Here is a 230,179-nt window from a genome sequence, read left to right as displayed (position 1 = left end):
CGGGACGCACCAGCTCCTCGGCATGCGCGTCCCGGCGCACGCCGCGGTGTCCGAGACCGTCGGTCTCGCGCGCGAGGTCACGGGCGCCGGACCCGCGCAGTTCGTCAACGCGGTGCTGCGTGCCGTGTCGCGCGAGCCGTGGCCGCGCTGGGAGGAGCGCATCGGCGACGCCGCCGACCCGGACGGCGACGACCCCGTCGCGCGCCTCGCCGTGGTCGGCAGCCACCCCGCGTGGGTCGTGCGTGCGCTGCGCGAGTCGCTCGTCGGCAACGGCCGCGCCGCGGACGAGATCACGGGCCTGCTGGAGGCCGACAACACCGCACCCCTCGTGACCCTCGTCGCACGGCCCGGGCTCGCGACGACGGCCGAGCTCTCGCCCGCGGCGAGCTCGGCCGGGGGCGGCGTCCCCGACGGTCCTGCGCCGACCGGGGCGGCGGGCACGACGGCCGGCACGACGGGCACGACGGCGGGCGCCACGCCCGGCGCCCCCGAGGGCCGCCCGGCGGCCACGCCCGGCGCGACGGCGAGAGGGACCCTGTCGCCGACCGCTCTCGTGCTCCCGGGCGGCGACCCCGCGGCGCTCCCCGCGGTCCGTGAGGCGCGCGCCGGCGTGCAGGACGACGGCAGCCAGCTCGTGGCGCTCGCGCTCGCGGCGGCGCCGCTGGACGGTCCGGACGACCGGTGGCTCGACCTGTGCGCCGGCCCCGGCGGGAAGGCGGCGCTGCTCGGTGCGCTGGCCGCGCAGCGGGGGGCCCGGCTCGTCGCGAACGAGGTGCAGCCGCACCGGGCCCGGCTCGTGCAGCAGTCGCTCCGCGCGGTCCCGCGCGAGGCGGTCGAGGACGTGCGGACGGGCGACGGTCGCGACGTGGACCAGCAGGAGCCCGGCGCGTTCGACCGCGTCATGGTCGACGCGCCCTGCACGGGGCTGGGGGCGCTGCGGCGGCGGCCCGAGTCGCGCTGGCGGCGCACGCCCGCCGACCTCGCGCCGCTCACGGCCCTGCAGCGCGAGCTGCTCGCGTCGGCGTTGCACGCGGTGCGCGTGGGCGGCGTCGTCGCGTACGTGACGTGCTCGCCGCACCTGGCCGAGACGCGCCTGGTCGTGCAGGACGTGCTCCGCGCCGTCGGGCGCGCCGGGCTCACGGTCGAGAGGCTGGACACGCCCGCCGTCGTGCGCGCGGTCGCCACGCGTGACGTCGAGCTGCCCGACCGGGACGACGTGCAGCTGTGGCCGCACGTGCACGGCACCGACGCGATGCACCTGACGCTCCTGCGCCGCACCGCCTGACCCGTCCTGCGTCGGACGCGCACGGCCGACCCCGGGACGACGACGGCGAGGCCCGCGCGGCGTGGCTACGCTGACGGGGTGTCCGCGCTGATCAACCCGAGCATCCTGTCCGCCGACTTCGCGAACCTCGAGCGTGACCTCGCCCGGATCGCGACCGCCGACTGGGCCCACGTCGACGTCATGGACAACCATTTCGTGCCCAACCTCACGATCGGCCTGCCGGTCGTGCGGCGCCTCGCGCAGGTGTCCCCGGTGCCGCTCGACGTGCACCTGATGATCGACGACGCCGACCGGTGGGCCCCCGCGTTCGCCGAGGCCGGCGCCGGGTCCGTGACGTTCCACGCGGAGGCGGCGCAGGCGCCCGTGCGGCTGGCGCGCGAGCTGCGGTCGGCCGGCGTGCGGGTCGGTGTCGCGCTGCGGCCCGCCACGCCCGTCGAGCCGTTCGTCGACCTGCTGGCCGAGATCGACATGGTGCTCGTCATGACGGTCGAGCCCGGCTTCGGCGGTCAGTCGTTCATCGAGGGCACGCTGCCCAAGGTCCGGCGCACGCGCGCGGCGATCGACGCGGCGGGCCTCGACACGTGGGTGCAGGTCGACGGGGGCGTCGCACGCGACACGATCGGGCGGATCGCCGCAGCCGGCGCGAACGTGTTCGTCGCCGGGTCCGCGGTGTACGGCGCGGACGACGTCGCGGGGGAGATCGAGGCGCTGCGCGCGCTCGCCGACGCGGCGTCCTGACCGGCCGCCCCCTCCTGCCCCCCGGGGCGAGCTCACTCCGGACCCACGAGAGCCGTCGCGGGTCCGCGCCGTCCGAGGCACCCGGTCGCGGCGACGGTCCCAGCCGATGAGACGGCCGGGGGCGCACGAGGGCGGGAATGCCGCGTGTGGCATGATCGTTGGCGCAGTACAGAACACGAACACGTGCTCCGGGGTCGGTGAAAGTCCGAGCCGGCGGTGACAGTCCGCGACCCGCACGGTCCTCACGGACCGGGCGGTTGACCTGGTGGAACTCCAGGACCGACGGTGAAAGTCCGGATGGGAGGAACACGTGGCGGGGCGTCGCCGTCGGCGCGTCCCGTGGCAGGGCGACGACTCCTGCGCACCCCCGGGGCACCGTAGCGCCCGGAGGTGGACTGATGACGAGCACCGTGCACGGCGTCCCGACGCCGACCGCGGCCGCGTCCGCCCGCGTCACGCCGCTCGAGGTCGCCGCGATGCGGCAGGCGATGCTGCTCGCGCGGCGCGGTCCCCGGCACGGCGCGAACCCGCGCGTCGGCTGCGTGCTGCTCACGCCCGACGGCAGCGTCGTGGGCGAGGGGTGGCACGCCGGTGCGGGCACCCCGCACGCCGAGGTCGCCGCGCTGCGGGACGCCGCCTCGCGCGGCCTGCCGACCGACGGCGCGACCGCCGTCGTGACGCTCGAGCCGTGCGACCACACCGGCCGCACCGGACCGTGCACGCAGGCGCTGCTCGCCGCGGGGGTCCGCCGTGTCGTCGTCAGCGTCCCCGACCCCAACCCCGTGGCCGCGGGGGGCGCCGAGCGGCTGCGCGCCGCGGGCGTCGACGTCGTCACCGACGTGCTCGCCCCGGACGGCCGGACCCTGCTCGGCACGTGGCTCGCGTCCGTCGAGCGCGGCCGCCCGTTCGTCACCCTCAAGCTCGCGACGTCCCTCGACGGGCGCGTCGCCGCAGCCGACGGCAGCAGCCGGTGGATCACCTCCGACGTCAGCCGGCACCACGCGCACGACCTGCGCGCCGAGGTCGACGCGATCGCCGTCGGGACCGGGACCGTGCTCGCCGACGACCCGAGCCTCACCGCCCGCAACGCGGCCGGGGAGCTGCACCGCGACCAGCCGCTGCGCGTCGTCGTGGGCCACCGCGACGTCCCCGCGGGCGCCCGGCTGCACGGACCCGGGGGAGAGGTCGTCCACGTCCGCTCGCACGACCCCGCCGACGTCCTGCGCGTGCTCGCCGAGCGTGAGGTCCGCCACCTGCTCGTCGAGGGCGGCCCCACGCTCGCCGCCGCGTTCCTGCGGGCCCGGCTCGTCGACGAGGTCCACGCCTACGTCGCGCCCGTCCTGCTCGGGGCCGGCCCGTCCGCCGTCGCCGACCTCGGCGTGACCGGCATCGACGGTGCGCTGCGCCTGACCATGCGCAGCGTCCTGCCGCTCGGCCCCGACGTCCTCGTCGTCGCCACCCCCGAGCCCCCCACCCCCGAGGCCACCACCCCCGAGCCCACCATCCCCGGGGACCCCGAAGCCCCGCACGACACCCGTCCGGACGACACCGTCCCCACCACGCACCCGGCCGACCAGGAGGCCTGAATGTTCACCGGCATCGTCGAGGAGATCGGCACCGTGCGCGCCGTCGAGGCAGGCACCGACGACGGCGGGACCCCCGCCGACGCCCGCCTCACCGTCCACGGACCGCTCGTCACGTCCGACGCACGCCTCGGCGACTCCATCGCCGTCAGCGGCGTCTGCCTGACCGTCACGGACCTGCCCGGCGACGGCACCTTCACCGCCGACGTCATGCCCGAGACCCTGCGCCGCACCGCGCTCGGCGACCTCACGACCGGCAGCACCGTCAACCTCGAGCGCGCCCTCGCCGTCGGCGGCCGGTACGGCGGCCACGTCGTCCAGGGCCACGTCGACGGCGTCGGCACCGTCCTGCGTCGCGACCCCGGACCCCGCTGGGACGACGTCGAGATCGCCCTGCCGCCCGAGCTCGCCCGGTACGTCGCCGAGAAGGGGTCGATCACCGTCTCCGGCGTCTCCCTCACCGTCACCCACGTGTCCGACGACGCGTTCGGCGTCTCCCTCATCCCCACCACGCTTGCCGCCACGACGCTCGGCACCCTCGCCGCCGGGGCGCACGTCAACCTCGAGGTCGACGTCCTCGCCAAGTACACCGAACGGCTGCTCACCGCCTCGGCGGTGGCCCGATGAGCGACGTGCGCCTCGGCACCGTCGAGGACGCCCTCGACGCCCTGCGCGCCGGCCGGCCCGTCCTCGTCGCCGACTCGCCCGACCGCGAGAACGAGGCCGACGTCATCCTCGCCGCCCAGTCCGCCACCCCCGAGTGGATCGCGTGGACCATCCGGCACTCCTCCGGGTACCTGTGCGCCCCCATGCCCGCCGCCCGCGCCGACGCCCTCGACCTGCCGCTCATGGTCCCGCACAGCCAGGACCCCCGCCGCACCGCGTACACCGTCACCGTCGACGCCGCCACCGGCGTCACCACCGGCATCTCCGCCGCCGACCGCGCCCGCACCCTGCGCGTCCTCGCGGACCCGGCCTCCGGCCACCAGGACCTCATCCGCCCCGGCCACGTCCTGCCCCTGCGCGCCGTCCCCGGCGGCGTCCTGCACCGCGCCGGGCACACCGAGGCCGCCGTCGACCTGTGCCGCCTCGCCGGCCTCGAACCCGTCGGCGCGATCGCCGAGCTCGTCGACGACGACGGCACGATGACCCGCCTGCCCGGCGCGTCCGCGCTCGCGGCCGCCGACGGCCTCGTGCTGCTCACCATCGAGGACATCGTCGCGTGGCGCACCGCGCACGACGACGTCGAGCCCGTCCCCACCGACGCCGGCACGCTCCGCGACCGCGTCCACGCCACCCACACCGCCTACCTGCCGACCCGGCACGGCGAGTTCCGCATCCACGGCTACCGCGACCTGCGCACCGGGGCCGAGCACGTCGCCCTCGTCCCCACCGCCGGCCTGTCCGCCACGCCCGTCGTCCGCGTGCACTCCGAGTGCCTCACCGGCGACGCGTTCGGCTCGGCCCGGTGCGACTGCGGCCCCCAGCTCGACGCGGCCCTCGAGCTCGCCGCCGAGCAGGGCGGCGTCGTCGTCTACCTGCGCGGCCACGAGGGCCGCGGGATCGGCCTGCTCGCCAAGGTCGCCGCCTACGCCCTGCAGGACGAGGGCCGCGACACCGTCGAGGCCAACCTCGACCTCGGCTGGCCCGCCGACCGCCGCGAGTACGGCGCCGCCGCCGCGATCCTCGCCGACCTCGGCGCGCACCGGGTGCGCCTGCTCACCAACAACCCCGCCAAGGTCGCCGGCCTGCGCGCGCACGGCATCGACGTCGCCGAGGTCCGCGGCCTCGAGGTCGGCCGCACGCCCCACAACGAGGCCTACCTGCGCACCAAGGCCACCTCGATGGGCCACCTGCTCCACCTCCCGCCCGGCACGCAGCGCGACGCGATCCCGGTCCGCCCGGTCCTCGCCGCACCCGCGTCCCCGGGCGCCGACACCACCGACCACGCGTTCGAGAGCCTGGAGGACCTGGCATGAGCGGTGCGGGAGCACCCACCCTGACCGTCGACGGCAGCGGCCTGCGCGTCACCGTCGTCGCCGCGAGCTGGCACACCGTCGTCATGGACGGCCTGCTCGCCGGAGCGCGCCGCGCGCTCGCGGACGCGCACGTGACCGACGTCCGCGTCGTGCGTGTCCCGGGCACGTTCGAGCTGCCGGTCGCGGCCGCCGCGGCCGCGCAGGCGGGCGCCGACGCGGTCGTGGCGCTGGGCGTCGTGATCCGCGGCGGGACGCCGCACTTCGAGTACGTCTGCCAGGGGGCGACCCTCGGCCTCACCGACGTCGCCGTCCGCACCGGGGTGCCCGTCGGGTTCGGTGTCCTCACCTGCGACGACGAGCAGCAGGCGCTCGACCGTGCCGGCCTGCCCGGCTCGCACGAGGACAAGGGCGCCGAGGCCGCCCAGGCGGCCGTCGCGACCGTCCTCGCGCTGCGGGAGCTGTGACGTGGGGCCCCTCGGCTGGCTGTTCGACGCGACCCTGACGGTCGCCGGGTACGACATCCTGTGGCGGGAGATCGTCGGCAACCTGTTCGGCCTGGCGTCCGCCGTGGGCGGGCTGCGCCGTCAGGTGTGGGCGTGGCCCGTCGGCATCGTCGGCAACGTCCTGCTGTTCACGGTGTTCCTCGGCGGCGTGTTCCACACCCCGCAGCAGACGGACCTGTACGGCCAGGCAGGTCGGCAGGTGTTCTTCGTCGCCGTGTCGGTCTACGGGTGGGTGCGCTGGCGGCAGTCCCAGCGGGCCGCGCTCGAGCACGGTGCGCCGGCCGACACCCCGGCTGTCGTACCCCGCTGGGCGGGTCCGCGCGGGTGGGCGCTCATCGGCACGGTCGCCGTGGTCGGGACGGTGGGCTTCGCCGCCCTGTTCTCGGCGCTCGGGTCGTGGGGGCCGTGGGCCGACGCGTGGATCTTCGTCGGCTCGCTGCTCGCGACCTACGGCATGGCGCGCGGGTGGATCGAGTTCTGGCTCATCTGGATCGCGGTGGACGTCGTCGGGGTGCCGCTCCTGCTGTCGGCCGGGTACTACCCGTCGGCCGTCCTGTACGTGGTGTACGCGGGTGTCGTGGTCTACGGCTTCACCGTCTGGTTCCGGGCGCGGGACGAGCAGCCGGCGGCCGCGGTGGGGGAGCGTCGCGAGGTCCCTGCCTGACCGTCGTCCTGTCGCGCGCGCCGGGCGAGGCCCGGCCCGCGGCGTCTGGTCACGCCGGGCGGCGCGCCCCCGTGGCGCTCAGAGCCCGAGACCGCTGACGACCGCGGGCGCCGACGAGCCCGGCGGGTGCGGGCGGGGGAGCGGGGCAGGTGAGCTGCCCCGCTCCGTTCGCCGTGCGGGGCGGCGTCGCCGGCCGGCCGGGCCCTCGAGCCCGGCGCTGGCCGCCGGAGCCGCCATCACCGTCGTCTCCGGCGAATGGGTAATAACAGGCCATCGCAGGATGGACCCCCTGAACGACCCGCACGCACATCACCCCGACACCCTCACCATCGCGACGGGGAGGCCCTGACCACAGGGGGTGGCCTGACAGGCGGACGCGCGACAGCCCATCCCGTGCGCCCGTCTAGGCTTGTCCGACGTGAAGACCTTCGACGTCCTGTTCGCCGAGCTCGCCGACAAGGCAGCCACGCGCCCCGCCGGTTCCCGCACGGTCACGGAGCTCGACGCCGGCGTCCACGCGATCGGCAAGAAGATCGTGGAGGAGGCCGCCGAGGTCTGGATGGCCGCCGAGCACGAGAGCGACGAGCGCACCGCCGAGGAGATCTCCCAGCTGCTGTACCACCTGCAGGTGCTCATGCTGGCCCGCGGGCTCACGCTCGACGACGTGTACGCCCACCTCTGAGCCCCGCCGCCTCCCGCTCCCACCCCCGATAGGACCCCCGTGCTGAGGATCGCCGTCCCCAACAAGGGCTCGTTGTCCGAGCCCGCCGCCGAGATGCTCCGTGAGGCCGGCTACCGCCAGCGTCGCGACAGCCGCGAGCTCGTGCTGCCCGACCCGGACAACGACGTCGAGTTCTTCTTCCTGCGCCCGCGCGACATCGCCGTGTACGTCGGGGCCGGCACGGTCGACGTCGGGATCACCGGCCGCGACCTGCTGCTCGACTCCGAGTCGCAGGCCGTGGAGCACCTGGCCCTCGGCTTCGGACGCTCGACGTTCCGCTGGGCCGCGCCGGTCGGCGAGATGAGCGACGTGTCCCACGTCGAGGGCCGCCGCGTCGCCACGTCCTACCCGGGCCTGGTCGCGGCGTACCTCGCGGAGCGCGGGGTGAGCGCGGCCGGCATCGTGCGGCTCGACGGCGCCGTGGAGACCGCGACGCGGCTCGGCGTCGCCGACGTCATCGCCGACGTGGTCGAGACCGGCACGACGCTCAAGGCCGCCGGCCTCGAGATCTTCGGGGACCCGATCCTGCGGTCGGAGGCCGTCCTCGTGCGCCGCACCGGCACCGACGAGCCCACGGGGCTCGACGTGCTGACGCGCCGCCTGCAGGGCGTGCTGACCGCCCGCGAGTACGTGCTCATCGACTACGACGTCCCGCTCGCGCTCGTCGAGCAGGCCGTCGCGGTGACGCCGGGCCTCGAGTCGCCGACCGTCTCGCCGCTGCACAACCGCGAGTGGGCCGCGGTGCGGGCCATGGTCCGGCGCAGCGAGACGAACCGCGTCATGGACGCCCTCTACGACCTCGGTGCGCGCGCGATCCTCGTGACGTCGATCCACGCGTGCCGCCTGTGACGGCTGCGGTGCCCGGCACCGTCGTCTTCCGGCCGCGGCTCGCGCGCGTCGTCACGCTCGTCCTCGCCGTGGCCGTGCTCGTGCTCACGGGGGTGATCGCGGCGGTCCTGCCCAACGCCGGCCCGCTCGACCGCGTCGGGTTCGCGACCGTCGGCCTGCTCATCGCGTGGTTCTGCTGGCGGCAGGCGACCGTGAGCGCGAAGGCCGACGACACCGGCGTGACGGTGCGCAACCTCATGCTCACGCGGCGCCTGGAGTGGTCGGAGATCGTGTCCGTGCGGTTCGGGCACGGGCGTCCCTGGGTGCAGCTCGACCTCGCGGACGGCGACACGCTGGCCGTCATGGGGATCCAGCGGGCCGACGGCGAACGGGCCGATGCCGAGGCGCGCCGGCTGGCGACGCTCGTCGCGCAGCACACCCGCACCGACCGGGACGACTGACTGGGACCACTGGCCGCGACGACTGACCGGGCGCGGCCCGGCGTCGCTCGGGGTCAGTCGGCCAGCAGGTCCACCGCGTGCACGCCCGCCGCGGCGGCCGCGAGGAACGCGGCCGGGTCGTCGTCGAGGCCGCGACCCATCGTCGACAGCCGCACGGGGCTGCCCGCGAGCGCGCTGAGGAGGTCGCCGCCGGCGTCGACGTCGACGAGGCGGTGCCGGCCGTGCGGGGCCGCGAGCGCGGCGACCTGGTGGCGGACGCGGCGGCCGAGGGCGTCGAGACCGCCGTCGGGATCGGGGTCGAAGACGGGCACGGGGACGTCGGCGGCCGCGAGCGCGACGCGCCCGTACGCGGTGAGGGAGTGGTGGGAGACGCCGAGGTGGCGTTCGCGGGCGTCGGCCCCGCTGACGCGCAGCGACGCGACGGGGCGCCCGGCGAGGACGGCGGCGGCGTTGACGGCCTCGCCCGCGGCGACGCCGGAGAAGCCCCAGCGGGTGCCGGTGCCGAGGTTGCCGGGTCCTTGGGCGACGACGACGAGGTCGGCGCCGACGACGTGGCGTGCGGCGAGCAGGCCGGTGTGCACGGTGACGGCTTCGTGGTCGCCGCCGAAGGCCTGCCCTGTGGTGATGCAGGCGTCGATCCAGCCGGCGTCGCGCAGGCCGGCGACGGCGCGGGAGAACCAGGCGGGCAGGGCGCCGCCGTCGGTCATGACGTAGGTGACGCGGGGGGCGGGTCGGCCGGCGCGGGCGGCGGCGTACCGGGCGCCGGCGACGACGGCGGGCAGGGCGGAGTGCAGGTCGGCGACGACGACGGGCAGGCCGTCGAGGTCGTCGGCGTCGCGCAGCGTCTCGTGGTGCGGGGACTCCTGGTCGTCGACGCCGAGGAGCATGGCCTGCAGGGGCGTGTAGCGGGCCTTGACGAGGTGCCCGGGGCCGGGCGCCGGGTCGGGCGGGAGGGTCCCGCCGGGGGCGGCGACGAGGGCGTACCCGCCGGTGCCGAGGCCGCGGGCGAGGGCGGAGACGTTGAGGAGCACGCGGTCGCCGACGGCGGGGGCGCCGACCAGGGCGGGGTAGGCGAGGGCGCGGACGGTGGCGGGAAGGGTGCCGTCGCCGGGGTCGTCGAGGTCGACGGTGAGCTCCTGGGCGCCGGGCCACCCGGTGCCGGTCCCGACGACGACACCCGAACGCCACGTGATCACGTGCTCACGCTACCGGGACGGCTACCGTGGTCCCCGATGCCCCCCGCGATCCCACCCGCCGAGCGCCTGCTCAACCTCGTCATCGCCCTCGTCAACACGTCCGGCCGCATGACCAAGGAGCAGGTGCGCACGAGCGTGGCCGGCTACCAGGACGCGCCGTCGGACGACGCGTTCGAGCGCATGTTCGAGCGCGACAAGGACACGCTGCGTGAGCTCGGCATCCCGGTGCTGACGGTGACGGACGCGGGGCACGGGGACGACATCGGGTACCGGATCGACGCGGACGCGTACGCGCTCGCGCCGCTCGACCTGACGGCGGCGGAGCTCGGCGTCCTGGCGATGGCGGCGCAGCTGTGGCAGGACCAGTCGCTGCGGACGGACACGTCGCGGGCGCTGACGAAGCTGCGCGCGGTGGGGGCGGCCCCGGAGGCGACGGACCTGGTGGCGGGGCTCGCGCCGCGGGTGCGGTCGGGCGGCGGTGCGATCGGTCCGTTGCTCGACGCGATCCAGGCCCGCCAGGCGGTGCGGTTCGTGTACCGCGCGGCGAACACGGGCGAGGTCCGCGAGCGCACGGTCGAGCCGTGGAAGCTGCTGGCGCGTCGCGGCGGGTGGCTGCTGGTCGGGCGGGACCGTGGCCGTGACGCGCAGCGCTCGTACCGGCTGAGCCGGATCGAGGGTGCGGTGCGGACGGTGGGGGAGCCGGGGGCGTTCTCGCCGCCGTCGGCTCAGGAGCTCGCGTCGCCGCTGCTGCCGTGGGACGAGCGGCCGGAGCAGGTGGCGACGCTGGCGGTGCTGCCGGGGCGGGCGAGCGCGACGCGTGCGCGGGCGGTGGAGGCTCCTGCGGGGGCTCCGGACGTCGCCGGTGACCCGTCGCTGGCGCCGCTGCTGGCGCACCGGGACGTGGTGCACGTGCCGTTCCGGCTGGACTGGGAGCTCGCGGAGGAGCTCGTGGCGTACGGGGACGCGGTGCTGGTGCTGGACCCGCCGGAGGTGCGGCGGGCGGTGCTGCACCTGCTGCGGACCGCGGCGACGCTCGACGAGCGCACGGGAGGTGGCCGTGGCTGAGCGGGCGAGCGACCGTCTGGTGCGGATGCTCGGCATGATCGCCTACCTGGACCGCCACGCCGGGGTCCCGGTGGAGGAGATCGCGGAGCAGTTCGGGGTGTCCGCGGCGCAGGTGCTGCAGGACATCGACACGTTGTGGGTGACGGGGACGCCGGGGTACTTCCCGCACGACCTGATCGACTTCGACGCGGCGTCGTACGAGCAGGGCGTGGTGCGGCTGACGGAGTCGCGGGGCATGACGCGTCCGCTGCGGCTGGGCACGCGGGAGGCGGTGGCGCTGCTCGCGGCGCTGCGGGCGCTGGACGCGGCGCTGCGGCCGGCGCTCGACGAGGAGCGTGCGCTGGTGCTGTCGTCGGCCCTCGCGAAGCTCACGGCGGCGACGGGGGACGCGGCGGCGGCGCTGGACGTGCGGCTGGGGCTGGACGCGTCGCCGGACGTCGCGAGCGCGCTGGCGACGGCGCTGCGCACGGGTCGACGGCTGCACCTGCGGTACGTGGACGCGGCGGACGTGGCGACCGAGCGGGACGTGGACCCGTTGCGGCTGGTCACGGACGACGAGCGCTCGTACCTGCTCGCGTGGTGCCACCTGGTCGACGGCGAGCGCCTGTTCCGGGTGGACCGGGTGCTGGGGGCGCGGGTGCTGGACGTCCCGGTGGCGGACCACACGGTCGCGCCGGACGCGGGCGAGTTCCAGCCGGGGCCGGAGGGCGAGCTGGTGACGCTGCACCTGCGAAGCCAGGCGCGCTGGGTCGCGGAGAGCACCCCGGTCGAGGAGGTGCGCAACCTCGAGGACGGGTCGTTCGAGGTGGACCTGCGGGTCGTGCGACCGGCGTGGGTGCGGCACCTGCTGCTGCAGGTCGCGGACGACGTGCTCGACGTGCGTCCTGCACGGGTCGCGGCGGAGGTCGCGACGGCGGCGCGGGTCGCGCTCGAGGCGTACGGGCCGTTGGCGGGGGAGGACTGATGCTCTGGTTCGCCGTGTGGACGGTCATCGTGCTGGGCACGCTCGCCGGCGCGTTCGTCGTGGCGCGGCGGCTGTGGCGCAGCGGCCTGGCGTTCGTGCGTCAGCTCGCGACGGCGGCCGAGATGACGGGGCTCCTGGCGCAGCGGGTCGAGGAGCTGCGGGCCCTGGCGGCGCAGAGCGCCGTGCCGACGGGCCCGACGTTGTTCGCGGACCGGGGACCGCTGCGGGAGCGTCGCGACGCCCTGCGGGAGGAGCGGGACGCACGCCGCGCGGAGCGTGCCCTGCGGCACCGCGCGACGCGGCTGTCGTGGCGGGCGTACTGGCGCTGACGAGCGCCCGGCGAGGGTGCCGGGAACGTGCGGCGAATCGGACGCGCGGGGTTAGGATGCGCGGGACTTCGGCAACTGAGCGAGAGGCAGCCCTGTGTTCCGGAACGTGAGCGCCTGGCACATCATCGTCCTGGTGGTGGTCGTCCTGCTGCTGTTCGGGGCGAACCGCCTCCCCGGCCTCGCGAAGAGCGTCGGCCAGTCGCTGAAGATCTTCAAGTCCGAGGTGAAGGACCTGCGCGACGACAGTGACGCGCCGCCTGCGAAGAACGGTGCCACGACAGCGGAGCGTCGTCCCGACGACCCCACCGAGGGCACCACGCCCCCGAAGGTCTGACCCCGCGTGAGCACCACCCGCCGCGGGCGCGACACCGGCGGCAGGATGCCGCTGCGGGCGCACCTGCTCGAGCTGCGCAAGCGCCTGTTCCTCGCGTCGATCGGCGTGGTCGTGGGCGCGGTCGTCGCCTGGGTGTTCTACGACCAGGTGTTCGCCGCGATCCAGCGCCCGCTCGAGATGGCGTCCCGCACCCGGGACGACCTGGTGACGCTGAACTTCGCGGGCGTCGCCGCACCGTTCGACATGCAGGTCAAGGTCGCCCTGTTCCTCGGCGTGATCGTGTCCAGCCCGTGGTGGCTGTACCAGCTGTGGGCGTTCATCACCCCGGGCCTGACCCGCCGCGAGCGCGGGTACGCCTTCGGGTTCCTCGGGGCGGCGGTGCCGCTGTTCCTGGGCGGCGCGGTGCTCGCGTGGTGGGTGCTCCCGCACGCGGTCCAGCTGCTCATCGAGTTCACGCCGGCGGGGGCGACGAACCTCGTGGACGCGCAGACCTACCTCGGGTTCGTCATGCGGGTCATGCTCGTGTTCGGCATCGCGTTCCTGCTGCCCGTCGTCATGGTCGCGCTGAACTTCGCGGGCCTGGGCACGGCGGCGACGTGGCGCAAGGGCTGGCGGTGGGCGGTGATGATCGCGTTCACGTTCGCCGCGGTCGCCACGCCGACGCCCGATGCGATCACGATGATCGCCGTGGCGATCCCGATCTGCCTGCTGTACGCGGGCGCGCTCGGCGTGTGCGTGCTGCACGACCGGCGCGTCGACCGCCGGCGCGTCGCGGAGGGACTGCCGCGGCTGGACGGCACGTTCCCCGACGAGGCGCCGACCGACGCGGGGACGACGACCGCGTGAGGCACGTCGGGGTCGTCGTGAACCCCACCGCCGGGCGGGGTCGCGGCGCGCGTGTCGGGCGCCGGGTGCACGAGCTGCTGACCGCGCGCGGCACGAAGGTCGAGGACCTGTCCGCCCCGACGCTCGCGCAGGCGACGGACCGGGCGCGTGCCGCCGCGGTACGGGGTCTCGACGCCCTGGTCGTCGTCGGCGGTGACGGGATCGTCCACCTCGGGGTGAACGTCGTCGCCGGCACGGGGCTGCCGCTGGGCGTCGTCGCCGCCGGCACGGGCAACGACATGGCGCGGGCGCTGGGCCTGCCGCGCGGGGACGTCGACGCCGCGGTGGCGGTCGTCGAGCGTGCTCTGCACGACGGGCCGCGACGGGTGGACGCGGTCCGCGTCGGCACCCCCGAGCACTCCGCGCACGAGTGGTACCTGGGCGTGCTGTCCTGCGGGATCGACGCGGCGGTCAACGCCCGGGCGAACCGGCTCACGTGGCCGGGCGGCTCGGCCCGGTACGTGCGGGCGCTGGCCGCCGAGCTCGCCGGCTTCCGGCCCTACGGGTACCGGGTGACGCTCGACGACCGCACGTGGGAGTCGCCCGGCACGCTCGTCGCCATCGCGAACGCTCCCTGGTTCGGCGGGGGGCTGCAGATCGCGCCCGACGCGCGCATGGACGACGGCCTGCTCGACGTGGTGGTCGCGGGCCCGCTGTCCCGCCGGGCCGTGACCGGGATCTTCCCCGGGATCTACCGCGGTCGGCACGTGCACCATCCGGCGGTGCAGGTGCTGCGCGCCCGGTCGGTGCTCGTCGAGCCCGTCGCCGCGCACGGGGCCGTCCCGCCCGCGGCGTTCGCGGACGGTGAGCGGGTCGGCCCGCTCCCGCTGCGCGTGCAGGTCGACCCGGGCGCGCTGGCCGTCCTCGCGTGACGCGCCGTGCGGGCGGTCCGGCGTCCGCGAGCGCGCGTGCCTAGGGTGAGCGTGTGCCCTCCCGCAGACGTCGTCCGTCCCCCGAACGTCCCGCCGTGGCGGTGACGGAGCCGTCGCCCGCCGAGCGGTACGCGGCCGCGAGGCGGCGCGCCGAGGTCGAGCGCGGGGAGCTCGCGCAGTTCCGGGAGCTGCTCGCGTTCCCGCTCGACGACTTCCAGGCGGACGCGTGCGCGGCCCTGGAGCGGGGCAGCGGCGTGCTGGTCGCGGCCCCCACGGGCGCGGGCAAGACCGTGGTGGGGGAGTTCGCGGTGCACCTCGCGCTGTCCGCGGGCCGCAAGGCGTTCTACACGACGCCCATCAAGGCGCTGTCGAACCAGAAGTACGCGGACCTGGTGCGCCGCTACGGCCCGGACCGTGTGGGGCTGCTGACGGGCGACACGACGATCAACGGCGACGCGCCCGTCGTGGTGATGACGACCGAGGTCCTGCGCAACATGCTCTACGCGGGGTCGCCGACGCTGCTCGGGCTCGGGTTCGTCGTGATGGACGAGGTGCACTACCTCGCCGACCGGTTCCGCGGTCCGGTGTGGGAGGAGGTCATCATCCACCTCCCTGACGACGTGCAGCTCGTGTCGTTGTCCGCGACGGTGTCGAACGCGGAGGAGTTCGGCGACTGGCTCGCGACGGTCCGCGGCGACACGGCGGTCGTCGTCAGCGAGCACCGGCCGGTCCCCCTGGGGCAGCACGTGCTGGTGCGTGGCGACCTGCTCGACCTGTACGCGGGTCACGTCGACCCGACGGATCCGGGTGTCGACCCGCCGATCAACCCGGACCTCGTGCAGCTGCTGCGCCGCACGGACGGCCCGCCGGTGCGCCGCGGACCGGGCGACCGCGGCTACCGGGGGCGTGGTGGTCACCGGCCCGGCAGCGGCGTGGGGCGCCCGACGCCCCGGTTCGCGGTGGTCGACGCGCTCGACCGCGACGGGCTGCTGCCCGCGATCGTGTTCATCTTCTCCCGCGCGGGGTGCGAGGGTGCCGTCCAGCAGTGCCTCGCGGCGGGTGTGCGGCTCACGGACCCCGCCGAGCAGGCGACGATCCGCCGCGTCGTGGAGGAGCGGTGCGCTGCCGTCCCGCCGGAGGACCTCGACGTCCTCGGCTACTGGGACCTGCTCGAGGCGCTCACCCGCGGCGTCGCGGCCCACCACGCCGGCATGCTGCCGCTGTTCAAGGAGACCGTGGAGGACCTGTTCTCCCGCGGCCTCGTGAAGGTCGTGTTCGCGACCGAGACCCTGGCCCTGGGCATCAACATGCCCGCGCGGTCCGTCGTGCTGGAGAAGCTCGTCAAGTGGGACGGGTCGAACCACGTCGACGTGACACCGGGGGAGTACACCCAGCTCACCGGCCGGGCCGGCCGGCGCGGCATCGACACCGAGGGGCACGCCGTCGTCGTCGCGCACCCCGGCCTGGACCCCGTGCAGCTCGCCGGGCTCGCGTCCAAGCGCCTGTACCCGCTGCGGTCCAGCTTCCGCCCGACGTACAACATGTCCGTCAACCTCGTGGCCCAGGTGGGCCGCGCCCGCGCCCGTGAGGTGCTCGAGACGTCGTTCGCGCAGTTCCAGGCGGACCGCGGGGTCGTCGGGCTGGCACGCCAGGCCCAGTCGCACGCCGAGGCGCTCGAGGGGTACGCCGAGGCGATGCGCTGCCATCTCGGGGACTTCGGCGAGTACGCCCGGATCCGCCGCGACATCACCCGGCTCGAGCGCGAGCAGTCCCGGGCCGCGGCCGGCGCCCGGCGCGCCGAGGCGGCCCGCTCCCTGGAGGGGCTGCGCGTCGGGGACGTGCTCGAGCTGCCCGTGGGGCGCCGCTCCGGGCACGCGGTCGTGGTCGACCCGGGGGGAGCGGGCGGGTTCGACGGCCCCCGCCCGACGGTCCTGACGACCGACCGTCAGGTGCGCCGGCTCACGGTCGCCGACGTCGGCCCCGGTGCGCGCACCGTCGGGTACCTGCGCGTCCCGAAGGGGTTCAACGTCCGCGTCCCCGCGGCACGGCGTGAGCTCGCCGCCGCTCTGCGCTCGTCCGTCGACGGGGCAGGCGCCGACGACGGCGGGCCCCGCCGCGACGGGCGACGCGGACGCGCGGGCGGACGTCCGACGGCCGCGCAGGACGACGCGCAGATCGCCGCTCTGCGCCGGCGTCTGCGCGCGCACCCGTGCCACGCGTGCCCCGACCGCGACGAGCACGCCCGCTGGGCGGAGCGGTGGGAGCGGCTGCGCGGCGAGCACGACGCGCTGGTCCGCCGCATCGAGGGACGCACCGGGTCGATCGCGGTGGTGTTCGACCGCATCTGCGACGTGCTCGCACGGCTCGGGTACGTCGCCCGCACCGACGACGGCCTGGCCGTGACCGACGACGGCCAGTGGCTGCGCCGCCTGTACGCGGAGAACGACCTGCTGCTCGCTGAGTGCCTGCGCCGCGGCCTGTGGGACGAGCTGGACCCGCCGCAGCTCGCCGCCGCCGTGTCCACGCTCGTGTACCGCTCGCGCCGCGAGGACCAGGGCGAGCCGCGCGTCCCCGGGGGACCCGCGAGCCGGCTCGGTGTCGCGCTCGACGCGACGGTCCGCGCCTGGTCCGAGCTGGAGGACCTCGAGGCGGCGAACCGCCTGGAGACGACCGTCCCGCTCGACCTCGGCCTGGTCGAGGCGGTGCACCGGTGGTCCGCGGGCCGCAGCCTCGACGCCGTGCTGCGCGGCGCGGAGCTGTCCGCAGGCGACTTCGTCCGGTGGTGCAAGCAGGTGATCGACGTGCTCGACCAGGTCGCCAAGGCCGCCCCGCACGAACGCACGCGCACCACCGCGGCCCGCGCCGTGGACTCCCTGCGGCGGGGCGTGGTCGCCTACTCGTCGGTGTGACGCCCGCCGCCTCGTGCGCAGCGCGACCGTTTCGCCCGCTTTCGGCGGGGTGGAGCGCCCTGACCTGCCCTATCGTGAGCCGATGTGAGCGCGACCCTCTATCGCAACGGCGTGATCCACTCCTCGGCCGACCCGTTCGCGCAGGCGCTGCTCGTCGACGACGGCGTCGTGGCGTGGCTCGGTGACGACGACACCGCGGACGGGCTCGCCGCCCGCGCCGACGAGGTCGTCGACCTGGACGGTGCGCTCGTCGCCCCCGGCTTCGTCGACGCGCACGTCCACCTGCTCGAGACAGGGCTCGCGCTGCACTCCGTCGCGCTGTCCGCGGCCGACGGGGTGCGCAGCCTCGCCGACGCCCTCGACGCGGTCGCCCGCGCCGCCCGCTCCCGTCCGGCGGCGGAGCACGACGAGCCGCTGCTCGGCTTCGGGTGGGACGAGCTCGCGTGGCCCGAGGGGCGGCCCCCGACACGGCACGAGCTCGACGCCGCCGCCGACGGCGCCCCGGTGTACCTCGCGCGCGTCGACGTGCACTCCGCCGTCGTCTCGACGGCACTCGCCCGCCGCGCCGGCCTGGAGCACCTGGAGGGGTGGAGCGACGACGGCCGCGTCGAGCGCGACGCGCACCACGCCGCACGTGAGGCCGCCCGCGTCCTGCCCGCACCGCGGCGCACCGCCCTGTACCGCGCCGCGCTCGAGCACGCCGCGACCCGTGGCGTCGTCTCGGTGCACGAGCTGAGCGCCCCCTCGATCGACACCCGCGAGGGGCTCGTCGAGATCCTCACCACCACCGCGGACGCCCTCAGCGGCCTGGTGCACGTCGTCGGCTACCGCGGCGAGAGGTGCGTCACCGTCGACGACGCCCGCGAGGTCCTCGCCGCGATCCCCGGCCTGACGGGCATCGGGGGAGACCTCAACGTCGACGGCTCGCTCGGCTCGCGCACCGCCGCGCTGCGCGCCCCCTACACGGACGCCGACGGCTCCGGCGTGCTCTACCTGACCGCGGAGGAGGTCTGCAACCACGTCACCGCCGTGACGCGCGCCGGCGTGCAGGGCGGGTTCCACGTCATCGGCGACCGCGCCATGGACGAGGTCGCGCTCGGGCTGCGCGCCGCCGCGGACGTCGAGGGCGTCGAGGCCATCGGACGCGCCGGCCACCGGCTCGAGCACGCCGAGATGATCGACGCACCCGCCCTCGCCTCGCTGCTGCTGCTCGGCGTGCGCCTCAGCGTGCAGCCCGCGTTCGACGCGGCCTGGGGCGGCGACGACGGCATGTACGCCCAGCGCCTCGGAGCCGGCCGGGCCGCGGCGCTCAACCCCCTCGCCGACCTCGCGGCCGCGGGCGTCCCGCTCGGTTTCGGCTCCGACTCCCCGGTGACCGGCGTCGACCCGTGGGCGGGCGTACGCGCCGCGGTGCTGCACCACGCCCCAGAGCAGCGGATCTCGGCACGCGCCGCGTTCCGCGCGTCCACCCGCGGCGGCTGGCGGCTCGCCGGCCTCGACCACACCGGCGCGGGCGAGCTGCGCGTCGGCGCACCCGCGCACCTCGCCGTCTGGCGCGCCGAGCACCTCATGGTCCAGGCGCCCGACGGCCGCCTCGCCTCGTGGAGCACCGACGCGCGCTCCGGCACCCCGCTGCTGCCGTACGTCGGCCCGGACGCGCCCGAGCCCCAGTGCCTGCGGACCGTCCGCGACGGCGTCGTGCTCTTCGACGCCCTCGCCTGACGGCTCCGCCACCGCACCCGGCGGCGCCGGCCACGCCGGCGTCCGCGCGCGGCCTCGCGTGCCCGCTGCGGCCCACCCGCGCGCCGAGCGGGTGAATCTGCCGGGCGGCCGCCGCACCCACCGTGCTGGACGGATGTCCGATTCCTGCGACACGCCCCACGACACGCCGAGCCCGGCAAGGCCCGGCCCGCGCAGGTGCCCGAAGTGACCTGCACGGAGGGCCCTCACCTGCGACGACGGCGCCTTGACACGTCGCCTGAACTCGGTAGGTTCACGAGGGTATTCGTGACCGAGCGAGACGGACCGTGGCTCCGACGCCGTCGTCGGCCCGGGCAGCCGCACCAGCGACACCGTCCTCGTCCGGGGGGCCGCACGGATTCCCAGGGCTCCGACCGGGCCCGCGTGTTCAACAGACAACGGTCCGCGCTTCGCGCGGTCCGGTACGAAGGACACGCGGGCCGGTCGGTCGGGGCGCCCCCACCGGCCACCGCAGCGCCGGCGGGCCCGTCGTCACGGCCGGACCGTCCGCCCAGGTCCCTGGCGTACCCTTGCGCCGTGCCCGCCCGTGAACCGTCCCGCTGGTGGGCGCTCGCCCTCGCGGTCGCGAGCGGAGTGCTCACCCGCGTCGCGTTCCCCGGGCCCGCCCTGTGGGGGTTCGCGTTCGTCGGCATCGCCCTGCTGTACCTCGCGATGCGCCGCGACAGCGCGCGCTGGAACGCGCTCGTCGGACTCGTCTGGGGCCTCAGCTTCTTCGGTCCGCTGATCCGCTGGGCGGACGAGTCCGTGGGCCTCGTCCCGTGGCTCGCGCTCACCGTGCTCGAGACGTCCTACATCGCCCTGTTCGGCGCCGCCTGGACGTGGGCGCGCCGCGGCGAGGCGGTCTGGCGCAACGGCGGGCTGCAGGTCGTCGTCTTCACCGTCCTGTGGGTCGCGGTCGAGGACCTCCGCTCGACGTGGCCGTTCGGCGGCTTCCCCTGGGGACGGCTCGCCTTCTCCCAGGCGGACTCGCCGCTCGTCGCGTTCGCGTCGTGGGCCGGCACCCCGCTCGTCTCCGGAGTCGTCGCCGCCATGGGCGTGCTGCTCGCCCGCGCCGTCCTGCACGCGTCGCGCCTCACCGTGGGCCGCACGCTCGGAGCGGTCGCGGTCGCCGCGGCGTTCGTCGTGACGAGCCTCGTCATCCCGCTCGACACCGTCGAGCAGAGCGGCACCCTGCGCGTCGGCGCGGTCCAGGGGAACGTGCCCGGAACCGGCATGGACGCGTTCGGCGAGCGCGAGGCGGTGCTGCGCAACCACGTGGACGGCACGCTCGCCCTCCTCGACCAGGTGGAGCCCGGCGAGCTGGACCTCGTGCTGTGGCCCGAGAACGGCACCGACATCGACCCCCAGGTCGACCCCGGCGCGGCCGCGCTCATCGACCAGGCCGCGAGCGCCGTGGCAGCCCCCATGCTCGTCGGGACCGTCGAGTACCCGGAGACCGGGGGCCGCTACAACACCGCGGTGCTGTGGGAACCCGGGGACGGTGTCGTCGCGACGTACACCAAGCAGCACCCCGCGCCGTTCGGCGAGTACATCCCGCTGCGCGCGTTCGTCCGCAACTTCTCGTCGGCCGTCGACCGGGTCACGCGCGACATGCTGCCCGGCGACCGGCCCGGGTACGTGCCGCTGCAGTCCGAGCGGCTGGGGCGCGTCGTGGGCATCGGCGACGTGATCTGCTTCGAGGTCGCCTACGATTCGCTCGTCCGGGACGCGGTGCGCACCGGGGGAGAGGTGCTCGTCGTCCAGACGAACAACGCGTCCTTCGGCATGACCGACGAGTCGACCCAGCAGCTCGCGATGGCGCGGCTGCGGGCCGTCGAGCACGGTCGTGCGACGGTCCAGATCTCGACCGTCGGCGTCAGCGCGGTGATCCAGCCCAACGGGGTCGTGAGTCGGCAGACGGGGCTGTTCACCGCCGAGCAGGTCGTCGCCGACCTGCCGCTGCGCACATCCTGGACGCCCGCGACGCGGCTCGGCCCCTGGCCGGGGCTCGTCGTCGACGCCCTCGCGGTGTGCATGGTGGTCGCCGGAGCCTTCGGCGCGCACCGTGTGCGTCGCCACGACCGAACGGAGAGCGCGGCATGAACCCGAGCGCGGCACGTGTGCTCGTCGTCATCCCCACCTACGACGAGCGGGAGAACATCCCGGTGGTCCTGGAGCGGCTGCGGGAGCACGTCCCGACCGCGGACGTGCTCGTCGTGGACGACGGCTCGCCGGACGGCACGGGAGAGGTCGCCGAGAAGATCGCGGCCGACGAGGCCGCCGCGACCGACGCCCGGCGCGCGATCGCGGTGCTGCACCGCAGCGGCAAGCTCGGGCTCGGCACCGCGTACGTCGCGGGGTTCGGGTGGGCTCTGGAGCGCGGCTACGACGTCGTGGTCGAGATGGACGCCGACGGGTCGCACCGGGCGCAGGACCTGCCGCGCCTGCTCGCGCGCGTGTCCGACGCCGATCTCGTCCTCGGCAGCCGGTGGGTGCCGGGGGGCAGCGTCGTGAACTGGCCCGCGCACCGCAAGGTGCTCTCGGTGGGAGGCAACACCTACACGCGCCTGGTCCTGGGCATCCCGCTGCGCGACGCGACGGGCGGCTTCCGGGCCTACCGGGCCGACCTGCTGCGGTCGCTGCCGCTCGGGGAGGTCGCGTCGCAGGGCTACTGCTTCCAGGTCGACATGGCGTGGCGTGCCGTGCGTGCGGGGGCCCGCGTCGTCGAGGTGCCCATCACGTTCGTCGAACGTGAGGTGGGGCGTTCGAAGATGAGCCGGGCGATCGTCGCCGAGGCCCTGCTCAACGTGACCCGCTGGGGGATGCGCGAACGCTCCCGCCGGGTGGCGGGAGCGTTCGGCAGGTCACGCGGCTGACAGGGGCGTCGTCAGCCGTCGCAGGGGGTCAGGCGCTGCGCCGCAGCTTGCCAGCGCGCAGCAGGCCCAGCCGCTCGTCGAGCAGCTCCTCGAGCTCGCCGATGGTGCGACGCTCGAGCAGCATGTCCCAGTGCGTGCGCGCGGGCTTGCCCGCCTTCGCCTCGGGCTTCGAGGCGTCCCGCAGGAGAGCCTCAGCGCCGCAGCGGCACTCCCACACCACCGGGACGTCGGCCTCGACCGAGAACGGCAGGATGATGGTGTGGCCGTTGGGGCAGTCGTAGTGCGCCTGGAGCCGGGGGGCGAAGTCGACGCCCTCGTCCGTCTCCATGCTGTGGGACCCGATGCGCATGCCGCGCAGGGACCGGTTTGCCATCAGGGGACCTCCGTGCCGGGTTCCGGCCGTCGAGTGAGAGAACTTCCACCGATGTCAACGGCGGTCGTGCCCCCAGTGTTCCAGACACGCGTGAAGGTCTCGTGAACGGCAGCCGGGTCCGGGCGGGAGGATCGGCGCGCGCTGGCCTAGGGTCGTGCGGGTGAGCACCAGCGACGCCCGCACCGCGGCCCCCGACATGACCTTCCGCCGGCTCGGCTCCAGCGGCCTGACGGTGTCCGTGGCCGGCCTCGGCTGCAACACCTTCGGGGCGACGCTCGCGCCCGAGGGCGTGGGGGAGCTCGTGGCGGCCGCGCTGGACAGCGGCATCACGTTCTTCGACACCGCGGACGTGTACGGCGGTGCGCCCGGGCAGAGCGAGGAGCTCCTCGGCGCCGCGCTCGAGGGGCGTCGTGACGACGTCGTCGTGGCGACCAAGTTCGGCATGGACGTCGGCGGGCTCAACGGGCCGGACTGGGGTGCGCGCGGCTCGCGCCGGTACGTGCGCCGCGCCGTCGAGGGGTCGCTGCGGCGCCTGCGCACGGACCGCATCGACCTCTACCAGATGCACGCACCCGACCCGCTGACGCCTGTCGGGGAGACGCTCGCCGCGCTCGACGAGCTCGTCGCCGAGGGCAAGGTGCTGTACGTCGGGTCGTCGAACTTCGCCCCGTGGCAGGTCGTCGACGCCGACTGGGTCGCGCGTACCGCACACGTCCAGCCGTTCGTGTCCGCCCAGAACCGCTATAACCTGCTCGACCGCTCCGCTGAGGCCGAGCTCGTACCCGCGCTCGAGCGGGTCGGGGCCGGGCTCATCCCGTACGTGCCGCTCGCGTCGGGCCTGCTGACGGGCAAGTACCGCCGCGGTGCCGGCGCGCCCGAGGGGACGCGTCTCGCGCGCATGCCGCAGCGCCTGGCAGCAGCCGACTTCGACCGCATCGAGGCGCTGGAGACGCTCGCCCAGGAGTGGGGCGTGGACCTGCCGACACTGGCCCTGGGCGGGCTCGCCGCGCAGCCGGCCGTCGCCAGCGTCATCGCCGGCGCCCGCACGCCCGACCAGCTGCGCGCGAACGTCGCGGGCATCCTGTGGGAGCCCACCCTCGAGCAGCTCGCCGCGCTGGACGACACCGCCCCCGGCCCGTCCTGACTCCGCGGCGCGCGGCGCCGACGACGCCACGCCCGCGCCACGCCCGCGCGTGCTGGAGACGCCGTCACCACTCGATGACGCGGGCTCGGCTCCCGCCGATCGCGGCGACGGCGTGCAGCCGCACGCCGTGGTCGTCGGCCGCCGCCCGCAGCGCCGGTGCCCACGACGTCTCGAACGTGCCCCGGTCACCGCCCGCGGCACGGACCAGACCGACCAGCACCGAGCCGCCGGGGGCGTCGCGCTCCAGGACGGACGCGAGGACGTGCATGACGTGCGCGGCGACGCCGGGCGACGCGGTGAGCGGGACGTCGGCGAGCGGCAGGACCACGGGCACCGTGCGGTCGTGCGCGTCGAGCACGACGAACCACAGCGCGGGCGGGCCGGCGCGGTCCGGACCGACGAGCCGCAGGAGCAGCATCAGGGCGTCCCCGTGCCCACGAACCGGACGACCGGGCGCGGGCACGGCGTCGAGCGCGGACGGCACCTCCCAGGCGTCGTCGTGCTCGGCGGGCGACCCGTCGTCGGGCGCGGGCAGGGCACCCGTCGCGCCGTCCGCGCGCGCGTCGTCGTCGAGCGTGTCGTCCCAGTGCAGGTCGTCGTCGTGCAGGTCGTCGTCGTGCGGGTCGTTCGTCATGCGGGGAGCGTGGCGGTCCGCGGCGGCGCTGCACGGTCGGCGGGGGAGCAGCGGTGGACCGTGACGGTGACGGCGGTGCTGTGGACGGCTCGCGCCGGCCGGCTCACCACGACGGGGCCGCGAGCGCGCGGTGCCCAGAAGCGCGCCCTGCCGCGAGCGCGGTCAGCCGAGGTGTGCGCGCAGCGCCTCGACGACGAGTGCGTGGTCGTCGGCCTGGGGGAGGCCCGACACGGTCACGACGCCCACCACGCCGACGCCCGCGACCCGCACGGGGAAGGCCCCGCCGTGCGCGGCGTACTGCTGCAGCGGCAGGTCGTGCTGCTCCGCGAACGTCGTGCCCTTCGCGCGGGCGCGAAGGCCGACCAGGTACGACGACGCGCCGAACCGCTCGACCACCCGCACCTTGCGCTCGACCCACGAGTCGTTGTCCGGGGTCGTGCCCTCGCGTGCGGCGTGGAAGAGCTGCTGGGGTCCACGACGGACGTCGACGGTGACGGCGAGGTCACGCTCCGCCGCCATCTCGACGAGCAGGCAGCCCAGGGACCACGCGTCGTCGTTCGTGAAGGAGGGGAGCACGAGCTCACGCTCCTGCTGCTCGACCGCGCGGACCAGCGTCTCGACGTCCTCGTGCACCATGGCCACATCGTCGCGCACACCGGCGGGAGCCGCGCGTGACGACACACCCGCCCGGGGCCGACACCCGACCGGGCCCGGTCGGCCCGCAGGGCGTGCTCAGCCGTTCGTCGTCACGGACGAGGGGAGTGGCGTGTCGACCTCGCGCAGCACGCGCCGCGACGGCGAGACGAGCACGGCGTCGCGGACGTCGGCGGCCGTGGCCTTCACGTAGATCCCGGTGGTCTTGAGGTCCTCGTGCCCGAGGAGCGACTGCACCGCGGGTGCCGGCACGCCGGAGCGGATGAGGCCCTTGGCGAACGTGTGCCGGAAGCCGTGCGCGGCCTCGCCCTCCTGCTTGGCGACCCCGGAGCGACGGATCCAGCCGTCGACGAGGTGGTTGAGCGCACCGCGCTGCAGCGGGCGGCCCGAGGAGAGCCGCAGCAGGGGAGCGCCGTGCTCGGGCGGCCCGAACCGCTCGTCGCGCTCGGCCATGTACTCCTCGACGACGCGCAGCGCCTCCGGGGGCACGGGCACGTTGCGCTGCCGGTTGCCCTTGCCGATGACGGTGAGGACCGCCTCGCCGTCGTCCTCGACGCGCAGCGAGCGGTCGGTCAGCGAGCACAGCTCGGACGCGCGCACCCCGGTCGTCGACAGGAGCGCGAACGCCGCACGGTCGCGCGCGGGCCAGCGTCGTCGATCGCCCGGGGCAACCTCCCACGCGACCTTGGCGAGCCGCAGGAGCTCGGCGTCGTCCCAGCCCGCGGGAAGCCGCACCGGTCGCTCCGGGGCCTCGATCCGGAGCATCGGGTCGCCCGTGAGGTGGCCCTCCATCTGCAGCCAGCGGACGAACAGGCGCAGCGTCCCGACGCGTCGCTGCACGGTGGACGCCGCCTCGCGGCCGCGGATCGAGCGGTACGCGTTCTTCACGTTGAGCTCGGTGAGGTCGTCGGACGAGACGAGCGCCAGCGGGTCCTCGTCGTCGACGCCCGTCAGGCGACCCAGGTCCTGCGCGATCTGGTGCGCCCAGGCAACGACGTCCTGGCGGTAGCCGGCACGGGATCCGTCGGTGAGGCCGCGGCGTGTGAGCGTGGCACGGTCGGTGAGGAACGGCTCGACGACGGTCGACAGGAAGACGGCCATGCGCGCACGGTACGAAACGACCGCACGCGCACGCGGGACGGCACGCCGGGGAGACCGTGCGCGCGTGCAGCAGAGGGCAGCACCCGTCAGACCCCGCCGTCGCGGCTCTCGCAGGGCGAAGAGGGCTTCCCTACAGTTCTGCCAAAGTTCCGGCTATGGTCGAAACTTCAAGGTGGCACCGCGAGAAGGGGCTCGTGGGCCGGTCGGTCGGCGGTTCGCCTCGGTGTGCCTCGGATGCGTGCGTGCATCGACCGTGGCCGCGCGGTGCACCGGGCTGCGCGCTCGCCGACGTGCAGCATCGGCGTCGTGGCGCCCGTCGTCCCGCAGGCGCCAGTTGCTCCGACGCGTGATCCGGCGCCAGAGCGTCCACCTCGCGCGTCGTGCACGTCACATCGTCACGACCGCTCGTCCAGAACGTCGTCCCTGACGCCGACGTCGGCTGTCGTCCTTCACGCCACGTCCGTGACGGCGACTGCCGTGCGCCGCTGGTTGCGCGACGCCCAGGCCGGCGTCGCGCGGGACGTCGATCACCTCTCGCGCGGCGGGCCGTCGTGGCCCCGGGCGTAGGCACGTCGCCGTGTCCGAGCCCTCGCGCCGTGCCCTGCCCCTCGACTCGCCCCGGCGGGCGCGACTATGGCAGAAACGTGCCATTGCGCCCGTCCACACTCTCCGACGGCACGACGATGCCGCTCCGACACGCTGCCGGGCGCCCACGCCAGCACGCCGGACGGACCCCCGCCAGCACGCCGGACGGACCCCCGTCGGCGCGCCGGACGGACCCCCGTCAGAGGACCTGGGAGCCGTCCAGCGTCCGCACCCACCGCTCCTCCACGCGCGACGGGTCGCGCGGCAACGGCTGCCGCTCCCCCGTCCGCGCGAAGCCGGCCCGCACGTACAGGTCACCCGCGGCGTTGTTGCCGTCGACGATCCACAGCGACACCGTGCGCGCGCCCTCCGCGGCGGCGGCCTCCCGGACGGCGTCGAGCAGCGCCCAGCCGATCCCCCGCCGCCGGACCTCCGGCGCGACCCACAGCGAGACGACGTGCCGGTCGTCGACCGGCGATCCCGGCTCCTGGATCATCGACACCAGACCGCGCGGGACGCGCTCGTCGTCCAGGGCGACCCAGGTGGGGCCCGTGCGGATCCGCATCCGCCAGTGCGACTCCTTGAAGGACTCCTCGCGCGGGAGCGACGAGGCGAACACGTCCGGGTTCTCCCGGAGCGCACGGAGCCGGACGTCACGGACCAGCGGCCAGTCGTCTTCGAGGGCACGGTGGATCAGCACGTGCTCAGGATGCCCGACGTGGCGCCGGCGCGCCGTCAGGAGCGGGCGACCGCGGCCGTGTCGTCCGGGCTGCCGCCGTGCCCTTCCCGGTCCGGGACCGAGCGCGCGACGTCGGCGATCTCCTCCTCGGGCCGCGGGGGCACGGTCTCGTCGAACTCGAGCTCAGGCACCTCGTGCCCGACCGGCTGCGTCATGCTGCCTCCCTGGGAGCCACGTGTCGCTGGGCCTCCACCGTACGGCGGCGCGGCACGGTCCGGCACGTCAGACGTCGATGCCCTCCCCGACGCCGAGCTCGACGGGCTCCCCGGCGCCGGCGAGGCGCGTCAGCAGGCCGCGGGCGTTGGCCCGGCCCACGTCGCTCAGCGGCGCGTCGTGGATCACGACGAGGCGCGCGGGACGCACCGACCGCACCCAGTCGACGACCTCGCCCAGGCGCAGCCACGGCGCCCCGACAGGCGTGAGCAGGACGTCGACCTCGGCGCCCTCGGCATCGACGTACGCGTCCCCGGGGTGCAGCACGGTCCCGATGCGGTAGCCGACGTTGTGCACGGCGGGGACGTCGGCGTGGATCGGGGCGTGCCACTCCCCCAGCACCCGCACGTCGAACCCGCCGGCGCGCACGTCGTCCCCTCCGCGGACCGCGGCGAGCCGGTCGGCGGGCGCCCCCGCCTCCAGCAGGGCGTCGAGCACCGGCTGCGGCCCCCACACCTCGAGGTCGCCGGCTGCGACACGGGCCGCGAGGCGCGGCACGTCGACGTGGTCCGGGTGCTCGTGCGTGACGAGCACCGCGCCCACCCCCTGCAGCGCGCCGTCGACGTCGGAGAAGGCGCCCGGGTCGATCACGAGGCGGTCGTCGCCCCGCTCGAACCGCACGCACGAGTGGCCCCATCGGGTGAGTCGCGTCGTCATGGCGCCAGTGTGCCCGAGCAGCGGCGTCGGTGGCGGTCCCGGTTTCCTCCACGGCTCGAACTGCCCGTACCGTGTTCGCCGTGCTGGTGCTCGGGGTGTGCAGTCTCAAGGGTGGCGTGGGCAAGACGTCGGTGACGCTCGGGCTGGCCTCCGCCGCGCTCGAGCACGGGCTGCGCACGCTCGTCATCGACCTGGACCCGCAGGGCGACGCGACGATGGCGCTCGGCGCCCGTGCCGCGGGTGACGGTGACGTCGCCGCGGTCCTCGACGCGCCGAGCGCGGAGACGGTCGCCGCCGCCACGGTGCTCAGCTCGTGGGCGGACGACGGTCTCGACGTGCTCGCCGGGTCCGAGCGCTCCGCCCTGCACGACCGGCTGGACGACGAGGACGTCGACCGGCTGCGCTTCGCGCTGTCGTGGGTCTCGGGCTACGACCTCGTCCTGGTCGACTGCCCCCCGTCGCTCGGCGGCCTGACCCGCACCGGCCTGACGGCCTGCGACCGGGCGGTCGTCGTCACCGAGCCGGGTCTGTTCGCAGTCATGGCCGTGGGCCGCGCGATGCGCACCATCGACGAGCTGCGCCGTGGTCCCGCGCCCCAGCTGCAGCCGCTCGGGATCGCCGTCAACCGGGTCCGCGCGCGCTCGGTGGAGCAGGCGTTCCGCCTCGAGGAGCTGCGCACGCTGTACGGGCCGCTCGTGCTGTCGCCGTTCGTGCCCGAGCGTGCGGCGCTGCAGCAGGCGCAGGGCGCCGCGCAGCCCGTGCACGCGTGGCCCGGTGCCGCAGCGGCGGAGCTCGCGACGACGTTCGAGGGTCTGCTCGAGCGCGCGCTGCGGGCACCCAAGCGCTGACGGGCAGCGCGTCGCCGCCGGGTGGTTTACCGCGCGGGCGTCAGCCCGCGGAACGCGCCTGGCGCCGCAGTGCGAGCTCGTCCTGCGCCTCGTGCACCATGACGCCCGCCGTCTCGTCCTCGGCGCGCTCGGTCGGCAGCTCGGCCAGCGAGCCCTCGACCTCGCGCCACACCCTGCCCACGGCGATCCCGAACACGCCCTGACCGCCCTGCACGAGGTCGATGACCTCGTCGGCCGACGTGCACTCGTACACGCTCGCGCCGTCGGACATGAGCGTGATCTGCGCGAGGTCGTCGACGCCCCGCTCACGCAGGTGGCTCACGGCCGTCCGGATCTGCTGCAGCGAGACGCCGGTGTCGAGCAGACGCTTGACGACCTTGAGGACAAGGATGTCGCGGAAGCTGTACAGCCGCTGCGTGCCCGAGCCGGTGGCCGGCCGGACCGAGGGCTCGACGAGCCCCGTGCGGGCCCAGTAGTCGAGCTGGCGGTAGGTGATGCCCGCCGCGCGGCAGGCCGTGGGGCCCCGGTAGCCGGAGAACGTGTCGAGGTCGGGCAGGTCGTCGTCGAACAGCAGACCCTGCGCGCGCTGCGGCACCGCAGGGGCGTGCTCGGCGCTCTCGTTGCTGCTCACGGGGTCCTCCACTCGCGGCGCCGGGGTGGGCGCTCCTCGCTGATGTGCTGCAACGCTAGGCCTCCGGACCCCCCGGTGCAACGACGCTCGCTCCTGGCGTGTCGCGCCCGGCGAGTCTCACCTTCACGTTGAGGTTGAAGGTGCCGCACGCCCGAAGTCTCACGTTCAACCTGAGGTCGAAGGTCGGCCCGGCGGGCCGTCGTCGGGCTCCTGACCCGTCCCGAAGTCCTCGGGCGTGACGACGTCGAGGAAGCGCCGGAAGCGCTCGAGGTCCTGCTCCGTCGGGGTCGCGCGGACCTCGACGCCCGCGACGGCGACGACCTCGGCCGCGCACATCACCGGGCAGCCGAACCGCAGGGCCAGTGCGATCGCGTCCGACGCGCGCGAGTCGACCCGCGGGCCCGTGCTCAGCACCAGCTCCGCGTGGAACACGCCGTCCTGCAGACGGGTGATCTCGACCCGCGTCAGCCCCGAGCCGGTCGCGACGAGCACGTCGCGCAGCAGGTCGTGCGTCATGGGCCGTGGCGGCACGATGCCCGCCTGGGCGGACGCGATCGCGCTCGCCTCGGTCGCCCCGATCAGGATCGGGACCAGGAGCTCGGACTCCGGGTCGAGCAGCAGCACGACGATCTCGTCGTCGGCCAGGTGCTGACGCACGCCGACGACCTCCACCTGCACGAGCCCGCCGTCATCCCCCACGCGTCCAACGTACGACGGCACGGCCGATCTGGCGTGCCGTCCCCGCGGGTGGTTCTCAGGGGGTGAGGTCGGCGACCGCCGCACGCACGAGCGCCGTGTGCATCTGCGTGCACAGCTCACCGACCTCGGCAGCGATCGTGCCGGCCCGCGCCGCCGCCGACGCGCCCCGCCGCCCGCGCCACGGCGCCGCGACCTGCTCCACGAGGTCCGCCTGGCGGTCGGCCGCGGTGCGGAACTGGCGCAGGTGACGCGCGTCGATCCCGTGCTCCGCAAGGGCGGCGGCCGCCACGACGACGTCCCGCGCCCACGGGTCGAACGACGACCGGTCGTGCGCGCGCAGGACGCCCGCCGTGACGAGCTCCTCGACGAACGCCGGCGCGACGCGCGCCTCCGTCGCGAGCGACTCGACCGTCCAGCGGACCTCACGGGACTGCACGACGCCGTCGCGCGTCGCGAGGCGCGCCCGGGGTGCGGGCTCCTCCTCCTCGCCCGCGTCGAGCGCGGCCAGGCGCTCACCGATGACCTTGAGCGGCATGTACCGGTCGCGCTGCAGCCGCAGGACGAACCGCAGCCGCTCGATGTCCGCGGGCGAGTACTGCCGGTACCCCGCAGGCGTGCGCACGGGCTCGACCAGGCCCTGCTCCTCGAGGAAGCGCAGCTTCGACGTCGTCACCGCGGGGAACTCCAGGCGGAGCGCCGCGAGCACGTCGGAGATGCGCATCGACGCGCGCCGCGAGATGCCACGCGGCCACGGCTCCTTCTCCGGCCGGTCCTGCTCCGCGGGCCGGTCGCCCGCCCCCTGCCCGACACGCTGCGCGTGCGCCGCCGTCATGCGCCTCGCCCCCGGTGCTCCTGCGTGGACCCGCTGCTCACGTGCGCGGTGCCTCGCGGTGCGGGCTCGGGTGGAACGTCATGCGGTACTTGCCGATCTGCACCTCGTCGCCCGGGCGCAGCACCGCCTGGTCGATGCGCGTGCGGTTGACGTACGTGCCGTTCAGCGAGCCGATGTCGCGGACCACGAAGCCGTGGCCTTCGCGAACGAACTCCGCGTGCTTGCGCGACACCGTCACGTCGTCGAGGAAGATGTCGGCCTCCGTCGAGCGTCCGGCGACCGTGCGCTCCGCGTCGAGGAGGAACCGCGCGCCGGCCGACGGGCCGCGCTGCATGACGAGCAGCGCCGACGTCGGCGGCAGCGCGTTGACGGCGGCGACCTCGTCGGACGTCAGCCCGACCGGTGCACCGACCTCGATCTCGACCGGCTCCAACGCGCCGAAGGACATCGTCGTGTCGGGGCCGTACGCCGCCCGACCCGGCTGCTGCTCAGGGACCCCCGGGGCCTGCTCGTCGCCGTTCATTCCGCCTCCCGGAGCCGTGCTCGTCCACGCGACCGCCACCACCTCGCGGCGATCAGGCACACCCTATGCGGACGCGCGCCGTCGGTGCAGCACGACGCCCCGCGCGCCTACTCCGACGCGGGCGGCACGGGCGTCGCGTGCACCGGGTCGGGCACCACGCGGATCGCCGAGACCTCGACGAGGTCGGCCCGCTCGACCGACCCGCGGCCGCCGTTGCCGCGCACCTGCGCGAGCGCACCGCCCGGGATCTGCAGCGCGGTCGCCATCGTGTCGGGGTCACCGATCGCGACCCAGACGTACGGGGCGGTCAGCGTGACGCCGTCCAACTCAATCGCGCCCGCGACGCCCGTGAAGGCGCTGCTCGCGGTGATGCGCTGGTCGTTGAGCTGGATCGCCTCCGCGCCGGCGTTGCGCAGCTCCTCGAGCATGTTGAGCATCGTGACGGGCTTGATGAGTCCGTCCGGCTCGACGAGCGTCGCCACGATCCCGGGACCCTCGGCCGGCAGGCGGCCCGTGAGGATGCCCTGGGTCTCGGCGCTGCGGCGCAGCGCGTCCAGCGCGGCCTGCTGCCGGTCGGAGCCCGAGAGCAGCTCGTCGCGCTCGGCCGCGAGGTCCGCGCGCTCGCGCTCGAGCGCGTCGCCCCGCGTCGTGACCTCGTCGACGAGGCGTACCAGGTCGGCCTGCCGCAGGCCGCTGAGCGTGGTGTCGCTCGCCTGGCGGATCTGGACGGCCAGCGCGAACCCGAGCAGTGCGCACAGCACGCCCGCGAGCACCTGCGCGCGGGTGGCGCGGGGGCGCAGGGCGCGGCCCAGGACGGCCCATCCGCTCGCGGCCGGCGTGGGTCCGGGGGCGGCGTCGGGGCGCGGCTCCGATGCGGGTGCCTGGCCGGGCGCAGCCGTTCGTCGCTCGTCGGTCGGCACGCCGCCGTCCGGCTCGGCGGGCAGGGGCGAAGCCGCCGGCTCTGCGTCGCTTGGTCCGTCGGGCGACGCGTCGTCCGGCAGGGTCTGGTCGATCGCCTCCGTGCCCTCGGGGACGTCCCCGTCGTCCGGGACACCCCCGACGCCCGAGACGGTCCCGACGCCCGAGACGGTCCCGTCGTCCGAGACGGTCCCGTCGTCCGGGACACCCCCGACGTCCGAGACGGTCCCGTCGTCCGGGGCGGACCCGTCGTCCGGCTGGGCGTCGGGCGGCCCGACCGCGTCGTCCTGCGGCAGGGCAGGCACGAACCAGCGGGTCGCGGTCGGCGCCGGCGCCCCTGCGAGCGGGGGTGCCTCCCACGCGTGCTCGTCCGCGGGCTCGGCGGGGGGCGCGTCGGTGAGGCCCGCGTCGGGTCCTGCGTCCACGAGAACGTCGGACCCGTCGGGGAGCGCGGTGGCATCACCGGCCGGAGGCGCCTGTGCCCCGTCGTGCGGGGGCGACGGTTCCTCCTCGGCTCGCGACGTCCCGGCCGCCGCGGCACCGTCGACCGTCTTCTCGTCGAGCGCGTCCGGGACGGGCGCGTCGGTGCGGGGCACGTCCGAGCCGGTGCCGGGCGTCTCGTCGGCGCGACCGTCGGGCGCCCCGGCGTCGGGCGAGGACCCCGTCGGCACGTCGTCGTCCGGCCCTGCGGCGTGCTCGGGCGAGGGAGTGGGACGGTCGGCGCCGGGAGGGGTCGTCATGCCTTGAACAGGTGCCGGCGGATCGACGCGGCGTTGGAGAAGATGCGGATCCCGAGCACGACGACGACCGCGGTCGAGAGCTGCGTGCCGACCCCGAGCTGGTCGCCCAGGAAGACGATGAGCGCGGCGACCACCACGTTCGACAGGAACGACGTGAGGAACACCCGGTCGTCGAAGATGCCGTCGAGCATCGCGCGCAGGCCGCCGAACAGCGCGTCGAGCGCGGCGACGACGGCGATCGGCAGGTACGGCTGCAGCTCGACGGGGACCGTCGGCTGCAGCACGAGGCCGACGACGACCCCGACGACCAGCCCGATGACAGCGATCACGTGCCTTCCCTCCCCGAACGACGTGCCGACCCTGCCACACCGGCGGCGTCGGACGCACCCTCCTCGACCTCGTCGGACGTGCTCGCCGGAGTCGTCGGGGCGGGGGTCTGCGGCCGGCCGGGCCGCGCCTCCTCCGGGACGCGTGCGCTGCGCAGCGTCACCTGCCCGGAGCCCTCGAGGGTCATCTCCGACTGCGACGACATCTCCACGCCGATCCCGTAGGTGCCCCGCAGCGTCGACAGGTACTGCCCGGCCGACCCGCGCGCGAGCTCGGGCTGCATGACGACCGTGTCGCCGATCGCCTCGACGACGTACGGGCTCGCGAGGGCGGTGAGGTCGACGAGCACGGCGGGGCCGGCGCTGCGGATCGCGGAGGTCGACGTGAGGCGCTCGCCGTTGATCTGGATCGCCTCCGCCCCGGCGGCCCAGAGGCCGTTGACGACGACCTGGAGGTCCTTGTCCTGCACGCGCGAGTCCGGGTCCTCCTCGGCGGTCGGGTCGGTCGGCGCGTCGGTCAGCACGAGCCGCAGACCCGGCCCCGTGACCGGGACGACACCGGCCGCGACCTGACCGGCCGCGATCTCCTCGGCGACCTCCGGATCCACCTGCCCGAGCGCGCGCTCCTGCAGCACGCGGATCTCCTCCCCGAGCGCGGTCACCTCGTCCTCGAGCGCGGCGACCTCGGCGTTGCCGCTCTCGATCTGCCGCTCGAGCAGCGCACGAGCGGCGCTGACCGACGTCGACGGCGCGCGCAGCGAGAGGGCGGCCGTGGTGGTGCCGGCGCCCAGCGCGAGCGCCAGCAGCACGAGGCTCACGGTCCCCCTGCGGGTGCGGGGCGGTGCCGTGCCGTCGCGCCGGCGCTCGGCGGCAGCCGCGTACCCCGGGTCGAGCGGGCGGCGGTAGACCTCGTTGAGGAGCGTCATCGACGCGTCCGGGGCGGGCCGGACGTGGACGTCGCCGTGCCGCGCTGTCATGCGGGCACCGTGGGTCGGCGCAACAGCTCGTGCGCCTGCAGGACGTAGAGGGCCCCGGCGAACCAGTACAGGCCGACGCCCCACAGCGCGCACGCCCAGCCCACCACGTGCGCGACGGGGCCGAGCGGGGGCGCCCACTGCCCGAGCAGCAGCAGGGGGAACGCGTAGAGGAGCGCGAACGTGCCGGCCTTGCCCGCGAGGTGCACGGGCAGCGGACCCCACCCGGCACGCGCGAGGAGCAGCAGCACGACGCCCAGCATGACGTCCCGCGCGACGAGGACGGCGAGGAGCCACCACGGGACGGCGCCCCGCCACACGAGGCCGACGAGCGTGACGAGGATGAACAGCCGGTCGGCGGCCGGGTCGAGCAGCTGGCCCAGCCGCGACACCTGGTGCAGTCGCCGGGCGAGCACGCCGTCGAGCCAGTCGCTCGCGCCGGACACGGCGAGCACCACGACGGCCCAGCCGTCGTGGCCGGTGGCGATCAGCCACCCGAAGACGGGGACCAGGAGCAGCCGGATGAGGCTCACGAGGTTGGGGACCGTCAGCACACGGGGCGTGACGACGTCGTTCTGGCTCACTGCCTCCCCCGTCGTCCTCGGTGCCTGCGGCGACGATCCTACGGGGCACCCGCGCCGATCCCCGTGGGCCCTGCCGCTCCCGCGCGTCGCGGACCGGTCCGGGCGCGTCCTGGGCGCGCGGGGCGCAGCGCCCCGGCACGGTCCTGCGTCGCGTGCGCGGGCGTGCGACGCTTCCTGGGTGACGCACCGCAACGACCCCGACGTCGTCCGCCGCCTCCTCACCACTCCGGCCCGCTGGGCGGTGGTCGGCCTGTCCACGAACACGGCGCGCGCGGCGTACGGCGTCGCGCGCTACCTGCAGGACTCCGGGCACGAGATCGTGCCGGTGCACCCGAGCGCACCCACGGTGCACGGCGCGCAGGGCTACGCCTCGCTCGGCGAGGTGCCCGGCGCGCTCGACGTCGTCGACGTCTTCGTCAACAGCGCCCTCGCGGGTGCCGTCGTCGACGAGGCGATCGCGGTCGGTGCGCGCGCCGTGTGGCTGCAGCTCGACGTGGTCGACGAGGCCGCGGCCGCCCGCGCGACCGCGGCCGGGCTCGACGTCGTCATGGACACGTGCCCCGTGATCGAGGCCGGACGGCTCGGTCTGTCCTGAGAGGTCTGTGCCCGACGTCACCCGGGCGTCCTGCCCGCCCGGCGACGCGGCCCCGTAGACTGGACGGCGACTACGGAGTTCGTCGCGCGTCCCCTGTCGAGGCCCGCACCACCGGTGCGGGCCCGTGTCGAGAAGGTCTGGGCACCGTCACGGTGCCATCGGGTGTTCGGGGCAGCAGCGACCAGCCGTCGCCGTTCCGGCGCACGGTTCAGGGCTCCCCCCGCTGACCGAACGGTACCCATGAGCGCCCTCGTGCCCCCTGCCCTCCTGCCCGACGACTCCGCCGCCGACGTGGTCACGCCCGTCGACGGCCCCACGTTCGCGACGCTCGGTCTGCCCGCGCCGCTCGAGCGCGCCGTCGCCGACCTCGGCTTCGTGACGCCGTCCGCGATCCAGTCGCAGGCCGTGCCCGCCCTGCTCGCCGGGCGTGACATCGTCGGCGTCGCCCAGACCGGCACCGGCAAGACCGCCGCCTTCGGCCTCCCGCTGCTCGCCGCGGTCGACGCCGGCACCGCGGGCGTGCAGGCGATCGTCCTGACCCCGACGCGCGAGCTCGCCATGCAGGTGGCCGACGCGATCACGTCCTTCGCGACGCACCTGCCCGGGCTGGCCGTCGTTGCCGTCTACGGCGGGTCGCCCTTCCTCCCGCAGCAGCGGGCCATCGCGCGCGGCGCGCAGGTCGTCGTCGGGACGCCGGGGCGTGTGCTCGACCACCTCGACCGCGGCACCCTCGTGCTCGACCAGGTGCGGTACCTCGTGCTCGACGAGGCCGACGAGATGCTCCGCATGGGCTTCGCGGAGGACGTCGACCGCGTGCTCGCCTCGACGCCCGACCGGCGTCAGGTCGCGCTGTTCTCGGCGACCATGCCCGCGCCCATCCGGCGCGTCGCGGAGCAGCACCTGCACCAGCCCGTCGAGATCACGGTCGCGCGGCAGTCCTCGACGGTCACGACGGTCCGCCAGACGTACGCGGTCGTGCCGTACCGGCACAAGATCGGCGCGCTGGGCCGTGTCCTGGCGGTGACCGACGCCGACGCCACGATCGTCTTCGTGCGGACCCGAGGTGCGGCCGAGGAGGTCGGCAGCGCCCTCGTCGAGCGCGGCATCTCCGCGGCGCACATCTCCGGCGACGTCGCGCAGTCGGACCGGGAGAAGATCGTCGACCGGCTGCGCTCCGGGGCGCTCGACGTGCTCGTCGCGACCGACGTCGCCGCGCGCGGCCTCGACGTCGAGCGCATCGGTCTCGTCGTCAACTTCGACGTGCCGCGCGAGGCGGAGACGTACGTGCACCGCATCGGTCGCACGGGCCGCGCAGGGCGCGAGGGGGTCGCGCTGTCGTTCGTCACCCCCGCCGAGCAGTCGCGGCTGCGCACGATCGAGCGCACGACCCGGGTGACGCTCGAGCAGGTCCCGATCCCGACGCCGGCCGAGGTGAGCGCGCACCGCGTCGCGCTGCTGCTCGGGCGGACGCCGGCCCGGGCCGAGCTCGGTCGCCTCGACGTCTACCGCGAGGCCGTCGCCGCACACCTGGCCGCGCACCCCGGCACCGACCCGATCGAGCTGCTCGCGGCCGTGACGGCGCTCGCCGTCGGCGACGAGGGCCCCACCCCGCGTGACGGCGACGACCTGGACGACGCGCTCGAGCGCGCCCGGCTCACCCCGGGCCGTCACGAGCGGGTCGGCGGCGACGACCGGCCCCCGCGTGAGCGGCGCCGCGCCGAGACGCACATCGCGGGCGGCCCGCCGCGCTGGCGGGTCGCGGTCGGTCACCGCGACGGCCTGCAGCCCGGGGCGCTCGTCGGGGCGCTCACGGGCGAGGGCGGCCTGACCGGCAAGGACGTCGGCAAGATCGACATCTTCGGCAGCTTCGCGCTCGTCGACATCCCGGGCGGGCTGTCGGCCGACGTCGTCGACCGCCTGTCGCGCACGCGTGTCGCCGGACGGCCGCTGCGCATCCGTGTCGACACCGGCCCGCGCCCCGGGCACGGGGCGTCCCGCCCCTCGCACGGCCCGCAGCGCGGCCGGCACTGACCCACCCCGGCTCCGCCGCGCGGCGCGCGACGGGACCGGTCCGGCCGACGGGCCCGCACCCCACCCGGGTGCGGGCCCGTCGCCGTCAGCGGAGCACCGAGCCCGGACGGGCCTCGTGCCACGTCGTCGACCCGCCGCGCAGCAGCGCGATGTCGACCTCCCGCAGCACGTCCGAGACGTCGCGGAAGCCGCGGATGCTGCCCAGGGCGCCGACCCTGATCCGCGACCCCAGCTCGTGGCGGAGCTGGTCGAGCAGCTGGCCGACCCGCCCCGGGACACCGCCGGGGCCGACGTCGTCCAGCAGCACCGCGAAGTCGTCCTCGGCGATCCGTGCGGGCGTGTCGCCCTCGCGCAGGGGCCGTCGCAGCCGCCGGACGAGCTCGCGGTGCAGGTCGAGGTGCACGTCCGGCTCGCCGTCGTGGCGCCCCTGCGTGGGGATCACCTGCTCCTCGAGCACGCGCACGAGCACGACCGCGCAGTCGTACGTGGGTGAGCGGCGGGTGCGCAGCAGCGCGGACGCGAGCCGGTCGAGGAACAGCAGCCGGTTGACCAGCCCCGTCTCCGGGTCGTGCAGCGCGTCCCGCTGCAGCGCGAGCTCGGCCTCCTTGCGCTCCGTGACGTCGACGAGGGCACCGACGAGCCGCGCCGGGCACCCCGCGTCGTCCAGCACCGTGACCGCGCGGCACAGCATCCACCGGTAGTCGCCCGACGACGTGCGCACGCGGTGCTCGAGCTCGAGCGGCGTGCCCGCTCCGGCGAGCTGCGACGCGATCGCCGCCGACAGGTCGTCGCGGTCCGCGGGGTGGACGCGTTCCAGCCACTCCGCGGGCGAGTCGCCGATCACCTCGTCGTCGTACCCGAGGGTCTGCTTCCAGCGCGGCGAGTAGTAGACCGTGCCGGCCGACACGTCCCAGTCCCACGTGCCGTCGTGCGCGGCCATGGACGCGAGCGCGTACCGCTCCTCGCTCGCGCGCACGGTGTCGGCCAGCGACCTCTCGCGCGCGGCCGCCTGCTCGAGCGCGCGCCGCTGCTCGCGCAGCGAGGTCAGCAGCCGCTCCTGGTCGAGGGCGACGGCCAGCAGCGCGGCCCAGTGGTTGAACCGGTCCCGGGCGCTCGTCGCGCGCGTCTCGGCGGCGCCGTCGATCGCGAGCAGCCCCCAGTCGCTGCCCCCGAACGTGACCGGCACGACGAACGTGAGCTCGTTGCTCCCGATCGTGCCCGCACGGGTCAGCGCCGCCGGCGGGAACTGGCTCGCGGTCGTCCGCATGCCGACGAGCCGCGACAGCGTGCCCGACGTGTCGTGCACGCCGACGATCTCCAGCTCGCGGTCGCCCGGGCCGCGGTCCCCGCCGAGCCACAGCGCGAGGCACGCGTGCCCCCGGACTCCCCGGGGCAGCCAGCCGAGCGCGCGCGGGCTCGCGCCGTCGCCGCGGAGCAGGTCCATGTCGACCTCGTACTGGTCGACGATCGTGCGCTCGAGCTGCCCGCTGCGCGCGAGCATCGCCCGCGTGCAGCCCTTGGTCAGCGCGAGCAGCACCTCCGTGACGGTCCGGCGCACGGCCGTGTGGTGCGTCTCGTCGGGGAGCGCTTCCAAGGTGGCCGACTCGACGGCCCGCAGGCACGTGACCAGCTGCTCGAGGGCCTCGGGGTGCGGCTGCATGGCGGCCGTGAGGTCCGCGAGCCGCGCGAGCGCCGCGGGCACCGGCAACGCGCCGCGCTCCGCCGCGGCGTCGAGCGGCTCGACGACCGCGTGCCACCACGTCTCCCGCGGTGCGCTGCCCGCGCGCCGCCCGGTGCCTGCCCCCGCCGGGCCGACGAACGCGGTCTCCGCGAGGGCGCGCAACGCCTGGTGCCCGCCGCCGACGCCGGCACGCGGGAGCTCGAGCGGTGTCAGCTGCCCGACCTCGGTGCACCCGCACGACTCGCGCAGGACCAGGGTCGACGGGGCCCGGTACTCGCCGCCCGCGACGTCCTCGCCGCGCATCCGCGCGAGCAGCAGCGAGACGGCCGTCTCACCCACGCGGTCGTAGTGCGCGTCCACCGTGGACAGCCGGGGGGTCACACGGGCACCCGAGTCCGCGTGGTCGAAGCCGACGACCGCCTGGTCGCGCGGCAGCGCGAGCCCCGCGGCACGCAGCGCCCGCTGGAACCCGATCGCGTTGCGGTCCGTCGCGGCGACGACCGCGGTGGTCGGCCTCCCGACGGCCAGCATGCGCGCGGCCGCGTCGGCCCCGCCCTGCTCGTGGTTGTCGGTCGCGTCGAACCACCACGTCTCCTGCGCGTCGATCCCGTGGTCCGCGAGGGCCGCCCGGTACGCGGCGAAGCGCTCGCGCATGTCCCGCTGGGTCAGGCAGCCGACGAAGCCGACCTGGGTGTGCCCGTGCTCGAGCAGGTGCTCGACGGCCGCGCGCACCCCGCCCGTGTTGTCCGGCACGACGACCGGGTCGTCGGGGCCCGTCGGCTCTTCGCTCACGAGCACGAGGGGCACGCCCCACTGCTGCACGGCGGCCAGCCGGTCGGCCCGCAGCGCCTTGCCGACGACGACGAGGCCGTCGACCGCACCGAGCGCGACGGGGGCGTCGAGGATGGACTCGTCGGGGTAGCGCTCGCGGTCGAGGCCCGCGGGGTAGGTCTGCACGGCGACCACGCGGTGCCCCGCGGCACGGGCGGCGCGGGCGACGCCGGCGATCAGTGCACCGAAGTAGAAACCGCCGACGACCGGGGACAGGACCCCGATCGTGCGCCGCGCCGTCGGCGACACCGGACCCCGTCGGACGGTCCCCATGAGTGCTCCTCGCCTACGTCGTCGGAGTCGAGATGGTGCAATTGTGCCGCATCCGGCGACAGACTAGGTGATCGTGGTCACACCTGCATATGACTCGTCCACGGCGGGCAGCACTCCCCCGCCTCCCACGACGGGACCGGTCCCCGTGCCGGCCCCCGCGCAGCGACGCCCGACGATCACCGACGTGGCGCGTGCCGCGGGCGTGTCGATCGCCGTCGTGTCGTACGCGCTGAACGGCCGGCCCGGGGTCTCGGCGGCGACGCGTGAGCGCGTGCTGCGCGTCGCGGACGAGTTCGGGTGGCGGCCGAGCGCGGCGGCCCGGTCGATGCGGACGGGTCCACGGGCGGTGGGTCTGGTGGTGGACCGGACGGTCGCGGGCCCGGCCGCGCACGCGACCGGGGTGCTCGAGTTCGTGACGGCGTTGCAGGAGGTCCTCGCGACGCGGAACCTGGCGCTGGTGCTGCAGATCGTGGACGGGCCGGACGCCGCGGTCACGGTCTACGGCGAGTGGTGGGCGGAGCGCCGCTTCGACGTGATGGTCGTGACGGAGGTCCTCGTCGAGGACCCGCGGATCGACGCGCTGCGGCGGCTGCGGGCGCCCGCGGTCGTGGTCGGCGGCGTCCCGGAGGAGCACGACCTCGCGAGCGTGCGGCTGGACGAGGCGGACGCGTTCTCGCGGGTCGCGCGGTACCTGCTGGAGCTGGGGCACCGCAACGTCGCGGTCGTGACGGCGCCGGCGGAGCTCGCGCGGACCCGGGCGCGCGTCGGGGCGCTCGGGCGGGTGCTGGAGCCCGCGGGCGGCCGCCTGCAGCACGAGGCGACCTCGGGCACGGCCGAGGAGGCGGCGGTCGCGACCCGGCGGCTGCTGACGAGCGGCCGACCGCCGACGGCGGTGGTGTTCGACTCGGACCAGATGGCGATCGCCGCGCTCGACGTGGCACGCCGGACGGGCCTGGCGGTGCCGTGGGACCTGTCGGTCGTGGCGGGCTCGGACTCGGCGCTCTGCCGGCTGGCGACGCCGTCGGTCACGACGCTGCCGTCGGCGCAGCGCGACCTCGGCCTGGCCGCGGGCGAGGCCGTGCTCGCGGTGCTGGACGGGGACGCACGGGTGCGTCGGGAGCTCCAGGTCGGCGGCCTCGCGGTGCGGGGCAGCACGGGGCCGCGCAGCCGGTGACGCACGGGCCGGGGTCGGCCGCAGGGGGCGCTCCCGGTGTCGCGGGCCGCCGCCGCCCGCCACGGGTTCCACGGATGGTCACGAAAAGGTAACGCGCAGGGCTTAAACGATTTGCCCCATGCCCCGCCGAGGTGGCCGCGTGCTGAGGTAGCCGCCAGTCGCTGCGGACTCCCCCCGGGCGACTCGCGCCTGGCCGGGACGGTCCGTACGGGCGTGCCGACCGACACCCGGAGGACCACGTGTCCACACTCGGCAAGCGAGCAGGGGTGAGGCGTCGCGTACGCGCCGTCGCCACCGCTGCGACGGCGACGGCTCTCGTCGCCGTCCCCCTCACCACCCTGGCGACGAGCGCGAGCGCCGCGCCCGTCCACGTCGACAACCCCTACGCCGGCGCGGTGCAGTACGTGAACCCCACGTGGGCCGCCTCGGTGAACGCCGCTGCCGGCCGGCAGAGCGCGGACCCGGCCCTCGCCGCGAAGATGCGGACGGTCGCGGGTCAGCCCACCGCCGTGTGGATGGACCGGATCAGCGCGATCACGGGCAACGCCGACGGCAACGGCCTGAAGTTCCACCTCGACAACGCCGTCGCGCAGCAGAAGGCCGCGGGCGTGCCGCTCGTGTTCAACCTCGTCATCTACGACCTGCCCGGCCGCGACTGCTTCGCGCTCGCGTCCAACGGCGAGCTGCCCGCGACCGACGCCGGCCTCGCGCGGTACAAGAGCGAGTACATCGACCCGATCGCGGACCTGCTCGACAACCCGGAGTACGAGAGCATCCGGATCGCCGCGACGATCGAGCCCGACTCGCTGCCGAACCTCACGACGAACATCTCGGAGCCCGCCTGCCAGCAGGCGGCGCCGTACTACCGGCAGGGCGTCAAGTACGCGCTCGACAAGCTGCACGCGATCCCGAACGTCTACAACTACATCGACATCGGCCACTCCGGCTGGCTCGGCTGGGACAGCAACGCGGGCCCGTCCGCGACGCTGTTCGCCGAGGTCGCCAAGTCGACGACGGCCGGGTTCGCGTCGATCGACGGGTTCGTGTCCGACGTCGCGAACACGACGCCGCTCGAGGAGCCGCTGCTCTCCGACTCGTCCCTGACGATCAACAACACCCCGATCCGGTCGTCGAAGTTCTACGAGTGGAACTTCGACTTCGACGAGATCGACTACACCGCGCACATGCACCGGCTGCTGGTCGCGGCGGGCTTCCCGTCGTCGATCGGCATGCTCGTCGACACGTCGCGCAACGGCTGGGGCGGCCCCAACCGTCCGACGTCGATCACCGCGAGCACCGACGTGAACGCCTACGTCGACGCGAACCGCGTGGACCGTCGCGTGCACCGCGGCGCGTGGTGCAACCCGCTGGGTGCGGGCATCGGCCGGTTCCCGGAGGCCACGCCGTCCGGCTACGCCGCGTCGCACCTCGACGCGTTCGTCTGGATCAAGCCCCCGGGTGAGTCCGACGGCGCCTCGACCGACATCCCGAACGACCAGGGCAAGCGGTTCGACCGCATGTGCGACCCGACGTTCGTCTCGCCCAAGCTCAACAACCAGCTGACGGGTGCGACGCCCAACGCGCCGCTCGCCGGCCAGTGGTTCGAGGAGCAGTTCGTCACCCTCGTGAAGAACGCGTACCCGGTGATCGGCGGCACGACGCCCGTCGAGGACCTGGTGGCGCCGACGGTGCCGACCGGCCTGACCGCCGGCACGACCACCGCGACGTCGGTCCCGCTGTCGTGGACGGCGTCGACGGACAACGTCGCCGTCACCGGCTACGACGTCTACCGCGGCACGACCCTCGTGGGCACGACCGCCGCGACGAGCTACACCGTCACGGGCCTGACCCCGGCCACGGCGTACTCGTTCACGGTCCGGGCGAAGGACGCCGCGGGCAACGTCTCGGCGGCCTCCGCCGCGGCGGCCGCGACGACGCAGTCCGGCACCGTGACGGACACGACGGCGCCGTCCGTCCCGGCCGGTCTGACGGCCGGCACGACGACGACCACGACGGTCCCGCTCTCGTGGACCGCCTCGACCGACAACGCCGGAGGGTCCGGCGTCGCGGGCTACGAGGTCCTGCGCGGCACGACGGTCGTCGGCACCACGACGGCGACGAGCTACACGGTCACGGGCCTGACGGCCGGCACCACGTACTCGTTCTCCGTGCGGGCCAAGGACGTCGCGGGCAACACGTCCGCCGCCTCCGCCGCGGTCTCCGCGACGACGCAGACCGGCACCGTGGTCGACACCACGGCCCCGTCCGTCCCGACCGGCCTGACCGCCGGCACGACGACGACCTCGTCGGTCCCGCTGACGTGGACCGCCTCGACGGACAACGCGGGCGGCTCGGGCGTCGCCGGCTACGAGGTCTTCAACGGCACCACGCGCGTGGCGACCGTGACCTCGACGAGCTACACGGTCACCGGCCTCGCGGCGGACACCGCGTACTCGTTCACGGTCAAGGCCAAGGACGTCGCGGGCAACGTGTCGGCAGCCTCGGCAGCCGTCTCCGCCCGGACGCAGGCGGCCACGTCCGGCGGCTGCACGGTGAAGTACTCCGCCAGCTCGTGGAACACCGGCTTCACCGGCACGGTCGAGGTGAAGAACAACGGCACCGCGGCCCTCAACGGCTGGACGCTCGGCTTCTCCTTCGCCGACGGCCAGAAGGTGTCGCAGGGCTGGAGCGCCGAGTGGTCGCAGTCCGGCACCGCGGTGACGGCCAAGAACGCGCCGTGGAACGGCACGCTCGCCGCCGGCTCCAGCGTGTCGATCGGCTTCAACGGCACGCACAACGGCACGAACACCGCGCCGACGGCGTTCACGCTCAACGGCGTCGCCTGCACGCTCGGCTGACCTGACGGTGCCCACGGCACCGACCGCATGACCGGCGGGGGTCCTCCGGATGTCCCGGAGGGCCCCCGCACGGCGTGCACCGCCCGGCCGCACCACCGGGTCCCCACCACCACGAACCGAGGAGAACCCGTGCACTCCGCATCGCGCACCCGCGCACGCACCCGCGTGCGGACGGCGGTCTCGGGCCTGCTGGCCGCGACCGTCCTCGCCGCACCCCTCACCCTCGTCGCCGCGCCCGCGCAGGCGGCGACCGGCGACGACTGGCTGCACGTCGAGGGCAACACGATCGTCGACTCGACCGGGAAGGAGGCGATCCTCTCCGGCGTCAACTGGTTCGGCTTCAACGCGAGCGAGCGTGTGTTCCACGGGCTGTGGTCCGGGAACATCACGCAGATCACGCAGCAGATGGCCCAGCGCGGCATCAACGTCGTGCGTGTGCCCGTCTCCACCCAGCTCCTGCTCGAGTGGAAGGCCGGCACGTTCCTCAAGCCGAACGTGAACACGTACGCGAACCCGGAGCTCGAGGGCAAGAACAGCCTGCAGATCTTCGAGTACTGGCTGACGCTGTGCCAGAAGTACGGGATCAAGGTGTTCCTCGACGTCCACTCCGCCGAGGCCGACAACTCGGGCCACGTCTACAACATGTGGTGGAAGGGCGACATCACCACCGAGGACGTGTACGAGGGCTGGGAGTGGGCCGCGACCCGCTGGAAGGACGACGACACCATCGTCGGCGCGGACATCAAGAACGAGCCGCACGGCACGCAGGGCTCCACCGAGCGTGCCAAGTGGGACGGCACGACCGACAAGGACAACTTCAAGCACTTCGCCGAGACCGCGTCGAAGAAGATCCTCGCGATCAACCCGAACTGGCTCGTGTTCGTCGAGGGCGTCGAGATCTACCCCAAGCCGGGCGTCCCGTGGACGTCGACGGGCCTGACCGACTACTACGGCACGTGGTGGGGCGGGAACCTGCGCGGCGTGCGCGACCACCCGATCGACCTCGGCGCGCACCAGGACCAGCTCGTGTACTCGCCGCACGACTACGGACCGCTCGTGTTCGACCAGAAGTGGTTCCAGAAGGACTTCGACAAGGCGTCCCTGACGGCCGACGTGTGGGGACCCAACTGGCTGTTCATCCACGACGAGGACATCGCACCGCTGCTCATCGGCGAGTGGGGCGGACGGCTCGGCCAGGACCCGCGGCAGGACAAGTGGATGGCCGCGCTGCGCGACCTCGTCGCGGAGCGGCGCCTGAGCCAGACCTTCTGGGTGCTCAACCCGAACTCGGGCGACACCGGCGGCCTGCTGCTCGACGACTGGAAGACGTGGGACGAGGTCAAGTACTCGACGATGCTCGAGCCGACGCTGTGGAAGCACGGCGGCAAGTACGTCGGGCTCGACCACCAGGTCCCGCTCGGCGGTGTCGGCAGCACGACCGGCACGTCGATCTCGCAGGTCGGCGGCGGCACGCCCGACACCACGGCGCCGACCGCTCCCACCGGGCTCCGGGCGGGAACGCCGACCGCGTCGACCGTCCCGCTGACGTGGTCCGCGTCGACCGACACCGGCGGCTCGGGCGTCGCGGGGTACGAGGTGTACCGCGGGACGACGCTCGTCGGCACGACCACCGCCACCTCGTACACCGTCACGGGCCTGGCCGCGGACTCCGCGTACACGTTCTCGGTCCGGGCGAAGGACGGCGCCGGGAACACGTCGGCGGCGTCGGCGGCGGTCACGGCCCGCACCGCGGCCGGCGGCGGTGACGTGACCGCGCCGTCCGTGCCCACGGGCCTCACGGCCGGCACCCCGACGGCGACCTCCGTGCCGCTGACGTGGACGGCGTCGACCGACACCGGGGGCTCGGGGGTCACGGGGTACGAGGTGTACCGCGGGAGCACGCTCGTCGCGCGTCCGACCGGCACGAGCCACACCGTCACCGGCCTGTCGGCGGCGACCGCCTACACGTTCACCGTCCGCGCGGTCGACGCGGCGGGCAACGTGTCGGCCGCGTCGGCGCCGGTCGGCGTGACGACGGCCCCCGACCCGACGACGGGCTCGTGCGCCGTGACGTACACCGCGAACGGCTGGAGCGGTGGCTTCACGGCGGCCGTCACGCTCACCAACACGGGCACGACGGCGCTGAGCGGCTGGACGCTCGGGTTCGCCTTCCCGTCCGGGCAGACCCTGACCCAGGGCTGGAGCGCGCGGTGGGCGCAGTCCGGGTCGAGCGTCACGGCGACCAACGAGGCCTGGAACGCCGTCCTCGCCCCGGGGGCGAGCGTCGAGATCGGCTTCAGCGGCACGCACACCGGCACCAACACGGCGCCGGCGACGTTCACGGTCGGCGGCGCGACCTGCACGACGCGCTGACGCTGACGGAGCCGGCGGGTCGGGGGACGCACCCCGCACCCGCCGGCTCCGGCCGTCAGGCGCAGGCGCTCCGCACCCGACGGTTCCGGCCGTCAGGCGCAGGCGCTCCGCACCCGACGGTTCCGGCCGTCAGGCCGTGGTGTCCAGGAGCCGCAGCGTCTCGGCGACGAACGCGTCGACGTCCGCCTCGGTCGTGTCGAACGCGCACATGAGCCGCACCTCGCCGTTGGCGGGCCGCCAGTCGTAGAACCGCCACGTGCGGCGCAGCGCGTCGGCGACACCGGGCGGCAGGGCGGCGAACACGCCGTTCGCCTGGGTCGGCTGGCTGAACCGGACCCGGTCGCCCGCCGTCTCCAGGCCGGCGCGCAGCCGCGCCGCCATCGCGTTCGCGTGGCGCGCCGAGCGCAGCCACAGGTCCTGCTCGAGGAGCGCGACGAGCTGCGCGGAGACGAAGCGCATCTTCGACGCGAGCTGCATGTCGGCCTTGCGCAGGTACGGCAGGCCGACCACGGCGTCGTCGTCGAGCACCACGACGGCCTCGCCGAACAGCAGGCCGTTCTTGGTCCCGCCCAGGGACACCACGTCGACGCCGACGTCGGTCGTGAACGCCCGCAGCGGGAGGTCGAGCGCCGCCGCGGCGTTCGCGATCCGCGCGCCGTCGACGTGCAGCCGCAGGCCCAGCGCGTGCGCCTGGTCGGCCAGCGCGCGGATCTCCTGCGGCGTGTACAGCGTGCCCAGCTCGGTGCTCTGCGTGATCGACACGACACCCGGCTGCGCGCGGTGCTCGTCGCCGAACCCCCACGCCTGGCGCTCGACGAGCTCGGGCGTCAGCTTGCCGTCCGGGGTGGGCACCGTGAGCAGCTTGAGCCCGCCGACCCGCTCGGGCGCGCCGTTCTCGTCGGTCTGGATGTGCGCCTGCTCCGCGCACACGACGGCACCCCAGCGCGGCAGGAGCGCCTGCAGCGCGAGCACGTTGGCTCCCGTGCCGTTGAACACGGGGTACGCGGTCGCGCCCGCGCCGAAGTGGTCGGCCACGACCTCCTGCAGGCGCGCGGTGTAGGCGTCGGCGCCGTACGCGCCCTGGTGCCCGCCGTTGGCCTCCGCCAGCGCGGCGAGGACCTCCGGGTGGACGCCGGCGTAGTTGTCGGACGCGAAGTCACGGTGCTCGGGGTCGTGGAGTCGGCTCACTCCCCCAGTCTCCCCTGGCACGACGGGTGCCCCGGACACCCGCCCTGCGGACGGCCCGGACCTGCGGCATGATCCGTGCGACACGACCGAAGGAGGGCCCGTGCCGTCGCACGACGAGCCGCACGACGACGACCGGAACGAGACGTTCACGGAGCGGATGGACCGGAACTGGAACGAGCTCCTGCAGGAGCTGCGCGTCACGCAGACGGGCACGCAGATCCTCACGGGCTTCCTGTTCACGATCCCGTTCCAGCAGAGGTTCGCGGACCTCGACGCGTACCAGAAGGACCTCTACCTGGTGCTCGTGGTCCTCGCGGTCCTGGCGACGGCGCTCATCGTCGCGCCCGTGAGCCTGCACCGGGTGCTGTTCCGCCGTCGGCTCAAGCCGCAGCTCGTCGCCGCCGCCGACGTGTTCGCGCGTGCGGGGCTCGTGGTGCTCGCGCTCGTGCTCTCCGGCGGCGCGATGCTGCTGTTCGACGTCGTCAGCACCCGGGAGATCGGCTGGCTCGTCGGCGGCGTCTCGCTCGCGGTGCTGGCGGCGGCGTGGTGGCTCGTCCCGCGGCTGATCGCGCGGTCGAGCAGGAGCTGACCGCGGGCCGTGCCGGTCAGGAGGGCGTCGACGTCCCCGCGCGGCACGGCGCGCACGTGCCGACGAGCTCGATCGTGTGGTCGACGTCGGCGAAGCCGTGCGCCGTCGCGACCTGCGCGGCCCACGCCTCGGCCTGCGCGGCGTCGAGCTCGACGGTACGGCCGCACGACCGGCAGACGAGGTGGTGGTGGTGGCTGCGCTGCGCGCAGCGCCGGTAGACGGACTCCCCGTCCGGGGTCCGCAGCACGTCGACCTCACCGGTCTCCGACAGGCTCTGCACCGCGCGGTAGACGGTCGCCAGCCCGACCCCCGAGCCGCGGGCGCGCAGGAGCTCGTGCAGCTGCTGCGCGCTGCGGAACTCGTCGAGGCCGTCGAGGAGCTCGAGGATCTCGGCGCGCTGCCGCGTCTGCCGTACCACCACCATGGGTTCGCGCTCCTTCATGAGACTCGTTCGCATCATAGTCGACCCGGGGCCGACGGTCGGGCCGGCACCCTCGCCGCACGCGACAGGGCCGGGCCCGACACGGTGGTCGGGGCCCGGCCCTGTCGCTCGGGGGTCAGCCCTGGACGGCGCGCTTCAGGACGCTGCCCGCGGTCAGCTTGACGCGGTAGCCGGCCGGGATCTCGAGCTTCTCGCCCGTCTGCGGGTTGATGCCCGTGCGCGCCGAGCGCTCGGCACGCGAGACGGCGAGGAAGCCGGGGATCGTCACGGACTCGCCGGCGGCGAGCTGCTCCACGAGGACCTCCTGGAAGGCCTTGAGGACCTTGTCCGCCTCGGCGTTGGCCGTGCCCGCCTTGGCGGCGACTGCCTGGACGAGCTCGGTGCGGTTGACGCTCACGAGATGTGTGCTCCTTGTTGACTCGGGGAATGCGGACCCGGGTGAGGGCCGAGGCCCGTCGGGCGCGCGGCAGGTCCGCGTGACCGAGGGCTCCGCAGACCCTAACGCCTCCGTACGCCTCGTCCGCGCACGGCACGCCTGTGATCAGGGCCTCGTCCGCTCTCGCAGCCTCTCGACGGGCCACGTGGTCAGGACGCGGTCGGGGTCGATCCCGTGCTGCGCGGCCCGCTCGCAGCCCGCCGCGAGCCAGTCGAGCTGGCCCGGTGCGTGCGCGTCCGTGTCGATGGTGAAGTCGCACCCCGCGTCCACGGCGACCTCCAGCAGGTCGTGCGGCGGGTCGAGGCGGTCCGGGCGGCAGTTGATCTCCACGGCGACCCCGTTCTGCGCGCACTCCGCGAAGACGCGGTGCGCGTCGAACTCGCTCTGCGGGCGCGGGCGGCCCGTGAGCCGGCGCCCCGTGCAGTGGCCGAGCACGTCGGTCCGGGGGTTGCGCACCGCTGCGACCATGCGCTCGGTCATCGCGCGGCGGTCCATGCGCAGCTTCGAGTGCACCGACGCCACCACGACGTCGAGCTCGTCCAGCAGGTCCGGGTCCTGGTCGAGGCCGCCGTCGTCGAGGATGTCGACCTCGATCCCGCTCAGCACGACGAACGGCCCGACCGCCCGGTTGAGCGCAGCGACCTGCCCGAGCTGCGCGCGCAGCCGGGCCGCCGACAGGCCGTTGGCGACCGTGAGCCGCGGCGAGTGGTCCGTGATCGCGAGGTACTCGTGGCCCAGCTCGAGCGCCGCGAGGACCATCTCCTGGATCGGCGTCGCGCCGTCGCTGGCCTCGCTGTGCGCGTGCAGGTCGCCCCGCAGCCTCCGCCGGAGCGCAGCGGCCGCGTCAGCGACGGGCGCGGCCTGCGTCGCCGCGTGCTCGGCCTCCAGCCGGTCGAGGTACTCGACGGGCCTGCCGCGGACCACGAGGGCGATCACCTCGGCGGTCCGCGCCCCCACGGCGGGCAGGTCCGTCAGACCGCCGGACGTCGCGAGCGCGACGACCCGGTCCGCGTCCTCCCGCTCGACCGACCGGGCCGCCGCACGGAACGCCTCGCTGCGGTACGCGCTCGCCTGCGCGCGCTCGAGCAGGAACGCGATCCGGCGCAGCGCCGCGACGGCCGCGTCGCGCCGCTCGGCCGCGGTGCCCGCGCCCGCCCCGTCCCGGTTCGCCGCGCCACGCCGCGCGGTGCTCACGACGCCTTGCGGCGGGTCCGGCGCGTCGTCGAGCCGGAGCCCTCGTCCTTGGGCTTGTCCTTCGAGGCCGCCGCCGGCTGCTTCGTGGCCTTCGCCGGCGCCGACGTCGTCGCGCGCTTGGCCGGGGCCTTCTCCGTCGACGCCGTCGACCGCTTCGCCGGGGCGCGTCGCCGGCTGCCGCCGCCGTCGTCGTCCGCGTCCGCGTCGTCGGTGCCCGTGCGGCGGGCCTTCGCGGGCTTCTCCTCGGCGGCGGGCTCGGTGCGCCCGCCGCGCGCCTTCTCGACGCTGCGCTGCAGCGCCGCGAGCAGGTCGACGACCTCGCCGCCGCCGGACTCGCCCTCCTCCCCCGCCGGGGCGGGGACGGCGCGGGTGTCGCCGGTCTGGATCTTCGTCTCGATGAGCGTCTCGAGCGCCGCCGAGTAGCGGTCCTCGTACTGCGACGGGTCGAAGTCGGCGGCGAGGGAGTCGACGAGCGAGGACGCCATCGCGAGCTCCTGCGGCCGGACCGAGACGTCCGCGTCCAGGATCGGGAAGTCGGCGGCACGCACCTCGTCGGGCCACAGCAGGATCTGCATGCAGATGACCTTGTCCCGCACCCGCAGGACCGCCATCGACTCGCGCTGCCGCAGCGCGACCTTGACGACCGCCATCCGGTCCGCCTGCTCGAGCGCGCCGCGCAGGAGCGCGTACGGCTTCGCGGCCGTCTTCTCGGGCTCGAGGTAGTACGTCTTGCCGAGCAGGATCGGGTCCACCTGCTCGGCGGGCACGAACTCCATGACCTCGATCTCGCGCTCCGTGCTCAGCGGCAGGCGGGAGAAGTCCTCGTCGGTGAGCACCACGAGCTCGCCGTCGTCGGTCTCGTACCCCTTGGCGATCTCGCTGTACTCGACCTGCTCGCCGTCGATGCTGCACACCTTGCGGTAGCGGATGCGGCCGCCGTCGGCCTTGTGCACCTGGTGCAGCGTGACCTCGTGCTCGCCGGTCGCCGCGTACAGCCGCACCGGCACGTTGACGAGCCCGAAGGCGACCGCGCCCTTCCAGATCGCTCGCACCGTCCGTCACCTCCGTCGTGGGGGCACCGCTGGTCGGGGCACGCCCCGGCGAGCCCGCGACGACCGCGGCCCACCTGGGCAGGATGGACCCGTGCAGGCCCGGCCCGCCACCCGGGCGCCCTGGTCGGGCGCACCGGGCGGCGGGCGGCACCCGAACCCGAGCCGTGGGAGCGTCGCCCGTGACACCCGAGCGCCAGACCGTCGACGTCGCCGGACGCCACGTGCGCGTCACGCACCTCGAGAAGGTCATGTACCCGTCCACGGGGACGACCAAGGCCGAGGTGATGGACTACCTCGTGCGCGTGGCCCCCGCCCTGCTCCCCCAGCTCCACGAACGTCCCGTGACGCGGATCCGCTGGCCCGACGGCGTCGCCGGGGAGAAGTTCTTCGAGAAGAACGTCCCGCGCGGCGCCCCCGAGTGGCTGCGCCGGCAGACGCTGCCCGCAGCCCCGAACAACGACGACGACGAGGGGACCGAGCTCGTCCTGCCGTTCGTCGACGACCTCGCGGGGCTCGTGTGGTGCGCCAACCAGGGGGCGCTCGAGCTGCACACCCCGCAGTGGACCGTCGGCCCGCGCGGCGGCGTGCGCCCGCCCGACCGGCTCGTGATCGACCTGGACCCGGGGGCGCCCGCGGGGCTCGACGAGTGCGCGCGGGTCGCGCACCTCGTCGCCGACCGCCTGCGCGACGACGGTCTCGGTGAGACCGTGCCGGTGACCTCCGGCAGCAAGGGCATGCAGCTCTACGCCCGCCTGCCGGGGAAGCGGTCCGCGCCCGAGGTGCGCCAGTACGCGCGCGACCTCGCGTTCGCGCTCGCGAAGCAGCACCCGTCGCTCGTCGTCGCGGTCATGCGCAAGGAGCTGCGCGGCGGGAAGGTGCTGCTCGACTGGTCGCAGAACCACCCCGCCAAGACGACCATCACCCCGTACTCGCTGCGCGGACGCGAGCTGCCGCGCGTCGCCGCTCCGCGCTGGTGGGACGAGATCGGGCCGGGGCTCGACCAGCTCGGTCCCGACGAGGTGGTCGACCGCCTGGCACGTGACGGCGACCCGTTCGCGTGACCGGCCGCTCCGCTGGCGAGGTCGCGACCGGTTTGGCAGCGTGGACGCGCCGGACGACCCACGTCCCGGCCACGAGCCCCGAAGGAGGACCGTCCTCATGGCACGTCCGCTGCCGAAGTACACCGTCCCGTCGCTCACCCCGCAGGACGGCGCGAAGGTCGCCGAGGTCCTCCAGCAGCGCCTCAACGCCCTCAACGACCTCGCGCTGACCCTCAAGCACATCCACTGGAACGTCGTCGGCCCCCACTTCATCGCGGTGCACGAGATGCTCGACCCGCAGGTCGACGCCGTGCGGCTCATGGTCGACGCGATCGCGGAGCGCATCGCCACGCTCGGAGTGGCCCCCGTCGGGACCCCTGGCGCGCTCGTCAAGGCGCGCACGTGGGACGACTACTCGATCGGCCGGGACACCGCGATCGCGCACCTCGGCGCGCTCGACGAGGTCTACGTCGGCGTCATCACCGACCACCGGCAGGCCGCGAAGGACGTCGAGGAGCTCGACGACGTCACCAACGACCTGCTCATCGGTCACCTGCACGACCTCGAGCTGTTCCACTGGTTCGTGCGCGCGCACCTGGAGTCCGCGGGCGGCTCCCTGAGCACCGCGTCCGCGGACGGCGAGAAGGCCGCGGCCGACGCCGCCCGCTCGAAGGACAAGGCGTCCGCGTGAGCGCAGGCACGGAGCACCGGGCCCGGCGCGCGGTGCTCCGTGCCGCACGCTGGGGCACCCGCCGCGCGGGCTCCGGGTCGGCCCAGCCGCCCAGCCCGACGCGGCGTCTGCACGTCGCCGCCCGGCTCGAGGACGGGTTCGACCGGGCGCTCGCGGCCGTCCTGGAGCGCCGGGGCTGGACGGTGCGGGTCGAGACGTTCGCGGGGTACGGCGCGCCCGGCTGGGTGCGGGTGCTCGCGCGCACGCTCCTCGCGCCGCCGTCGACCCGTTCGTCGGACCTGCCGGGTGCCGGCGGCGAGGCGCAGGTCGACGCGCGGCCCGCGCCCTCCGTCCGCGGCTGGCGCTCGTTCGCGACCGCGCAGGTCGCCGGTGCGCGGGTGACGGTGCGGGTCGGCAGCCTCGAGCACGAGGTCGCGACCGACCGCGGCGGCTACCTCGACGTCGTCCTGGACTCCGACCTGCCGCCCGGCTGGCACCACGTGGAGATCACGACGCAGGACGGCGCGACGTCGCGCGCGCCCGTGCTCGTCGTGGACCCCGAGGCCCGGGTCGGGCTCGTGAGCGACATCGACGACACCGTCATGGTGACGCGGCTGCCGCGTCCCCTGGTCGCCGCGTGGAACGTCCTCGTGCGGCACGAGAGCGCGCGTGAGCCGGTCCCGGGCATGGCGGACCTGTACGCGGAGCTGCGCCGCCGCAACCCCGGGATGCCCGTCGTCTACCTGTCGACCGGTGCGTGGAACGCAGCGCCCGCGATCGCGCGCTTCCTGCACCGCTACGGGTACCCCGCCGGTCCCCTGCTGCTCACCGACTGGGGCCCGACGAACACCGGCTGGTTCCGGTCGGGGCGTGCGCACAAGGTCGGCCAGCTGCGCCGGCTGTTCCACGAGCTGCCGGACGTCCGGTGGGTGCTCGTGGGAGACGACGGCCAGCGCGACCCCGAGATCTACGCGGGTGCGGCGACGCACCACCCGGACCACGTGCGCGCGATCCTGCTGCGGCAGCTGACCTTCAGCGAGCACGTGCTCGCGCACGGGCTGCCGGCGCCGACGCCCGAGGCGCGCACGGCGGAGCGCGCGGCGGTGCGCGAAGGGATGCCGGTCGTGCAGGGTGCGGACGGCTACGTGCTGCGACGGGCCGTCGGGCCCGACGGCCTGCGAAGCACCTGACGCCGGCCGGCGTCCGGCACCGCGCAGGCGGCGGCGTGCGCACGCGCGGTGACCGCAACCGCGCGTGCCGCGGGTCAGAGGCGCTGGGGGTCGTCCCAGTCCTCGCTGCTCGCGATGGCCTCGTCGTCGGGCTCGAGCTCGACCGCGAGCAGCGACCGCGGCGCGCGGCTGGGGTCGCCGCCCGAGCGGGCGTCCGCCGCGGCGAGCTCCGCCTCCGGGGGCACCGCCTCCGCGAGGTGCTCGGCGGCGGGGTCGGAGGTCAGGTCACGGTCGGCGCTCATGACGTCGGTTCTACCGGCCCGTCGAGGTGGACGCACGTCCGGCCCGCTGCGTGGGCGCGGCGGGCCGGTCCGCGGGACGCGACCGCGCTCGCCTGCGCGGACGTCGACGGCTAAACGATTCGCCCCCTCTCGATCCTTCGAAGCGCTTCGATACCGTGCCGCCACCCAACGACGGGCCTCCCGTGCGGGACCGGCGCCGTGGGTTCAGGACCGTCCGGACGACCCCGCCCGGGCGCCGGACGTCGTCACGAAGGAGCGCAGCGCATGCGTGCCCCTGCCCTCACCCCCACGGCCCGCCCCCGGCTGCGGTCCCGACGCCTCGCGGGAGCCGTGCTCGTCGCCGCGCTCGCGGCCGGCGCCGGTACCGCGGTCGCGGTCGGCGCACCCGCCACGGCCGCGGCCGGCCCCTACACCTGGGGCAACGTCGAGATCGTCGGAGGCGGCTTCGTCCCCGGCATCGTCTACAACCAGTCCGAGAAGGGTCTCGTCTACGCCCGGACCGACATCGGCGGCGCCTACCGCCTCGACCAGGCCACCCGCCGCTGGGTCCCGCTCCTCGACCACGTCGGGTGGGACGAGTGGAGCCACAGCGGCGTGCTGAGCATCGCGACCGACCCCGTCGACCCCGACAACGTCTACGCCGCCGTCGGCACCTACACGAACTCGTGGGACCCGCAGAACGGCGCGATCCTGCGCTCGAGCGACCGCGGCGAGACGTGGAGCAGGACGATGCTGCCGTTCAAGGTCGGCGGCAACATGCCGGGGCGCGGCATGGGCGAGCGGCTGCAGGTCGACCCCAACGACAACCGCGTGCTGTACCTCGGCACCGAGAGCGGCAACGGCCTGTGGCGCAGCACCGACTCGGGCGTCACGTGGGCCAGGGTGAGCTCGTTCACCAACCCCGGCAACTACGCGCAGGACCCGACCTCGACCAACGAGTACCTCACGAGCAACCAGGGCGTCGTCTGGGTCACGTTCGACCCGTCGAGCGGCACGAAGGGCTCGCCCACGAGGACGATCTACGTCGGCGTGGCCGACAAGGAGAACACCGTCTACCGCTCCACGGACGCGGGGGCGACGTGGCAGCGGGTACCCGGCCAGCCGACCGGCTACATCGCGCACAAGGGCGTCTACGACGCCACGGGCAGGCAGCTCTACATCGCGACCAGCGACACCGGCGGCCCCTACGACGGCGGGCACGGCGACGTGTGGCGGCTCGACGTGGCCACGGGCTCGTGGACGAACGTCTCGCCCGTGCCGTCGTCGAGCAGCGACCAGTACTTCGGCTACTCGGGCCTGACGATCGACCGGCAGGACCCGGACACGCTCATGGTGGTCACGCAGATCTCCTGGTGGCCGGACATCGTCGTGTTCCGCAGCACCGACCGCGGCGCGACGTGGACCCGCATCTGGGACTGGGCGGGTTACCCGAACCGCGACCTGCGCTACGACCTCGACCACTCGGGCGCCCCGTGGCTCACGTTCGGCAAGACCTCCGCACCGGCCGGTGAGCCGCTCGTCAAGCTCGGCTGGATGACGGAGTCGTTCGAGATCGACCCGTTCGACTCCGACTCGTTCCTCTACGGCACCGGCGCGACCGTCTACGGCGGCTCGAACCTGACCGCGTGGGACTCCGGCGGCACGGTGAAGATCGGCGTCCGGGCGCAGGGCATCGAGGAGACCGCGGTGCTCGACCTCGCCGCTCCCCCGGGACCCGTGCAGCTCGTCTCCGGGCTCGGCGACGTCGGCGGGTTCGTGCACACCGACATCACGAAGGTCCCCGCGCAGATGTACACGCAGCCATACCACGGCTCCGTCACCGGCGTGGACTTCGCGGAGGCCAAGCCGGCGACCATGGTCCGCGTCGGGCAGGCGGTCGACGGGACCGTCGAGTCGCACATCGGCGTGACGACCTCCTCGGGCTCGTCGTGGTGGGCAGGGCAGCAGCCCGCCGGCGTCACGGGCGGCGGGACGGTCGCGTTGTCGGCCGACGGCGGCACGATCGTCTGGAGCCCGGCAGGCACGGGCGTGCACCGCTCGACGACGCTCGGCTCGTCCTGGACGGCGTCGAGCGGCGTGCCGGCCGGAGCGCGGGTCGAGGCGGACCGCGTGGACGCGGCGACGTTCTACGCGTTCGGCGACGGCAGGTTCTACCGCTCGACCGACGGCGGTGCGACCTTCACCGCCTCGGCGGCGACGGGCTTCCCGACGACCGGCAACACCCGGTTCGCTGCGGTGCCCGGGCACGCGGGACACGTCTGGCTCGCGGGCGAGACGGGCCTGTGGCGCTCGACCGACGCCGGCGCGACGTTCACGAAGCTCGCCGGGTTCGAGGACGGCGGCGCGGTGGGCTTCGGCAAGGCGGCACCCGGCGCGTCCTACCCCGCGATCTACACGACGTCGAAGCTCGACGGCGTACGCGGGTTCTTCCGGTCGACGGACGCCGGCGCGACGTGGGTGCGGATCAACGACGACGAGCACCAGTACGCCTGGACGGGCGCCGCGATCACGGGCGACCCGGACGTGTTCGGTCGCGTCTACGTCGGCACGAACGGTCGGGGGATCGTCGTCGGTTCGAGCGCGGGCGACGAGCCGACCCCGACCTCGACGGCGACGCCGACGGTGACGCCGACCGTCACCCCGACGCCGACCGTCACGCCGACCGTCACCCCGACGCCGACGGTGACCCCGACCGTCCAGCCGACGGGGTGCGCCGTGCGGTACGCGACGAACGACTGGAACACGGGCTTCACCGCGTCGGTCACGGTGAGGAACACGGGCGGCGCGGCCATGAACGGCTGGACGCTGGCGTTCACGTTCCCGTCGTCGCAGCAGGTGACCAACGGCTGGTCGGGCACGTTCGCGCAGTCGGGCCAGTCGGTCGTCGTGACCAACGCGCCGTGGAACGGCACCGTCGCGGCCGGTGGGAGCGTCGAGCTCGGGTTCAACGGCACGCACGCCGGGAGCAACCCGCGCCCGGCCACGTTCACGCTGAACGGCACCGCATGCACGGTGTCATGACGCGCTGAGCCGTCCCCCCGCGGGACGCTCGGGGGTGGTCGGGGTGCCGCTGAGGCGCTCGGCCACCCCCGTCGCGCGTGCCCTGCCGACGGGAGCGAGGCCGCCACCCGAGGGATTCATGGGACGTGTCGAAGGTCACATGTTGCTCGTGATGAAGATTCTCGACGTCGACATACGATCGGTGATCGTGGCGCAGCGCGAAGAGACAGTCGACGTCGTCCTCGTCGGGGGCGGGATCATGAGCGCCACCCTGGCGGCACTCATCACGAGCCTCGAGCCGTCCTGGACGGTCGAGATCCACGAGCGGCGCGACGCCGTCGCGCAGGAGAGCTCGAACGCGTGGAACAACGCGGGCACGGGCCACGCCGCCCTCTGCGAGCTCAACTACACGCCGCAGCGGCCCGACGGCACCGTCGACATCACCAAGGCCGTCACGATCAACGAGCAGTTCGAGCTCTCGCGCGAGCTGTGGAACCACCTCGCGACGAACGGCCGGCTGCCCGGCGGGACCGGCTTCCTGTCGACCACCCCGCACATGACGTTCGTGCGCGGCGAGGCCAACGTCGAGTACCTGCGCCGCCGGTGGGAGACGCTGCGCGCGCACCCCCTCTTCTCCGACCTCGAGTTCAGCACCGACCCCGCGACGATCGCCGGGTGGGCGCCGCTCCTCGTCGAGGACCGCGACCCCGCCGAGCCGGTCGCCGCGACGCGTGCCGCCTCCGGCACCGACGTGGACTTCGGCGCCCTCACGCGCTCGATGCTCGACGACGCCCAGCGCAACGGCGCGCGACTGCACGTCGAGAGCGAGGTCACGCGCCTGCGCCAGGGCCGCGACGGCGCCTGGACGCTGCGCATCAAGGACCGCCGCTGGAACGGCGTCCGCAAGGCCCGGCGCGTGCGCGCCCGGTTCGTGTTCATCGGCGCCGGCGGCGGCGCGCTGCCCCTGCTGCAGAAGTCGGGCATCCCCGAGGCCAAGGGCTTCGCGGGCTTCCCGATCAGCGGGCAGTTCCTGCGCACGACCAACCCGGAGATCGTCGCCCGGCACCAGGCCAAGGTGTACGGCAAGGCCGACATCGGTGCCCCGCCCATGTCCGTCCCGCACCTCGACACGCGCGTCGTCGACGGCGGCACCGCCCTGCTGTTCGGCCCCTACGCGGGCTGGAGCATGAAGTTCCTCAAGCACGGCTCGTGGCTCGACCTCGTGAAGTCGATCCGGCCGGGCAACCTCGTCCCGATGCTCGCCGTCGGCCTGCGCAACCTCGACCTGCTCAAGTACCTCATCGGCGAGGTCACCGCGACCGAGGTCGACCGCCTGCGCACGCTGCGCGCGTTCATGCCCACGGCCCACCCCAAGGACTGGGAGCTCATCACCGCGGGCCAGCGCGTGCAGGTCATCAAGCGGGACAAGGCCAAGGGCGGCGTGCTCGAGTTCGGCACCGAGCTCGTCACGTCCGCCGACGGCAGCATCGCCGGCCTGCTCGGCGCCTCCCCCGGTGCGTCGACCGCGGTCGCGACGATGCTCGACCTGCTCGAGCGCTGCTTCCCGGAGCGCGTCGACGGCTGGCGTCCGCAGCTGCGTGAGATGATGCCGTCGCTCGGCGGCGCCCAGTGGGACGAGTCGTTCGAGCTCGACCAGCTCGTCGACGAGCGGGTCGCCACCGACCACTGAGGAACGCCATGACCGTCCACGACGCTCCCCCGGTCGTGCCGGTGAGCGCGGAGATGCGGTACGCCAAGGTGCGTGCCGCGACCGACCACACCACCGTCGGCCTCGTCACCACGACGGGCGACGGGCGCGTGACCATCGCGTGCGCGTGCGGCATGGAGCTCACGAACGGCCCGACCTGGACGCTCGACGAGCACATCCGGCTGCACCGGGCCGAGGCACGGTTCCTCGCCCTCGCCGCGGTCGCGCCGCCCGGGATCCCGCGCCTCGTGACGTGGGACGTCGCGCCGCAGGACGCCGCGCGCTGAGGTCGCCGCGCCGCCGGAGCACCCGGACGGCCGACGCCGTGACGCGGGCCGGCACCTGCGCGGGTCAGCGGGCCGCGGCGTGGACCTCGTCCTCGGCGTCGTCCTCGTCGTGCGTGTGCGGCAGCCCCAGCTCGTGCGCGCGCTCGTGCTCCTCCCGGGCCCGCACGCGTTCCGCGATCCGCGCCTGCACCTCGGGGCGACGCAGCGGCGGCACGGTCGTCGGCGCCTGACGCCGGGCGGGCAGCTCGTCGAGCAGGCGCGTCGTCACGGCGGCGATCTCCGCGACCGCCGCCTCGAACGCCTCGCGCGTCGCGTCGCTCAGCTGCTGCACGCCCGTCACCTTGCGCACGTACTGGCGCGCGGCCGCCTCGATCTCCTCGCTCGTCGCGGGCGGCTCGAGCCCGCGCAGGGTCGTGATGTTCCGGCACATGCCGCCGACGCTACGCGCCGATCGCCCCCGCTTCGAGGGCGAGCAGCGTGCGCTTCGCCGACGCGCCGCCCGCGTACTGGCCCGGGGAGCCGTCGGACCGCACGACGCGGTGGCACGGCAGGACGAGCGGCACCGGGTTGAGCGCGCACGCCGTGCCGACCGCCCGGACCGCCCGCGGGCTGCCGGCGGCCGCCGCCATCTGCGCGTAGCTGGCCGTGCGCCCGTACGCGACGTCGCGCAGGTGCTCGACGACCGAGCGGCGGAACCCGTCGAGCAGCCGCAGGTCCACCGGCACGTCGAACGTGCGGCGCGTCCCCGCGAAGTACTCGTCGAGCTCACGGGCCACGTCGTCGAGCGCCGACGGCGCCTCCAGCACGCGCGGGCTGACACGGTCGGACAGCTCCTGCAGCGCGGCGTCGTGCCCCTGCACGGCGAACGCGACGCGCACCACCCCCGCGGGCGTCCGGGCCAGCAGCAGCGGACCCACCGGGCTGTCGACCGTGCGGTACGCGACGTCCAGCAGCCCGTCCGCCGCCGCACGCTCCACGAGCCGTCCGTGCAGCCGGCGCAGCTCGTCGTCGTCGCGCAGCGCGACCGTCCCGACCTCGTCCATCACGAGCTCCCCTCCTCCGCGAAGCGCGGGTACGTCCGGCGCAGCGTCGCCACGCCGTCGGCGGCCGCCCGTCGTGCGGCCGCGGCCGTGCCGCCCAGCAGCGCGGCGACGTCGTCGTACGGCAGCCCGCCGAGGTGGTGGTACGCCACCGCACGGCGCTGCTTGTCCGGCAGCGCACCGAGCGCCGCCCACAGGTCCAGGTCCAGGCCCCCCGGCGGGACCGCGGCGTCCGGGACGTCCGCGACCGGGACCGCGTGCCGGCCCGCGCGGCGCACGACGTCGAGCGCCTTGCGCCGCGCGATGGTCACGAGCCACGCCTCGACGTTCGCGTCCGCCGGCAGGTCCGGGTACGCGCGCAGCGCCGCGAGGAACGTCTCCGACCACGCGTCGTCCGCGTCGACCGGCCCGAGCACGGCGCGGCACACCCGCAGCACGGTCCTGCCGTGCGTCGTCACGACCCGCTCGAACGGTTGCTTCACGCCCACAGTGTGCAGACGCGCGAGCCGCCGTGTCCGTGAGGTCGCCCCTGCGTGCGCCTTCCGGCGCGGTCGTCCGGCACAGTGGGCGCATGACGAACCTCGACGCCCGCCCCGAGGAGGAGGTCTGCGCCCTGCTGGCGGCCCGCGGACCCGTCGCGACCCTGCACGCCGCGCGCGACGTCCCCCTCGGCGGCGTGCGGGCCATGCAGGTGCGCCGCACGCTGCCGCAGCGCGACCTGCCGCTCGTGGGCGCGTGGTGCTTCCTCGACGAGATGGGGCCGCAGGACGTCGACATGCGGGTCCTGCCGCATCCGCACACCGCGCTGCAGACCGTGACGTGGCCGCTCGTCGGCGACATCCTGCACCGCGACTCCGTCGGCTCGGAGGTCGTCGTGCGGCCCGGGCAGCTCAACCTCATGACCGCCGGGCACGGCGTCTCGCACTCCGAGTTCACGCTCGGCGACGCCGCGCCGCTGCACGGGGTCCAGCTCTGGGTCGCCCTGCCCGACGCCGTCGCCGACGCCGCGCCGGCGTTCCAGCAGGTCTCCGAGCCGCCCCGGTGGGAGGCGCCCGGCGGGCGCGCGACCGTCTTCGTCGGCGCGATGGACGGGGCGACCTCGCCCGCCGTCGTCCACACGCCGCTGCTCGGCGCCGACGTGACGGTGGACCGCGGCCGCGACGTCGTGCTGCCGCTGGAGCGCGGGTTCGAGCACGCCGTCCTGGTGCTGCGCGGCGCGGCGACCGTCGCCGGCGTCCGGGTCGAGCCGGGTCCGCTGCTCTACCTCGGCGACGGCCGCGACGAGCTGCACGTGCACGCCGACGACGACGCGCGCCTGCTGCTGCTCGGCGGTGTGCCCTTCGAGCACGACCTCGTCATGTGGTGGAACTTCGTCGGCCGCACGCACGCCGAGATCGCGCACGCGCGCGCCGCGTGGGAGTCGCCGGACGCCGCCGAACGGTTCGGGGTCGTCGCCGGCCACGGCACCGCCCGGATCCCCGCACCCGCCCTGCCGAACGTGCGGCTGCAGCCGCGCCGCCGCACCCGTCCCCGCCCGGAGGCGCCATGACCGACGCACCGACCACCCCGGACCCCGCACCGCCCGCGACGCCCGCCGCTCCCGCGCCCGTCGCGCGACCGGCGGGACCGACGGGACCGCTGCCGCCGTCGGCACACCGGGTCGCGGACGCCCTGCGCGCCGCCGGCGTCGACGGGCAGGTCGTCGTCCTCCCGGACTCCGCGCGCACGGCCGCCGAGGCCGCGTCCGCGCTGGGCTGCCCCGTCGGGGCGATCGCCAACAGCCTCGTGTTCGTCGCCGACGGCGAGCCGCTGCTCGTGCTCACCAGCGGGCGGCACCGGGTCGACACCGTGGGGCTCGCGCGCCGGCTCGGACGCGAGCGGATCGGCCGGGCCACCCCCGAGCAGGTCCGCGCCGCGACCGGGCAGGCCATCGGCGGGGTCGCGCCCGTCGGGCACCCGGCGCCGCTGACGACCGTCGTCGACGTCGCGCTCGCGGAGCACGTGCGGGTGTGGGCCGCGGCGGGCACGCCCCACGCCGTCTTCCCGACGACGTTCGAGGAGCTCGTGCAGGTCACCGGCGGCACGCCGCTCGTCGTCGCGGACGACGAGGTGCCCGCGGGCTGAGACAGGTCGGGCCCGAGCCGGGCCGAGCCGGCCGCGCCCGCGGACGGTCGGGCACCGACACGGCGCCCGCGCGTCAGGTCAGGGCGGACGCGAGCGCGTCCCGCGCTCCCTCGAGGCGGATCTCGACGCGCGCGATGTCGTCGGCCGGCACGCTGGACGACGCCCCGAGGTCCCGTGCGTGGCCGGCCGTGGCCGACCACGTGGCGGCGACGGTCGACGTCCCGTCCTCCTGCACGAGCACGAGCTCGTACACCGGCGCGGGGCCGTCGTAGGGGCCGCCCGACGGGTACTCGCACGACCAGTCGAGGCGTGTGCCCCAGCCCTTCGGCTCCAGGGTGAGCTGCGCGACGACGTCGACCTCGCCGACGGGGCGCAGCTCGAGGCGCGCGACGTCGGACGCGACGGGCTGCGGGGCCGACGAGCGGCCCACCCATGCCCCGCCGGCACCCGCGGCCAGGGCGACCGCGGCGGCGGACGCGACGAGCGCGACCCGGCGGCGCCCGCGCGCTGCCCGGGCCCGGCGGGCGACGACGCCGAGCTCGACCACGGGAGCGACGTCCGCGTCGGCCGCGGGCGCAGCACCCGACGCGCCGCCGGGACCGGGCCCGGGACCGGCGACGAGCGCGACGGCCTGGTCGGCGGGCAGCGCCCGCAGCACCCCCGGCAGGCCGGCCAGCTCGCCGACCCGCCCGCGGCACGCGTCGCAGCCCGCGAGGTGCTCCTCGAAGAGGCGGCGGTCGGTCGGGCCGAGCGCGCCCAGCACGTACGCGGCGTCCCACTCGCGGAACGGGTCCTCGCCGGGTCCGTCCGGCCGCTCGACGGGCTCCTGGCCGGTCATGACGTCACACCCCTCTCCTGCAGCGCGAGCCGCAGCGCGCGCAACCCGTAGTGCAGCCGTGACTTCACGGTGCCCTGCGGGATCTGGTGCTCCTGGGCGAGCTCCGCGACGGATCGACCCCCGTAGTAGGCGCCGACGACGACCGCGCGGTGCTCCGCGGACAGCTGCGCGAGCGCGTCGCCGACGAGCCACGCGTCGAGGACGGCCTGGGTCCCGTCCGGTCCCGCGCGCTCGGGCGTGCGGTCCGTCACGTGCTCGCGCGCGCGCCGCGCGCTGCGCCGGTCGTCGATGACCAGGTTGCGGGCGACGGTGTACAGCCACGCGCGGGCCGCGTCCTCGTCGCGCTCCAGCACCTCCGGGTGCCGCCAGGCGCGGACCATCGTCTCCTGGACGACGTCCTGCGCGAGCTCGTGGTCGCCGGTCAGGCGCACGACGTAGTGGTGCAGCGGGCGCGCGTACGACGTGTGCAGCGCCTGCAGCAGCGCGTCGGCGTCCCCGTCCACGCCCGACCACCTCCCTCTCGTCTGCCCACCCAACGAGGCAGGTGCCCCGGCGGTTCACCGTGAACCCCCGCGGCCCGCCGACCGTGGTTCCGGGTGGGGGCGGCGACGGTGCCACCCGGCGCCGGGCCGGCCCCACCGACGGAAGGGGACCACCGTGCGACGCTCCATCCTGCTCACCACCCTCGGCCTCGTCGCGACCGCCACGCTGGTCGGCTGCTCGGGTGCGGACGACGGCGGCTCGGACGACGACGCCGGCATGGCCGAGCCGTCCGCGCCCGCCGAGGAGACCTCCGCGGGCGCGGCCGAGCTCATGACCGCCGAGACCTCGCTCGGCGAGGTCGTCGTCGACGGCGAGGGCATGACCGTCTACTACTTCCTCCAGGACGAGCCGGGTTCGGGGACGAGCGCGTGCACCGGCGACTGCCTCATGGCCTGGCCGCCGGTCCTCGCGGAGTCCGAGGAGCCGGTCGTCGAGGGCGTCACCGGTGACGTGGGCACCATCGAGACGCCCGACGGCGAGCACCAGGTCACAGTCGACGGGCGGCCCGTCTACCTGTTCGCGCAGGACGCCGCGGCGGGCGACGTCAACGGTCAGGGCGTCAACGACGTCTGGTACGCCGTGGCTCCCGACGGCTCGCAGGTCGGCCCGTGACGCTCACATCCCGGTCTCGACGTTGAGGATGTTGCCGTCCGGGTCTGCGAACCACGCGGCCTTCATGTCCCCGGAGACGAGCACCCCGTCCTGCCAGGTGCCTTCCGGGACGTCGAAGGTCTGCAGCTCGACGCCGCGGTCGCGCAGGTCGGCGACCTCGGCGTCGAAGCGGTCCGCCGGGACCTGGAACGAGATCGCGGTCGCCTGGTTCGTGCCCGCGAACCCCGACGGGTAGACGAGGAACCCGCCCGTCCTCGTGCTGTACATCACGCCTTCGACGGCGTCCCCCTGGCTCGTGAAACCCAGCGTCCCCTCGTACCAGTCACGCGCCCGCTGCAGGTCCGTGACCGCGAGGACGGGGATGGCGTCGAAGTCGGAGAGCATCATGGCCTCCAGCGCGGGCCAGACGACCGTCGGCTGGCCGGCCGCTCGACGCTAGGACGACGCCGTGACAGGGTCAATCGCCCTGCACGGACGTGCAGGTGTCGATCCGGGCCGGCGCCGCACGTCATGCGGTCGACCCGGGCACCCGCCCCGGCACCCGAGACGGAGACGAGTCCATGCGCTACATGCTGTTCATCTGCACCGACCCCGAGGCCGAGCCGTACTCCCGCGAGGAGGACCACATCGAGCAGTGGGTGCGCGAGACGGAGGGCGTGCGGCTGCACGGCGACCGGCTGCGCCCCGTGTCCGACGCCGTGACCGTGCGGGTGCGCGCCGGCCGGACCCTCACCACCGAGGGGCCGTTCGCCGAGACCCAGGAGCACGTCGCCGGGTACGACGTCATCGAGTGCGACACCCTCGAGCAGGCCGTCGAGGTCGCCTCGCGGCACCCGATGGCGCGGTTCGGACGGGTCGAGGTCCGGCCGTTCTGGCCGTTCGACGAGGAGGACTGAGCGCCCGCCCCTCGGCCCCCGCTCCCCGCGGGCCCGCCCGACGCCCCCGGCTGCACGAGCAGGCCGGTCGGGTGCGGTAGAGTTTCCGAGGCCCCTGCGGGGGCCATCGGGCTGTGGCGCAGCTTGGTAGCGCACTTGACTGGGGGTCAAGGGGTCGCAGGTTCAAATCCTGTCAGCCCGACAGATCAGGCCTGGTGAGACACCGTCTCACCAGGCCTGACGAGTCTCTCGACGTCCTCCGTCCCGTCGTCATCCGCGTCTTCGGCTCTCCGTCGGCGCCAGGCCACGCCGACGGTCACCGTGGCTCGCCCCCGGACGTCCCGCCGGAACCTCCGTGACCGCCGGCACGCGCAGCCGCGGCCGCGGTCGCCGCGAGGCGCTTCTCGAGCCGGTGCAGCGCCTCCACGGCCTCCTCGTAGCGACGGAACGCCCTCGCCCGCGCGTCCGCTCGGGTGCCCCGTCCCACTCGGGAGACGTTGAGGGTCGCGCGGTCGGCGTCCTGGAAGGCGCGGTAGGCGGTGCGCGCCGCCTCGCGCAGGTGCGGCAGCATGCGGGCATCGAGGAGCACGGCGGCGGCGACGCCCTGACCGTGCGTGCGGGCGTCGATCTCCTCGATGAGCAGCTCGTAGTCGTCGTGCGCCTTGCTCTGCGCCGCCACGGCCTTCCGGTAGCGTTCCCGTGCCTTGACCAGCAGGGGGTCGTTCTCCGGCGGACGAAGTCCCTCGATGGACTGCAGGGTCCGCAGCGCGACGTCGAGCTCCTTCACGCTCGTGTCGAGCATCGTGTAGGCGTCCTCGCGATGCGCCCGGTTCGTGCCGAACACGCTGTCGTAGAAGGCTGCCGCCTCCTGATGGTGCAGCTCCCCCGCCGTGAACGACTCCGCTGCCCGGCTGCCGGTCTGGGCCTCCCACGCGGCCTTCACGGTCTGCGGGTCGAACCGGCTGAGCACGGGGTCCCACTGGGCGGCGCCCCGCACCTGGGCGTACGTCGCTCCCGGCATCGTGCGCGCGATGCGCAGGCGGGCCATGCGGAACCACTGGAGCGCGTGCCGCGTCTCGTGCGCGATCGTGTCGCACGCGGCCGCGAACTCCCGGGGCGTCGGGCGCTTCTGCGAGACCAGGTGGAGGTTGATCTGCAGCTCCCACTCCCTGGCGGGCTGCCGGCCGTACTGCTCGGGCCTCGGGTTGTGGATGTGGCTCGGGACGAGGGGCGGCGCACCCGCCGCCACGAGCTGCCGGTTCGCGACCTCGAGCAGGACGTCGAACCGCGCATAGGGATCCATCGTGAGGTAGCGGTCGTAGACGGCGACGAACTCCGCGGCGAGCGCCCGCGCCTCCGGACTGAGGTGCTCGACGATCTGGGCGGCGCCCTGGGCGCCCGGGCCGCCCGTCGTGGCCATGGGCGACGTGGTCGACGCCGGGTCGGCCAGGAGCCGCACGTCGGTCTGCCTCGCCCACCCGGGCGACTTCGCGTCGAGATACCCGGTCGCGTCCTGCACGTGCTGCGCGGCGTCGTCCCCCGCGAAGTGCACCTCGACCTGGCGACCGGCACCGGTCTCGGTGATGAGGACCGTGCCGTCGAACAGCGTGCCCGCGTTGCGCGCGAGGCCCTCGCGGTGCGCCTCGAACCGCGCGACGAGCGCCTGCCGTTCCGCGAGCGGCAGCGTCGCACCGAGGCCCGTCCCGCCCCGCAGCTCGGCGTGGAGCCGCTGCCACCCGCCGGCCTCGCTCAGGAGCGAGCGGACGGCGACGTCGGAGAGCCTGCCGGCCGGGACCTTCCCTCTCCCGGTGCCGGCCGTGCCCGGGACGTCGACCTCGGGCGTGGCGTGCGCGACGCCCCGGCCGGTCGCCTCGGGCACAGTGACCGCGGGCCCGCGCGCACCGCCCCGCCAGGCCTCGTACTCCTTCGCGACCCGGCTGTTCACGCGGGCCAGGCCGAGGTCCAGGGCGACGTTCTCGACGACGCCGTCGACGACGAGGTCGGCGAGTTCGCTCGCGTTCTTCGGCAGGGCCTTGCCCTCGACGACGGCCTTCAGCGCGGTCTCGGTCGCCGTCATGTAGACCGACGAGGTGCCGGCCGCCATCGCGCTCGCGGTGAGCTGGGCGAGCTTCGTGCCCGCGAGGTCGGGGATCCGGTCGATGCGCGCCTTGATCGCGACCTGGAACCGGGCCTGCAGCGCTCCGCCGAGGTAGGTCATGACGGCGCTCACGCCTGCGGCCTGCACGAGGCTCGCGAGCCCGAGGTTCGTGCGCTGGCCGTAGTGCATCTCCGCGGCCCGGCCCAGGCCCTCCTGCGTGAGCGTGTAGCCGCCGGCGACGAGGGCCGACCCCGTCAGGCCGAGCCCGCCGGAGGCGATCCCCGCGGCGATCGTCCCGGTCGTCTTGAGCCGGTTGAGCCACTTCACCGCGGTGCCCGCGCCTGTCATGACGCGGTTCTCGTACGCCGAGAACCGCGTAGCCGCGGCGGCGGTCGACTGCTCGGCCATGGCGATGAGCGGCACGACGAGCTCGTACCTGCGCTCGCGCAGCAGCGGCCACGCCTGCTCGATGAGCTGACGCGGCTGGTCCCAGATGCGCAGCGACGGGTACGCCTGGCTGCCCTCCCCGAGCGCCTCGGAGACGTGCCGGATCGCCCCGAACCCGATCCTGCGCGCGTTGACGGCGCTGCGCTCGGCGTGCATCGGCTGCAGCTCGTGCCACACCTCGGTCGTCTCCTTGAGCGCCTCCCGCAGCTTCGCGAGCTCCTCCCGGTCCGAGACGCGCCTCGCGTACTCCTCCGGGTAGTCGTTGCGCAGGTCGGCCGCCGTCACGAAGCCCTTCGTCTTGTGGACGATCCCCGGCATCGGGTGCTGCCCCAGCGCCTCACCGGGCGTCGGGCGCAGGTGCAGGGCGAGCGGCTGCTTCGTGATCTGCTCGACGGCCCACTGCCGGAACGCAGTCTCCGCCTGGACGTCCCACTCGGGCGGCTGCCGCACGTCGTCGGCGAGCAGCAGCCGCACGTCGACCGAGAGGCGCTCGTCGGGCTTCGACGGCACGGCGCGCAGCAGCCGGCGCCGCTCCTTCAGGTAGTCCGGGTGCTGCTCCCGCACCGTCCCGTAGTAGGCGAAGTCGTCCCAAAGCCGCCGCAGCCGCGCGTCGACGTGCCACGCGACCGTGTAGTGGTCGACGACCTTCTGCCACCGGTCGAGCTGCTCGCCCGTCAGGGCGCCGAGCAGGGCCGGGTACCTGGCCTGCAGCGCGGGCCGGATGTCGGGTCCGCCCTTCGGGATCGGCTCGCGCGCGTGCACGCCGGCGAGCGACTCGGGGTCGAGGTCCCGCTGGACGTGCGTCGCGACGGCGCGGTTGCCTGCCTCCCGCTGCAGGCCGAGGACGTCCTCGGGCCGCAGCAGCGACAGCGCCGTCGACGGCGCTCGCGAGCGGCGCGCCGCCCGCTTCGCGGGTGCCGCGCCGCCTGCGCGCTTCGCGCCCTGGTCGCCGCGCTCGTGGACCGGCACTCCCCCTCCTGGGTCCTCGAGCACCATCTCGGCGCGCGACGGCCGCGACGTCCAGGCCGCGCGCGCACCGGACCGCGCACGCGTGGTGCCCGAGCGGGCAGACCCGCCGGACCGGTGTCGTGAGGCTCGCCCTCGACGCGATGCCTGACGTCCCGGACGAACGGCCCGGACCGCGCGTCCGGGCCCGACCTACCGTCGGACGGAGAGCCTGGGGCTTCTCGCCCCCACCCGGTCCGAGGAAAGGGACCCCCTTGCGCACGCTGCACCGCGTCCCGGTGAGCTTCTTCGGCATCGTCCTCGGCGTCTTCGGCCTCGGGAGCGCCTGGCGCTACGGCGCGGGCGTCGGCCTGGTCCCGCACTGGGTCGGCGAGGTCGGCGTGCTCGCCGGCTGCGCCGTGTGGGTCCTCCTGGCCCTCATCTACGCCTACCGCGTCCTCGACGCACGGGCGGCCGTCGTCGCCGAGTGGCGCGACCCCGCGACGTTCGCGTTCATCAGCCTCGTGCCGGCGGGGGCGGTGCTGGTCTCGGTCGGCGTCCACCCGTACGTCCCCGGTGTCGCGGCGGTGCTGCTGTGGACCGGCGTGGTCGGTCAGCTCGCCTTCGCAGCGGTGCGGTACGCGCCCCTGTGGACCGGCACGCAGCCGATCGAGGCCACGACGCCGGCCCTCTACCTGCCGACCGTCGGAGCGAACTTCATCAGCGCGATCGGGCTGGGCTCCGCCGGGCACGCGGAGCTCGGCCACCTGTTCCTCGGCGCCGGCGTGATCTCGTGGCTCACGCTCGAGCCGCCCATCACCCACCGCCTGCGGACGGGGCCCGAGACGGCGCCTCCGCGCCGCGGCGTCGTCGGGGTGCAGCTCGCGCCCGCGTTCGTCGCCTGCTACGCGTACCTGTCCGTCAACGGTGGGACGTTCGACCACGTGGCCCTCGCGCTGCTCGGGTACGGCGTCCTGCAGCTGGTGCTCATGCTGCGGCTGTGGCGCTGGGTCCTCGCGGGCGGGTTCACGCCCGGGCTGTGGGCGTTCTCCTTCGGCCTCGCCGCGATGTGCAACACCGGGCTCCGGCTCGCGCACGCCCGCCCCGGCACCGCGCTCGGGGTGGTCGGTGTCACGACCGTCGCGATCGGCACGGCACTGCTGCTCGCACTGGTGGTCGCCACGCTCGGCTCCCTCGCCCGTGGGCGGCTCCTCCCGCCGCCGGCGCCGCTCCTCGGCCCGAACGACCAGGCGGTCGCCGTCGGGGGGCCGTCGCGCTGACACGGCGCGCGACCCCCGGCGCGGGCGCCGCGGCGCCTAGTCTGCGCGGTGGACGTCACCGCGACCGAAGGAGCCACCGGTGTCCGAGAGCACGCTCGAGGCGTTGGGCGGCAACGCCGCACGCCCGGCGCAGTACGGGCACGACGCGCTCGTCGTGTGCGACAACCTCGTGCGGATCTACCAGTCCGGCAGCGTCGAGGTGCAGGCGCTGCAGGGGCTCGACCTGCTCGTGCACGAGGGCGAGATGGTCGCCGTCGTCGGGGCCAGCGGGTCGGGCAAGTCCACGCTGCTCGGGGTGCTGTCCGGGATGGACGCGCCGACGGCGGGCCGCGTCCGCGTCGGGCGGTGGGACCTCATGGCGATGCCCGCGCGCGAGCGGGTCACCTACCGGCGCCAGACCGTCGGGTTCGTCTGGCAGCAGACCTCGCGCAACCTCCTGCCGTACCTCACGGCGCGGCAGAACGTCGCGCTGCCGATCGCGTCGGTCCCCCGCCGGCAGCGACGCGCCCGCGCCGAGGAGCTCCTCGACCTCGTGGGCGTCGGGCACGTCGCGGACCGGCAGCCGCACGAGATGTCGGGCGGCGAGCAGCAGCGCGTCGCGATCGCGACCGCACTGGCCAACTCCCCGCAGCTCCTGCTCGCGGACGAGCCGACGGGCGAGCTCGACACGACGACGACCCAGGAGGTCTTCGACACGCTGCGCACCGTGAACCGGGAGGCCGGCACGACCGTCGTCGTGGTCACGCACGACCACGCGGTGAGCTCGCTCGTCGAGCGCACCGTCGCGATCCGGGACGGGCGCACGAGCAGCGAGGTGCTGCGCCGTGAGTCGGACGGCGACGTCGTGCACGAGGAGTACGCGGTCATGGACCGTGCCGGGCGGCTGCAGGTGCCGCGCGAGTACCGCGAAGCGCTCGCCCTGACCAGCCGCGTGCGGCTCGTCCTGGAAGCGGACCACCTCGCGGTCTGGCGCGACGGGGGTGCTCGGTGAGCCCCGAGCCCGGCGCCGCGGTCCAGGTCCGCGGCGTGCACCGCACGTTCGGCAGCGGCCGGTCCGCGGTGCACGCGCTGCGCGGCGTCGACCTGGACGTGGCGCCGGGCGAGCTGGTGGCGCTCGTCGGCCGCTCCGGCTCGGGCAAGACGACGCTGCTCAACCTCGTCGGCGGGCTCGACCGGCCCGACGAGGGCAGCGTCCACGTCGACGGCGTCGACGTCGCCGCGCTCGACGACGACGCCCAGGCCCTGCTGCGACGGGACCGGGTCGCCTACGTCTTCCAGACGTTCGGGCTCATGCCGGCGCTCACCGCCGCCGAGAACGTCGGCGTCCCGCTGCGGCTGCACGAGGCGCCGGTCGCCGTGCGGGAACGCCGTGTCGAGATGCTCCTCGAGCTCGTCGGCCTCGCCGCGCACGCGCAGCAACGCCCCGACGAGCTGTCCGGCGGGCAGCAGCAGCGCGTCGCGATCGCCCGCGCCCTCGCGTCCTCTCCGCGGCTGCTCGTCGCCGACGAACCCACCGGCCAGCTCGACAGCGAGACAGGGCTGGCCGTCATGGCGCTGATCCGCGGCGTCGTCGAGGCCGAGGGCATGACGGCGGTCGTCTCCACGCACGACCCCGTGATGATCGCGCTCGCGGACCGCGCGCTGCACCTCGTCGACGGTCGCGTGGTCGAGGCAGCGGCCCGTGCGTGAGCTCGTCTGGCGGCGCGCCCGCGCGCAGACGGGCGTGCTGGCGGCGGTGCTCGCCGTCCTGGTCGTCGGGTCCTCGCTCGTCGGGGTGTGCGTGCTGCTGACGACGGCCGCCCCGCAGCGCGCGCTGCAGCTCGCGGTGGCCCGCGTTCCCGCGTCCGACGTCGAGGTCGGTGTCGCGCTGGGCTTCCCCGAGGACCCGGACGACCCCGACGTCGACCCGCGGGTGGCCGCGACCTCGCACGACCCTGCCGCGGCCGTCGCCACCGCCACGGCGCTGCTCACCGAGCCGTTCGGCGACCTGCCCACGACCACGACCACGTGGACGTCGTCCGTGGTGCGCTACCTGCCGCCCGACGGGGGCCCCGTGCGCCTCGGCTACCTGGCCGAGCTCGACGACCCGGACGCGCGCGGCACGGTCGTGACCGGCCGCTGGCCCGACGCGAGCGGCGAGGTCGCCCTGCCCGACGCGGCGGCCCGCGCACTGGGCCTCGGTGTCGGCAGCACGACGTCGCTGGCCGCGGACGCGGGCGGGCCCGGGACCGCCCTGACGGTGGTCGGGACGTTCACGCCCGTGCCCGCGCCCGCGTGGCGGGAGGACCCGCTCGGCGGCGCCGGCGTGGGGCCGGACTTCCGCGGCCACGTCGCCGCCTACGGGCCGTTCGTCGTGCCGGCGGGCGAGATCGCGGCGGGCGCCGTCCCCGTGGGTCGCGTGCGGGTCGTGGTGCAGCCGGACCTGGCGCGGGCGGACCCGACCGACCTGGTGCGCGCGGGCACGCTCGTCGACGCGCTGCGCGCCGACCTCGACGAGGCGCTGCAGGACCGGGCGCAGAACGTCGTCGTCGACCGTCCCTTCGCCGACACCCTCGCGGCCGCCCGCGAGCAGGGACGCGTCACGACGTCCGGGGTGCTCGCGGTCGCGCTCCTGGGGTGCGCGCTCGCGGCCACCGCGGTGACCCTCGCGGCGCGGCTCGTCGCGGGACGACGCGGACCCGAGTCGGCGCTGCTCGCCGCCCGCGGGGTGGGCCGCGGCCGGCTGGTCGCGCAGGCCGCGGTCGAGGCGTCCGCCCTGGCGGTGCTGAGCGCCGTCCCGGCGACGGCGCTCGCGCTCGCGCTGTACCGGGTCCTCGCGGACGCGGTCGGGCTCGGGACCGCGCTGCCCCGCGGCGCGCTCGTCCCCCTCGTCGGCAGCGTCCTCGCGGTCACGGTCGTCCTCGGGTCGCTGCTCGTGCTGCCGTGGCTGCGCCCCGCGACGACACGGGCCGCACGCGAGGACCGCACGGGGGTCGTCGCCCGCTCCGGGGCGGACCTGCTGCTCCTCGCGCTGGCCGTGCTCGCGTTCCTGCAGCTGCGCGCCCACCGCGTCGCGACCGGCGGCGTCGTCGACCCGGTGCTCGTCGCCGCGCCCGTGGTGTGCCTGCTCGCGGGCGCGGTCCTCGCGCTGCGGCCGCTCGCGCTCGTCGCGCGCCGCCTCGACGCGCGCGCCGGGGCCGCCCGGTCCTTGACCCTGCCCCTGGCGGCCTGGGCCGTGGCCCGCCGCCGCCAGGGTGGCGCCGCCGCGTTCCTGCTCGTGCTCGCCACCGCCTGCGCGGCCTTCGGCAGCGGCTTCGCCGCGACGTGGACGCAGTCGCAGGCGGACCAGGCGGCGGCCGCGGTCGGCGCCGACGTGACGCTCGCCGCACCACCGGACGCGCTCGGCGCCGGCGCCGTCCTGCGCGACGTCACGGGCGGGCAGGTCAGTCCGGTGACCTCCCGGCCGACCGTGCTCGGGTCGCGGGCGATCAGCGGCGAGCCCGTGCAGCTCGTCGCGGTCGACACGCGCGACGCGTCGCGGCTGCTGCGCGGACGCGCCCCCGCGGGCGGCTGGGACCAGGCGACCGCGGGCCTCGCGCCCGCCACGCCCGCGGGGGGCGTGCAGCTCAGCGGGACGCGCGTCCGCGTCGTCGTCACCGGCCACGTCGACGACGGTGTGCCGGTGTGGGCCGCGCTCGGCGTCGTCGTGCAGGACGGCGACGGCGCGCGGGAGGCGCTGCCCGTCGGGACGATCGCGCTCGACGGCACACCGCTCACGCAGGACGTCGTCGTCCCGCCCGACGCGCGCGTGGTGGGGGTGGACGCACAGCTCTCGGCCGATGGTGACGTCACGCAGCCCGAGCGGCAGCGCTCGCTGCGGTTCGGCATCGAGCTCGTCCTGCACGGCGCGTCCACGGTGCCCGGCGCGTGGTCCGTCGGGCGCCCGTCCGGTGACGACGTCGTGGCCGCGACGCTCGACCGCGTGACCACCTCCGACGCGCCCGACGGTGCCCACCTCACGCTCGACGGCACGGCGGCGCTGCCCGACCTGCAGTGGAGCGACGGTCCCGTCGCGGCGTTCGGCTTCGACCCGGTCGAGGAGGTGCCCGTGCTCGTGTCGGCGGACCTCTCCGACGACCTCGGGATCTCCGTCGGCGACGGCGTGCAGCTGACCCTGGGGCTGACCCGCGTCCCGGCGACGGTCACCGGCGTCGTCCCGTACGTCCCGTCGCAGCCGCGCTCGCCCGCGGTGCTCGCCGACGTCGACACGCTGTCGCGCGCCACCCTCGGCCAGGGCGACGTCGCACCCGTGACCGACGCGTGGTGGGCGACCGGGGGGCTGCGGGCCGGCGCCGACGCGACCCTGGCGGCGCGCGGCTTCGGTCCGGCGACCGAACGGACCGTGGTCGCGCACGAGGCGGTCGAGGGACCGTCGCGAGCGGCCCAGCGGGCCGCGACCGCGCTGCTCGTGCTCGCGGCCGTCGTGCTCGCGCTCGCCGGGACGGCCCTGCACGCGGCGTCGGCGCTCGACGCCCGGGAGCTGGACGTCGCGCGTCTGCACGGGATGGGCGCGCCGCGCCGGTCCGTGCGCGCGTCGCTGCTCGCCGAGCAGGGCGTCCTCACAGGGGCGCCGGTGCTGCTCGGTGCGCTGCTCGGCGCCCTCGCCTGCTGGGCGGTCGGCCCCTTGCTCGCGGTGTCCGCCGACGGGCTTCCGCCCGTGCCGGCCGCCGTGCCGCTCTGGCCGTGGCCGGTCGAGACCGCCGTGGTGGCCGTCCTGCTGCTCGGCTGCGCGGCGGTGGTCGTCCCGCTCGCCGACCGTGCCGTGCGGCGCTCGACGGTGTCGCGTCTGCGGACGGACCCGCTCTCGTGAGCGCCGCCTGGCGCCGCGCGCGCGCCGACCTGTGGCCCCTGCTCGTCACCGCGGCGGTCGTCGCCCTCATGGTCGGCCTGACCGACGCGGTGCCGCGCCTGCTCGTGCGGCAGGCCGACGCCGCGGTGCGGGCCGCCGTCGCGGACGCCGACCCGGCCGCGGACGTCGTCGTCACGAGCCGCTACGGCGCGGGCACGTCCGACCGGACGGCGGGTGCCCGCGACACGACGACGGGCGTCGACGACGTCGCCCGCCGGCTCGACGACACGCTCCCGCCGTCGCTGCGCGCCGTCCTCGGACCGCCCGTCGCGTCCGCCTCCGGACCGGACCTGCGCGTCAGCACGCCCGCACTGCCGACCGGCGGGCTCCTGCGTCTCGCGTACCTGTGGGCGGGCGAGGAGCCCTCGGTCCGCTGGGTGCAGGGCGGTCCGCCCGGTGGTGCCGGTCCGGACCTCACCGTCCCGGTCGGTCTGTCGCGGGCGGTGGCCGAGACCCTCGGCGCACAGGCCGGTGACATCCTCGAGGCGCGCACCGCCGACGGCGGCGTCGTCTCCGTGCTGGTCACGGGCGTCTTCGAGGCGGCCGACCCCGGCGACCGGACGTGGACCGCACTGCCGGAGATCCTGCAGCCGCGCGCCTACGGCACCAGCACCCGCACCACCGTGGTGGGCGGCCTGCTGTCCGCGCAGTCGCTGCCCGTCGCGCGCGCCGCGCTCGAGCCCGACGGGGTCACCCGCACGTTCCGGCTGCCGGTCGACGCCGGGCACCTCGACCACGCACGCTCGGGCGACGTCCTGCGCCAGGTCGCGGCGCTCGAGGCGTCGCCCGACCAGCTCCTCGTGCCCGGGCCCGACGTGCGCGTGGCGTCCCGGCTGGACCTGCTCCTCACCGACGCCCGCGGCCGGGTGGACGCCACCCGGACGCAGGCCGCCGTGGTGCTGACCGGGCTGGCGGTCGGGGCCGGCCTCGTGCTGCTCGTCGCGGCCGACCTCCTCGCCCGCCGCCGGTCTGCGGCCCTGCGCACGGTGCGGGCACGCGGCACGTCCCTCGCGGGCGTCGCCCTCGGCACGGCAGCGGAGACCGCGGTCGTGGTGGGCGCGGCGACGGCCGCCGGCCTGGCCCTCGGCGGCCTCGCCGTGCCCGGTGCCGTGACGTGGCCCTGGGTCCTCGCCGTGGTCGCCGTGGCGCTCGTGGCACCGCCCGCGTGCGCGACCGCGACGGCCCGTCGCGCCGACCCCCGGCGCGCCCCGACGGAGCGGCAGCACCGCCGCCTCGCCCGACGCGTCCGCACGGTGCGCCGCGTCTCCGTCGAGGCTGCGGTCGCGGTCGTCGCCGCCGCGGCGACGGTCGCCCTGCGGCGGCGTGGGGTCGTGACGCTGTCCGGCCCCGCCGACCTGCTGCTCGCGGCGGCGCCCGCGCTCGTCGCCGCCGCCTCCGCGCTGCTGCTGTGGCGCGCCGTCCCGCCGCTGCTCGGCACCGCGCTGCACGCCGCGCGCCGGTCCCGCACGGCGGGGCCGCTGCTCGCCCTGGCCCGCGCCCGCACGACGAGCGCCGTGCTGCCGTTCGTCACGCTCGTGGTGCTCAGCACGCTCGTCACGCTGTGCGCCGCGCTCGCCGGCACCGCGCGCGCCGGACAGACGGACGGGTCGTGGGACGCCGTCGGGGCGGACGTGGTGGTGCGCACCGACTCCCCCTCGGCCTCGCTGCAGGACGTCGCCGACGCCCTGTCGGACGCCGCGGGTGTGGATGCCGTCGCCGTCGGGCGGGTCCAGGGCCGCAGCCAGCTGTTCGGGGTGCGCGGCGTCGACACCGTGCGCGTCCTCGCGGTCGACCCCGGGCCGTACGGTGCGCTGCTCGCCCGCACGCCGTCCGGGTCGCCCGCGCAGCTCGCGGAGCTCGCCGACGCATCGGACCCCGCGCGGGCCGGTGCCGGGCCGCTGCCCGCGCTCGTCCCCGCCGAGCTCCTCGGCAGCACCCCGTCGCTGCGCTGGGCCGACGTCACGATCGAGCTCCAGCCGGTCGGTGAGGCTCCGGACCTGCCCGCACCGGCGACCGACGACCGGGCCGCCGCACCGGTCGTCGTGGTCGACCGCGCGACCCTCACGGCCGTCGCCGCCGCCGCCGGCAGCGCCCCGGACGCCGCCACCGCGGTCACCGCGCCCGACACCGTCTGGGCCGTCGGTCCGCGCGCCCCGGCCGTCGCGCGCGACGCCGCCGCGACCGCGGGTGCCGACGTCCTGTCCCGCGAACGGTGGCTCGCCGACCGGCGCGCCGACCCGCTCGCGAGCGGCCTGCTCGCGCTCGTCGTCCTCGCCGCCGTCGCGGGCACCGCGCTCGCGGCCACCGTGGTCGTCCTCGACGCGGCGGCGTCGGCGCCCGACCGCGCCCGGGCGCTCGCGACCGCGCGCGTGCTGGGGCTGCGCGGGCGGGACGCTGCGCGGGTCGGTCTCGGCGAGCTGCTGCCGCCGCCGCTGGTGTCCGCGGCCGGCGGCGTGGTGGTAGGCAGCGTGCTCGTCGGCGGGCTCGCGGGCCCGTTGGCGCTGCGGCTCGTCACGGGGCAGGTCGCCGACCCGGCGGTCGTGCTGCCGCCGTGGGTGCTCCTGCCGCTCGGGGTGCTCGCGGCGACGGTGCTCGTCGTCGTCGTGGTCGAGTCCTCGGCCCGCCGGCGGGAGCGGCTGGGGCAGGTGCTGCGGGTCCGCTGACCTACGCGGCGGGCGCCGGCGCCTGCTCCCGTGCGCGGCGCAGCACCTCGAGCTCGGCGCCCACGACCCCGAGGACGAGCAGGTCGACGAGCAGCCCCCAGCTCGCGTCCCACTCGGAGAGCCGGAACAGGAAGAACTGGGTGACGAGCAGGCTCACCAGGACCGCCCGGCGGAACCACAGGTACCCCCCGACGGCGTCCCGGCGCACCCGCACGAGACCCACGACCGCGCACGCGGCACCGACGAGGCCGCTCACGACAGCGCCCGCGGCGACCCACCACAGGCCTCCGAGCCCGTCCCACACGAGGATCCCGCGCGTGACGCTCACGGCCGACGTCAGCACGAGGAGCACGACGGCGACCCACGGCACGAACCGCGCGCGGACGAGCACGTGCAGCACCCGCACGGTGCCGCGGGCCACGGCGTCGACCAGGTCGGGGATCTCGTCGTGGTCGTCGACGACGGCGCGCAGCAGGGCGCGGGTCTGCGCCGCGCCGGCCACGTCGCCGGCCTCCTCGAGCCGGGCGGTCGCGCGGGCGCGGGCGGGGCCGGAGAAGCCGCCGACGACACCGGCGACGGCCTCGTCGACCGCGCCCGCGAGGGCCTCCCGCGGGTCGCGCGGGCGCCGCCCGTGCAGCGCCTCGGCGACGAGCCCGAGCGCGACCACGGTGGCGTAGATGATCGCGGCGGTCGGCTCGTAGAAGTAGTCGTTGTCGCTCGTGACGAACTTGCCGACCTCGTCGACGAACAGGCCGAACCCGATGCCGCCGACGAGCGCCCCGACGGGACGCAGCACCGGGCCGAGGAACGACAGCAGCAGCACGAAGGCGAGCGCCATGAGCAGACCGCCCCACAGCACGTGCGCGACGTGCAGCCCGCCGCCGCCGAGCTGCGGGTACCCGGCGGCCGCGAGCAGCGCGCGCGTGACCAGCACCGTCAGCGCCGTGACGACGAGGAACGTGGCGAGGTGGCGCGTGGCGAGCGGGTCGCGGGGCAGGCCGAGCCGCAGCAGGAGGTGCACCGCCGGCCTCGCTGCGTCGTCCCGGGCCGTGCCGTCCGTCCGCACCGTCCTCATGGCCCTCATCCTGCCGCCTCGTGGCGGGGCACCCGTGCCGTGCGGCGGCGCCCGGCACGGGGTGCGCGCTCACCCGCTCCGAGGGAGGTGACGCGCGCCGGCCGCGCCTAGCGTCGGCACGGCACGACCGGTCCACCCACGAGCTGGAGGAGCCCACCATGACCGAGCACGAGACCGACGTCGAGCTGGCTGCCGTATCCGACGGCGCCTACGCCCTCGTGGTGGCGGACTTCGCCGACACCGGCAGCGCCTGGGAGGCGTACGAGTCGCTCAAGAGCGCCGAGGGGCGCACGTTCCGGCTGGACGGCGTCATCGTCGTCAAGCGGGAGGAGGCGGGAGACCTCGAGATCCTCAAGGCCACGGACCACAGCACGCGGCGCGGCCTGCGGTGGGGCGTCGTCGGCGGCGTCGCGCTCGGCCTGATCTTCCCGCCGTCCGTGCTCGGCGGGGCCGCAGCCCTCGGCGCGATCGGCGCGGCGACGGGCAAGGGCGTCGAGCTGCACCGGCGCAAGGTGCTGGCCGACGAGCTCGGCGACGCCGTCCAGCCCGGCCACTCGGGCATCGTCGCGCTCGTGTCCGACCCTGCGGCGGTCGAGCTGCGCAAGGCGCTCGACAAGGCGGCCGCGATCGCCGAGAAGGCCATCGCGAAGGCCGACGCGGAGGAGATCAAGGCGGCCGCCGACGAGGCGTCGACCGACGAGGCCTAGCCGCCGCGGTCACGGACCGTGGGTGCCGGCCCGTGGGGCGGACTCGCGCGGCGGGGACGTCCCCGGGCCGACGTCGGGCGCGCCGTACTGCAGCGGTGAGACGGCGAAGGCTGCGCACGAGGCGACCGCGGCGAGCGTCGCCGTCGCGCATACGCGTGCCACGACGCGCAGCGCCCGGGGTCCGTGGCGACGGGCGGCGAGGACGACCGCGGCGCCCGCCAGGCCCCCCGCGGTGTTGGCGACGACGTCGGTGACGTCGCTGCTGCCCACGGCCAGCGCGTACTGGACCGCCTCGAGGGCGAGGCTCGTCCCTGCCGCGACGCCGGCCACCCACGGCAGGCGGCGCCACGGCTGCAGCAGGCCCAGGTACACGCCGAGCGGCACGAGGAGCGCGACGTTCGCCGCGACCTCCGAGGCCGTCGACGCACCTGCGCGGGCGGTCGCGACGAACGGCACGAGCTTGAGCGTGCGCCGCTCGGGGTGCCCGAGCCACGGCATCTCGACCTTCCAGACCACGACCCAGACGAGCAGCGCGAGGTAGACGACGAGCAGGGCCGTCAGGGCGGTGCGCCCGGGCCGCCCGGCAGGCGTGCGCGTCGCCGCGTCGTCACCCGCCGGGATCGTCGAGGTCGCGCTCATCGCCGCATCCGCGGGTCGGCGGTCGGGTCCGGGTACAGGGCGGGGCAGCCGTCCGTGACGGCCTGCGGCCGCAGCTCGTGGTGCCAGGGCTCGTTCGCGTAGACCGGGCAGAGCCCGTACGCGGCGCCGTGCGTGGCGAGCCAGGCGATCGCGGCGTCGTCGCCGACGTCGACGGCGAGCCCCTGCACGTGCGGGGAGGTCTCGGCCGTGGCAACCCACCGGGCGGCCTCGGCCGCGGAGCCGTACCGCTCGACGGCCTCCCGCAGGAGCAGGTCCTGGTAGTCGGCGGACCGCCAGCCGCTCGTGACGAGGACCGTGACCCCGTCGAGCCGGGCGTCCGTGGCGGCGCTGCGCAGCACGGCCCGCAGGTCCGCGTCGAGCCGTGCGACGGCGGGCAGGTCGTCGTCGAAGGGGGTCGCCCCGTCCGGCACCCCGCCGTCGGCGGCGGCCACGCGACCGGTGTCGCTCCCGGGGCCCTCGAGCGGCGGTGCGCCGTGCCGCGCGACGGGGTGACCGGTCGCGGTCCGGCCCTCCGGCACGAGCGTGACGTGCCGTCCGCTCGGCACGGGCGGGACGGGCCGGTCGCCGAGGAGGCCGACGACCGTGCCGAGCACGACGGTCGCGACGACGGCCAGGACGGGGACGCGCGTCCGTGACGACGGTGCGGGTGTCGGTGCGGGTGTCGGTGTGGGTTGCATGGGCCCAGCGAACGCGAGCGGGTGTTGCGGGAACGTCTGCAGATCTCGATATCCCCGCGATACATGTGCGCTCCTAGCATCGAGCCGTGCGTGTGCTGATCGTCGAGGACGAGCCCTACCTGGCCGACGCGGTGCGGGACGGGCTGCGGCTCGCGGCGATCGCCGCGGACGTCGCACCCGACGGGGAGGCGGCGCTCGAGCTGCTGGGCGTGCACTCCTACGACGTCGCGGTGCTCGACCGCGACGTGCCGGGCGTGTCGGGCGACGAGGTGGCGCGTCGCATCGTGGCGGGCGGCACCGGCCTGCCGATCCTCCTGCTCACCGCCGCGGACCGGCTCGACGACAAGGCGTCCGGCTTCGAGCTGGGGGCGGACGACTACCTGACGAAGCCCTTCGAGATGCGTGAGCTCGTGCTGCGGCTGCGCGCGCTCGACCGTCGCCGCGCCCACCACCGCCCGCCGGTGCGGGAGGTCGCGGGCCTGCGCGTCGACCCGTTCCGGCGGGAGGTGCACCGCGACGGCCGGTACGTGCCGCTCACGCGCAAGCAGTTCGCGGTGCTCGAGGTGCTCGTCGCCGCGGAGGGTGGAGTCGTCAGCGCGGAGGAGCTGCTGGAGCGCGCGTGGGACGAGAACGCGGACCCGTTCACCAACGCGGTACGCATCACGGTCTCGTCGCTCCGGCGCCGTCTCGGTGAGCCGGGGGTCATCGTCACGGTGCCCGGGGTCGGGTACCGGGTCGACACGGGCCCGGCCCCGGGACCCGACGGCGCGGGCCATGGATAGGCGGCCCGGCCTGAGCGTGCGGCTCCAGCTCACGCTGAGCTACGCCGGGTTCCTCGTCCTGACGGGCGCGTTCATGCTCGCGCTCGTCTGGCTGTTCATCCGGGTCCCCGGGTTGCGGGCGATCGGCCGGTTCGCGCCCTCGCACCCGCTGCTGATGCAGGAGTTCCTGCCCGCGTCGGCGGTCGTCCTGACGTTCCTGCTGCTCGTCGGGCTCGTCGGCGGCTGGCTGCTCGCGGGCCGGATGCTCGCGCCGCTGGCCCGGATCACCGCGGCGACCACGGCGGTCGCGGCGGGGTCGTGGGGTCATCGGATCGCCCTGCCGGGTCGCCGCGACGAGCTGCGGGACCTCGCGGACGCGTTCGACGCGATGGTGGGTCGGATCGAGGAGCACGTCGCGGAGCAGCAGCGGTTCGCGGCGAACGCGTCGCACGAGCTGCGCACCCCGCTGGCGGTCACGCAGGCCCTCCTCGACGTGGCGCGCAGCGACCCGGACGCCGACACCCGCGAGGTGCTGGACCGCCTGCACGCCGTCAACGCCCGCGCGATCGACCTGACCGAGGCGCTGCTCGTGCTGAGCCGTGCGGACGCGCGCGCGTTCACGCGGGAGCCGGTGGACCTGTCGCTGCTCGCGGAGGACGCCGTGGAGACGCTGCTGCCGCTCGCCGAGGCCCGCGGCGTGACGCTGGGCGCCGCCGGTGACGCCGCACCGACGTCCGGCTCCCCCGCGCTGCTGCGCCAGCTGACGGCGAACCTGGTGCACAACGCGATCGTGCACAACCTGCCCCACGGGGGCAGCGTGCTCGTCACGACCGGCACGCGCCCCGGCTCGGCGTTCCTCACGGTCGAGAGCACGGGTGCCCCGCTGTCCCCCGCCGTGGTGGCGACGCTGGCCGAGCCGTTCCAGCGCGGTGGGGCACGGGTCCGCGGGGACCACCACGCGGGCGTCGGGCTGGGGCTCGCGATCGTGCAGAGCATCGCCCGTGCGCACGACGGCACGCTTGCGCTCGCCCCTCGCGCCGGCGGCGGCCTCCGGGTCGAGGTGACGCTGGAGACCCCCGGGTCCGGGTCGGGATGACGCCGCGGCCCGCCGGGTCCGGGTCGGGGTGGCGCTGCGGCCCCGGACGCCCCGCGGGGCGCACCCCGACGCACCGCCTCGTCGACGCCCTGGTCGAGCGTGCGCCGGCTGTGCGTCGAGCCGTCCAGCGCGATGACGACGGGGCCGTCGGCGCGCATGCCGAGCACCTCCCCCGCCGCGTCAGGCCGGCACGTGCACCGGGTGGTGCTCGATCGCCGCGATGTCGCCGGACGTGGCCTCGAGCAGCTGGTCGGCGAGCGACCGCAGCGCCCGCGCGACGGCGAGCTCGCCGCCGATCTCGGGGACGTCGGTGTCGCTCGGCCGTCGGCGCGCGCGCCCGGTGCCGAGCAGCGTCGTCCCGGCCGCGGTCGTGAGGATGGCGTGGGCCGTCGTCGTGCGGTGCACGTCGTCCGCGTCGAACACGTGGACGGTGGCGTGCCAGGTGCTGATCATGTCGCTCCCCCCTCTCGTGCCGGGGCGACGGGACACGTCCCGACACCTCGACGCTCCGCCCGTACGAGGCGCGGCGACAGGGACGAACGTCCCCGACGGGGAGGTCAGGACCCCGTCGGGTCGACGCCGGGCACGTCCGGGCCGGCGTCCACGACGACGTCCGGCGCGTCCGGGTCGGCGGCCTGCGGCGGCGGGGACTTCAGCGCGACCGACAGGTGCCCGCCCAGGTAGCCCGACGCGGTCACGACCACGCCCGCGACGAGGCTGGTCGCGATGCCGCGCACGCGCGCGCCACGTCGGCGCTGCAGCCACGACACCCCGTACAGCGCCGCCGCCGCGACGTTGAGCAGCGCGTGCGCGGACCCGACACGCTGCACGCGCCGGTCCCCCAGCGCCCAGTCGGCCAGGCCCGTCACCGCGGTCGGCGCCGACGCGAGGACGCCGAGCCCGAGCAGCCGGTCGGCGGCGCGGGTGGCGCGCGGCCCACCGAGGAGGTCGAGCGTGGTGCTCGACATCCACAGGCCGAGGGGCAGGTCCGTCATGAGGGGGTGCAGCGCGTGGCCGATCGGCGCACCGTGCAGCAGCGCACGCCGTGACGGGTCCTCGAGGAGCCGGTCGGCCAGGGGCCGCAACCTCGCCACGACGGGGTCGAGACGGTCGGTCGCCTCGAGCGCGTGGGTCCAGCGCAACGGGGCAGGACGGTCGGTGTGGGACACGGGGACGCTCCCGGGATCGACGACGACGACGGCGGCGGCTGCTGCACCGCATCGAGCATCGCAAGAACCTGCCGGTGCCGCACGGCCGGGCACGACCGAGGCGCCCGTTGACGTGGCTCACGTGCGGGGACGACGATCAGGGCGTCGAGGTCGCGTGCACGTCCGCCGACGAGGGCGGGAGGCCTCCACGCGGAGGTCACGATGCCGTCGCCCGTCGCCCTGAACGACTTCGACGCGGTCCTGTTCGACCTGGACGGCGTCCTGACCACGACCCGCACCGTCCACGCCGCCGCGTGGAAGCGCACGTTCGACGCGTTCCTCGCCGACTGGGACGCGACGCACGGTACGACCACCCCCCTGTTCGACGACCGCGTCGACTACGCCGCGCACGTCGACGGCCGCACCCGTGAGGAGGGCGTGCACGCGTTCCTCGCCTCACGCGGCATCACCCTGCCGCCGGGCTCGCCCGGATCGCCGCCGCAGGAGGACTCCGACTGGGGGCTGGGCAACCGCAAGCAGCTGCTCGTCGAGGAGGAGCTCGAGCGCAGCGGCGTCGAGGCCTTCCCCGGCTCGGTCGCGTGGCTGCGCGAGGTCCGCGAGGCTGGCTTGCGCACCGCGGTCGTGTCCAGCAGCCGCAACTGCGCGGCCGTGCTGGAGCGTGCGGGCATCGCGAACCTCTTCGACGCGCGGGTCGACGGCGAGACGATCCTCGAGCTCGGGCTGCCCGGCAAGCCCGCGCCCGACGCGTTCCTCGAGGGCGCGCGCCGCGTCGGCGTCGACCCGCGGCGGGCGGTCGTCGTCGAGGACGCCCTCGCGGGCGTCGAGGCGGGCCGCGCGGGCGGCTTCGGGCTCGTCGTCGGGGTCGACCGGGACCGGCACGCGCAGGCGCTCGCGGAGCACGGCGCGGACGTGGTGGTCGCGGACCTCGCGGACCTGCTGGCCGACCCCGACGAGGTCGTGCACCGTGCGGGGCCCCGCGGGCACCGCCTGCGCGACGCCGCGCGCCGCATCATGGCCGCGTCGACCGACGTGCCGCCGGATCCGTGGCGGATGGTCGAGCACGGGGTGCACCCCGCCACGGTCGAGCAGACGGAGACGCTGTTCGCGCTCGCGAACGGGTACCTCGGCATCCGCGGTGCGTTCGACGAGGGCGCACCGGCGGGGCGCCCCGCGACGCTGCTCAACGGCTTCCACGAGACGTGGCCGATCAGCTACCCCGAGCACGCCCACGGCTTCGCGACGACGGGGCAGACGATCCTGCCGGTGCCCGACGGGACCGCGATCCGGCTGCACGTCGGCGAGGAGCCCGTGACGTGCGAGAACACCGAGGTGCTGGAGTTCGAGCGGGTGCTCGACATGCGGCGCGGCGTGCTGGGCCGCACGGTCGTGCTGCAGCTCGTCGACGGGCGCCGGTTCCGGCTGCGCAGCGAACGGATGGTGTCCCTCGCGCAGCGGCACCTCGCGGTGATCCGGTACGAGATCACGGCGCTGGACGCGCCCGCGCGGGTCGTCCTGTCGTCCGAGCTCGTGGCGCCCGTCGACGACGACACGTCGGACACGCCCGGGATCGACCCCCGGCAGAGCCGCCGACTGGTGGGTGCGATGCGCGCGGGCCCGGACCGCACGGACGGCTCGCGCGTCGTGCGCGCGTACTCGACGACCCGCTCGGGCCTGACCGTGGGTGTCGCGATGGACCACGACGTCGACCCCGGGATGACGCACGTCGGCACGCGCGTCGACGCGCAGCGGGCACGCGTCGTCTACGACGTCGAGACGCGCGTCGGCGAGCCTGTCGGTCTGACGAAGTGGCTCGCGTACCACCACGGCCGCGACGAGACGGCCGACCTGATGAACCGGGCGGGCATGACGATCCACCGTGCCCGCGACGCGGGCCTGGCCGCGGTCCGTGCCGCGCACGAGCGCGAGGTCGAGCGGTTCTGGGAGCGCAGCGAGGTGGCGCTCGAGGGTGCGTCGGCGGCGCAGCAGGCGGTGCACTTCAACCAGTTCGCGCTGCTGCAGGCCACGCTGCGCAGCGAGGGCCACGGGGTGCCGTCGAAGGGCCTGACGGGCACGGGGTACGAGGGCCACTACTTCTGGGACACCGAGGCGTACCTGCTGCCGTTCCTCGTCCACACCTCGCCGCGCGTCGCGCGCAGCCTGCTCATGCACCGGGTGCGGATGCTCCCGGCGGCGCGGCGCCGGGCGGCGGAGGTCGGGTGCAAGGGCGCGCTGTTCCCGTGGCGCACGATCAACGGCGAGGAGGCGTCGGCGTACTACGCGGCGGGCACCGCGCAGTTCCACATCGACGCGGACGTCGCGTACGCGCTGGTGCAGTACGTGACGGTCACGGGCGACGAGGACCTCATGGTGCGGCACGGTGCCGAGCTGCTCGTCGAGACGGCGCGCATGTGGGCGGCGCTCGGGTTCTTCTCCGACCGGCACGAGGGGAAGTTCATCATCCTCAAGGTCACGGGCCCGGACGAGTACTCGACGGTCGTGGACAACAACCTGTACACGAACCTCATGGCCGCGGAGAACCTGCGCGCCGCGGCGGACACGCTCGCGTGGATGGCTGAGCAGCACCCCCGCGAGCACGGCGAGCTCGTGGCGCGGCTCGGGGTGTCCGACGACGAGCCGGCGACGTGGCGCCGTGCCGCCGAGCTCATGTACGTGCCGTTTGACGAGAAGGCGGGCGTGCACCTGCAGGACGACGGGTTCATGGACCTGGCGCCGTGGGACTTCGCAGGCACGCCCGCCGAGTCCTACCCGCTGCTGCTGCACTTCCACCCGCTGGTGATCTACCGCCACCAGGTCATCAAGCAGGCCGACGTGGTGCTCGCGACCGTGATGCTGCCCGACCGGTTCACGCCGGCCGAGCGTCGCCGCATCTTCTCGCACTACGACCCGCTCACGACGGGCGACTCGTCGCTGTCGGAGTGCGTGCAGGCGATCGCCGCGGCGGACGTGGGCAAGTTCCGCACCGCCGAGGAGTACCTCGTCGACGCCGCCGCGATCGACCTGGCGGACCGCGCGGGCAACCTGCGTGACGGCGTGCACGCCGCGTCGGCCGCGGGCCTGTGGATGGCGCTCGTGCAGGGCTTCGCCGGGTACCGGTGGCGGGGTACCGAGTTCTCGCCGATGCTCCCCACGCGCGTGCGTCGCCTGTGCTTCCCCCTCACGCTGCGCGGCTCGGTGCTGGAGGTCGACGTGCGCGAGCACGAGGTGACGTACCGGCTGCGCAGCGGCGAGCCGGTCACGGCACGGCACCGGGGTGAGCGGTTCACGGTGTCCGTCGACGCGCCCGTGAGCTTCCCGGGCGAGTACCGCACGCGCGACTGACCTGCCCCGGAGCGGTCCGCAGCCTCACAACAGGACCAAAGGTCCTCCCACGATTGCGTCCGTCGTTCGTAGTCTCCCCGTCAAGACCGGGCAATGCAGCCGGTGCCGACGCGCGCGACGGGAGCCACCATGACAGTCGACCTGACCACGCCCAGCGCCTTGCGGACGCTCGGGCTCCCGGCCGCGGTCCGCGAGGTCCTCGAGTCCGCGGACGTGATCGTGCCCGCGACCCGCGACGAGCTGTACGCCCTCGCGCTCGGCCCCGACGGCGGACCCGTGTTCGACGTCGTGTACGACGTGCACGGCGAGCCCGTGAAGGAGGCCGACGTCGTGCGCTGCGCGAACGGCCTCGCCGTGAACTACCCCGAGGACTACATGCGCCGGCGCGACCCGGACTGCATGCGCATCGCCGACGACCTGCCCACCGACAAGCCGCGCTACCGCGACGTCTTCGGGGCCGAGTTCGCCCCCGTCAAGGCCGAGACCCTCGACTGGCTCGCCGGGCAGCGCATCGTCGTCGTGCCGTTCCGCGCGGGCGGCCCCACGCACGGCTACCCGTCGCTCGCGATCGTCCCCGCCAACGCCGCGTTCTTCGCGCTCACGCTCGTGGACCTGCAGGGCTGGACGACGTTCGACGAGCTCGGCCCGTTCACGCCCCGCTCGATCGTCTACGTCGCACCGCCGTTCCGGCACACCCACTTCGACGGCCGCCAGGTCGTCGTGCACGACCGGTCCGCCTCGCTGCACGAGGTCTTCGCGTACAACCTGTACCCCGGGCCGTCGGCGAAGAAGGGCATCTTCTCGGTGCTGCTCGACATCGGCGAGCAGGAGGGCTGGCTCACCGCGCACGCGTCGTCGGTGCGCGTCACCACCCCGTACGAGAACGAGACCGTCGTCATGCACGAGGGCGCCAGCGGCGGCGGCAAGTCCGAGATGTGCCAGGAGTTCCGGCGCCTCGACGACGGCCGCATCCTGCTCGGCACCAACGTCGTCACAGGCACCACGGACACGATCACCCTCGCGGAGTCGTCCGCGCTCGCCCCCGTGACCGACGACATGACGCTGTGCCACCCCGCGATCCAGGGCACCGACGGCCGCCTCGTGGTCACCGACGCCGAGGCCGGCTGGTTCGTCCGTGTCGACAACCTCACCGAGTACGGGCAGGACGCCACGCTGGAGCGCGCCGTCATCCACCCCGACCAGCCGCTCGTGTTCTACAACATGCGCGGGCTGCCCGACGCGACCCTGCTCCCGTGGGAGCACACGCTCGACTCCAACGGCAAGCGGTGCCCGAACCCGCGCGTCGTCGTCGCGCGCTCGCAGTTCCGGCACGTCGTCGACGTGCCCGAGCCCGTCGACGTCCGCACGTTCGGCGTGCGCATGCCCGCCTGCACGCGGCAGACGCCCACGTACGGCGTCATGGGGCTCATGCACCTCGTCCCCCCGTCGCTCGCGTGGGTGTGGCGGCTCGTCGCCCCGCGCGGCGACAAGAACCCGTCGATCGGGGAGTCCGTCGCCGACACCGAGAAGCTCGCCCACGGCGGCCTCGTCGCCGAGGGCGTCGGGTCGTACTGGCCGTTCTCCACCGGCACGAAGATCGCCGCCGCGAACCTGCTCCTGCGCCAGATCGTCGCCGCCCCGCGGACCCGCTACGTGCTGACGCCCAACCAGCACATCGGGTCCTACCACGTGGGCTTCGCCGCGGAGTGGCTCACCCGCGAGTACCTCGCCCGCCGCGGCACGTCCCGCATCCGCCCCGAGGCGCTCGTCCCCGCGCGGTGCGCCCTGTTCGGCTGGACGCCGCGCGAGATGCGCATCGACGGCCAGACGATCCGCCCGTCCTACCTGCAGCCCGAGCTGCAGTCGCAGGTCGGCGAGGACGCCTACGACCATGGCGCCGCGATCCTCACCGCGTTCTTCCGCTCCGAGCTGCAGCAGTTCCTCGGCGACGACCTCGACCCGCTCGGCCGGCGCATCATCGAGACCGTCCTCGCGGGCGGCACCGTCCAGGACTTCGAGTCGCTCACCCCGACGAACGCCTGACCCCGCACCGCCCGACGCACGCGGGGGCGGGCCGGCACACCCGCCGGCCCGCCCCCGCGTCGTCGTTCAGCGCTTGCGCTTCTCGCGCACCCGCACCGAGATCGAGATCGGCGACCCCTCGAACCCGAACGTCTCGCGCAGACGACGCTCGATGTACCGGCGGTACCCCGGGTCCAGGAAGCCCGTCGTGAACACCACGAACCGCGGCGGACGCGTCGAGGCCTGCGTCGCGAACAGGATCCGCGGCTGCTTGCCGCCGCGCAGCGGGTGCGGGTGCGCCGCGACCAGCTCCCCCAGGAACGCGTTCAGGCGACCCGTCGAGATGCGCGTGTCCCACGACTCCAGCGACCGCTGCAGCGCCGGCACCAGCCGGTCCGTGTGCCAGCCCGTGCGCGCCGAGATGTTCACGCGCGGGGCCCACTGCACCTGCACGAGGTCCTTCTCGATCTCCCGCTCCAGGTACGGGCGGCGGTCCTCGTCCATGAGGTCCCACTTGTTGTACGCGACCACCAGCGCCCGCCCCGCGTCCACGACCTGCGAGATGACGCGCGTGTCCTGCTCCGTCAGCGGCGCCGAGGCGTCGACCAGCACGACCGCGACCTCCGCCTTCTCGATCGCCGCCTGCGTGCGCAGCGACGCGTAGAAGTCCGGACCGGACGTCTGGTGCACGCGCCGCCGGATGCCCGCCGTGTCGACGAACACCCACGGCTCACCCTTGAGCAGCACGAGCTCGTCCACGGGGTCACGCGTCGTGCCCGCGACCGCGTCGACGACGACCCGCTCCGCGCCCAGCACCTTGTTCAGCAGCGACGACTTGCCGACGTTGGGGCGCCCCACGAGCGCCACCCGCCGCGGACCGTCCGGCACCGGCTTCGCGTGCGCCGACACCTCCGGCAACGCGTCGACCGCGGCCTCCAGCAGGTCACCCGTGCCACGCCCGTGCAGCGCGGAGACCGGGTGCGGCTCCCCGAGCCCGAGCGCCCACAGCGCCGCCGCGTCCGCCTCGACCGCGGGCCCGTCGACCTTGTTCGCGCACAGCACGACCGGCTTGCCCGACCGGCGCAGCAGCCGCACGACCTGCTCGTCCGTGTCCGTCGCCCCGACCGTCGCGTCGACGACGAACAGCACCGCGTCCGCCAGCGCGATCGCGACCTCCGCCTGCTCGGCGACGCGCGCGTCGATCCCCGCGACGTCGACCTCCCAGCCGCCCGTGTCCACGAGCGTGAACCGCCGGCCTGCCCACTCCGCCGGGTAGCTCACCCGGTCGCGCGTCACCCCCGGCATGTCCTCCACGACCGCCTCACGGCGGCCCAGGATCCGGTTCACCAGCGTCGACTTGCCCACGTTCGGCCGGCCGACGACCGCGAGCACCGGCAGCGCGCCCGCCTCGCCGTCGCCGTCCTCGCCGTCGTCCAGGCCGTCGAGCAGCGCGAGGTCGTCGTCCTCCAGCGCGTACTCCGCGAGCCCGGCGCGCAGCGCCCGCTCACGTTCGGCGTCGCCGGCCTCGTCGGGCAGCACCAGGGCGGGGTCGGTCTCCGTCATGCCACCCATTGTCCCCCGTCGCCGGGCCCGGCGGTGACGTCAGGCGCGTTCGCGGTTCGGGTCGTCCGTCGGCAGCACGAGACCGGTGCGTGCCACGGCGCGTGCGACGACGTCGGACAGCGCGGCCCGGACGGCCTCGTTGGCGTCGACGAGCGCGGCACGCCCGGACGTCCCGGGGGCACGCTCGACGACGACCGGCGGGCCGAACTCGGCGACGAGCGGGCGCCGCAGCCCCGGCACGTGCCCGACGGACTCCCCCGTGCGCCGCGTCCCGAGCAGCGCGACCGGGACCACGGGCGCGTGCCCGTTGAGCGCGAGCCACGCGATCCCCGCGCGGGCGCTCGCCGCGTCGCCGCGTCCCCGGTTGCCCTCCGGGAAGATCCCGACGACCCCGCCGCGGCGCAGGACGCCGAGCGCGACCGTCAGGGCGGTGCGGCCGCCGTCGCGGTCCACCGGGATCTGCCCGGCCGCGCGCAGCACCAGTCCGACCGGGCCGGTGAACATCTCCTCCTTGACGAGGATGTGCGTCGGCCGCGGCGCGACCCCCGCGAGCAGGGGCCCGTCGACGAGGCCGGTGTGGTTCGCCGCCAGCAGCACGGGCCCCGTCCGCGGGACGTGGTGCGCGCCCGTCACCTGGGTCGCCCACACGCCGTGCGCGAGGAGCCGGCCGAGCCAGCGTGACCATGCGGGGCCCGCCGGCGAGGGGACGCGGGGGCCGTCCGCCCGGGTCACGGGGTCACGCCCGGGTGGCGGCCGAGACGACCGCGAGCACCGCCTCGACCGTCTCGTCGAACCCCAGGTGCGAGGAGTCGATCGTGACGACGCCGTCGGCGGCGGTGTGGAACTGCACGACCGTCGAGTCGTCCGCGTCGCGGCGCAGCACCTGGTCACGGGTCGCCTCGACGGCGGACGCGTCGGCGGTGCCGTGCACGTCGAGCGCCCGGCGCGACAGGCGCGCCTCCTCGCTGGCCGTGAGCAGCACCCGCACGTCCGCGTCGGGCGCGACGACCGTCGTGATGTCGCGACCCTCCGCGACGATCCCCCGGCCCTGCGAGAAGCCGCCCGGCTCCCGCTCCGCCTTGATCGCGGCACGCTGCAGGCGCCCCAGCTCGGCCCGCGCGTCGAGGTTCGTCGCGACCGCGCTCACGGCCGCCGAGATCGCCGTCTCGCGGATCGCGGCCGTCACGTCCGTGCCGCCCACCACGACGGTCGGGTCGTCCGGGTCGACACCCATGACGAGCGGCAGGGCCCGCACCGCGTCCGCGACGGCGGCCGTGTCCGTCAGCGGCAGCCCCTGGTCCAGGCACCACCACGTCGCCGCCCGGTACATCGCTCCCGTGTCCAGGTAGGCCAGCCCCAGGTCGCGCGCGACCGCGCGCGACACGCTCGACTTGCCGGACCCGGACGGCCCGTCGACCGCCACCACGAGAGGCGTCGGGATCTCGCTCAACTCACCAGTCTCCATCCGCGGAGCGTCAGCTCCGCCTCGAGGTGCGCGACCGCACCGGGCAGCACCGCGATCGCCGCCATGCCGACCGGGCGGCCCGCGGCGTGCTCCAGGTGCAGGTCCTCCAGGTTCACGCCCGCGTCGCCCACGTCCGTGAGCAGGCGCGCGAGCTCACCGGGCGCGTCCGGGACGAGCACCGTGACGACCACGTACTCACGCCGGGCGCCACCGTGCTTGCCGGGGACGCGCGCGACACCGGCGTTCCCGTCCGCGATGGTCTGCGCGATCGTCGACAGCGCCCCCACCTCGACGTCCTCCGGCCCGGTCGCCGCGGCGGCGCCGTCGAGCGCCCGGATCACCGCGTCGAGATCGCCCCGCAGCCCGACCAGCACGTCGCGCACCGCGGCCGCGTTCGCGGCGAGGATCGACGTCCACAGCGCCGGGTCGGACGCCGCGAGCCGGGTCACGTCGCGCAGCCCCTGCCCCGCGAGCCCGAGCGCGGCGTCGTCCACGTCCCGCAGGCGCGACGCGACGAGGCTCGCGGCGACCTGGGGCACGTGCGACACCGCGGCCACCGCCGCGTCGTGCGCGTCCGCGTCCATCGGCACCGGGACGGCGCCCAGGTCCACCGCGAGCGAGCGCACCGCGAGCAGCGCGTCCGGGCGGGAGACCCCCGAGTCGGCGATGACCCACGGACGCCCCAGGAACAGGTCCGGCACGGCGGCCGCGGGGCCCGACCGCTCGCGCCCCGCCATGGGGTGCGAGCCGACGTACCGGGTCAGGTCCGCCCCCGACGCCCGCAGCTCCGCCAGCACGTACCCCTTGACGCTCGCCACGTCGGTCACCACCGCCCGCGGGTGGGCCGCGAGCTCCGCGCGGACCACGTCCGCCGTCACGTCCGGAGGGGCGGCGACCACGACGAGAGCAGGCTCGGGGTCGTCCGCCGACGCGGGCCGCCCCGCACCCACGTCCCGGGCGAGGGCCACCGCGGTCCGCGACGGGTCGTGCAGCAGGACGTCCACGCCGCGCGTCGCCAGGCCCAGCCCGACGGACGTGCCGAGCAGCCCCGTGCCGACGACCCGGACCGGACCCACGGTGGCGACGTTCACATGCCCACCTGCGTCATGAGCGAGCCGACCTCCGTCTTCGACAGCACGCGCGTGCGCCCGGGCTTCAGGTCGCCCAGGCGGATCGGCCCGATCTGCGTGCGGACCAGGCGCGTGACCGGGTGCCCGACCTCCTCCAGGAGGCGGCGCACCACCCGGTTGCGACCCTCGTGCAGCACGACCTCGACGAGGCTCGCCTGCGGCGTCGTCTGCACGACCTGGAACCGGTCCACGGTCACCACGCCGTCCTCGAGCTCGACCCCGCGCGCCAGCCTGCCCGCGAGCGAGCCCGCGACGCGGCCCTCGACGTGCGCGAGGTACGTCTTCGCGACGCCGTGCGACGGGTGCGACAGCCGGTTGGCCAGCTCGCCGTCGTTCGTGAGGAGCAGCAGACCCTCCGTCTCGGAGTCCAGGCGCCCGACGTGGAACAGGCGCTCCGAGCGGTCCGCGACGAACTGCGCGACCGACGGTCGCCCCTCCGGGTCGTGCATCGTCGACACGACCCCCTTCGGCTTGTTCAGCGCGAGGGTCACGACGGACGAGTCGAGCTGCACCCGCATCCCGTCGACGTGGATCACCGCCGTCAGCGGGTCGACCCGCACACCCAGCTCCCGGACCGTCGACCCGTCGACCGTCACCCGGCCGGTCGCGATGAGCTCCTCGCACGCACGGCGCGACCCGAGCCCCGCCGACGCGAGCACCTTCTGCAGCCGCACGCCGTCCGGGTCGTGCACGTCGATCGTCACCTCGGGCTCCGGCACCCGGCGCGGACGTGCCGGGCGCTGCGGCGCACGCGACGGGCGTCCGACGCCCGCACCGCCGCGGCCCGGCCGACCGGTCGACCCGCCCGTCGGACGCCCACCGCCGGCCGTCGGCCGCCCGGCACCCCCGCGAGCCGCCCGCCCACGGGACGCCTCGTCGCGCCACGCACCCTCGCGGGGCGCACCCTCGCGGGACGCTCCCTCGCGAGGTGCACGGTCACGCCCCGCACCGTCGCGCCCTGCACCGTCGCGCCCCGCGCCCTCACGTGCGGGACCGCCCCACTGCCCGGCACCACGCCCCGCACCACCGCGTCCCGACGCACCACGCGCCGGACCACCGCGCCCGGACGCGTCACGGTCCGGTCCGCCGCGACCACCGTCACGCGCGCCACCGCCGCGCGCGCCACCGTCACGCGACGCCCCGCCGCGGCCGGCGTCACGCGCGGCACCACCGCGACCTGCCTCGCGCCCGGCGCCCGGCCGGCCACCGCCACCGGGACGCCCGGCCCCGCCGGCGCCTCCACGGCCGGCACCGCGCGGGCCGCCTCCTCGCTGCTGCGGGCTCATCTGGTCTCTCCGATCGCCTGGTCGACACCGTCGAGCGCGTCGATGTCCGGCAGGTAGGGGGCGAGCGGGGGCAGCTCGTCCAGGCTGGACACCCCCATGCGTTCCAAGAAGTATCCCGTGGTCGCGTACAGGACCGCGCCGCTCGTCGGATCGGTGCCGACCTCCGCGACCAGGCCACGCGCCGTCAGCGTGCGGACGACGCCGTCGACGTTCACGCCGCGCACCGCGGACACCTGCCCGCGGGTCACCGGCTGCCGGTACGCGACGACCGCCAGCGTCTCCAGCGCCGCCTGCGTCAGCCGCGCCGTCTGCCCGTCGAGCACGAACCGGCCCACCACGTCCGCGTACGCAGGCCCGGAGTAGATCCGCCAGCCCTCCCCCGCCCGACGCAGCTCGAACCCGCGCTGCCGCCCGCCACGCTCACCGCGGTACTCGGCCGCCAGCTCCGCGAGCAGCTCCTCCACGCGGGAGACCGGCAGCGCGAGCACCGCAGCGAGCCGCACGGCCGGGACGGGCTCGTCCGCGACCATGAGGACCGCCTCGAGCGCCGCCGCCGCACCGCCGGGCAGGTCCTCCACGTCGAACGCGAGCTCGTCCGCCGCGACACCGTCCGGCGGCGACCCGCCGTCCCCCGTCACCGGGTCCTGCACAGGTGGCGTCATGGTGTGCCTCCGTCCTCGCCCGCGGCGGGCGTCGCCGCGCTCGCGGTCGTGTCGAGCTGGTCGAAGTCGTCCGACACCGCGACCTCCCCCTCGTCGGTCCCCGTCCAGCGGACGGTGAGCTCCCCGAGCGCCTCGACCTGGTCGAACGCCACGGCGCCCTCACGGAACAGCTCGAGCAGCGCGAGGAACCGTGCGACGACCACGACGGTCGCGTCGGCGTCGGCGGTCAGGGCCCGGAACGACGCGGCGCCGCTGTGCCGCAGGCGCTCCACGAGCACCGCCGCCTGCTCCCGCACCGACACGGCGGGCGCGTGCAGGTGGCTGATGTCGACCCCGGGCGGTGCGGGGCGGGGCGACAGGGCCTTGGCGGCGAGCCGCGCGAGCTCCTCGGGCCCGACCTGCCACACGAGCTCGGGCAGCAGCGCGGCGAGGTGCGGCTCGAGCGCCACGGTCCGCGGGAACCTGCGCCCCTCGGTCGCGAACCGGTCGGCGAGGTAGGCGGCGACCTGCTTGTACGCGCGGTACTGCAGGAGCCGGGCGAACAGCAGGTCCCGCGCCTCCAGCAGCTCGAGGTCCTCGGCGTCCTCGACGTCCGCCGACGGCAGGAGCCGGGCGGCCTTCAGGTCGAGCAGCGTCGCGGCGACGACGAGGAACTCGCTCGCGCGGTCGAGGTCCCAGTCGCGCTCGTGCCCGCGGATGTACGCCACGAACTCGTCCGTCACGCGACCGAGCGCGACCTCGGTGATGTCGAGCTTGTGCTTCGCGATGAGCCCGAGCAGCACGTCGAACGGGCCGGAGAAGTTGTCGAGGTGCACCTCGAAGCCGTGCGTGCCCGCGGGCGCGCCGTCGGTGCCGCCCGCGGGCGGTGTCTGCTCGGGCGGGGCCGCGCGCTCGTCAGGCCGCGTCGCCACGGGCGACGAGCTCACGCGCGAGCTGCCGGTAGGCCGCCGCACCGGCGTGCGTCGGCGCGTAGGTGGTGATCGGCTCCGCCGCGACGGTCGCGTCGGGGAACTTCACGGTGCGCCCGATGACCGTGTGCAGAAGGGTGTCGCCGAACGCCTCGTGGACCCGGGCGACGACCTCGCGGGCGTGCAGGGTGCGCGAGTCGTACATCGTGGCGAGGATGCCGTCGACCTCGAGCCGCGGGTTGAGCCGGTCACGCACCTTCTCGATGGTCTCGATGAGCAGCGCGACACCACGCAGCGCGAAGAACTCGCACTCGAGCGGGATGATCACGCCGTGCGACGCCGTGAGGGCGTTCACCGTGAGCAGGCCGAGCGACGGCTGGCAGTCGACCAGGACGACGTCGTAGTCGTCGAGCACGGGCCGCAGGACGCGCGCGAGGACGGACTCACGGGCGACCTCGCCGACGAGCTGCACCTCGGCGGCGGACAGGTCGATGTTCGCGGGGAGCAGGTCGAGGCCGGGGGTGGCCGTGGACCGCAGCACCTCCCCGATCGTCGCGTCGCGCTCCATGAGCAGGTTGTAGACGGTGCGGTCCAGCTCGTGCGGGCTCACGCCCAGGCCGACCGACGCGGCACCCTGCGGGTCGAAGTCGACGACGAGGACCTTGCGGCCGTACTCCGCGAGGGCCGCCGCCAGGTTGATCGTCGTCGTCGTCTTGCCGACGCCGCCCTTCTGGTTGCACATCGCGATGACGCGGGCGGGACCGTGCGACGGCAGCGGCTGCGGAACGGGGAACACGGGCAGCGGCCGTCCGACGGCGTCGAGCTGCGGTTCGGTCGTCTGCTGGCTCACCACGCGGGACAACCTACCCGAGGGCGCGTCGCGAGGTCCGCGCGACAGACCGGGACGGCGCGGATCCGTCGCGTCACCGCGCGTGCGGGTGCGCGGCCGTGTACGCCTCACGGAGCGCCTCGTCGCGCGCGGTCGCGTAGATCTGCGTGGTCGAGACCGACGCATGGCCCAGCAGCTCCTGCACGACGCGCACGTCCGCACCCCGCGCGAGCATGTGCGTCGCGAACGAGTGCCGCAGCGTGTGCGGGGAGATCACGTCGGCGTCGGGCAGGCTCGCGCGGTGCGCCGCGGACCGCAGCACCGCCCACGCGCTCTGCCGGCTCAGCCGCGTCCCGCGCGTGTTGAGGAACACCGCGAGCCGGTCGGACCGGTCGGCGCCCGAGGCGAGCGCCGGGCGCGCCTGCGTCAGGTACTCGGTGAGCGCCGACAGCGCCCGACGGCCCAGCGGCGACACCCGCTGCTTCGCCCCGCCGACCGCGAGCCGCACCGCGGGGCGCCGCTCGCTGCGGTCCAGGTCCGCGAGGTCGAGCCCCACGACCTCCGAGATCCGCGCGCCCGTGGAGTACAGCAGCTCGAGCAGCGCCCGGTCCCGTGCCGGCACGGGCCCCTCCCCGCGTCCCGCCGCGTCCAGGAGCCGCTCGACGTCCTCCACCGAGATCGCCCGCGGCAGGCGGCGGGGCTGGGCGGGCGGCCGCACCGCACGGGCCGCGTCGTCGACCGTGATGCCGTCGCGCGCCAGGAACCGGTGCCAGCCGCGGACCGCCGCGACCAGACGCGCGGCGGACGACTCCGACAGCGGCCGCCGCCCGTCCGAGCCCGTGCGGACCGCGTCGACGAACCCCTCGACGTCCTGCCCGGCGATCTCGTCGGGCGCGCGCCGGCCGATCGACTCGAGGTACGCCACGTAGCGGTCCAGGTCCCGCTGGTACGCCAGCAGCGTGTTCTCCGACAGGCCACGGTCCGCGAGGTGCTCGACGTACCGCGCCAACGCGTCGCGCAACCGGTTGCCGAGCACCGCGGCGTCCTCGCCGTCGTCCGTCACCGGCGGGTCAGAGCGGCAGGAAGACGTCGACCGCGATCGCCACGGACAGCAACGTCAGGTACGTGATCGAGCCGTGGAACACGGTCATCGCCCGCAGGCGCCCGCGCGCCGGGTCGTTCGCGCGGCGCAGCAGCGTCACGCACGACCACAGGAACCACGCACCCAGCGCGGTCGCCACGACCGCGTACACCCACGTCATGCCGGCCACCGGGACCAGCAGCAGCGTGCACGCGATCATCGCGAGGGTGTACGCGATCATCTCGCGCGCGACCTTCGCGTCCTTCGCCACCACCGGCAGCATCGGCACACCCGCCGCGGCGTAGTCCTTGCGGAACTTCATCGACAGCGGCCAGTAGTGCGGCGGCGTCCAGAAGAAGATCACGCCGAACAGGACCAGCGGAGTCCACGAGACGCCGCCCGTCACCGCCGACCAGCCGATGAGCACCGGCATGCAGCCCGCCGCGCCGCCCCACACGATGTTCTGCGGCGTGCGGCGCTTGAGGATCATCGTGTAGCCCACGACGTAGATGAGGATCGCGCCCGCCGTGAGCCACGCCGACGCCGGGTTCACCACGAGCCACAGCCACGTCAGCGACACCACGCCCAGCGTCAGGCCGAACAGCAGGGCCGCCCGCGGAGAGATCTCCCCCGTCGCCGTCGGCCGCCGCTTCGTGCGGTTCATCACCCGGTCGATGTCCCGGTCGATGTAGCAGTTCAGCACGTTCGCCGACCCCGCCGCCGCCGCGCCGCCCACGAGCGTCGCGAGCACCAGACCCAGGCTCGGGAAGCCCCCCTGCGCCAGGATCATCGTCGGCAGCGTCGTCACCAGCAGCAGCTCGATCACGCGCGGCTTCGTCAGCGCGACGTACGCCCCGACCGTCCGCCGCACCCGGGCCCACCGCGTCACCGGCACCGCCGCAGCACCCTCGCCGGGCGCCGCCGCCAGCCGCGGACGCGGGGTCGGCGCTGCCGACGCTCCGGCGTCGTCGACTGACAGAGGACTGCTGAGGCGCACGCGCTGCGGTTCCGTTCCTGGTCCGGCGGGGGGCTTGTCGCGTGGCCATGCTACGGCCTGGACACCCGTCCCGGGTGGTCGAGACCCCGCCGGGCGCGGCCCCACCGGTGTGAGATCGATCGCTGCGGCAACCGTCCGCCCGCGCCCGCCCGCCCGCTGCGCCGCCCGTGGTCACCGTGAACGTCCCACCCCCGCTGAGATATAGGCTCGACGCCGCAGGGACCGACGGTCGCCTCCCCCGTGACGCACCGCATCCCGCCGGCGCCCCGTCGCGGGTGGCCGACACAGAACGTCGAAGACGACACCCGGCCGCCGGTGCGGGTGGGAATGAGGTGCGGTGAACGCGAAGGCCCCCCTGGCGCAGACTGTCGGTTGGACCGACCTGGACCTGCGAGCCGTCGACACGGTCCGTGTCCTGGCCGCGGACGCGGTCGAGAAGGTCGGCAACGGCCACCCCGGCACCGCGATCAGCCTCGCGCCCGCCGCCTACCTGCTCTACCAGAACGTCCTGCGCCACGACCCGACCGACCCGCACTGGCTGGGCCGCGACCGCTTCGTGCTCTCCGCCGGGCACTCCGCCCTCACGCAGTACATCCAGCTCTACCTCGGCGGGTTCGGCCTCGAGATCGAGGACCTGCAGGCCCTGCGCACCTGGGGCTCCAAGACCCCCGGCCACCCCGAGTACCGGCACACCGCCGGCGTCGAGATCACCACCGGCCCCCTCGGCCAGGGCCTCGCCTCCGCCGTCGGCTTCGCCATGGCGCAGCGACGCGAGCGCAACCTGCTCGACCCCGACGCCGCCCCCGGCACCAGCCCGTTCGACCACTACACCTACGTGATCGCCTCCGACGGCGACCTGCAGGAGGGCGTCACCAGCGAGGCCTCCTCCATCGCCGGCACCCAGGAGCTCGGCAACCTCGTCGTCCTGTGGGACGACAACCACATCTCCATCGAGGGCGACACCCAGATCGCCTTCACCGAGGACGTGCTCAAGCGCTACGAGGCCTACGGCTGGCACGTGCAGTTCGTCGACTGGACGGCCGGCGGCGAGTACCGCGAGGACGTCGACGCGCTGCACGCCGCGATCGAGGCCGCCAAGGCCGTCACCGACAAGCCGTCCTTCATCGGCCTGCGCACCCTCATCGCCTGGCCCACCCCGAACAAGACCAACGACCACTCCTCGCACGGCTCCAAGCTGGGCACCGAGTCCGTCCGCGGGCTCAAGGAGCTCCTCGGGTTCGACCCCGAGGTCGCCTTCCCCGTCGAGCCCGAGGTCCTCGCGCACACCCGCGCGCTCGCGGACCGCGCCGCCGAGGCCCGCGCGCAGTGGCAGACGACGTTCGACGCGTGGCGCGAGGCGAACCCGGAGAACGCCGCGCTGCTGGACCGGCTCGTCGAGCGCCGCCTGCCCGAGGGCTGGGAGTCCGCCCTGCCGGTGTTCCCCGCGGGCAAGGCCGTCGCGACGCGCGCCGCGTCCGGCGAGGTCCTGTCGGCCATCGGCCCGGAGCTGCCCGAGCTGTGGGGCGGCTCGGCCGACCTCGCGGGCTCGAACAACACGACGATGAAGGGTGCGACGTCCTTCATCCCGGCCAAGCGCTCGACGCACGAGTTCGGCGGCGACGAGTTCGGCCGCACGCTGCACTTCGGCATCCGTGAGCACGGCATGGGCGCGATCCTGTCGGGCATCACGCTGCACGGTCTGACGCGCCCCTACGGCGGCACGTTCCTGCAGTTCGCCGACTACATGCGCGGCTCGGTCCGCCTCGCCGCGCTCATGGGTGCCCCCGCGGTCTACGTGTGGACGCACGACTCCATCGGCCTCGGCGAGGACGGCCCGACGCACCAGCCCGTCGAGCACCTCACGGCGCTGCGCGCCATCCCGGGCCTCGCGGTGGTCCGTCCCGCCGACGCCAACGAGACGGCGCAGGCGTGGAAGGCGATCCTCGAGCGCACCGACGGTCCCGTCGGCCTGATCCTCACGCGCCAGAACGTCCCGACGTTCCCGCGCGGCGAGGAGGGCTTCGCCGGGGCCGAGGGCGTCGCCCGCGGCGCGTACGTGCTGGTCGACGCGAGCAACGGCGCCCCCGAGGTGATCCTCGTCGGCACCGGTTCCGAGGTGCAGCTCGCCGTCGCGGCGCGCGAGACCCTCGAGGCCGCGGGTGTCCCGACGCGAGTCGTGTCCGCGCCGTCGCTCGAGTGGTTCGCCGAGCAGGACGAGGCGTACCGCGAGTCGGTGCTCCCCGCGGCCGTGCGTGCGCGCGTCTCGGTCGAGGCCGGCATCGCGCTGTCGTGGCACAAGATCGTCGGCGACGCGGGCCGCACCATCTCGCTCGAGCACTTCGGGGCGTCCGCCGCCTACGAGAAGCTCTACGAGGAGTTCGGCATCACGGCCGAGGCCGTCGTCGCCGCTGCGCACGAGTCGCTCGCCGCCGCCCGTGGGGACGCGGCACCGTCCGCGGCCGCCGCGGCACCGACGCAGAGCGGGACGGGCGACCTGCCGGCCTGAGCACGCGGGTCCGATCGGACGACCGGTCCCGCGCACCCGGGGCCGTGGAGTGGGGAGAAGGGGAAGCACGATGGCACCGAGCAGCACCCCGGTCGAGCGACTCACGGGGGCGGGGGTGGCGATCTGGCTCGACGACCTGTCGCGTGAGCGCCTGCGCACCGGCGACCTCGCCGGGCTCGTCGAGGACCTCGGCGTGGTCGGCGTGACGACCAACCCGACGATCTTCGCCTCCGCCCTCGCGAAGGGCGACGCCTACGACGAGCAGCTCCGTGCGCTCGCCGCGGCGGGCGCAGACGTCGACGAGGCGGTCTTCCGCATCACGACCGACGACGTGCGCGCGGCCGCCGACGTCCTGCGGCCGGTCTACGACCGGACCGACGGCGTCGACGGCCGCGTGTCGATCGAGGTCGACCCGCGGCTCGCCCGGGACACCGATGCGACGACCGCCTCCGCGAAGGCGCTCTGGTCGACGGTGGACCGGCCCAACGTGCTCATCAAGATCCCGGCGACGGTCGAGGGGCTGCCGGCGATCACGGCGGTCCTCGCGGAGGGGATCAGCGTCAACGTGACGCTGATCTTCTCCCTCGACCGCTACCGCGCCGTCCTGGACGCGTTCCTGGCCGGCCTGGAGCAGGCACGCGCGAACGGCCACGACCTCGCGCGCATCGCGTCGGTCGCGTCGTTCTTCGTGTCCCGCGTGGACGCGGCGGTCGACGCCCGGCTCGACGCGCTCGGCACTCCCGAGGCCGCCGCGCTGCGCGGCAGGGCGGCGATCGCGAACGCGCGGCTCGCGTACGGCGTCTACCAGGACGTCGTGGCGGGTGAGCGCTGGCAGGCCCTCGCCGCGGCCGGTGCGCACCCGCAGCGGCCGCTGTGGGCGTCGACCGGGGTCAAGGACCCCGCCTACCCCGACACGCTCTACGTCGACGAGCTCGTCGTCGCGGGCGTCGTCAACACCATGCCGGAGGCCACGCTGCGCGCGGTCGCGGACCACGGTGGCGACGGCACCGACACGGTGACGGGCACGCAGGACGAGGCGGGGGACGTCATCACGCGGCTCCGGGCGCTCGGCGTCGACCTCGACGAGGTGACGACGACGCTCGAGCAGGAGGGCGTGCAGAAGTTCGAGGCGAGCTGGGCGCAGCTGCTGGAGACGGTGCGCACGGGCCTGTCCGGGGCGTCCGCGCAGGTCGCGGCCGGTGAGGCCAGGTGAGCGCGAAGGTGGCCGAGGGGCAGAACCCGCTGCGCGACCCGCGCGACCGACGCCTGCCCCGCATCGCCGGCCCGTGCGGCCTGGTGATCTTCGGCGTGACGGGCGACCTCGCCCGCAAGAAGCTCATGCCGGCGGTGTACGACCTGACGAACCGCGGGCTGCTGCCGCCCGGGTTCGCGCTCACGGGCTTCGCCCGGCGCGACTGGGAGACGCAGGACTTCGCGCAGATCGTGCACGACTCGGTCAAGGAGCACGCCCGCACGCCGTTCCGCGAGGCGACATGGCGGCAGCTGTCCGAGGGCATCCGGTTCGTGCAGGGCACGTTCGACGACGACGACGCGTTCGACCGGCTGAGCGAGACCGTCGAGGAGCTCGACGTCTCCCGTGGCACGGGCGGCAACCACGCCTTCTACCTGTCGATCCCGCCGAGCTCGTTCCCGGTGGTGTGCAAGCAGCTCGCGCGCTCGGGGCTGTCGCAGCCCAAGGACGGCACGTGGCGCCGCGTCGTCATCGAGAAGCCGTTCGGCCACGACCTGGCGAGCGCCCGCGAGCTGCAGGACATCGTCTCGAGCGTGTTCCGTCCGGACGACATCTTCCGGATCGACCACTACCTGGGCAAGGAGACGGTGCAGAACCTGCTGGCGCTGCGCTTCGCGAACCAGCTGTTCGAGCCGATCTGGAACGCCAACTACGTCGACCACGTGCAGATCACGATGGCCGAGGACATCGGCATCGGCGGCCGTGCCGGGTACTACGACGGCATCGGTGCCGCACGCGACGTGATCCAGAACCACCTGCTCCAGCTCCTGGCGCTCACCGCGATGGAGGAGCCGGTCTCGTTCGACGCCGAGGGCCTGCGCGCGGAGAAGATCAAGGTCCTGTCCGCGGTGCGCAACCCGCGCGACATCGGCAAGCACACGGCCCGCGGCCAGTACACGGCGGGCTACCAGGGCGGCGAGAAGGTCGTCGGCTACGCCGAGGAGGAGGGGTTCAACCCGGACTCCACGACCGAGACGTTCGCGGCGATCCGCGTCGACATCGACACCCGCCGCTGGGCGGGAGTGCCCTTCTACCTGCGCACCGGCAAGCGCCTGGGCCGCCGCGTCACCGAGATCGCGGTCGTGTTCAAGCGGGCGCCGCACCTGCCGTTCGAGTCGACGGCCACGTCCGAGCTCGGCAACAACGCGCTCGTGATCCGTGTGCAGCCCGACGAGGGCGTGACGCTGCGCTTCGGCGCGAAGGTTCCGGGCACCGCTATGGAGGTCCGCGACGTCACGATGGACTTCGGCTACGGCCACGCCTTCACGGAGTCCTCCCCCGAGGCGTACGAGCGGCTCATCCTCGACGTCCTGCTCGGCGACCCGCCGCTGTTCCCGCAGCACCAGGAGGTTGAGCTGTCCTGGAAGATCCTCGACCCGATCATCGAGCACTGGGCGTCGAAGGGCGGCAAGCCCGACGAGTACCGCGCGGGCACGTGGGGGCCGGCCTCGGCCGACGAGATGATGGCGCGTGACGGACGCGTGTGGAGGCGACCGTGATCATCAACCTGCCGGACACGACGACGCGCGACATCAACAAGCGCCTGCTCAAGGAGCGCGACGAGGGCGGTGCGGTCGCCCTCGGCCGCGTCCTCACGCTGCTCATCGACGCGGGCACGCACGACCCCGAGGACGCGATCGCGGCTGCGAACGACGCGAGCCGGGAGCACCCGTGCCGCGTGATCGTGCTCGCGAAGGACACGCACGAGCGCACGTCGACGCTCGACGCGCAGATCCGCCTGGGCGGTGACGCGGGCGCGAGCGAGGTCATCGTCCTGCGCCCGTCGGGCGCGATCGACCGGCACCTCGACACGCTCGTCATGCCGCTGCTGCTGCCCGACGCGCCCATCGTGACGTGGTGGCCGCACGAGATCCCGGACGTGCCCTCGGAGCACCCGCTGGGCCGCATGGCGCAGCGCCGCATCACCGACACGTCCCAGTGCGCGAAGCCGGCGGCCGAGCTGCGCAAGCTGTCGCAGGCCTATGCCGAGGGCGACACCGACCTCGCGTGGACCCGCGCGACGCTGTGGCGCGGCCTGATCGCGGCGACGCTCGACCAGCCGCCGTTCGAGCCGGTCCGCAAGGCGGTCGTCACCGGGGAGAGCACCCACCCGTCGGTCGACCTCATGGCGGCCTGGCTCGCGGAGTCCCTGCGCTGCCCGGTCGAGATCGAGCGGCTCGCGGACGCCCCCGCGATCACGCAGGTACGGCTCGAGCGTGCGTCGGGCGACATCGTCCTCGATCGTCCGGACGGCAAGACCGCCGCCCTGCGTCAGCCGGACCAGCCGGAGCACCGCATCGCGCTGCCCATCCGTCAGCTGCGCGAGTGCCTGGCCGAGGAGCTGCGCCGGCTCGACCCCGACGAGGTCTACGGCGAGGTCCTGCAGAAGGGCCTCGCGAGGATCAGCGCGTGAGCCGGCGCGACGTCGTGGTCCACCCGGACGCGACCGTCCTCGCCGACGCGGTCGCGGCGCGGCTGCTCACGCGGCTGCTCGACCTGCAGTCGCACCGCTCTCCCGTCCACGTCGTCCTCACCGGCGGCACCGTCGGCATCGCGTCCCTGGCCGCCGTGGCCCGAAGCCCGCTGCGCGACGCCGTCGACTGGACCGGCGTGCACCTGTGGTGGGGCGACGAGCGCTTCCTGCCGGACGGGCACGCGGCCCGCAACGAGACGCAGGCCCGCGAGGCGCTGCTCGACGGGCTCGACGCCCTGCCGGCGGCGAACGTGCACCCGATCCCCGCGCTGTCGCAGGACGTCCCCACCCCGGAGGCCGCCGCCGCCGCGTACGCGCGCACGCTGGCGTCGTTCGCCCCGCCCGGGCTGCTGGCGCCCCGGTTCGACGTGGCGCTGTTCGGGATGGGCCCCGACGGCCACGTGGCGTCGCTGTTCCCCGGCCACGACACCGTGCACGTCACCGGCGTCGCGACGGTCGCGGTGCACGACTCCCCCAAGCCGCCGCCGCTGCGGGTCTCGCTGACGTTCGACGTGGTGCGCGCCTCTCGTGAGGTGTGGGTCGTCGCCGCGGGCGCGGAGAAGGCCGCGGCGGTCGCGTCGGCGCTCTCCGGTGCGCCGGTGGCCGAGACCCCCGCTGCGGGCGCCCTGGGCACGGAGCGGACGCTCTGGCTGGTGGACGCCGCGGCGACCACCGAGGCCGCCCCCGGGGCGGCGGGGGACGCCCCGACGAGCGTCGAGGGTGCTGGCGCGGTGGAGGGCTGGTCGGCCGTCGACGCGTGGTTCGAGCAGCTGGCCCCGCAGGACGTGGCCCTGGTCGACGCGGCGCGCAGCGCCCGTGAGGCGGACCTGCCCGACATCGCCGTCTCACCGCTCCAGGGCAAGTTCCTGCACCTCCTCGCGCAGGCGGTCGGGGCGCGGCGCGTGCTCGAGCTGGGCACGCTCGGTGGGTACAGCACCCTGTGGCTCGCGCGAGCGTTGCCTCCCGACGGCACGGTCGCCACGCTCGAGGTGTCGCCCGAGCACGCGCGGGTCGCGCGCGAGACGTTCGTCCGCGCGGGCGTCGACGATCAGGTCGAGGTGCTCGTGGGCCCGGCCGCGCAGACGCTCGACCGCCTGGCCGCGGACGGCATCGAGCCGTTCGACCTCGTGTTCGTGGACGCGGACAAGCAGACGCTCGCGCAGTACCTCGACCAGGTCGCAGGACTGGTCCGGCCCGGCGCGCTGGTGGTCGTCGACAACGTCGTGCGCGGCGGTGCGGTCGTGGACGCGCAGCACCCGGACGACCGCGTGCAGGGCGTGCGCCGGTTCGTCGAGCGGGTGGTCGAGGACCCCCGCTGGGACGCGACCGCGCTGCAGACGGTCGGTTCCAAGGGGTACGACGGGTTCGCGCTCGTCCGGCGCACGACCGCCTGACGCCCGGGACGAACGACGAAGGGCCCCTGCCGAGGTCGGCAGGGGCCCTTCGTGCGTGTCGTGTCAGCGGCTGCCGCGGCGTGCGCGCAGCGCGGCGAGCGCCTCGTCGAGGATCGCGGCGCCGTCCTCGTCGGACCGCCGCTCCTTCACGTACGCGAGGTGCGTCTTGTAGGGCTCGTTCTTGGAGGGGGACGGAGGGTTCTCCTGGTCCTGACCGGCCGGGAAGCCGCAGCGCGGGCAGTCCCACGTCACGGGCGCCTCCTCGGCGGCCTCCTCCGCGAAGCTGGGGCGCGTCTCGTGCCCGTTCGCGCACCAGTAGGAGATCCAGATGCGGGGGGCGGCGTCGCCGCGCTCCGCCTCGCCCATGGGGCCGGCTCCGACTCGCGACCCCCTGATCGCGCTCCCGCTCGCCATCGTTTCCTCCTCAGCTCGCGGCTTCGATGAGCCCGAGCAGCACGATCACCACGGTCCAGAACAGCGCGACGCCGATGGTGATGCGGTTGAGGTTGCGCTCCGCCACGCCCGAGCTCCCTGCGCTGCTGGAGATGCCGCCGCCGAACATGTCCGACAGCCCTCCGCCCTTGCCCTTGTGCAGGAGCACCAGCGGGACGAGAAGGAGGCTGGACAGGACCAGCAGCACCTGGAGGGTGATGCGCAGGGCGTTCACGGCGGGAGTCGTTCCTCACTGGACGGGTGCGTCAGCCGGCCGGGTGGCGGCGACGCTGCGGTGGACCGCGGTACAGGTTAGGCGACGACCGGCGGGAAAAGCCACCACCGCCCACAGCCGTGGGTCCCGCGCGGCGGACGTGCCCGCACGGGACCCACGGCCCGGTGCACCGAGGTCAGAGACCGACCTCGTGCGCCTGGAAGCGCGCGATCTTGGCGAACTCCTCGGGGTCGAGGCTCGCGCCGCCGACGAGCGCGCCGTCGACGTCGGGCTTCGCCATGATCGAGGCCACGTTCGACGACTTCACGGAGCCGCCGTACAGCACGCGCACGGCGTCGGCCGTCTCGGCGTCGTACAGCTCCGCGAGGCGCCCGCGGATCGCCGCGGACATCTCCTGGGCGTCCTCCGGCGTGGCCGTCTCGCCCGTGCCGATCGCCCAGACGGGCTCGTAGGCGACGACGAGGGTACGCACCTGCTCGGCGGTGAGGCCCTGCAGGGCGGCGTCGAGCTGCGCGAGCGTGTGCGCGACGTGCTCGCCCGCCTTGCGGGTCTCGAGGAGCTCGCCGATGCACAGGATCGGCACGAGGCCGGCCTTGAACGCCGAGTGGACCTTCGCGTTGATCAGCTCGTCGGACTCGGCGTGGTACTCGCGCCGCTCCGAGTGGCCGACGAGCGCGTAGGTCACGCCGAGCTTGGCGAGGAACAGCGGCGAGATCTCGCCCGTGTACGCACCGGACTCGTGCGCCGACAGGTCCTGCGCGCCGTAGACGATCTCGAGCTTGTCGGCGTCCACGAGCGTCTGCACGCTGCGCAGGTCCGTGAACGGCGGGATCACGGCGACCTCGACGGCCGCGTAGTCGTGCTTCGCGTCCTTGAGGGTCCACGCGAGCTTCTGCAGCGTGTGCGTGGCCTGGTGGTGGTCCAGGTTCATCTTCCAGTTGCCCGCCATGAGCGGGGTGCGCTGGGCCATCAGTCCTCCAGGACAGCGATGCCGGGGAGGGTCTTGCCCTCGAGGAACTCCAGGCTGGCGCCGCCACCCGTGGAGATGTGGCCGAAGCCGGCCTCGTCGAAGCCGAGCGTGCGCACGGCCGCGGCCGAGTCACCGCCGCCGACGATGGTGAACGCGCCGTTGGTGCCCGCGTCGACGAGCGCCTGCGCGACGGCACGGGTGCCGCCGGCGAACGCCTCGAACTCGAACACGCCGGCCGGGCCGTTCCAGACGACCGTCTTGGCGTCGACGATCTTGGAGGCGAAGAGCTGCTCCGACTCGGGGCCGATGTCGAGGCCGATCTTGCCGTCCGGGATCGCGTCCGCGGCGACGACGGAGGACGGCGAGTCCGCCTTGAACTCGTCGGCGACGCGGATGTCGACGGGCAGCACGATCTCGACGCCGGACTCCTCGGCCTGCGCGAGGTAGCCCTTGACGGTCTCGATCTGGTCGGCCTCGAGCAGCGAGTTGCCGACGGAGTAGCCCTTGGCCGCGAGGAACGTGAACAGCATGCCGCCGCCGATGACGAGGCGGTCCGCCTTCGTCAGCAGGTTGGAGATCACGCCGAGCTTGTCGGAGACCTTCGAGCCGCCGAGGACGACGACGTAGGGCCGCTCGGGGCTGTCGGTGGCCTTGCGCAGCGACTCGACCTCGTTGAGGACGAGCTTGCCGACCGCGTGCGGGAGCTTGAGCGCCACGTCGTAGACGGACGCCTGCTTGCGGTGCACGACGCCGAAGCCGTCGGACACGTACACGTCGGCGAGGGCCGCGAGGTCGTCGGCGAGCGACGCGCGCTCCTCCTCGACCTTGGACGTCTCACGGGCGTCGAAGCGGATGTTCTCGAGCAGCGCGACCTGGCCGTCCTCGAGCGCGGCGACGGTCTCCTTGGCGGACTCGCCGACGGTGTCCTTCGCGAGGGCGACGGGCTGGCCGAGCAGCTCGCCGAGGCGCGCGGCGACGGGCGCGAGCGAGTACTTGTCCTCCGGGGCGCCCTTGGGGCGGCCGAGGTGCGCGGTGACGATCACGCGGGCGCCGGCGCCGAGGAGCGCCTGCAGCGTCGGGAGGGCGGCGCGCACGCGGCCGTCGTCGGTGATCGTCGTGCCGTCGAGCGGCACGTTGAAGTCGGAGCGGACGAGCACGCGCTTGCCGCGCAGGTCGCCGAGGTCCTCGATGGTCTTCATGGTCTCCTACCTTGCAGAACCGGCCGGCTCACGTCGGTCCGGGGGCCGAGAGGTGCTGACACGACAGCGTCCGCGTGCGCCGGGGCCGGTGGCCGGGGCGCACGCGGACGCATGACGTGTGCTACGCGGGGATCGTCAGAGACGCTCGCCGACGTACTGCGTGAGGGCGACGAGCGAGTTGGAGTAGCCCCACTCGTTGTCGTACCAGGCGATGATCTTGACCTGGTCGCCGATCACCTTGGTGAGCTTCGAGTCGAAGATGCTCTGGTGCGGGTTCGTGACGATGTCGCTCGAGACGATCTCGTCCTCGACGTACTCCAGGACGCCCTTGAGCGGGCCCTCGGCGGCGGCCTTGACCGCGGCGTTGACCTCGTCGACCGTGACCTCGCGCGAGGCGGTGAACGTCAGGTCCGTGGCCGAGCCGGTGATCGTCGGCACGCGCAGCGCGAAGCCGTCGAGCTTGCCCTTGAGCTCGGGGAGCACCAGGGCGACGGCCTTGGCCGCACCGGTCGAGGTGGGGACGATGTTCTGCGCGGCGGCGCGGGCACGGCGGAGGTCGCGGTGCGGGCCGTCCTGCAGGTTCTGGTCACCCGTGTAGGCGTGGATCGTCGTCATGAGGCCGCGCTCGATGCCGATGGCGTCGTTGAGGGCCTTGGCGACGGGCGCGAGGCAGTTCGTGGTGCAGGACGCGTTGGAGATGATGTGCTGCGTCGCCGCGTCGTAGTCGGTGTGGTTCACGCCGACGACGAAGGTGCCGTCCTCGTTCTTCGCCGGGGCGGAGATGATGACCTTCTTGGCGCCGGCGTCGATGTGCGCCTTGGCCTTGGTCGCGTCCGTGAAGAAGCCCGTGGACTCGATGACGATGTCCGCGCCGAGCTCGGCCCAGGGCAGGTCGGCCGGGTTGCGCTCCGCGAGGGCCCGGATCTTCTTGCCGCCGACGATGATGTTCTCGTCGTCGAAGTCCACGCTCAGCGGGAAACGGCCGAGGACCGTGTCGTACTTGAGCAGGTGCGCGAGCGTCTTGTTGTCGGTGAGGTCGTTGACGCCGACGATCTCGATGTCCGCGCCCGACGCGATGATGGCCCGGTAGAAGTTGCGACCGATACGACCGAAGCCGTTGATGCCGACCTTGATGGTCACTTGCCCTCCTCGGCAGCGCCGACGAGGTCGGCGCACACAATGGGTGTTGGGGTCTACGCACGCCGATGTGCGTCCCGCTCGCCCTCGACCGACTCATGCGCAGCACGTGACGGTCGTGTGACGATCGGATGACGCAACCCTATACCCGTGACGGAGGCCACGCGGGCCGGAGGTCCCAGGGTGGACACCCGTCCGGATGCGTACCGGTGAGTACCCCCAGGTCAGGTCAGAGGTCCAGCAGATCGGGGCTGAGACCCGCCTCCGTGTCGGGGATCCCGAGCTCCGCGGCGCGCTTGTCCGCCGTCGCCAGGAGGCGCCGGATGCGGCCCGCGACCGCGTCCTTGGTGAGCGCCGGCTCGGCGAGCTTGCCCAGCTCCTCGAGCGACGCCTCCTTGTGCGCGAGCCGCAGCTCCCCCGCCTCGCGCAGGTGCTCCGGCAGCTCGTCGCCCAGGATCTCGAACGCCCGCTCCACGCGTGCGCCCGCAGCCACGGCCGCACGTGCCGACCGGCGCAGGTTCGCGTCGTCGAAGTTCGCCAGACGGTTCGCGGTCCCCCGCACCTCGCGCCGGACCCGGCGCTCCTCCCACACGAGCATGGTCTCGTGCGCGCCCAGCCGCGCCAGCATCGCGGAGATCGCGTCGCCGTCGCGGATCACGACACGGTCGACGCCCCGCACCTCGCGCGCCTTCGCCGCGACGTTGAGCCGCCGCGCAGCCCCCACCAGCGCGAGCGCCGCCTCCGGGCCCGGGCAGGTCACCTCCAGCGCGGACGAGCGGCCCGGCTCCGTGAGCGAGCCGTGCGCGAGGAACGCCCCGCGCCACGCCGCCTCCGCCTCCGCGACCCCCGCCGAGACGACCTGCGGCGGCAGACCCCGCACGGGCCGGCCCCGGTTGTCGAGCAGACCCGTCTGCCGGGCGAGCGACTCGCCGTCCTTCACGACCCGGACCACGTACCGGCTGCCGCGGCGCAGACCGCCGCCCGAGACGACGATGATGTCGCTCTCGTGCCCGTACACCTCCGAGATCGCCTGCCGCAGCCGTCGCGCGGCGATGCCCGTGTCGAGCTCGGCCTCGATGACGATCCGCCCCGAGATGATGTGCAGCCCTCCGGCGAACCGCAACGTCGCCGACACCTCGGCCTTGCGGACGGACGTGCGATCCACCTTCAGACGCGCGAGCTCGTCCTTGACCTGTGCCGTCAACGCCATGGCGTCATCCTGCCATCCGGGACACCCGTCCGGGTCCGGTCCGCCGACCACGTGAGACGAGCTCAGCGCACCCGGTCCGCGCGCGTGCCGACGTCGCCCAGGAACCCCTCGACCACGTCCCGGAAGGCCGCAGCCAGCCGCAACGGGTCGTGCAGCGGCGTGCCGTCACCACGACCGACCTGCCGCAGCAGGAGCCGCGCCCCCGTCCGCTCGCACGCCTCGCCCAGCATCCCCACGTCGTCCACCGCCCCCGGGTCCGCCACCACGGCGTCGACCCGCAGCTCCGGGGCGTGGTCCAGCAGGGCGTCCAGGTACTGCTCCGCCCGCATCCCCGCCGTCTCCCCCGACTCCGGCGAGAGGTTGAGCGTGAGGATCGTCCGCGCGGGCGTCCGGTGCAGCGCGTCCCGCAGCCCCGGCACCAGCAGGTGCGGCATCACCGACGTGTACCAGGACCCCGGACCCAGGACGACCCAGTCCGCCGACAGCACCGCCTCCACCGCCTCCGGGCACGCCGGCGGGTCCGCCGGCTCCAGACGCAGGTGCTCGATCCGCCCCCGCGTCGTCGCGACCTGCACCTGACCGCTGACGTGCTCCGGCGACCCGTCCGCGTGCACGACGTCCGCCTCGATCCGCAGCGGCACCGCCGCCATCGGGAGCACCCGCCCGCGCGCACCCAGCAGCCGCCCGACCCAGTCCAGACCCTCCACGGTGTCGCCCAGCAGCTCCCACAGCGCCACGATCAGGAGGTTGCCCACCGCGTGCCGGTCGAGCGCCCCGTCGGACGCGAACCGGTGCTGCAGCACGTCCCGCCACGTCCGGCCCCAGTCCGAGTCGTCGCACAGCGCCGCCAGCGCCATCCGCAGGTCCCCGGGCGGCAGGACGCCCAGCTCCTCGCGGAGCCGACCCGACGACCCGCCGTCGTCCGCGACCGTGACCACCGCCGTGATGCGGTCCGTCATCAGCCGCAACGCCGACAGCGTCGCCGACAGCCCGTGACCACCGCCGAGGGCCACCACCGCCGGGCCCGACCCGCGCACGGCACGCTGCGAGGGTGGCGCGGTCATTCCTTGCCGAGGTCCCGCGCCGACACCGCCACCTGGTGCCCCCGGTCGCGCAGCCGCCCCGCGATCGCCTCGCTGATCGCCACCGACCGGTGCTTGCCGCCCGTGCAGCCCACCGCGATCGTCACGTACCGCTTCTCCTCGCCCAGGTACCCGGACAGCACCGGCTCGAGCGCGTCCACGTACCGCTCGACGAACGTCACCGCACCCGGCAGCCCCAGCACGTAGTCCCGCACCGGCGCGTCCCGACCCGTCAGGTGACGCAGCTCCGTCACCCAGTACGGGTTCGACAGGAACCGCACGTCCACCACGTGGTCCGCGTCCAGCGGCAACCCGTACTTGAACCCGAACGACATCACCTGCACCCGCAGGACGTCCGCCGACGCGCCCGCGACCACCGTGCGGACCTCGCGCGCCAGGTCGTGCACGTTGAGCTCGGAGGTGTCGATGACGGTGTCGGCGCGCTCGCGGAGGTCGCCCAGGACGGCGCGCTCGGCCGCGATCCCGTCGAGGATCCGGCCGTCGCCCTGCAGCGGGTGCGGGCGACGGACCTGCTCGAACCGCCGGACGAGCACCTCGTCGGACGCGTCGAGGAACAGGATCCGGTAGTCGATGCCCGCGTCACGCAGACCGTCGAGCACCTGAACGACGTCCGCGAAGAACTCGCGGCCGCGCACGTCGACGACCGCCGCGAGGCGCTGTGCGCGCTCCCCCGCGGGACCGCTGGTGAGGATCCCGACGAGGTGCGTGAGCATCTGGGCGGGCAGGTTGTCCACGACGTACCAGTCGAGGTCCTCGAGCACCGCCGCGGCGCGCGTGCGCCCGGCCCCGGACATCCCGGTGATGATGAGCAACTGCGGGGCGGTGCGACGCGGGCCCTCGGCCGCGGCCTCGAGCGCCGGGATGCCGGCAGGGACGGTGATCGGCGACGGCTCGTCGGTCATGCCCTCAGCATGCCAGCCCGGACGTCGTCGCCGCCGGTCGGGAGCTCGGGCGCGCCGCTGGTCGCCGCGGGTTCACCCGCAGGCCCGTCGGCCGTCGACGGCTCGGCCACCTGCGCAGACGCGGCCCCCGACCCATCAGGACCGCCGCTCAGCGCCGCGACGACGGCCGCCGCCGTGCGGTCCCCCATCCCCTGCACGCTCGCGATCTCCGCGACCGACGCCGCGCGCAGGCGCTTGACGCTGCCGAAGTGGCGCAGCAGCGCCGCGCGCCGTGCGGGACCGAGGCCGGGGACGTCGTCGAGCACCGACGCGGTCATCCCCTTGCTGCGCCGGCGGCGGTGCGCGCTGATCGCGAACCGGTGCGCCTCGTCGCGCAGGCGCTGCAGGAGGTACAGGCCCTCCGAGCTCCGCTGCAGGATGACCGGGTAGTCCTCGCCCGGCAGCCACACCTCCTCGAGGCGCTTCGCGAGGCCGCACAGGGCGACGTCGTCGATGCCGAGCTCGGCGAGGGCCGCGGCGGCCGCCGCGACCTGCGGCTGTCCGCCGTCGACGACGACGAGGTTCGGCGGGTAGGCGAAGCGCTGCGGCTTGCCGGTGGTCTCGTCGACCGGCCCCGACCGGCGCGGTGCGTCCTCGTCGTCGTCGCCCAGGCCCAGCTCGACGTCGCCCGCGGCCGAGCGTTCTGCGAGGTACCGCCGGAACCGGCGCGTGATGACCTCGTGCATCGCCGCCGTGTCGTCCCGCGCCCCCTCCCCGTCCGTGCCGCGCAGGTTGAACAGGCGGTACTCGCCCTTGCGCGCGAGCCCGTCCTCGAAGACGACCATCGACGCGGACTGGAACGTGCCCTGGTTGTGCGAGACGTCGTAGCACTCGATCCGCAGCGGAGCGGACGGCAGGTCGAGGGCCTCCTGGATCTCGCGCAGCGCCTGGCTGCGGGTCGTGAGGTCCCCCGCCCGCCGGGTGCGGTGCAGCAGCAGCGCGTGCTCCGCGTTGCGGTGCACCGTGGCCGCGAGCTCGCGCTTGTCTCCGCGCTGCGGCACACGGACCTGGACGCGCGCGCCGCGCATGCCGGCGAGCCAGTCCTGGACCTGCTCGACGTCGGGCGGCAGCACCGGGACGAGCACCTCGCGCGGGACGGACGCCGTTCCCGCGTCGACGTCGGTGCCGTAGACCTGCTGGAGCAGGTGCTCCACGAGCTCGGCGTCGGTGACGTCCTCGACCTTCTCGACGACCCAGCCGCGCTGGCCGCGGATCCGCCCGTCGCGGACGTGGAACACCTGCACCGCGGCCTCGAGGTCGTCGCCGGCGAGGGCGAAGATGTCGGCGTCCGTGCCGTCCTTGAGCACGACGGCGTTCTTCTCGGTCGCCTTCTCGAGCGTCGCGATGTCGTCCCGCAGCCGAGCGGCCTGCTCGTAGTCGAGCTCCGCCGCCGCCTCCTTCATCCGGGCCGTCAGCCGGCGCGTGAACCGCGCGGTGTCACCTGCCATGAAGTCGCAGAAGTCCTGCGCGAGCGCGTGGTGGTCGTCCGGCGAGATGCGTCCCACGCACGGGGCGGAGCACTTGTCGATGTAGCCGAGCAGGCACGGACGCCCCTGCTGGTGCGCGCGCTTGAAGACGCCCGCCGAGCACGTCCGCACGGGGAAGACGCGCAGCAGCAGGTCGACGGTCTCGCGGATCGCCCACGCGTGGGCGTAGGGGCCGAAGTAGCGCGTCCCCTTGCGCTTCGCGCCGCGCATGACCTGGACGCGGGGGAACTCGTCGGACATCGTCACGGCGAGGTACGGGTACGACTTGTCGTCCCGGTACTTCACGTTGAACCGCGGGTCGAACTCCTTGATCCACGTGTACTCGAGCGCCAGCGCCGCGACCTCGGTCGGGACGACGGTCCACTCCACGGACGCCGCCGTGGTGACCATCTGCTGCGTGCGGGGGTGCAGGTTGTGCACGTCCTGGAAGTAGCTCGACAGGCGCGGGCGCAGGCTCTTGGCCTTGCCGACGTAGATGACGCGGCCGTGCTCGTCACGGAATCGGTAGACGCCGGGCGACTCCGGGATCTCCCCCGGCGCGGGGCGGTACGTGGCGGGATCGGCCATGCCCACGAGCCTAGGCGTTGCTTCCGACAGCTTCGGGCCCGCCGATTGTCCTCCGGGTGCGTCCAGGCATCCGGGTGCGGAGAGATCCTCTGGTGCGTCCAGGCTTCCCTGCGGAGTGGTGCGGCGGAGGGATGAGGCGAGTTGCACGGCGGTGGTGGGCGACTGATAGGCAATGGCCTGTTATCATCTGCACCCATGCAGGCAGCCTGGGCGATCGAGCGCCACCTCGCAACCCTCGCCGCGTCCGGGGCGTCCGCGTCCCTGCTGCGGCAGCGTCGCTGGGCGCTGCGCCAGGCCCTGACGGGGGCCGCACTCGCGCGGCTGCACGGCCCCTCCCCCACCCCGGAGCAGGTCGCCGGCACCGACCCGGCAGCGCTCGCCCGCTCCGTGGACGACGTGCCCACCGCCGAGCTCGCGTCGCCCGAGTTCGTCGCGTGGTACCTGCCGTGGGCGGCGGGCGGGGCGCTCGCCCGCCCCGAGCGGCCCGACGGCGCCCGATCGGCGGCGTCGGCCCGCGCTCGCGCCGCCGCCCTGCGCGCGCTCGCGTCCGACGCCTCGCTCCCCGCTCCCCCGCACACGCACACGGCGCCCGCGCTGCGGCCCGTCATCCCGCGCCGGGCCGTCGAGGACCTGCTGCGGGCGCTCACGGACACGCCCGCGCCTCCGGTCCCGACGCGCACGCGCCTGCTCGCCGTGCTCGCCGTCATGGCGGCCGACCCCGCCGGGCCGACCGCTCTCGTCGGGATGCGGGTCGAGGACGCCTCTGCCGACGGTCGCACGCTGCGTGCCCCGACCGACGGGCGCGAGCTCCTCCTGCCGCCCGGATCGGCCGCGGCGGTCCGGGACTGGCTCACCGTCCGGGCCGAGCTGGTCGCCGGGCTCACCGGCGGCACGGTGCACGCGATGTGGGTGTCCGCGCACGGCCTGCGCGACGCCGACGGCACGGCCCGCCCGCCCGGGCTGCCGCTGCAGACCCGCGGGATGGAGCGCGCGTACACCCGGGGGATGCGCGCGCTGCGCCGCCACCTGTCGGCACGGCCCGAGCTCGTCCCCCACTCCCTGCGCCCGGAGCTCGTCGAGGTCGGGGCGGTCCCGGTCCTCGAGCTTCCCCCGTCGCTCGAGCTGCTGCGGCGGTCGCTGCTGGCCGCGGGGCGCGGTCCGGTCTCCGAGGTCACCGGGGTCGCCGCCGGCGCGACGCGGGTCGACGGGCTTCGGACCACCCCGACGGGCACGGCCCCGGACCCGCGCTGACGACGGCCGTCAGCGACCTGGCGCGCCCCGCCCGACCCGGAGCGTCGCCCGGACGGACCGCCCCGGCACGAGGGGCGGAAGCCCTGCGCGGCGGGCGCGGCGAGGACCCGGCGAGCGTCGGCGACGCGGGCTACGGTGACCGCATGGGGCCCTTGCACACGTACTCGATCGGCGTCACCTGGACGGGAGCCGGTGCCGTCGGCACCGCGAGCTACACCTCGTACAGTCGCGACCACGACGTGCAGATCGGGTCGAAGCCTGCGCTGCCGGGCTCGTCCGACCCGGCGTTCCGCGGCGACCCGGCCCGGTACTCGCCCGAGGAGCTGTTCGTCGCGTCGATCGCCCAGTGCCACATGCTGTGGTTCCTGCACCTCGCCTCGGCGGCGGGCGTGGTGGTCGTCGCCTACACCGACGAGGCGAGCGGGACCATGCGCGTCGAGGCGGCCGGGCACGGCCAGTTCACCGAGGTCGTGCTGCGGCCGCGAGTCGTCGTCGCGCGCGGCCACCACCTTCCCGACGGGTCGCCCGTCACCGACGCCGTGCTGGCGGGGCTGCACCACGCGACGCGCGAGCACTGCTTCATCGCACGGTCGGTGAACTTCCCCGTCCGCCACGAGCCCGCGACCGTGCGTTTCGCCGCGCCGCGGGCCGCCGTCGCCTCGGCCGCCGGCGGCGCGCACGCCGACACGCTCGCACCGCCGGCCGGCTGAGCCCGTCGAGGCGCACGCGGTCCGACGCGCCCGCCCGGGACGGCTCCGCCCGCCGTCCGACGCACCGCCTCTCGGCGGGCGCCCACGGCAGTCGTGGCCGCGCCTGCTCCGTGAGCCTGCTCCGTGAGCGTGGTCCGTGAGCCTGCTCGGTACCCGTGCTCTGCGTGCCTGCTCCGTGCGGCCGCTCCGTGCGCAGGCACGCGTTCGGCCGGTCAGGCCGACGCGCGCTCGCGCTCCAGCTCCACCTCGGCGTCGAGCACCTCGGCGAGGAACCGTCCGGTGTGCGACGCCTCCACACCCGCGACGTGCTCGGGGGTGCCCTGCGCCACGACCATGCCGCCGCCGCTGCCACCCTCGGGTCCCATGTCGACGACCCAGTCGGCGTTCTTGATGACGTCGAGGTTGTGCTCGATCACGATGACGCTGTTGCCCTTGTCGACCAGCGACTGCAGGACGCCGAGCAGCTTGCGGATGTCCTCGAAGTGCAGACCCGTCGTCGGCTCGTCGAGCACGTAGATCGTGCGGCCCGTCGAGCGCCGCTGGAGCTCGGCGGCGAGCTTCACGCGCTGCGCCTCACCACCGGACAGCGTCGGCGCCGGCTGGCCGAGGCGCACGTACCCGAGACCGACGTCGACGAGCGTGCGCAGGTGCCGCGAGATCGCGGGCACCGCGGCGAAGAACTCCGCGGCCTCCTCGATGGGCATCGCGAGCACGTCTGCGACCGTCTTGCCCTTGAAGTGCACCTCGAGCGTCTCGCGGTTGTACCGCGCGCCGTGGCAGACCTCGCACGGCACATAGACGTCGGGCAGGAAGTTCATCTCGATCTTCAGGGTGCCGTCGCCCGAGCACGCCTCGCAGCGGCCGCCCTTGACGTTGAACGAGAAGCGACCCGGGGTGTAGCCCCGCACCTTCGCCTCGGTCGTCTCGGCGAAGAGCCGGCGCACGTGGTCCCACACCCCGGTGTACGTCGCCGGGTTGGAGCGCGGTGTGCGGCCGATGGGGCCCTGGTCGACGTGGACGACCTTGTCGAGGTGCTCCAGGCCCGTGACGCGCTTGTGCCGTCCGGCCACCTGCCGCGCACCGTTCAGCTCGTTGGCGAGCACCGTGTAGAGGATGGAGTTGACGAGCGTGGACTTGCCGGAGCCGGAGACGCCGGTGACGGCGGTGAGCGTCCCGAGGGGGAACGACACGTCGATCCCCCGCAGGTTGTGCTCGCGCGCGCCCACGACCGTGAGCTGCTTGTTCCGGTCGACGGGCCGGCGCTGCGGCGGCATCGGGATGGCGCGGCGCCCGGAGAGGTACGCGCCCGTGACCGACTCGGCCGACGACAGCAGCCCGTCCAGGTCCCCCGAGTGCACGACACGACCGCCGTGCTCCCCGGCGCCGGGGCCGATGTCGACGATCCAGTCGGCCGTGCGGATCGTGTCCTCGTCGTGCTCGACGACGATGAGGGTGTTGCCGAGGTCGCGCAGGCGCGTGAGCGTGTCGATCAGCCGTCGGTTGTCCCGCTGGTGCAGGCCGATGCTCGGCTCGTCGAGCACGTACAGCACGCCGACCAGGCCCGAGCCGATCTGCGTCGCGAGCCGGATCCGCTGCGCCTCCCCGCCCGACAGCGTGCCGGCGGGACGCATGAGCGACAGGTAGTCGAGTCCGACGTCGAGCAGGAAGCCGAGGCGCGCCTGGATCTCCTTGAGCACCTGGGCGGCGATCGCGCGCTCCCGCTCGCCGAGGTCGAGCTCGTCGAGGAACGCGCGTGCCTCCCGGATGGGCAGCTCGCAGACCTGCGCGATCGACTTGCCGCCGACCCGCACCGCCAGGACCTCGGGCTTGAGGCGCGCGCCGCGGCAGACCGGGCACGGCACCTCGCGCATGAAGGCCTCGTACTTCTCCTTGCTCCAGTCCGACTCCGTCTCGGAGTGCCGGCGCTCGAGGAAGGTGACGACGCCCTCGAAACCCGTCGAGTACGTCCGCTCCCGGCCCCACCGGTTCTTGTACCGGACCTTGACCTCGTGGTTCTGCCCGTACAGGACGGCGTCCTTCGCGCGCTGCGGCAGCGCACGCCACGGCACGCTCGTCGAGAAGCCCATGTCCTGCGCGAGCGCACCGAGCACACGCGCGAAGTACTCGCTGGAGATCTGCGACCAGGGGGCGATCGCACCGTCGTCAAGCGAGAGGTCCTCGTCGGGGACGATGAGCTCGGGGTCGACCTCGAGGCGTGAGCCGATGCCGGTGCACTCGGGGCACGCGCCGTAGGGGGCGTTGAACGAGAACGTCCGCGGCTCGATCTCGTCGAGCGTCAGCACGTGGTCGTTGGGGCATGCGCGGTTCTCGGAGAACCGGCGCTCGCGCCCCGGGTCGTCGGCGTCGGCGTCGACGAGCTCGACGACGAGCAGGCCGCCCGCCAGACCCAGCGCCGTCTCCACCGAGTCCGTGAGGCGGCGCTGCACGCCCTCGCGCGAGACGAGGCGGTCGACGACGACCTCGATGTCGTGCTTGAGCTTCTTCTCGAGCGTCGGCGGCTCGGTGAGCTGCACGACCTCGCCGTCGACGCGCGCGCGGGCGAAGCCCTTGCCCTGCAGCTCCTTGAACAGGTCCGCGTACTCGCCCTTGCGACCGCGCACGACCGGCGCCAGCACCTGGTACCGCGTCCCCTCGGGGAGCTCGAGGAGACGGTCGACGATCTGCTGGGGGGTCTGCGCGGTGACGCGCTCGCCGCACTCCGGGCAGTACTGCGTGCCGGCGCGCGCGAACAGCAGGCGCAGGTAGTCGTAGACCTCGGTGATCGTGCCGACCGTCGAGCGCGGGTTGCGGTTGGTCGACTTCTGGTCGATCGAGACCGCCGGGGACAGCCCTTCGATGAAGTCCACGTCGGGCTTGTCCATCTGCCCGAGGAACTGTCGCGCGTACGCCGACAACGACTCGACGTAGCGCCGCTGGCCCTCCGCGAAGATGGTGTCGAAGGCCAGTGACGACTTGCCCGAGCCCGACAGACCGGTGAAGACGATGAGCCTGTCGCGCGGGAGGTCGAGGTCGACGTTGCGGAGGTTGTGCTCGCGGGCGCCCTGCACTACCAGTCGGTCGTTCACGCCGGGAAGTCTACGTGGCGCCTCTGACAGTCGCACACGTGTTCGACGTCGGCGAACGCCGGTCGGCGTGCCGTGAGGCGCCCCCGCCCGCATGCTGAGGACCCATGAGCTCCCCCCTCGACCACGCCCCGGGACCCGACGACGCCGCCCCCGTCGCCGAGTACGCCGCCCTCGGAGACGGGCGCTCCGTCGCCCTGGTCTCGCGGTTCGGGTCCCTCGACTGGCTGTGCCTGCCCTCGTTCGACAGCGCGGCGTGCTTCGCCCGCCTCCTCGGGACGTCCGACCACGGACGGTGGCTGCTGACGGTCGCCGACGCGACCGAGATCACACGGCGCTACCTCGAGGACTCGTTCGTCCTGGAGACGACCTACACGACGCCGACCGGGACGGCCGTCGTCGTCGACGCCATGCCGATGGCCGACGGACGCGCCGACGTCGTCCGGCGCGTGGAGTGCACCCGGGGGTACGTCGAGGTCCGCCACGAGTGGGTCGTGCGGTTCGGGTACGGCTCCATCGAGCCGTGGGTGCACCGCGTGACCGACGACGACGGGCTGCCGGCGATCCGGGCCGTCGCCGGTCCGGACGCCCTGCTGCTGCGCGGGGACCGGCTGCCGACGCACACGGACCACCGCCACCGCGACGCGTTCCGCCTGGACGCCGGCGACGCCGTCGACCTGTCGCTGACGTGGACGCACTCGTGGGAGCCGCTGCCCCCACGGCTCACGGTCCCCGACCGGCTCGACCGCACCCGTGTCGTCTGGGGCCTGTGGGCACGGTCCGCGTCCTACCGGGGCTCGTACCGCGACGCGGTCGTGCGCTCGCTCCTGGTGCTGCGGCTGCTCACGGACATCGAGACGGGCGGCATCGTCGCGGCCGCCACGACGTCGCTGCCGGAGGACTTCGGCGGCGAGCGGAACTGGGACTACCGCTACTGCTGGCTGCGGGACGCGGCGATGACGCTCGAGGCCCTGCTGGAGCACGGGTACCGGGACGAGGCGACGCAGTGGCGGGACTGGCTGCTGCGCGCCGTCGCCGGCGACCCCGCGGACCTGCAGATCATGTACCGCGTCGACGGCGGCCGGGACCTGCCCGAGCGCGAGCTCGACCACCTCCCCGGGTACGCGGGCTCGCGTCCCGTGCGCGTCGGCAACGCCGCCGTCGGGCAGGTGCAGAACGACGTCCTGGGCGAGGTCATGTGCGCGCTCGAGCTCGCGCGCGAGTGCGGCCTGACGGAGAGCGACGACTCGTGGTCGCTGCAGCGCCACCTCGTCGAGGAGCTCCTGACGCACTGGCGGCAGCCGGACCGCGGCATCTGGGAGGTGCGCGGCGAGCCGCAGCACTTCGTGCACTCGAAGGTCATGGCGTGGGCTGCGGTCGACCGGGCCGTGCGCGGCGTCGAGCGGCACGGGTTGGAGGGGCCGGTGGAGCGCTGGAGGGCGGCCCGCGACGAGATCCACGCGGACGTCCTCGCGCACGGCTGGGACCCCGACCGCGGGACCTTCGTGCAGGCGTACGGTGCGCAGCACACCGACGCGGCGCTCCTCCAGCTGCTCCAGGTCGGGTTCCTCCCGCCCGACGACCCGAGGCTGCGCGCGACCGTGGAGGCCGTGCGTGCGGAGCTCGAGATCGCCCCCGGCCTGCTGCGGCGCTACCCGACGTCCCGCACCGACGACGGTCTGCACGGCGGCGAGCACGCCTTCCTCGCGTGCTCGTTCTGGCTCGCGGACGCGCTCGCGCGCCTGGATGACGTCGACGGGTCGACGGCACTGCTCGACCGGCTGACCGCGCTCGCGAACGACGTCGGGCTGCTCGCCGAGCAGTACGACCCCGCCGGCGACCGGATGGCCGGCAACGTCCCGCAGGCCCTCTCGCACCTGGCGCTCGTGCGGGCCGTGCACAGCCACGACTTCGCGCTCGAGCGGACGGGACGCCCGCGCGCCGACGCGGGACGATGAGCGCATGTACACGGGCGACGTGACGCGGGGCGGCCCCGCGGACGTGCGGGTCCTCGACGAGGTCGAGATCCGCAAGGTCAGCGTCGGGCCCATGGACAACGCCGCCTACCTCCTCACCTGCCGCCGCGAGCAGGCCCAGCTCCTCGTCGACGCCGCGGACGAGCCCGACCGCCTGCTCGCGCTCGTGCGCGAGGGCACGGGCTCGGCGCGGCTCGACGTCGTCGTGACGACGCACCAGCACGCCGACCACCACCGCGCGCTCGCGTCCGTCGTCGCGGTCACGGGTGCGACGACCGCGGCCGGGGCCGCCGACGCGGCGGCGATCACGGCGGCGACGGGTGTCCCCGTCCGGCGGCCGCTGCACGACGGCGACGTGCTGGCGGTCGGGCACGCGGTGCTCGAGGTCGTGGCGCTGCGGGGGCACACCGAGGGGTCGGTCGCGCTGCTCTACCGCGAGCCCGAGCGCGTGCAGGCGCCCGACGCGGTCGCCGGGCGCGCGCACCTGTTCACCGGCGACTCGCTGTTCCCGGGTGGCGTCGGCGCGACGGGTGGCGACGCCGGCCGGTTCGCCCGGCTCCTGGAGGACGTGGAGCGCCGCGTCTTCGACCGGCTCGGCGACGAGACGTGGGTGTACCCGGGCCACGGTGCCGACACGACGCTCGGCGCGGAGCGCCCGCACCTCGCCGAGTGGCGCGCCCGCGGCTGGTGACGCGACCGTCCGGGACGGCACGCCGCGGCGCAGCGCCCGTCGGGGGCTACTCGAGCGGGCCGAGCACGGAGGCCGCGACGGTCGCGTGCGCGGACTCGTCGTCCGACGGGTGGAAGATCCCGGCGAGCACGTCCCGGTAGAGGCGCGCCAGCTCGCTGCCGGTGTAGTACGCCCCTCCCCCCGACACCCGGATCGCCAGGTCGACCACCTGCCGGGCCGTCTCGGTCGCCCGGACCTTGACCCCGACCAGCTGCGCGAACCAGCGTGCGCCGTGCTCCGCCTGCTCGTCCACGTCGCGGGCGAGCGCGAACACCTGCAGCTCGGCTCCGTCCTGCAGCAGCGCCGCGTCCGCCACCTTCCACCGGATGTCGGGGTCCTGCGCGTACGGCCGCCCGTCGTTCTTCATCGAGGTCCGCCGGCGCGTCGTCGCGACGGCCACCTCGATCGCCCGTCGACCGATCCCGGTGTAGACCGCGGCGAGCAGCACCTCGAAGACGGCGAAGAGGGCGAACACGAACGGGTCGGCGCTCGGTCCGGGCGGCAGCCGCCGGTAGACGCGGTCCGCGGGCGCCCACGCACCGTCGAGCACGGTCGTCGCGGACTGCGTCGCGCGCATCCCGAGCGTGTCCCAGTCGTCGCGCGCGCTGGTGCCGCCGTCCTCGCGCGCCACGACGCCGTGCACCAGCCGGGGGTCGTCGGGGTCGGCGTCGTCAAGTCCGAACGTCGCGAGCCGGGTCCACACGGGAGACAGCGACGTGAAGATCTTCGTCCCGAAGTACCGGTAGCCGCCGTCGGGCTGCCGCTCGGCACGGGTCCTCGAGCCGAACATCACGAGGTCGTTCCCGGCCTCGGAGTTGCCGAAGGCGAAGACCTCGCCGGCGGCCGCGTCGGCGAGCACGAACTCGAACGCGGCGTCCCCGCGCTCGACGAGCAGCGCCGCGAGGCCCGTGACGACGAGGTGCATGTTGACCGCGAGGGCCGTCGCGGGGGCCGCACCGGCGAGCCGCGCCTGCTCCCGGGCGACCTCCTCGAGCGTCAGGCCTGCGCCCCCGAGCCGCTCCGGCACGAACGCCGTCAGGTAGCCCACGTCGCGCAGGTCGGACAGGTCGTCGTACGGGAAGGTGTTGTCGCGGTCGTGCCCGGGCGCCCGCTCCCGGATCCGCTCCAGCAGGTCGTCGGTGAGCAGGGTGCGCAGCGTGCGGGCCATGCCGTCACTCTGCCACCGCCGCGCGGCCGGTCCGGCAGGATGGGGCCATGCCGACCTATGCCGTGCGCTACACCTACGACGAGCGGACCGACGTGCGGGACACCTTCCGTCCCGAGCACCGCGCCTACCTGTCCACCCTCGCGGACGAGGGCCGCCTGCTGGGCTCCGGCCCGTTCGCCGACGGAGAGCCGGGTGCGCTGCTCGTGTTCCGGGCCGACGACCGGGACGCGCTCGACGCGCTGCTCGCCGCCGACCCCTTCGCGCGCGAGGGCGTCGTCGCCGTGACGGACGTGCGGCAGTGGGACCTCGTCCTGGGCCCGTGGAGCGCCTGACCGGACCGGCAGCCCGCCGTACGCCGCGAGCCCGGCCCCTGCACCGGGAGGTGCGGGCGCCGGGCTCGCGCGCGATCAGGACCGGGGCGCCCCGGCCGACTCGAGCCGGGCGTCGTTGCGCGTCTTGACGAGGCTCGCCACGGTGGCGACGGCGAGCGTCCCGAGGATGACGCTGAGCGACAGCCAGGTCGGGATCTCCGGCGCCCACTCGACGTGCTCGCCACCGTTGATGAACGGCAGCTCGTTGACGTGCAGCGCGTGCAGGACGAGCTTGACGCCGATGAAGCCGAGGATGACCGACAGGCCCTGCGAGAGGTACACGAGGCGGTCGAGCAGCCCGCCGATCAGGAAGTAGAGCTGGCGCAGGCCGAGCAGCGCGAACGCGTTGGCCGTGAACACGATGTACGGCTCCTCGGTGAGGCCGTAGATCGCGGGGATCGAGTCGAGCGCGAACAGGATGTCCGTCGAGCCGATCGCGACCATGACGACGAGCATCGGCGTGAAGAACCGCTTGCCGTCGATGCGCGTGGTGAGGCGGTCGCCGTGGTACTCGTCGACCGTCGGCAGCAGACGCTTGAACGTGCGGACCGCGAACCCGTCGCCGGCCTTCTCGTCCTCGGGGTGGTCGGGGTCGTGGTGCTCGCGCGCCAGCTTGACCGCCGTGTACACGAGGAACGCGCCGAAGATGTAGAAGACCCAGGAGAACTGCTCGATCGCCGCGGCGCCCGCGAGGATGAACACCGTGCGCAGCACGAGCGCGATGACGACACCGACCAGCAGCACCTTCTGCTGGTACTCACGCGGCACCGCGAACTTCGTCATGATGATGAGGAAGACGAAGAGGTTGTCGACCGACAGGCTCTTCTCGGTCACGTAGCCGGCGAAGTACTCGGACCCGAAGTCCCAGCCGCTCGTCATGCCCAGGCCGACGCCGAACACGACCGCCAGCGCGATGTAGAACACCGACCAACGCACCGACTCCTGGAAGGTCGGGGCGTGCGGCGTCCGCACGTGCGCGAAGAAGTCGAAGAGAACCAGGCCCACCACCGCCGCAGCGGTGACCGCCCACACCCAGCCAGCAACGTCCACAGGAATGACCTCCGGTACGGGAACACGTCGAGTACCGAAGGTCTCCCCCACCCGGAACTGCTCGGGCCGAGCGCCCCGGGGACCGGTGGTCCCGTGCTGACGACACGCTCGCTCGTGGGGTACTCCCCTTCAGGCTGACAGCGTAAGCGACGACCGCCCGACGGGCATCCGCCGCGCACCGACTGTGCGCGGGCTCACATGCAGACGCATGGAACGCCGGGCGGGCCGACCGGGGGCGCCGCCGCCCGCGACGAGAGCGTCAGGCGGTCGCCGCCTGCATCTGCCGCAGCTCCTTCTTCAGCCCCGAGATCTCGTCGCGCAGGCGCGCCGCGAGCTCGAACTGAAGCTCGCCGGCCGCCGCGTGCATCTGGTCCGTCAGCTCCTGGATCAGCCCCGCGAGCTCCCCGGCTGCGGCACCCGTGAGCCGGGTCCGCTCGTCGCGCGGCGCGCCCTTCGACCCGAAGCCCGGCACGGGAGCCTTGCCGCGGCTGGCCTGCCGGCCGGCACCGCCGAGCAGCTCCGCGGTGTCGGCGTCCTCCCGCGCGAGCAGGTCGGTGATGTCGCCGATCTTCTTGCGCAGCGGCTGCGGGTCGATCCCGCGCTCCGTGTTGTACGCGATCTGCTTCTCGCGGCGGCGGCTGGTCTCCTCGATCGCGAGCTGCATCGCGGGCGTGATCTTGTCCGCGTACATGTGCACCTGGCCGGACACGTTGCGCGCCGCACGGCCGATCGTCTGGATGAGCGACTTCCCGGACCGCAGGAAGCCCTCCTTGTCCGCGTCGAGGATCGCCACGAGCGACACCTCGGGCAGGTCGAGACCCTCGCGCAGCAGGTTGATGCCGACCAGCACGTCGTACTCCCCGAGCCGCAGCTCGCGCAGCAGCTCGACCCGGCGCAGCGTGTCGACCTCCGAGTGCAGGTAGCGGACCCGCACACCCTTCTCGAGGAAGTAGTCCGTGAGGTCCTCGGCCATCTTCTTCGTCAGGGTCGTCACCAGCACGCGCTCGTCGCGCTCGACGCGGTCGTGGATCTCGCCCAGCAGGTCGTCGATCTGCCCCTTGGTCGGCTTGACGACGACCTCGGGGTCGACGAGGCCCGTCGGGCGGATGATCTGCTCGACCACGCCGTCCGCCATCGACAGCTCGTAGTCGCCCGGCGTCGCCGACAGGTAGACCGTCTGCCCGATCCGCTCGACGAACTCCTCCCAGCGCAGCGGGCGGTTGTCGGTCGCGCTCGGCAGCCGGAAGCCGTGCTCGACGAGCGCACGCTTGCGCGACATGTCGCCCTCGAACATCGCGCCGATCTGCGGGACCGTCACGTGCGACTCGTCGATGACGAGCAGGAAGTCCTCGGGGAAGAAGTCGAGGAGCGTGTTCGGCGCCGAGCCCGCGGTGCGGCCGTCGATGTGCCGCGAGTAGTTCTCGATCCCGGAGCACGAGCCGATCTGCCGCATCATCTCGATGTCGTACGTCGTGCGCATGCGCAGGCGCTGGGCCTCGAGCAGCTTGTTCTGCGACTCGAGCTCCGCGAGCCGGTCCTCGAGCTCGAGCTCGATGCCCGCGATCGCACGTTCCATGCGCTCGGGGCCAGCGACGTAGTGGGTCGCCGGGAAGATCATCATCTGGTCCTCGGAGCGGACGACGTCGCCCGTCAGCGGGTGCAGCGTCGCGATCGCCTCGATCTCGTCGCCGAAGAACTCGATCCGGATCGCGAGCTCCTCGTACATGGGGATGATCTCGACGGTGTCGCCCCGCACGCGGAAGGTGCCGCGCGTGAACGCGAGGTCGTTGCGCGTGTACTGCATCTGCACGAACCGACGCAGCAGCTGGTCGCGGTCGATCTGCTGCCCGACGTCCAGCGTCACCATCCGGTCGACGTACTCCTGCGGCGTGCCCAGGCCGTAGATGCAGCTCACGGACGCGACGACGACGACGTCACGGCGGGTCAGCAGCGAGCTGGTCGCCGAGTGGCGCAGGCGCTCGACCTCGTCGTTGATCGACGAGTCCTTCTCGATGTAGGTGTCCGTCTGCACGATGTACGCCTCGGGCTGGTAGTAGTCGTAGTACGACACGAAGTACTCGACCGCGTTGTTCGGCAGGAGCTCGCGGAACTCGGTCGCGAGCTGCGCGGCGAGCGTCTTGTTGGGCGCCATGACCAGCGTCGGGCGCTGGACCTGCTCGATCAGCCAGGCTGTCGTCGCGGACTTGCCGGTGCCGGTCGCGCCGAGCAGCACGACGTCCTTCTCCCCCGCGTTGATGCGGGAGGCCAGCTCGGCGATCGCGGCCGGCTGGTCGCCGGACGGGGTGAACTCGGAGACCACCTGGAACGGCGCGACGGTCCGCTGCAGCTCGGTGACGGGACGCATGCCTCCACCGTACGGGCGACCACCGACACGCGCCGTCCCCTCCTCCGCGGGCGAACGGCGGACCCGCCCTCAGGCCTCCGCACCGGCCGGGACGCGCACGTCCTGCCGCACGCGCGCCGCGGTCCGCACCACCGCGGCGAGCGCCCGTGCCGACGCCTCGACGGGCAGGCTCGGGCCGTGCCCCGCCTGGTCGGGCGCGCGCGGCACGTGGACGAACCCTCCGCGCACGCCGTCCCGGCCCGCCAGCAGGTGCGCGAGCGCGTACGCCGTCGCGTTGCACACGTAGGTCCCCGCGGTGTTCGAGACCTCGGCCGGCACGCCCTCGTCGGCGACTGCCCGCGCGCACGCCTTGACCGGCAGCGTCGAGAAGAACGCCGCGGGCGCACCCGCGACGACCGGCACGTCCACGGGTGCCGACCCGTCGGCGTCGGGGATGCGCGCGTCGATGACGTTGACCGCGACGCGCTCGACACCCACGGCCCCACGGCCGCCCGCCTCCCCCACGCACACCACGACGTCGGGCTCCACCTGGGCGACGGCCACGCGCAGCTCCTGGCGCGCGCGACGGAACGACACGGGCAGGAGCCGGACGACGAGCTCCACGTCAGGCTCGGCCCACCCGTCGCGCACCGCGGCCACCGCCTCCCACGAGGCGTTGACCGGGTGGCCGTCGAACGGCTCGAACCCGGTGAGCAGCACGCGCGTCACGGCGTCTCGGCCGCGATCTCGTCGGCGCGCTCGACCGCGAGCCGGTCCCAGAGGTCGTCGACCTGCGCACGCAGGTCCGCGTCGCTGCCCGTCCCGTCGAGGACGACGTCGGCAACCGCGAGCCGCGCGTCGTCCGCAGCCTGGGCCGCGACGCGGGCCTCGGCGTCCTCGCGCGTCATGCCGCGCAGCCGGACGAGCCGCTCGACCCGCAGCACGGCGGGTGCGTGCACGACGACGAGGACGTGGAACGCGTCGGCCTGGCCCGTCTCCACGAGCAGCGGGATGTCGTGCACGACGACCGCACCGTGGTCGAGCACCGCGGCGGCCGCCTCGCGCTCGGCGGCGAGACGGCGCACGACGGGGTGCACGATCGCGTCGAGCCGGGCGCGCGCGCCGGCGTCGGCGAACACGACCGACGCGAGCGCCGCCCGGTCGAGCGTCCCGTCGGCCGCGACCACGCCCTCGCCGAACTCGTCGACGACCGCGTCCAGCCCGGGCGACCCGGGGGCGACGGCCTCCCGCGCGAGCTCGTCGGAGTCGATGACGACCGCGCCCAGCTCCCGCAGCCGCCGGGCCGCGACGGACTTGCCGGCCGCGATGCCCCCCGTCAACCCGATGCGTTGCATGCGCCCCATCCTGCCCGACGCCCCGGCGGGCGGCGCGCCGCAGACGTCCCGGGCACGCCGACGGGCCGGCCACCCGCAGGTGACCGGCCCGTCGAAGGACTCACCGGGGACGCGCCCCGGACGAGATCAGTTGCCCGTGAGCTTCTCGCGCAGAGCGGCGAGCGCCTCGTCGGACGCGAGGGTGCCGGTGGCCTCCTCCGTGGACGACGAGTACGTGGACGGCACCGCGCCGCCACCGGTCTCGCCGGACGTCGCAGCCTCCGCGTCGGCCTTCGCGGCCTCGGAGACCTGCTTGCGGTGCGCCTCCCAGCGCTCGTGCGCGGCCGCGTACTGGGCCTCCCACGCCTCGCGCTGCGCCTCGAAGCCCTCGAGCCACTCGTTCGTGGACGGGTCGAAGCCCTCGGGGTACTTGTAGTTGCCCTGCTCGTCGTACTCGGCCGCCATGCCGTACAGCGCGGGGTCGAAGTCCTCCGAGGCCGGGTCGAAGCCCTCGTTGGCCTGCTTGAGCGACAGCGAGATGCGGCGACGCTCGAGGTCGATGTCGATGACCTTGACGAAGACGTCGTCGCCCACCTGGACGACCTGCTCCGGGATCTCGACGTGGCGCACGGCCAGCTCCGAGATGTGCACGAGGCCCTCGATGCCGTCCTCGACGCGCACGAACGCACCGAACGGGACGAGCTTGGTGACCTTGCCGGGGACGACCTGGCCGATGGCGTGCGTCCGGGCGAACGCCTGCCACGGGTCCTCCTGCGTCGCCTTCAGCGACAGCGAGACCCGCTCGCGGTCGAAGTCGACGTCCAGGACCTCGACCGTGACCTCCTGGCCGACCTCGACGACCTCGGACGGGTGGTCGATGTGCTTCCAGGACAGCTCGGAGACGTGCACGAGCCCGTCGACGCCACCCAGGTCCACGAACGCACCGAAGTTGACGATCGAGGAGACGACACCGGGGCGCACCTGGCCCTTCTGCAGCGTCTGCAGGAAGGTGGAGCGGACCTCGGACTGCGTCTGCTCGAGCCACGCACGGCGCGACAGGACCACGTTGTTGCGGTTCTTGTCGAGCTCGATGATCTTGGCCTCGATCTCCTTGCCGACGTACGGCTGGAGGTCGCGCACACGACGCATCTCGACGAGCGAGGCGGGCAGGAAGCCGCGCAGACCGATGTCGAGGATGAGGCCGCCCTTGACGACCTCGATGACGGTGCCGGTGACGACGCCGTCCTCCTCCTTGATCTTCTCGATCGTGCCCCACGCGCGCTCGTACTGCGCCCGCTTCTTGGACAGGATCAGCCGGCCTTCCTTGTCCTCCTTCTGGAGGACCAGGGCCTCGACCTCGTCGCCGACCTTGACGACCTCACCGGGGTCCACGTCGTGCTTGATGGACAGCTCGCGGGAGGGGATGACGCCCTCGGTCTTGTAGCCGATGTCGAGCAGGACCTCGTCGCGGTCGACCTTGACGATGGTGCCCTCGACGATGTCGCCATCGTTGAAGTACTTGATGGTGGCGTCGATCGCGGCCAGGAAGTCCTCGGCCGAACCGATGTCGTTGACCGCGACCTGCGGGGTGGCGGGCTTCGCGGGGGTGGAGATGCTCATGTAGGGATGGGCTCCGATGCGGACAGGAAGTTGTGCGGACAGGATGTCGTTGCTGGTCACACGGCCCTCCCGGGTGGCTGCCCGACGACCGGGACGGATCCCGGTGCGAAGCGTCGGACCTGGAGGAAGGCGCGCGGCACCGCCGTCCACCCTATCGGGGCGGCAGCGGGCGGGTCAAAGCACGACCCGGACGGCCGAGCGGCCCGCCCCCGCGCGGCCGGCGGGCGGGCGGGCGGCGACGACGCGACGGCTCAGGCGAGGGCCCGCGCGACCGACAGCAGCTCGTCGGGGACGTGCTTGACCTTGCCGGCGACCTCGCTCAGCGGCACGAGCTCGACACGCTCGCCGCGCAGCGCGGTCATGACGTTCGAGCGGCCCTGGGTGATCGCGTCGATCGCCGCGACGCCGAAGCGCGAGCCGAGGATGCGGTCGGTCGGCGACGGGGTCCCGCCGCGCTGGACGTGCCCGAGGACCGTGACGCGCGTGTCGAAGCCCGTGCGCTGCTCGATCTCGGCCTTGAGCCGCTCGCCGATCGCCCCTGCGACGATCTCGCCGAACTTCCCGACCTGCGTCTCGTAGTGCATCGACGTGCCCTCGGCGGGCACCGCGCCCTCGGCGACCACGACGATGGAGAAGCTCGCGTGCGCGCGGTGGCGGTGCTTGAGGAACCGCTCGATGCGGTCGATGTCGAACGGCGCCTCGGGCGCGAGGACCAGCTCGGCGCCGCCCGCGATGCCCGCGGTCGCCGCGATCCAGCCGGCGTGCCGGCCCATGACCTCGACGACCATGACGCGGTTGTGGCTCTCCGCGGTGGTGTGGATGCGGTCGATCGCGTCGGTCGCGATCGTGACGGCCGTGTCGAAGCCGATCGACTGGTCGGTGCCCCACACGTCGTTGTCGATGGTCTTGGGGATCGCCACGATCTTCACGCCCGCCTCGGCGACCTTGCTCGCGGCGTGCAGCGTGCCGTCGCCGCCGATGCAGATGAGCGCCTCGATGCGCTCGGCCTCGAGCGTCGCGAGCACCTGGTCGATGCCGCCGTCGCCCGCGTGCGGGTGGAACCGTGCCGTGCCCAGCAGCGTGCCGCCGACGGGCAGGACGTTGCGGATGTGCTGGCGCGTCAGCGGCATCGACAGGCCGTCGACGACGCCCTTCCAGCCGTTGCGGAAGCCGATGATCGAGTGGCCGTACTGCCCCTCGCCGTGCTTGACGACGGCTCGGATCGCCGCGTTGAGGCCGGGGACGTCGCCGCCTCCGGTGAGCAGACCGACACGCACGGGTGACTCCTGACAGACGACGGAAGGGGGACGACGTCAGCGCACCGTCGGGCTGCCGCGGTCGCCAGCCTAGTCGTGACCTGCCGCGTCACCCGTGCCTTCGGTCCCGGTCGGTGGCGGGGTCGCGTCGCTAGCGCGTCAGCCCGCGACCCCCAGCTCGAGCGTGCGGCCCGGGATCGCGTCGAGCAGCGTGCGGGTGTACTGCGTGCGCGGCGTGTCGAAGACCTCGTCGGCGGTGCCCTGCTCCACGAGGCGCCCCTGCTCCATGACGCAGACGACGTCGGCGATCTGCCGGACCACGGCCAGGTCGTGGCTGATGAACAGGTACGACAGGCCGAGGCGCGACTGCAGGTCGGCGAGCAGGTGCAGGATCTGGGCCTGCACAACCACGTCGAGCGCCGAGACCGCCTCGTCGCACACCACGAGCTCGGGCTCGAGCGCGAGCGCGCGGGCGATCGCGACGCGCTGACGCTGACCGCCCGAGAGCTCGCCCGGGTAGCGGCGCAGCAGCTCGGTCGGCAGCGCGACGTCCTCCATCAGCCGGTGGACGCGGTCGCGGCGCTCCGCCGCCGTCCCCATGCGGTGCGCGCGCAGGGGCTCCTCGATCGTGCGGTAGATCGTGAAGAGGGGGTCGAGCGACGCGTACGGGTCCTGGAAGATCGGCTGCACGCGGCGGCGGAACGTGACCTCGGCGGCGCGGTCGCGGCCCGAGCTGACGTCGACGCCGTCGAAGCGGATGGTGCCGGACGTGGGCTCGGTGAGGCCGAGCATCATGCGCGCGACGGTCGACTTGCCCGAGCCGGACTCCCCCACGAGCGCGACGGTCCGGCCGCGCGGCACGACGAAGCTGACGTCGTCGACGGCGGTGAAGTCCGTGGCGCGCGAGAACAGGCCCTTCCCACGGAGCTGGAACACCTTGCTGACGTGCTCGACCTCGACGATCGTGTCGACGCCCTGCCCGGCATCCTGGGCGGCCTCCGCCGCGGCGGGCTCCTGCGGTCGGTCCGAGGTGGAGGCCGGCGGCGGCGCGCCCTCGCCGTGCGACGGCGCGAGCAGGTCGTCCGCGACGAGGTCGGCGTCGCCCGTCTGCTTGGCGATCGCGATGCGGCGCGACGCGAGCGACGGCGCCGCGGCGATGAGCCGCTTGGTGTACTCGTGCTGCGGGTCGCGCAGGATCTGGCGCGCCGGCCCCTTCTCCACCACCTCGCCGCGGTACATGACGACGACCGTGTCGGCGCGCTCGGCGGCCAGGCCCAGGTCGTGCGTGATGAGCAGGACGGCGACGCCGAGGCGCGACGTGAGCGACGTGAGGCCGTCGAGGATCGTGCGCTGCACCGTGACGTCCAGGGCGGACGTCGGCTCGTCGGCGACGAGCAGGCGCGGCCGTGCGGACAGCCCCATCGCGATGAGCGCACGCTGGCGCATGCCGCCCGAGAACTCGTGCGGGAACTGCTGGGCACGCCGGGCGGCGTCGGGCAGCCCGGCCTCCTCGAGCAGCTCGACGGTGCGGGCCTGCGCGTCGCGCCCCTTCGCGACGCCGTTGTCCTCGAGCGCCTCGACGATCTGCGGCCCGACGCGGCGCACGGGGTTGAGGTTGGACATCGGGTCCTGCGGGACGAGCCCGATCTGCGCACCGCGCAGCCGCGCGACCTCGGCGGCCGACATCCGCACGACGTCCTGGCCGCCGAACAGGATCTGCCCGCCGGTGACCTTCCCGTTGGTCGCGAGCAGGCCGATGACGGCGGCGGCCGTCGTCGACTTGCCGGAACCCGACTCGCCGACGACGGCGACGGTCTCGCCCGGGTGGATGTCGAGGCTCACGCCGCGCAGCGCCTTGCTCTGGCCCGCGTCGGTCGTGAACGTGACCTCGAGGTCCCGCACCTGCAGCAGCGGCTCGCCGCCGAAGAGTCCGCTCGTCACGCCGCTCACCGCTTCCTCGACCGGGGGTCCAGCGCCTCGCGCAGCGCCTCGCCGAACAACGTGAAGCCGAGCGCCGTGACCGCGATGCACGCACCCGGCCACAGCGCCAGGCGCGGGGCGATCTCGAGCTCGTTCTGCGCCGAGGTCAGCATGCGCCCCCACTCGGCCGTGGTCGGCGAGCCGCCGCCCAGGCCGAGGAACGACAGCGCGGCCGCCTCGATGACCGCGGTCGCGAGCAGCAGCGTCGCCTGCACGATGACGGGCGACACGCTGTTCGGCAGCACGTGGCTCATGGTCACGGTGCGGCGGCTCAGGCCCAGCGAACGGGCCGCGAGCACGTAGTCCTGGCCGCGCTGGGCGAGCATCGAGCCGCGCAGCAGGCGCGCGAAGATCGGCACCTGGACGACGCCGATCGCGATGACGACCGCCGACGGCGTCTGCCCGGCGATCGCCGCGATCGAGACCGCGAGCAGCAGGCTCGGGACGGCGAGCAGGAGGTCGACGAACCGCATGATCGCGGTGTCGGTCCGGCCGCCGAGCCCGCCCGCGAGCACGCCGAGCAGCATGCCGCCGAGCAGGCCGAGGAGCGTCGACAGGACGCCGATGAGCAGCGACGCGCGTGCGCCCCACACGAGCTGGGAGAACAGGTCCGCGCCGTACCGGTCGAGACCGAGCAGGTACTCCTCGGACGGCCCGGGGATGTACGTCGGCCGGACCTCGGCGCGACCGGGCAGCTCGCCCGCGTCGTACGGCGCGATGAGCGGCGCGAAGACGGCGACCAGGACGAACAGCGTGACGATCGCGGCACCCACGATCGCGCCGGGGTTGCGGCGCAGGCGCCGGGCCGCGACCCGCCAGTGGGACGCGCCGGCGAGCTTCGACTCGTCGGCAGGCAGCCCCTGGCCGAGCGGGGCGTTGGGGACCTCGTAGACCTCGGGCGCGCTCATCGCGTCGCCCTCGTCCGCGGGTCGATCAGGCCGTAGGAGACGTCGACGACGAGGTTCACGAGCGCATACACCACCGCGATGATGAGGATGAAGCCCTGGAGCACGGCGTAGTCGAGGTTGAACACCGCGTTCGACAGGAAGCTGCCGATGCCGGGGAACGCGAACACGGTCTCGGTGAGCACGGCCCCCGAGAGCAGCAGCCCCACCTGCAGGCCGATCGTGGTCGCGACGGGGAGCATCGCGTTGCGCAGGATGACGCGGCGCCGCAGGCGGGACGGACCCAGACCCTTGGCGCGCGCGGTCCGCACGTAGTCGGCGTCCTGCACCTCGATGACCGACGACCGCGTGATGCGGGCGATGATCGCGAGCGGGATCGACCCGAGCGCGACGGCGGGCAGCACGAGGTGCAGCAGCGCGTCCCAGCTCGCGTCCCACTCGCGCGTGAGGATGCCGTCGAGCACGTAGAAGCCCGTCGGGTGCGTCGCGACCATCGTCGGGTCCTGGCGCCCGGACGAGGGGAACCAGCCGAGCTGGACCGCGAACAGCCACTTGAGCAGGAACGCGAGGAAGAACACCGGGATCGTCACGCCGACGAGCGACGCGAGGACGGTGAGGTGGTCGAGCGGCCTGCCCTGGCGACGGGCGGCCACGTAGCCGAGCGGGATGGCGACGCCGATCGCGATGACGAGCGCGACGACCGTGAGCTCGATCGTCGCCGGGAACCGGTTGACGAACTCCTCGAGCACCGGCCGGCCGGTACGGGTGGAGACGCCGAAGTTGCCCTGGAGGAGCTGGCCGAGCCAGGTGAGGTACTGCTGCACGAGGGGCTTGTCGAAGCCGTACAGCTCGTTGACGCGGGCCACCGCCTCCGGGGTGGCGCGCTCCCCCAGGAGGGCCGTGGCAGGTCCTCCCGGGAGAGCGCGCACCCACAGGAACAGCAGGACCGACAACCCGAGCAGGGTCGGGACGAGCAGCGCGAGGCGCCGCAGGATCAGTCGGGTCATCGGTGTGGTGCGGTCTCTCTCAGTCGCCGAGCGTGATCACGTTGTAGACCTCGTCCTGCACCGGCGAGGCCGGGTAGTCGTGGACGTCGGCCTTGAACGCGAGCGACGGGACGGGGTGCGCGAGCGGGACGCCGGGCAGGAACTCCAGGAGCTGGGCGTTGGCCGCCTCGTAGGCCGCCTTCTGCTCGTCCAGGTCCGCGACGTAGCGCGCGTCGTTGATCGCCTGGAAGATCTCCGGGTTGTCGAAGCCCCACTCGTTGGACGGGCCGCCGAAGAAGACGCCGATGAAGTTGTAGGTGTCGTTGTAGTCACCGGTCCAGCCGAGCAGGTGGATGCCGTGCTCCGTGGTGCCCTGCATCTTGTCCAGGTACTCGGGGTTCCACGGGTCCGGCACGGCGTTCACGGTGATGCCGACCGCCTCGAGGTCCGCCTTGATCGCGGTGAAGACCTGCTCCGGCGTGGGCATGTAGGGCCGGGAGACGTTCGTCGGGTAGTTGAAGTCGATCGTGAGGTTCGTCTTGCCGGCCTCGGCGAGCAGGCTCTTGGCCTTCTCCGGGTCGTAGTCGTACGTCTCGACGTCCGCGTTCCAGCCCGAGACCGACGGCGGGACGAAGTTCGTCGCGACCTCGGTGCCCTCGGGGAGCGTCTGCGCGACGAGCGCCTCCTTGTTGATCGCGTAGGCGATCGCCTGCCGGACCTTGAGGTCGGCCAGGTCGGGGTTCGCCTGGTTCATCGCGAGGTACAGGATGTTGAACGGCTCGCGGTTGACGATCTGGAAGCCCTCGTCCTGCAGCGCCTGCACGTCGGCCGGCCCGACGAGGTCGTACCCGTCGATGTCGCCGGCCTGCAGCGCCTGCCGCCGCGCGGTGGCGTCGGAGATGATCGGGAAGACGATCCGCTTGATCTGGCCCGTGTCGCCCCAGTAGTCCTCGTTCGCGACGAGCACGACCTCCTCGCCGGGGCTCCACGACTCGAAGACGTACGGGCCCGTGCCGGTCGGGTGCGCGTTCGCGTACTCGGGCAGGACGGGCGCGTCGGTGCTGCCCGTGACGTTGTCCGCCTCGTACTCCTGCAGCGCGGTCGGCGACTGCATGGAGAACGACGGCAGCGACAGCGCCGAGATGAGCTCGGGCAGCGGGCTCTTGAGCGTCACGACCGCCGTCGCGGCGTCGGGCGCCTCGCAGCTCTCGTACTTCCCGGTGCCGTTCAGGGTCTCGACGTCGCTCGTCGCGAAGCCGCCGTTGACCTTCTGCCAGTAGTACGACAGGGACTCGGACTGCAGCACGCCGGTGAAGTTGTTCCACCGGTCGAAGTTGAAGCACACCGCCTCGCCGTCGAAGTCGGTGCCGTCCTGGAACTTCACGTCCTCCTTGAGGTGGAACGTGTACTCCAGGCCGTCCTCGCTGACGTCCCACGACTCCGCGAGCAGCGGCGCGGGGTCCGCGGTGCCGGGCTCGGTGCCGACGAGCCCCTCGAAGATCTGCCGGGCGATGCGGAACGACTCGCCGTCGTTCGCGAAGGCGGGGTCGAGGCCCGCCGGGTCGGACGAGGCCGCGAAGATGAACGTGTCGCGACCCCCGCTCGCGTCGTCGGTCGCGCCCCCGTCGGAGTCGCGATCGCTCGCGGCGCACGCCGTCAGGGCGAGCGCTCCGGCCGCCGAGACGGCCACCAGCTTCCAGGACTTCACCACGACCACCCTTCGTCAGGTCTTCCCTCTCCCGGCCGACCAGGCGCCGGAACGGGCCGAGGCTAGGTCTCCCACGTCACGTCGTTGTTACGTGCGAGTACCTCTTCGGGTTCGGGCGACACTATCGACATGTCCGAATCTGCGCAGCCCCCCGGCACACCGTCCTCGGAGCCGCTGGCCGACGCGGGGTACCGCGACGTCCCCGACGCCGAGGGCGGCGCGGCCGGGCGGACCTGGTGGGACGCGAACGCGCGCGAGTACCTCGACGAGCACGGGGATTTCCTCGGCCCCGCGGAGTTCACGTGGTGCCCGGAGGGCCTGCGGGAGGACGACGCGCACCTGCTGGGGGACGTCACCGGGCGGCGCGTGCTCGAGATCGGGGCGGGCGCGGCGCAGTGCACCCGCTGGCTGCGCGAGCACGGTGCCCTCGCGGTCGCGACCGACGTCTCCGGCGGGATGCTCGCGCAGGGGCGCGCGTACGACGCCGCGGCCGGGTCGAGCACCCCCCTCGTGCAGGCCGACGCGCGCGCCCTGCCGTTCGCGGACGGCGCGTTCGACGTGGTGTTCACCGCGTTCGGCGCGATCCCGTTCGTGCCCGACGCGGACCGCGTGCACGCCGAGGCGGCACGCCTGCTGCGGCGCGGTGGCCGGTGGGTGTTCGCGGTGACGCACCCGCTGCGCTGGGCGTTCCCCGACGACCCGTCCGAGCACGGGCTCACGGCCGCCCGGTCGTACTTCGACCGCCGCCCCTACGTCGAGACGGGCGCGTCGGGCCGCGTGCTGTACGCGGAGTACCACCGCACGGTCGGCGACCACGTGGCGGAGCTCGTCGGCGCCGGGTTCGTGCTCGAGCGGCTCGTCGAGCCCGAGTGGCCCGCCGGGCACGAGCGGACGTGGGGCGGCTGGGGGCCGGTGCGCGGTGCGCTGCTGCCGGGCACCGCGATCTTCGTCTGCCGGTCGGCCCGCCGCGCCTGACGCGCGCCGCCGGTCGCGAACGAGGTGAGCGTCAACACGGCGTTCGGCCCCGCTCCCGCGGCCGGCGTCGCCCGGGACCGGCCGCGGCACGGTCCCGGGCGACGCGCGCTCAGTGCGCCACGGCCTTCTCGGCGCCCGCCCCGGTGAGCGAGCGGACCTCCATCTCGGCGAACTTCTCGGGGTGCGGCTGCTCCTTGCTCAGCAGCGTCCCGACGATCCCGAGCAGGAACGCGAGCGGGATCGAGATGATCCCGGGGTTCTCGAGCGGGATGAGGTGGAAGTCGATGCTCGTGTCCCGGATCATCGACAGGCTCGCCCCGGTCGTGGGGTCGACCTTGCCGGACACGACCGGCGAGATCGCGATGAGCACGATGCACGAGATCAGACCGCCGTACATGCTCCACAGCGCGCCCGACGTGTTGAACCTCTTCCAGAACAGCGAGTAGAGGATCGTCGGCAGGTTCGCGCTGGCCGCGACCGCGAACGCCAGGGCGACGAGGAACGCGACGTTCTGGCCGTTGGCGAAGATGCCCCCGACGATCGCCAGGATGCCGATCGCGACCACCGTGATCCGCGCGACGCGGACCTCCCCGTCGGGCTTGACCTCGCCCCGCTTGAGCCAGTTGGCGTAGATGTCGTGGGCGAACGACGCCGCGGCGGTGATCGTGAGCCCGGCGACCACGGCGAGGATCGTCGCGAAGGCGACCGCCGAGATGATGCCGAGCAGGATCGTCCCGCCGAGCTCGTACGCGAGCAGCGGCGCCGCCGAGTTCACGCCGCCGGGTGCCGACGTGATCGTCTCCGGGCCCACGAGCGCGCCCGCGCCGTACCCGAGGACGAGCGTGAACAGGTAGAAGATGCCGATGAGCCAGATCGCCCAGACGACGGACCGGCGCGCCTCCTTGGCCGACGGCACCGTGTAGAAGCGCATGAGCACGTGCGGCAGACCCGCCGTGCCGAGCACGAGGGCGAGGGCGAGCGACACGAAGTTGAGCTGGCTCATGGCGCTCGCGCCGTACTGCTTGCCCGGCTCGACGAGCGCCTCACCGCCCTCCCCGGCCTGGTCGATCGCGCCCTGCAGCAGGTCGGACAGGTTGAAGCCGTACTTCGAGAGCACCCACAGCGTCATCACGCCGGCGCCCGCGATGAGCAGCACCGCCTTGATGATCTGCACCCACGTGGTGCCCTTCATGCCGCCGACCAGCACGTACAGGATCATCAGCGCGCCCACGACGGCGATGACGACACCCTGCGCTGCGCGGTCGTCGATGCCGAGCAGGAGCGCGACGAGCCCGCCCGCGCCGGCCATCTGCGCGAGCAGGTAGAAGAACACGACCGCGAGGGTCGACAGGGCCGCCGCCATCCGGACGGGCCGCTGGCGCAACCGGAACGACAGGACGTCGGCCATCGTGAACCGGCCCGTGTTGCGCAGCAGCTCCGCGACCAGCAGGAGCGCGACGAGCCACGCGACGAGGAACCCGATCGAGTAGAGGAACCCGTCGTAGCCGTTGATCGCGATCGCGCCGCAGATGCCGAGGAACGACGCCGCGGACAGGTAGTCGCCCGCGATCGCGGTGCCGTTCTGCGGGCCGGTGAACGACCGCCCGGCCGCGTAGTAGTCGGCAGCGGTGCGGTTGTTCCGCGACGCACGGAACACGATGACGAGCGTCACGAGGACGAAGGCACCGAAGATCGCGATGTTGACGAGCGGGTCGCCGATCTGCTCGGTCGCGGTGCGGACCACGGCGCTCACGCGACCTCACCGCCGTCGAGCGAGCCTTCCTCGATGTGCCGGCGCAGCCGCTCGGCGACCTGGTCCTGCCGGTTGTTCGCCCACCGCGCGTAGATCATCGTGATCGCGAACGTCGACACGAACTGGCCGAGCCCGAACAGCAGGCCGACCGTGATGGTCCCCCACACGCGCGTGCCCATGAAGTCGTGCGCGTACGTGGAGAGCAGGACGTAGAGGAAGTACCAGACGAGGAACAGGGCCGTCATGGGGAACACGAAGTTCCGGAAGCGCCGGCGCAGCGCCTGGAACTCGGCGCTGCGCTGCACGCGCTGGTAGTCGGTCTCTGGGGTGTCGCTGAACGTGTCGGTCATGCGCGCCTCCCGGGGGACGTCGGACGTGGCGGCGTTGCCACAGGCGCCCACTGTGGCCCAGATCACGCTCGTCCACTAGCGGTGCTTTCGTCCTGATCGTCGAAAGTCCGACCGAAACCTCACCCCGAGGGCGGTCCGGCAACCCGCGGGACCGCCCCGACGAGCGTCGGCAGAGGCCCCGCGAGCCGCGGCGGCGTCAGTGACCCGCGTCGTGCCAGCTGCCCCCGACGCCCACGCTGACGTCCAGCGGCACGTCGAGCGGGCCGTCGGTCGCGGCGTCGCCCGCGGCGCCCATCTGCTCGCGCACGAGCGCCTCGACCTCCTCGCGCTCGCCCGCGGCGACCTCGAGCACGAGCTCGTCGTGCACCTGCAGGAGCAGGCGGGAGGCCAGGCCGCGACGCGTCAGCTCCCGGTCCACGCCCAGCATCGAGACCTTGATGAGGTCCGCGGCGCTGCCCTGGATCGGCGCGTTGAGCGCCATCCGCTCGGCCGCCTCCCGGCGCTGGCGGTTGTCGCTCGTGAGGTCGGGCAGGTAGCGGCGCCGGCCCAGGATCGTCTGCGTGTACCCCGTCGTGCGCGCCACGTCGACGACCCCCGTCAGGTAGTCGCGCACGCCGCCGAACCGGGCGAAGTAGTCCTGCATGAGGCCGGCGGCCTCCGACACCTCGATCGTCAGCTGCTGCGACAGGCCGTACGAGGACAGCCCGTACGCCAGGCCGTAGCTCATCGCCTTGATCTTCGAGCGCATCGCAGGCGTGACCTCGTCGGTCGGGACGCCGAACACGCGGGAGCCGACGTACGAGTGCAGGTCCTCGCCCGAGCGGAACGCGTCGATGAGGCCCTCGTCGCCGGACAGGTGCGCCATGATCCGCATCTCGATCTGCGAGTAGTCCGCCGTGAGCAGCGTCTCGTAGCCGTCGCCGACGACGAACGCGCGCCGGATCTGGCGGCCCGCCTCGGTGCGGATCGGGATGTTCTGCAGGTTCGGGTCCGCCGACGACAGGCGACCGGTGGCGGCGATCGTCTGCTGGAACGTCGTGTGGATCCGGCCGTCGGGCGCGACGGAGCGCAGCAGCCCCTCGACGGTCTGCCGCAGCCGGATCGCGTCACGGTGCGCGAGCAGGTGCTCGAGGAACGGGTGCTGCGTGCGCGCGAACAGGTCCGTCAGCGACGCCGCGTCGGTCGTGTACCCGGTCTTGATCTTCTTGGTCTTCGGCATGCCCAGCTGGTCGAACAGCACCTCCTGGAGCTGCTTGGGCGAGCCGAGGTTCACCTCGCGGCCGATCACCGCGTACGCCTCGGCGGCCGCGTCCTGCACCTGGGCGTCGAACGACTTCTCGAGCGACGACAGGTAGGCGCCGTCGGTCGCGATGCCCGTGCGCTCCATCCGGGCCAGCACGTCGACGAGCGGCAGCTCGAGGTCCCGGAGCAGCCCGTCCGCGCCCCGGTCGCCCAGCTCACCTGCGAGGACGTCGGCGAGGTCCCGCACCGCGGACGCCCGCACGGCCGCGCGGCGCCCCTCGTCGGTGCCGTCGAGCTCGAGGTCCAGCGCCCCCTGCCCGCCGACCTGCGCGTCCTCGGAGCCGAGCTCGCGGCGCAGGTACCCGATCGCGAGGTCGCCCAGGTCGTACGCGCGCCGGTCCGGCTGGCACAGGTAGGCGGCGAGCTCGGTGTCGAACGTGACGCCCGCGAGCGGCATCCCCCGCCCCGCGAGCGCGTGCCAGGCCTCCTTGGACGCGTGCACGACCTTCGGCTGCGCGGGATCGGCGAGCCAGGCCGCGAGGGCGTTCTCGTCGGCCGGGTCGACCTGGGACAGGTCGAAGGCCGCCGCCTGCCCCGACGCGTCGGCCAGGGCGATCCCCCACGCGTCGCCCCCCGCGGGCGCGCCGGAGCCGCGCACGTCGACGCCGAGCGGCCGTCCCGCGCGCGCGGCGAGCCACGGGCCGAGGTCCCCGGCGCCGAGGACCGCGAGGTCGAGCGCCGCCGCCGCGACGGCCGCCGGCTTCTCGCTCTCGTCGGGGAGCATCGCGAAGAGCCGGTCCCGCAGCGTGCGGAACTCGAGCTCGTCGAGGATCGCGTGCAGCTCGTGGCGGTCCCAGGGCCGTGCGGCGAGGTCCTCCGGGCCGAGCGGCAGCTCCACGTCGTCGACGAGACGGTTGAGCTGCCGGTTGAGCCGGACCTGCTCGAGGTTCTCCCGCAGCGACTCCCCTGCCTTGCCGGTCACCGCGTCCGCGTGCGCGAGGATCCCCTCGAGCCCGTCGTACTGCGTGATCCACTTGGCGGCCGTCTTGGGGCCGACGCCCGGGACGCCCGGCAGGTTGTCGCTGGACTCGCCGACGAGCGCGGCCAGGTCGGGGTAGCGCTCCGGGGGCACGCCGTACTTCGCCTCCACGGCTGCGGGGGTCATGCGGGCGAGCTCCGAGACGCCCTTGACGGGGTACAGCACGGTCACGTCGTCGTTGACGAGCTGGAACGCGTCGCGGTCGCCCGTGCAGACGAGCACCTGCATGCCCTGCGCGCGTGCCTGCCGGGACAGGGTCGCGAGGATGTCGTCCGCCTCGAAGTGCGGCTTCTCCAGCACCGGGACGTGCATCGTGGCGAGCACGCGCTGGATGACCGCGACCTGGCCGCGGAACGGCTCGGGCGTCGCGTCCCGGTTCCCCTTGTACGCCTCGTACTGCTCGGTGCGGAACGTCGTGCGGCCGACGTCGAACGCGACGGCGACGTGCGTCGGCTCCTCGTCGCGCAGGAGGTTCGCGAGCATCGACGTGAAGCCGAAGACCGCGTTGGTCGGCTGGCCCGTCGACGTCGCGAACTTGTCGACCGGGAGCGCGAAGAACGCGCGGTACGCCATCGAGTGGCCGTCGATCAGCAGGAGCCGCGCGGGCCCGACCGGTGTCGCCGGGGTTGTCGTGGACAGGGCGGCTGGCTGTGCGTCGCTCACGGGTGCCAACCTATCTGCCATGTCCGACACCACCGACGCGCTCGCGCAGACCCCTCCGACCGCCGGCACGCTGCTCGAGCGGATGGGGATCGAGCTCCTCGAGCTGTCCGCCGCACGCGCCGTGGGCACCATGCCGGTCGAGGGCAACACCCAGCCGTACGGGCTGCTGCACGGGGGCGCGTCGGCCGTGCTCGCCGAGACGCTGGGCTCGTACGCCGCGCAGGTGCACGCCGGCCCGGGTCGTGCGGCCGTGGGCATCGAGCTGAGCGCGACGCACCACCGGTCGGCGCGGTCCGGTGCGGTGACGGGGACCGCGACCGCGGTGCACCTGGGCGGGTCGCTCGCGACCTACGACGTCGTCGTCGAGGACGCCGACGGGCGCCGGCTCTGCACGGCCCGGTTGACCTGCATGCTGATCGAGGCGCGCGGCTGACCTGCCGCGTCCGTCTGGCGGACCACCACGGGGACGCCCCCCGTCACCGCCACGCCCTCGGCGCGGATGCGGCCCTGCCGGCGCCGTGCGATGAGGTCCTCCAGGCCGCGCGACCCGCTGCGGCGTGCCGTGCCGGGCAGCACCGCGGGGGCGGCGTCGTGCGCGAGCCGCCGCTGCAGCGCGGACGTCGTGACGACGCGGTGCGTGGCTGCGGGGGCGAACCCCATGCGGGCCAGGAAGCGTTGCATCCCGCGTGCGCCGGGCAGCGGCGACGCGTAGAGCTCGGTCGCGCCGACCTCCTCGGCGCGCGCGACGGCACCGGCGAGCAGCGCGTGCCCCAGGCCGCGACGGCGCACCTCCGGCAGCACGTAGACCGCCTCGATGCTCATGCTCGCCACGTCGGTGAACGGGCCCGGGCCGAGGACCCGCGCGAGCAGCAGGCCGCACGTGCGTCCGTCCACGGCGCCTGCGAGCACGAGGCCGCCGGGGAACGCCCGCAGGGCGCCGAGCTGCTCGCGCAGCCGGTCCGCGTCGTCGGTGCAGAGCTGCGCCCCCACCGCGGCCTCCCGCCGCGCGGCGAGGCACACGTCGACGAGGTCCTCGAGGTCGTCCGGGCAGGCGGTTCGGACCTGGACTCCTGGGCGCACGGCTGTTCGGGCCTCCAGACGGGACGAGGGGGATCCGGTCGGGCTGACGCCGTCCTGCCCACGATGGCGCCGGCTCCGATCATGGCGCAGGCGGCTCACCGGTGCCTAGTCCCCCGTCCGCGCGGGTAGGTCACACCTGGACGGCTGCCCGGCGCGTCCGACACGCGGACGGCCCGATCCGGGCGGCCCCTCGCGTTCACGTAATGAACAAGACACAATCCCTCCCTATCGTCCTGCCACCCGGCGGGGCGACACGCCCCGCTCGACAGCGCCGCCGAGCCACCGCTCGCGCCATGACCACACGGACGGAGGTCCTAGGTGCGATCACGCGTCCTGGACCGCAGTGGCCCCCTGCCGACTGCCCGGCGGACCACCGCCCTTCTCCTGCTCGCCCTCGCCTCGCTCGCCCTCCTGCTCGTCGCGACGCCCGCCCAGGCGCACGGCGCCCGCACCGCCGTCCAGGCGTGCGTCGCCGACGCCTCGACGGGCTGCATCAACGGCACGCTGCGCACCACGGACGGCCAGCCGGTCGTCGGTGCGGTGCTGACCGTGGAGGGGCCCGCGGGCGAGCTCACCGCCACGACGGACGCCACCGGCCGCTGGTCCGTGCCCGTCACCGAGGCGGGCGAGTACCAGGTGACCCTCGACGTCGCCACGATCCCCGCGGGCCAGACGCTGCGGGACCCGGCCAACAACCCGCGCACCGTGCAGGTGGGCCTCGGCGCGTCCGCCGCCGCGCTGTTCCCCTTCGGCGCCCCGGCGGCCGAGGGCGGCGGCGACGACGGGGACGACGAGCCGTCGGCCTCCCCGACGACCGGCGCAACGGGCCAGGCCGGCACCGCGACGCCCGCCGAGCCCGGGTCCGGCATCACCGCCGCGCGGGTCGCGCAGCTCACCGCGAACGGGCTCGTCTTCGGCACGCTGCTCGCGCTGGCGAGCGTCGGGCTGTCGCTCATCTACGGCACGACGGGCCTGAGCAACTTCGCGCACGGCGAGCAGGTCTCGCTCGGCGGGATCCTCGCCTACGTCGGGACGCAGGTCGTCGGCCTGCCGCTGCTGCCGTCCGCGGTCATCGCGGTCGTCCTCGGCGCGTTGTCAGGCTGGCTGCAGGACGCCGGGCTGTGGCGCCCGCTGCGGCGCCGCGGGGTCGGGATGATCCAGCAGATGATCGTGACGATCGGCCTGTCCATGGCGGTCTCGTACGTGTTCCAGTTCTTCTTCGGGGCCGGGCCGCTGCGCATCGTCACCGAGACGCCCACGTCGGTCGCGATCGGTCCGGTGCGCCTGACCGTCACGACGCTGTGGTCGCTCGCGATCGCCGTCGTCGCGCTCGTCGGCGTCGCGTACTTCCTGCTGCGCACGCGCGCCGGCCGGGCCACCCGTGCGGTCGCCGACAACCCCGCCCTGAGCGCCGCGTCGGGCATCTCCGTCAACCGGACGATCCGCCTGGTGTGGACGATCGGCGCGGGGCTCGCGGCCCTCGGCGGCGTGCTCGTCGGCCTCTACTTCGGCGCGACGTCGTGGTACGCGGGCGGCGCGCTGCTGCTGCTCATGTTCGCGGCCGTCACGCTCGGCGGGCTCGGCGCCGCGTTCGGCGCCCTCGCCGGCTCGATCGTCATCGGCCTCGTCGTCGAGCTGTCGAGCCTCTGGATCCCGACCGACATGCGCTACGCGTCGGCCCTCGTGATCCTCATCCTCGTCCTGCTGGTACGGCCGCAGGGCATCCTCGGTCGAGCGACGCGCGTCGGATAACGGAGACCCCCATGGACTGGACACGCATCCTCGCCAACGTCGCGGGCGAGTTCTTCGCCCCGACGACGGCCGCCTACGCGCTCGCCGCGATCGGCCTCAACATCCACTTCGGCCTCACCGGGCTGCTCAACATGGGCCAGGCGGGCTTCCTGCTGCTCGGCGCGTACGGCTTCGCGATCGCCACGATCGCCGGCTGGCCGCTGTGGGCCGCGGTGCTCGTCGCGATCGCGGCCGCGACCGTCTTCGCGCTCATCCTCGGCATCCCGACGCTCAAGCTGCGCGGCGACTACCTCGCGATCGTCACGATCGCCGCCGCGGAGATCGTCCGCCTCGTGGGCCGCTCGACGGCCCTGACCGACCTCACGGGCGCGTCGAGCGGCCTGCGCGGCAACCAGTACAAGTACTCGTTCCAGGACGCGTCACCGTTCCCCGACGGCACGTGGGCGCTCGGACCGTTCGAGTACGCGGTCAACGCGTCGAACAGCTGGTGGGTCCGCATCGTCGGCTGGGGGGTCGTGGCGCTCGCGTGCCTGCTCGTCTGGCTGCTCGTGCGCAGCCCCTGGGGCCGCGTGCTCAAGGGCATCCGGGAGGACGAGGACGCGGTGCGCTCGCTCGGCAAGAACGTCTACTCCTACAAGATGCAGGCGCTCGTGCTCGGCGGCGTCATCGGGTCCCTCGCGGGCATCCTGTACGTCCTGCCACGTGCCGTGCAGCCCGACTCGATGGGCCGCTCGATGACCTTCTTCATCTGGACGATCCTGCTGCTGGGCGGTGCCGCCACGGTGTTCGGCCCCGTGCTCGGGTCGATCATCTTCTGGGCCGTCCTGGCCCTCGTGAAGCTGACCCTGCGCGAGGTGGTCCCCACCACCGTGCTGCGCAGCGAGCAGATCGAGCAGTTCGGCTGGATCGTCGTCGGGGTCGCGCTGATGCTGCTCATCATCTTCCGGCCACAAGGCATCCTCGGCGACAAGAAGGAGCTCGCGATCCATGCCCACTGAGGCCTCCTCCTCCGCCGCCCGCGAGGCCGTCGTCGCCGCGCTGCGCGACGTCGAGCACGTGCCCGGCGCGAAGAAGCCGGACCCGATCCTCGTCGCCGACGACGTGCGCCGGAACTTCGGCGGCGTCAACGCCGTCGACGTCGACCACCTCGAGGTGCAGCGCGGCGCGATCACCGCGCTCATCGGTCCGAACGGCGCCGGCAAGACCACGCTGTTCAACCTGCTCACCGGGTTCGACCGGCCCTCGAGCGGGCGCTGGACGTTCGACGGCCGGTCGCTCGGCGGGGTGTCCGCCGCGCGCGTCGCACGCGCCGGGATGATCCGCACGTTCCAGCTCACCAAGGCGCTCAACCGCATGACGGTGATCGAGAACATGCGGCTCGGCGCGACCACCCAGCCCGGCGAGAACCTGTTCGCCGCGCTCGTCCCACCCGTGTGGCGGTCCCGCGAGCAGGAGATCACCACGCAGGCCGAGGAGCTGCTCGCCCGCTTCAAGCTGGACACCAAGCGCGACGACTTCGCGGGCAGCCTGTCGGGCGGGCAGCGCAAGCTGCTCGAGATGGCCCGCGCGCTCATGGCGCGGCCGCGGATGATCATGCTGGACGAGCCCATGGCGGGCGTGAACCCGGCGCTCACGCAGTCGCTCCTGGGGCACATCCAGGCGCTGCGGGACGACGGCACGACCGTCCTGTTCGTCGAGCACGACATGCACATGGTCCGGCACATCTCCGACTGGGTCGTCGTCATGACCGAGGGCCGCATCGTGGCCGAGGGGCCGCCCGACTCCGTCATGAACAACCCTGCGGTGATCGACGCCTACCTGGGCGCGCACCACGACACCGACCTCGGGGACGACGCGCTGCTCGACGACGCCGTGCTCGACTCGCTGCGGTCCGAGGAGGAGTCCCGATGAGCGACGCGATGGATGCCGTCACGCGTTCCGACCACGACGCGCCCGCCGCGACACCCTCGACGGTGTCGGTCGAGGACCGGGCGGCGCTGCACCGCGGGGCGCCCGCGGGAGAGCCGCTGCTCGCCGCGACCGACCTCGTCGCGGGCTACCTGCCCGGCGTCGACATCCTCAACGGGTGCAACCTCGTGCTGCACCCGGGCGAGCTCGTCGGCATCATCGGCCCGAACGGCGCCGGCAAGTCGACGCTGCTCAAGTCGCTGTTCGGCCTCGTGCCGGTGCGCTCGGGCACGGTCACCCTCGGCGGCGAGGAGATCACGAACCTGCGCGCCGACCACCTGGTGCACCGCGGGGTCGGCTTCGTGCCGCAGACGAACAACGTGTTCCCCTCGCTCACCATCGAGGAGAACCTGCAGATGGGCGCCTACCAGGCGCCCAGGAGGTTCGCGGAGCGGTTCGCGTTCGTCGCCGACCTGTTCCCCACCCTCGGCGAGCGTCGCCGGCAGCGGGCCGGGTCGCTGTCCGGCGGGGAGCGCCAGATGGTCGCGATGGCGCGCGCGCTCATGATGGAGCCGACCGTGCTGCTGCTGGACGAGCCGTCGGCGGGCCTGTCCCCCGTGCGGCAGGACGAGACGTTCCTGCGCACGCGCCGCATCAACAAGGCGGGCGTGTCGGTCGTGATCGTCGAGCAGAACGCCCGGCGCGCCCTGCAGATCTGCGACCGCGGGTACGTGCTCGACCAGGGGCGCAACGCGTACTCGGGCCCGGGGCGCGAGCTCATGCACGACCCGAAGGTCATCGAGCTCTACCTGGGCACGCTCGCCACGGACGTGGAGGACGCCGCGGCGGCGAGGCGTGAGTCGGCCGCGCAGGACCCCGACGCGTCCTGAGGCCCGCGGTGGGCGCTCCGGGTCATCCCCGGGCGCCCACCGCCGGGTCGCGCACCGGGCGCCGGCCTGTGCGGCCGTGACGGCCGCTCAGTCGCCCGTCGGCGCGTCCGTCCGGCCGGGCTCGACCTCGATCCGCCCGTGCGGCGCGCCCGTGATCCCGAGCTCGTCCGCGAGGTAGAGGAACGCCTTGCCGTAGGGGTGGTCGCGCACGTCGTGCCGCACGCGGTCCCAGTCGATCTGCTCGCGCAGCGCGCGCACGATCGCCAGCAGCCGGCCGAAGTCGCACGCGTGCTCCCCGAGCACCCGCATCTTCGCCGACACGATGTCCGTGGCGCTGAGCACGGGCATGCGCACCGCGAGCACCTCGAGCTCGTCGGAGCGCTCGAGCAGCTCACGGGTCACGGGCTCCCCCACCATCCGGAACAGCACGTCGACGAGCTGCCCGTGGTGGAACGCCTTGAACAGCCAGTTCTCGGCGGGCTGTTCGACGACGAGCCCCGCGGCCGCGATCGCCGACTTCGCGCGCTCGACGTCCTCCTCGGTGACCGCGAAGTCGGCGTCGTGGCTCGGTTCGGGTGCGCCGCGTGCCCACGACGCGTAGCCGCCCACGAGCGCGAACGGGATCTGGGCATCGGTCAGCGCGACCGCGACGAGCCGCAGGCCGTCCTGGAGGGCCGTGCGGTCGTCCGGGGGGTTCTCGAGAGCGCCCTGCACCGTCATCGGGCCAATCTCTCATCCCGACGCGCACACCCGCAGGTCGGGGACGACAATCGCCAGGGTGCGCCTGGCGACGTTCAACATCCTGCACGGCCGCTCCACCGTGGACGGCGAGGTCGACCTGGACCGGTTCGGGGCCGCCGTGCGCGCCCTCGACGCCGACGTGCTCGCGCTGCAGGAGGTGGACCGCGACCAGCCGCGCTCGCACGGCGCCGACCTGACCGTCGTCGCCGCGGACGCGATGGGCGCGCCGCACCACCGCTTCGTCGCCGTGCTGCACGGCGAGCCCGGGCTGTGGACCGCGGCCACGGGCGACCACCAGCCGGCCACCGCGAGCTACGGCATCGCGCTGCTGAGCCGCCACCCGGTGCGCGAGTGGCGCGTTCTCACGCTGCCGACGCTGCGCCGCAGGACGCCCGTGCGGTGGCCCGGGCAGCGGTGGCCCACGCTCGTGCGCGACGAGCCGCGCGCGGCCCTCGCGGCGGTCGTCGAGGGCCCCAGCGGGACGCTCACCGTGGTCGCCACGCACCTCACGTTCATCCCCGGCTGGAACGTGCGGCAGCTGCGGCACCTCGTCAGCCAGGTGCGCCCGCTCCCGCGGCCGCTCGTGCTGACGGGCGACCTCAACCTCGAGGCGGAGCGCCCCCAGCGCGTGACCGGCATGCGTCCGCTCGCCACCGCGGACACCTACCCCGTGGCGCAGCCCGTCAAGCAGCTCGACCACGTCCTCGCCGACGGGCCCGTGCGGGCCGACGGACGGGGCCGCGCGGTCGACACCGGGCTGTCCGACCACCGCGCGCTCGTCGTCGACCTCCGCCTCGGCTCCTGACGCCCTCTGCGGACGCGCCGAGGGGCCGGTGCGGCAGGCGCCGCACCGACCCCTCGGTGACGTCACGGACGGGCGTGGCGGCCCGTCAGCGTCCGGTTCAGCCGACCTCGCCGAACTCCGACTTCGTGAACGTGTACTTGTTGTCCGCACCGAACGTGTAGACCCCGATGTACGCCGACTCCGGGTCGTTGTCCTCGTTGAACGGACCGACGCCCGACTGCGCCTCGTAGTCGATGTCCTCGCCCGCGTCGAGCAGCTCGAGGCACTCCGCGTACGTCGCGCACTTCTCGCCGCCGTCCGCACCCGAGACCGCCGGCAGGTTCGCCTGGATCGTCTCGCCGTCGGTCGCTCCGCCCTTCACGGCCGCGAGGGCCGCGAGGATCGTCGCGTCGTACGACTCCGCCGCGTAGGAGAAGTCGCTCAGGTCCGGGTTGATGCCGAGCAGGCGCTCCTGGAACTCGTCGCTCGGGAACGCACCGGGCAGGGTGCCCTGCGCGCCCTCGAGGAGACCCGGCTGGAACTCCTCACCGAACTGCGTGAGGTTGCCGTCGACGAAGTAGACCTTCGACATGTCGTAGCCCTGGGCGGCGAGCTCGGCGATGATCAGCGGCGTCTGCGTCGTGAACGCGATGATCGCGATCGCGTCGGGCTGCGCGGCCAGCGCGTTGCCGACGATCGAGGCGTAGTTCGTCTCGTTCGGGTCGAACTCCTGGCCCTCGCTGCCGTAGGCGAGCGTCGCGCCGGAGTCGGTGACGACCTTCTCCACCACGTTGCGCAGCGACGTGCCGTAGTCGTCGTTGAACACGAGGATGCCGGGGTTGACCGCACCGTCGCCGAGGATGAGGTTGGCGAGCGCGGAGCCCTGGACCGTGTCCGGCGGGGCGGTCCGGAAGTAGAAGTCGTTCGCGCCGGACAGGTCGGTGGCGGTGTTCGCCGGCGAGATCTGGACGATCTTGGAGCCCGTGATGTCGTCGATCACGTTGCGCGTGACGGACGACGACGCGGCGCCGATGATGACGGAGACGTCCTGGCTGATGAGGTCCTGGACCGACTGCGTGGCGACCTCCGCGTGCTCCGCGTCGGACGAGTCGGTGTGGACGGCCTCGACCTCCGAGCCGAGCACGCCGCCCGCCTCGTTGATCTCCTCGACCGCGAGGTCGACGCCGGCGATCTCGGGCGGGCCGAGCTGCGCGAGCGAGCCGGTCTGCGGGAGCAGCGTGCCGACCTTGAGCGGCGCCGCGGTGTCGCCGCCGCCGCCCTCCGTCGCGTCGTCGCTCCCCTCTCCGCCGCCGCTGCACGCGGCGAGGATCAGCGCGGCAGCGCCCGCCAGAGCCGCTGCCCTGACTGCGTGTGTCGAACGAATCATGCGTGGTACCCCTCTTGTCGAGTCCTGCGTCCCGCTGATCCCTGGTGAGGATCGGTGCAGTGTGGCGCGAAGGTACTCAGTCTTTGTATCCGCGATGTGAATGTCTCCGTCTCACCACCTGTTTGTTGCAGAGTTGTGACAAAAGCGAAGCCGGCCGAGCGTGGGCTCGACCGGCTTCGTGACCGTGGAGGGGTGTCAGGAGGAGGCGCCGCCGACCTGGTCGATGACGGCGTCCGCGACCTCGCGCATGGTGAGGCGGCGGTCCATCGAGGTCTTCTGGATCCAGCGGAACGACTCCGGCTCCGTCAGGCCCATCTTCGTCATGAGCAGGCCCTTGGCGCGGTCCACGCGCTTGCGGGTCTCGAACCGCTCCGCGAGGTCCGCGACCTCGGACTCCAGCGCGGTGATCTGGGCGTAGCGGGAGATGGCGATCTCGACCGCGGGCAGCAGGTCCGCCGGGCTGAACGGCTTGACCACGTAGGCCATCGCCCCGGCGTCGCGCGCGCGCTCGACGAGCTCGGTCTGCGAGAACGCGGTGAGCAGCACGACGGGCGCGAGGTGCGCCTTGCCGATGCGCTCCGCCGCGGAGATGCCGTCGAGGACGGGCATCTTGACGTCCATCACGACGACGTCGGGCTTGAGCTCGGTCGCGAGGGCCACCGCCTGCTCGCCGTCGCCCGCCTCGCCGACCACGTCGAAGCCCGCGTCGCGCAGCGTCTCGACGACGTCCATGCGGATCAGGGCCTCGTCCTCGGCGACGACGGCGCGCCGCGCGGGACGTGCGGGCGCGGGCTCGGCCGCCGGCTCCTCCGCCGGCGCGGAGGTCGTCAGGTCGAGGTCGGGCGCCTCGGTGGGTTCGGGGGTCACGTCCTTGGTCACGGGCACAGCGTAGTCGCCGCGAGCGCCGGGTTCGCAGAACCGTGGGGGTGTGACGTGCGCCGCTCGCCCGTGGGGCGGTCGCGGCGCGTCTATCCTGACCGCCTGGCCCCGATAGCCCAACCGGCAGAGGCGTTCGGCTCAAACCCGATCCAGTGTGGGTTCGAATCCCACTCGGGGCACCTGTGCACGTGCCGGAGGTGCGTCTCCGTCCGGTCGGTCCGTCCGCGCGTCGCCTGGGCCCTGCCCGAGCTCGTCGAGGGTCGCCGCGTCGCGTGGCTCAGCGACGCCGAGGCGTACCGGCTGCGCGCACGGCTCGCCGTCCTCGCCGCCGACCCGGCCCCCGAGCGGCTGTCAGCGCTGGTAGACCCAGTGCCACGGCTCGCGGGGCGTGTCCTCCGCGAAGCCGTAGGTGCCGGCGTTCGCGCGCATCCAGGCCTGCGCGCGGTCGTCGAGGTCGAGGTCCACGGCCAGGCCCCACCCGTGAGGGCTCGTGCCGGGAGCGGCCGCGAGACCGCCCTGGGAGTACAGGCCCTTGCGCGCGGCGACGTCCACCTGCGCGTCGTAGGAGCGGTAGGAGTCGGTGATGCCGATCCGCACGCCGTCGCGGGCCGCGGCCGCCCGCAGGGTGTCGAACGCCGCCGCGGCGGGTGCCCACAGCCGGTGGGACGTCCCGGAGACCGTCGCGAGGGCGTCGGCGGGGATGCGGCCGTTGCCGTACCGGGCGAGGTCGGCGGGCACGCCGTCGGCCGTCCGGGCCGTGGACGTGCCGAGGTCCTGCGAGACGGCCGTGTCGAGCGCGGCGGCGAACGCGGTCGCGCTCGACGGGCTGGACGCCGTAGCGGCCGTGAGGGTCGCCGGGGTGCTCGTCGGGGTCGCGGGCGCGACGGCCTGCAGGCCGCTGCGGATCTCCGCCATGCGCTGGGCGATGCCCACGATCCCGTCCACGGACCACCTCCTCCACGGTGCCCATCGGCACGTGCGCGACGGGTCTGAGGGATGACGACGGACATGGCGGCGGGGCGGCGTGCGGAGGCCCCCACCGATCGGCCGGCCGGGCACGGGTGGGGCGGCGGCGGTCCCCCGGCGGTCAGGCGGGCGCGTCCGGCGCGTCGGGCGCGTCGGGCTCGACGCGGAACACCGGGAAGTCGGCCGCGACGCGTTCGAGGTCGGCGAGCGGGGCGTCACGCGCGACGGGCACGTGGGGCCGGGCGCCCGGTGCGACGGCCAGGTAGCGCCGCAGGACGGGTCCGCGCCGCCCGACGGGCACCTCGACGAGCCGCACGTCCTGGCGGCGCCCGCCGCGCAGGAGCACGGCCCGCCCGTGTGCGGCGCGCACGTTGCGCACCCATCCGGCGTGCTCGCCGAGCATGGACACCAGGTGCTCGACGCCGTCGACGTCCGCGACCACGACGGGCAGCGTGACGGGCTCGCCCGTGCGGCGGCCGCGGACCTCGAGCGTCGCCGCGAGCGGGACGGGCGCCCACCGGCGGGCGAACAGCCACCCGTACGCGCGGTTGACGGCGGCGGCGAGCCGGCCGGGCCGTCCCCCGCGGTACATCCAGCGCTTGATCCGGTACCAGGGACGGGGACGAGCCATGTCACGTCACGCTAGCGACCCCGGCGACCGTGCGGGGGCGCGTCGGGGCGTGTGCAGGTCCGGCCCGCCCGTGTGACGCTGACGGGACGCGCGTGGCGGGCACGCGCCCGGGTGCAGGGACGGTGAGCCATGCCGCGACGACCGACGGGGGCGCGCGTCGCCGCGTCGAGCACGTGGACGGACCCCGACGGCGTCCGGATGCCGGCCGGCGACGTGCACGGCTGGCTGCCCGGCACGAACCAGACGGTGTGCGGGATCCCGCTGAGCCGCGCGTCGCTCGCCCGCTTCCCCCACGTCGCATGGCCGGACGTGGACCCGGCCACCGGGGCGCACGCGGACGCGGTGGGGCACGTCTGCCCGAGGTGCCGCGGTGCGCTGCGCCCGCGCGAGGGCCGCGAGCGCCGGTCCGTCCCCCGCCGCCCCTGACGACCGGCGCGTCAGAACCGGAACGGGATCGGGATGCCGCCGCAGCAGCAGACGCCGCGCACGTCGCTCTGCGCGAGCAGCAGAGCCGCGCGGTAGCAGGCGACGAACCGCGCCGCGGTCGGGACGACCGAGCGCAGGACGCCACGCCGCGCGAGCAGGTCGCGCACGGCCGCGGAGCAGGACGTCCCGCCGTGCGCGACGCGGTGGGCGCAGCTCCAGCCCTTACGCGGCGAGAGGCGCCGCTGGTAGCCGGCGACGAGGCGGTCGAGGAGACGGGCGGGTGCGGTCATCGCCTCACGCTAGGCACGGGCCGCGCCCGCCGCGCGCCGAGCCGGTCGGTGTCGGCGAGCGGTGTCGGCGTGCGGTGTCGGCGTGCGGTGTCGGCGTGCGGCGGGCGGCGGGCGACGGTGCGCCAGGCGGCGGGTGGGACCGCGCAGGTCAGACGCCGGCGCGTGCCGGGTGACCCGCGGGGTAGTAGGCGCGCACCCAGTCGGGGAACTCGCCCAGCAGGCGGTCGTACAGCTCGCCGTCGGGCACGGCGTCGATGTCGTCGAGGGCGAAGAAGCCGGTGTTGTCGACGTCGCGACCGCGCAGGTCGTCGAGGCGCTCGAGGATGCCGTAGCTGGCGCGACCCAGGCCGATGAACTGCCAGAACACCGCGGCGGGCACGGCTGCGCGGATCGCCGCCTCGGTGCCGCGGTTGTCGGTGACGCCGCCGTCGTGGAAGAACAGGACGAGCGTCGGGACGTCGGCCGACTGGGTCGCGACGTAGGCGAGGACCTGCTCGATCGCGGCGCGTTCGTTGTTGCTGCCTCCTGCCTCGGTGGGGCGCCGCTCGGTGTACTTCGCGAGCCACTGCGGCAGGTCGCCGACCTGCAGGTCGTCCACGCGCACGCCACGCGCGCCCATGAGGAACATCTGCATCTCGGCGTCGTCGTCGAGCGCGGCGGCGACGGGCATGATCCGCTCGACCGCGCGCGCGAACACGCCGCGGCGGAACAGCCCGGAGGTGGAGCCGCTCACGTCGAGCACGCCGATGACGCGGGCGCGCAGCCCGGCCGCGCCCTTCTTCGTCAGGGAGACGCCGACGAGCTCCTTGCGCAGGTTCAGCTTCTTGCGCATGTCGACCGGCAGGCGCTCCTCGCCCTTGGTGAGCGACAGCGTCGGCGCGGCGGGGGCTGCGGGTGCGGCGGACGCGGTGGCTCCCGCGGGTGCCGCGGCGGGAGCGGCCGGCTCGTCGGCCACGTCGACGCCGAAGTCGCGGGCCAGGCCCGCCAGGCCGTCGGCGTACCCCTGCCCGACGGCGCGCACCTTCCACGCCCCGTCGCGCCGGTACACCTCGCACAGCACGAGCGCCGTCTCGGCCCCGAGCGCGGGCGGTGCGAACGTCGCGGTCATCGCCCCGGACGTCAGGGTGATGCCGACCCCGGGCACGGCGCCGAACGTCTGCCCGTCGACCGTGGGCGACGCGACGAGGACGACGCGCTCCGCGCCCGGTCGCAGCTGTCCCGGCGTCAGCTCGAGCGTGCCGCCCGACAGCCGGGCGCCGGGTGCCTGCGGCTGGTTGAAGAACACCATGTCGGCGTCCCCGTCGACCTTCCCCGACGCGCTCAGGACGAGCGCGGTCAGGTCGACCGCTCCGCTCACCTCGACCCGGACGGCCGGGTCCGGGAGCGGGGCGTTCTGGCCGGCGGCGAGCGGGGTCACGGGCATCGGTCGTCCTCCTGGGGTCGCGGTCACGTCGCCGGTCGCCGTCGCTGCGGCGCTGCTCGGCCGGAGGCTACGTTCCCATGTCACGGCGGTGTCGCGGGGCACCGCCCGGCGCCACCACCCCTGCGGGCGACGCCGTGCGGTGCCGCGTCGAGCGGGTGCGGCCGGGCAGGAGCCGTCCCGCTGCGCGTGGCGGAACCGGCGACGCGTCAGGTCGCGCAGTGCGTCTTGATGTAGACGGGCCAGTGGTGGTCGTACGTCACGACGCCGTCGTCCCAGTTGACGTCGAGCAGGATCTCGCCCGAGTGCTCCGTCGCGAGCAGCCGCTGCTCGGCGGTCACCGTCTGGCCCGGCTGGATCCGGTCCGGGAGGCCGACGAGCGGCCGGCTCGCGGGGTAGGCGCGCACGTTGCCGAACGTCCCGGCAACCTCGGCATGGTTGGTCAGGGCCCACGTGACGACCCACTGGCCGTGCTCGGAGTCGCACGTGGCGGTGCCGTGGATGTCGAGGAACCGGTCGGCCCCGGTGGCGGGCGGCGCGAGGAGCGCGAGGCCGGCGGCGAGACCGGTCAGCGCGACCGCGCAGCGCCGCAGGTGCCGTCCCCGGGCGCGCACGGCGCGGGAGGGGGCGGACGGGTGCCGGTCGGGCCGGCGTGCGTGGTTCGGGTGCGGACTCATGGAGCTCCCCCTGGTGGTCGGACGACGGCGCTCACGCCCCGTCACGCCGCCCGGACACGACCGGACGGCGCGTCCCGGTGACACGAGTCACCACTGATCGGCCCCGTTCTACACCCCACGACCACGCCGCCGACAGGGCGTGTCCGCGAGCGCCCGGCGAACACTGGTCGGCGGGCGGACGAACGGACACCGGGGCGCGCCGGTGGCAGCGCACAGCGGTGTCCCGGGCGGACCCTCAGCGCACCGGCGTCGCGGCCCGTGCCAGGACGACGAGCGGCGTGACGTAGTGCTCGGTCACGCGGCCCCCGAGGTCCCGGACGGCGTGCGCGACGGCGTCCGCCTCGTCGGGTCGCCAGTCGCTGAACGTCAGGAACAGGTCCCGGACCTGCTCGGCGTCGAGCACGACCGTCCAGCGCAGGTGTGCGACGTCGACCACGCGGAACCACCCGCCGGCCGCGAGGCGCGCCGACCACGCGGTCGTGTCCAGCTCGCCCGGGCCTGGACGGGCCGGGACGGCACCGCGTCGGGCGACGACGTCGGCGACCCGCTGCCGGAAGGGCGTGACGGGTGCCTGCGGGTCGCCGAACACGTGGCGCCAGACCGCGAGCGCGCCACCCGGCACGAGGGCCCGGTGCAGCTTCGGCAGCACCACGTCGAGGTCGAGCCAGTGCACGGACGTCGCCGCGACGGCCAGGTCGAACGACGCGTGGGGCAGCGCGACCCGCTCTGCGGTCGCCTCGTGCACGGTGACGTCGGGCCACCGCGCGCGCAGCAGGCGTGCGAGGGCGGGTCCGGGCTCGACCGCGGTGACCGTGGCGCCCGCGCGCACGAGCGGACCGGTCGCCAGGCCGGAGCCCGCGCCGAGCTCGACGACGCGTGCGCCGGGTCGCAGGACCCCGAGGGTGCGCAGCCGGTCCCACAGCGCGGCCGGGTACGGCGGGCGTGCACGGTCGTAGACGTCCGCGAGCGCGTCGAAGTGGCCGGGGTCGGGCACGGTCGCAGCGTAGGAGCGCGGCGGCGCACGCGTCGAGCGCCTGCCGCCGGTGGGTGGGCGACGGGCGGTGGGCGGGTGCGCACACCGCACCGGACCGGCCTCGCGTGCGGGGCGAGCCGGTGCGGCGCGACGTCAGGTGCCGTGCACGACGAGGACGGTGCACGGGGCCAGGCGCACGACCTCGGCGCTGACGGAGCCGAGCAGCATCCCGCGGAAGGCGCCGAGCCCGCGCGAGCCGACGACGACGAGGTCGGCGTCGGCCGCGGCCTCGACGACGGCGTTCGCGGGGTCGTCGTCGACGAGAACGAGCCGGACCTCGAGCCCGTCGTGCGAGGCCCGCAGCTCGTCGGCGAGCTCCTGCGCGGCCTGGCGCGTCGGGTCGTCGGTGTCGTCGCCGACGGGCGGCATCGCGTAGGCGTGGCCGTACGGCGCGACGACCGTCGGCCGGGCGTGGACGACGGCGAGCGGCATCCCCTGCCGACGCGCCGTGTCGGCGGCCGTGTGCGCGGCCGCGAACGACGCGTGCGACCCGTCGACGCCGACGACGACGCTCGTGCCGTGCTGCGAGCGGGCGCGGACGACGGCGACGGGGCAGCGGGCGTGGGCGGCGACGTGGGCCGCGGTCGGGCCGACGTGCCGGCGCCCGGTGGTGCCGCCGGCGCCGACGACCAGCAGCCGCGCGTCGGCGGCGTAGCGCTGCAGCTCGGGGACCGTCTGCCCGTGCAGCACGGCGCACGTGACGGCGACCTCGGGCCGGCGGGCGGCCTCGCGCTGCGCGAGCTCGTCGAGCCAGCCGCGCGCCTCCTCCGCGAGGGCGGGCTCGGCGGGGCTCGGGTACCACCAGCCGCCGTGCACGCGTTCCTGCGGCAGCGGGACGACGCGGACGAGGACGGCCGGTGCACCGCGCGCCGCCGCCTGCTCCATCCCCCACGCGAGGGTGTGCGGGCTGCGGGGTGACCCGTCGAGGGCGATCGCGACGGGTGGGTCGTGGGTCATGGTCGGACCTCCGCTCCGGACGACGTCGTCCTGCTTCCACCGTCGTGCGCGCCGGGCCGCTCGGCGCGGGACTTCGGTCCTACGTCTGCGGGTCGACGGTGGCGGTATACGCGCGCGCGGGACCTTCGTCCGTGGAGCGCCCGGCCGGCGCCCGTAGCGTGGAGACGAGGGCCCGACGAGGGCGCCGGGCCCCGCCGGGCGAGGGAGGCGCGGCCATGCGTACGGTCGTCATCACCGGGGCGGCGTCGGGCATCGGCCGGGCGACCGCCGAGCTGCTGCGGGAGCGGGGGCAGCGCGTCGTGGGCGTCGACCTGCACGACGCGGACGTCTGCGTGGACCTCGCGTCGTCGCAGGGACGGCTGCGGCTCGTCGACGAGGTGGACCGGCTCACCGGCAGCCACGTCGACGCCGTCGTCGCGAACGCGGGGCTCGCGGTCCCGTCGCCCGCGGCGGTCGCGGTCAACTACTTCGGCGCGGTCGCGACCCTCGAGGGCCTGCGTCCCCTGCTGCTCGGCTCGTCCGCTCCTCGTGCGGCGCTGACGAGCTCCATGGCGAGCCTCATGGAGCACGACACGGCGCTCGTCGAGGCGGCGCTGTCAGGCGACGAGGAGAAGGCGATGGTCCTCACGGCCGAGCTGGTCGCGGCGGACCGCGGGCACCTCGTGTACTCCTCGACGAAGGTCGCGCTGTGCCGCTGGATGCGGCAGCGGGCCGCGGGCGCGGACTGGGCGGGCGCGGGCATCCCGCTCAACGGGATCGCGCCCGGGGTCGTCGTCACCCCGATGACCGAGGGGATGCTCGCGACGCCCGAGCAGCGCGCGCAGCTCGCCGCGATGGTGCCGATGCCGCTGCACGGCATCATGGAGCCGGACGTGCCGGCGCGCCTGCTGGCGTGGCTGGTCGACGAGGAGAACAGCCACCTGTGCGGCCAGATGGTGTTCGTCGACGGCGGCTCGGACGTCGTCCTGCGCGGCGACAGCACCTGGTAGGCGCGCGATGGACGCCGTCGTGGTCGTGGAGTCGTGGTTCGGGTGCACACGGCAGGTCGCCGACGCGGTCGCCCAGGGGCTGGCGTCGGCCGGGGTGCCGACCGACGTGGTCGACGTCGGCGACGCGCCACCGGCCTTCGCCGCCGGGACGGTGCTGCTCGTCGTGGGTGCGCCGACGCACGCGTTCGGCATGAGCACGCGCAGCACCCGGGCGGACGCCGCGCGGCGGCCCGGCGCGGTCGCGACCGCCACGGGCCGCGGGGTCCGTGAGTGGGTCGCGTCCCTGCAGGACGCCGCCGGGCTGCGGGTGGCGACGTTCGACACGCGCGTGCGGCACCCCCGCCTGCCCGGGTCGGCGGCCGCCGCCGCCGCGCGGGCCCTCGGGCGTCGCGGCGCCGTGCCGCTGCTGCGACCACAGTCGTTCTGGGTCGACGACACCGCGGGCCCGCTCCTCGACGGGGAGACGCACCGGGCGCACGCGTGGGGTCGGAGCCTCGCGGCCGCCCTCCGGGACTCCTGAGCGAGCCGCGGCGACGGACGCCCGTCTCGACCGGCGGGACGCCCGCGTCGGGTGCGCCCCGCACCGGCCGCCGTCCCCTACCCTCCCCGGGTCGGACGACCGAGGAGAGGACGACCCGTGGGAGCCGAGACGGTGCAGGGCGTGCGCGAGGACGTGCGGGACAACGCGGCGTGGCACTCGCTGCAGGGCGCGCACGCCGCGCTCGGCGAGGGCAACGAGCTCGCCCGCCGCTACCTGCCGGACGTGTCGCCGTTCGCGGCCGTGCGGTCGTGGTCGGACCCCGACGTGTGGGACGCGGTGCTCGACCTCGTCGGACCCGGCGCGACGTTCCCCGTCTCCGGCGACGAGCCGGTGCTCCCCGCCGGCTGGACGCTCGAGTGGCGCGCGCAGGGCGTCCAGCTCGTCGAGACCGACCGCCTCACGCCCCGGCCCGACGACGAGGCGGTCGTGCTCGGCCCTGGCGACGTGCCCGAGATGCTCGCGCTCGTCGGCCGCACGCAGCCCGGCCCGTTCCTGCCCCGCACGCACGAGCTCGGCCGGTACGTCGGGCTGCGGCGTGCGGGCAGGCTCGTCGCCATGGCCGGCGAGCGCCTGCAGCCGGCCGGGTGGACCGAGATCAGCGCCGTGTGCACCGACGACGCACACCGGGGGCAGGGGCTCGCGACCCGGCTCGTCCTCGACGTCGCGCACCACGCACAGGCCCGCGGCGACCGCGTGCTGCTGCACGCGGCGGCGACCAACACGGGAGCCGTGCGGCTCTACGAGGCGCTGGGGTTCACGCTGCGGCGCACGACGACGTTCGCCGCGCTGCGCACGCCGGACCGCCGCTGAGCGCCACGCCCAGCGCGTCAGTGGGCCGCCGCCGCGTGCCGTCGCCGGGGCAGCAGGTGCAGGACGCCGACGACGACCGCGCCCACGACGAGCCCGACGAGCGCCGAGCCCAGCGTGTCGACGAGCCACGCCGCCAGCCCGCCGACGCCGGGAACGTGGTGCACGGCCTCCTCGAGGCGGTGCAGCAGCTCGTACGGCGCGTGCCACCCGAGGGTGTCGACGCCCGAGAGCAGGATGTGCCCACCGACCCACAGCATCGCGACGATCCCGACGGTCGACAGGACCGACAGGACCTTGGGCATCGCGCGCACCAGGACGCGACCCGTCGCGGCGGCCGCGGCGTTGCTGCGGCCCGCGAGGTGCAGGCCGATGTCGTCCATCTTCACGATGAGCGCCACCACGCCGTACACGAGCACGGTGATCGCGAGCGCGACGACCGCGAGGATGACCGCGCGCGACACGAACGGCTCGTCCGCGACCTCGTTGAGCGCGATGACCATGATCTCGGCGGACAGGATGAAGTCCGTGCGGATCGCGCCGCCGACCATCGCCTTCTCGGTGTCGGTGCCCTGCGCGGCCGCCGGCACCGCGGTGTGCTCCTTGGCGTGACCGCTGACGAGCTCCCAGATCTTCTCCGCGCCCTCGTACGCGAGGTACGTCCCGCCCACCATGAGGATCGGTGTGAGCAGCCACGGCAGGAACTGGCTGAGCAGCAGCGCGGCCGGGAGGATGAACAGCAGCTTGTTGCGCAGGGACCCGAGCGCGATGCGCCGGATGATCGGCAGCTCCCGGTCCGGGGTGAACCCGTGCACGTACCGCGGCGTGACCGCGGTGTCGTCGATCACGACCCCCGCCGCCTTCGCGCTCGCCCGCCCGGCGGCCGCGCCCACGTCGTCGACCGACGCTGCCGCGAGCTTGGCCAGCGCCGCGATGTCGTCCAGGAGCGCAGCGAGACCGCCTGCCATCACATCTCCTTCGTGCCGCCCGGTCGGGCCCTGCAGTCGCCGGGGCCGGCCACCGACCGCAAGGCTAGGACGCGCGAGCCGTGCCGCGCGCGCGGGAGCGCCCGCCGGCCTCCCCCGCCGCCGGCCCGGGCCGGCCCCGGACGGCGGGTCGCCGGGCGGCGCGCCGCAGTGGTGGGCCGGCGCCACGCAGCACGCGTGCGCCAGGATGTCCGCATGTCCGTGACCGACGTCACCGAGCGGGACGTCCGGCTGCCCGACGGCCGCACCCTGCACGCCTACGACGCCCGGCCCGGCGGCGGACCCGAGCAGCTGACCGTCGTGTGGCACCACGGCACGCCCAACGTCGGCGCGCCGCCCCGGCCCCTGTTCGACGCGGCCCGACGGCTCGGCGTGCGGTTCGTCTCCTACGACCGCCCCGGGTACGGCGGGTCGACGCCGGTGCCCGACCGCCCGGTGGGCTCGGCGGCGGCGGACGTCGAGGCGGTCGCCGACGCCCTCGGCGTGCCGCGGTTCGCCGTCCTGGGCCACTCGGGCGGCGGCCCGCACGCGCTGGCGTGCGCCGCGCTGCTGCCCGACCGGGTGACCGCCGCCGTCAGCGCGGCGGGGCTCGCGCCGTTCGACGCCGACGGGCTCGAGTGGTTCGCGGGCATGGCGCCGTCCGGCGAGGCGTCCCTGCGGGCGGCGGCGGCGGGGCGGGCCGCCAAGGAGCACCACGAGCGCACCGCCGCGCCGTACGACCCGCAGTTCACACCCGCCGATCTCGCGGCGCTGCACGGCGACTGGGCGTGGTTCGACGAGGTCGTCGGCCCGGCCGCCGCGCAGGGTCCCGCGCCGCTCGTCGACGACGACCTCGCCTACGTCGCGCCGTGGGGCTTCGACCCGGCCGACGTGCGCGCGCCGGTCCTGCTGCTGCACGGGACCGACGACCGGGTCGTGCCGCCCGCGCACGCGCACTGGCTCGCCGCGCACCTGCCGGACGCCGAGCTGCGCGTCGTCCCCGGCACGGGCCACATCTCGGTGCTCACCGCTGCGCCCGACGCCCTCACCTGGCTGGTCGAGCGGACGGGCGCCCGCTGAGGCGCGGCGTCAGGCCGCCGCCCCCGCGGGGGCGGCGGGCGGGTCGATCGTGAACGGCTTCTGCGCCAGGAACGCCTCGTCGAGAGTGCCCAGCGTGAGGAAGTTCGGCTGCTGCCGCTCGGGCATCTGGGCCAGCACCGCGGCGTGCAGGTCGCGGTAGCCGCCGCCCGCGAACCCGCCCTCGTCCCACACGCGCAGCAGCGTCCCCGTGAACTCGCCGTTCACCGGGCCGTCGTACGAGTACTGGTCGTCCTGGCAGCCGGAGACCAGCAGCACCGACGCGGCCACGTCCGCGTCCGTCGTGGGGCCCGCGAGCGACTGCACGAACTCGTAGGTGGAGCGCCGCGCCTTGTCGTCCTTCTCCGCCACGCCACGCGGCATCACGCGCGCGACGGCTTCGGGCGGCAGCGCGACCGGCTGCCCGCCGCGCGCCCCGACCGGCAGCCCGAGGTCGATCTCGCGGCGCTGCTGGAGCAGCGCGTCGCGTCGCACGTCGCGGATCACCGACCCGCTGTGGCAGGAGTCGCTGAGCACCACGACGCGCACGCCCGGCGCGAACTGCGCGTACATGCGGCGCAGCTCGTCGTCGACGACCTGCCGGTCGAACAGCACCCACGTCTCGTCCTGCCCGTCGGGCTCGTCGCCGTCGACGTCCGCGACCTGCCCCCCGTGCGACGAGCACGTGAGGAGCACGAGATCACCCGCGACCGCCCGGCGTGCGAGCCCGCCGATCGCGGACACCACCGCCTCGGACGTCGCCGCCGAGTCGAGCAGCTGGGCCGGCTGGAACCCGTTCGCGGTCGCGAGCCGCAGCATCGCGTTCGCGTCGTTGACGCAGCCGTTGAGCTTGCCGTCCCAGCCGCCGTAGGCCGCCGGGTCCACCCGGTTGAGGCCGATGTGCAGCGAGTACCCGGTCATGTCCGTCCCCCTCGTCGAACCGTCCGTGCCACCGGCCAGCGTCCCACCGCCGCGACGGCCGCGAAAGGGTGTTTGTCCCGATTTCGCCCTCTTCTCGCCCGCCCGTCGCGTCCGACTCGTGCCATCAGGTGAACTTTGTCCGTGACGGTTGTGCCGGTACCTCGCACGCCCCCAGCATCTGGGGTGCGACGGGGCGCCGCGCGAGACCGCCGGCCCGCACCCGCCGCGCCACGTCTGGGGGAACACCATGTCGAAGCCGGCGCGCGCCGTGCTGTCCGTGTCCGTCGTGCTCGTCGCCGCCCTGGGCGGCCTGGCCGCACCCGCGTCCGCCGCCGAGCCCGCACCCGTGCCGCTCGGCGTCGACGAGTGCGCCGTCGACGTCAACGACCAGGGGGTCGTCGTCACCGACACCCACCTCGTCGACCGCGGCCGGGTGCTTCCGCTGCCGGGCGGGCTCACGTCCGCGGCGGCCGTCAACGACCGCGGCCAGGTCGCGGGGCTCGTCGACGGCCGCGCCGCGTTCTGGGACGGCCGGCGCCTGCACCTCATCGGCGTCGCCGACCCCGCGGACACGTTCGAGACCGTGTCCGCGGTCAGCAACCGCGGCGAGGTCGTCGGGACGTCCGGCACGTTCGGCGGCGAGCGCCACGCCTGGCGGTGGCGGCAGGGCGTCCTGACGCCGCTCGCGGGACTCGACGGGTCGACGGGGGCGAACGACGTCAACGACCACGGGCAGGTCGTGGGCGACGCCTGGAGCGGCGACACCCAGCACGCCGTGCTGTGGCAGCCGGACGGCACGCTCGTCCCGCTCGCCACGCTGGGCGACGGCACCGGCAGCAGCCTCGCCTCGGCGATCGACGTGCACGGCCGCGCGGCGGGGTACTCCTACACGTCCGCATCGACCGGCGACATGCGGGCCGTGCGCTGGGCCACGCCCACGAGCGTCCGGGACGTCTCCCCCGCCGGCCACGCGTTCGGCATCGTCGCCGACCTGAACGACCGCGGGGTCGCCGTCGGCAGCATCCTGCCGCCCGGCGCGCCGCAGCACGGCTTCGTGCAGGACTCCGCCGGACGCGTCCGGCTCGTCGCCCCGCCCGACGGAGCCGCCGCGCTCGTGCTGTCGGCCGTGAACGAGGTGGGCCTCGCCGCGGGCTGCGTGATCGACGACGACGGCGTGCACGCGATCACCTGGCGCGGCTGACCCGCCGCACGCGACGCGACCCCCGGCCCCGCACCGGCCCGCACGCGGACGCAGGACGGCCCCGAGGATCGCTCCTCGGGGCCGTCCTGGCGTAGCGGGGTGCGTCAGGCGACGCGACCGCCCGGGTTCTCCTCGTCGCCGATCTTGTGCACGACGATCGAGTTCGTCGAGCCGACGACGCCGACCGGGGCGCCCGAGACCACGACGACGTAGTCGCCGACCTCGGCCAGACCGTTCGCGCGCAGCGTGTGGTCGACCTGGCTGACCATCGTGTCGGTGCTCTCGACCGTCGGGACCTGGTACGTCTGCACGCCCCAGCTGAGCGACAGGACGTTGCGGACCGACTCGACCGGCGTGAACGCCAGCAGCGGGATCGAAGAGCGCAGGCGCGACATGCGGCGCGCCGAGTCACCCGACTGCGTGAACGTCACGAGGTACTTCACGCCGAGCGTCTCGCCGATCTCGGCGGCGGCCCGGGTGATGGCACCACCACGGGTGTGCGGGGTCGAGCCGAGCGGCGCGATGCGCTCCCGGCCGAGCTCCTCGGTCGCCTCGATGATGCGGGCCATCGTGCGGACCGTCTCGATCGGGAAGTCGCCGACGCTGGTCTCGCCGGACAGCATGACCGCGTCCGCGCCGTCGAGCACCGCGTTCGCGCAGTCCGAGGTCTCGGCACGCGTCGGGCGGGGGTTCGTCGTCATCGACTCGAGCACCTGGGTGGCGACGATGACCGGCTTGGCGTTGCGACGGGCGAGCTCGACCGCGCGCTTCTGGACCAGCGGCACCTGCTCGAGCGGCAGCTCGACGCCCAGGTCGCCGCGGGCGACCATGATGCCGTCGAACGCGGCGACGATCTCGGCCAGGTTGTCGACGGCCTGCGGCTTCTCGATCTTGGCGACGACCGGGACGACCCGGCCCTCCTCCTCCATGATCCGGCGGACGTCGTCGTAGTCCTTGGCGTTGCGCACGAAGGACAGCGCGATGATGTCGGCGCCGATCTGGATCGCCCAGCGCAGGTCGGCCTCGTCCTTGTCGCTCATCGCGGGGACGGACACCGCGACGCCCGGCAGGTTCAGGCCCTTGTTGTTCGAGACCGGGCCGGGGACCTCGACGCGCGTGATGACGTCGTTGCCCTCGACGGCCGTGACGCGCACGAGCACCTTGCCGTCGTCGATGAGGATCGGGTCGCCGGGCGAGACGTCGCCGACGAGGCCCTTGAACGTCGTCGAGACGCGCTCCTTGGTGCCCTCGATGTCGTCCGTCGTGATGGTGAACACGTCACCCACGGCGAGGTCGTGGCGGCCCTCGATGAACCGGCCGAGGCGGATCTTGGGGCCCTGGAGGTCGACGAGGACCGCGACCGAGCGGCCCGAGGCCTTCGACGCCGCGCGCACGTTGTCGTAGACGCGCTTGTGCGCGTCGGTGTCGCCGTGGCTGCGGTTGATGCGGGCGACGTCCATCCCCGCGTCGACGAGGGCCTGGATCTGCTCGGCGGACTCCGTCGCGGGTCCGATGGTGCAGACGATCTTTGCTCTACGCATGGCTCGAGCCTATGCCTTCCTGGTGGGCGTGGTCGGACCAACGTCCCGGCCCAGGCCCTCGCCCCGACCGTAGAAGACGGCAGTCCTGGGTGGGTCAGGGGCGCAGCGCCACGGTGCTCGCGGTGACCGGTGCGGGCAGCTCGCTGCCGCCCGACAGGTACCGGTCGACGGCGGCCGCCGCGGCACGTCCCTCGGCGATCGCCCACACGACGAGCGACTGGCCGCGGCCCGCGTCGCCGGCGACGTACACGCCGGGCACGGTCGTGGCGAAGTCGTCCGAGCGCGCGACGAGGCCGCGGGACGTCAGCTCGACGCCGAGCTGCTCGGTGAGCAGCGCGGTCTCCGGGCCGGTGAAGCCCATCGCGACGAGCACGAGGTCCGCCGGGATCTCCCGCTCGGTGCCGGGCGTCGGGACGCGCCGGCCGTCGGGCAGGTACTCGGTGGTCGCGAGCCGCAGCCGCGCGACGGCACCGTCCTCGCCGGGGAGGAACTCCACGGTCGAGGCGAGGTAGGCGCGCTCCCCGCCCTCCTCGTGCGAGGACGAGACCTCGAACACGATCGGGTCGGTCGGCCACGGCTGGCTCTCGGGACGGCTCTCCGGCGGGCGCTTGCCGATCGCGAGCGTCGTGACCGACGCCGCACCCTGCCGCAGCGCCGTGCCGAGGCAGTCGGAGCCCGTGTCGCCGCCGCCGATGATGACGACGTGCTTGCCGGTCGCGGTGATCTGGTCGGCCACCTCGCGGCCCGCGGCGACCGCGTTGGCCTGGTGCAGGAAGTCCATCGCGACGTGCACGCCGCCCAGCTCCTTGCCGGGGACCTGCAGCTCGCGCGGCACGGTGGCGCCGGTCGCGACGACGATCGCGTCGTAGCGCGCCTGGAGCTGCTCCCAGGTGACGTCCCGCCCGATCTCGACGCCCGGCCGGAAGCGGGTGCCCTCGGCCTCCATCTGCGCCAGCCGGCGGTCGATGTGGATCTTCTCGAGCTTGAAGTCCGGCACGCCGTAGCGCAGCAGGCCGCCGATCGCGTCGTCCCGCTCGTACACCGCGACGGTGTGGCCGGCGCGCGTGAGCTGCTGGGCGGCGGCGAGGCCCGCGGGACCCGAGCCGACGACCGCGACGGTGTGACCCGTGAGGCGCTGCGGCACCTGCGGGGTCACGTACCCGCGGTCGAACGCCTCGTCGATGATCGAGACCTCGACGTTCTTGATCGTGACCGGCGGCTGGTTGATGCCGAGCACGCAGCTCGACTCGCACGGCGCGGGGCAGATCCGCCCGGTGAACTCCGGGAAGTTGTTCGTGGCGTGCAGGCGGTCGATCGCGTCGGACCACTGCCCGCGCCACACCAGCTCGTTCCACTCGGGGATGAGGTTCCCCAGCGGGCAGCCGTTGTGGCAGAACGGGATGCCGCAGTCCATGCAGCGGCCGGCCTGCTCCTTGAGGTACGGCTGGCCCTCCTGCAGGTGGGCGTGCACGTCCTTCCAGTCGCGCAGGCGCACCTCGACCGGGCGGTTGGGCGGGAGCTCGCGCTCGCGCACCTTCAGGAAGCCGCGGGGGTCAGCCACGGGCCACCTCCAGGATCTGGTCCCACACGCCGGGGGCCGCGGGGTCGAGGCCGTCGGCCTCGGCCTGCGCGAGCGCACGACGGACGCGGGCGTACTCGGTGGGCAGCAGGCGCGTGAACCGCGCCCGGGTCGCCGCAGGGTCCTCGAGCAGCTGCGCGGCGACCGGCGAGCCGGTCTCCTGCAGGTGCGTGCGCAGCAGGCCCTCGACGAGGGCGGCGTCCTCGTCGTCGAGCGCGTCGAGCGACAGCTCGCCGCTGCGCACGGCGTCGGTGTTGACGAGCGCGGGGTCCAGGTCGAGCACGTAGGCCGTGCCGCCCGACATGCCCGCGCCGAAGTTGCGGCCCGTCCGGCCGAGCACGACGACCGTGCCGCCCGTCATGTACTCGCAGCCGTGGTCGCCCACGCCCTCGACGACCAGCGTGGCGCCCGAGTTGCGGACGCCGAAGCGCTCGCCCGTGCGGCCGCGCAGGAACACCTGGCCGGACGTCGCGCCGTAGCCGATGACGTTGCCCGCGATGACGTCGTGCTGCGACAGCACCGCGCTGCGGTCGGGGCGCACCACGACGCGTCCGCCCGACAGTCCCTTCGCGACGTAGTCGTTCGCGTCCCCGAACAGCCGCAGCGTGATGCCGCGGGGCAGGAACGCGGCGAACGACTGGCCGGCCGAGCCGGTGACCGTGACGTCGATCGTGTCGTCGGGCAGGCCCGCGCCGCCGTACCGCTTCGTGACCTCGTGGCCGAGCATCGTGCCGACCGTGCGGTTCACGTTGCGGATGGGCAGCGCGATGCGGACCGGCTCCTGCCGCTCCAGGGCGTCCTGGGCGAGGGCGATGAGCTGGTTGTCGAGCGCGCGGTCCAGGCCGTGGTCCTGCGACGTCGAGTGGTGCAGCGTCGAGCCGGCGACCGGCTCGGGCACGGCGAGCACCGGCGCCAGGTCGAGACCCTCCGCCTTCCAGTGGTCGATCGCGGCCCGCGTGTCGAGCAGCTCGACGTGGCCGACGGCCTCCTCGAGCGTGCGGAAGCCGAGACGCGCGAGCCACTCGCGCACCTCCTGCGCGATGAACTCGAAGAACGTCACGACGAACTCGGGCTTGCCCGAGAACCGGGCCCGGAGCTCGGGGTTCTGCGTCGCGACGCCGACGGGGCACGTGTCGAGGTGGCAGACGCGCATCATGACGCAGCCGGACACGACCAGCGGGGCCGTCGCGAAGCCGAACTCCTCGGCACCGAGCAGCGCGCCGACCACGACGTCCCGGCCGGTCTTGAGCTGCCCGTCGACCTGCACGACGACGCGGTCGCGCAGGTTGTTCAGCACGAGCGTCTGCTGGGTCTCGGCGAGGCCGATCTCCCACGGCGTCCCGGCGTGCTTGAGCGACGTCAGCGGGCTCGCGCCGGTGCCGCCGTCGTGGCCCGAGATGAGCACGACGTCCGAGTGCGCCTTGGCGACGCCCGCGGCGATCGTGCCCACGCCGAACTCGCTGACGAGCTTGGTGTGGATGCGCGCCGACGGGTTCGCGTTCTTCGCGTCGTGGATGAGCTGCGCGAGGTCCTCGATCGAGTAGATGTCGTGGTGCGGCGGCGGCGAGATGAGGCCCACGCCGGGCGTCGAGTGCCGCGTCTTGGCGACCCACGGGTAGACCTTGTGCCCGGGCAGCTGCCCGCCCTCGCCGGGCTTGGCGCCCTGCGCGAGCTTGATCTGGATGTCGTCCGCGTGCGTCAGGTACTCGCTCGTCACGCCGAACCGGCCCGACGCGATCTGCTTGATCGCCGAGCGACGCTCCGGGTCGTACAGGCGCTCCGGGTCCTCGCCGCCCTCGCCCGTGTTCGACTTCGCGCCGAGGCGGTTCATGGCGATCGCGAGCGTCTCGTGCGCCTCGGCGGAGATCGACCCGTACGACATCGCGCCCGTGCTGAACCGCTGGACGATCGAGCTCACCGGCTCGACCTCGTCCAGCGGGACGGGCTCGCGCACGCCCTCCTTGAACGCGAGCAGGCCGCGCAGCGTCATGAGCCGCGACGACTGCTCGTCCACGCGGTGGGTGTACTCGCGGAACACGTCCATCTGGCGCGTGCGCGTCGAGTGCTGCAGGCGGAACACCGTCTCGGGGTCGAACAGGTGGTCCTCGCCGTCACGGCGCCACTGGTACTCGCCGCCGACGGCGAGCCGCTGGTGCGGCTGACGGTTGCCGCTCGCCGGGTACGCGTCGGCGTGGCGGGCCGCGACCTCGGCCGCGATGACGTCGAGGCCGATGCCGCCGAGGCGGCTCGTGGTGCCGGTGAAGTACCGGTCGACGAGCGGCTGCGACAGGCCGATCGCCTCGAACACCTGCGCGCCCCGGTAGGAGGCGATCGTCGAGATGCCCATCTTCGACATGACCTTCAGGACGCCCTTGCCGAGCGCCTTGATGAGGTTCTTGACGGCCTTCTCGGGCGAGACGCCCGGCAGGTACCCGTTGCGGGCGAGGTCCTCGACGGACTCCATCGCGAGGTACGGGTTGACCGCGGCGGCGCCGTACCCGATGAGCAGCGCGACGTGGTGCACCTCGCGGACGTCGCCGGCCTCGACCACGAGCGAGATCTGGGTGCGCGTGTGCCGGCGCAGCGTGTGGTGGTGCACCGCGGAGAGCAGCAGCAGCGACGGGATCGGCGCGAGCTCGGCGTCCGAGTTGCGGTCCGACAGGATGAGGAAGCTCACGCCGTCGGCGACCGCCCGGTCGACCTCCGCGAAGATCTCCTCCAGGCGCGCCTCGAGGGCCGCTCCCCCGCCGGCCGCGCGGTACAGGCCGCGGATCGTCGTGGCGCGGAAGCCGAGACCCGGCTCCTTCTGGACGTGCACGATCTTGGCGAGCTGGTCGTTGTCCAGCACCGGGAACGGCAGGACGAGCTTGCGCGCGTGCGCCGGACCGTCCTCCAGCAGGTTCGGCTCGGGGCCGATCGCCCCGCCGATCGCGGTCACGAGCTCCTCGCGGATCGCGTCCAGCGGCGGGTTCGTGACCTGCGCGAACATCTGCGTGAAGTAGTCGAACAGCATGCGCGGACGGCTGGACAGCACCGCGACGGGCGTGTCCGACCCCATCGCGCCGAGCGGCTCGGCACCGGCCGCCGCCATGGGCGACAGCAGGATCTTGAGCTCCTCCTCGGTGTAGCCGAACGTCCGCTGCCGGCGGCGCACGGACGCGGCCGAGTGCGCCACGTGCTCGCGCTCGGGCAGCTGCTCGAGGTAGACCGAGTTGTCCCGGACCCACTCCGCGTACGGCCGCTGCGCCGCGAGCTGGGCCTTGATCTCGGAGTCCTCGACGATCCGGCCCTTGCCGGTGTCGACCAGGAACATCCGCCCCGGCTCGAGACGGCCCTTCGCGACGACCGTCGCCGGGTCGATGTCGAGCACGCCGGCCTCCGAGGCGCACACCACGAGGCCGTCCTCGGTGACCCAGTAGCGCCCCGGCCGCAGGCCGTTGCGGTCCTGCACCGAGCCGACCAGGGTGCCGTCCGTGAACGTCATCGCGGCGGGGCCGTCCCACGGCTCCATGAGCGTCGAGTGGTACTCGTAGAACGCGCGCCGGGCCGGGTCCATCTGGGCGTGGTTCTCCCACGCCTCCGGGATCATCATCATGACCGCGTGCGGCAGGGAGCGGCCCGACAGGTGGAGCAGCTCGAGCACCTCGTCGAAGCTGCCGGAGTCCGACCCGCCCGGGGTGCAGACCGGCAGCAGGGGCGTCAGGTCGCCGAGCGCCTCGCTCGCCAGGGTGCCCTCGCGGGCGGCCATCCAGTTGCGGTTGCCGCGCACCGTGTTGATCTCGCCGTTGTGGGCGACCAGCCGGAACGGCTGCGCGAGCGGCCACGACGGGAACGTGTTGGTCGAGAAGCGCGAGTGGACGAGCGCGATCTCGCTCGCGTAGCGCGGGTCGGACAGGTCCGCGAAGAACGGCTCGAGCTGCCCGGTGGTGAGCATGCCCTTGTACGCCAGCGTGCGGGCCGACAGCGACGCGAAGTACAGGCCCAGCTCGCGCTCGGCCCGCTTGCGCAGCCGGTACGCGCGCCGGTCGAGGTCGATCCCGGCGAGCTCGCGGGAGGGGTCGGCGACGACGAGCTGGCGGAACACCGGCATGGACGCCCGCGCCGTGGGGCCGACCAGGTCGGCCGTCACGACGACGTCGCGCCACGCGAGCACGTCGAGCTTCTCCTCGGCCGCGATCGACTCGACCGCGGCGACGACGGTGCGCTGCTCGACCTCGTCGACCGGGAGGAACGCCATGCCGATCGCGTAGAAGCCGGCCGGCGGCAGCTCCGCGTCGACGACGTCACGCAGGAACGCGTCGGGGATCTGGGTCAGGATGCCCGCGCCGTCACCGCTGTCCTCCTCGGCGCCGACGGCGCCGCGGTGGTCGAGGTTGAGCAGCGCGGTCAGGCCCGCGTCGACGATGTCACGGCCGGGGGTTCCGCGGAGCGTGGCGACGAAGGCGAAACCGCAGGCGTCGTGCTCGGCGGCGGGGTCGTACAGGCCCTGCTGCGCCGCGCCCGACGTCAGGTCGAGTGCGCCGGGGCTCACGTGCGACGTCGACATCTGCACCGTCCTCACGAGTCCCCGGGGGACCGGGGCGTTGTCGAACATGGGGGGAACGCGGGACGTCGTCGGCCCAGACGTGGGGCGACGATACAACCCGGAAACAATACGAGCCGCATCGCCACTTCGTGAGGTGGGTCACACCCGACCCGCGGTCAGCGGGCGGTCGTGGACGTGCTCTCCTCGTCGTCCTGCACGGTCGGGGGTTCCCGCAGGAGGGTCGTGTCGCGCCCTGGATGCCGGCGCCCGACCACCACGAACGCTACCAGCGCCCCGAGGCCCACGATGAGGGACGTCCAGACGTTGAGTCGCACGCCCAGGATGTCGTTCGCCGGGTCGATCCGGAGCATCTCGATCCAGAGCCGGCCCGTGGTGTAGACGACGACGTAGAGCCAGAACACGCGCCCGTACCCGAGCCGGAACCGACGGTCGGCCCACACGAGCAGCGCGGCTCCGGCGAGGTTCCACACGATCTCGTAGAGGAACGTCGGGTGGAACAGCGTCCCCGACTCGAACCCCGCGGGCAGGTGCGCGTCGTCGATCCGCAGGCCCCACGGCAGCGTCGTCGGGCCGCCGAAGAGCTCCTGGTTGAACCAGTTGCCGAGCCGGCCGATCGCCTGCGCGACGAGCAGCGCGGGCGCGAGCGCGTCGGCGAACGGGGCGAGCCGCACGCCGTTGCGCCGCGCGCCGATCCAGGCACCGACCGCGCCCAGCGCGATCGCGCCCCAGATGCCGAGCCCGCCCTCCCAGACGTACAGCGCGCGCAGCGGCTCACCGCCCTCGCCGAAGTACGCCTGCGGCGAGGAGACGACGTGGTACAGCCGGCCGCCGACGATGCCGAACGGCACCGCCCAGAACACGATGTCGAGCACCGTGTCCGGGTCGCCGCCCCGCTCGGCCCAGCGGCGTCGCGTGATGACGACGGCCACGACGATCCCGATGAGGATCGCGATCGCGTACGCGCGCACCGGGAACGGGCCCAGGTGCCAGACGCCCTGCGACGGGCTCGGGATAGCGAGCGGCAGCACGGTGCTCACCGCACGACCGACCGCACACCTGCGGCGAGGTCGGCCGTGACGCGCGCGAGCGCGTCGATGCCACGCGGCAGGTCGTCCGCGTCGACGCCCGCGACGAGCGGGCGGACGAACGCCGACCCGACGATGACGCCGTCGGCGTAGGCCGCGACCTGCGCCGCCTGCTCCGCGGTCGACACCCCGACCCCGACGCAGACGCGCGGCGCGCCGGCGGCACGGGTGTCGGCGACGAGCTGCTCGGCGCGCGCGCCGACGCTCGCGCGCTCGCCCGTCACGCCCATCGTCGAGGCCGCGTAGACGAACCCGCGCGACGCGGCGCTCGTCGACGCCAGCCGCTCGGGCGTCGAGCTGGGAGCGACGAGGAACACGCGGTCGAGACCGTGGGTGTCCGACGCGAGGACCCAGTCCTGCGCCTCGTCGGGGATGAGGTCGGGCGTGATGAGCCCGGCCCCGCCCGCGGCCGCGAGGTCACGGGCGAACGCCTCGACGCCGTAGCGCAGCACGACGTTCCAGTACGTCATGACCAGCACCGGCGCACCGCGGCCGGCGACCCGCTCGACCGCCGTGAGGGTGTCCCGCACGCGTGTGCCGCCCGCGAGGGCCGCGTCCACGGCGCGCTGGATGATCGGACCGTCCATGACGGGGTCCGTGTACGGGACGCCGAGCTCGACGACGTCGGCGCCCGCGTCGACCATCGCGTTCACCGCGTCCACCGAACCGGCGAGGCTCGGGTAGCCGACGGGCAGGTACCCGACGAGCGCCGCCCGGCCCGGCGTCGCGCCGTCCCCGTCTCGCAGGCGGTCGAGGTGCTCCCCCGTCGCCGTCCGGACGTCCACCGTGCCCACCGCCGCCTCCGTCACAGCTGCTCGTTCTCGTCGGCCAGCACGACCGGCTCGTCCTCGATGAGGCCGAACCACGCCGCGGCGGTCGCCACGTCCTTGTCGCCGCGGCCCGACAGGTTGATCAGGAGCACCGGGTCGTGGCCGTCGTCCCCGCGCCACGTCGCCGCCTCGCGGCCCAGGCTGATCGCTCCGGCGAGCGCGTGCGCCGACTCGATCGCCGGGATGATCCCCTCGGTCCGGCACAGCAGGCGGAACGCCTCCATCGCCTCGTCGTCCGTCACCGGCCGGTACTGCGCGCGGCCGATGTCGTGCAGCCACGCGTGCTCGGGGCCGACGCTCGGGTAGTCCAGCCCGGCCGAGACCGAGTGGCTCGGCAGCGTCTGGCCGTCCTCGTCCTGCAGCAGGTACGACTTGGCGCCGTGCAGCACGCCCGGCAGACCGCCCGAGAACCGCGCCGCGTGGCGGCCGCTCGAGATGCCCGCACCGCCGGCCTCGAAGCCGAACAGGCGCACGTCGGCGTCGTCGAGGAACGCGTTGAAGATGCCCATCGCGTTGGAGCCGCCGCCGACGCACGCCGCGACCGCGTCGGGCAGCCGGCCGACCTCCTCGAGGAGCTGAGCGCGGGCCTCCTCGCCGATGATCTTGTGGAAGTCGCGGACCATCTCCGGGAAGGGGTGCGGGCCCGTGACCGTGCCGAGCAGGTAGTGCGTCGTCTCGACGTTCGCGACCCAGTCGCGCAGCGCCTCGTTGATCGCGTCCTTGAGGGTGCGCGAGCCGATCGTCACCGGGACGACCTCGGCGCCGAGGAGCCGCATGCGCGCGACGTTGAGGGCCTGGCGCTGCGTGTCCTCCTCCCCCATGTAGACGACGCACTCGAGGTCGAGCAGCGCCGCTGCCGTCGCGGTCGCGACGCCGTGCTGGCCCGCGCCCGTCTCGGCGATGACGCGCGTCTTGCCCATGCGCTTCACGAGCAGCGCCTGGCCCAGCACGTTGTTGATCTTGTGCGAGCCGGTGTGGTTGAGGTCCTCGCGCTTGAGGAACACGCGCACCCCGTCGGCGACGTGCCGGGCGAACCGCGGCACCTCCGTCAGCGGGCTCGGCCGACCGGTGTACGTGCGGTGCAGACGCGCGAGCTCGCGGCCGAACGCCGGGTCGGTGAGCGCCTTGTGGTACTCGGTGTCGAGCTCGTCGAGCGCCGCGATCAACGCCTCGGGGACGAAGCGGCCGCCGAAGTCGCCGAAGTACGGGCCGGCGTGCGTGGCGAGCGGACCCGCCGCCGCACCGGGGTCGAGCGGCGCACCGGTCGGGCCGGCGCCGCGACGTGCGGTCACTGCCGCACCGCCCGCAGCGAGGGGTGGGCGCCCGCGGCGACGAGGTCCGCGACCGACTGCCGGGGGGCGTCGTCGGTCACGAGCGCCTCGCCGACGAGCACGCAGTCCGCACCGGCGCGCGCGTAGTCCATGACGTCGTGCGGCCCGCGCACGCCGGACTCGGCGATCTTCACCACGTCGGACGGGATCGAGGGCGCGACCCGGGCGAACGTCGTGCGGTCGACGTCGAGCGTCTTGAGGTTGCGGGCGTTCACGCCGATCACGCGCGCACCCGCGTCGGCGGCCCGCGCGGCCTCCTCGCTGTCGTGCACCTCGACTAGCGCCGTCATGCCGAGCGAGTGCACGCGGTCGACGAGCGACTCGAGCACCGTCTGCTCGAGCGCCGCGACGATGAGCAGCACGAGGTCGGCGCCGTGCGCCCGCGCCTCCCACACCTGGTACGGCGTGACGACGAAGTCCTTGCGCAGCACCGGGATGTCGACGCGCGCGCGGACCGCGTCGAGGTCGGCGAGCGAGCCGTTGAACCGGCGCTGCTCGGTGAGCACCGAGATCGCGGTGGCGCCGCCCTTCTCGTACTCCGCGGCGAGCGCGGCCGGGTCCGTGATCGTCGCGAGCGCGCCCTTGCTGGGGCTCGAACGCTTGACCTCGGCGATCACCGTGACCGCGTCCTCGACGCGCAGGCGGCCGATGCAGTCGACCGCCGACGGCCGCTTGGCGGCGAGCTCCTTGACGACGGCCAGCGGGACCGCCGCCTCGCGGACGGCAAGGTCCTCCCTGACGCCCGCGACGATGTCGTCCAGCACGGTCATCGAAGCCTCACCCCTTCCCCCGGTCGGCGAGCCCGCGACCGTGTCGGTTGCGGGCAGGTCTGTCCTGGTCATGGTACGGGGGCCGTCGGGTGAGGCCGACCACACGCCGGTCCGTGGACCGGCGTGCGGCGACGTCAGTAGGAGCCGGTCGAGGACGTCGCGATCGCGATCACGATCGCGACGACGTAGATCAGCACGCCGATGCCCGACAGGACGGTGCCGATCCAGCCGGTGACCACACCGGCCGTCGCCATGCCCCCGTTGTCGGCCTCGCCGGCGAGCGCCGCCTTCTTGGCCTTGTTGCCGATGATGATCGCCGCGATGCCGGAGACGAACCCGCACATCACGAGCGACGCGATGCCGAGCACCAGCGCCCACACGCCGAGGTTGTTCTTCGGGTAGGCGTACGCCGTGTACGGGTAGGGCGCGCCGTAGCCCGGCGTCCCGTACTGCTGGGGCGCGGCGCCGTACTGCTGCGGCGCGGTGCCGTACTGCGGGGCGGCCGGGTACGCGGGCGACGCGGCGCCCGGGTACTGCGGGGCGCCGGGGTACTGCTCGCCGCCCGGCGGCTGCGCGCCCGGGTACGCGGCGGGCTGCGGCGCGGCGCCCGGGTACTGCGGGGCGCCCGTCGACGGCGTCGCGCCGTAGGGCTCCGCGGGCGTCGCTCCGGCGGCCGGGTCCTCGGCCTTGCGGAACGGGTCGTCCTGCCCGGCGGGCTCGGGCTTGCGCCAGGGGTCGGACGGCTGCGGGTCGTTCGTGCTCACGGAGTGCTCCTGGGAAGGGGTTCGACGGACAGGACGGTGACGCGGGCGTGGCTCACGGCGCGAGCCACGGGGCGAGTGCCGGCACGTTGCGGGCGACGCCGAAGACGACGACCACGACGAGCAACGCCCACAGCAGCCCGGCGGGGACGGAACGCGGGCGAGGGCGACCGGCGAGGGCGCGCCAGGTCCAGACGGTCCACACGGCGACGACGAGCGGCAGCAGCGTCACCACCAGCGGGTTCATCGACCAGGCAGCCGCCAGGTCGAGGTGCGCGAGGTCGTGCACCGCACGCAGCCCGCCGCACCCGGGGCACACGAGCCCGGTGAGCAGCAGCACGGGACAGATCCCGTAGCTGCCCGCGACGTGAGGGTCGTGCAGCGCGACGACGACGCCTGCGAGCGCCGTCGTCGCCCCGACGAGCAGGGGGGTGCGTGCACGACGCACCCCGTCCGTCAGGTCAGTAGGTCGACGTGGTGCTGTAGGTGTCGAAGTACTGGTCACGGAGATCGGCGTTCGAGAGGATCACGATGAGGGCGATGAAGCCGATGACGGACAGCACGGTCGCGATCCAGCCGAGCACGACGCCCGCGGTCGCCAGGCCACCGTTGTTCGCCTCGCCTCGCGCGACGGCCTTCTTGGCGTTGGCGCCGACGATGATCGCCGGGATGCCGGTGAATAGGCCGCACAGGACGAAGCCGACCACGCCCAGCACGAGCGACCAGACGCCGAGCCCGTTCTTCGGGTACGCGGTGCCGTACTGACCCGCGTAGGGCGCGGCCGCGGGGACCGGACCCGCGCCGGGGGCCGCCGGGTAGCCGGGCGCCGACGGGTACTGCGGCGCGCTCGGGTACTGCGGCGTCGCCGGCGTCTCGCCCTTCGCGTCGTCGGGCTGCCAGCCGGGGGTCTGCGGGTCGTTCGGTGTCGACATGGGTCCTCCTGGACGTGCGGCCGGTCGGCCGGGCGTGGACGGTGGGTCGGTGCCGTGGGGTGCCGGTCGTGCGGACGAGCTGTCGCGGCGTCAGTGCGCGCCGGCGCGCCCGTCGCGGGCGACGGTGTGCGACCCGCCCTGCCCGTAGCCCAGCCCCTGCAGCACCTTGCCGAGGATCAGGGCCGCGACGGCGAGGCCGAGCCCGGCCCAGAAGAGCCAGACGAGGGCGAGCACGACACCGACGGACGCGACCAGACCGCCGATGACCACGCCGTAGGCGGTCGTCCAGCCGGCGACCGTCTTGCCGTGGTTCACGGGCGGGGTCGCCGCAGGGAGGTGGACCGTCTCGGTCCGGGTGGCGTGCTGCGCGCGGTGCGCGAGGGACTGGTCAGACATCAGGTGGTGCCCTTCGTGCGAGGTTCGGCCCCACCCTAGCGGACCCCCGACCTGCGGACACGGCGGGCTCAGGTCGGGTCGTCGCCCCGGCTGAGCGCGTCCCAGGCGCCGCGCTCGTCGACCGGCCCCTCGGCCGCCGGCGTCGCCTCGTGCCGCCGCGACGGCGCGTGCCACGTCCGCGACGTCCGCACGAGCCAGCCGGCGGACAGCACCACGGCCACGCCGACGGCGGTCGCCGCCCACGGCCACAGGGTGACCTCGACCGCGCCCACGACCCGCCCGACGCCCGTCTGCGTGGTGACGACCGGGAGCGCGGCGGCGCGCGGGTCGGCGAGGACCGCCACGGCCGACGCGCCGACGAGCACGCCCGCGGCCGCCGTCACGACCGCGACGAGCCAGCGACCGGCCCGTCCCACGAGGGCGACCGCCGCCGCGGCCGCGAGCAGCACCACGGCGGCGCCGACGATGCCCGGGGCGACCTGGGTCCCGGCCACGGGCAGCTCGACCGTGCCGCGCAGCGCCGTCGTGCCGCGCGCCGTCAGCCACGTGGGCACGGCGACCGCGCCCGTGAGGGCGGCGAGCAGCACCAGCACCGCGGCCGCCCGGCCGCGCCCCCGCCGGCCGGGCGCCGTCGCGCCGCGGTCCGGCCCGCCGGGCCCGCCGGCCGGCTGCGGCGGTCGGTCCTGCGTCATCCGCCCGCCCGGCGCAGCCGCGCCGCGACCTGCACGGCGCGCACGGCGGCCGCGGCCTTGTTCCGCGACTCGGCGTACTCGAGCGCGGGGACCGAGTCGGCGACGATCCCGCCGCCCGCCTGCACGCTCGCGCGCCCGTCGCGGATGAGCGCGGTGCGGATCGCGATGGCCATGTCCATGTCGCCCGCGAAGTCGAAGTACCCCACGGTGCCCCCGTAGATGCCGCGGCGGGCGGGTTCGATCTCGTCGATGAGCGCGATCGCGCGCGGCTTCGGCGCACCCGACAGGGTGCCCGCGGGGAACGTCGCGACGAGGGTCTGGAGCGCGGTCGCCCCCGCCCGCAGGCGCCCGACGACGGTCGAGGTGATGTGCATGATGTGCGAGTACCGCTTGACGGCCATGAGCTCGACGACCTCGACGCTCGACGGCTCGCACACCTTGACGAGGTCGTTGCGCGACAGGTCGACGAGCATGATGTGCTCGGCGCGCTCCTTGGGGTCGGCGAGCACCTCGTCCTGCAGCGCACGATCCTCCTCCGGCGTCGCCCCGCGGGGACGTGAGCCGGCGATGGGGAACGTGACGACGTGCCCGTCGGTGACCTTGACGAGCGTCTCCGGGCTCGAGCCGACGACCGCGAAGTCGCGCCCGTCGGCGTCCTGCAGCTGCAGGTAGTACATGTACGGGCTCGGGTTGATGGTGCGCAGCACCCGGTACACGTCGAGCGGCTCGGCCGGGCAGTCGAGGTCGAGCCGCTGGGACAGCACGACCTGGAACACCTCGCCGTCCCGGATCGCCTCCTGGCCGATCCGCACGGACTGCTCGAACTCCTCGCGGGTGGAGCGGAACTCGAGCTCGGGCTCCGGCTCGTCGGCCAGCAGCGCGACACCGGGCGCGACGGGGTGCAGCAGGGCCTCCTGCATCGCGTCGAGCCGGGCCACGGCGTCCGCGTGCGCCTCGTCGACGCGCGCGTCGGTGTCGTCGAAGTTGATCGCGTTCGCCACGAGCCACACCGACCCGTCGTGGTGGTCGACGACGGCGAGGTCCGTGGCGAGCAGCAGCGTGAGCTCGGGGACGCCGAGCTCCTCCGGCGCCTTCGCGGGCAGCGTCGGCTCCCAGTGCCGCACGACGTCCCACCCGAGCGCGCCGACCAGGCCGCCGGTCAGCGGCGGCAGCCCGGCGATCGCGGGCGTGCGCAGGACGTCGAGCGTCGCACCGAGCACGTCGAGCGCGTCGCCCGTGGTCGGGACGCCGACGGGGACGTCACCGACCCAGACCGGCTCGCCGTCGCGCACCGTGAGCGTCGCGCGCGAGCGCACGCCGACGAACGACCAGCGGCTCCACGTGCCGTCGGACTCCGCGGACTCCAGCACGAACGTGCCGGGGCGGCCCGCGGCGAGCGAGCGGTACAGGCCCACGGGCGTCACGTCGTCGGCGAGGAGCCGCCGCACGACCGGGATGACGCGCCGGTCCGCGGCCAGCGTCCGGAAGGTGCCGAGCGACGGCCACGTGCCGCCCCAGGGGACGTCCGCGGTGACGGCGTCGGCGGGGACGGTGGGGGCGGTCATGCGGGACCTCCGGCGGTGGACGGGTCGGGACGGTGGCCGACGACGGCCGGCACGGGGCCGCCCGCCTCGAAGCACGTGCGGGTTCCGGTGTGGCAGGCGGCGCCGACCTGGTCGACCTCGACGAGGAGCGCGTCGCCGTCGCAGTCCAGGCTCACGGCCTTGACGTACTGCGCGTGGCCGGACGTGTCGCCCTTGCGCCAGTACTCCTGCCGTGAGCGGCTCCAGAACGTGACGCGACCGCTCGTGAGCGTGCGGTGCAGGGCCTCGTCGTCCATCCAGCCGACCATGAGGACCTCGCGCGTGTCGTGCTGCTGCACGACGGCGGCGACGAGCCCGTGCGCGTCGCGACGCAGGCGGTCGGCGACGTCGGGGGCGAGGCCCGTGCGGGCGGTGGCGGGGCTGGTCTCGGGCACGCCCTGATCCTGCCACGGTGCCGTGGCGGCGACGGGGGCCGTCCGCGGAGCCCGCCCGGGCCGCGTCGCCCGTGCCCCGCCGCCCGGGGCGTCGGCGCGTCCACCCCGCCCGCGGGTCAGCGCGTCTGGCTCACCCACGCGGCGTGCATGGCCGCGTACGTCCCACCCGCGGCCACGAGCCGCGCGTGCGGGCCCGTCTCGACGACCCGGCCCGCGTCGACGACGACCACGAGGTCCGCGGCCTCGGCGGTCGACAGCCGGTGCGCGATGGTCAGGGTCGTCCGGCCCGCGGTGAGCTCCTCGAGCGCACGCACGAGCCGCACCTCGGTCGCGGGGTCGACCGCGCTGGTCGCCTCGTCGAGCAGCAGCAGGTCGGGGTCCGCCAGGTAGGCGCGGGCGAGGGCCACGAGCTGCCGCTCGCCGGCCGACAACGACTCGCCGCGCTGCCCGACGTCGGTCGCCAGGCCCGCGGCGAGCTCGTCGACCCACGGGCCGAGCCCGAGCGCGTCGACCGCGGCGCGCACGCGGGGGTCGTGCGGGTCGGGCGTCGCACCGTCGGCGGTCCGCAGCCCGTAGGCGACGTTCTCGGCGACCGTCCCGTCGAAGAGGAACCCCTCCTGCGGCACCAGCACGACACGCGCGCGCAGGTCCGCGGCCCGCAGGTCGCGCACGTCCGTGCCGTCGAGCAGCACCTGGCCCGAGTCCGGGTCGACGAGGCGCGCGACGAGCCGGGCGATCGTCGTCTTGCCGGACCCGGTCGCGCCGACCACCGCGACCGACGCGCCCGCGGGCACGTGCAGGTCGACGTCGTGCAGCACGCGTCGCCCCTCGGGGTAGGCGAAGCCGACGCCGCGCAGCTCGACCGCCGCGGGGCCACGCGAGCTCGCCCTGCCCCGCTCCCCCGGGTCGGCGACCGCGACGGGGGTCTCCAGGACGCCCAGCACGCGGCGCCAGCCCGCGACCGCGTTCTGCAGCTCGTTGAGGATCTCCGTGGCCATCTGCACGGGCCCGGTGAACAGCTGCACGAGGAACAGGAACGCGAGCAGCCGCCCGACCGTCAGGTCGCCCCGCACGCCGAGGAACGTGCCGACGACCACCACGAGCGCGAGCACGACGTTCGCGACGAGCACGCCGCTCGAGAACACCACCGAGACGAGGTTCTGCGCGCGGACCATCGCACGCCACGTCGCACGGACCGCGGCGTCGACACGGCGCTGCGTGCGCGCCGCCGCACCGTAGGCGCGGATGGTCTCCGCCCCGACGACCGCCTCGGAGACCGCGCCGAGCATCGCGCCGTACCGCTCCCGCACGGCCGAGTACCGGCCGTTCACGCGCCGCTGCAGGGGCTGCAGCACGAGCAGGAGCGGGACGAACCCGAGCCACACGACGAGCGTGAGCTGCCAGGAGTAGACCGCCATGAGGACGGTCGCGACCACGATCTGCAGCAGCGAGACGAGCAGCATGATGCCGCCCCACTGCACGAACATCGAGATGGTGTCGACGTCCGAGGTCACGCGGGAGACCAGCGAGCCGCGTCGCTCGGTGTGCTGCGTGAGCACGGACAGGTCGTGCACGTGCCGGAACGCGCGCGTGCGCAGCGCGAGCAGGCCGTCCTCGCTCGAGCGGAACAGGCGCACGTTGACGAGGGCCGAGCAGACCGCGGCGCCGACCAGCCCGAGCGCCGCGGCGCCCGTGAGCAGCAGCACCCGGTCCACGTCGGGACCGCCCGCCGCGAGGATCCCCGTGTCGACGGTCTGCTGCACCGTGACGGGGACCAGCACCTTGCCGAGCGCGGCGAGCACCGCGAGGAGCAGCGTGACGCGCCAGCCGCGCAGCAGCTGCGGCGAGACCTCGACGCCGCGGCGCAGCGTCGCCAGGACACCGAGCGTGCTCGCGGGAGCCATCCGGTGGCTCGGCGCGCCGCCCGGGCGTGCGTCGTCGGCGGTCGCGGCGCTCATCGGACCTCCCCGGCCGCCGGCACGGCGGCCCGCTCGTCGTCCTCGGCGTCCGCGGCGCGGCGCGCCGACTCCTGCTCGTACGCGGTCGCGAGCGCGCGGTAGCCGGGGTCGCGAGCGAGCAGCTCGGCGTGCGTGCCGCGGTCGACGACCCGGCCCTGCTCGACGTGCACGACCTCGTCGGCGAGCAGCACGGAGGACATGCGATAGGCGACGAGCAGCACCGTCGGCGCGCCGCCGGACGGGCCGTCGCCGCCGCGCAGGCCGCGCAGGATCGCCTGCTCGACGCGCGGGTCGACGGCCGACGTCGCGTCGTCCAGCACGAGGACGCGCGGCTCGCGCACGAGTGCCCGGGCGAGCGCGAGCCGTTGCCGCTGCCCGCCGGACAGGTTCGCGCCGCGCTCGCCCAGGGGCGCGTCGAGGCCCCCGGGCAGCGCGCGCACGACGTCGTCCGCACGGGCCGCGCGCAGCGCCGCCCACACGGCGTCGTCGTCCGGGACGTCGCCGTCCTGCGCGTCGGCGAGCGTGACGTTGGCCCGCACGGTGTCCTCGAACACGAACGTCGTCTGCGACACGAGCGCCACGTGCCGCGTGAGGTCGGCCGGGTCCAGGTCGCGCACGTCGACCCCGTCGAGGAGCACCTCGCCCGTCGTCGGGTCGCTGAGGCGCGCGACGAGCTGCACGAGCGTCGTCTTGCCCGCGCCCGTGGGACCGACGACCGCGACGACGCGGCCCGGTGCGACGTCGAGGTCGACGTCGCGCAGCAGCTCGACGGACCCGTGCGGCCCGGGGACCGTCAGGCCGACGCCACGCAGCTCCACGCGCGCGCCACGGCCGTGCGGCGTCCAGCGCACCGAGCCCCCGGGCAGCGCGCCGCGCGCGTCGACGACCCGCGCGATGCGGTCCCACCCCACGAGGGCCCGAGGGATCTCGCCCAGCACCCAGCCGAAGGCCCGCACCGGGATGGTGAGCAGCGTCAGCAGGTACGCCGCGGCGACCACGTCGCCGGTCCCGATGTGCCCGGCGCGCACCTGCACCGCGCCGACCACCAGGACGAGCAGCGTGCCGAGGTTGGGCAGGAGGTCGATCACCGGGTCGAAGAAGGCGCGCACCTGACCCACGCGCACGTTCGCGTCACGCAGCGCGTGCGCGCGCTCCGCGAAGCGCGCCGCCTCGCGCTCCTCCGTGCCGAGCGACTTCACCAGCAGCGCGGCCTCGAAGCTCTCGTGGGCGACGTCCGCGACGCCCGCCCGCAGCTCCTGCGCGTGGCCCACGGCGGGTGCCATCCGGCGCTGGAACACGAGGTTCGCGACGAGCGCGAGCGGCACCACGACGAGGGCGGCGAGCGCGAGCCACACGTCCGTGCGCAGCAGCCCGACGGTCGCGACCACGAGCATGACGACGACGCCCAGCGCGAAGGGCAGCGGGTTGAAGACACCGGTCGCGGCCTCGACGTCGGCGCTCGCGTTCGACAGCAGCTGGCCCGTCGGGTGGCGGCGGTGCCAGGACATCGGCAGCCGCAGGTACTGCCGGGTCACGCGCGTGCGGTGGTCGGCCTGGATGCTCGCGAAGCCCATGCCGGCGAAGATCCGGCGGCCGGCGACCGACGCGGCGAGCGTCACCGCGACGAGCACGAGGACGAGACCGGCGACCCAGATGCGCCCGCGCGCCTCCGCGGAGCCGCCCAGCGCGGGGACGACGACGTCGTCGGTCACGGTGCCGAGGACGCGGCTCACCGCGACCGTCGCGAGGCCGTGGACGGCGGCGGTCCCGATCGCGGCGACGTACGTCCACGGGTGCGCCGCCATCCCGCGGGCCACGACCTGGACGGCGCGGCGCGGGGCCGATCCGGACAACGTCATCGGCCGCGACGAGGGGGCTCGCGAGCGCACGCCAGTGCCTTCCGGGAGGGGACGGGGAGAGCGGTCATCGTCTCACGCGCCGCCCACGACGGTGGTCCCGGCGTCCGCGGCGAGCCGCTCGTCACGTGCGGCGACGCACCGCGTGCGACCATGCGGGGATGACGTGGCACGAGGTGGGGCGCGCGGGGCTGGCGGACGCGTTGCGGGCGGTCCCGCCCGACGCCCCGACGCTCTGCGAGGGCTGGCAGGCCCGGCACCTCGCGGCGCACGTCGTGCTGCGTGAGCACTCGCTGACCGTCGGTGCCGGGCTCGCGGTCCCCGCCCTCGCGGCGCGTGCCGAGGACGCGATCGCGCGGCTCGCGGACATGGCGACGACCGAGGGCGGCTACCGCGACCTGGTCGCGCGCGTCGCGGCGCCGCCGCCCGCGTGGCACCCGATGTCGTGGGCCGGTGACCTGGCGAACGTCGTCGAGTTCTTCGTGCACACCGAGGACGTGCGCCGCGGTGGCGGCCCCACGCCCCCGAGGACCCTGGACCCGGGTCTGGCCGACGTCCTGTGGCGGCACCTCGTCGGCGCCGGCGGCCTGCGGCTGCGCCGCTCGCCCGTCGGGGTCGTCCTGGTCCGCGACGACGGGGTCCGGCGGCACCTGCGTCGCGCGCGCGACGGGTTCGGCACGGTCGTGGTGCGTGGCGCCGTCGGCGAGCTCGTGCTGTTCGCGTTCGGCCGCGGTGCCGCGGCGGACGTCACGCTCGCCGGCGACCCGCAGGACGTGGAGACGCTCACGGAGCGCCTGCCCGTCTGACGCCGGGCGCGTCGCACGACGGCCCCGGGGCGGCCCGGGACGCGGTCGCCGCACGGGTCAGCGGACGACGACCCCCGCCGCGCGCAGCGCGTCCTTGACGTCCCGGACGGTCAGCTGGCCGAAGTGGAAGACGCTCGCGGCGAGCACCGCGTCCGCACCGGCCCGAGCGGCGTCGACGAAGTGCTCGACGGTCCCCGCACCACCGCTCGCGACGAGCGGGACCCGCACCGCGGACCGCACGTCGCGGATCATCTCCAGGTCGAAGCCCGCCTCGGTGCCGTCGGCGTCCATGGAGTTGAGCAGCACCTCGCCCGCGCCCAGCTCGGCCGCGCGCGCGGCCCACGCCACGGCGTCCAGGCCCGTCCCGCGCTTGCCGCCGTGCGTCGTGACCTCGTAGCCCGACTCGGTGCGGACGTCGCCGGTGACGCGGCGCGCGTCGATCGAGATCGTGAGCACCTGGCTGCCGAAGCGGTGCGCGATCTCCTCGATGAGCTCGGGCCGGGCGATGGCGGCCGTGTTGACGCCGACCTTGTCCGCACCGGCCCGCAGGAGCCGGTCGACGTCCTGCGTCGAGCGCACTCCCCCGCCGACCGTGAGCGGGACGAAGACCTCCTCGGCGGTGCGCCGCACGACCTCGACGGTGGTGTCGCGGCCGCTCGACGACGCCGACACGTCGAGGAACGTGACCTCGTCGGCCCCCTCGGCGTCGTACCGGCGCGCGAGCTCGACGGGGTCGCCCGCGTCCCGCAGGTTCTCGAAGTTGACGCCCTTGACGACCCGGCCGCCGTCGACGTCGAGGCACGGGATGACGCGCAGCGCCACGGTCATGAGGACCCTCCGTCGGGTGATCCGGTGGCGAGGATGTCGACGACGAACACGACGGTCTGCCCGGCGAGCTCCTCGCTCTCGGTGACGCCGAGCGCGTACGTCGGCGGGACGACGAGCATGACCTGGCTGCCGACGGGCTGGTCGACGAGCCCCTCGGCCCACGCGGGCACGTCCTGCAGCGCGAACGACACGGGCAGCCCGCGGCTCCACGTCGAGTCGAACGACGCGCCGGTCGTCCAGACGAAGCCCTCGTACTGGACGGTGATGACGTCCTGCGCCGCGACCTGCGGGCCGGCCCCGCGCAGCAGCGGCTGCACGACGAGGCGGTCGGGGGGCTCCGTGCCCGTCGGGGTCATCGTCGGCATGCCCGCGGCGTCCAGCGTGACGGGCGGCAGGTCGGCCGCGGGCGGGACGGGGCTGCCGTCGGCGCGCGTCGGCAGCACGTCGAGCACGGTGACCGTGGGGTAGCCGGCGGCGCCCGAGCTGCGGCCGGGGCTGACCTGCAGGACGCGCGCCCCGACCCGCTGGTCGCGCAGCGTCTCGTACAGGTCGGTGCCGAGGTCCTCGGCGGTCAGCAGCCGTGGCGTCGGCGTCGAGGAGAAGCTCTCGTCGACGAGCGAGGCGTCCGTGCCGTTCTCCAGCCAGAAGTCGATGAGGACGGGACCGCCCTCGACGAGCTCGGCCCCCGTGCCGGGCCAGATCTGCTCGCGGTACGTCGAGTCGACGTCGAGCGGTGTGACGTAGGTCAGCGTCGGTGCCTCGTCGACCTCGCCGGTGACCGTGATCTCGGGCGGTGCCGTCGGTGCGGCCGTGCAGCCCGCGAGCACGGCGACCGCCACGACCGCGGCCGAGGCCGCGTCCCGCAGTCGTCGCACGTCGGTCCTTCCTCGTCGCCTCACCCGGCCTCCCGCCGAGCAGGGGACACTGTACGGCGCGGCCCTGGGCGCGGGGCCGCGCCGTCCGTCACATCGACTCGATGAGACGGTCGACGCGCTCGTCGACGCTGCGGAAGGGGTCCTTGCAGAGCACCGTGCGCTGCGCCTGGTCGTTGAGCTTGAGGTGCACCCAGTCGACCGTGTAGTCGCGCCGGGCCTCCTGCGCGGCGCGCACGAAGTCGCCGCGCAGCTTCGCGCGCGTCGTCTGCGGCGGGACGGCGGTCGCCTCGAAGATCTCGAGGTCGCTCGTGACGCGCTCGACGAGCCCCTTCGCCGCGAGGAGGTTGTACAGGCCCTCGGTGCGCGAGATGTCGTGGTACGCCAGGTCGAGGCGCTGCACGCGCACGTCGGACAGCTCGAGGCCGTGCTTGGCGCGGTACCGCTCGATGAGCTGGTACTTGATGACCCAGTCGAGCTCGCGCTCGACGAGCGACAGGTCACCCGTGCGCAGCGCGCGCAGGCCCCGCTCCCACAGGTCGAGGACCTGCTTGGTCTCCGGCGTGGGCCCGCCCTCCGACGTCACGAACTCCGTGACGCGTGCGAGGTACTCCTCCTGCAGGTCCAGGGCCGTGACCGTGCGGCCGTTCGCGAGCACCACCGGGTGCTGCCCGGTGACGTCGTGGCTGATCTCACGGATCGCGCGGATCGGGTTCTCGAGCGTCATCTCCCGCAGCGGGACGCCCGCCTCGATCATCCGCAGGATGAGGTCGGTCGCGCCGACCTTGAGCATCGTCGTGGTCTCCGACATCGAGGAGTCGCCCACGATGACGTGCAGGCGCCGGTAGTGCTCGGCGTCGGCGTGCGGCTCGTCGCGCGTGTTGATGATGGGCCGCGACCGCGTGGTCGCGCTCGACACGGCCTCCCAGATGTGGTCGGCGCGCTGCGAGAGGCAGAACACGGCCCCGCGCGGCGTGCTCAGCACCTTGCCCGCGCCCGTGAGCACCTGGCGCGTGATGAGGAAGGGCACGAGCACGTCCGACAGCCGCGCGAAGTCGCCCTGCCGGCGCACGAGGTAGTTCTCGTGGCAGCCGTAGGAGTTGCCGGCGGAGTCGGTGTTGTTCTTGAACAGGTGGATGCGTCCCGGCAGGCCCTCGTGCTCCAGCCGCTGCTGCGCGTCCGCGACGAGGCCCTCGAGGATCCGCTCGCCCGCGCGGTCGTGCGCGACGAGCTGACGGACGTCGTCGCACTCCGCGGTCGCGTACTCGGGGTGCGAGCCGACGTCGAGGTACAGGCGCGAGCCGTTGCGCAGGAACACGTTCGACGAGCGCCCCCACGCGACGACCTTGCGGAACAGGTAGCGCGCGACCTCGTCCGCGGACAGCCCGCGGCCGTCCTGCGCGGCGCACGTGACGCCGTACTCGGTCTCGAGGCCGAAGATCCGTCGGTCCATTCGTGCTCCCCTCCTCCGGCCGGGCCGGGGTCAGTCGCCCTGCGGTGCGGGGCCGGGCGGAGCCGACGTCGCCGGGGCGGCGGACGCCGGGGCCAGCAGGTCCTCCAGGAGCGCGCCCGTCAGCCGCCGGAACGCGCGCCGGGGCCGGGTGCGGTCGAGCACGGCGACCTCGAGCTGCTGCGCGGGGATCGCGCGCTTCTCGCCGCCGTCGTCCGCGGGCGCCCCGAGCACGTCGACCGCGAGCCGCAGCACCTCGCGCAGCGTCATCCCCGGGCGCCAGCCCGACGCGAGCAGCCCGCCGAGCCGCTCGGCCTGGCCGCCCATGACGACGTAGCCGTGCTCGTCGGCGACCGAGCCGTCGTAGGACAGCCGGTACACCTGGTCGCCCGCGGGCTCGCGCCCGACCTCGGCGACGACGAGCTCGACCTCGAGCGGCTTGGACTCCGTCGTGAAGACCGTGCCGAGCGTCTGCGCGTAGGCGTTCGCGAGCCCGCGCGCGGTGACGTCCTGACGGTCGTAGGAGTACCCGCGCAGGTCCGCGTACCGCACGCCGGCCACCCGCAGGTTCTCGAACTCGTTGTACTTGCCGACCGCGGCGAAGGCGATCCGGTCGTAGATCTCGGAGATCTTGTGCAGCGCGCGCGACGCGTTCTCGGTCGCGAAGGCGATGCCGTCGTCGTACTGCAGGACGACGACCGACCGGCCGCGTGCGATCCCCTTGCGGGCGTAGTCCGCCCGGTCCTTCATGAGCTGCTCGGGAGAGACGTAGAACGGCATGCTCATCGCGCACCCCCGCGGTCCGCGTGCGCCGCACGCCGCTCGTCCTGCACGCGCGCGACGACGTCGCCCAGGTCCGTGTCGTCGACGCGCAGGTATCCCGACTCGGTGACCGTCGCGACGCGGGCCAGATCCGGCGCGTCGTGTCCGGCCCGCCCGTCGCCGAGTCGTCGTCGGCCGCGTCGACCAGCGCCTCGACCGCGACGCGCACGGCACCCGCCGCGTCCAGGCCCGGCCGCCACAGCTTCTTCAGGGAGCCGCGCGCGAACACCGAGCCCGAGCCGACCGCGTGGTGGTCGTGCTCCTCGTACCGGCCGCCCGTGACGTCGTAGGAGAAGATGCGCCCGCGCCGCAGGTCCAGGTCGAAGCCCGCGAAGAGCGGCACGACAGCCAGGCCCTGCATCGCGAGCCCGAGGTTCCCCCGGATCATCGTCGAGAGGCGGTTCGCCTTGCCCTCGAGCGACAGCAGGCTGCCCTCGATCTTCTCGTAGTGCTCGAGCTCGAGCTGGAAGAGCCGCACGAGCTCGACCGCGAGGCCCGCGGTGCCCGCGATCCCGACCGCCGAGTACTCGTCCGCCGGGAAGACCTTCTCGATCTCCCGGCTGGCGATCATCGAGCCCATCGTCGCGCGGCGGTCGCCCGCCATGACGACGCCGCCGTCGAACGCGAGCGCGACGATCGTCGTCCCGTGCGGTGCGACGACGTCAGCGGCCGGCAGCGGACGGTTCCCCGGCAGGAGCTCCGGCGCGTGCGCGCCGAGGAACTCGACGAACGACGACGAGCCGGGGGTCGTGAAGGCGTGCGGGAGGCGCCCCGAGGCGCCGGGCGGCGGTGTCAGTCCTGGCATCGACGCTCACTGACCGCCCTTCTGGACGAAGCCACGCACGAACTGCTCCGCGTTGGACTCCAGGACGTCGTCGATCTCGTCGAGCAGCGCGTCCACCTCGGCGTCGCGCGACTGCGCGGACGGCGCGGCCGGCACGGGCGCGTCGGCGCCGTCGACCGGGTCCTCGTCGTCGCGGCGGGGCCGCACCTGTTCCTGACCAGCCATGGTGACCTCCGTAGGCGTCGCGCTGACCTGCTCGATCCCACCCTAGGCCCATCCTGCGACGGGACCGGGCGCAGCGCTCGCGAGGCGGACGCCCGTGCAGCCGTCAGGCGCCGAGCTCCGCGAGGAGCGCCGCCGCGTCGGGGCACCGGTCGAGCAGGTCGCCGACGTGCGCCTGGGTGCCGCGCAGCGGGTCACGCATCGGCACGCGCTGCAGCGTCGCCGCCCCGGGCACGTCGAACACCACGGAGTCCCAGCTCGCGGCCGAGATCTCGCCGCCGTAGCGGGCCACCGCCTCGCCACGGAAGTACGCGCGCGTGTCGCGCGGCGGGTGGGCGACCGCGTCTTCGACCTCCTGCGGCGTGACGAGCAGCTCGACCGCACCGGCCGCGACGAGCCGGTGGTACAGCCCGCGCTCGGGGCGCAGGTCGGACCACTGCAGGTCGACCGCCGCGAGTCGCGGGTGGTCCCACGCGAGCCGGTCGCGGCGCCGCATGCCCTCGAGCAGGCGCAGCTTCGCGAGCCACTCGACGGTCCGGGCGCAGCTCGCGGGGTCCGTCGCCAGCCCGTCCAGGACCGCCTGCCAGCGCTCCAGCACGTCGGCCGTCTGCGCGTCGACGGTGTCGCCCGTGTGCGCGAGCGCGGTCCGCACGGCGGCGAGGTACTCGCGCTGGACCTCGATCGCGGTGAGCCGCCGCCCGTCGACCAGCTCGAGGCGGGCCGTGAGCGTCAGGTCGTGGCTGACGACGTGGACCGCCTCGACGGGGTCGCGCAGCGCGAGCCGGTCGACAGCTGCGAGCGCCCCGCCCGACCCGCCCTCGGCGACCGCACGCTCCACGAGCCACAGCACGAGCGAGGTCGTGCCGAGCCGCAGGTACGTCGCGGCCTCGAGCATCGTGGCGTCGCCGATGATGACGTGCAGTCGCCGCCACCGGTCGGGGTCCGCGTGCGGCTCGTCGCGCGTGTTGACGATCGGGCGGCGCAGCGTCGTCTCGAGACCGATCTCGGCCTCCATGTAGTCGGCGCGCTGCGAGAGCTGGAAGCCGGGCTCCTCGCCGCGCTGGCCCAGCCCGACGCGCCCCGCGCCGGTGTACACCTGGCGGGTCACGAGGAACGGGATGAGCCGGGCCGCGAGGTCCGTGAACGGCACGGCGCGCTCGACGAGGTAGTTCTCGTGCATGCCGTACGTCGCGCCCTTGCCGTCGACGTTGTTCTTGTACAGCGCGACGTCGGGCAGTGCGGCCGTCGAGGCAAGCGCGCGCACCGAGGCGAGCATGACGAGCTCACCGGCCCGGTCCCAGCGGACCGCGTCGAGGGGGTTGGTCACCTCGGGCGAGGAGTACTCGGGGTGCGCGTGGTCCACGTAGAGGCGGGCCCCGTTGCTGAGGATGACGTTGGCGGCCCCCGGGTCCTCGTACTCCTCGGTCGTCGCCCGCGGGAGCTCCTGCGGGCCGTCGCCGGACGGGGCAGGGGTCTGCGGGTCGTCGGTGAGCAGCGACGGGTGAGCCGAGGCGCGCTGCAGGCGGAAGCCGCGCGCGTCGTGCAGCGGGTCCTCGTCGTCGTAGTCCCAGCGGGCCCGCGAGCGCCCGCCGTCGCGGGCGGCGGCGTGCACCGCGACGACGTGGCTGGACAGGAGCATGGGGTTCGCGAGCGGCCTGCCCGGCTGGAGGATGCCGTACTCGGTCTCGATCCCCATCACGCGGTGCACGGTCACGGCTCCACCCTAGGCTGCGCCCGGGCGGGGCCGTGCCGTGCGTCCGCGGGCCGCCGCGCCGGCGACGGGGACCGCCGCGCGCGTCAGAGGTACTGGCCGGTGCTCGTGACCGTCTCGATCGTGCGCGAGGCCTCCGTGCCCTTCTTGCCCTGGACGATCGTGCGGATGAACACGATGCGCTCCCCCTTCTTGCCGGAGATGCGCGCCCAGTCGTCAGGGTTGGTCGTGTTCGGCAGGTCCTCGTTCTCGCGGAACTCGTCGACGCACGCCGTCAGCAGGTGCTCGACGCGGATGCCGCGCTGCTGGGTCGCGAGGAAGTCCTTGATCGCGGACTTCTTCGCACGGTCGACGACGTTCTGGATCATCGCGCCGGAGTTGAAGTCCTTGAAGTACAGGACCTCCTTGTCGCCGCTCGCGTAGGTCACCTCGAGGAACCGGTTCTCCTCGCTCTCGGTGTACATGCGCTCGACGACGCGGGAGATCATCGCGTCGACCGCGGCCGTCGTGGAGCCGCCGTGCTCGCGCAGGTCGTCCTCGTGGATCGGCAGGTCGGGCGTGAGGTACTTCGCGAAGATCTCGCGCGCACCCTCGGCGTCGGGCCGCTCGATCTTGATCTTCACGTCGAGCCGGCCGGGCCGCAGGATCGCGGGGTCGATCATGTCCTCTCGGTTCGAGGCGCCGATGACGATGACGTTCTCGAGCCGCTCGACGCCGTCGATCTCGGAGAGCAGCTGCGGGACGATCGTCGTCTCGACGTCGCTCGACACGCCCGTGCCGCGCGTGCGGAACAGCGACTCCATCTCGTCGAAGAAGACGACCACCGGGTGCCCCTGCGACGCCTTCTCGCGGGCGCGGGCGAAGATCAGCCGGATGTGCCGCTCGGTCTCGCCGACGTACTTGTTGAGCAGCTCGGGGCCCTTGACGTTGAGGAAGAAGCTGCGCGCCTCCGTCAGGTCGTCGCCGCGGGCCGCCGCGGCGGTCGCCGCGAGCGAGTGCGCCACGGCCTTCGCGATGAGCGTCTTGCCGCACCCCGGCGGGCCGTACAGCAGCACGCCCTTGGGCGGCTTGAGGCCGTGCTCGCGGAACAGCTCGGGGTGCAGGAACGGCAGCTCGACGGCGTCGCGGATCGCCTCGATCTGCGGGCCCAGGCCGCCGATGTCCTCGTACTGGATGTCCGGCACCTCTTCGAGGACGAGCTCCTCGACCTCGGCGCGCGGGATGACCTCGAACACGAACCCGGAGCGCGAGTCGATCGTCAGGGCGTCGCCGACGCGGACCTTCGCCTCGTCGATGACCTGGCCCGCGAAGCGCACGACGCGCTCCTCGTCGCCGCGGCCGACGACGAGCGCACGCCCGCCGCCGAGCATCTCCTTGACGGTGACGATCTCGCCGACCTTCTCGTACCCGCCGGCCTCGACGACCGTGAGGGCCTCGTTGAGCATGACCTCCTGACCCGGGCGCAGGCGGTGGACGTCGACCGCGGGGCTCGCGCCCACGTGCATCTTGCGGCCGGACGACACCACGTCGACGGTGCCGTCGTCGCGCGCGCCGAGGAACGTCGCGTACGTGCCCGGGGGCTTGGCGAGGTCGTCGACCTGCCGCTTGAGCTCGAGGATCTGGTCGCGCGCGGCCGTGAGGGCGTCGGTCAGCCGCTCGTTCTTGGCCGCGAGGAGGGCCAGCTCGCGGGAGAGGTCCCGGCCAGGGGCGTTCGGGTCGGTCATCGTCTCGGCCTCCGTTCCGCGTCGCACGAGGGGTGCGTCAGCACCACCCTGCACGACGCTTCGCCTGCTCGCCTGCCTGCTGGTCCGACGACCCTAACCACCGATGTCAACACAGGACGCGAGCCGCACCGCTGCTGTTCCCGGCGTCTCGCGGAGCGGACGGTGGACCGCCGTGCGCTCAGGCCTGCGGCTCGTCAGGAGCCGACGGGTCCGCCTCGCGTGCCGCGTCGGCGAGCCCCTGCGCGTCGCGGCGGGCGCGGCGCAGCTTCTTGTCGGACACCGCGCGCTCCCCCATCGCCTCCGACGACCACAGCTCCGGGTCGTCGACGGGTGCGCCGTCCTCGGCCACGGGGTAGGAGCCCTTCGCCGGGCGGCGCTTGCGCAGCGGGGCCTCGACGCCGTCGGCGAGCCGGCGGGTCGTGAGCAGGAAGCCGGTGTGCCCGACCATGCGGTGCTGGGGGCGCACCGCGAGCCCCTCGAGGTGCCAGCCGCGCACCATCGTCTCGAACGCCTGCGGCTCGGTGTACCGGCCGTCGGCCCGCACGTCCTCCGCGAGGCGCGAGAGCTGCGTCGTCGTCGCGACGTACGCGGTGAGCACGCCGCCGGGGGCGAGCGCGGTCGCGACCGCCTCGAGGTTCTCCCACGGCGCGAGCATGTCGAGCACGACGCGGTCGACCGAGCCCGGCTCCGCGACGGTGGGCAGGACGTCGGCGAGGTCACCGATGGACAGCTGCCAGGCCGGGTGCGGCCCGCCGAAGAAGCCCTCGACGTTGGCACGCGCGATGTCGGCGAAGTCCTCGCGCCGCTCGATCGAGTGCAGCGAGCCGCCGTCGCCGACCGCGCGCAGCAGCGACATGGTCAGCGCGCCCGAGCCGACGCCCGCCTCGACGACGCGCGCACCCGGGTAGATGTCGCCCATCGTGACGATCTGGCCCGCGTCCTTCGGGTAGACGACCGCGGCGCCGCGCGGCATCGACAGGACGTGGTCCGCGAGCAGCGGGCGCAGGGCCAGGTACTCGATGCCGGAGGTGTTGCGCACCACCGTGCCCTCGGGGGCGCCGATGAGCGCGTCGTGCGAGAAGTAGCCGCGGTGCGTGTGGAACGACCCGCCCGGCGCGAGCGTGACGGTGTGCAGCCGCCCCCGCGGGTCGGTGAGCTGGACGCGGTCGCCCGCACGGAACGGGCCACGGCGGTGCGCGGCCCCGGTGGGCGTCTGGTCGGCGGTCACGGGCGGAGAGTCTACGGGCCGCCGGGACGCGCCCTGCCGGGTCGTGCGGGCTGTGGCGGCGCGTCCGCGCCTGGTCAGGCGCGCAGGGCCGCGACGACGTCCGGCACGCGCACGAGCCCGACGACCCGCCCGTGCGCGACGGCGACCACGACGGGCGAGTGCCGCGACGCGCGGCCCAGCGCGTCGAGCAGCGCGGGCCCGACGAGCGTGCCGTCGACGACCGCACCGCCGGGCAGCGTGACGGCGACCGTCGTGACCGGGGTGGTGCCGGCGAGGTCCGCGGGGACGGACGACGCCGCCGCGACGTCGACGTAGGCCGCGGGACGCCCGTCCGGGGCGAGCACCACGACGTCCTGCGCACCCGCCGCTGCGGCCACGGCGCGCGCCTGGGCGACCGAGTCGGTGTGCCCGACGGCGGCCGCCCGGCGACCGACGCGCTCGACGGTCAGCTGGTCGACCGCGTCCTGCGTGCGGGCCGCGCGGATGGCGCCGGACGCCCCCGACCAGATGAACGCGCCGATGAGCCCGCCCCAGACGGCGTCGGTGAGCGTCGGGCGCCCACCGAGCGCGAACGGGAGCGCGAACGCGACGGCGAACACGCCCACGGCGACCAGCCGGCCGCACCACGCCGCCACGACCGTCCCGGTGTGCCGGCGCCCCGTGACGGCCCAGACGAGCGACTGCAGCACCGCGCCGCCGTCGAGCGGGAGGCCGGGCAGCAGGTTGAACAGGCCGACGAACCCGTTGGAGAAGGCACCGGCGAGCAGCAGGACGCCCACGAGCTGGTCCCGCCCCACCGCGAGCCCCGCGACGAGGAACCCGCCCGCGAGCACGAGGTTGGCGACCGGCCCCGCCACGGCGACGAGGGCGTTCGTCCCGGGCGTCGCCGCGGCCGCACCGAACGACGTGTGCCCGCCCAGGAGGGTCAGGACGAACTCCTGCGGCTGCTGGCCGCGGGCACGCGCCACGAGCCCGTGCGCGATCTCGTGCACCAGCACGGAGGCGAACAGCAGCACGACGAACACGAGCGCGACGACGTACACGCGCGCGCCCACCATGCCCGGCGCCCAGCCGCGGACGGCCGGCGCGAGCACCACGGTGAGCACGACGGCCGCCACGACCCAGCTCGGGGCGAGCACGATCGGCGCTCCGGCGACGCGGCCGACGACCCAGCCGGAGGTGCGGCGGGCAGGACGGGGCTGGTCGCTCACCGGACCAGCGTAGGCGGCGCCCGGCATGCCGGCGGACCGGTGCACGGCCGCGTCGGTGGTCGCGCCTAGGCTCGGCGCGTGAGCGCACAGGACGTGGTGGTGGCCGACCCGGACGAGGTCGTCGAGGAGCTCGTCGACGCGACGGTCGAGCAGGCGGTCGCCGTCCGGCCCCCGTCGCGGCCCGGCCTGTCCCCCTCGCGCGCCAACGACTTCCTGCAGTGCCCGCTGCTGTTCCGCTTCCGCGTCGTGGACCGCCTGCCGGAGCCGCCGAGCGCGGCCGCCGCGCGCGGCACGCTCGTGCACGCCGTGCTCGAGCACCTGTTCGACCTGCCGGCCGCCGAGCGCACGCTCGAGTCCGCCCGCGCGCTCGTGCCCGGCCGCTGGGCGCAGCTGCGCGAGGACGCCCCCGACGTCGCGACGCTGTTCCCCGACGACGACGCGCTGCGGGAGTGGCTCACGAGCGCCGAGGCGCTGCTCGCGACCTACTTCACGCTCGAGGACCCGACGCGCCTGCAGCCGCGCGAGCGCGAGCTCATGGTGAGCGTCGAGCTCGAGGACGGCCCGCAGCTGCGCGGCATCGTCGACCGGGTCGACGTCGCGCCGAACGGCTGGGTGCGGGTCGTCGACTACAAGACCGGCAAGTCGCCGCGGGCCGGCTTCGAGGGCGGTGCGCTCTTCCAGATGCGGTTCTACGCGTACGTCATCTGGCGCTCGCGCGGCGTGCTGCCCAAGCTGCTGCAGCTCGAGTACCTGGGCGACGGCACGGTGCTCAAGCACGAGCCCACCGAGCCCGAGATGCACACGCTCGAGGCGCGCGTCCGGTCCATCTGGGGCGGCATCGAGGAGGCGGCGCGCGCGGGCGACTGGCGGCCCCGCACGTCGCGGCTGTGCGACTGGTGCTCGTTCCGCGCGCTGTGCCCGGCGTTCGGCGGCACACCGCCCGAGGTGCCGGCGGGGGCGGTCGAGCGGGCGATCGGCGTCACGCCCGGGGCACCGGCCGCCTGACGGTCGCGGCACCGGCCGCGGGCGGTCGCGGCACCGGCCGCCGGCGGTCGCGGCACCGGGGACCGGACGGTCGCGTCGCGGCGTCGCCGGGTCAGGCCGCCGGGCGCAGGTCCAGGACGTCGCCCGCGGCGATCCGGGCCAGGTCCGCCAGGGACAGGTCGGCGAGCGACCTGACGCGGCTCAGGCCCTCCCGGTCCTCGAGCTCCTGCATGACCTCGACCGCGACGACACGCGCCCCCGAGGCGACCGCGGACGCGACGCCGGAGCGCGAGTCCTCGAGCGCGACGCACCGCTCGACCGGGACCCCGAGGAGCCGGGCCGCCGTGAGGTACGGCTCGGGGTCCGGCTTCGGGCGGGCCACGTCGTCGCCGCTGACCACGACGTCGAACAGGCCGACGACCTCGGCGAACGGCTGCGCGAGGACGCGGAAGGACGACGTCACGAGCGCCATCGGCACCCCCGCGTCGTGCAGCGCGCGCAGGATCTCCTGCGCGCCCGGCTGCCACGGCACGCCCGCGGCGACGGCGGCCCGGACACGCCCGTTGAGGAAGTCGGCGATCTCCTCGTCCGGCAGGTCCACGCCGCGCCCGCGCAACGCCGTCACCGCGACGCTCATCGGGTTGCCGACCATCGCGTAGCCGTCCTCGTGCGTCCACACCCCGCCGAAGGACTCGACGAGCTCGATCTCCGCCGCGATCCAGTACGGCTCGGTGTCGATGAGCGTGCCGTCCATGTCCCACAGAGCAGCGGCCGGTAGAGCGAGTGACTGTTCCTCGCTCTGACCCGCGGAAACGTACCGAGATCGGAGGGTCAAGATGAGCTCCCGTCGACGCCGTGGACCAAGCCGTGCACCAGTCGAGGCTAGCTGCATCGAGGTGCGGGCCCGGACCCGTGCGCACCCGGTGCTCCCTGCCGCACGTCGACAGGCCATGAGCGGCACCACGACCATCCAGGATGGATGCACTCCGCCGAGCGTTATCCATCCCTAGCGGCTGAGCGAGTGATAACGTCGAGGCGTGTTCTCGGTTGGCGACCAGCCCCGCACCCCAGCCGGCTCCCCCGACGGCGGCGAGCGGGCCACCCGCGCACGCGCCGAGAACGGCGCCGCGCTGACGGCCGACGCCCCGCCGTGGCCGGCGGTCGACGTCGAGGAGCTGCCGTGGCGGTCCTCCTTCGCCCCCGAGCTGCTGTCCCGCTCCCAGCGCGAGCAGCTCGGCCAGCCGTACCGCGCCGCGATCACCCCGCCGATCGCCGACCTCGAGGTGCGCCTGCCCCGCGCGACCGCCGCGGCCGCCGAGGAGGCGTCGGTCGTCATCCGGGACTTCGACGTCGAGGTCGGCTCCGACGTGGCGCCGTTCGCGGCCATCCTGCTGCGCTCGGAGTCCGCGTCGTCCTCCGAGATCGAGAACCTCACCTCGGGCGCCAAGCAGATCGCCCTGGCCGAGCTCGGTGAGGACGCCAAGCGCAACGCCACCCAGATCGTCGGGAACGTCCACGCCATGCAGGCCGCCGTCGCCCTGTCCGAGCGCCTCGACGGCGCCTCGATCCTCGAGATGCACCGCACCCTGATGGAGACCGCCGAGCCGGAGATCGCGGGACGGTGGCGCGAGCAGCAGGTGTGGATCGGCGGCGGCGGGTACTCCCCGCACCGTGCCGCGTTCGTGCCGCCGCACGCCCGTCTCGTTCCAGGCGCGATCGACGACCTGGTCGCCTTCACCGCGCGCGAGGACATCCCCGCGCTGCAGCACGCCGCGATCGCCCACGCCCAGTTCGAGACCATCCACCCGTTCCCCGACGGCAACGGCCGCACCGGCCGCGCGCTGATCCACGCGCTGCTACGCAAGCGGGCCCTGACCAGGTCCGTCACCGTCCCGGTGTCAGCCGGCCTGCTGGTCGACACGCGCGGCTACTTCGACGCCCTGACCGCCTACCGGCAGGGCGACCCGGCGCCGATCGTCGACGCCATGGCTCAGGCGTCGTTCGACGCGGTCACCAACGGCCGTCAGCTGGTGGCTGAGCTGCGCGGCGTCCGCGAGCGGTGGGCCGGCACGGTGAAGGCGAGGTCGGACTCGACCGTGTGGCCGCTGATGGATCTGGTGCTGCGTCAGCCGGTCATCAACACGGCCATCGTCCAGCGGGAGCTCGGCGTCTCGCACACCAACGCGATGCGGGCGGTGACGCGGCTGGTCGACGCCGGAGCGCTGGCTGAGGTCGGCGGGCGCCGCCGCTCGATCCTGTGGCAGTCGAGCGAGGTGCTCACCGCCCTGGACGCGTTCGCCGCCCGGGCCGGGCGCCGTCAGCTCGGCCGCCCCTGAGCGAACGGGGACTCAGCCCAGGTCCCGCCGGCGGCTCGAGCGCGGAAGGGCCGGCGGCTGTCGGCGCCCTCGCGGTGGCGGTCGTGGAGCTCATGCTCGTGCGCCTGGTGACCGTCGTCGCCGGCGGGCGTGCGGAGCCACAGCGCACCGGACGCACCGCGTGACGTGACCTGCGCCACACCCGCGTCCGCTCACGTCCGCCTGGATCCGCCGATGGTCTAGGGCGGATCCGCGGACGGGTCCGCAGGACGGATGCAGGAGGCAGCATGAGGCGCCGGACCGGACCGATCGTCGGATCGGGGGTGGTGGCCGCGGTGCTCGCGCTCGCGGCGTGCGCCACGCCCGGTGCCGAGCCCGCGGACGACGGCTCGCAGCTCGTCGGCGTGGCGATGCCGACGACGACGTCGCAGCGCTGGATCGCGGACGGCGAGAACGTCACGGCGCAGCTCGAGGCGCTCGGCCACGACGTCGACCTGCAGTTCGCGGACGACGACGTCCCCACGCAGATCGCGCAGATCGAGGCGATGATCGACGCGGGCGCCGAGGCGCTCGTCGTCGGCTCGATCGACGGCACGGCGCTCAAGGACGTGCTGGCGCGCGCGGCGGCGCAGGACATCCCGGTGATCGCCTACGACCGCCTCATCCGCGACTCGGGCGACATCGCGTACTACGCGACGTTCGACAACGAGCGCGTCGGCATCCAGCAGGGCACGTCGCTCCTGCAGGGCCTCGGCGTCCTCGACGCTGCCGGCGCCCCCACGGGCGCCCAGGGTCCGTTCGCGGTCGAGCTGTTCGCCGGATCGCCCGACGACAACAACGCGACCGTGTTCTACGAGGGCGCGATGGGCGTCCTGCAGCCGTGGATCGACTCGGGCGTCCTCGTCGTGACGTCCGGCGAGACCGACTTCGCGACCATCGCGACGCCCGCCTGGAACGGCGACACGGCCGCGTCGCGCCTGGGCCCGCTGCTCGACACGCACTACGCGTCGACGCGCCTCGACGGGATCCTCGCGCCCGCCGACATCATCTCCGTCCCGCTGCTCGACGTCCTGCGCGACCACGGCTACGGCACCGCCGAGCAGCCCTGGCCCGTCGTGACCGGCCAGGACGCCGACGTCGCCGCCGTGAAGGCGGTCGTCGCGGGCGAGCAGTTCTCGACGGTCTACAAGGACACGCGCCAGCTCGCCGAGGTCGCGGTGCAGATGGTCGACGCGCTGCTGTCGGGCCAGGAGCCGGAGACGAACGACGTCACCTCGTACGACAACGGGGTCATGGTCGTGCCGTCCTACCTGCTGCAGCCCCAGCTCGTCACGAAGGACAACTACGTCGGCGTGCTCATCGACAGCGGCTACTACACGCAGGAGGACCTGGCATGAGCGCGTCGAAGCGCACCGAGCGGCGCACGCGCGCGGCGTGGTTCTGGGACCGGCCCGTCGCGCTCAAGGTCGGCGCCTCCCTGGTCGTGATGGCCGTCGTGTTCGCCGTCGTCGGCGGCATCGGGGCCCTGGCGCTCGTCCGCGCGGGCGACAACCTCGAGCGGGTCCGGGTCCTGACGGGCGACCTGCAGGGCTCCATGGCGGAGCTGCGCACGGTCCAGCAGACGAGCCACCTGCTCGTGCGCCGCGCGACCGCCGCGTCCGACGACTCCCTGCGCACGCAGCTGCTCACGTCGTCGGCGTGGAACGACCGCCGCGCGGCCGAGCTCATCGGCGCCGTCGACGCGTTCCCGGAGTCGGACGTGCAGCAGTGGGCCGACTTCAACGACCGCTGGGACGCGTGGCTCGCGTACCGCGACGGCACGCTCCTGCCGCTCGTCGAGGCGGGCGACCTCGAGGGCCTCGAGGCGGCGCTGGCCGCGTCGGCCGCGGGCGACCCCGACAACGCCGGGCGCGCGCTGCAGCTCGCCGACGGCCAGATCACCTCGCAGGTCGAGGAGATCCAGGAGCAGGCGTCCGCGGAGATCCGCGTCGTCGTGCTGGGCCTCGTCGTCGGGTTCCTCGTCGCCGGCGCGGTCGCGACGACGCTCGCCGTCGTCGTCACGCGCCGGATCACACGCGGCCTGCGCACCGTGAGCGCGAGCCTCGACGCCATGGCGTCCGGCGACCTCACCGTGCGGGCCGAGGTCCCGGAGCACGACGAGCTCGGCCGGATGGCCCGCTCGGCGGGCGTCGCACAGGACTCCCTGCGCGAGATCCTCTCGGGCGTCGTCGGCACGACCGCGACCATCGCGACCGCGAGCCAGGAGATGTCGGCCGCGGGCGAGCAGGTCGCCGCGGGCTCCGAGGAGACCAGCGCGCAGGCGGGCGTCGTCGCGGCCGCGGCCGAGCAGGTCTCCCGCAACGTCCAGGACGCCGCCGCGGGCGCCGAGCAGATGGGCGCGTCGATCCGCGAGATCGCGCAGAACGCCGCCGAGGCGGCGAAGGTCGGCTCGGCCGCGATGGACGTCGCGCGCACGACCAACGACTCCGTCGCCCGGCTGGGCACGAGCTCGCAGGAGATCGGGGCGGTGGTCAAGGTCATCACCACGATCGCCGAGCAGACCAACCTGCTGGCCCTCAACGCGACGATCGAGGCGGCGCGCGCCGGTGACGCCGGCAAGGGGTTCGCCGTCGTCGCGAGCGAGGTCAAGGACCTCGCGGGCGAGACCGCGAAGGCGACCGAGGACATCGCGCGCCGCGTCGAGGCGATCCAGCAGGACACCACGACGGCGGTCGCCGCGATCGAGGAGATCGCGCGCGTGATCGAGCGGATGAACGACTACCAGCTCACCATCGCGTCGGCCGTCGAGGAGCAGACCTCGACGACCAACGAGATGAGCCGCGCCGTCACCGAGGCCGCGACGGGATCGGCGGAGATCGCCGCGAACATCACGGGCGTGGCGACCGCGTCGCAGACGTCGGCGGAGGCGCTCTCCCACCTGCGCGACCAGGTCGACGGCCTGGCGACGTCGTCGTCCGACCTGCGCGAGCAGGTGGCGGCCTTCACGTTCTGACGCGGGCGGCGCCGCGCGCCGTCGGCGGTCCGGCGTGCACGACCGGCCTACGCTGGGCAGATGACAGAGCGCGGACCCGCGGACCTGCCGGACGACGAGCCGGTCATGCTCGCCGCCTTCGAGGGGTGGAACGACGCCGGCTCGGCCGCCACGCAGGCCCTGCAGCACCTGCACGAGGCGTGGGGCGCGGAGCAGGTCGACGAGCTCGACCCGGAGGAGTACCACGACTTCCAGGTGAACCGCCCGACCGTCGGCACGGGACCCGACGGTCGGCGCGGCATCACGTGGCCGACCACCGCGGTCGCGGTCGCGGAGACGTCGCGCGCGGGCCGCCGGATCGTGCTCGTGCACGGCATCGAGCCGTCGATGCGGTGGCGGCGGTACTGCGCCGAGCTGCTCGACATCGCGGCCGGCATGGGTGTGCGCACGGTCGTCACGGTCGGGGCGCTGCTCGCGGACGTGCCGCACACGCGGCCGATCCCGGTGAACGCGACGAGCGAGGACGCGGCGCTGCGCGAGGCCGCCGGCCTGGAGCCGAACACGTACGAGGGGCCGACGGGCATCGTCGGGGTGCTGCAGCACGAGGCCGCGGCGCGCGGGCTGCGGTCGCTGTCGCTGTGGGCGGCGGTCCCCCACTACGTCGCGCACCCGCCGTCGCCCAAGGCGACGCTCGCGATCCTGCACCGCGTCGAGCAGCTGCTCGGGGAGCCCGTGCCGCTGGGTGACCTGCCCGACGACGCGGCCGCATGGCAGCTCGGCGTCGACGAGCTCGCGGGCGAGGACAACGAGATCGGCGAGTACGTCCGCCAGCTCGAGGAGGCGAAGGACACCGCCGACCTCCCCGAGGCGAGCGGCGAGGCCATCGCGCGCGAGTTCGAGCGCTACCTGCGCCGGCGCGACAAGGGCACCGGCGGCTGACGCACCGCGGCACGCGTGCCGCCGTCGGGGGCAGCCGCCGCCGGGCGGGCCCGGAGGGTCAGAGGCGGACGCCCAGCAGCGCGTCGACGGCGCGCGCGACGAGGCCGGGAGCGCCCTCGACGGGCTCGGCGTCGCCGCGCAGGGCGGCCAGCGCCCAGTCGTCCACGACGTCGAGCGCGCGCGGCGTGTCCAGGTCGTCGGCGACGGCGGCCCGCAGCGCGGCGATCGTCGCGGTCGCGTCCGGACCGCCGTTGCCCGACAGCGCGCGCCGCCAGCCGCCCAGGCGCTCGACGGCCTCCTTGAGGCCCGCGTCGGTCCAGTCCCAGTCCTCGCTGTAGCGGTGCGCGAGGATCGCCAGACGGATCGCCATCGGGTCCACGCCGTCCTCGCGCAGCCGCGAGACGAGCACGAGGTTGCCGCGCGACTTGCTCATCTTCTCGCCGTCGAGCCCGACCATCCCGGCGTGCACGTGCACGCGCGCGCCGTGGCCCGCGTCGAGCAGCCGTGCGTGCGACGTGCTCATCTCGTGGTGCGGGAACTGCAGGTCGGAGCCGCCGCCCTCGACGTCGAACGGCAGGCCGAGCGAGTCGCGGGCGATGACCGCGCACTCGATGTGCCAGCCGGGCCGGCCGCGGCCCAGCGTCCCGCCGTCCCACGCGGGCTCGCCGGCGCGCTCGCGCCGCCACAGCAGCGGGTCGAGCGGGGACCGCTTCCCGGGGCGGCCGGGGTCGCCGCCGCGCTCCGCGGACAGCGCGAGCATCGTGGCGGGGTCGAGACCCGCCACGGTGCCGAACGCACCGTCGGCCGACAGGTCGGCGTACACGTCGCCGGGGCCGTCGCCGAGGGCGTCCGGGGTGTCGACCGTGTACGCGGCGCCGGCCGCCACGAGCGCCGCCACCGCGTCGACGACCGCGGGCACCGACTCCACGACTCCCGTCCACGCGTCGGGCGGGACGACGCCCAGCGCCGTCATGTCCTCCGCGTAGAGGGCGACCTGCTCGGCGGCGAGGTCCTGCCACTCGACGCCCGTCGCCGTCGCACGCTCGAGCAGCGGGTCGTCGACGTCCGTGACGTTCGACGCGTAGCGCACCTGCTGCCCCGCGTCGCGCCACGCGCGCCCGAGCACGTCGAACGCGACGTACGTCGCGGCGTGGCCGAGGTGGGTCGCGTCGTACGGGGTGATGCCGCACACGTACAGCGTGGCCGTGGGGCCGGGGGCGGCGACGACGAGCTGCCCGGTCGAGGTGTCGCGGACGGACACCGGGCCGCCCTGTCCAGGGAGCCGAGGGATCTGCGGGGCCGGCCAGGTGAGCACGGCGGAAGCCTAGCCGTCGCTGCGCACCCGGCCGGGCACAGTGCCACGATGCAGCCGTGGACGAGCGCGCCGACGCGGTGACCGGGACGGACGAGACCACACGCACGATCGGCGGCGGGGCGACGTGGGTCGTCGTGCGCGACGCCGTCGACCTGCCCGGTGCGGCCCGCCGGCACGGGGTCGGCGAGGACGCGTGCGCAGTGCTGCGGCTGCGGGGTGCGGGCGCCCACCCGCCGACGCCCGACCACCCCGTTCGGGCGCGGATCGACCGGACGCCCGACGGCACGCTCGTCGTGACCACGCCGACCCTGTCGTACGACCCCGCTAGCCGGCAGGTCTCGACCGGCGCGCTGTCGCTGCTCGTCGGGCACGACGTGGTGCTGACCGCCGAGTCGGGCGGCGCCGACGTCCTGGGCCGGACCGCGGAGCGGCTCGCCGCGGGTCCGCCCGTGCCCGACGAGGGCGTGCGCCAGGTGCTCGCCCTCGCGCTGCTCGCGCTCGTCGCGTCGGCGGCGGACGTCGAGATCGAGCTCGGGGACGCCGTCGCCGCGACCGAGGCCGAGGTCTTCTCGACGACGTCGGGCGACCCCGTCCAGCGCATCTACGACCTCAAGCGCGAGATCGCGGAGGCCCGTCGGGCGCTCGGCCCCGTCACGTCGGTGCTGCCCGAGCTCGTGGCCGACGCGGGCGACGAGCCCGGCGGCGAGCGCACGCAGCGGTGGCTGCGCCGGGTCCAGGCCTCCGTGGACCGCGTGGACCAGCACCTCGACGCGCACGACGACCTGCTCGGCGACATGCTCTCGGCGCACCTGTCGCGCGTGTCGGTGCGGCAGAACGAGGACATGCGCAAGATCTCGGCGTGGGCGGCGATCGCGGCCGTGCCGACGCTCGTCGCGGGCGTGTACGGCATGAACTTCGAGCACATGCCCGAGCTCACGTGGCACTACGGCTACCCCGCCGCGCTGCTCGGCATGACGGCCGTGTGCGTCGTGCTGTACCGGCTGTTCCGGCGCTCCGGCTGGCTCTGACCGGGCGCCCGCCCGCTCACCGCACGGGTCAGGGCGTGACGGCCGGCAGCGGCTCGAGCACGTTCGTGACCAGCAGCAGCGCGACCAGCGCCGCGAGGCCGAGCCGGTAGACCACGAAGGGCTTGTAGCTGAACGTCGAGACGATCTTGAGGAACACGATGATCACGAGGTAGCCGACGACGAACGCGACGAGCGTCGCGAGCAGCGTCGCGCCGAACGACGGCGTCCCGGCCTCGCCGAAGTCGCCGACGCTCTTCGCGAGCTGGAACAGGCCCGAGCCGAACACCGCGGGGATCGCGAGCAGGAACGAGTACCGCGCGGCCGCCTCGCGGGTGTACCCCATGAGCAGGCCGCCCGTGATGGTGCCGCCCGAGCGCGACACGCCCGGGACGAGCGCGAGCGACTGCCACAGGCCGAACTTGAGCGCGTCGCGCGGGGTGAGGTCGTCGAGCGTGCGCTGCTGCACCGCGCGCCGGTCGGCCCAGCCGAGCACGAGCGCGAACCCCGCAAGGGTCAGGACGATGAGCCACAGGTTGCGGAACGGCCGCTCGATCGCGTCCTGGAACAGCAGGCCCAGCAGGACGATCGGGACCGAGCCGAGCGCGATGAACCACGCCATGAGCGCGTCGTGGTCGGCCCGCTCCCCCGCCGGCATGCCCATGCGGGCCCGCAGGTCGGTCCCGCGGTCGCCGCGCACCGCGGACCACCAGGCGCGGCAGATGCGCGCGATGTCGCGCCGGAAGTAGAGCAGCACGGCCGACTCGGTGCCGAGCTGCGTGATCGCGGTGAAGGCCGCGCCCGGGTCGCCGCTGCCCAGGAGCTCGCCGACGATGCGCAGGTGCGCGCTCGAGGACACGGGCAGGAACTCCGTGAGTCCCTGCACCAGCCCGAGGAAGATCGCCTCACCTGCACCCATACCGTCAGCCACGAGGCGCAACGATAGCCGCGGGACGTCCACCGGCGGACACGCGCACGCCGTTAGGGTGGCGCACCATGGAACAGCTCCACCTCGGGCGCACCGGCCTGCGGGTCTCCCGGCTCGGTCTCGGCACGATGACGTGGAGCCGCGACACCGACGAGCACGAGGCGTCCGAGCAGCTGCGGGACTTCGTCGACGCGGGCGGCACACTCGTCGACACGTCAGCCTCGTACGCCGACGGCGGCGCCGAGCAGCTCATCGGCACGCTCCTGGGCGACGTCGTGCGCCGCGACGAGGTCGTGCTGTGCACCAAGGCGGGCGTGCGGCGCACGTCGGCGGGCGGCGTCGTCGACGCCTCGCGCGGCGGCCTGCTCGACTCGCTCGACGCGTCCCTCAGCCGCCTTCGCACCGACCACGTGGACCTGTGGCTCGTCCAGACCCCCGACCCGCGCACGCCCCTCGACGAGACGGCGACCGCCTTGCGCCTCGCGGTGAGCAGCGGGCGCGCCCGCTACGTCGGGCTCTCGAACCACGCCGGGTGGCAGGTGGCGCGCGTCGCGACGCTCCTCGAGCGCGACCCGGGGCTCGCGGCCGTCGAGGTCGAGTACTCGCTGCTGCAGCGGGGCGTCGAGCGCGAGGTCGTGCCCGCCGCCGCCGCGCTCGGCCTCGGCGTGCTCGCGTGGTCGCCGCTCGGGCGTGGCGTCCTGACCGGCAAGTACCGCCGGACCATCCCCGCCGACTCCCGGGCGGCGTCGCCGCACCTCGCGGGGTTCGTCGAGCCGTACCTGTCGCGCGACGCCGCGGCCGTCGTGGAGGCCGTCGCGACGGCCGCGTCGGGCCTGGAGCGCACACCGCTCGAGGTCGCGCTCGCCTGGCTCGCCGGACGACCGGGGGTGAGCTCGTCGATCGTCGGAGCCCGCACGGCCGCGCAGCTGCGCGGCTCGCTCGGGGCGCACGACCTCGTGCTGCCGGACGAGCTGCGACGCGCGCTCGACGAGGTCAGCGCACCCGAGATCGGCTACCCCGAACGGTTCTGACGCGTCGCCCGGGCCCCGCCGGTCCGGGCGTGCCGGCAGCAGCCCCCCGTCAGCGGGTGCCGAGGCCCGTCGGCTCGTCGGCCAGGTCGTCCGCGTCGTCGGGGTCGTACGCGTCGTCCTCGTCGCCGGACCACTCGTCGTCGTCCTCGTCGTCCTCGTCGTCCTCCTCCGCGAGGTAGAACGGCGTGGCCTCGCCGTGCACGGTGCCGAGCGCGTCGTCGTACACCTCGAAGGCGTCCGCGAGGACGTCGTACGCGTCGTCGACCGCCGGGTCGTCCTCGTCCTTGCGGGCGACGACGGCGTTGTAGTGCGCCTCCAGGGCGGCGATGAGGCGGTCCAGAGCGGCACGCGGGTCGACGGTCATGCGACGACCGTAGCGCCGCGCGGGGCACAATGGCACCGCGCGGGGTCGATCGGGACCAGGTCGGCCGAGCGGCGATGGCGACGGACGGGACGAGGTGGCGATGGCAGCGGGACGGACCGGGGCGAAGCGCGACACGTGGGTGGCCCAGGGTGGCCAGTACGAGTACCGGGTGCTGACGCTGCCGCGGACGACCAGCCGCAACGACGCACGCCAGATGCTCACCGAGCAGGCCGAGTACGGGCGCTGGGAGCTGGCCCGCAGCGTGCTGTACGTCGGTGGCGAGCGGCGGGTGTGGCTGCGACGCAAGATCATCCGGGTGCGCAGCACGCTCGCCGAGGTCGACGCCGGCTGACCGTCGCGGGGCCGGCCCGGCACCCGGGGGTGCGCGGTCAGCAGGTGCGCAGCAGACGGTCCAGCACGCGCGTGCCGAACCGCAGCGCGTCGACCGGGACGCGCTCGTCGACGCCGTGGAACATGCCCGAGAAGTCGAGGTCCGACGGCAGGCGCAGGGGCGCGAACCCGTAGCCCGTGATGCCCAGGCGCGCGAGCGACTTGTTGTCGGTGCCGCCCGACAGCGTGTACGGCAGGACCGTCGCGCCCGGGTCCTCGGCGACGAGCGCGTCGACCATGGCGTCGACGAGCGAGCCCTCGAAGGGCGTCTCCAGCGCGATGTCGTGGTGGATGCGCTCGACCTGCACGTGCTCGCCCGCGAGCGCCGCCACGGTCGCGACGAACTCGTCCTCGAACCCGGGCAGGAAGCGGCCGTCGATCGTGGCCTCGGCGCGACCGGGGATGACGTTGGCCTTGTAGCCGGCCTCGAGCTGCGTGGGGTTGGTCGTGTGCCGCAGGGTCGCGCCGACGAACCGGGACGCGGGCCCCAGGGCGGCGACGAGGCGGTCGACGGCGTCGGGGTCCTGCGGGTCGAACGGCAGCCCGGTGAGGTCGGCGACGCCCTCGAGGAGCGCGCGCACGGTGGGGGTGGGCTGCAGCGGCCACGGGTGGCGGCCGATCCGGGCGACGGCCTCCGCGAGGTGCGTGACGGCGTTGTCGTGGTTGACCTGGCTGCCGTGCCCGGCGCGGCCGTCGGCGACCAGGCGCAGCCAGGACAGGCCCTTCTCGGCGGTCTGCAGCAGGTAGGCGCGGCGGCCGTCGACGTCGACGGAGAAGCCGCCGACCTCGCTGATCGCCTCGGTGGCGCCCGCGAACAGCTCGGGGCGGTGGTCGACGGCCCAGCGGGCGCCGTAGGTGCCGCCCGCCTCCTCGTCGGCGAACATCGCGACCACGACGTCCCGCGCGGGGCGGCGGCCCTCGCGGACCATCTGCCGCACGACCGCGAGGATCATCGCGTCCATGTCCTTCATGTCGACCGCGCCGCGGCCCCACACCAGGTCGTCGGCGACGACGGCCTCGAACGGGTCGACCGTCCAGTCCTGGGCGCGCGCGGGGACGACGTCGAGGTGGCCGTGCAGCACGAGCGCGGGCCGCGTGGAGTCCTCGCCCTCGAGCCGGACCACCACGTTGGCGCGCCCGGGCGCGCTCTCGAAGAGCTCGGGGTCGAGCCCGACCTCGGTCAGCAGGTCCATGACGTGCTCGGCCGCGGCGCGCTCCCCCGGCCCGGACCCGTCGCCGTAGTTCGACGTGTCGAACCGGATGAGGTCGCGGCAGATCTGCAGCACCTCGTCCTGCGCGTCCGGGACGCCGGCCGTCCCGGTGGTCGAGGGCGTGCGGGCGGGACCGGGGGTGTCGGGCATGCCGTCCACCGTACCCGGCCCCGCCCGCCCGTCAGCGGGTGCCGCGACGGCTGCTCACGCCTCGGGCACGGCCGCCAGCAGGCCACGCCTCGCGAGCAGCGGGGTGATCTGCGGGTCGCGGCCGCGCAGGTCGCGGAACGCCTGCAGCGGGTCGATCGAGCCGCCGCGCCCGAGCAGCCGGGCCCGGAACGCGTCGCCGTTCGTGCGGAGCAGGCCGCCGTTCTCGCGGAACCACTCGACGGTGTCGGCGTCGAGCACCTCCGACCAGATGTAGGAGTAGTAGCCCGCGCTGTAGCCGGAGGCGAAGACGTGGTTGAAGTACGTCGTGCGGTACCGCGGCGGCACCGGCGGGAAGTCGACGCCCGCCGCGGCGAGCGCGGCCACCTCGAACGGCTCGACGTCCGCGACGTCCGTCGGGACCTCGTCCGGGGCGAGCCGGTACCAGGCCTGGTCGAGCAGCGCGGCGGCGAGGTACTCGGTCGTCGCGAAGCCCTCGCCGTCCTGCCGGGCGTCGAGCAGCGTCTGCACCCACTCGGCCGGCATCGGCTCACCGGTCTCGTGGTGCACCGCGAACGCCGACAGGACCTGCGGCTCCCACGCCCACATCTCGTTGACCTGCGACGGGTACTCGACGAAGTCGCGCGGCACCTCCGTGCCCGACTGCGACGGGAACCGGACGTCCGACAGCAGGCCGTGCAGCGCGTGCCCGAACTCGTGGAACAGCGTGATGACCTCGTCCCACGCGAGCAGCGTCGGCTCGCCCGCGGGCGGCTTCGGGACGTTGAGGTTGTTGACGACGACGGGCGGCTCGGCCAGCAGCGTCGACTGGTCGACGAGGTTGTTCATCCACGCACCGCCGCGCTTGGACGGGCGCGTCCAGTAGTCGGCGAGGAACAGCCCGAGGCCTGAGCCGTCGGCGTCGAACACCTCGAACACCCGCACGTCGGGGTGGTAGCCGGTCAGGTCGCGCCGCTCGGCGAACGTCAGCCCGTAGAGCCGGTTCGCCGCGCGGAACACCCCGTCGCCCAGCACGCGCTCCAGGTCGAGGTAGGGGCGCAGCCGTGCGTCGTCGAGCGAGCGGCGCTCCTGGCGGACCTGCTCGGCGTAGTAGGCCCAGTCCCAGGGCTCGAGCGTCGCGCCCGGGTGGTCGCGCTCGAGCGCCTCCGCGAGCGCCGTGGCCTCCTCGCGCGCGTTCGCGACCGCGACGGGTGCGAGGCGGCCCAGCAGGTCGGCGACCGCGTCGGCCGAGCCCGCCGTCGCGTCCTGGGCGACGTAGTCGGCGTGGTGCGCGTAGCCGAGGAGCTGCGCGCGCTCCGCCCGCAGCCGCGCGAGCCCGAGCAGCGCGGCACGCGTGTCGTGCTCACCGCCCGTCGCGCCGCGCGTCACCGACGCGCGGTAGACGCGCTCACGGACCGACCGGTCGCGCAGCAGCGCGAGGGACGGCTGCTGCGTCGGGAGCTGCAGCTCGACGAGCCACGCGCCCTCGTGGCCCCGCTCGGCCGCGGCGAGCGCGGCGGCTGCGCGCGCGTCGTCGGGCAGGCCGTCGAGCTCCGCCTCGTCGGTGAGCAGGACCGCCGCGGCGTTCGTCGCGGCGAGCAGGTTGCGCCCGAAGGTCGAGTCGAGCGCGCTGATCTCGGCGTTGATCTCGCGCAGGCGGGCCTGCGCGGTCTCGTCGAGGCGGACGCCCGCGCGGACGAACGCGGTGTGGGTGCGGTGCAGCAGCCACGCGGTGTCGTCGGGCAGGTCGAGCGCGCCGGCCGCGGCCTGGTCGACGAGCGTCTGCACGCGCGCGAACAGGCGGGCGTCGAGGTAGATCGCGTCGCGGTGCGCCGCGAGCAGCGGGGCGACCTCCTCCTCGATCGCGTCGAGGCCCGGCGTCGAGTCGCTGCTCGCCTGGTTGTAGAACGCGACCGCCGCGCGGTGCAGCAGCCGACCGGCGCGCTCGAGCGCCTCCAGCGTGTTTTCGACCGTCGGCTCCGCGGGGTCGGCCGCGATCGCCTCGACCTGCGCGCGGTGCTCCGCCATGCCCGCGAGCAGCGCGGGCCGGTAGTGCTCCTCACGGATGCGGGTGTAGTCGGGCAGGCCGTAGGGCAGCGTCGAGGGTGACGCGAACGGGTTGTCCGCGTCGAGGGGCTCGTGAGTCATGCCGGTCATCATCCCCGACGGCCCGCGGCGTCGCGCGAGGCGCGGCGGCGTCACGCGCGCGGGTCGTCGGCGCGTGCGCCGGCGCCCGCGGCGAGGAACGCGTCCTCGGCGGCGTAGTCGAAGAAGTCGCCCATGGCCTCCATGCGGACGAAGCCGGGGAACGCGTCGCGCCAGTCCCGGCGGGACGCCTCGTCGACGAGCCAGTGGACCGCCGCGGGTGCCGTGACGGCGTAGCTGCCGGGCGCGACGTAGCCCAGCTCGGACGCGGCCCTCGTCATGTCGAGCACGAGCGGGTGCGGGACCGACCACGGCGTCAGGCCGAGGTTGCCGCGCGGCGGCCCGGGGAACGTGACGGTGCGGCTCTGCGCGCCGAGGGTCGCGTCCACGACCCGGGCGATCTCGGCGACCGTCGGCGCGTCCGGGTCCGCGGCGTTGAGCACGCGGTCCCCCGGGCGCGCGGCGGCGAGCCGGACGAGCTCGGCGAGGACGGCCGTGGCGACCGTCTGGAACCGGCTCTCGCCGTCGTGGGCGAGCACGCGCACGTCGCGTCCGTCGAGCACGCGCCGCACGAACGTCCACTCCCGCGGCTGCACGCACCCGGGGCCGTGGATCGCGGCCGCGCGCAGCGCGGTCGTCGGGACGGGCGAGTGCAGCCACGCGCGCTCGAGCGCGACCTTGCCCGTCGCGTACGTGTCGCGGCCCGCGTCGACCGTCGGACGGCTCTCGTCCAGCGGGACCGGGAACGTGCCGAACCGGTCGGTCTCGAGGCCGTCGCCCGCGTCGTCCACGTACACCGCGGCGCTCGACACGACGACGGCCGAGCCGACCTGGCCCCGGTGCGCGAGCAGCGGCACCGCGTCCCGGTCGTCGTACCCGACGACGTCCACGACGACGTCGACGCCGCCGTGCAGCGCCCGCCGCACCACCTCCGGGTCGCGCCGGTCCCCCACGACGCCGTGCGCCCCCCACGCCTCCACGGTCGCTGCGTCCGCGCGCGACCCCCGGGACAGCACGCGCACCGCCCAGCCGTCCCCCACGAGCGCCGGCACGACCGCCCGGCCGACCTGCCCTGTACCGCCGATCACGAGTGCCGTCCGCATCGTCCGACCGTACGGCGCCCCGGGTGGGCGTGTCAGGGGTCGAGCCGGGGCGTCGCGGGCGCCGCCGTGGCGCGAGCCGGCGCAGGGCGCGGGCGCGTCAGCGGCGGCCCGTGACCGCCTCGAGGGGCTCCGCGCGGTAGCCGTGCGCCTGCGCCACGGCCGCGTTGACCAGCGCCCCGGCGTGCGTCGTCAGGCCGAGCGCGAGGGCCGGGTCCGTGGCGACCGCGTCGCGCCAGCCCCGGTCCGCGAGCGCCGACACGTACGGCAGCGTGACGTTCGTGAGCGCGCGCGTCGACGTCACGGGGACCGCACCGGGCATGTTCGCGACGCAGTAGAACAGCGTGTCGTGCACCCGGTAGGTCGGGTCGTCGTGCGTCGTCGGCCGGGTGTCCTCGAAGCAGCCGCCCTGGTCGACGGCCACGTCCACGAGCACCGCCCCCGCGTGCATGCGGGACACGAGGTCGTTCGAGACGAGGCGCGGCGCGCGCGCGCCGGGCACGAGGACGGCGCCGACGACGAGGTCGGCGTCGAGGAGCTCGCGCTCGAGCGTCCACGTGGAGGACGCGAGCGTGCGCACCCGGCCCCCGAAGGCGGCGTCGACCTCGCGCAGGCGCGGCATGGCGACGTCGAGGACGGTCACGTCGGCGCGCATGCCGACCGCGATCTCCGCGGCGTGCCGCCCGACGACGCCCGCACCCAGCACGACGACCTTCGCGGCGTCGACGCCCGGGACGCCGCCCAGCAGCAGGCCGCGCCCGCCCTCGTTGCGCATGAGGTGGTACGCACCGACCTGGGTCGCGAGCCGCCCCGCGACCTCCGACATGGGGGCGAGCAGGGGCAGGCTCCCGTCGGGGAGCTGGACGGTCTCGTAGGCGATCGCGGTGGTTCCGGCGGCGAGCAGCGCGTCGGTCGTGGCGCGGTCCGCGGCGAGGTGCAGGTAGGTGAACAGCACGAGACCGTCGCGCAGCCGGTGGTGCTCGGCCGGCACGGGCTCCTTGACCTTGCAGACGAGGTCCGCCTCGCCCCAGACGGTGTCCGCGTCGGCGACGAGCGTCGCTCCCGCGGCGCGGTACTCGTCGTCGGGGATCGCCGAGCCGGTCCCGGCGCCCTCCTCGACGAGCACGTCGTGGCCGGCGCGCACGAGCTGGTGCGCACCCGCGGGGGTGAGGGAGACGCGGTACTCGCGGTTCTTGAGCTCGCGTGGGACGCCGACGCGCATCGTGGTGCCGTCCTTCCGTCGGGTGCCGCCCGTGAGGTGGGGACGGCAGGCCTGTCGTGCCGTCCGGGGTGGGGGCGGCTGGGGCCAGTCTCGTCCGGGGACGGCGCAGCGGCGCGTCGGGGGCTGCGGCGGCGCGTCCCGCGCGCAGTCGCCGCGCGTGGGCCAGGGTGGCCGTGTGGTGGTGGGCGCGTGGTGACGGTGTTCCGCAAGGCACGCGCGGGGGCACCGGCGGGGTTCTTCGCGTGCGAGGCGGCGGGGCTCGCGTGGCTCCGCGACGCGGGCGGGGTGCCGGTCGTGGACGTGCTGGACGTGCACGACTCGGCCCTGACGCTCGTGCGGCTCGAGCCCGTCGCCGCGTCGCGCGAGGTGGCACGCACGTTCGGCCGGCGCCTGGCGGTGACGCACGACGCGGGTGCCGACGCGTTCGGGGCGCCGCCGCCGGGCTGGGGCCGCGACGGCTTCTTCGGGCCGCTGGACCAGCCCCTGCCGATGCCCGCGGGGGCGTTCGGGGCGTGGGGCGAGTTCCACGCGACGTGCCGGGTCGCACCCGTGACCCGCCTGCTCGTGGACGGCGGCGTCGTGGACGGCGGCGTGGCGGCCGCGCTCGACCGGCTCGCGGCGCGTCTGGCGTCGGGGGTGTTCGACGACGACGACGTCCCCGCGCGGCTGCACGGCGACCTGTGGTCCGGGAACGTCGTGTGGACCGCCGCCGGTGCGACGCTCGTCGACCCCGCCGCGCACGGCGGCCACCGGGAGACCGACCTCGCGATGCTGGCCCTGTTCGGGCTGCCGTTCCTCGACGACGTCCTCGCCGCGTACGGCGAGGTGCACCCGCTGCGACCCGGCGTCGGCCGCCGCGCGGGCCTGCACCAGGTCTACCCCGTCGCGGTGCACGCGCTGCTGTTCGGCGGCGCGTACGTCGACCGGCTGGCCGAGCTCGCGCGGCGGTGGGGGCGGTGAGCGTGCGTTGCGCGCTCCGGGTGACCGTGCGCCGCGTGGCGGGCGTGGGCGGGGACGGGTGTGCGATCCTCGGCGGACCGGCCGCGCCGACGACGGCGCGCCGCGATCGGGAGGACGGCACGTGAGCGGACCGGACGTCGCGCGCGCCGGGACGCGGTGGCGCGAGGCCGGGCCCGCGGTCGGCGCGCCCGACCCCGTGGCACCGTCGGCTCCGCGTGCCGGTGGGGCGGCCGCGTTCGGCTCGTGGTCGCCGCAGGGCGAACCGCCTCCCGTGGGCGGCCCCGAGGTGCTGCCCTGGCCGACCGCGGGGGCGCCCGAGGTGCTGGGGTCGACGTGGGCGCCCCGGCCGGTCGGCGCACCGGGTCCCGTGGTGCTGCTGCCGACGCGGCGGCGGCGTCCTCTGGCGGCCGTCGCCGCGGTCGCCGCGGTGGTCACGGCAGGTCTGGTCAGCGGTGCCGCCTGGTGGGTCGGCGAGGAGTCCGCGCGTCTCGCCCCGCCGCGCGGGCTCGAAGAGGCCGCAGCACCGCTGGGCGCCCCGCCGCCGGAGTCGGCGCTCGACGAGGGCCCGCACACGTTCAGCGCCCTGCAGCCCGACGGGGCCGGCCCGGTGACGTACAGCCCGTGCCGGCCGATCCACTACGTCGTGCGTCCCGACGGCGCTCCCCCGCAGGCCGACCTGCTGGTCCGCACCGCCGTCGAGCGGGTCTCCGCGGCGACAGGCCTGCAGTTCGTCGCCGACGGCGCGACCGACGAGGGCCCCGACCCGGACCGCAAGGCGTACCAGCCCGACCGCTACGGCCGCCGGTGGGCGCCCGTGCTGTTCACGTGGTCGGACGAGGTGGAGACCCCGGGGCTCGCCGGGGACGTCGCCGGGACCGGCGGGTCGGCGTCCGTGACCGTCGACGGGCGGGCCGTGTACGTCACCGGAGAGGTGACGTTGGACACAGCGGAGCTCGCCCCGCTGCTCGAGAGCCCCAACGGGACGGCCGTCGCGATCGGCGTCGTGACGCACGAGCTCGCCCACGTCGTCGGCCTCGGGCACGTCGACGACCCGGCCCAGCTGATGTACCCGAGCACGAACCTCGCGGTCACGGCGTTCTCGGCCGGCGACCGGGCCGGCCTGGCCGCGCTCGGCCGCGGCGCCTGCGCGCCCGACGTCTGACCCCAGCCCACCCCCGACGGCGCCCGCGGGGCCCTCGCGGCACCGGCCGCTCCCAGGTTCGCTCCCAGGAACGCGGGCTACCCTCCGGGGAGCCCACCGCACGAGGAGCCCCCCATCCGTCCCATCGTCTTCGTCCACGGCACGCGCACGTCGTCCGCGATCTGGCGTCACCAGCTGGACGCGCTGACCCGGTCCGGCCACCCGACGATCGCGCTCGACCTGCCCGGCCACGGTGCGCGCGCGCACGAGCGGTTCACGCTCGACGGCGCGATCCGCGCGATCGACGACGCCGTCGCGACGTTCGCCGTGCCGCCGCTGCTCGTCGGGCTGTCGCTCGGCGGGTACGCGAGCCTCGCGTACGCGGGCCGCCACGAGCACAAGCTCGCGGGCGTCGTGCTCGCGGGCTGCTCGACGGAGATCAAGGGCAAGCCGCTGCGCGCGTACCGCGACGCGTCCGGCGCACTGACCCGCGCGCTGCGGATCGGCGGCGGCACGTGGCACGTGGTCACCGACATGCTCACCGCGATGGCCGGGTACTCGCCGCTGACCGACCTGCGCCGCCTGCGGCTGCCCGTGTGGGTCGTCAACGGCCGCCGCGACATCCTGCGCCTCGACGAGCGCCGCTACCTCACCGCCCGCCCGGGCACGCGCCTGCACGTCGTCCGGCGCGCGGGCCACGACGTCAACTCGCACGCCCCCGTCGCGTTCAACCGCGTCCTGCTCGACGCCCTGCACGAGCTGCGCCTGCCCTCGACGCGCGCCCTGCTGCCGGCGCTCTGACGCCGGACGCGCGCCTGGCGTGCGCCGGACGCGCTCGAGGCGTGCCACGCGCAGCGCGCCGACGGGCTGACGAGTGGGGCGGCGCGCGCGGGCCGGCGTCCGCATGCCGGCGCCAGCGTGCGCATGCCGGCGCCAGCGTCCGCGTGCCGGTGTCGGCGTCCGCAACCGGTGTCGCCGTCCGCGTGCCGGTGTCGGCGCCGCGCGGCAGGATGCGGCGCATGCTGCTCGCCGACGTCGCCGCCACCTCCGCGGCCGTGGCCGCGACCCGCTCGCGCCTCGCCAAGCGTGCGCTGCTCGTCGACGTCCTGCGCCGCGCCGAGCCCGAGGACGTGCCCGTCGTCGCGCGCTACCTCGCGGGCGAGCTGCGGCAGCGGCGCACGGGCCTCGGCTGGCGCTCGCTCGCGTCCCTGCCCGGCCCCGCGGCCGGGCCGTCGCTCACCGTGGCGGCCGTCGACGCGGCCTTCGCGCACATGGCGCAGCTCGAGGGGCCCGGTTCCGCGACCGAGCGGTCCCGGCTCGCCGCCGAGCTGTTCGCCGCCGCGACGGGACCGGAGCAGGCGCTGCTGCGGGGCCTCGTGTCCGGCGAGCTGCGGCAGGGCGCGCTCGACGCGCTCCTGCTCGACGCACTCGCCGAGGCCGCCGGGGTGCCGCCCGACGCCGTCCGGCGCGCCGCGATGCTCGCCGGCGCGACGGAGCCCGTCGCCGTCGCCGCGCTCGGGGCCGCCGACCCGCAGGCGGCCCTCGAGGCGCTGGCCGCGTTCACGCTCACCGTCGGCCGGCCGGTCCGGCCCATGCTGGCGCAGTCCGCACCCGACGTCGCGACCGCGGTGGCAGGGCTCGGCGGCGGTCCCGTCGTCGTCGACACCAAGCTCGACGGGATCCGGATCCAGGTGCACCGCACCGCCGACGACGTCCGCGTCTACACGCGCAGCCTCGACGACATCACGGCCCGCGTGCCCGAGATCGTCGAGGCGGTCCGCGCGGTGCCCGCGAGCACCCTGGTCCTCGACGGCGAGGCCCTCGTCGTCGACGACACCGGCCGGCCCGTGCCGTTCCAGGACACCGCCGCGCGCAGCGCGACGAAGGACGCCGACGTCGCCGCCGCGGTGCGCCTCACGCCGTTCTTCTTCGACTGCCTGCACGTCGATGGCCGCGACCTGCTCGACTCCCCGCTCACCGAGCGTCTCGCCGTCCTCGACGCCACCGTGGGACCGGCCGCCGTGACCCGCCTCGTCACCGCCGACCCGGACGCCGCGCAGGACTGGTTCGCCCGCGTCGTCGCCGCCGGGCAGGAGGGTGTCGTCGTCAAGGCCGCGGACGCCCCCTACGAGGCGGGCCGCCGGGGTGCCGCGTGGGTCAAGGTCAAGCCGCGCCACACCCTGGACCTCGTCGTGCTCGCCGTCGAGCGCGGGTCGGGCCGCCGCAGCGGGTGGCTGTCGAACATCCACCTCGGCGCGCGCGACGGGCACGGCGGGTTCGTCATGCTCGGCAAGACGTTCAAGGGCATGACCGACGAGATGCTGGCCCAGCAGACGGAACGCTTCCGCGAGCTGGAGGTCTCCGACGACGGCTGGACCGTCACCGTCCGGCCGGAGCAGGTCGTCGAGATCGCGTTCGACGGCGTCCAGCGCTCGACGCGCTACCCGGGCGGTGTCGCGCTGCGGTTCGCGCGAGTCGTCCGCTACCGCGACGACAAGTCCGCCGCGCAGGCCGACACGATCGACGCCGTCCGCGCGCTCCACGCGCCGTAGGGCGCGTCTCGCCCCGGTGGGATGACCTCACCGTCAGCCTCCTCTCGTCCCGCGCGCCCGTGCGCGGACGGGCTCGGTGTCCGGGGCCGCCTCGGTGGGTTCCCCGGCGGAGTACGCCCCCGGTGGCCGGGACGCCGTGGTGTGCGACGACGGCGGGAGGCCGGTGCGGGTCGGGCTCCTCGCGTCGGACCGGCGCTCCCCCCCGCACTGCCGGGCCTCGGCCCGTTCCTGCCGGGTCCGCTCAGCGCGCGGCGGCTGCCGTGGTCGTGAGCAGCGCGAGGCGTGCGTCGAGGGTCCGCGGGTCCTCGGCGTACGCGAGCATCGCCTGCCACCACGCGCGCTGCACCACGGACGGCATCGCGTCGCCCGCCCCGAACCGCACGGTCGGCGCGCTCACCAGGGTGTCCGCGAGCCGTCGGGACACGACGTCGGGATAGGTCTCGGGCGGCACGCCCGTCGCCGGGTAGTCGCGCGCGAGCCGGTCCGCACCGACGACGGGCTCGAGCGGCAGCAGGGCACCGTCGTCGGCGAGGTCGTGCAGGAGGCCCGGGTTCGGCAGCACGGCGACGTCCGGCGGGTCGCCCGCGTCGAGACGTCTGGCGAGGTCCCGCGCGACGTCCTGCGCCCCGTGCCAGTCCAGCCTGTGCCCGGTGGCGTCCTCCCACCGGCCCTCGACGGTGAGGAAGGCGTCGAGCTCGGGGCCGCTCCACAGGCCCAGCACGTCGACGACTCCCCCTGGCGACTCCTGCGGCTCCGGGGACGGGGACCCGCCGCAGCCCGCGGCGGCGCAGACGGCCGCGCGCGCGAGCACGACCGTCGCCCTGCGCGCACGACCCATGGGTGCCCCCGGGAGGACGGGGCCGGGCAGCGGCGCCCGGCACGCCGCACTGTACGCGCGCGCCAGGGCGGTGCCGCGTCCGGGCGCAGGGTCGGGCCGCAGGGTCAGGGCCGCAGGGTCAGGGCGCCGGGTCAGGGCAGGGGGTCGCTCCCCCGCGGGACGACGAGGACCGGGACCGGGGAGTGCCGGACGATCTTGGCGGCGCGGGACCCCAGGAACACCGCGCGCAGCCCGCCGACGCTCGAGGACCCGGCGATGAGCACCTCGCCGGGCTCCCACGGGATGCGGTCCATGGCGTCGGCCCAGCTCGTGCCGACGGACGTCACGAGCTCGACGTCGGGGCCCAGGTCGAGGTCGCGCTGCGCGGCGGACACCTGCTCGCGCCACTGCTCGGACACCTCGGCCTCGATGTCGAGGCCGACCTCCGGCGGGTACATGGGCATGGCGCGCACCCCGAAGGACGCGACGCGCAGCCGCACGTCGATCTCGCGCGTGAGCGCCTGCGCCCAGCGCACGGGCTCGCGGCCCGACGGGGTGCCGCCGAACGCGACGGTGAGCCGGTGCACGGGGACGTCGAGCGGCCCGGCGCCCGCGACGGACACGGCCTGGTAGCCGCGCGGCGCGACGGCGACGGGCACGCGCGAGGTGTGCAGCAGGACGTCCGCGGTCGAGCCCACGACGACGTGGCCGTGCGCGCCGGCGGTCGAGGAGCCGAGGACGAGCGCGGTGGCGTCCTGCCGCTCGGCGACGTCCGCGAGCGCGCGCGGCACCGACCGGGCGCGCACGGTGACGAACTCGACCTGCATCCCGACGGCTCGCTCCGTGGCCCAGGCGCGGGCGACGTCCTGCGCGTGCGCGAGCGCGGCGTCGCTGCCGTGACGGCCGCCGTCGGGCGGGACGACGGTCGCGACGACGAGGACGAACACGCCCGAGCGCTCGGGCAGGGTCCGGGCGAGGTTGGCGCCGAGCTCGAGCGCGGCGCGCGGGTCTCCGAACGGCTGTGCGCCGACGACGATGGTCACCGGTCGTGCACCCCTTCCACGGGCAGGCCGGCCTTCACGGCGCGGTTGAGCAGCGAGTGGTGGCGTCCCCACACGAGGTAGAACGTGAGGGCGACGGCCAGCCAGAGCAGGAACCACGCGTACGTCTTCCACGGCAGGCCGGCGAGGATGTAGAGGCAGGCCGCGATCGCGAGTACGGGCGTGACGGGGTAGCCCGGGACGCGGAAGCCGCGCGGCAGGTCGGGACGCGAGCGGCGCAGGACGATGACGCCGACGGACACGACGATGAAGGCGACGAGCGTGCCGATCGAGACGAGGTCCCACAGGTCGTCGAGCGGGACGAACCCCGCGAGCAGGCCGACGACGCACGACACGATGACGGTGTTGGTGACGGGCGTGCGGGTGCGCGGGTCGACGCGGGCGAACGCACGCGGCAGGAGCCCGTCGCGCCCGATCGCGAACAGGATGCGCGTCTGGCCGTAGAGGGTCACGAGCGTCACGGAGAAGATCGAGACGACCGCGCCGGCGGACAGGACCGTGCCGGGCCAGGACTGCTGGAGCACCTCCTGCAGGAGACGGGCCAGCCCGGCCTCGGCCTGCTCGGCGTCGGCGAACCGCTCCCAGGGCTGCGCGCCGAGCGCGGCGACGGCCACCAGCAGGTAGATCGTCGTGACGATCGCGAGGGCGCCGAGGATCGCGCGCGGCATCGAGCGCTGCGGGTCGCGGACCTCGTCGCCGGCCGTGGACACGGCGTCCAGGCCGATGAAGGTGAAGAAGATCGTGCCCGCGGCGGCGGTGACCCCCGCGGCGCCGTAGGGCGCGAAGTCGGCGAACCGGTCCGCGTCGAAGGCCGTGAACGCGACGGCGACGAACAGGCCGAGGACGGCGAGCTTGACGACGACCATGACGGCGTTCGCGCGCGCGGACTCGCTCGCGCCCCGGATCAGCAGCACCGCGCACATCGCGACCAGCACGACCGCGGGGAGGTTGATCACGCCGGGGTCGGCGTCGAACGGGCCGGCGGACAGCACGTGCGGCACGGTGACGCCGAGCACGTTGTCGAGGAGCTGGTTGAGGTAGCCGCTCCACCCGACGGAGACCGCGGCGGTCGAGACGCCGTACTCGAGCAGGAGGCACGCGGCGACGCCGACGGCGACGACCTCGCCGAGGGTCGCGTACGCGTAGGAGTAGGTGGACCCGGAGACGGGCACCGCGGACGCCATCTCCGCGTACGACAGCGCCGACAGTCCCGCGGCGATGCCCGCGAGCAGGAAGGACACGAGCACCGCGGGCCCCGCGTCCGGCACGGCCTGGTGCATGACGAAGAAGACGCCGGTGCCGACCGTGGCACCGACGCCGAACATCATGAGGCTGAACGTGCCGAGCGAGCGCTGCAGGCCCTCGCTCGACTCGCGCGTCGCGCGCGTGACGGGCTTGCGCCGCCACAGCTGTGCGCGCAGCGCGTGCTGCTGGGTCGTGGTCATGCGCACCTTCCCGGTCCGGTCGGAGCCCAACGTACGGAGGGCCGGTCAGCCCGGCAACGCCGCGCGGTGGATGCTCCCACGGTTCCCGCAGGCGCGGGCGGGAACTCGGTCCCTGTCGTCGTGCCCGGGTGTGTGCCTGGCGTGGGGCGCGCGGCGAGACCCTCCGGTGGCGCGGGTCAGTCGACAGGCGGGTGCGCGTCCAGCCAGGCACGAGCGGTGCGCTTCGGCACGAGCGCGAGCCACGTCTCGGTGACGACCTCGGCGAGCTCGTCGGGCGCCAGGCGCTCCAGCCGCACGAGCACGGCCGGGTAGCCGTCGAAGTGCGGCGTCGTGAAGTACACGTCGGGCGCCGAGCCGAGCAGGACGTCCTTCGCCTCGAGGTCCGGCGTGCGCAGGCCGAGCACGTCGCCGGGCCACGCGTCGGCGCCGAGCGCCTCGTGGTCGCTGCGCCGCAGGGGGCGTTCCCAGACGAGCGACCGGCCGTGCGCGCGCCACCGGCGCGGGTCCGGCTCGGTGGTGTCGGGCAGCGCGGCGACGGCCGCGCGCACGTCCTGCCACGTCGCCATGGGCGTGGGGCTCAGCCGCGCCCGGCGCTGCGCGCGTCGAGCCGCGCGTCCACCTCGGCGATGCGGCCCCGCACGACCTGCTCGAGCGTCGCGCGGCTCGGCGGGGCGTCCGCGGTGAAGTGCGCGGTCGCGCCCGACCAGCGGACGTCGGTCACGGTGCCCGCGAGCGCCCGGGCCAGCGGCGGGCTCTGCAGGTGCAGGCTCAGGTGGTCCCGCGCGCGCGACAGGCTCACGAGCGGCCGGTCGCGGTACGTCACGCACGGCACCTGGTAGGAGATCCGCTGGTCGCCGCCCGGCACCAGCGCCAGGATCTCGTCACGGACCCGGCGCAGCGCTGCCGCGTCGGCCGCGGGCAGGGCGTCGAGGTACTCCTCGACGGTGGACGCCGGTGCGTCGCCACGGGCCATGCCCCCCACCGTAGGTCCCGCCACCGCGCCCGGACCAGGGGCTACGGTGCCCGCGTGCCGGCGTGGGACCGGCCGGAGGGTGGGGTGGTTCGGGTGCGGGTCGCGACGGTGGAGGACCTGCTGGACCTCCTGGACGGCGTGTTCGACGCGCGCGCGGACGCGACGAGCCGCGCGGCGGCTGCGCACTGGGACGAGGTCCTCGCCCGGCCGGGCCACCCGCTCGCCGTGGACGCCCCGGACGCGAGCCTCGTCTCCTGGTACGACGAGGGGGTCCTGCCGCTGCCCGACCTGCGCACCGCTCTCGACGTCGGCTGCGGTCTGGGACGCAACAGCCGCTGGCTCGCGCACGCCGGGCTCGCCGTGACCGGCGCCGACATCGCACCGGGGGCGCTCGCCCGTGCCCGGGAGCTCGGCGGGGCGGGCACCCTGCGCTACGTCGACGTGGACGTGCTGCGCGAGCCGGTGCCCGGCGGGCCGTTCGACCTCGTCTACGACTCGGGGTGCTTCCACCACCTCGCCCCGCACCGGCGCATCAGCTACCGCGCCACGCTCGCCGCGTCGCTCGCCCCCGGCGGCTACTTCGGCCTGTGCACCTTCGCGGCGGGGCGCATGGGGGCGGACGACGACGACGCGACCCTGCTGCGCGCCGGTGCGCTCGGCGAGGGCGTCGGGTACACGCTGCAGGAGCTGCAGGACGTGTTCGCCGACCTCGAGCTCGTCGCGGGCGGCCCCATGCCGCGCGCCGCGGGGAACGGGCAGGACGTGTTCTCGCACGACTTCCTCGTTGCGGCCCTCTTCCGCCGACCGGCCTGAGACGGACGCCCGCGCCGCGAGGTCAGTGCGCGAAGCGCCCGATGTCCGCGCGCAGCGTCTCCGCCATCCGCGCGAGCCCGCCCTCGTCGTGGCCCGCGGCGTCGGCGACGCCCGCCGCAGCCGTGTCGATCTCCGCGATGAGCGTCGCGACGCGCCCGATCGACGCGTCGACCGCGCGGGACGCCTCCTGCGCGTGCGCGACCTGGTCGGCGATGTCGGCGGAGGAGCTCGCGACCCGGTCCGACAGCGAGCGCACCTCGCCCGCGACGACCGCGAAGGCGCGGCCCCGGTCACCCGCCCGCGCGGCCTCGATCGTCGCGTTGAGCGCGAGCAGGCGGGTCCGTGCGGACACGTCCTGGATGAGCGTGACCGCCGCGCCGATCGTGGCCGACGCCTCACGCAGCCGGCCCACGAGCTCGACCGTGGAGGCCAGCTCGTCGACGCCCTCGCGCACTGAGTGGCGCAGGGACCCCGCGGACGCCCCGAGCTCGGTGGACGCGGCCGCGACGTGCTGCGAGACCTCCACCGCCTGCGTCCCGATCTCCGTGCGCACGCGCTCCTGCTCCTGGGCCGCCGCGGCGGCGTCGCGCATGGCGTCGCGCGCGGCGTTGATCCGGCGGGCGCCGTCCCGGTAGGCGCCCGGCATGCCCCGCTCGACGAGCGTGCGGTGGAACCGTCCCTCGGCGGCCGCCGTGAGCGCCGCGCCCGACTCACGGACGAACGCGTCGACGACGTCGAGCAGCGCGTTGAGGCCGTCCCCGAGCTCGGCGAGCGCGGGGTCGGCCAGCTCGGGCACGCGTGCCTCGAGGTCGCCCCCGGCGGCGCGGCGCAGCGTCGCCACGACGGGCGCGAGCGCGCCGCCGTCGAGCGGGACGGGCGCCGTGGCGGCGTCGCGTGCCCGCCTCACCGCAGGCCCCCGTGGCCGTTCACGACGCCCCACACCCACTCGTCGTACGTGACGCCGTCGCGCGCGAGCAGGTCCGCGAGCAGCGCCGACGACGCGTCGACGGCGGCGTTGCCGGTGCCGTGCCGGCGCTCCTCGTCGAGCAGCACGCGGTAGACGTCCTCGACCGCACGCACGGCGGCGGGAGCGGGCAGGCGCCGGTTGGAGTGGTAGCCGACGGCCGCGCCGTGCACGTCCGTCGAGGGCGTGACGTGCGCGAGCACCCAGTAGAAGGCGCCGTCGGCCGCCAGGTTCTTCACGTAGGCGAAGATCTCCTGGCCACCCTGCACGGTCTGCCACAGCGTCCGGAAGATCGCGCGCGGCATGTCGGGGTGCCGGATGAGGGAGTGCGGCCGGCCCGCGAGCTCGGCGCGCGGGTACCCGCTCACGCGGACGAACACGTCGTTGGCATAGGTGATGCGGCCCTGCAGGTCGGTCTTGGAGACGATGATCTCCTCGGCCCCGAACGTCCTCTCCTCGGCCGTCGGCGTCACAGCGATGCGCACGTCCACCCCTCGCGGTCGGTGCTGCGCGGCGCGCAACGTGCCGACCGTGCCGTGCCGGGGACGTCCGAGGAAGCGACCCGGCGCGCCGAACGGGTGACGCACCCTCCACTTCGCCCCGACCTCCCGCGACGACCGGGACCTTGGTCCCGTGCACCGCGCCGCCGCGCTGTGACGGGCGCCACGGGCCGACGTCAGGACGGCGCCGCGACCCCCGCGATCGGCTTCGTGCGGGAGCGGCCCGACGCGTCCTTGAGGACGACGTACTTGACGTCGACGTGCGGCTCGAGGGCGCTGAACTTGTCGTTGGGCGCACCGATCACCAGCTGGAAGCCGAGCCCGCGCCACGCCCCGATCGCGCGGCCCGTGAACCGCGCGTCGGCCTTGATGAGGGCCTCGTCGAGGAACACCGGCGCGTACCGGGGTCGCTCCGCGCCGGCGTCGCCGAGCTGGTAGCGCAGCGCGGCACCGACGATGAACGCGACGAGCTCCTGCGACTCGCCGCCGGACTTCTCGCCGATGTGGTCGTACAGCGCGACGTGGTTGCCCTCGAGGTCCACCTTCTCGGCGGACAGCCGCACGTGGCGGCGCACGTCGACGAGGTCGGCGAAATCCGGCGAGGTGCGGCGGATCCGGTCGATGACCTTGGCCATGCGCACGTACCGCCGCTCGCGCTCGGCGTCCGTCGCGTCCGTGGCGAGGACCTCCCGCAGGTCGCGCAGCTCCTTGCGGAAGCGGGCGACGACGGTCGACTGCGTGTCGCGCGCGTCGATCCGCAGCCGGTGGTCGTCGTCGGCGAACGGCAGGTCGGCCAGGATGTCGTTGACCGGCTGGATGCGCTCCTTGATCTCCCGCACGGACCGGCTCAGCGCGTGGTGCAGGTCGGTGAGGTCGTTGCCGGACAGCCGCAGGAGGCTCCGGCGCCAGTCGGCCTCGAGCTCGTGCAGGCCGCTCGTCTCCAGGTCGGCCAGGACGCGCGCGAAGTCGCCGTACGACTCGTCCGGGTCGGTGCCGAGGTCGGGGTCGGGCCAGCGCTCGACGAACGTCTCGAACGTGCGGCGCAGCGCGTCGCGGGCCGTGGCCACGGTCTGCTGCGCGGCGAGCCGCGCGGCCGCGAGCACCTCGCCGGCACGGGCCAGGACGCCGTCGAACTCGGCCAGCGCCGCCGCCGGCTCGCCCGCGCCGGGCACCGCGGCGTCCTGGCCGAGCAGGCCGTCGAGGTAGGTGCGCTCGCCGGCGCCGACGGTCGTGCCCGCGTCCTGCGCGTCGTCGAGCGCGCGCTGCGCCTCGTCGACCTCGTCGGTGACCGCCGACCAGCGCGCGGCGAGCGCCTCGGCGTCGCCCTTGGTGCGGCCGAGGTCCTCCGTGAGGCGCTGGATGGTCTGCTCGAGCTCGCGCGCGCGGTCCTGCAGGCGCGTGACCTCCGGGTTGCCCGACGACAGGTCGGT

General features: G+C 74.7%; 208 protein-coding genes, 2 tRNA genes, 1 pseudogene and 1 riboswitch (2 of these 212 running past the window's edge). Of the genes and pseudogenes, 87 read left to right on the top strand and 124 right to left on the bottom strand.

From position 1 onward, the window contains the following. The 10 genes from CELF_RS09940 to CELF_RS09895 all read left to right on the top strand — a co-directional run. Positions 1-1,285, top strand: partial view of an RsmB/NOP family class I SAM-dependent RNA methyltransferase gene (locus CELF_RS09940; RefSeq protein WP_013771123.1) — the 3' portion only. Its footprint begins 422 nt before the window's first position; only the last 1,285 of its 1,707 coding nucleotides appear in the window; the start codon falls outside the window, past its left edge; the stop codon is at positions 1,283-1,285. 78 nt (positions 1,286-1,363) lie between these two features. Beyond that, positions 1,364-2,023 carry a ribulose-phosphate 3-epimerase gene (gene rpe, locus CELF_RS09935; RefSeq protein ID WP_013771122.1) on the top strand — a complete coding sequence of 220 codons (660 nt, stop codon included), beginning with the start codon at positions 1,364-1,366 and terminating at the stop codon, positions 2,021-2,023. A gap of 180 nt (positions 2,024-2,203) precedes the next feature. Continuing rightward, positions 2,204-2,336, top strand: a riboswitch (FMN riboswitch). 85 nt (positions 2,337-2,421) lie between these two features. After that, entirely contained in the window at positions 2,422-3,609 is a 1,188-nt protein-coding gene (gene ribD, locus CELF_RS09930) for a bifunctional diaminohydroxyphosphoribosylaminopyrimidine deaminase/5-amino-6-(5-phosphoribosylamino)uracil reductase RibD (RefSeq protein ID WP_013771121.1), read from the top strand. Further along, positions 3,610-4,233: a riboflavin synthase gene (locus CELF_RS09925; RefSeq protein ID WP_013771120.1), complete on the top strand. Its 624-nt coding sequence runs from the start codon at positions 3,610-3,612 to the stop codon at positions 4,231-4,233. It begins immediately after the preceding gene. Continuing rightward, positions 4,230-5,585: a bifunctional 3,4-dihydroxy-2-butanone-4-phosphate synthase/GTP cyclohydrolase II gene (locus CELF_RS09920; RefSeq protein ID WP_013771119.1), complete on the top strand. Its 1,356-nt coding sequence runs from the start codon at positions 4,230-4,232 to the stop codon at positions 5,583-5,585. Before CELF_RS09925 ends, CELF_RS09920 begins: the two co-directional genes overlap by 4 nt. Beyond that, positions 5,582-6,049, top strand: a complete 468-nt coding sequence (ribH, locus tag CELF_RS09915; RefSeq protein ID WP_013771118.1) for a 6,7-dimethyl-8-ribityllumazine synthase — start codon at positions 5,582-5,584, stop codon at positions 6,047-6,049. Before CELF_RS09920 ends, ribH begins: the two co-directional genes overlap by 4 nt. Before the next feature lies 1 nt (position 6,050). Next, positions 6,051-6,752 (top strand): nicotinamide riboside transporter PnuC, encoded by a 702-nt coding sequence (pnuC, locus tag CELF_RS09910; protein WP_013771117.1) that lies wholly within the window; start codon positions 6,051-6,053, stop codon positions 6,750-6,752. Positions 6,753-7,170: 418 nt separating this feature from the next. Next, positions 7,171-7,434 (top strand): phosphoribosyl-ATP diphosphatase, encoded by a 264-nt coding sequence (locus CELF_RS09905; RefSeq protein ID WP_013771116.1) that lies wholly within the window; start codon positions 7,171-7,173, stop codon positions 7,432-7,434. 39 nt (positions 7,435-7,473) lie between these two features. After that, positions 7,474-8,322 carry an ATP phosphoribosyltransferase gene (hisG, locus tag CELF_RS09900; protein ID WP_013771115.1) on the top strand — a complete coding sequence of 283 codons (849 nt, stop codon included), beginning with the start codon at positions 7,474-7,476 and terminating at the stop codon, positions 8,320-8,322. Next, positions 8,310-8,762, top strand: coding sequence for a PH domain-containing protein (locus CELF_RS09895; protein WP_232014219.1), 453 nt, complete (start codon positions 8,310-8,312; stop codon positions 8,760-8,762). Before hisG ends, CELF_RS09895 begins: the two co-directional genes overlap by 13 nt. Before the next feature lie 53 nt (positions 8,763-8,815). On the opposite strand, the gene CELF_RS09890 is transcribed toward CELF_RS09895, so the two are convergent. Next, positions 8,816-9,958, bottom strand: a complete 1,143-nt coding sequence (locus CELF_RS09890) for a DUF3866 family protein (RefSeq protein WP_013771113.1) — start codon at positions 9,956-9,958, stop codon at positions 8,816-8,818. 36 nt (positions 9,959-9,994) lie between these two features. On the opposite strand from CELF_RS09890, the gene CELF_RS09885 reads away from it, so the two are divergent. The 10 genes from CELF_RS09885 (at position 9,995) to CELF_RS09840 (ending at position 21,932) form a co-directional block, all read left to right on the top strand. Beyond that, positions 9,995-11,023, top strand: a complete 1,029-nt coding sequence (locus CELF_RS09885; protein ID WP_013771112.1) for a helix-turn-helix transcriptional regulator — start codon at positions 9,995-9,997, stop codon at positions 11,021-11,023. After that, positions 11,016-11,987: a helix-turn-helix transcriptional regulator gene (locus CELF_RS09880; protein WP_013771111.1), complete on the top strand. Its 972-nt coding sequence runs from the start codon at positions 11,016-11,018 to the stop codon at positions 11,985-11,987. The genes CELF_RS09885 and CELF_RS09880 overlap by 8 nt, the downstream gene beginning before the upstream one ends. Next, complete coding sequence (locus CELF_RS09875) at positions 11,987-12,316, top strand: hypothetical protein (protein ID WP_013771110.1); 330 nt, start codon at positions 11,987-11,989, stop codon at positions 12,314-12,316. Before CELF_RS09880 ends, CELF_RS09875 begins: the two co-directional genes overlap by 1 nt. A gap of 94 nt (positions 12,317-12,410) precedes the next feature. Continuing rightward, the gene (gene tatA, locus CELF_RS09870; RefSeq protein ID WP_013771109.1) at positions 12,411-12,650 is read left to right on the top strand and encodes a Sec-independent protein translocase subunit TatA; all 240 of its coding nucleotides are present in this window, start codon (positions 12,411-12,413) and stop codon (positions 12,648-12,650) included. 45 nt (positions 12,651-12,695) lie between these two features. Further along, a complete protein-coding gene (gene tatC, locus CELF_RS09865) occupies positions 12,696-13,496 on the top strand; it encodes a twin-arginine translocase subunit TatC (protein ID WP_013771108.1) in 801 nt (266 codons plus the stop codon). Next, the gene (locus CELF_RS09860) at positions 13,493-14,407 is read left to right on the top strand and encodes a diacylglycerol/lipid kinase family protein (protein WP_013771107.1); all 915 of its coding nucleotides are present in this window, start codon (positions 13,493-13,495) and stop codon (positions 14,405-14,407) included. Before tatC ends, CELF_RS09860 begins: the two co-directional genes overlap by 4 nt. Before the next feature lie 95 nt (positions 14,408-14,502). After that, the gene (locus CELF_RS09855; protein ID WP_013771106.1) at positions 14,503-17,316 is read left to right on the top strand and encodes a DEAD/DEAH box helicase; all 2,814 of its coding nucleotides are present in this window, start codon (positions 14,503-14,505) and stop codon (positions 17,314-17,316) included. Between the two features lie 84 nt (positions 17,317-17,400). Further along, positions 17,401-19,038: an amidohydrolase gene (locus CELF_RS09850; protein ID WP_013771105.1), complete on the top strand. Its 1,638-nt coding sequence runs from the start codon at positions 17,401-17,403 to the stop codon at positions 19,036-19,038. A 555-nt stretch (positions 19,039-19,593) separates the two neighbouring features. After that, positions 19,594-21,159, top strand: coding sequence for an apolipoprotein N-acyltransferase (gene lnt / locus CELF_RS09845; RefSeq protein WP_013771104.1), 1,566 nt, complete (start codon positions 19,594-19,596; stop codon positions 21,157-21,159). Continuing rightward, the gene (locus CELF_RS09840) at positions 21,156-21,932 is read left to right on the top strand and encodes a polyprenol monophosphomannose synthase (RefSeq protein ID WP_013771103.1); all 777 of its coding nucleotides are present in this window, start codon (positions 21,156-21,158) and stop codon (positions 21,930-21,932) included. Before lnt ends, CELF_RS09840 begins: the two co-directional genes overlap by 4 nt. Positions 21,933-21,960: 28 nt before the next feature. On the opposite strand, the gene CELF_RS09835 is transcribed toward CELF_RS09840, so the two are convergent. Continuing rightward, a complete protein-coding gene (locus CELF_RS09835; RefSeq protein ID WP_013771102.1) occupies positions 21,961-22,305 on the bottom strand; it encodes an RNA polymerase-binding protein RbpA in 345 nt (114 codons plus the stop codon). Between the two features lie 196 nt (positions 22,306-22,501). On the opposite strand from CELF_RS09835, the gene CELF_RS09830 reads away from it, so the two are divergent. Continuing rightward, a complete protein-coding gene (locus tag CELF_RS09830; RefSeq protein ID WP_041554112.1) occupies positions 22,502-23,449 on the top strand; it encodes an aldo/keto reductase in 948 nt (315 codons plus the stop codon). Between the two features lie 64 nt (positions 23,450-23,513). Here CELF_RS09830 and CELF_RS09825 read toward each other — a convergent pair whose 3' ends face one another. From CELF_RS09825 to CELF_RS09805, 6 genes are all read right to left on the bottom strand, one after another. Next, the gene (locus CELF_RS09825; RefSeq protein ID WP_013771100.1) at positions 23,514-24,083 is read right to left on the bottom strand and encodes a hypothetical protein; all 570 of its coding nucleotides are present in this window, start codon (positions 24,081-24,083) and stop codon (positions 23,514-23,516) included. A gap of 162 nt (positions 24,084-24,245) precedes the next feature. After that, a complete protein-coding gene (locus CELF_RS09820; protein WP_013771099.1) occupies positions 24,246-24,719 on the bottom strand; it encodes a heme-degrading domain-containing protein in 474 nt (157 codons plus the stop codon). Between the two features lie 96 nt (positions 24,720-24,815). Further along, positions 24,816-25,838 (bottom strand): tyrosine-type recombinase/integrase, encoded by a 1,023-nt coding sequence (locus CELF_RS09815; protein ID WP_013771098.1) that lies wholly within the window; start codon positions 25,836-25,838, stop codon positions 24,816-24,818. Positions 25,839-26,622: 784 nt separating this feature from the next. Continuing rightward, the gene (locus tag CELF_RS09810) at positions 26,623-27,123 is read right to left on the bottom strand and encodes a GNAT family N-acetyltransferase (RefSeq protein WP_013771097.1); all 501 of its coding nucleotides are present in this window, start codon (positions 27,121-27,123) and stop codon (positions 26,623-26,625) included. A gap of 35 nt (positions 27,124-27,158) precedes the next feature. After that, positions 27,159-27,317: a hypothetical protein gene (locus tag CELF_RS20415; RefSeq protein ID WP_013771096.1), complete on the bottom strand. Its 159-nt coding sequence runs from the start codon at positions 27,315-27,317 to the stop codon at positions 27,159-27,161. A 67-nt stretch (positions 27,318-27,384) separates the two neighbouring features. Next, positions 27,385-28,032 carry an MBL fold metallo-hydrolase gene (locus CELF_RS09805; RefSeq protein ID WP_013771095.1) on the bottom strand — a complete coding sequence of 216 codons (648 nt, stop codon included), beginning with the start codon at positions 28,030-28,032 and terminating at the stop codon, positions 27,385-27,387. A gap of 80 nt (positions 28,033-28,112) precedes the next feature. Between CELF_RS09805 and CELF_RS09800 the strand changes: the two genes are divergently transcribed. Continuing rightward, positions 28,113-28,880, top strand: a complete 768-nt coding sequence (locus CELF_RS09800) for a ParA family protein (RefSeq protein ID WP_041554108.1) — start codon at positions 28,113-28,115, stop codon at positions 28,878-28,880. A 40-nt stretch (positions 28,881-28,920) separates the two neighbouring features. On the opposite strand, the gene CELF_RS09795 is transcribed toward CELF_RS09800, so the two are convergent. From CELF_RS09795 to clsA, 8 genes are all read right to left on the bottom strand, one after another. Next, on the bottom strand, positions 28,921-29,511 hold the full coding sequence (locus CELF_RS09795; RefSeq protein ID WP_013771093.1) for a MerR family transcriptional regulator: 591 nt from the start codon (positions 29,509-29,511) through the stop codon (positions 28,921-28,923). Between the two features lie 165 nt (positions 29,512-29,676). Continuing rightward, the gene (locus CELF_RS09790) at positions 29,677-30,210 is read right to left on the bottom strand and encodes a bifunctional nuclease family protein (RefSeq protein WP_041553427.1); all 534 of its coding nucleotides are present in this window, start codon (positions 30,208-30,210) and stop codon (positions 29,677-29,679) included. Positions 30,211-30,265: 55 nt separating this feature from the next. After that, a complete protein-coding gene (gene ftsR, locus CELF_RS09785) occupies positions 30,266-31,042 on the bottom strand; it encodes a transcriptional regulator FtsR (RefSeq protein WP_013771091.1) in 777 nt (258 codons plus the stop codon). Positions 31,043-31,079: 37 nt separating this feature from the next. Beyond that, positions 31,080-31,565: an FHA domain-containing protein gene (locus CELF_RS09780; protein ID WP_013771090.1), complete on the bottom strand. Its 486-nt coding sequence runs from the start codon at positions 31,563-31,565 to the stop codon at positions 31,080-31,082. 107 nt (positions 31,566-31,672) lie between these two features. Next, positions 31,673-33,223 (bottom strand): DUF881 domain-containing protein, encoded by a 1,551-nt coding sequence (locus CELF_RS19500; protein ID WP_013771089.1) that lies wholly within the window; start codon positions 33,221-33,223, stop codon positions 31,673-31,675. Then, positions 33,220-33,552, bottom strand: a complete 333-nt coding sequence (locus CELF_RS09770; RefSeq protein WP_013771088.1) for a small basic family protein — start codon at positions 33,550-33,552, stop codon at positions 33,220-33,222. Before CELF_RS09770 ends, CELF_RS19500 begins: the two co-directional genes overlap by 4 nt. Next, positions 33,549-34,526, bottom strand: a complete 978-nt coding sequence (locus CELF_RS09765; RefSeq protein WP_013771087.1) for a DUF881 domain-containing protein — start codon at positions 34,524-34,526, stop codon at positions 33,549-33,551. The genes CELF_RS09770 and CELF_RS09765 overlap by 4 nt, the downstream gene beginning before the upstream one ends. After that, entirely contained in the window at positions 34,523-35,107 is a 585-nt protein-coding gene (gene clsA, locus CELF_RS09760; RefSeq protein ID WP_013771086.1) for a cardiolipin synthase ClsA, read from the bottom strand. Before clsA ends, CELF_RS09765 begins: the two co-directional genes overlap by 4 nt. Before the next feature lie 178 nt (positions 35,108-35,285). On the opposite strand from clsA, the gene CELF_RS21170 reads away from it, so the two are divergent. Beyond that, a complete protein-coding gene (locus CELF_RS21170; protein WP_013771085.1) occupies positions 35,286-35,702 on the top strand; it encodes a CoA-binding protein in 417 nt (138 codons plus the stop codon). 240 nt (positions 35,703-35,942) lie between these two features. Continuing rightward, entirely contained in the window at positions 35,943-37,733 is a 1,791-nt protein-coding gene (locus tag CELF_RS09750; protein WP_013771084.1) for a DEAD/DEAH box helicase, read from the top strand. Between the two features lie 85 nt (positions 37,734-37,818). On the opposite strand, the gene CELF_RS09745 is transcribed toward CELF_RS09750, so the two are convergent. Next, entirely contained in the window at positions 37,819-40,518 is a 2,700-nt protein-coding gene (locus tag CELF_RS09745) for a substrate-binding domain-containing protein (RefSeq protein ID WP_013771083.1), read from the bottom strand. A 184-nt stretch (positions 40,519-40,702) separates the two neighbouring features. Between CELF_RS09745 and CELF_RS09740 the strand changes: the two genes are divergently transcribed. The 3 genes from CELF_RS09740 to CELF_RS09730 all read left to right on the top strand — a co-directional run bounded on the left by CELF_RS09740 (position 40,703) and on the right by CELF_RS09730 (position 46,923). After that, positions 40,703-41,692 (top strand): LacI family DNA-binding transcriptional regulator, encoded by a 990-nt coding sequence (locus CELF_RS09740; RefSeq protein WP_232014218.1) that lies wholly within the window; start codon positions 40,703-40,705, stop codon positions 41,690-41,692. 239 nt (positions 41,693-41,931) lie between these two features. After that, on the top strand, positions 41,932-44,550 hold the full coding sequence (locus CELF_RS09735; protein ID WP_013771081.1) for a glycoside hydrolase family 6 protein: 2,619 nt from the start codon (positions 41,932-41,934) through the stop codon (positions 44,548-44,550). A 129-nt stretch (positions 44,551-44,679) separates the two neighbouring features. After that, positions 44,680-46,923 (top strand): cellulase family glycosylhydrolase, encoded by a 2,244-nt coding sequence (locus tag CELF_RS09730; protein WP_013771080.1) that lies wholly within the window; start codon positions 44,680-44,682, stop codon positions 46,921-46,923. A gap of 129 nt (positions 46,924-47,052) precedes the next feature. Here the strand turns inward: CELF_RS09730 and CELF_RS09725 are convergent, their stop codons facing one another. After that, the gene (locus CELF_RS09725) at positions 47,053-48,111 is read right to left on the bottom strand and encodes a threonine aldolase family protein (protein WP_041553425.1); all 1,059 of its coding nucleotides are present in this window, start codon (positions 48,109-48,111) and stop codon (positions 47,053-47,055) included. Positions 48,112-48,211: 100 nt separating this feature from the next. Between CELF_RS09725 and CELF_RS09720 the strand changes: the two genes are divergently transcribed. Then, positions 48,212-48,700 carry a DUF6328 family protein gene (locus CELF_RS09720; protein ID WP_013771078.1) on the top strand — a complete coding sequence of 163 codons (489 nt, stop codon included), beginning with the start codon at positions 48,212-48,214 and terminating at the stop codon, positions 48,698-48,700. 16 nt (positions 48,701-48,716) lie between these two features. Here the strand turns inward: CELF_RS09720 and CELF_RS09715 are convergent, their stop codons facing one another. From CELF_RS09715 to ku, 4 genes are all read right to left on the bottom strand, one after another. Further along, positions 48,717-49,142: a Fur family transcriptional regulator gene (locus tag CELF_RS09715; RefSeq protein WP_232014217.1), complete on the bottom strand. Its 426-nt coding sequence runs from the start codon at positions 49,140-49,142 to the stop codon at positions 48,717-48,719. Positions 49,143-49,257: 115 nt separating this feature from the next. Then, entirely contained in the window at positions 49,258-49,539 is a 282-nt protein-coding gene (locus CELF_RS09710) for an HU family DNA-binding protein (RefSeq protein ID WP_013771076.1), read from the bottom strand. Between the two features lie 144 nt (positions 49,540-49,683). Then, positions 49,684-50,772, bottom strand: coding sequence for a PHP domain-containing protein (locus CELF_RS20935; RefSeq protein ID WP_013771075.1), 1,089 nt, complete (start codon positions 50,770-50,772; stop codon positions 49,684-49,686). Next, positions 50,769-51,824 carry a non-homologous end joining protein Ku gene (gene ku / locus CELF_RS20930; RefSeq protein ID WP_013771074.1) on the bottom strand — a complete coding sequence of 352 codons (1,056 nt, stop codon included), beginning with the start codon at positions 51,822-51,824 and terminating at the stop codon, positions 50,769-50,771. Before ku ends, CELF_RS20935 begins: the two co-directional genes overlap by 4 nt. A gap of 179 nt (positions 51,825-52,003) precedes the next feature. On the opposite strand from ku, the gene ligD reads away from it, so the two are divergent. From ligD to CELF_RS09685, 3 genes are all read left to right on the top strand, one after another. Beyond that, positions 52,004-52,885 carry a non-homologous end-joining DNA ligase gene (gene ligD, locus CELF_RS09695; RefSeq protein WP_013771073.1) on the top strand — a complete coding sequence of 294 codons (882 nt, stop codon included), beginning with the start codon at positions 52,004-52,006 and terminating at the stop codon, positions 52,883-52,885. Positions 52,886-52,982: 97 nt separating this feature from the next. After that, on the top strand, positions 52,983-53,555 hold the full coding sequence (locus CELF_RS09690; protein ID WP_013771072.1) for a Dps family protein: 573 nt from the start codon (positions 52,983-52,985) through the stop codon (positions 53,553-53,555). Then, a complete protein-coding gene (locus tag CELF_RS09685; protein ID WP_013771071.1) occupies positions 53,552-54,724 on the top strand; it encodes an App1 family protein phosphatidate phosphatase in 1,173 nt (390 codons plus the stop codon). Before CELF_RS09690 ends, CELF_RS09685 begins: the two co-directional genes overlap by 4 nt. Before the next feature lie 74 nt (positions 54,725-54,798). On the opposite strand, the gene CELF_RS09680 is transcribed toward CELF_RS09685, so the two are convergent. Further along, a complete protein-coding gene (locus tag CELF_RS09680) occupies positions 54,799-55,005 on the bottom strand; it encodes a hypothetical protein (protein ID WP_013771070.1) in 207 nt (68 codons plus the stop codon). Positions 55,006-55,269: 264 nt separating this feature from the next. On the opposite strand from CELF_RS09680, the gene CELF_RS09675 reads away from it, so the two are divergent. The 3 genes from CELF_RS09675 to CELF_RS09665 all read left to right on the top strand — a co-directional run bounded on the left by CELF_RS09675 (position 55,270) and on the right by CELF_RS09665 (position 60,000). Continuing rightward, positions 55,270-58,026 carry a cellulose binding domain-containing protein gene (locus CELF_RS09675; RefSeq protein ID WP_013771069.1) on the top strand — a complete coding sequence of 919 codons (2,757 nt, stop codon included), beginning with the start codon at positions 55,270-55,272 and terminating at the stop codon, positions 58,024-58,026. Between the two features lie 151 nt (positions 58,027-58,177). Continuing rightward, entirely contained in the window at positions 58,178-59,695 is a 1,518-nt protein-coding gene (gene mqo, locus CELF_RS09670) for a malate dehydrogenase (quinone) (RefSeq protein WP_049791558.1), read from the top strand. Positions 59,696-59,703: 8 nt separating this feature from the next. Next, the gene (locus CELF_RS09665; RefSeq protein WP_013771067.1) at positions 59,704-60,000 is read left to right on the top strand and encodes a hypothetical protein; all 297 of its coding nucleotides are present in this window, start codon (positions 59,704-59,706) and stop codon (positions 59,998-60,000) included. Between the two features lie 64 nt (positions 60,001-60,064). On the opposite strand, the gene CELF_RS09660 is transcribed toward CELF_RS09665, so the two are convergent. The 3 genes from CELF_RS09660 to CELF_RS09650 are packed head-to-tail and all read right to left on the bottom strand — an operon-like array spanning position 60,065 to position 61,522. Then, positions 60,065-60,430: a DUF2277 domain-containing protein gene (locus tag CELF_RS09660; protein ID WP_013771066.1), complete on the bottom strand. Its 366-nt coding sequence runs from the start codon at positions 60,428-60,430 to the stop codon at positions 60,065-60,067. Between the two features lie 10 nt (positions 60,431-60,440). Further along, positions 60,441-61,043, bottom strand: a complete 603-nt coding sequence (locus tag CELF_RS09655; protein WP_013771065.1) for a methylated-DNA--[protein]-cysteine S-methyltransferase — start codon at positions 61,041-61,043, stop codon at positions 60,441-60,443. Next, positions 61,043-61,522 carry an RNA polymerase sigma factor gene (locus CELF_RS09650; protein WP_041553424.1) on the bottom strand — a complete coding sequence of 160 codons (480 nt, stop codon included), beginning with the start codon at positions 61,520-61,522 and terminating at the stop codon, positions 61,043-61,045. Before CELF_RS09650 ends, CELF_RS09655 begins: the two co-directional genes overlap by 1 nt. 89 nt (positions 61,523-61,611) lie before the next feature. On the opposite strand from CELF_RS09650, the gene CELF_RS09645 reads away from it, so the two are divergent. Together CELF_RS09645 and CELF_RS09640 are read left to right on the top strand one after the other, a co-directional pair. Beyond that, complete coding sequence (locus CELF_RS09645) at positions 61,612-62,589, top strand: pirin family protein (RefSeq protein WP_013771063.1); 978 nt, start codon at positions 61,612-61,614, stop codon at positions 62,587-62,589. Next, on the top strand, positions 62,586-63,164 hold the full coding sequence (locus CELF_RS09640) for a YbaK/EbsC family protein (protein WP_013771062.1): 579 nt from the start codon (positions 62,586-62,588) through the stop codon (positions 63,162-63,164). The genes CELF_RS09645 and CELF_RS09640 overlap by 4 nt, the downstream gene beginning before the upstream one ends. A gap of 73 nt (positions 63,165-63,237) precedes the next feature. On the opposite strand, the gene CELF_RS09635 is transcribed toward CELF_RS09640, so the two are convergent. Both CELF_RS09635 and CELF_RS09630 read right to left on the bottom strand, forming a co-directional pair. Next, positions 63,238-64,002 carry an anti-sigma factor family protein gene (locus tag CELF_RS09635; protein WP_013771061.1) on the bottom strand — a complete coding sequence of 255 codons (765 nt, stop codon included), beginning with the start codon at positions 64,000-64,002 and terminating at the stop codon, positions 63,238-63,240. Further along, positions 63,999-64,505 (bottom strand): sigma-70 family RNA polymerase sigma factor, encoded by a 507-nt coding sequence (locus CELF_RS09630; RefSeq protein ID WP_013771060.1) that lies wholly within the window; start codon positions 64,503-64,505, stop codon positions 63,999-64,001. Before CELF_RS09630 ends, CELF_RS09635 begins: the two co-directional genes overlap by 4 nt. Before the next feature lie 154 nt (positions 64,506-64,659). Here CELF_RS09630 and CELF_RS09625 point away from each other — a divergent pair, with 154 nt between their 5' ends. Next, the gene (locus tag CELF_RS09625) at positions 64,660-65,157 is read left to right on the top strand and encodes a COG4315 family predicted lipoprotein (RefSeq protein ID WP_013771059.1); all 498 of its coding nucleotides are present in this window, start codon (positions 64,660-64,662) and stop codon (positions 65,155-65,157) included. Between the two features lie 3 nt (positions 65,158-65,160). Here the strand turns inward: CELF_RS09625 and CELF_RS09620 are convergent, their stop codons facing one another. Continuing rightward, entirely contained in the window at positions 65,161-65,544 is a 384-nt protein-coding gene (locus tag CELF_RS09620) for a VOC family protein (protein WP_232014216.1), read from the bottom strand. Between the two features lie 173 nt (positions 65,545-65,717). Here CELF_RS09620 and CELF_RS09615 point away from each other — a divergent pair, with 173 nt between their 5' ends. Next, positions 65,718-66,053, top strand: coding sequence for a YciI family protein (locus tag CELF_RS09615; RefSeq protein ID WP_013771057.1), 336 nt, complete (start codon positions 65,718-65,720; stop codon positions 66,051-66,053). 107 nt (positions 66,054-66,160) lie between these two features. Further along, positions 66,161-66,234: transfer RNA gene (locus tag CELF_RS09610), tRNA-Pro, on the top strand. Positions 66,235-66,348: 114 nt separating this feature from the next. Here the strand turns inward: CELF_RS09610 and CELF_RS09605 are convergent. Further along, positions 66,349-69,546: a hypothetical protein gene (locus CELF_RS09605; RefSeq protein WP_013771056.1), complete on the bottom strand. Its 3,198-nt coding sequence runs from the start codon at positions 69,544-69,546 to the stop codon at positions 66,349-66,351. Between the two features lie 251 nt (positions 69,547-69,797). On the opposite strand from CELF_RS09605, the gene tehA reads away from it, so the two are divergent. From tehA to CELF_RS09580, 5 genes are all read left to right on the top strand, one after another. Then, a complete protein-coding gene (tehA, locus tag CELF_RS09600) occupies positions 69,798-70,802 on the top strand; it encodes a dicarboxylate transporter/tellurite-resistance protein TehA (RefSeq protein WP_013771055.1) in 1,005 nt (334 codons plus the stop codon). 79 nt (positions 70,803-70,881) lie between these two features. Then, positions 70,882-71,793 (top strand): ABC transporter ATP-binding protein, encoded by a 912-nt coding sequence (locus CELF_RS09595; RefSeq protein ID WP_013771054.1) that lies wholly within the window; start codon positions 70,882-70,884, stop codon positions 71,791-71,793. Further along, positions 71,790-72,491 (top strand): ABC transporter ATP-binding protein, encoded by a 702-nt coding sequence (locus tag CELF_RS09590; RefSeq protein ID WP_013771053.1) that lies wholly within the window; start codon positions 71,790-71,792, stop codon positions 72,489-72,491. The genes CELF_RS09595 and CELF_RS09590 overlap by 4 nt, the downstream gene beginning before the upstream one ends. Next, positions 72,484-75,651: a hypothetical protein gene (locus CELF_RS09585; protein ID WP_013771052.1), complete on the top strand. Its 3,168-nt coding sequence runs from the start codon at positions 72,484-72,486 to the stop codon at positions 75,649-75,651. Before CELF_RS09590 ends, CELF_RS09585 begins: the two co-directional genes overlap by 8 nt. Further along, positions 75,648-78,353 (top strand): hypothetical protein, encoded by a 2,706-nt coding sequence (locus CELF_RS09580; RefSeq protein WP_013771051.1) that lies wholly within the window; start codon positions 75,648-75,650, stop codon positions 78,351-78,353. The genes CELF_RS09585 and CELF_RS09580 overlap by 4 nt, the downstream gene beginning before the upstream one ends. 1 nt (position 78,354) lies before the next feature. On the opposite strand, the gene CELF_RS09575 is transcribed toward CELF_RS09580, so the two are convergent. Continuing rightward, positions 78,355-79,428, bottom strand: a complete 1,074-nt coding sequence (locus tag CELF_RS09575) for a hypothetical protein (RefSeq protein WP_041553422.1) — start codon at positions 79,426-79,428, stop codon at positions 78,355-78,357. 158 nt (positions 79,429-79,586) lie between these two features. Here CELF_RS09575 and CELF_RS09570 point away from each other — a divergent pair, with 158 nt between their 5' ends. Further along, on the top strand, positions 79,587-80,135 hold the full coding sequence (locus CELF_RS09570) for a DUF1269 domain-containing protein (RefSeq protein WP_013771049.1): 549 nt from the start codon (positions 79,587-79,589) through the stop codon (positions 80,133-80,135). Between the two features lie 9 nt (positions 80,136-80,144). Here CELF_RS09570 and CELF_RS19495 read toward each other — a convergent pair whose 3' ends face one another. Continuing rightward, positions 80,145-80,774 carry a VanZ family protein gene (locus CELF_RS19495; RefSeq protein ID WP_013771048.1) on the bottom strand — a complete coding sequence of 210 codons (630 nt, stop codon included), beginning with the start codon at positions 80,772-80,774 and terminating at the stop codon, positions 80,145-80,147. Continuing rightward, on the bottom strand, positions 80,771-81,472 hold the full coding sequence (locus CELF_RS09560; RefSeq protein WP_013771047.1) for a M15 family metallopeptidase: 702 nt from the start codon (positions 81,470-81,472) through the stop codon (positions 80,771-80,773). The genes CELF_RS19495 and CELF_RS09560 overlap by 4 nt, the downstream gene beginning before the upstream one ends. A gap of 86 nt (positions 81,473-81,558) precedes the next feature. Between CELF_RS09560 and CELF_RS09555 the strand changes: the two genes are divergently transcribed. Together CELF_RS09555 and CELF_RS09550 are read left to right on the top strand one after the other, a co-directional pair. Further along, positions 81,559-82,254, top strand: coding sequence for a response regulator transcription factor (locus tag CELF_RS09555; protein ID WP_041553420.1), 696 nt, complete (start codon positions 81,559-81,561; stop codon positions 82,252-82,254). Continuing rightward, positions 82,247-83,329: a sensor histidine kinase gene (locus CELF_RS09550; protein WP_013771045.1), complete on the top strand. Its 1,083-nt coding sequence runs from the start codon at positions 82,247-82,249 to the stop codon at positions 83,327-83,329. Before CELF_RS09555 ends, CELF_RS09550 begins: the two co-directional genes overlap by 8 nt. Before the next feature lie 180 nt (positions 83,330-83,509). On the opposite strand, the gene CELF_RS09545 is transcribed toward CELF_RS09550, so the two are convergent. Both CELF_RS09545 and CELF_RS09540 read right to left on the bottom strand, forming a co-directional pair. Then, positions 83,510-83,782: a DUF1876 domain-containing protein gene (locus CELF_RS09545; protein ID WP_013771044.1), complete on the bottom strand. Its 273-nt coding sequence runs from the start codon at positions 83,780-83,782 to the stop codon at positions 83,510-83,512. 104 nt (positions 83,783-83,886) lie between these two features. After that, on the bottom strand, positions 83,887-84,498 hold the full coding sequence (locus CELF_RS09540) for a DUF2231 domain-containing protein (RefSeq protein ID WP_013771043.1): 612 nt from the start codon (positions 84,496-84,498) through the stop codon (positions 83,887-83,889). A 201-nt stretch (positions 84,499-84,699) separates the two neighbouring features. Here CELF_RS09540 and CELF_RS09535 point away from each other — a divergent pair, with 201 nt between their 5' ends. Next, complete coding sequence (locus CELF_RS09535) at positions 84,700-87,837, top strand: beta-phosphoglucomutase family hydrolase (protein ID WP_013771042.1); 3,138 nt, start codon at positions 84,700-84,702, stop codon at positions 87,835-87,837. A 129-nt stretch (positions 87,838-87,966) separates the two neighbouring features. Continuing rightward, positions 87,967-89,880, top strand: coding sequence for a DUF4914 family protein (locus tag CELF_RS09530; RefSeq protein ID WP_013771041.1), 1,914 nt, complete (start codon positions 87,967-87,969; stop codon positions 89,878-89,880). Between the two features lie 66 nt (positions 89,881-89,946). Here CELF_RS09530 and der read toward each other — a convergent pair whose 3' ends face one another. The 10 genes from der to CELF_RS09475 all read right to left on the bottom strand — a co-directional run bounded on the left by der (position 89,947) and on the right by CELF_RS09475 (position 99,780). Further along, positions 89,947-91,422, bottom strand: a complete 1,476-nt coding sequence (gene der / locus CELF_RS09525; protein ID WP_013771040.1) for a ribosome biogenesis GTPase Der — start codon at positions 91,420-91,422, stop codon at positions 89,947-89,949. 39 nt (positions 91,423-91,461) lie between these two features. Beyond that, on the bottom strand, positions 91,462-92,154 hold the full coding sequence (locus CELF_RS09520) for a lysophospholipid acyltransferase family protein (protein WP_013771039.1): 693 nt from the start codon (positions 92,152-92,154) through the stop codon (positions 91,462-91,464). A 4-nt stretch (positions 92,155-92,158) separates the two neighbouring features. After that, on the bottom strand, positions 92,159-92,887 hold the full coding sequence (gene cmk / locus CELF_RS09515) for a (d)CMP kinase (RefSeq protein WP_013771038.1): 729 nt from the start codon (positions 92,885-92,887) through the stop codon (positions 92,159-92,161). After that, entirely contained in the window at positions 92,869-93,978 is a 1,110-nt protein-coding gene (locus CELF_RS09510) for a prephenate dehydrogenase (RefSeq protein ID WP_013771037.1), read from the bottom strand. Before CELF_RS09510 ends, cmk begins: the two co-directional genes overlap by 19 nt. Then, a complete protein-coding gene (locus CELF_RS09505; RefSeq protein ID WP_013771036.1) occupies positions 93,975-94,721 on the bottom strand; it encodes a pseudouridine synthase in 747 nt (248 codons plus the stop codon). Before CELF_RS09505 ends, CELF_RS09510 begins: the two co-directional genes overlap by 4 nt. Positions 94,722-95,299: 578 nt before the next feature. Further along, positions 95,300-95,965, bottom strand: a complete 666-nt coding sequence (scpB, locus tag CELF_RS09495) for an SMC-Scp complex subunit ScpB (RefSeq protein WP_013771034.1) — start codon at positions 95,963-95,965, stop codon at positions 95,300-95,302. Then, positions 95,962-96,876, bottom strand: a complete 915-nt coding sequence (locus tag CELF_RS09490) for a segregation and condensation protein A (RefSeq protein WP_013771033.1) — start codon at positions 96,874-96,876, stop codon at positions 95,962-95,964. Before CELF_RS09490 ends, scpB begins: the two co-directional genes overlap by 4 nt. Then, entirely contained in the window at positions 96,860-97,726 is an 867-nt protein-coding gene (locus CELF_RS09485; protein ID WP_013771032.1) for a ParA family protein, read from the bottom strand. Before CELF_RS09485 ends, CELF_RS09490 begins: the two co-directional genes overlap by 17 nt. A 70-nt stretch (positions 97,727-97,796) precedes the next feature. Beyond that, positions 97,797-98,765: a tyrosine recombinase gene (locus CELF_RS09480; RefSeq protein ID WP_013771031.1), complete on the bottom strand. Its 969-nt coding sequence runs from the start codon at positions 98,763-98,765 to the stop codon at positions 97,797-97,799. Positions 98,766-98,772: 7 nt separating this feature from the next. Beyond that, positions 98,773-99,780, bottom strand: coding sequence for a heme o synthase (locus tag CELF_RS09475; RefSeq protein WP_083835710.1), 1,008 nt, complete (start codon positions 99,778-99,780; stop codon positions 98,773-98,775). A gap of 337 nt (positions 99,781-100,117) precedes the next feature. Between CELF_RS09475 and tkt the strand changes: the two genes are divergently transcribed. The 5 genes from tkt to pgl all read left to right on the top strand — a co-directional run bounded on the left by tkt (position 100,118) and on the right by pgl (position 107,405). Beyond that, a complete protein-coding gene (tkt, locus tag CELF_RS09470) occupies positions 100,118-102,286 on the top strand; it encodes a transketolase (protein ID WP_013771029.1) in 2,169 nt (722 codons plus the stop codon). 70 nt (positions 102,287-102,356) lie between these two features. Beyond that, the gene (gene tal / locus CELF_RS09465) at positions 102,357-103,499 is read left to right on the top strand and encodes a transaldolase (RefSeq protein WP_013771028.1); all 1,143 of its coding nucleotides are present in this window, start codon (positions 102,357-102,359) and stop codon (positions 103,497-103,499) included. Next, complete coding sequence (zwf, locus tag CELF_RS09460; RefSeq protein WP_013771027.1) at positions 103,496-105,037, top strand: glucose-6-phosphate dehydrogenase; 1,542 nt, start codon at positions 103,496-103,498, stop codon at positions 105,035-105,037. Before tal ends, zwf begins: the two co-directional genes overlap by 4 nt. Then, positions 105,034-105,951, top strand: coding sequence for a glucose-6-phosphate dehydrogenase assembly protein OpcA (locus CELF_RS09455; RefSeq protein WP_013771026.1), 918 nt, complete (start codon positions 105,034-105,036; stop codon positions 105,949-105,951). Before zwf ends, CELF_RS09455 begins: the two co-directional genes overlap by 4 nt. Beyond that, complete coding sequence (gene pgl / locus CELF_RS21445; RefSeq protein WP_013771025.1) at positions 105,948-107,405, top strand: 6-phosphogluconolactonase; 1,458 nt, start codon at positions 105,948-105,950, stop codon at positions 107,403-107,405. Before CELF_RS09455 ends, pgl begins: the two co-directional genes overlap by 4 nt. 63 nt (positions 107,406-107,468) lie before the next feature. On the opposite strand, the gene CELF_RS09445 is transcribed toward pgl, so the two are convergent. The 9 genes from CELF_RS09445 to uvrC all read right to left on the bottom strand — a co-directional run bounded on the left by CELF_RS09445 (position 107,469) and on the right by uvrC (position 116,686). Next, complete coding sequence (locus CELF_RS09445) at positions 107,469-107,819, bottom strand: RNA polymerase-binding protein RbpA (protein ID WP_013771024.1); 351 nt, start codon at positions 107,817-107,819, stop codon at positions 107,469-107,471. A 10-nt stretch (positions 107,820-107,829) separates the two neighbouring features. Then, positions 107,830-108,072, bottom strand: coding sequence for a preprotein translocase subunit SecG (gene secG, locus CELF_RS09440; protein ID WP_013771023.1), 243 nt, complete (start codon positions 108,070-108,072; stop codon positions 107,830-107,832). Positions 108,073-108,247: 175 nt separating this feature from the next. Then, entirely contained in the window at positions 108,248-109,042 is a 795-nt protein-coding gene (gene tpiA / locus CELF_RS09435) for a triose-phosphate isomerase (RefSeq protein ID WP_013771022.1), read from the bottom strand. Next, on the bottom strand, positions 109,042-110,241 hold the full coding sequence (locus CELF_RS09430) for a phosphoglycerate kinase (RefSeq protein ID WP_013771021.1): 1,200 nt from the start codon (positions 110,239-110,241) through the stop codon (positions 109,042-109,044). Before CELF_RS09430 ends, tpiA begins: the two co-directional genes overlap by 1 nt. A 135-nt stretch (positions 110,242-110,376) precedes the next feature. Beyond that, positions 110,377-111,381: a type I glyceraldehyde-3-phosphate dehydrogenase gene (gene gap / locus CELF_RS09425; protein ID WP_013771020.1), complete on the bottom strand. Its 1,005-nt coding sequence runs from the start codon at positions 111,379-111,381 to the stop codon at positions 110,377-110,379. A gap of 226 nt (positions 111,382-111,607) precedes the next feature. Next, a complete protein-coding gene (gene whiA / locus CELF_RS09420) occupies positions 111,608-112,588 on the bottom strand; it encodes a DNA-binding protein WhiA (protein WP_013771019.1) in 981 nt (326 codons plus the stop codon). Positions 112,589-112,650: 62 nt separating this feature from the next. Further along, positions 112,651-113,652, bottom strand: coding sequence for a gluconeogenesis factor YvcK family protein (locus CELF_RS09415; RefSeq protein WP_013771018.1), 1,002 nt, complete (start codon positions 113,650-113,652; stop codon positions 112,651-112,653). Further along, the gene (gene rapZ, locus CELF_RS09410; protein WP_013771017.1) at positions 113,649-114,593 is read right to left on the bottom strand and encodes an RNase adapter RapZ; all 945 of its coding nucleotides are present in this window, start codon (positions 114,591-114,593) and stop codon (positions 113,649-113,651) included. Before rapZ ends, CELF_RS09415 begins: the two co-directional genes overlap by 4 nt. Next, on the bottom strand, positions 114,590-116,686 hold the full coding sequence (gene uvrC / locus CELF_RS09405) for an excinuclease ABC subunit UvrC (RefSeq protein WP_013771016.1): 2,097 nt from the start codon (positions 116,684-116,686) through the stop codon (positions 114,590-114,592). Before uvrC ends, rapZ begins: the two co-directional genes overlap by 4 nt. 195 nt (positions 116,687-116,881) lie before the next feature. Between uvrC and CELF_RS09400 the strand changes: the two genes are divergently transcribed. Both CELF_RS09400 and CELF_RS09395 read left to right on the top strand, forming a co-directional pair. Further along, a complete protein-coding gene (locus CELF_RS09400) occupies positions 116,882-117,937 on the top strand; it encodes a hypothetical protein (protein WP_013771015.1) in 1,056 nt (351 codons plus the stop codon). 143 nt (positions 117,938-118,080) lie between these two features. After that, positions 118,081-118,647 carry an OsmC family protein gene (locus CELF_RS09395; RefSeq protein WP_013771014.1) on the top strand — a complete coding sequence of 189 codons (567 nt, stop codon included), beginning with the start codon at positions 118,081-118,083 and terminating at the stop codon, positions 118,645-118,647. Positions 118,648-118,859: 212 nt separating this feature from the next. Here CELF_RS09395 and uvrA read toward each other — a convergent pair whose 3' ends face one another. Next, positions 118,860-121,733 (bottom strand): excinuclease ABC subunit UvrA, encoded by a 2,874-nt coding sequence (gene uvrA / locus CELF_RS09390; RefSeq protein WP_041553418.1) that lies wholly within the window; start codon positions 121,731-121,733, stop codon positions 118,860-118,862. Between the two features lie 104 nt (positions 121,734-121,837). Here uvrA and CELF_RS09385 point away from each other — a divergent pair, with 104 nt between their 5' ends. Next, positions 121,838-123,688 (top strand): glycoside hydrolase family 15 protein, encoded by a 1,851-nt coding sequence (locus CELF_RS09385; RefSeq protein WP_013771012.1) that lies wholly within the window; start codon positions 121,838-121,840, stop codon positions 123,686-123,688. Positions 123,689-123,692: 4 nt separating this feature from the next. Then, positions 123,693-124,397: an MBL fold metallo-hydrolase gene (locus CELF_RS09380; protein WP_013771011.1), complete on the top strand. Its 705-nt coding sequence runs from the start codon at positions 123,693-123,695 to the stop codon at positions 124,395-124,397. Between the two features lie 46 nt (positions 124,398-124,443). Here the strand turns inward: CELF_RS09380 and CELF_RS09375 are convergent, their stop codons facing one another. After that, on the bottom strand, positions 124,444-125,604 hold the full coding sequence (locus CELF_RS09375; RefSeq protein ID WP_013771010.1) for an acyl-CoA dehydrogenase family protein: 1,161 nt from the start codon (positions 125,602-125,604) through the stop codon (positions 124,444-124,446). Between the two features lie 47 nt (positions 125,605-125,651). Here CELF_RS09375 and CELF_RS09370 point away from each other — a divergent pair, with 47 nt between their 5' ends. Continuing rightward, positions 125,652-125,936, top strand: a complete 285-nt coding sequence (locus CELF_RS09370) for a YciI family protein (RefSeq protein ID WP_013771009.1) — start codon at positions 125,652-125,654, stop codon at positions 125,934-125,936. A gap of 75 nt (positions 125,937-126,011) precedes the next feature. On the opposite strand, the gene CELF_RS09365 is transcribed toward CELF_RS09370, so the two are convergent. The 10 genes from CELF_RS09365 to CELF_RS09320 all read right to left on the bottom strand — a co-directional run bounded on the left by CELF_RS09365 (position 126,012) and on the right by CELF_RS09320 (position 139,158). Then, positions 126,012-127,025: a TerC family protein gene (locus tag CELF_RS09365; RefSeq protein ID WP_013771008.1), complete on the bottom strand. Its 1,014-nt coding sequence runs from the start codon at positions 127,023-127,025 to the stop codon at positions 126,012-126,014. Between the two features lie 259 nt (positions 127,026-127,284). Further along, the gene (uvrB, locus tag CELF_RS09360) at positions 127,285-129,390 is read right to left on the bottom strand and encodes an excinuclease ABC subunit UvrB (RefSeq protein ID WP_013771007.1); all 2,106 of its coding nucleotides are present in this window, start codon (positions 129,388-129,390) and stop codon (positions 127,285-127,287) included. Positions 129,391-129,459: 69 nt separating this feature from the next. Next, positions 129,460-130,098 carry a pyroglutamyl-peptidase I gene (gene pcp / locus CELF_RS09355; RefSeq protein WP_013771006.1) on the bottom strand — a complete coding sequence of 213 codons (639 nt, stop codon included), beginning with the start codon at positions 130,096-130,098 and terminating at the stop codon, positions 129,460-129,462. After that, positions 130,095-130,724, bottom strand: coding sequence for a dephospho-CoA kinase (gene coaE / locus CELF_RS09350; protein ID WP_013771005.1), 630 nt, complete (start codon positions 130,722-130,724; stop codon positions 130,095-130,097). The genes pcp and coaE overlap by 4 nt, the downstream gene beginning before the upstream one ends. A gap of 126 nt (positions 130,725-130,850) precedes the next feature. Then, positions 130,851-132,323, bottom strand: a complete 1,473-nt coding sequence (rpsA, locus tag CELF_RS09345; protein ID WP_041553416.1) for a 30S ribosomal protein S1 — start codon at positions 132,321-132,323, stop codon at positions 130,851-130,853. Between the two features lie 251 nt (positions 132,324-132,574). After that, the gene (locus CELF_RS09340) at positions 132,575-133,600 is read right to left on the bottom strand and encodes a 6-phosphofructokinase (protein ID WP_013771003.1); all 1,026 of its coding nucleotides are present in this window, start codon (positions 133,598-133,600) and stop codon (positions 132,575-132,577) included. Positions 133,601-133,738: 138 nt separating this feature from the next. Next, positions 133,739-135,529 (bottom strand): dipeptide ABC transporter ATP-binding protein, encoded by a 1,791-nt coding sequence (locus CELF_RS09335; RefSeq protein ID WP_013771002.1) that lies wholly within the window; start codon positions 135,527-135,529, stop codon positions 133,739-133,741. Next, entirely contained in the window at positions 135,526-136,467 is a 942-nt protein-coding gene (locus CELF_RS09330; RefSeq protein ID WP_013771001.1) for an ABC transporter permease, read from the bottom strand. Before CELF_RS09330 ends, CELF_RS09335 begins: the two co-directional genes overlap by 4 nt. Continuing rightward, on the bottom strand, positions 136,464-137,471 hold the full coding sequence (locus tag CELF_RS09325; RefSeq protein WP_013771000.1) for an ABC transporter permease: 1,008 nt from the start codon (positions 137,469-137,471) through the stop codon (positions 136,464-136,466). The genes CELF_RS09330 and CELF_RS09325 overlap by 4 nt, the downstream gene beginning before the upstream one ends. A gap of 19 nt (positions 137,472-137,490) precedes the next feature. Continuing rightward, entirely contained in the window at positions 137,491-139,158 is a 1,668-nt protein-coding gene (locus CELF_RS09320) for an ABC transporter substrate-binding protein (RefSeq protein WP_013770999.1), read from the bottom strand. A gap of 129 nt (positions 139,159-139,287) precedes the next feature. Here CELF_RS09320 and CELF_RS09315 point away from each other — a divergent pair, with 129 nt between their 5' ends. Next, positions 139,288-140,133 (top strand): class I SAM-dependent methyltransferase, encoded by an 846-nt coding sequence (locus CELF_RS09315; RefSeq protein WP_013770998.1) that lies wholly within the window; start codon positions 139,288-139,290, stop codon positions 140,131-140,133. Positions 140,134-140,242: 109 nt separating this feature from the next. Here the strand turns inward: CELF_RS09315 and CELF_RS09310 are convergent, their stop codons facing one another. From CELF_RS09310 to polA, 3 genes are all read right to left on the bottom strand, one after another. Beyond that, positions 140,243-141,886 (bottom strand): solute symporter family protein, encoded by a 1,644-nt coding sequence (locus CELF_RS09310; RefSeq protein WP_013770997.1) that lies wholly within the window; start codon positions 141,884-141,886, stop codon positions 140,243-140,245. After that, on the bottom strand, positions 141,883-142,236 hold the full coding sequence (locus tag CELF_RS09305; protein WP_013770996.1) for a DUF485 domain-containing protein: 354 nt from the start codon (positions 142,234-142,236) through the stop codon (positions 141,883-141,885). Before CELF_RS09305 ends, CELF_RS09310 begins: the two co-directional genes overlap by 4 nt. A 196-nt stretch (positions 142,237-142,432) precedes the next feature. Next, positions 142,433-145,201, bottom strand: coding sequence for a DNA polymerase I (polA, locus tag CELF_RS09300; RefSeq protein WP_041553415.1), 2,769 nt, complete (start codon positions 145,199-145,201; stop codon positions 142,433-142,435). On the opposite strand from polA, the gene CELF_RS09295 reads away from it, so the two are divergent. Further along, on the top strand, positions 145,200-145,613 hold the full coding sequence (locus CELF_RS09295) for a PaaI family thioesterase (RefSeq protein WP_013770994.1): 414 nt from the start codon (positions 145,200-145,202) through the stop codon (positions 145,611-145,613). The genes polA and CELF_RS09295 overlap by 2 nt on opposite strands. Here the strand turns inward: CELF_RS09295 and CELF_RS09290 are convergent. Then, a complete protein-coding gene (locus CELF_RS09290) occupies positions 145,529-146,260 on the bottom strand; it encodes a GNAT family N-acetyltransferase (RefSeq protein WP_126297710.1) in 732 nt (243 codons plus the stop codon). The genes CELF_RS09295 and CELF_RS09290 overlap by 85 nt on opposite strands. 318 nt (positions 146,261-146,578) lie before the next feature. Here CELF_RS09290 and CELF_RS09285 point away from each other — a divergent pair, with 318 nt between their 5' ends. From CELF_RS09285 to CELF_RS09270, 4 genes are read left to right on the top strand one after another with little or no spacing between them, the layout of a single operon-like run. Continuing rightward, the gene (locus tag CELF_RS09285) at positions 146,579-148,012 is read left to right on the top strand and encodes a branched-chain amino acid ABC transporter permease (protein WP_013770992.1); all 1,434 of its coding nucleotides are present in this window, start codon (positions 146,579-146,581) and stop codon (positions 148,010-148,012) included. A gap of 11 nt (positions 148,013-148,023) precedes the next feature. After that, a complete protein-coding gene (locus CELF_RS09280; RefSeq protein WP_013770991.1) occupies positions 148,024-149,010 on the top strand; it encodes a branched-chain amino acid ABC transporter permease in 987 nt (328 codons plus the stop codon). After that, the gene (locus CELF_RS09275) at positions 149,000-149,923 is read left to right on the top strand and encodes an ABC transporter ATP-binding protein (RefSeq protein WP_013770990.1); all 924 of its coding nucleotides are present in this window, start codon (positions 149,000-149,002) and stop codon (positions 149,921-149,923) included. The genes CELF_RS09280 and CELF_RS09275 overlap by 11 nt, the downstream gene beginning before the upstream one ends. After that, positions 149,920-150,810 (top strand): ABC transporter ATP-binding protein, encoded by an 891-nt coding sequence (locus CELF_RS09270; RefSeq protein WP_013770989.1) that lies wholly within the window; start codon positions 149,920-149,922, stop codon positions 150,808-150,810. Before CELF_RS09275 ends, CELF_RS09270 begins: the two co-directional genes overlap by 4 nt. 87 nt (positions 150,811-150,897) lie before the next feature. On the opposite strand, the gene CELF_RS09265 is transcribed toward CELF_RS09270, so the two are convergent. Further along, entirely contained in the window at positions 150,898-151,530 is a 633-nt protein-coding gene (locus tag CELF_RS09265) for a nucleotidyltransferase family protein (protein ID WP_013770988.1), read from the bottom strand. A gap of 58 nt (positions 151,531-151,588) precedes the next feature. On the opposite strand from CELF_RS09265, the gene CELF_RS09260 reads away from it, so the two are divergent. After that, a complete protein-coding gene (locus tag CELF_RS09260) occupies positions 151,589-152,356 on the top strand; it encodes an endonuclease/exonuclease/phosphatase family protein (protein WP_013770987.1) in 768 nt (255 codons plus the stop codon). 97 nt (positions 152,357-152,453) lie between these two features. Here the strand turns inward: CELF_RS09260 and CELF_RS09255 are convergent, their stop codons facing one another. Beyond that, on the bottom strand, positions 152,454-153,722 hold the full coding sequence (locus CELF_RS09255) for an ABC transporter substrate-binding protein (protein ID WP_013770986.1): 1,269 nt from the start codon (positions 153,720-153,722) through the stop codon (positions 152,454-152,456). Positions 153,723-153,917: 195 nt separating this feature from the next. Next, a complete protein-coding gene (locus CELF_RS09250) occupies positions 153,918-154,601 on the bottom strand; it encodes an ANTAR domain-containing response regulator (RefSeq protein ID WP_013770985.1) in 684 nt (227 codons plus the stop codon). 105 nt (positions 154,602-154,706) lie between these two features. Here CELF_RS09250 and CELF_RS09245 point away from each other — a divergent pair. After that, positions 154,707-154,780: transfer RNA gene (locus tag CELF_RS09245), tRNA-Leu, on the top strand. Between the two features lie 172 nt (positions 154,781-154,952). Here the strand turns inward: CELF_RS09245 and CELF_RS09240 are convergent. Then, positions 154,953-155,546 carry a M15 family metallopeptidase gene (locus CELF_RS09240; protein ID WP_013770984.1) on the bottom strand — a complete coding sequence of 198 codons (594 nt, stop codon included), beginning with the start codon at positions 155,544-155,546 and terminating at the stop codon, positions 154,953-154,955. Positions 155,547-155,688: 142 nt separating this feature from the next. After that, a complete protein-coding gene (locus CELF_RS09235) occupies positions 155,689-156,198 on the bottom strand; it encodes a nitroreductase/quinone reductase family protein (protein WP_013770983.1) in 510 nt (169 codons plus the stop codon). 129 nt (positions 156,199-156,327) lie between these two features. Between CELF_RS09235 and CELF_RS09230 the strand changes: the two genes are divergently transcribed. Then, positions 156,328-156,624: a hypothetical protein gene (locus CELF_RS09230; protein WP_013770982.1), complete on the top strand. Its 297-nt coding sequence runs from the start codon at positions 156,328-156,330 to the stop codon at positions 156,622-156,624. A gap of 11 nt (positions 156,625-156,635) precedes the next feature. Here CELF_RS09230 and yidD read toward each other — a convergent pair whose 3' ends face one another. The 5 genes from yidD to CELF_RS19490 form a co-directional block, all read right to left on the bottom strand. Then, positions 156,636-156,914 carry a membrane protein insertion efficiency factor YidD gene (yidD, locus tag CELF_RS09225; protein WP_013770981.1) on the bottom strand — a complete coding sequence of 93 codons (279 nt, stop codon included), beginning with the start codon at positions 156,912-156,914 and terminating at the stop codon, positions 156,636-156,638. A gap of 148 nt (positions 156,915-157,062) precedes the next feature. Further along, positions 157,063-158,337 carry a VWA domain-containing protein gene (locus CELF_RS09220; protein WP_013770980.1) on the bottom strand — a complete coding sequence of 425 codons (1,275 nt, stop codon included), beginning with the start codon at positions 158,335-158,337 and terminating at the stop codon, positions 157,063-157,065. A gap of 206 nt (positions 158,338-158,543) precedes the next feature. Then, a complete protein-coding gene (locus CELF_RS09215; RefSeq protein ID WP_013770979.1) occupies positions 158,544-159,011 on the bottom strand; it encodes a hypothetical protein in 468 nt (155 codons plus the stop codon). Positions 159,012-159,246: 235 nt separating this feature from the next. Continuing rightward, positions 159,247-160,005, bottom strand: a complete 759-nt coding sequence (locus tag CELF_RS09210; RefSeq protein WP_041553409.1) for a class I SAM-dependent methyltransferase — start codon at positions 160,003-160,005, stop codon at positions 159,247-159,249. A 132-nt stretch (positions 160,006-160,137) separates the two neighbouring features. Then, positions 160,138-161,001 carry a universal stress protein gene (locus CELF_RS19490; RefSeq protein ID WP_013770977.1) on the bottom strand — a complete coding sequence of 288 codons (864 nt, stop codon included), beginning with the start codon at positions 160,999-161,001 and terminating at the stop codon, positions 160,138-160,140. A gap of 215 nt (positions 161,002-161,216) precedes the next feature. Between CELF_RS19490 and CELF_RS09200 the strand changes: the two genes are divergently transcribed. The 3 genes from CELF_RS09200 (at position 161,217) to CELF_RS09190 (ending at position 163,341) form a co-directional block, all read left to right on the top strand. After that, positions 161,217-161,990, top strand: coding sequence for an SDR family oxidoreductase (locus tag CELF_RS09200; protein ID WP_013770976.1), 774 nt, complete (start codon positions 161,217-161,219; stop codon positions 161,988-161,990). Between the two features lie 7 nt (positions 161,991-161,997). After that, on the top strand, positions 161,998-162,510 hold the full coding sequence (locus CELF_RS09195; RefSeq protein ID WP_013770975.1) for a flavodoxin family protein: 513 nt from the start codon (positions 161,998-162,000) through the stop codon (positions 162,508-162,510). A gap of 117 nt (positions 162,511-162,627) precedes the next feature. After that, positions 162,628-163,341 carry a GNAT family N-acetyltransferase gene (locus tag CELF_RS09190; RefSeq protein ID WP_013770974.1) on the top strand — a complete coding sequence of 238 codons (714 nt, stop codon included), beginning with the start codon at positions 162,628-162,630 and terminating at the stop codon, positions 163,339-163,341. A gap of 17 nt (positions 163,342-163,358) precedes the next feature. On the opposite strand, the gene CELF_RS09185 is transcribed toward CELF_RS09190, so the two are convergent. Next, the gene (locus CELF_RS09185; RefSeq protein ID WP_013770973.1) at positions 163,359-164,306 is read right to left on the bottom strand and encodes a DUF808 domain-containing protein; all 948 of its coding nucleotides are present in this window, start codon (positions 164,304-164,306) and stop codon (positions 163,359-163,361) included. 213 nt (positions 164,307-164,519) lie between these two features. On the opposite strand from CELF_RS09185, the gene CELF_RS09180 reads away from it, so the two are divergent. After that, a complete protein-coding gene (locus tag CELF_RS09180) occupies positions 164,520-165,383 on the top strand; it encodes an alpha/beta fold hydrolase (RefSeq protein WP_013770972.1) in 864 nt (287 codons plus the stop codon). Positions 165,384-165,392: 9 nt separating this feature from the next. Here CELF_RS09180 and CELF_RS09175 read toward each other — a convergent pair whose 3' ends face one another. After that, positions 165,393-166,301: a caspase family protein gene (locus tag CELF_RS09175; RefSeq protein WP_013770971.1), complete on the bottom strand. Its 909-nt coding sequence runs from the start codon at positions 166,299-166,301 to the stop codon at positions 165,393-165,395. A 247-nt stretch (positions 166,302-166,548) separates the two neighbouring features. On the opposite strand from CELF_RS09175, the gene CELF_RS09165 reads away from it, so the two are divergent. Continuing rightward, on the top strand, positions 166,549-167,502 hold the full coding sequence (locus tag CELF_RS09165) for an HAF family extracellular repeat-containing protein (protein WP_013770970.1): 954 nt from the start codon (positions 166,549-166,551) through the stop codon (positions 167,500-167,502). A gap of 104 nt (positions 167,503-167,606) precedes the next feature. On the opposite strand, the gene pyk is transcribed toward CELF_RS09165, so the two are convergent. The 16 genes from pyk to CELF_RS09085 form a co-directional block, all read right to left on the bottom strand. Further along, positions 167,607-169,043: a pyruvate kinase gene (gene pyk / locus CELF_RS09160; RefSeq protein ID WP_013770969.1), complete on the bottom strand. Its 1,437-nt coding sequence runs from the start codon at positions 169,041-169,043 to the stop codon at positions 167,607-167,609. 94 nt (positions 169,044-169,137) lie between these two features. Beyond that, complete coding sequence (locus CELF_RS09155; protein WP_013770968.1) at positions 169,138-170,604, bottom strand: glutamate synthase subunit beta; 1,467 nt, start codon at positions 170,602-170,604, stop codon at positions 169,138-169,140. Then, positions 170,597-175,168, bottom strand: a complete 4,572-nt coding sequence (gene gltB, locus CELF_RS09150; RefSeq protein ID WP_049791554.1) for a glutamate synthase large subunit — start codon at positions 175,166-175,168, stop codon at positions 170,597-170,599. Before gltB ends, CELF_RS09155 begins: the two co-directional genes overlap by 8 nt. A 155-nt stretch (positions 175,169-175,323) precedes the next feature. Next, positions 175,324-176,205: a prolipoprotein diacylglyceryl transferase gene (lgt, locus tag CELF_RS09145; protein WP_013770966.1), complete on the bottom strand. Its 882-nt coding sequence runs from the start codon at positions 176,203-176,205 to the stop codon at positions 175,324-175,326. Beyond that, complete coding sequence (trpA, locus tag CELF_RS09140; RefSeq protein WP_013770965.1) at positions 176,202-177,047, bottom strand: tryptophan synthase subunit alpha; 846 nt, start codon at positions 177,045-177,047, stop codon at positions 176,202-176,204. Before trpA ends, lgt begins: the two co-directional genes overlap by 4 nt. An 11-nt stretch (positions 177,048-177,058) precedes the next feature. Beyond that, positions 177,059-178,375 (bottom strand): tryptophan synthase subunit beta, encoded by a 1,317-nt coding sequence (gene trpB / locus CELF_RS09135; RefSeq protein ID WP_013770964.1) that lies wholly within the window; start codon positions 178,373-178,375, stop codon positions 177,059-177,061. Then, on the bottom strand, positions 178,372-179,184 hold the full coding sequence (gene trpC / locus CELF_RS09130) for an indole-3-glycerol phosphate synthase TrpC (protein ID WP_013770963.1): 813 nt from the start codon (positions 179,182-179,184) through the stop codon (positions 178,372-178,374). Before trpC ends, trpB begins: the two co-directional genes overlap by 4 nt. Before the next feature lie 134 nt (positions 179,185-179,318). Then, the gene (locus CELF_RS19485) at positions 179,319-179,948 is read right to left on the bottom strand and encodes a DUF4190 domain-containing protein (RefSeq protein WP_013770962.1); all 630 of its coding nucleotides are present in this window, start codon (positions 179,946-179,948) and stop codon (positions 179,319-179,321) included. 52 nt (positions 179,949-180,000) lie between these two features. Continuing rightward, a complete protein-coding gene (locus CELF_RS09120; RefSeq protein ID WP_013770961.1) occupies positions 180,001-180,393 on the bottom strand; it encodes a DUF2752 domain-containing protein in 393 nt (130 codons plus the stop codon). Between the two features lie 13 nt (positions 180,394-180,406). After that, a complete protein-coding gene (locus CELF_RS09115; protein ID WP_013770960.1) occupies positions 180,407-180,877 on the bottom strand; it encodes a DUF4190 domain-containing protein in 471 nt (156 codons plus the stop codon). A 90-nt stretch (positions 180,878-180,967) separates the two neighbouring features. Continuing rightward, on the bottom strand, positions 180,968-181,273 hold the full coding sequence (locus CELF_RS09110; RefSeq protein WP_013770959.1) for an HGxxPAAW family protein: 306 nt from the start codon (positions 181,271-181,273) through the stop codon (positions 180,968-180,970). Between the two features lie 68 nt (positions 181,274-181,341). Next, positions 181,342-181,965 carry a Trp biosynthesis-associated membrane protein gene (locus CELF_RS09105; protein WP_013770958.1) on the bottom strand — a complete coding sequence of 208 codons (624 nt, stop codon included), beginning with the start codon at positions 181,963-181,965 and terminating at the stop codon, positions 181,342-181,344. After that, on the bottom strand, positions 181,962-183,530 hold the full coding sequence (locus CELF_RS09100; protein ID WP_013770957.1) for an anthranilate synthase component I: 1,569 nt from the start codon (positions 183,528-183,530) through the stop codon (positions 181,962-181,964). The genes CELF_RS09105 and CELF_RS09100 overlap by 4 nt, the downstream gene beginning before the upstream one ends. Continuing rightward, entirely contained in the window at positions 183,527-183,943 is a 417-nt protein-coding gene (gene hisI, locus CELF_RS09095; protein WP_013770956.1) for a phosphoribosyl-AMP cyclohydrolase, read from the bottom strand. The genes CELF_RS09100 and hisI overlap by 4 nt, the downstream gene beginning before the upstream one ends. 116 nt (positions 183,944-184,059) lie before the next feature. Continuing rightward, positions 184,060-185,901 (bottom strand): ABC transporter ATP-binding protein, encoded by a 1,842-nt coding sequence (locus CELF_RS09090; RefSeq protein ID WP_013770955.1) that lies wholly within the window; start codon positions 185,899-185,901, stop codon positions 184,060-184,062. After that, entirely contained in the window at positions 185,898-187,760 is a 1,863-nt protein-coding gene (locus tag CELF_RS09085; protein ID WP_013770954.1) for an ABC transporter ATP-binding protein, read from the bottom strand. Before CELF_RS09085 ends, CELF_RS09090 begins: the two co-directional genes overlap by 4 nt. 158 nt (positions 187,761-187,918) lie before the next feature. Here CELF_RS09085 and CELF_RS09080 point away from each other — a divergent pair, with 158 nt between their 5' ends. Beyond that, complete coding sequence (locus tag CELF_RS09080) at positions 187,919-188,563, top strand: TIGR03085 family metal-binding protein (protein WP_013770953.1); 645 nt, start codon at positions 187,919-187,921, stop codon at positions 188,561-188,563. A 57-nt stretch (positions 188,564-188,620) separates the two neighbouring features. Here the strand turns inward: CELF_RS09080 and hisF are convergent, their stop codons facing one another. From hisF to CELF_RS09025, 10 genes and pseudogenes are all read right to left on the bottom strand, one after another. Further along, the gene (gene hisF / locus CELF_RS09075; protein WP_013770952.1) at positions 188,621-189,391 is read right to left on the bottom strand and encodes an imidazole glycerol phosphate synthase subunit HisF; all 771 of its coding nucleotides are present in this window, start codon (positions 189,389-189,391) and stop codon (positions 188,621-188,623) included. After that, positions 189,388-190,266 (bottom strand): FKBP-type peptidyl-prolyl cis-trans isomerase, encoded by an 879-nt coding sequence (locus CELF_RS09070; RefSeq protein ID WP_013770951.1) that lies wholly within the window; start codon positions 190,264-190,266, stop codon positions 189,388-189,390. The genes hisF and CELF_RS09070 overlap by 4 nt, the downstream gene beginning before the upstream one ends. An 88-nt stretch (positions 190,267-190,354) precedes the next feature. Then, positions 190,355-191,716: a Pup--protein ligase gene (gene pafA / locus CELF_RS09065; protein ID WP_013770950.1), complete on the bottom strand. Its 1,362-nt coding sequence runs from the start codon at positions 191,714-191,716 to the stop codon at positions 190,355-190,357. Between the two features lie 30 nt (positions 191,717-191,746). Further along, entirely contained in the window at positions 191,747-192,499 is a 753-nt protein-coding gene (gene prcA, locus CELF_RS09060) for a proteasome subunit alpha (RefSeq protein ID WP_013770949.1), read from the bottom strand. Beyond that, positions 192,496-193,340: pseudogene (prcB, locus tag CELF_RS19985) on the bottom strand (proteasome subunit beta). Before prcB ends, prcA begins: the two are co-directional and overlap by 4 nt. A gap of 6 nt (positions 193,341-193,346) precedes the next feature. Beyond that, the gene (locus tag CELF_RS09045; RefSeq protein WP_013770948.1) at positions 193,347-193,544 is read right to left on the bottom strand and encodes a ubiquitin-like protein Pup; all 198 of its coding nucleotides are present in this window, start codon (positions 193,542-193,544) and stop codon (positions 193,347-193,349) included. Between the two features lie 103 nt (positions 193,545-193,647). After that, on the bottom strand, positions 193,648-195,255 hold the full coding sequence (gene dop, locus CELF_RS09040; protein WP_041553403.1) for a depupylase/deamidase Dop: 1,608 nt from the start codon (positions 195,253-195,255) through the stop codon (positions 193,648-193,650). A gap of 83 nt (positions 195,256-195,338) precedes the next feature. Continuing rightward, entirely contained in the window at positions 195,339-196,976 is a 1,638-nt protein-coding gene (gene arc / locus CELF_RS09035) for a proteasome ATPase (protein ID WP_013770946.1), read from the bottom strand. Positions 196,977-197,154: 178 nt separating this feature from the next. Next, the gene (locus CELF_RS09030; protein WP_013770945.1) at positions 197,155-198,204 is read right to left on the bottom strand and encodes a tRNA (adenine-N1)-methyltransferase; all 1,050 of its coding nucleotides are present in this window, start codon (positions 198,202-198,204) and stop codon (positions 197,155-197,157) included. 74 nt (positions 198,205-198,278) lie between these two features. After that, positions 198,279-199,415, bottom strand: coding sequence for a site-2 protease family protein (locus CELF_RS09025; protein WP_126297704.1), 1,137 nt, complete (start codon positions 199,413-199,415; stop codon positions 198,279-198,281). A 99-nt stretch (positions 199,416-199,514) separates the two neighbouring features. On the opposite strand from CELF_RS09025, the gene CELF_RS09020 reads away from it, so the two are divergent. Beyond that, complete coding sequence (locus CELF_RS09020; protein ID WP_013770943.1) at positions 199,515-200,420, top strand: RecB family exonuclease; 906 nt, start codon at positions 199,515-199,517, stop codon at positions 200,418-200,420. 91 nt (positions 200,421-200,511) lie between these two features. Here CELF_RS09020 and CELF_RS09015 read toward each other — a convergent pair whose 3' ends face one another. Next, entirely contained in the window at positions 200,512-201,291 is a 780-nt protein-coding gene (locus CELF_RS09015) for an HAD family hydrolase (protein WP_376698488.1), read from the bottom strand. A gap of 145 nt (positions 201,292-201,436) precedes the next feature. Between CELF_RS09015 and CELF_RS09010 the strand changes: the two genes are divergently transcribed. From CELF_RS09010 to CELF_RS08995, 4 genes are all read left to right on the top strand, one after another. Next, positions 201,437-202,735, top strand: a complete 1,299-nt coding sequence (locus tag CELF_RS09010) for a Fic family protein (protein ID WP_013770941.1) — start codon at positions 201,437-201,439, stop codon at positions 202,733-202,735. Positions 202,736-203,001: 266 nt separating this feature from the next. Continuing rightward, a complete protein-coding gene (gene chvE, locus CELF_RS09005; protein ID WP_013770940.1) occupies positions 203,002-204,111 on the top strand; it encodes a multiple monosaccharide ABC transporter substrate-binding protein in 1,110 nt (369 codons plus the stop codon). Beyond that, on the top strand, positions 204,108-205,727 hold the full coding sequence (locus tag CELF_RS09000; RefSeq protein ID WP_013770939.1) for a methyl-accepting chemotaxis protein: 1,620 nt from the start codon (positions 204,108-204,110) through the stop codon (positions 205,725-205,727). The genes chvE and CELF_RS09000 overlap by 4 nt, the downstream gene beginning before the upstream one ends. A gap of 60 nt (positions 205,728-205,787) precedes the next feature. Beyond that, positions 205,788-206,645 (top strand): PAC2 family protein, encoded by an 858-nt coding sequence (locus tag CELF_RS08995; RefSeq protein WP_013770938.1) that lies wholly within the window; start codon positions 205,788-205,790, stop codon positions 206,643-206,645. Between the two features lie 58 nt (positions 206,646-206,703). Here the strand turns inward: CELF_RS08995 and mshC are convergent, their stop codons facing one another. Further along, positions 206,704-207,960: a cysteine--1-D-myo-inosityl 2-amino-2-deoxy-alpha-D-glucopyranoside ligase gene (gene mshC / locus CELF_RS08990; protein ID WP_013770937.1), complete on the bottom strand. Its 1,257-nt coding sequence runs from the start codon at positions 207,958-207,960 to the stop codon at positions 206,704-206,706. A 56-nt stretch (positions 207,961-208,016) separates the two neighbouring features. On the opposite strand from mshC, the gene CELF_RS08985 reads away from it, so the two are divergent. After that, positions 208,017-208,988 (top strand): magnesium and cobalt transport protein CorA, encoded by a 972-nt coding sequence (locus CELF_RS08985; RefSeq protein WP_013770936.1) that lies wholly within the window; start codon positions 208,017-208,019, stop codon positions 208,986-208,988. Between the two features lie 28 nt (positions 208,989-209,016). On the opposite strand, the gene CELF_RS08980 is transcribed toward CELF_RS08985, so the two are convergent. Continuing rightward, the gene (locus tag CELF_RS08980) at positions 209,017-209,904 is read right to left on the bottom strand and encodes an undecaprenyl-diphosphate phosphatase (RefSeq protein WP_013770935.1); all 888 of its coding nucleotides are present in this window, start codon (positions 209,902-209,904) and stop codon (positions 209,017-209,019) included. 77 nt (positions 209,905-209,981) lie between these two features. On the opposite strand from CELF_RS08980, the gene CELF_RS08975 reads away from it, so the two are divergent. After that, positions 209,982-210,944, top strand: coding sequence for an aldo/keto reductase (locus CELF_RS08975; RefSeq protein WP_013770934.1), 963 nt, complete (start codon positions 209,982-209,984; stop codon positions 210,942-210,944). A 49-nt stretch (positions 210,945-210,993) separates the two neighbouring features. Here CELF_RS08975 and CELF_RS08970 read toward each other — a convergent pair whose 3' ends face one another. Continuing rightward, on the bottom strand, positions 210,994-211,308 hold the full coding sequence (locus CELF_RS08970) for a hypothetical protein (RefSeq protein ID WP_013770933.1): 315 nt from the start codon (positions 211,306-211,308) through the stop codon (positions 210,994-210,996). Positions 211,309-211,408: 100 nt separating this feature from the next. Here CELF_RS08970 and CELF_RS08965 point away from each other — a divergent pair, with 100 nt between their 5' ends. Beyond that, positions 211,409-211,660 carry a DUF5703 family protein gene (locus CELF_RS08965; protein WP_013770932.1) on the top strand — a complete coding sequence of 84 codons (252 nt, stop codon included), beginning with the start codon at positions 211,409-211,411 and terminating at the stop codon, positions 211,658-211,660. A gap of 37 nt (positions 211,661-211,697) precedes the next feature. On the opposite strand, the gene CELF_RS08960 is transcribed toward CELF_RS08965, so the two are convergent. The 4 genes from CELF_RS08960 to ald all read right to left on the bottom strand — a co-directional run bounded on the left by CELF_RS08960 (position 211,698) and on the right by ald (position 217,523). Beyond that, positions 211,698-213,059, bottom strand: coding sequence for a M20/M25/M40 family metallo-hydrolase (locus CELF_RS08960; RefSeq protein ID WP_013770931.1), 1,362 nt, complete (start codon positions 213,057-213,059; stop codon positions 211,698-211,700). A gap of 54 nt (positions 213,060-213,113) precedes the next feature. After that, entirely contained in the window at positions 213,114-215,204 is a 2,091-nt protein-coding gene (locus CELF_RS08955; protein WP_013770930.1) for a M3 family metallopeptidase, read from the bottom strand. 50 nt (positions 215,205-215,254) lie between these two features. Beyond that, a complete protein-coding gene (locus CELF_RS08950; RefSeq protein ID WP_013770929.1) occupies positions 215,255-216,304 on the bottom strand; it encodes an NAD-dependent epimerase/dehydratase family protein in 1,050 nt (349 codons plus the stop codon). A gap of 97 nt (positions 216,305-216,401) precedes the next feature. Beyond that, positions 216,402-217,523 carry an alanine dehydrogenase gene (gene ald, locus CELF_RS08945; RefSeq protein ID WP_013770928.1) on the bottom strand — a complete coding sequence of 374 codons (1,122 nt, stop codon included), beginning with the start codon at positions 217,521-217,523 and terminating at the stop codon, positions 216,402-216,404. A gap of 189 nt (positions 217,524-217,712) precedes the next feature. On the opposite strand from ald, the gene CELF_RS08940 reads away from it, so the two are divergent. The 4 genes from CELF_RS08940 to CELF_RS08925 all read left to right on the top strand — a co-directional run bounded on the left by CELF_RS08940 (position 217,713) and on the right by CELF_RS08925 (position 222,176). Next, complete coding sequence (locus tag CELF_RS08940) at positions 217,713-218,483, top strand: fructosamine kinase family protein (protein ID WP_013770927.1); 771 nt, start codon at positions 217,713-217,715, stop codon at positions 218,481-218,483. Positions 218,484-218,604: 121 nt separating this feature from the next. Further along, complete coding sequence (locus CELF_RS08935) at positions 218,605-219,645, top strand: matrixin family metalloprotease (RefSeq protein ID WP_013770926.1); 1,041 nt, start codon at positions 218,605-218,607, stop codon at positions 219,643-219,645. 114 nt (positions 219,646-219,759) lie between these two features. After that, positions 219,760-220,425 carry an alpha/beta fold hydrolase gene (locus CELF_RS08930; RefSeq protein ID WP_041553401.1) on the top strand — a complete coding sequence of 222 codons (666 nt, stop codon included), beginning with the start codon at positions 219,760-219,762 and terminating at the stop codon, positions 220,423-220,425. 218 nt (positions 220,426-220,643) lie between these two features. Beyond that, the gene (locus tag CELF_RS08925) at positions 220,644-222,176 is read left to right on the top strand and encodes an ATP-dependent DNA ligase (protein ID WP_013770925.1); all 1,533 of its coding nucleotides are present in this window, start codon (positions 220,644-220,646) and stop codon (positions 222,174-222,176) included. Positions 222,177-222,417: 241 nt separating this feature from the next. Here CELF_RS08925 and CELF_RS08920 read toward each other — a convergent pair whose 3' ends face one another. From CELF_RS08920 to CELF_RS19480, 5 genes are all read right to left on the bottom strand, one after another. After that, positions 222,418-223,014: a type 2 periplasmic-binding domain-containing protein gene (locus tag CELF_RS08920; protein ID WP_013770924.1), complete on the bottom strand. Its 597-nt coding sequence runs from the start codon at positions 223,012-223,014 to the stop codon at positions 222,418-222,420. Positions 223,015-223,145: 131 nt separating this feature from the next. Then, complete coding sequence (locus tag CELF_RS20410) at positions 223,146-224,036, bottom strand: universal stress protein (RefSeq protein WP_013770923.1); 891 nt, start codon at positions 224,034-224,036, stop codon at positions 223,146-223,148. Further along, entirely contained in the window at positions 224,033-225,499 is a 1,467-nt protein-coding gene (locus CELF_RS08910) for an APC family permease (protein ID WP_013770922.1), read from the bottom strand. The genes CELF_RS20410 and CELF_RS08910 overlap by 4 nt, the downstream gene beginning before the upstream one ends. A gap of 176 nt (positions 225,500-225,675) precedes the next feature. Beyond that, entirely contained in the window at positions 225,676-226,065 is a 390-nt protein-coding gene (locus CELF_RS08905; RefSeq protein WP_013770921.1) for an MmcQ/YjbR family DNA-binding protein, read from the bottom strand. 11 nt (positions 226,066-226,076) lie between these two features. Beyond that, entirely contained in the window at positions 226,077-226,472 is a 396-nt protein-coding gene (locus tag CELF_RS19480; RefSeq protein ID WP_013770920.1) for a DUF1801 domain-containing protein, read from the bottom strand. Positions 226,473-226,526: 54 nt separating this feature from the next. Between CELF_RS19480 and CELF_RS08895 the strand changes: the two genes are divergently transcribed. Next, entirely contained in the window at positions 226,527-227,285 is a 759-nt protein-coding gene (locus tag CELF_RS08895) for a class I SAM-dependent methyltransferase (protein ID WP_197722532.1), read from the top strand. A 22-nt stretch (positions 227,286-227,307) separates the two neighbouring features. Here CELF_RS08895 and CELF_RS08890 read toward each other — a convergent pair whose 3' ends face one another. The 3 genes from CELF_RS08890 to CELF_RS08880 all read right to left on the bottom strand — a co-directional run. Continuing rightward, complete coding sequence (locus CELF_RS08890) at positions 227,308-228,192, bottom strand: methyl-accepting chemotaxis protein (protein WP_013770918.1); 885 nt, start codon at positions 228,190-228,192, stop codon at positions 227,308-227,310. Next, on the bottom strand, positions 228,189-228,734 hold the full coding sequence (locus CELF_RS08885) for a PAS domain-containing protein (RefSeq protein ID WP_013770917.1): 546 nt from the start codon (positions 228,732-228,734) through the stop codon (positions 228,189-228,191). Before CELF_RS08885 ends, CELF_RS08890 begins: the two co-directional genes overlap by 4 nt. A 191-nt stretch (positions 228,735-228,925) precedes the next feature. Further along, positions 228,926-230,179, bottom strand: the 3' portion of a protein-coding gene (locus CELF_RS08880; protein WP_013770916.1) for an ATP-binding protein. It continues 2,103 nt past the right edge of the window; the window shows 1,254 of its 3,357 coding nt (coding positions 2,104-3,357); its start codon lies off the right edge, out of view — the gene reads right to left on this strand; the stop codon is at positions 228,926-228,928.

The organism is Cellulomonas fimi ATCC 484 (assembly GCF_000212695.1).
GTDB lineage: Bacteria > Actinomycetota > Actinomycetes > Actinomycetales > Cellulomonadaceae > Cellulomonas > Cellulomonas fimi.
This window is presented reverse-complemented; position numbering and strand designations above follow the sequence as displayed.

Coding starts and splice junctions, on each gene's coding strand:
- CELF_RS09445 (WP_013771024.1), bottom strand. CDS start 107,819: ATGGCGAGCGGGAGCGCGATCAGGGGGTCGCGAGTCGGAGCCGGCCCC.
- CELF_RS09275 (WP_013770990.1), top strand. CDS start 149,000: ATGCCCACTGAGGCCTCCTCCTCCGCCGCCCGCGAGGCCGTCGTCGCC.
- CELF_RS08970 (WP_013770933.1), bottom strand. CDS start 211,308: ATGACCGTCGACCCGCGTGCCGCTCTGGACCGCCTCATCGCCGCCCTG.
- CELF_RS09920 (WP_013771119.1), top strand. CDS start 4,230: ATGAGCGACGTGCGCCTCGGCACCGTCGAGGACGCCCTCGACGCCCTG.
- CELF_RS09195 (WP_013770975.1), top strand. CDS start 161,998: ATGGACGCCGTCGTGGTCGTGGAGTCGTGGTTCGGGTGCACACGGCAG.
- gltB (WP_049791554.1), bottom strand. CDS start 175,168: ATGTCGACGTCGCACGTGAGCCCCGGCGCACTCGACCTGACGTCGGGC.
- CELF_RS09100 (WP_013770957.1), bottom strand. CDS start 183,530: ATGACCGCCCCCACCGTCCCCGCCGACGCCGTCACCGCGGACGTCCCC.
- CELF_RS19500 (WP_013771089.1), bottom strand. CDS start 33,223: ATGACGACCCCTCCCGGCGCCGACCGTCCCACTCCCTCGCCCGAGCAC.
- CELF_RS09640 (WP_013771062.1), top strand. CDS start 62,586: ATGACCGACGCACCGACCACCCCGGACCCCGCACCGCCCGCGACGCCC.
- CELF_RS09765 (WP_013771087.1), bottom strand. CDS start 34,526: ATGACAGCGCGGCACGGCGACGTCCACGTCCGGCCCGCCCCGGACGCG.
- CELF_RS09105 (WP_013770958.1), bottom strand. CDS start 181,965: ATGACGCAGGACCGACCGCCGCAGCCGGCCGGCGGGCCCGGCGGGCCG.
- pyk (WP_013770969.1), bottom strand. CDS start 169,043: ATGCGTAGAGCAAAGATCGTCTGCACCATCGGACCCGCGACGGAGTCC.
- CELF_RS09115 (WP_013770960.1), bottom strand. CDS start 180,877: ATGTCGACACCGAACGACCCGCAGACCCCCGGCTGGCAGCCCGACGAC.
- CELF_RS08920 (WP_013770924.1), bottom strand. CDS start 223,014: ATGGGTCGTGCGCGCAGGGCGACGGTCGTGCTCGCGCGCGCGGCCGTC.
- CELF_RS09015 (WP_376698488.1), bottom strand. CDS start 201,291: ATGCAGCTAGCCTCGACTGGTGCACGGCTTGGTCCACGGCGTCGACGG.
- uvrC (WP_013771016.1), bottom strand. CDS start 116,686: ATGGCCGATCCCGCCACGTACCGCCCCGCGCCGGGGGAGATCCCGGAG.
- CELF_RS09215 (WP_013770979.1), bottom strand. CDS start 159,011: ATGAGTCCGCACCCGAACCACGCACGCCGGCCCGACCGGCACCCGTCC.
- ald (WP_013770928.1), bottom strand. CDS start 217,523: ATGCGCGTCGGCGTCCCACGCGAGCTCAAGAACCGCGAGTACCGCGTC.
- CELF_RS09675 (WP_013771069.1), top strand. CDS start 55,270: ATGCGTGCCCCTGCCCTCACCCCCACGGCCCGCCCCCGGCTGCGGTCC.
- CELF_RS09535 (WP_013771042.1), top strand. CDS start 84,700: ATGCCGTCGCCCGTCGCCCTGAACGACTTCGACGCGGTCCTGTTCGAC.
- CELF_RS08925 (WP_013770925.1), top strand. CDS start 220,644: ATGCTGCTCGCCGACGTCGCCGCCACCTCCGCGGCCGTGGCCGCGACC.
- CELF_RS09750 (WP_013771084.1), top strand. CDS start 35,943: ATGAGCGCCCTCGTGCCCCCTGCCCTCCTGCCCGACGACTCCGCCGCC.
- CELF_RS09280 (WP_013770991.1), top strand. CDS start 148,024: ATGGACTGGACACGCATCCTCGCCAACGTCGCGGGCGAGTTCTTCGCC.
- CELF_RS09375 (WP_013771010.1), bottom strand. CDS start 125,604: ATGGCCCGCACGCTGCGCACCCTGCTCACCGACGACCTGCTGGAGCGG.
- CELF_RS09400 (WP_013771015.1), top strand. CDS start 116,882: ATGCAGGCAGCCTGGGCGATCGAGCGCCACCTCGCAACCCTCGCCGCG.
- tpiA (WP_013771022.1), bottom strand. CDS start 109,042: ATGGCCCAGCGCACCCCGCTCATGGCGGGCAACTGGAAGATGAACCTG.
- CELF_RS08955 (WP_013770930.1), bottom strand. CDS start 215,204: ATGACTCACGAGCCCCTCGACGCGGACAACCCGTTCGCGTCACCCTCG.
- CELF_RS09840 (WP_013771103.1), top strand. CDS start 21,156: ATGAACCCGAGCGCGGCACGTGTGCTCGTCGTCATCCCCACCTACGAC.
- CELF_RS20415 (WP_013771096.1), bottom strand. CDS start 27,317: ATGACGCAGCCGGTCGGGCACGAGGTGCCTGAGCTCGAGTTCGACGAG.
- ftsR (WP_013771091.1), bottom strand. CDS start 31,042: ATGACGGCGGCGCACGCGCAGCGTGTCGGGCAGGGGGCGGGCGACCGG.
- CELF_RS09745 (WP_013771083.1), bottom strand. CDS start 40,518: ATGGGGACCGTCCGACGGGGTCCGGTGTCGCCGACGGCGCGGCGCACG.
- coaE (WP_013771005.1), bottom strand. CDS start 130,724: ATGCAACGCATCGGGTTGACGGGGGGCATCGCGGCCGGCAAGTCCGTC.
- CELF_RS09185 (WP_013770973.1), bottom strand. CDS start 164,306: ATGGCAGGCGGTCTCGCTGCGCTCCTGGACGACATCGCGGCGCTGGCC.
- CELF_RS09560 (WP_013771047.1), bottom strand. CDS start 81,472: ATGCAACCCACACCGACACCCGCACCGACACCCGCACCGTCGTCACGG.
- CELF_RS09530 (WP_013771041.1), top strand. CDS start 87,967: ATGACAGTCGACCTGACCACGCCCAGCGCCTTGCGGACGCTCGGGCTC.
- CELF_RS09395 (WP_013771014.1), top strand. CDS start 118,081: ATGGGGCCCTTGCACACGTACTCGATCGGCGTCACCTGGACGGGAGCC.
- CELF_RS09385 (WP_013771012.1), top strand. CDS start 121,838: ATGAGCTCCCCCCTCGACCACGCCCCGGGACCCGACGACGCCGCCCCC.
- CELF_RS09175 (WP_013770971.1), bottom strand. CDS start 166,301: ATGACCGGGTACTCGCTGCACATCGGCCTCAACCGGGTGGACCCGGCG.
- CELF_RS09575 (WP_041553422.1), bottom strand. CDS start 79,428: ATGAGGACGGTGCGGACGGACGGCACGGCCCGGGACGACGCAGCGAGG.
- cmk (WP_013771038.1), bottom strand. CDS start 92,887: ATGGAGACTGGTGAGTTGAGCGAGATCCCGACGCCTCTCGTGGTGGCG.
- CELF_RS09835 (WP_013771102.1), bottom strand. CDS start 22,305: ATGGCAAACCGGTCCCTGCGCGGCATGCGCATCGGGTCCCACAGCATG.
- trpC (WP_013770963.1), bottom strand. CDS start 179,184: ATGACCGTGCTGGACGACATCGTCGCGGGCGTCAGGGAGGACCTTGCC.
- CELF_RS09615 (WP_013771057.1), top strand. CDS start 65,718: ATGCGCTACATGCTGTTCATCTGCACCGACCCCGAGGCCGAGCCGTAC.
- CELF_RS09315 (WP_013770998.1), top strand. CDS start 139,288: ATGTCCGAATCTGCGCAGCCCCCCGGCACACCGTCCTCGGAGCCGCTG.
- mqo (WP_049791558.1), top strand. CDS start 58,178: ATGAAGATTCTCGACGTCGACATACGATCGGTGATCGTGGCGCAGCGC.
- CELF_RS09200 (WP_013770976.1), top strand. CDS start 161,217: ATGCGTACGGTCGTCATCACCGGGGCGGCGTCGGGCATCGGCCGGGCG.
- CELF_RS09715 (WP_232014217.1), bottom strand. CDS start 49,142: ATGAAGGAGCGCGAACCCATGGTGGTGGTACGGCAGACGCGGCAGCGC.
- CELF_RS09825 (WP_013771100.1), bottom strand. CDS start 24,083: ATGACGAACGACCCGCACGACGACGACCTGCACGACGACGACCTGCAC.
- CELF_RS19480 (WP_013770920.1), bottom strand. CDS start 226,472: ATGGCCCGTGGCGACGCACCGGCGTCCACCGTCGAGGAGTACCTCGAC.
- pafA (WP_013770950.1), bottom strand. CDS start 191,716: ATGGACCGACGGATCTTCGGCCTCGAGACCGAGTACGGCGTCACGTGC.
- CELF_RS09570 (WP_013771049.1), top strand. CDS start 79,587: ATGACCGAGCACGAGACCGACGTCGAGCTGGCTGCCGTATCCGACGGC.
- CELF_RS09655 (WP_013771065.1), bottom strand. CDS start 61,043: ATGGACGAGGTCGGGACGGTCGCGCTGCGCGACGACGACGAGCTGCGC.
- CELF_RS09815 (WP_013771098.1), bottom strand. CDS start 25,838: ATGGCCGTCTTCCTGTCGACCGTCGTCGAGCCGTTCCTCACCGACCGT.
- CELF_RS09305 (WP_013770996.1), bottom strand. CDS start 142,236: ATGACCGACACGTTCAGCGACACCCCAGAGACCGACTACCAGCGCGTG.
- whiA (WP_013771019.1), bottom strand. CDS start 112,588: ATGGCGTTGACGGCACAGGTCAAGGACGAGCTCGCGCGTCTGAAGGTG.
- CELF_RS09000 (WP_013770939.1), top strand. CDS start 204,108: ATGAGCGCGTCGAAGCGCACCGAGCGGCGCACGCGCGCGGCGTGGTTC.
- CELF_RS08960 (WP_013770931.1), bottom strand. CDS start 213,059: ATGCCCGACACCCCCGGTCCCGCCCGCACGCCCTCGACCACCGGGACG.
- CELF_RS09220 (WP_013770980.1), bottom strand. CDS start 158,337: ATGCCCGTGACCCCGCTCGCCGCCGGCCAGAACGCCCCGCTCCCGGAC.
- CELF_RS08980 (WP_013770935.1), bottom strand. CDS start 209,904: ATGGGTGCAGGTGAGGCGATCTTCCTCGGGCTGGTGCAGGGACTCACG.
- prcA (WP_013770949.1), bottom strand. CDS start 192,499: ATGAGCATGCCGTTCTACGTCTCTCCCGAGCAGCTCATGAAGGACCGG.
- CELF_RS09085 (WP_013770954.1), bottom strand. CDS start 187,760: ATGACGTTGTCCGGATCGGCCCCGCGCCGCGCCGTCCAGGTCGTGGCC.
- CELF_RS09180 (WP_013770972.1), top strand. CDS start 164,520: ATGTCCGTGACCGACGTCACCGAGCGGGACGTCCGGCTGCCCGACGGC.
- CELF_RS09230 (WP_013770982.1), top strand. CDS start 156,328: ATGCCGCGACGACCGACGGGGGCGCGCGTCGCCGCGTCGAGCACGTGG.
- CELF_RS09255 (WP_013770986.1), bottom strand. CDS start 153,722: ATGATTCGTTCGACACACGCAGTCAGGGCAGCGGCTCTGGCGGGCGCT.
- CELF_RS09090 (WP_013770955.1), bottom strand. CDS start 185,901: ATGAGCGCCGCGACCGCCGACGACGCACGCCCGGGCGGCGCGCCGAGC.
- CELF_RS09620 (WP_232014216.1), bottom strand. CDS start 65,544: ATGATGCTCTCCGACTTCGACGCCATCCCCGTCCTCGCGGTCACGGAC.
- CELF_RS09045 (WP_013770948.1), bottom strand. CDS start 193,544: ATGGCTGGTCAGGAACAGGTGCGGCCCCGCCGCGACGACGAGGACCCG.
- CELF_RS09295 (WP_013770994.1), top strand. CDS start 145,200: ATGTCCGACACCACCGACGCGCTCGCGCAGACCCCTCCGACCGCCGGC.
- CELF_RS09635 (WP_013771061.1), bottom strand. CDS start 64,002: ATGACCGGCCAGGAGCCCGTCGAGCGGCCGGACGGACCCGGCGAGGAC.
- CELF_RS08965 (WP_013770932.1), top strand. CDS start 211,409: ATGGCAGCGGGACGGACCGGGGCGAAGCGCGACACGTGGGTGGCCCAG.
- scpB (WP_013771034.1), bottom strand. CDS start 95,965: ATGACGCCACCTGTGCAGGACCCGGTGACGGGGGACGGCGGGTCGCCG.
- CELF_RS08910 (WP_013770922.1), bottom strand. CDS start 225,499: ATGACCACGACCCAGCAGCACGCGCTGCGCGCACAGCTGTGGCGGCGC.
- yidD (WP_013770981.1), bottom strand. CDS start 156,914: ATGACCGCACCCGCCCGTCTCCTCGACCGCCTCGTCGCCGGCTACCAG.
- CELF_RS09665 (WP_013771067.1), top strand. CDS start 59,704: ATGACCGTCCACGACGCTCCCCCGGTCGTGCCGGTGAGCGCGGAGATG.
- CELF_RS09680 (WP_013771070.1), bottom strand. CDS start 55,005: ATGAGCGCCGACCGTGACCTGACCTCCGACCCCGCCGCCGAGCACCTC.
- CELF_RS09780 (WP_013771090.1), bottom strand. CDS start 31,565: ATGAACGGCGACGAGCAGGCCCCGGGGGTCCCTGAGCAGCAGCCGGGT.
- CELF_RS09080 (WP_013770953.1), top strand. CDS start 187,919: ATGACGTGGCACGAGGTGGGGCGCGCGGGGCTGGCGGACGCGTTGCGG.
- CELF_RS09830 (WP_041554112.1), top strand. CDS start 22,502: ATGACCTTCCGCCGGCTCGGCTCCAGCGGCCTGACGGTGTCCGTGGCC.
- CELF_RS08995 (WP_013770938.1), top strand. CDS start 205,788: ATGACAGAGCGCGGACCCGCGGACCTGCCGGACGACGAGCCGGTCATG.
- rpsA (WP_041553416.1), bottom strand. CDS start 132,323: ATGAGCATCTCCACCCCCGCGAAGCCCGCCACCCCGCAGGTCGCGGTC.
- CELF_RS09820 (WP_013771099.1), bottom strand. CDS start 24,719: ATGGTGCACGAGGACGTCGAGACGCTGGTCCGCGCGGTCGAGCAGCAG.
- ribH (WP_013771118.1), top strand. CDS start 5,582: ATGAGCGGTGCGGGAGCACCCACCCTGACCGTCGACGGCAGCGGCCTG.
- CELF_RS09330 (WP_013771001.1), bottom strand. CDS start 136,467: ATGAGCGCGCCCGAGGTCTACGAGGTCCCCAACGCCCCGCTCGGCCAG.
- CELF_RS09645 (WP_013771063.1), top strand. CDS start 61,612: ATGACGAACCTCGACGCCCGCCCCGAGGAGGAGGTCTGCGCCCTGCTG.
- CELF_RS09370 (WP_013771009.1), top strand. CDS start 125,652: ATGCCGACCTATGCCGTGCGCTACACCTACGACGAGCGGACCGACGTG.
- CELF_RS09690 (WP_013771072.1), top strand. CDS start 52,983: ATGGCACGTCCGCTGCCGAAGTACACCGTCCCGTCGCTCACCCCGCAG.
- CELF_RS09805 (WP_013771095.1), bottom strand. CDS start 28,032: ATGACGACGCGACTCACCCGATGGGGCCACTCGTGCGTGCGGTTCGAG.
- polA (WP_041553415.1), bottom strand. CDS start 145,201: ATGGCAGATAGGTTGGCACCCGTGAGCGACGCACAGCCAGCCGCCCTG.
- hisF (WP_013770952.1), bottom strand. CDS start 189,391: ATGACCGTGGCGCTGCGCGTCATCCCGTGCCTCGACGTCGACGGCGGC.
- CELF_RS09885 (WP_013771112.1), top strand. CDS start 9,995: ATGCCCCCCGCGATCCCACCCGCCGAGCGCCTGCTCAACCTCGTCATC.
- CELF_RS09550 (WP_013771045.1), top strand. CDS start 82,247: ATGGATAGGCGGCCCGGCCTGAGCGTGCGGCTCCAGCTCACGCTGAGC.
- CELF_RS19495 (WP_013771048.1), bottom strand. CDS start 80,774: ATGAGCGCGACCTCGACGATCCCGGCGGGTGACGACGCGGCGACGCGC.
- CELF_RS19490 (WP_013770977.1), bottom strand. CDS start 161,001: ATGACCCACGACCCACCCGTCGCGATCGCCCTCGACGGGTCACCCCGC.
- CELF_RS08975 (WP_013770934.1), top strand. CDS start 209,982: ATGGAACAGCTCCACCTCGGGCGCACCGGCCTGCGGGTCTCCCGGCTC.
- CELF_RS09235 (WP_013770983.1), bottom strand. CDS start 156,198: ATGGCTCGTCCCCGTCCCTGGTACCGGATCAAGCGCTGGATGTACCGC.
- CELF_RS09165 (WP_013770970.1), top strand. CDS start 166,549: ATGTCGAAGCCGGCGCGCGCCGTGCTGTCCGTGTCCGTCGTGCTCGTC.
- uvrB (WP_013771007.1), bottom strand. CDS start 129,390: ATGCGTCCCGTCACCGAGCTGCAGCGGACCGTCGCGCCGTTCCAGGTG.
- tatC (WP_013771108.1), top strand. CDS start 12,696: ATGCCGCTGCGGGCGCACCTGCTCGAGCTGCGCAAGCGCCTGTTCCTC.
- ribD (WP_013771121.1), top strand. CDS start 2,422: ATGACGAGCACCGTGCACGGCGTCCCGACGCCGACCGCGGCCGCGTCC.
- CELF_RS09265 (WP_013770988.1), bottom strand. CDS start 151,530: ATGACGGTGCAGGGCGCTCTCGAGAACCCCCCGGACGACCGCACGGCC.
- CELF_RS09380 (WP_013771011.1), top strand. CDS start 123,693: ATGTACACGGGCGACGTGACGCGGGGCGGCCCCGCGGACGTGCGGGTC.
- CELF_RS09325 (WP_013771000.1), bottom strand. CDS start 137,471: ATGACCCGACTGATCCTGCGGCGCCTCGCGCTGCTCGTCCCGACCCTG.
- CELF_RS09875 (WP_013771110.1), top strand. CDS start 11,987: ATGCTCTGGTTCGCCGTGTGGACGGTCATCGTGCTGGGCACGCTCGCC.
- CELF_RS09545 (WP_013771044.1), bottom strand. CDS start 83,782: ATGATCAGCACCTGGCACGCCACCGTCCACGTGTTCGACGCGGACGAC.
- CELF_RS09430 (WP_013771021.1), bottom strand. CDS start 110,241: ATGAAGACCATCGAGGACCTCGGCGACCTGCGCGGCAAGCGCGTGCTC.
- CELF_RS09925 (WP_013771120.1), top strand. CDS start 3,610: ATGTTCACCGGCATCGTCGAGGAGATCGGCACCGTGCGCGCCGTCGAG.
- chvE (WP_013770940.1), top strand. CDS start 203,002: ATGAGGCGCCGGACCGGACCGATCGTCGGATCGGGGGTGGTGGCCGCG.
- rapZ (WP_013771017.1), bottom strand. CDS start 114,593: ATGACCGACGAGCCGTCGCCGATCACCGTCCCTGCCGGCATCCCGGCG.
- CELF_RS08905 (WP_013770921.1), bottom strand. CDS start 226,065: ATGGCGACGTGGCAGGACGTGCGCGCGGCCGTCGCCGCGCTGCCCGAC.
- CELF_RS09415 (WP_013771018.1), bottom strand. CDS start 113,652: ATGACCGCGCCACCCTCGCAGCGTGCCGTGCGCGGGTCGGGCCCGGCG.
- tal (WP_013771028.1), top strand. CDS start 102,357: ATGGCACCGAGCAGCACCCCGGTCGAGCGACTCACGGGGGCGGGGGTG.
- CELF_RS09110 (WP_013770959.1), bottom strand. CDS start 181,273: ATGTCTGACCAGTCCCTCGCGCACCGCGCGCAGCACGCCACCCGGACC.
- der (WP_013771040.1), bottom strand. CDS start 91,422: ATGACGGAGACCGACCCCGCCCTGGTGCTGCCCGACGAGGCCGGCGAC.
- arc (WP_013770946.1), bottom strand. CDS start 196,976: ATGACCGACCCGAACGCCCCTGGCCGGGACCTCTCCCGCGAGCTGGCC.
- CELF_RS09660 (WP_013771066.1), bottom strand. CDS start 60,430: ATGTGCCGGAACATCACGACCCTGCGCGGGCTCGAGCCGCCCGCGACG.
- CELF_RS09270 (WP_013770989.1), top strand. CDS start 149,920: ATGAGCGACGCGATGGATGCCGTCACGCGTTCCGACCACGACGCGCCC.
- CELF_RS08950 (WP_013770929.1), bottom strand. CDS start 216,304: ATGCGGACGGCACTCGTGATCGGCGGTACAGGGCAGGTCGGCCGGGCG.